Below are 230,686 nucleotides of genomic sequence, written 5' to 3'. Positions count from 1 at the left end.
GCTGAGGACGGGTAACGGGCCGGCTGACTGGATCGACCAGAAATCCCGGCATCGGACTATCAGCCCGCCTTGCCCTGGCGCGAAGGGACAGACGAGCAGCAGGATGCCCCATCCCGCCGACAGGTCGCGTTGACAGCGTCGCCTGGATAGCGGAGACAACCGCCATGACGCAGCTTAGCCCGATGCTATGCGTTGAGGCGCAACCCGGGCTGGAGATGTGACCATGGCCAAGAGCCAGAAGAAGTCGAACAAAGAGGTTCGCAAGCCGAAGGCGGAGAAGCCGCCGAAGCAGAACGCGTCCGCTCCTTCCACCAAGGGCACTCCCGCCAAGCCCCCGAAGGAGTGACGTCGCGAAGGAATGCGGCCCATTAGGCTCGCAAGGTGACAGCTCACGACATGCTGCCAAGTTGGCTGGCCACGATACAGGCTGATCCTTTGCCACATTTCGACGCGGCATTCGTGATGAACCTGCCCGATCGATTAGGCTTTACTGTACAGCGCTAAGATCGCCGCCGATCTCTGCCGCGGAGCTACTCCATCGAACGCGCTGCCGCTGCTAGAACATCTGCAAGTTCATCGATTGAGTACGGCTTGCGCAGCAGGCGGAGTCCTCGCGTCCCCTGCTCTGCCAGTACGTGACTGTAGCCGCTCGTCAGCACAACCGGCAGGTCGGGAAACCGGCTCTTAATGTCTCCTGCAAGCTCGATGCCTGACCGCCCCGGCATCACCACGTCGGTAAAGACTACGTCGTACCGAGTGGGGCTGCGCTCTAGCTCGGCAATGGCCGCATCGGCGCCCTCTACCCAGTGGGAGCCATACCCCAGCTCCGTCAGCGCCTGCACAGCGAAAGCGCCGACGTCGCGATTGTCCTCGACCACCAGAATGCATGTGCCGGCAGCCAGCGGTGGTGTACTCTCCCGTGGCGCGCTCTCGGCAGACAACTTCTCGGTTGCGAGCGGCAGGTAGAGGGTGAAGGTAGATCCTCGCCCGATCTCACTCTCCACCGCCACGTCGCCGATCGATTGCTTGGCAAAGCCGAACACCTGGCTGAGGCCCAACCCAGTGCCGTGCCCGACCCCCTTGGTCGTAAAGAATGGCTCGAATATGCGCTCGAGCTGGTGTGCGGGGATACCCGCTCCGGTGTCGGAGATAACGATCGCGACGTGTCTTCCGCACACCGCCGAATGCTGCCGCAGAGGGGGGATCTCGTTCACGATCTTGACGGAGATCGTCAGGCGGCCACCTCCCTCCATGGCATCGCGCGCGTTCACGGCCATGTTGACGACGGCGGTATCGAACTGGCTTGGATCGGCGAGCACCATCGCCGGCTCGTCTGTAAACTCGTAGCGCCCCTCGACCAGCGAGCCCGTCAAAGTACCCAGAACGTCCTCCAGCGCGCGGACGTTCGCCACTGCGTCAAATACCTGCGGCTGGAGCGTCTGACGCCGCGCGAAAGCCAGCAGCTGGCTCGTCAGCTTGGTCGCACGATCTGCCGTGTCCGCGATCGCGTCGACATAGCGGATCCGTTTGTCGTCACTTAACCCCGGGCGACGGAGGAGGTCGACGGACCCGCGGATGACGGTGAGAAGGTTGTTGAAGTCGTGCGCCACCCCGCCAGTGAGCTGCCCAACGGCCTCAACCTTCTGCGACTGGCGCAGGGCCTCCTCGGTGCGTCTTAGGGCTTCGTCAGCTTCGCGGGTTGCGGTCACGTCGCGGCCGATGGCGAATATCTCGTCGCGCTCAGGAGCCGCCACCCAGGAGATCCAGCGATAGTCGCCGCTCTTGTGGCGGAATCGAGCAATGAAGGCGGGGAGCTCACCCACCTGCGAGATTGCAAGAGCGCGTCTGCCCGGGCCGAGGTCGTCGGGGTGGAGAAAGTCGAATGCCGACTTACCGATCACTTCTTCCTCGTCGTAGCCGAGGATGGTTGCCCAGGCGGGATTGGCACGCGTGTAGACGCCGTCGGGGCTCGCCACGAGCAGGAGATCCGGCGACGCGTTCCACAGCCGCTCCAGCTCTGCGACGCTGGTCTCGACCCGCGCAGCGAGGTCATGAGCCTGCTGTCGTAGGCGTCGCTCCATCATCTTCTGCTCGGTCTGATCGAGCATGGCGCCAATCATGTGGATGGCTCGACCGTCGGTGTCCCGCAGGACGTATCCGCGATCACGGATGTCGGCATAGCTGCCGTCCGCTCGCTGGAAGCGATAGTCGTCGATCCAGTCGGTCCCTCCGCCATCGATGACGGCGTGAATGCTAGCATTGATGCGCTGCCGGTCATCGGGGTGGATGTGCCCGATCCACCAGGCTCCAGTAGGCGCGACGTCCTTCAGCGCGTAGCCATGAGCGGTCGTCAACGCCTCATTCCAGGTCACGTGATCCTGCACGAGATCCCAGTCCCAGATCGCATCGTTGGTGGCCCGCGTCGCAAGCCGGAGCCGCTGCTCGGCTTCCCGCAAGCTGTCTTCCGCCACGCGCGACGCGGTCACGTCCTGCACCGTCCCGATCAGGCGGTGGGCGCGTCCATCGCGGAAGAGCGTCTGTCCTCGAGCCGAGACATGGCGCAACAGCCCGTCCTCTATGCCAATCGTGCGATATTCGGTTTCGAGGATGCCATTGCCGGCTGGATCCAAGGCAGTGGCGACCGCCTTGTTGGCCGCCTCGCGGTCGTCGGGATGGACGCCGCGAACGAACGCCTCTTCATAGGTGACCGGGGCGCCGGCCGGGAGGCCAAAGAGTGCCCGGCAGCCGTCGTCCCAGCTCAGACTGCGACGGGCAACATCGAAGTCGAACGTGCCAAGCCGCGCTGCCGCGGTCATCATCCTGGCCACCCGGTGCGCATCTTCAAGCGCCACCTTGGTCTGGTGTTCGACGGTGATGTCGCGAACGGCTTTGACGAAGCCGGGTCCACTCGGACCTTTAAGCGGTGTCATGGCGCCGTGCGCAAAGAAGCGGCTTCCATCCTTGCGGAGATGCCATCGTTCGTCAGCAGCCCGGCCCGTCGCACGAGCCGTCGCCAACTCACGCTCGGGAACGCCTTCGTCGCGGTCCTCTGGCGTAAAGAAGCGAGCTGCGGGGCTCCCGCACATTTCCGCCTCGCTCCACCCGAAGATGCGCTCGGCGCCAACGCTCCAGCTCGTCACCACGCCGTCTGCGTCCATCGCGATGATGGCGTTGTCGATGGCTGAGTCGACGATCGCGTGGTATCGATCGTCCATGGCTTCGACCCGCCGCTCGGCCTGATCGAGGGCCATCGCCTGCTCGCGCTCGTCCAATGCATCTCGACTGGCGATCAGCTCGACTACCTGCTCCGCCAGCAGCATCATCGCGTCACGCTGTGCATCGTCGAGCCCACCGGCGCGCGGCACGGTAGAGATCGCGCATAGCGTGCCGAGCACCTGATGCTCTGCGTCGATCAGGGGAACGCCGGCATAGAAGCGGATGTGCGGCTCGCCCGTCACAAGCGACATGGTCGCGGTACGCGGATCCTGCGACAGATCCTCGATCTGGAAGAGACCGGGTTGGCGAATGGCGATCGCGCACACTGAGGTGTCGAGTGCGGTCTCGTCGACTGACACGCCACCCTTCGCCTTGAACCACTGACGGTTCACGTCGACCAAGCTGACCAACGCAATCGGCACGCGACAAATGTTTTGCACCAAGGCGACAATCCGGTCGAACTTGCGATCCGCCGGGGTGTCGAGGATGTCATGGCGACGCAAGGCAGCAAGCCGGTCGAGCTCGCTCATTTCGTCCTGCTGCAAGGGATCGGTGGGAGTGTCGGTCAAAGCTCGTCTAACCACGTTATGGCGGCCGTTGTTCGTCGGCATGGCTCTCGATCGCCGCCTGGAAGCGGCCGTATAACGACGTAGCGGGCTTAGAGCCATTGCCATGGGGCAGGTGCGACACCCGCCATTCAGCAGGATGCGCCGCCGCGCCTAGCCTCGTCGCATCGCCTCGGCTGCGAGACGACGATCTGTGACGTCATCGTACGTGATGGCGCCTTTCCTACCCCGCGCATTGCAGCAGGTGCAGTAGCTTTGACAGTGCCCGTTCGAAGCTTCGTCTCTGCTTCAACGACGGCCGTCGTCTAATAGCGGGGTTTGCAAGCGCCTTTGTGTGGGGACGTCATTTGCCGGGGCACGGTCGTCTTCGCGGTCGACATGAGCCGCCGCATCATGGGGCTTCGCGGGATGGCCCTTCCAATGTTCGTTCCGCACGCATCGAACCGGGTTCGCGGTGCAACGGCCGAAGCGGAATGGACCAGCCTACGTCCCGGCAGGGACGCCTCGTCACGCCATAGGCGCTGGCGAGCTCTTGGATCAGGCGGTAGCGGTTGTCCTGGTGAACAGTTCTCCGGAGCGCAGCATCGCGTGCATGATGACCGCGAGCTTGCGGGCTACGGCGACCGCAGCACGCTTGAAGCCAATCTTCTCGCGGAGCCTCATGCCCCAGCTGCGCAGATCGCTGTCGGCGTGGCTGCGCGTCAGGATCACGACGGCCGCCTCGTACAGGAGCGAGCGGACGTGGCTGTCGCCGCGTCTGGAGATATGGCCGTCATAGTCCACCTCCCCCGACTGGTATCGCCTGGTGGTCAGCCCGAGCCAGGCGCCGACCGAGCGGGATCGGCTGAAGTTGGCGGGGTCCTCTACCGCGGTTCGTTGGCCTCAGCACCGCCGCACCTCGCGATGCCTTCAAGACGCGGTGCAATAAGTGCAATCACGATTGCAGGGTTATAATATTGCGTCGAGACGCAACTATCTCCACCTGCCGCGTTGCCGGTTTGTCGGCAATGGAGACGACCCATGCGTATGTTTGAGACCGCCGCCAGCACTGCGCTGGCGATCGCGGCGCAAGCGCTAGTGGTTGGTGTGGTGCTTACCTCGCTCTGATCATCGGCTGACCGCTCCCCTTTGAAGGGGAGCGGCGCGTCCGTTTACAGCTTTTGAGCCTCTTGTGTCGGCGGCACTTTGCGACCGGCATCCATGAAGCGGGAACCGCCGGTATGCGCAGTGGAGGGTATCTCCGACACCGACATAACGCATGTTGTTAGATGGGGCGTCCGCTTCGCCGTTGGACCGTTCTCACGAATTTGGCTGGCTGGTCTTTATCGTTCCATTCAATCCCGCCGGGGAAAACCCGCCTGAAGAAACGGCGCCCTTGTTCTGGTAGACGACGTTGAGCACCTGCGCGGCATTGCGGCCGAGCACCAATCCGCCGAGATTGGTGGGTACCAAATTCGCCGTGGTGGCATCGCCGATATCCTGGTCGTTCTCACCCGAGCCGTCGAGATCGTCACGCGCGTTCGAGATCTGAGTCACCCGCGTGTAGATGCTTGGTACCGTCAGCCCGCGTCGCCACAGCTCGGAGCGTATCACTCCGTCATGGTAGCATTCGGTTGCGAGGATCCCCGCGGAGGCTTCCAGGAAGGTCTTGTTCGTGATCAAACGAGCCGAGCCGCGGTAAGCGGTCACGCCAACATCGGTCAGCAGGTACGAGCCGATCAGGAAATTCTCGTCGTTCAGAAACGGATCGAAGATTTCCGTCGCACCTATGACGCCTGCCGCGCGCGCGGCAGCTGTAAAGGCGCCGACTGCGGTCGCGCCCCCCGATCGTTACACTGGCGCTACCTGACAGATTGATCGCGGGCTGCGCTACCGCTGCGCTGCCGAGGTTGGTACGTAAGAAGCCTATGTGACCTAGCTCATCGAAGGCAATCTCGCGTGCATATTGCTGGACGACTGGGTCGCTGAAGGTAACCTCGCGTGCGGCGCCATCGCCGCTACCGGTCACCACCGCGCCCTGCGCGCCCGCGCCGGTCTGCAGGCTTGCCGCGATGCCTTGGCCCGACACCGCGTAAGAGTGTAATTCCCCTCGAGGTACTCGAGCTGCAGCGCGAAGTTGAGCACGTCAACGTCACTCACGGTTGGCGTCGGCGTCGCGGAGACGGTCGGGGCGGGCTCGCCTTCATCATCGTCGTTGCATCCCGACAGCAGCGCGAGACCGCCGGTCATGGCCGCGGCGCCTCCGCACAGCCGGATGAAGTTGCGGCGAGCGCGACGCTGATGCTCGGCGCGCTCCATGAGGTCAAGAAACTCGATTGGGTCACTCATCGCAGCCTACTCGGTTCGCGCCGGAGCGCCGCAGCGCCGCGCTGGGGTTGTTGATACCGTTGGGGAAAAAGCCGCCCGCTGAACGCGTCCGAAGGCAGCGCGCTTCTCTGGCGCTACAAGGCTTTCTGCCCCGGTCACGCATGAGCTTGCAGCGGACAGGCCAGAGTTGGTCCACGAACACCCTTGCGGCGCTCTCAGGATCTCGCGTGAAGGCAGCCATCACACCTTGGGCGGAGTACCCGGAGGACGGCCTCCGCGACTGGCGGACCTCTCGGCCACGGCGCTTCGCTGTTGGGAGATACGCGATGTCAGCCGAGATTGTGTCAGACGTTCCGCGTGGCAGGGTCTGACAGCCTGTCGGCGAGTGCAGCAATGGCTTCGCCGTGAAAGGCGGGAATCAAGGTTCCGTCTATTGGCACCGGGCGTTCTGGCGTCAGGAGAGCCGCCTCGCGGTGGGCAGGATCCAGCCTCAGCCACACTCGGACTGCGCCCTACAGACTGGTAACCTCAGCGAGATCGTCATCGCCTCTCGGCACATTCTCGAGCGCAGCGCTCATCCGCCAGTCGATCTCCGCTGTCCCCCTGCCGCCCCACGTGGCCTCCGCCATCTTCTGCTCCGTACTTATCTCCAGATGGTGCTTCGAGCGCTCCCACTGACATGAAGTTCCGGGCGCGTACCCGACGTTAAAAGAGTGGCCGAGGACGATAGGTTTGACCTTCTTCGAGCGACCCTGCACGGGTCCACTCGGCAGTCTTCGACGCCACGAGAGGGATGCGTGAATGTCAGGTGCGGACAGAACGGCGGTGGTCACCGGCGGCAACGACGGTCTTGGCCGCGAGATGGTGTTAGCGTTCGCGCGACGTGGCTGTAACGTCGCGTTCAACTTCATAACGGGTGAGGATCGTGCCGCTACGCTCGTTTCGGCGGTCGAGGCGATGGGAAGGCGCGCCCTCGCACACCGATCGGACGTCGGGGTGAAGGCTGACGTCGACGCCTTCTATGCCGCTCTCGCAGACTGGGGTGGAACGCCTGACGTCCTCGTCAACAATGCCGGTGTTCAAACATGGTCGCCGCTGCTGGAGCTTGAGGAGGAGGACTGGGATCGTGTGATCCGGACCAACCTGAAGGGGTGTTTCCTGCACACGCAAGCAGCCGCCCGCCGGATGGTCGCGGCCGGACAGGGCGGCGCGATCATCAACTTGGGATCCGGCTGCAACCTGCTCGCTTTCCCGCGTCTGGTCGATTACACCGCCTCCAAAGGCGGAATCGAACAGTTGACCAAGGTATCGGCGCTCGAACTCGGGCCGTACGGCATACGCGTCAATTGCGTCGCACCAGGCGCGATCGAGACCGATCGCACGCGCGCCGAAGTGGATGATTATGCCGGCCGCTGGTCCCCGATCACGCCGCTGCGACGGGTCGGCACGGTAGAGGATGTGGCCGCGGCCGTGGTCTGGCTTGCCGGACCGGAGTCCGCCTTCGTCACCGGGCAAACGTTGTTGGTCGATGGTGGCGTCTTTTCGCAGGCAGTCTGGCCAGAGTACGGCAGCGCCGGGTAGCGCATCCGCTACCCCGGTCAGGTGACCGGTGCGGCAGGAGACGCGTTGCCCTCGATCATGGTGTCAACTCGACGATCGGCGAGAAAGCCTCGATGAGGCGCCGGATCGACACCGCGATCCGGCGACTCGTCGCCTCGGACCCGCGCACGTGCCGGGCGTGCGCTCCGAGTCAGAAGACGCTATTCGCCGTCGGCGTCGGCGTCGTCCTGCTCCAGCAGTTGGTCGACGGCTTCGCCGAGCAGGTCGAGTTGCTCCAGGGAGGCGACCAGTTCGAGCGACTCGCCGTCGTCGCTCTCGATGAGCAGCAGATACTCATCGCCGTTGGGCTCGATCGTGAATTTCGTTAGTCTTGTCATGCGCTTGCTCCTGAGTATCGCCGCAGCCTAACGCTGGCTCCGATCGCGAGATCCTGCGTCGAGCATGCTTTTCGGATAACGGGCACGCGCAGCGAGGTCGCCTACGTGCCGCTCGAAAACGGAGAGCTGGGCGCGGTCGTGCCCATCCGGCGAGGCGTCGGTGGTTGCGCGTTCGATGCTCCTCGTCAGCTTCATGGTCGAGTTCGCCGGCTCCGAGTGGCGAGCGGTCGATCCGCTTCCAGTAGGCCAGAATCTGATTGCTCGACATCAAGTAGGCCGCGGCGCCGTCTCACCGGGGTGATTTCGCGATGGTGCCGGCCGATCTGACTGGCTAATCGGCGCTGGTGCATGTCCCGCTAGGTTCGCTCGCCCCGGCGATGGCCCGCGTTCGCGCGGTGCCCGGCTCGCCTTACTTTATCACCGAGGACGGCGCGCCTTGGACCCCGATCGGGCACAATGACGCGATCACCTGGCCCGACCTCGCGCCGCTGTTCCGGCGGCGAGACCTCGCGGCGGTGGAACGGCATCTGCTCGAGCTTCGCGCGCACGGCGTCACGGTCATTCGCCTGATGCTGGAATATTGCCACGGCGAGCACCGCTATCTCGAACGTCCCGTGGGGCGCTTCGTACCCGCGATGGTGCGGTTGTGGGACGACCTGTTCCGCCTGCTCGAGCGCGTCGGGCTGAGGGTGTTGCTCACCCCCTACGACACCTTCTTCATGTGGATTCGGTGGCAGCGGCACCCTTACGCTCGCGCGAACGGAGGCCCGTGTGCCGGCCGCGACACGTGGCTGACCTGTCCCGAGACGCGGCGCGCGATCAAGCAACGGTTGGCCTTCGCGAGCGAGCGCTGGGGCAGCAGTCCGGCGCTGTTCGCCTGGGACGTGTGGAACGAAATCCACCCGGCCCATGGCGGCGACGACCCGGCCGCCATCGCTCCCTTCATCGATGACGTATCGTCGTGGCTGCGCACGCATGAGCGCGAGCGGCTCGGCTATGCCAATCTCCAGACCGTGTCGATCTTCGGCCCCGAGCTGATACGATATCCCGCGCTGGTAGAACCAATCTTCCGCCACCCGTCGCTCGACTTTGCCAACACCCACCTCTACGAACATGGCACGATCGACGACCCGCGCGACACCGTCACTCCGGCGCTCGCCGCTGCCCGGCTGATGCGCGACGCGGTGATCGCCGCCGGCCCCGCCCGGCCGGTGTTCGACTCCGAGCATGGTCCGATCCACCGCTTCAAGGATCGCAAGCAGACGCTGCCCAGCGCCTTCGACGACGAGTACTTCCGCCACATCCAATGGGCGCACCTCGCCAGCGGCGGCGCGGGCGGTGGCATGCGCTGGCCCAACCGCCACCCGCATGTCCTCACGCGGGGCATGCGCGTGGCTCAGCGGGCGCTGGCGGACTTCCTGCCGCTTATCGACTGGAACGCCTTTCGCCCTCGCAACCTGTCCGCGGAGCTGCGCTGCGCGGATCGCGGCGTGGCAGCGGTCGGCTGCGGCGATGAGCGGCAGGCGCTCGCGTGGCTCGTACGGACGGACGCGATCGATGCGGAGGGCACGCTTGCCCCGCGGCACGACGCGAACGCCACCATGCTGCACGTCCGGGGGCTGGCTGACGGCGCCTATGATGTCGTCTGCTACGACACGCGCGTCGGAACGATCGTCACCCGTACCCGCGTCCAGAGCACCGACGGCGAACTCGTCGCCGCGGTCGGGCCGGTGCGAAGCGATTTGGCGGTCGCGGTGCGCGGCGCGGCATGAGCGGGTCGGACGCGGCAGCCCGCGCACCCCGAGCCAGCGACTGGCGCGAGACCGCGCTGTACGCACCGGTCAAGGCATTCCTCGAGGCACAAGGCTTCGCGGTGAAAGGCGAGGTCTGCGGCTGCGACGCCGTCGGGCTTCGCGCCGGCGAGCCGCCGCTTATCGTTGTCGCGGAGCTCAAGCTCTCGTTCACGCTCGAGCTGGTGCTTCAGGCGGTCGACCGAATGCGCGGCGCCGATATTGTCTATCTCGCGGTCGCCGGCTCGCGCCGCGGGCGCGACCAGGACCAGCGGGTCACACGCCTGTGCCGCCTGCTGGGTGTGGGGTTGCTCGCGGTCGACCTGCGCCTCGATCTTGTCACCGTCCTCTGCGAGCCCGTGCCCTATCGCCCGCGCCTCAACCTACCGCTGCGTCGCCGTCTTGTAAGAGAACATACCCTGCGCCAGGGCGATCCGAGCGCCGGGGGCTCGTCGCGCCAGCCGATCATGACCGCCTATCGCCAGCGCGCGCTCGCCTGCGCGGCGGCGATGCGCGACGGCGGCGCACGGCCGCGTGATCTGCGCCACCTGGCGGAAGATGCCGGCACCATTCTGTCGCGTAATGTCTACGGCTGGTTCGAGCGGGAGCGCCCCGGTCACTATCGTCTGTCGGATCAAGGAAGAGCGATGATCGCGGATGCTAGGTGACGTCTCGTTTTAGGATTGTGGCCTATGGTTCGCGAGCCGCTCGACTAGTGACTATGGGGTTTGCGCATGAAGCGCGTGGGCGGGTGCTCCGATCGCGGCGGCACGAGCGACAAGACTTGCCGTCATGAAGGTCGTTCCTTGTGCCATAAAACGGCGGGGCGTGGTGCCAAGGAAGTCGTTCGCATCCCGCAGAAAATGCGACGCATCGTGGTAGCTGCTGTCGATGCGGTCATATGCCTGGATTCCCCCCGAACTGAGCAGTCCGATGAACGAGCGGAGGAAGCGCGCGCGTCGAAGTAGCATTTTCGGCGGCATGCCAAATGCATATGTAGCGACGCGGCGGAGCGTATCTGAGGAAAGCGCGAGCCGATCCGCCGCGTCGGCGATCTCGATTACCCCGCCGACCAGCATGAGCTCCGTGAAGCGCCTGACGATGTCGTCGTAGGGATGCTCATTGGCAAATAAAGGCGTCAAGATTGCGTCCAACGTGGCTGCGATCTCCGTCTCATCCACGAGCGCAAGAAGTGAGTTGAGCAGGCTATCGGAAAGCGCCTCACTCATGATCGTCCGAAGCGGCAACACCCGGTTGTGGAGCGCGGAGGAGGAAAGCGGGACCAGCCTGATCCAACCTAACGCGGTCAGGCCGACGCCGACCTGGATACCCCCGTTCGTGGTTGCTCGAAAGGCGCGGCTCGTAGGACCGTAGAGACTGACGCGATCCACGTTGAAACGGTGCTGTCGAAGGGTGATGGAAACCGGTCCAGCGTCGAGCAGCACGCAGATCATGGGCGGCGCCGGCAGAAACCAGTTTATCATCTCGGCGCGATCACGCGCGGCATAGGTGGCGTATCCACTGACGGTTTCCCGCAGGCTGACACCAGGCAGATCGTAGCGCATCGCCAAGCCATCCGGCATCGCGAACGCGTTCAGGGATACATTCGTCCGGTTCGTGCCACCGCGCAGGTCATCGGTTCTCATCAAGGCCCTATCGCAACGTGACCACCTGATCTCGGGCAGCCCTACCCGCGGCAGTGCCCGTCGCGACGAAGCCGAACAAGGCCTCAACCTGCAATCCTAAAGGGTCACGCGGTGCTATCTCGGCTATACCTGCCCCGTTCTTGGACGCTCGACGCGAGTTGCCAGGGCGTGTCGGTCCTAAATCGGTGCGCCGCTCAGCCTCCTCTCCGCGCACGCCATGTCCGACACGAACATGACGCTCGCCGACCGCCGCAGGAGCGGACTATCACGTTGCCGCTCGTGGCCGCGTCTGTGAATCAGCCAGCAGCAGAGGTCCGCATGAGGTTCTTAGCGAAGCGCCGCGCTTCAAGCTCCTGGTTGAAGAGGAGGTCAAGCCATCGTCCCTCGTCCGGCAGGTATAGTCCCCACGTCATCTTAGGATGAGCGAACCGGAGCTTGGCTATGATCGTCGGATCGTTGGGCATGTGACCTGCCTATCAAGAAGGTATTGAAAACAGGCGAACCGCCACGGTCAAATCGCTCGGGCTTGTATGAGCGTTCAAAACAGAACGTGTTTACCGACAGCGAGAACCCGTAACCCGGTGGACCCGATCGGTCTTGACGGCCAGCCGGGTATCGGGACAGCCCATCGCTCAGGGGGTCAAGGCCGCTCAACGATGTAGCGCAAAGACCTGCATTCCTCACTCGCTCAGATGGGGGAGCGCATACTCCCTCCGCATGACATCAAGATCCAATCAGCAAGCAAAGCGGCGACCAGGGCAGCTCGGCACCAGGCGCAGGTCAATCCCGCGCAGAAGATTGGTTGTGTCGCTCATTCGTCCAGGTGGACGACAGCCCCCTGCTTTTCGTCAGGGCGGTAAGGACTCGGGTGTCACGAGAAGCGTAACGTCGAACCTTTTTGATGATGCTTGGAGTTCAAGGCATCTCGTGTTCCATGTCTGAGGACGTCCGTTAAATAGGTGCGGTCACCTGCCTTGTGTCACTTCGAGCATCAAAGCTTCAATCTTAGCTGGGCAAGCTGAGCACTAAACAACGTTGCAAACGATTGACTGTAAGGGATCGCTCTATCGCCAGGTAAGGGATGCGGTTAGATCATGCACGCTTCATGCTCACACGATCGCGAGGGGTACAAGGCCAATGATTATACCATATTTCCCTCCCACGTCAGGCCCGCGCCATGAACCGCATCCGTCGCTCGGCCACGGGCTTTGCGTGCAATGTCAGGTTTGCCCCGCGGGTAGCGCCGGCCTGTGTTTCGTTTGCTTTGAAGAAGCGCATAATCAATGGCGCGATCTTGTGGCTCGCTCCGGCCAAAGGGCCGCCAACTAGCTCTGTGAGTTCGCCCAGCCCGCTTCGAGATGCGGTAAAATCGGCAAGGCTCCATCCCGGCAGGAAAGGCCTTGCGCGTCGCAAAGGCCGTCGCTGAGAATGCCGGTATGATCCGCTACGTACTAAGCCTAAGTTCGTGAACCATCGCCGGTCGAAAAAGCGCGCGTTAGTCCCGGGCCGCATGGCGGCTCGGTCCGCGATAGTGGACGTACGACCACGCTTTTACCGTCCCGGGCGGCTTCGTCCGCTGGCGACCTTGGCGATCCGCGGTGTCGCGGTGCTGGTGCTCGTCGGCATCGCCCTGGGCGGACATTGGATCGATCGCGGCGGCCTTCGGGACAATACGGACGGGACGGTCAGCTTCCTCGACATCGTATATTTCACCGTCATCACGGTCACGACCGTGGGGTACGGCGACATTGTCCCGGTCAGCGACTCTGCGCGCATGTTCGACACGTTCGTCGTCACCCCGATCCGAATTTTTGTGTTCCTCATATTTCTGGGTAGCGCCTACAGCTTCATGCTGAGGCAAGGCTGGGAGCGGTGGCGCATGGGCCTCGTCAGACATGAGCTGAAGGATCACGTCATCGTCTGCGGCTACGGCAGATCGGGCTCGGCGGCAGTCAGCGAGTTGCTCGAACGAGGTCATTCTCCTGACCGCATCGTCGTCGTCGATGAGGATAGCGGTCGATTGCGGCTCGCTGAGGAATGGGGCGTCGCAACGGTCGAGGGCGATGCGACCCACAATCGGGTACTCGAAATTGCGAAGGTTGAGGCTGCCAGCAACATCATCGTCTGCCCGGGTCGAGACGACACTGCCGTTCTAATCATCCTCACCTGTCGCCGGCTTGCTCCGCACGCCGGCATCGCCGTGTCGATCGGGGCTATCGAGAACGAGCTGCTTGCTCGCGATGCAGGCGCGAGCATCATCGTCAATCCCGTCAGCTTCGGGGGGCAGCTGCTCGCTCAGTGCACCACGGGTCCGCATGTTGCAGACTACGTCACCGACCTGGTCACGCGAGCTGGTCGCATCGAGCTGCGGGAACGTGCCGTCCGAGCAGATGAAATTGGCTCATCAGCCCGTACCGCAGTAGGAGGTCAGATCGTACGGATCTACCGGAACCATCAGGTGATCGAGGTGGCACAAGCCGAAGAGCCGCGCTTGATGGCAGGAGATTGGATCATCGAGCTTATCGAGGCGAGCTGAAAGCTCCGTCCCCGAACCAGTCGCCCACACGGTCCTGACATCCGCAAATTAATCGCCCGTTCTTGTTGAGAGGCGGGCTGCGCGTCGGACGCAGCTTATTCCCGGCGACCGGTTCGTTGTACATCATGAACCGTCGACAGCGGGCTGCGGCGAAGCGCGTGCCGGCAAGTGGCGGACCCAGCATTCCAAACCCAGTCCGGGAGATCGCCGGACGTGCTCGCACTCTTCGAAGCTGATACAAGAGGCGAGCCCACTTTCATCGCTTACGTGTCAGGGAGCGTTCCATGCCTCTTGATCCATCCCCTAAGGTCAACCGCTTGGCGTGGGGCGCTATCGAGGTCGAGGGGCTTGCTCGCGCTCGCGACCTCAAGCTCTACCCAGGCGGTGGACGCGAATGGGATTGGAGCGAGACCGGCACACGGCACGAGCCCGGCATCCAGCCCGTCGACGTGAGAGAGCTCATCGATCTCGGCTGCGAGGTCGTGATCCTCAGCAGGGGCATGCACCTGCGACTGCAGACAATGCAGGAGACACTCGCCCTGCTCGCAGACGCCGCCGTCGAAGCGCACGTCCTTGAGACGCGCGCCGCCGTGGACCTCTACAACACGCTCGCACGCGACAGAGCGGTCGGCGCGCTCCTGCACTCGACCTGTTAGAACGCCATTACCGTTGAGGGTGAGGCCGGCAAAGCGGCGGACGGTTGCGAGCATGAAGCTGAGGCTGGCCCACCTCATCGCGGCGCCGACGCGACCCGTAGCGGCCTCTGCCCTCAACGCCGAGAACCCGGAAGCGGACGTCCCAGGCGCGCCTCCCGTGTCGTGTCGCTCCGTCCTCTCGGCAGCTGCCTCGACTGCGGGCATCGCACAAATGCTCAGACCATCGGCTAGCCGGTGAGATAAGGGTCGACGGCCACCTCTTCTATGGTCAGCCGCGGCGGCATACGAGTCGCCGATGCTGCAAGCCATGCGCCGCCGCCTTCCCTCTTTCGGGTGGAACCGTCTCCGCGTGTGGCCACTCGCCCGTAAATTGGTCTTTCTCGATCGGACGGCGAGCCGGCGAACATCGCGGCGATGTTGCCGTAGGTGCTCGGGTCTCGTCCATCGAGGCTGAGCCGGTCGTTGAGGTAACATGCGGTGGCCCATGCGGCCTCTGGGCTGGCGGTCATCGCGATGATCCGCTTGGCCCAGTACATGCGAAGGTTGTTGTGCATCCAGCCATCGATGAGGAACTGCCGCTGACACGCATTCCACGTCTCATCGCTCGTCTCACCCGCCAACATGGCTATGAGCGTCTCCATCTCGGGTCGAGGATCGACGGCATGGTCCGACAGCGTGCGGCGAGCCCAATCGGCGACGCGGTCGTACCGTTCCGGCGCCGCCAGCTGCCTGGCCTGGTAGTGGAACCATTCACGCCAGCCGAGCAGCTCGTCTGCGAACTTCCGCTTGTGCTGGCCGCCTGCCGAAGCGCCGTTCACCGCCGCCATGATCTCGCGCGGGCCGAGCACGCCGAAGTGCAGGTAGGGCGAGAGGCCGCTGGCGCTCTCGTTCCGCGTGGCATCGTTCCGGGCTGCGGCGTAGACCGGCAGGACCTCGTGCACCAAGCGGGAGAGGCGCGCGCTTGCGGCGACACGGCCCGGCGGATGCATCTCGCTGACAGGTAGCGAATGGTCGATGTCGAGTCTCGCGACCAGATCGTCGAGGTCGAGGCTCCCCAGCGGGTCGGGCGTGAACGGCAGGTCACCCGCGTACGGCGCCACATCGGAACTCTCTTCATTCCACGTCGACCAGGCAGCGCGCTCCGGCTCGTGCCGCCGCAGGAAACCGGATCGACCGCGAACATCGTCGCCGATCAGCGCCGGCGGCACCAGGCAGGCGGCGTTGACGGCGAATACCGCCACCTTTGCCCGGGCGGCGACACGCTCCGCCTGCCATCGGGCGACAAAGGTCGGCTGATCTTCCAGCACCACTGCGGCCGCTTCCGCGGCGAGGCGATGAACCAACCCCTTCTCCCGTCGCTCGGCGCGGTCAACGTACTGCACGCACGCGAGCCCTCGCTCGTGGCAGCCAGCCGCGAGATCCACGCTGGCGCCGAGAATAAAGCGGTGCAGCCGATCGGATGCGTAAGGGTAATCCTCCCGCACGCCGTGATAGACCAAGACAGGCAGACCAAACGCATTGCCTAACCGGACTGCTGCGTCGACGACTGGATTGTCTCGGGCACGCAATGCCTGCTGCAGCCAGCAGAGGACGTAGCGGCCAGCTCGCGCCACAGGTCGGTCGGTGAGCAGGCGCACTCGCGGCGCCTCTCTCCACACTGCGGTGAGGACCTCGGTGGTCACTAAGCGCTCTCCTTCCTTTGTGCGAACGCCGCAAGAGCGAAGACCGCTCAATCCCCTCGCCAACGATCAGACGGTCTCTGAGCGATTTTGTAGCTGTGTCACGGTCGTATCGTCATAGTTCGCCCCGCCGCTCGTGACGCGCAGCTTAACCAAGTGGCGACGTTTAGCAAATGAGCCGGCCGGGCCATGCGGATTTGCGCCTGCGCGTGTCCGTCTCGTTTGCCTCTTGCGCACTCGCAAGCGCCGGATTGAAGTCGATCCTCGCTCGCGGCCTCTCCGACGTCGTCGATGCGGTCACGTCTTCGACCTCGATCCTGTCTCGTCCCAACTCCTTGGCCCGGTACAGCGCCCGATCCGCCCTGGCGATCACCGTATGAAGCGGCTCTCCGTCGGTCGAGGACGTGACACCCGCGCTGAAGCGCACCTGCATCCCCGACACCTTGGCCTCGACCTGTTCGGGAAGCCTGCTGCGGATACCCTCGAGAACCCTTAGCGCGTGGCCTTCAGACCGATGCCGAAACACCATGACGAACTCCTCGCCTCCCCACCGTGCGACGACGTCGTCCTGGCCGGCACTGGAGGCGAGCAGCGCGGCGAAGTGCTTGAGCACCTCGTCGCCGACATTGTGACCGAACTTGTCGTTTATGGCCTTGAAGTGGTCGACGTCGAGCAGAGCCACCGTAGACGCGGCGCTGAAACCATCGCGGTGGAGCAAGTTGCGCTCGCGACCGATGAGGCAGCGCCGGTTCAGCACGCCGGTGAGCGGATCGGTATCCGCGGCGCGGGATAGCTTCCGCCGGTGGCTGACGCCCATGACGAGCATCGTTCCCAGCATAGCGAGGCCGGCCGCCGCCGACCAGGCGAGTTGCCGGTAGCGCTGAGCCTGCTCGCTCTCGCGTTCACGCGCGAAGCGGAGACTGCGGGCCAGCTCCTCGGTACGTGCAGCCGCCCTGTCCGCTTCGAAGCTGGCGCGCAGCACAGCGGTCTGTCTCGTCCGCTCGTAGGCGGATCTCCGCTCGTCCAGACGGACGGAACGCTCCAAGTCCTGGTAGGCGCCTTCCGTCCTGCCCATGGCCCGGTTCACGTCCGCGCGAAGCCGGTAGGCCTGCGGCGCCGAGGCAAAGGACGAAAGCCGGTCCGCGTTCTCGAGCAGGTGGTCGAGCAGCTCGAGCGCGCGCGCGTGACGCCCCGACATCCATTCCATCTTTGCCCTGAGGAGCTGCGCCTGCGCACCGGCCGGCTCCTTCCACGCATCGAAGACAGCCTGGGCCTGCCGGCACAGCGGCTCCGCGGCGGGCAGACGGCGGAGCTCAATCAACGCGGCGCAGGTCTGGAGATCGAGGTATGCCGAGCCGACCGGATCGCTCACTCTGGGGGACCGCACCCTGGATCGATCGAAGTCAGCGAGCGCAGCCGCGTACGCACCTCGCGTGAGATTGAACAACCCCCGGAAGTACAGGTCGTTGGCCAGCGCGACCTTCCGATCGTGCGCCGTATCCCAGGCGATCACCTCCTCGATGAGAGCGATCGCCTGGAGATGGTCGCCCGCCGCGTTCAATACCCTGGCCAGCTTCTCGGTGGCGATGACGTGCGGCAGCTCGCGGCCCGGCCGCTTTGTGAGCCGGTAGGCCGATGCGAGGAGAGACACCGCCCGCTCCGGCGCGCCCGATAGCCGGCGAGCCTCTCCGCGAGCGATCTGGAGGCAGGCGACTGACACGATGTCGGGAGCCTTACGATCTAAGGCCGACGACAGCGATGAGGCGATCCGATCGACCTGCTCGAGCTTCAGCCCGTTCATCGCAGCGCGGGTCAGCAACTCTACGCGAAGCGACAGGTCGACGGACGATCCGCCGTCGGCCACCTGCCGGACGGTGCTCCTCGCCTTGGCAGGCTGGGAGAGCGTGTCGTACGCTTCCGCCCGTGCGGCCATGCGCCAACCCCAGGCGAGATCGCCGTCCGTTTGCAGCGGATCGCCTGCGGTCGAGAGAAGGAGCGCGGGTGGGTCGCGCCCCGCGTCGTCCGCCAGCGTTTGCAGGCCAGCGGTCGGCGCGCGCATGCATCCCGCCCGTGCCTCGCCGAGGCAAAGGACGCAGGCCACTGAAAGAAGCACGGCAATAGCCGACCTCCGCCACAACCGGCCGTGATCCTGAAGAAGACGAAGACTCGCCCGCATTCGCTGATCCTCGAGCGTAGCCGGCGAATCTAGCCGGGACAAACTAAGGGTTGGTAAATCCTTCGGCACCCTAACCATCGCGGCTGCTGGCTGGCCAGAGCGAGGCGGCGGCCCTGCCCCGCACGTGATGCAAAGGTCAGCGCTTAGCAGTCAGGCGATCGTTGAGCAGAGGTACGACCTCGTGCTCCCTCGGTCTGGCCGGAAACAGAGCGCGAGCACGTTTCCGCACTGTCTATGGGGATGGTCGGTCGACCATCGAGGCGATCGAACCGCATGGCGCATGCGGCTCCTCCGGTCTGGCAGCTCGACTCAAAACGGTGACAAAGCCCATCGGGGCGGCTGCCCAACATCGAACCTTCGTTGGGGCGCAGTAGCAGCTGCGTCTTAAACCGTCATCAAGTCGTCGCGGCCTGGTCTCGGATCGCTGCGGCAATGGTCTGCAGCCCCGACGTCACACCCGGCGCGACCACGCTGAAGCCAATGCCGTGGTCTGCCCAACTCACCTGCTGCACGTCACCGTCTCGGGTCGAAACCATGTCGGCGTCCTTGTCGATGTCCATCGGTCGGCTGAGCACAGCAAGCCGGACCCGGGCGGCGCCATCGTAGAGCAGCAGGAGTGCCGGCCCATGGGGCGTCGCAACGAGGCGGCCTCCCGCGAAATGATACCCCGCGGCCGCGAGATCCGGGACCGCTACCTTGCTTCCGATCCGCCGTGACGCCCAGCTGACGAGCTGCTGCTTCTCACCCGCGCCCATCTCGGCCGGGCGCTGCGTATCGGAGGCGTAGACGCGATAGCTATAGCCTGCCTCCCGGGCCAACGCGCCGATACCAGCCTGCGGCGGCAGCGTTCGCGTGCGCACGCCCCAGCCACCGCCGAAGCCTACCGCGAGGAGGAGCGCCGCCGCCACCGCCTGGAACCATGCGGGTCGCGCACGACGCCGGCTCGCCGCGATCGCTTCGATCCGCATCGTGGCAGGGAGCGGCTCCGAGGCGACCGGGGCGAAGAGGCTCCTGAGCGCGCTACGCTGATCCTGCTGCTGCCGCAGGCGTGCCGCGATCTCCGGATGATCGGCGAGGTAACGCTCTACCACTGAACGACGCTCGGCAGCGAGGCGGTCATCGACCCAGGCGGTCAGATCGTCCTCACCGACGGGCGTCGTCACTTCACCCTCCGCAAGCTGGCACGCGCGCCAGCACCGATCAGCCCGGCCAGTCTGTCCCGCGCGCGTGAGAGGCGCGACATCAGCGTCCCGACCGGGATGCCGAGCACCGTCGCCGCCTCTGCGTAGGACAGATCCTCTATCGACACGAGCAGGATAACCGCCTTCTGGTCGGGCGGCAGGGCATTGAGGCTACGCAGCAGGTCTCCGTGCTCGATCGCGTCGGTCTGCTCCGCTCGGATCGCGAGCGCCACCTCGTTCGCCGTGTCGATCGGGACGAGCGTGGCGCGCCGCGGCGCGCGCCGGCCGTGATCGACCAGCAGATTGTGCAGGATGGCGTACAACCACGGACGTACCGCGTCGCCGCGCCGCTGGCGCCACGACGAGACGGCGCGCTCCAGGCAGTCCTGGACGATGTCGTCGGCCAGCGCAGCGTCGCGCAGCCAACCTCGCGCGTAGCGCCGCAGGCCCGGGATGAGCGGCTCGATCAGGGCGGCGCGCTCGTCCATCTCAATCGCGCTGGACCTGCACGACCGTGCCCGAAGCGGTGTCGCCCTTCTCCACGACGACGAGCCAGCGCCGCCCCGAGGTCGCCGCGCCCGCCACGATCTGGCGGATCGGACCCGAGGTGTTGACGATGGCGGAGCCGGCAGGATTGGTCATGAAGGCAGCGAGTGGCTCCAACGGACCAGAACCGCCGGCGCGTCCGGCGAGCGCGACGACATAGGCGCGCTTGGCCACCAGACCGGTGACCGAAGCCTGCAGCACCTGCACGAGCCCTTGATCAAAGAGCGTGACGCTGGTCGCTGCCGGGCCGGTCGCATCGCGCGGCGCAAGAGTGAGATGCGTCGCGTTGCCGGCGGTACCGAGCGGTTGCAGGTTCGCGGTGCCCATGCCGTTCGGGACTGCGCCGGGTACATAGGCGATCGCCTGCGGCGCCTGCCCGATCGGCACCATGGCGGTGACCTTGTTCGTCGCGGTGTCGATCACGGCCAGCTTGTCGTCGTTTTCGAGGCCGACATAGATGCGCGAGCCGTCGCCGGATGGCCATACCCCGTGTGGCAGCTTGCCGACCGGAATCGTCGCGACCTGGCGGAAGTCACGGGTGCTGAACACCTTCACCTGATTGAGGCCGCCGACCGTCACATAGGCGAACTGCCCCTTAGCGGAGACGGCGAAGTTGACGTGGTTGGTGATCGGTCCGGTGTCGATGACCTGCCGTATCGCGAACAGCGCTCTCGCATCGAAGGCGACCGTCCTGCCCACGTCCTTCAGCGTGAACCAGACCTGCTTGCCGTCGGGGCTCGCCGCGATGTTCGGGCAGAAGGGGCTGGGTTGCTGGACCCGCCCGGCCTCGCGATGGGGCGCCACGTCGAACACGACCAGCTCAGGGTTGAAGGAGGAGCAGACATAACCGTAGCGGCCGTCCGGCGAGAAGATCGTCATCCCGGGACCACCAGGCGTTCTGATGCGACCGGTCTCCTCGTACGTCCTGGGGTCCAGCACGGCGATATAGTCCTCACCTCTCACGGTGACCCAGACCTCCTTGCCGTCGGGCGTGAAGAAGGCCTCGTGCGGGCTGCGGCCGACATAGGTGGTGTGCTTGACGGCGTTCGTGGCCGTGTCGATCCACGTGACCGAGTTGGAGCCGATCGACACCACCGCCAGGGTGCGACCATCGGGCGAGAAGCCGAGCCCGTGGACGAGCACCTGGCCCTTGTAGAGCGGGCTGAAGTTTGTCGGCTGCGGGTCGCCGAGCTTGATCACGCCCAATAGCGTGTTGGTGGCCGGATCGGTGACCGAAAGCGTGTTGGAGAACTGCTCGGCAGCATAGACCCGGTCGTGGCTGCTGACCGCGACGTCGCGGTGGTCCCATGGTGCCTGCACCTTCGCGACGCTCCCGGTCACCGGTGCCGCCGGCCGGTCATCGACCAGCGGGAGCTCGATCGCGGCCGGCGCTGCCCAGGGCGCCGATTGCGCGCCAGCCGAGCTGGCGAGCAGGACGGCCGTGAGAAAGAGGCGGTTCATGTCAGTGCTCCGTGCAAGGCGTAGAGGCGGGTTGAGGCTGCGTCGGCACGGGCCGCGATGGCGGCAGCGGCCGCCCGATCGCCAGCTGCATCGCCGCGATCTCCTGCTGCTGGTCGACGATGATCTCCTGTGCGATGCGCTTGAGCTGCTCGTTCCTGCCGTGGCGCAGCTCGGCCACCGCCATGTCGATGGCGCCCTGATGGTGCGGCAGCATCATCGTCACAAAGTCGGCGTCGACGTCACCGCTGGGCGCCACCATCATCGCCTTCATCATGCGGTCCATCGCGGCGTTCACCTCGGTGAGGTACGGGCTCCCGGGGGCGCTAGACACCCCCAGCCCTGCACTGGCGCAGAGGGTCAGCAGCAGCGCGGCACATGCGCGCGGTAGTGAGCGAGGCACGGGCACGGGTCGTCTCCGATCGAGCGGCTGTGACCTGAGACGTCGGCGCACCCGGCTTTATTCCGGCGGCTCGCCTTTTATTTCTGCGACACCGCTCGAGATCGGCCCTGCCACTGCGCGCACCGCGCCGGCGACGATCGGCGAGGCGCTCTCATGCGCGCAGGACCTTCAGTTTGCATCGCAGAGCCGCCGCGCGATTGCGGCATGGCAGGCGATCCTGGAGGCTCGGGCCAGCCGGAAAGCATCGGCGCCCATCTCCTTGCTTCACCTCGCCTTCACCGATCAGGCCCAAGAAATCAGCGGCAACGCATTAGACTTCTCAAAACCTCAGTGGCGGCGCGATGGCGTGCGGGCTGAAGGACATGCGATCCGTAGTCGAGTGGCTCGGTCGGGGCGCCTTCCCTTGCGACGCGCCGGGACTCACGGTGTATCAGCCGATCCGCTCGGCGGCGCAGATTGTGAGCGTCGAGAGCGTACGATTGTCGCTCGCTCCCTTACCCGGCTGAACCGTCGCGGCGGCGCGTGGCGATGTTGCTTCAGCCGCTCCGCCGATCGCTCCACGAATTCTATCGTTCAGACACTGTCGGCAAAGCGCTACTTCGAGAGCTGTGGCGCAGGCACCGTATCGTCGCTGCTGATTGGACGGCTCAGAAAGGGCGAGTCGACGAGCCCGAAGCGCCATGGTCGATCGACCGCGCGTGAGATGCCGATCCGTCGTCCAGCGGCGATTGGCGGGTCACCGCGACGCTCGACCCACGTGAATGGCGGCGCACGCAGGTCAGTGCCGTCAACGGAAAGGTCGATCCCGAGAGCCGCGCACAGCCGACCGGGTCCACTGCACAGCCGCGACAGATCGTCCATCCGGCGACGAGCCTTCATTGCCGCCACGCCGTGTGTCGGCGCCAGAGCGCGGATCAGCACCGCGGCGCCAGCGCCACATGTAACGTTGAAACAATGATGAAGGCCGTAGATGCGGTAGACATAGGCATGCCCCGGCGGGCCGAACATGGTAGCATTCCGTTGCCGCGGGCCGGCGAAGCTGTGTGAGGCCGGATCGCCGGCATCATAGGCCTCAGTCTCGACGATCTCACCGCCGACATCGTGGAAGAGCAGGGTCACGCCGATGAGCGCGCGCGCCAAGGCCTCGGCCGGCTGCTCGAAAGATGGTGCCATCTACCCTTACCCTATTTGTCCTGTCCCACGCTCGATCGAATGTACACGGTTTCGCGCAACCTTCTCTGGAGTCGAGCCTTTCCTCACCAAGCTCGCATCAACGCACGAGGTAGACCGGTCGTGACGAGCGGGTGGTGAGCACGAGCCGGCGCCGTTGAGCACGCGCGCGTTCGAGCCTTCCTCGCCGCACGTCATTGAAGCGGCCCTAATGCCGCAGCCGAAACCGGACGCTTGTTCATCTACGTTCTAAAAGATGCACGCGACCAGCAGGAATGATGAATGGCTTTGGGTGCGAACGAAAAGAAAGCCAAGCCTCGGACTTCGCACCAAGCCGGGCGCAAGCCGGAAAGCCTCGCGCGTTGAATCAGAACGCCCTGCTGACGGAAAGAACGAGTGCCCCACGCCGCCCGGTTCGACGATCCTCGCTGTAGCGATCGTAACCCTGACCGGCGCCGATCCAAGTCAGGCTGACCGCCGCGACCTGATCAGGCCGCCACGTCGCACCGAGCCGCCAATCCAACGTGATCGCCTGCCCGAACCCCTCGATCCGCGGCGGGCGGAGCCCGCCGACATGTCCGCTCAACGTAACTCGGCCGCGCTCGACGAGCGTGCCTTCGACCTGCACGTAGGAGGCGTCGTGGCCCCAACCGTCGTAATTGGCCGCGTAGAAGAGGTGCGCGGAGACACGTCGGCCGACCAGGCCGGCGTAGAGCTCCGTGAAGCTTCTGCCATATTCGATCGTCGCATAACGATCATAGGCGCGGCGAACCGCGCCCACGTCCACCGACACGGAAGGAGCGACGCGTCGCGCGTAACCGACATACTGGACCGAGCGCAGCAGGCGCACGCCCTCGTCGCGGACTCCGCCTGCTGTCACCGACACGCCGCCGTAGAGCCCGCTGGGAGCGTCGAGCGACAGCGCCGCCGTGGCTACCGGGCGACCATCGCTGGTGCTGGCGCCGCGGAAGCGGTCGTCGCTGGCGATCACGAGCGATCCGCCGACATCGGCTGCAGCTGGCGTCGCGAGAGCGGCGCCGATCAAGGCGAGCGCGAGCCGCTCAGCAGCGGCGGACGCTCGACCCAGCCGCGCGGCGGACCGTGGCGCAGGCGTCGATCTCACCGCCGTCGGCACGCGTCGCGACGAGATCACCGTCGGCGCGGCGAAGCTGCCGGGTGAGTGCGAGCAGGCCACTGACGTGCGCGGCGGCATAGGAATTGCCGCTCACCAGATCCCATCGTCCCCCCGGTTCGGTCGTCGGCACGTCGCGACCGGGCGCATTGTACACGTCGGCGCGCTCGCTCGCCACGCCGTCCTGCGCCACGCGCACGACCCCGGGCAGCGACGCGGGAAAGCCGGTGCCGGTTCGTGGATCGACGGCCGCCACGACCGCCGCGCCGCGCCGCTGCGCCAAGGCGATCAGCTTCCCGATCAGCGGGTCGCTCGGCCCGCTCAGGCTCATGTTGATGACCCCGGCGCGACGCTCCGTGGCGTAGAGCAACGCTCGCGCCAGGCTGATCGAGTCGCACACCGTCTCGCCGGGTGAGCGCTGCCAACAGGCACGCAAACCCATCAGTCGAGCGTCGGGCGCCACGCCGGCGATACCGAGCCCGTTGTTGGCCCTTGCGGCGATGATGCCGGCGACCCCGGTTCCATGCGCCTCCGCAGACGTCGCAGGCGCGCCGACGAAGTCGCGGGTGACTGCGACGCGACCGACCAGATCGGGATGGCGCGCGTCAATCAGGCTGTCGATCACCGCGACGCTGACGCCCGCACCCGTGGCCAGACGGTGAAGCGCGGCGAGCTGCCATGCGCGTGCCGCCGGCTGCGCCGCGAAGAGGCGGTCGTTCGGTTGGCCCGTCGGCGCCGCCTGAGCGGTGAATTCATTCATGGGCTGCGACCAGGCCACGCCAGACTGGCGCGCCAGCCGCGCTGCGACCCTTTCGAGCGGTTCGCTGCCCGGCACCGCCATGATGACGCAGTCGACGCCGAGCAGCGGCATCGGCCAGGTGTCGAGCAGCGAAAGCCCCTGCTCGCGCGCGAGCCGCGCCGCGAGCCGGTGCCGCGCTCGCGCGGCCGCGGCATCGCCGTACCCGCCCGCGCCGTAGTCGCCGCCGGGGCGGTAATGTTCGGGCGGCAGGTCGAGCATGACGAGAATGCGGCGCTCGCCGGCGACTTGCCGAGACTCACCCGCTAACACCGGATGCGGTGCCGCCGCCACCGGGGCGAGCAGCAGCAATGCGGCAGCTCGCTTCACTGATCCGGCCCGCGTTCGATCGGCTCGGCCAACGTGACCGCCGACTGCGCGCGGAGTCGGGTCAAAGCCGTGCCGTCACCCGGAAGCGCGATCACATAAGCACCGGCGGCGGTAGGCCCATCGACCAGCCGCGCGTCCGCTCCGGCGAGAAGGCGGCGCAGCGCCGCCTCGCTGGTCTCTGGTCGGAACATCACCAAGGCATTGCCTGCACGCACCTGGGACGCATCACCAAGTGCACGATAGGCAGGGGCACGCTGCGGCGGCAGCGCCACCCAAGTCCCGAGCACCAGCAGTGCGGCAAATTGCGCGCCTGCGATCCAGCGCCACGTGTGCTGAGAGCCGGGCACACCGGACCGCCGAGCCCAGGCGCGCGCACGGTGTCGCGGTCCCGGTTCTGCGCGGTCGAGCCGCGCGCTCATCCCGACCCATCCGTCGCCGGCTCCTGGCTCGGCCGTATGCACCGCGGTGGCGAGCGCGCGCTCGCGCGCCAACTCGGCGCGACACCTCGCACAGCCCGCAAGATGGCGCCCGACACGTTCGCCATCCGCCGCATCCAGCGTGTCGGTGACGTGCCATGGCAGCAGCCACAGCGTCGCGTCGCAGGCGTCATCGGGCATGGCGGTCAGCTGTCCCATCGTCCTTCCTTCTTAATACCAGTCGCCGGGCTCGCCCGACAGTGCCGACCGCAGCTGGCGGCGGGCATGGAACATGCGGGTCTTCACCGTATCCGGCGGGCAATCCATGATCGCGGCGATCTCGCGATACGCGAACTCGTGAAAATAGGTCAGCTCCACCACTGCCCGGTGCGTGGGCGACAGCGTGGCCAGCGCCGCGTCGAGTCCGCGCCGGACGCGCGCCGCCTCCGCCCCGGCACCGGGTGACGCGGCCGCATCGATTGCCTCCTCGCGCTCGTCGTCGACCGGCTCGTCGAGCCGGCGCAGCGCAGCCAGTCCCTGGCGATAGGCGATGCCGAACAACCAGGTCGAGAAGCGGCTTCGCCCGTCGAAGGTGTCGAGGCGGTCCCACACCACGAACATCGCGTCGTTAAGCACCTCCTCGATCAAGTGGGGTCGGCGCAACAGCTTGTGCAAGAAGCGCCATAGCCGTGCGTGATAAGCGCGATACAGCATCTCAAACGCGCGACGGTCGCGCGCGCGAATGCGCTCGAGCAGGGTCGCCTCGACGTCCGCCCCCGCGCTGCCCTGCTGCTCCGCCGTCGCCGCCGTCACCCGATCGCCCTCGTTCGGGAGTGAGTGTCATGATCGCGATGGCAGGTTCAATCGCGGTGAAAAGTTAATTGCAATGAACCATTCGTGTCGCCCGCGTCACTCACCCTAAGCGACCGTGTCTCTCACGCGGGTGGCGGTCGCCCGTGCTCGCGCCGCATCGGCGTCGTGCGGCACCCGACCAGGGAGAGTGATGATGCGCCATATGTTGATCGCGGCCGCCGCTTTGGTTGCCGCGCCGCAGGCGGCGAGTGCCGCCACGGTGATGGACGCCACCGGCGATTTCCTGCCGAGCTATACCGCCGGGCCGCGCCTGGCCGATCTCGACGTGACCAGCTTCTCGGTCAACTACGACGCCGCGGGCAAGTTCTTCACGCTGGGAGCGACCTTCGCCGGCGCGATCGATGCCTTGACCAGCGGACTCTACGTCATCGGCGTCAACACCGGCACCGGCACGATCCGGCCCTTCGCCGCGATCGGCCAGGAGAATGTCATCTTCAATCAGGCGATCGTGCTGCGCAAGGACGGCACAGGCAGCGTCGGAGCCAACGCGCTCGACCCCGCTATGATCAGCATCACCGGCAATATTATCACGGCACGGGTCGGTGAGTCGCTGCTGCCCTCGACCGGGTTCGCTGCGACTGATTACGGCTTCAACCTGTGGCCTCGGATCGGTCTAGGCAGCAACGATCAGATCACCGATTTCGCGCCCGAAAACGCCAACCTCTCGACACGCGGCCTCCAGCCCGCCGTGCCCGAACCCGCGACGTGGGCGCTCATGATCCTAGGCTTCGGTGTCGTGGGCGCAGCGCTTCGCCGACGCCGGCCGATGAGCAGCTCAGAGGCGGCACTCGTTCCCGCTTGACGTCAGCAACGTGCGCCGGCCTCATCGACTGAGTGACCGGCGCCGTTGCAACTACCTTAGCACGATACCAATATGGCAACGCCGCTGTCATCATGATTGGTTCGCGCCGGCTTAGCGAGTGAGAATGGGGCAGAGGCAGCCACACAGCGGCTTCTGCCCGCCTAAAAACTATCGGAGCAATGTGCGAGTAGCCGTCGCCCGCGCTCCGCAAGGAACTCAAGAGCCGACGTTCACGCCGCCACCCCCACCTCTAGAAAGCAGACATACGATCAGGCAGGATACCAACCTGCTCTCAGTCCGTCTGCTGCCGGACAATCTCAAAACCTGACGAGGCCGCGCAAACCTAGACAGTAGGGATCGTGCCGCCATCGATGACGAACTCGGCCCCATGAATGGCGGCGGCTCGATCTGAAGAGAGGAAGGCAATCAGCTCAGCGACCTGTGACGGTTCAGCCGCGCGACCGATCGGAATGCCACCAATCCACGTCATGACGGCTTGCCGTGCCTCTTCATACGTGCCGCCGTTGCTCGCCTGCATACGCTTCGCGACATCGACCGCACCTTCGGTCATGATCCAACCCGGGCAGACGACATTGACCCGGACGCTTTTCGGACCGAGTTCCTTCGAGATGGATTTGCTGAAGGTCCTAAGAGCGGCTTTGGCGGCCGCATAGGCAGTGGTGGATTCTGGCAGAGGCAGCACCGACTGGGTCGAAGTGACATGCACCACCGCGCCACTGCCGCGATCGATCATCTGCGGGATCAAGAGACGATCAAGGCGTACCGTCGCCAGCAGGTTCAGATTTAGCTCCGAGAGCCAGATGTCGTCGGTTAGCGCCGCGAAGCCATCCGGCGGCATCGCGGAGCCGCCGATCACATGGGCGAGGATGTCGATCCCGCCCAGCCGCTCGAGCGCTGCAGTCGCCAGCGTTTCGCCGCCCTCGGCCGTGGTGAGGTCGGCCGCGATATACTCGACGCCTTTGATCGGATCCTTGATCGCGCGGGCGGCGGTGATGACCCGTGCGCCACCAGCGAGGAAGCGCTCGACCGTGGCACGGCCGAGGCCCTTGGTGCCGCCGCTGACGAGCACACGCTTGCCCGCGAACTCGCTGGGATCCGCCTTGATGCTCATACCGTCGTCTCCAGCGTCTTGATGGCGCCATTCACCAGCGTGAAGCGGTAGGTGAAGCGCAGCGGGCTGCCCGGGAAGTCGCCGCTTGCGGACCCCTCGACCACAACGTCGGCGCCGTCGTAGCGGATCGCGTCTGGCGTGAAGATCGCCTTCACGGGCACCACCTCTTCCTCGAACAGCCGGCGGATCGCCGCCCTACCCGCAAAGCGCTTGGCGTTATCGATGAAGGTGGCGTCGCGCAGGAACGGCTTCAGCATACCGTCGACATCCAGACGGGCATTCGCCTCGACATAGTCGGCGATCGGCGGGGGTAGTTTCATCGGCATGGTCATGTCCTCAGCGGTGACGAGGATGATCTAGCGATGGGACTTTTTGCCTGATAATCGAGACAGTTTGGGAAGCAGTATCGCGGGAGTCGGGATAATCGCTCGTCATGCCTTAATCGAGCTTGAAGCCGTTCTGGCCATCGTGCGGCACGGCTCTTTCCGGGCCGCAGCGCTCGATCTCGGCTTGTCGACCACCGCCATCAGCAACGCGGTGGGCAAGCTTGAGCGGGAGCTTTCCGTGCGCCTGTTCAACCGCACCACGCGCAGCGTCTCGCTTACCTATGCGGGGCGCATCTTCGTCGCCCAGATTAAGCCGGCGCTCGAAGACATCCAAAAGGCGATGGACACAGTGCGTTCGCAACAGGAAACGCCGTCCGGCACCTTGCGCATCAATGCTTTCGCGACCGCGGCGCGCGAGATCATGGCGCCGCTCGTCCTAACCTATCTCCAGCGCTTCCCCCAAGTTCACATCGATCTCGTCACCGAGGGGCGGCTGGTGGATGTCGTCGCGGCCGGCTTCGATCTGGGCGTACGCAGCGCCGAGCTGGACCCCAGCGACGCGATCGCCATTCCGCTCGGGCAGATGCGGCGAATGGCGGTAGTCGCCTCTCCGACCTTTCTCGCAGGCAGCACCGTCCCGCAGCTACCGCACGATCTGCTTGGCTACCCTTGCCTTCGGGTACGCCTTCCGAACGGCGCCCTGTTCCGGTGGCGCTTCGAGAAAGACGGCGAGGAGCTGCAGTTAGATGTCGAGGGCCCGATCACGCTCGACGAAGCGTCGCTTGCTCGGATCGCGGTGACGAACGATGTCGGGATTGGCTACTTCATGGAGGGTGACGTGCGTGACGACATCGCCGCCGGACGCCTCGTGCGCATGCTCGAGGACTGGACACCGCCCCTCGCGCCGCTGTGCCTCTACTACTCCAACCGGCGGAACTCCTCGGCGGCCTTCCAAGCTTTTATCGCACTAGCTCGAGATGTTGCCGCCGGATGCCTGTAGACCCAGGTCCGGTCACTCCAGCCCCCGTCCGCCTGGGAACGCCGGTCGCGCTATCATCTTGGTGCCCGAGGTCCCGAAGCCTCTCCAGAGCTCCCGACTTCGCCAGTTCGGCAGGTCTTCGACGGAGTGACTTCGCGCCCATGATCCCCTGCGGTACAGATCGGAAAACGAGAGGAAGTCACATGCGACGCGCCGCTTTGATCCTGCTTTGTGGGTTGGCCACAGTCTCAGCGCCGTCAGTTGGTAAGCCTTCAACCCCCCCGACGCCGAGAATCCTCCCTCATCGTGCCTGGGTAGCGGCCTGGGGCTATGTCATTTCCCCTCCGCCACCCGGCCCGCAGTCTGCCGCCTCCTCGCCTCCTAGCGAACCAGTAATCCCGCTTGGTCCCGCGGCGAAGCCCGCCAACCCGCCGTCCCCGCCCAAGCTCATCGAAAATCCCGGCCATCTGCCGATCGACACCGCCACCGCCGACCTCGTCAACACGACCGTTCGTGAGGTGATACGCGTGTCGGCCGCGGGAACCTCGATACGTCTGCGGCTGTCGAATGAGGGCGGCACGGACCCGCTCGCGATCGGGGCGATGCACGTCGGCATGGCGGGACCGGACGGTTCGGTCCTGCCAGGAACGGACCACATCGTCACCTTCTCGGGATCGCCGAGCACCAACATACCGGCGGGTGCACCGCTGCTGAGCGATCTCGTGACGCTTCCGGTCAAGGCGCTCGATCGTCTCGCCATATCGCTCTACGCGCCGGGCCGACTCCCCGTCCGCAATGCCCGGACCCTCTGGCATTACGTCGCGGGCACGCCCGGCGATCACAGTGCGGCGCCCGTCCTCCCGCAGGCTCGCCTGGCGAGCGCCCCGGTGATCCTGACCCAGGTCGAGGTCGCCCCCACCCAGCCGACCGCTGTTATCGTCGCCCTCGGCGACTCCATCACGGAGGGCTACGGCTCGACCAACAACGCATACCGTGGTTGGACCGATCGGCTCGCCGAGCGACTGGCGGCTCTGCCTGGCAAGAAGCGCTGGGCGGTGCTCAACGCCGGCATCGGCGGCAATCGTCTGCTGACTTACGGCGCTGGGCCCAACGCGCTCGCCCGGTTTGATCGTGACGTGCTCAGCGTACCCGGCGTGAGAACCGTCATCCTGCTCGAGGGTATCAACGACATCGGCCGCAGCTTCAGCCCTCGCAATCCCAGCGACACGATCACGGCCGACGCGCTGATCGCGGCCGACAAGCAGATCATCGAGCGGGCGCACGAGCGCGGCATTCGCGTGATCGGTGCCACACTGACCCCGTACAAGGGTGCGGGCTATGCGAGCGAGCAGGGCGAAGCCGTTCGGCAGGCACTCAACGATTGGATCCGAAATTCAGGCGCGTTCGACGGCGTGATCGACTTCGCGTCGTCGGTCGCCGACAAAGCCGATCCTCTAGCGATCGACCCGCGATTCAACGACGGCGACAGGCTGCATCCGAACGATGCCGGCTACAAGGCTATGGCGGACGCGATTGATCTTCGATCTCTGACGCGAGATTGAGTAAGTCCGCGATCGTCGATGAGCGTAGCAGGATCGTGTCATCCCTACTCAGTTGCGAGCAGAGCTCGCCCACGGCTGTTCGCCGTTGGGATCGAACGGACAAGTGCAGTCATCGCCAGCCTTCGCGGAAAAGGGCCAATGTTCGCAAGTCGCAGTCGACAGGCGGTTTGGTCCCAGTGGCGCGGGGCCCATTCCAATCCGAACCCGTGGGCTTCGCTGCGAGCGCCACGCTGCCGCTCGGACCTTCACGTCACCCGCGTCGGTTCACGCGAACCCGTATGCTCTGATGCGCGCCGGAACATCGCCCGGAGTGTAGAGTTCGACGCCGAAGAAGGGATAATACATGTCTCACATTCCGAATTCTGCCATGAAGCACGCCGGCCCCAAGCATCACGACGAGAACAAGTCGCCGTCTACGACCGGGAGTTCATCGGAGTCTGGGCGTCGTCGCATTGACTTTGGCACATGGCTGGCGATCGGCGGGACTATCGCAGCCGCTGCCGTAGCGATCGCTTTGCCGCTCCTGCGAGGAGATCGGGAGTTCGGCCCCGCACCTCGGAATAAGAAGGGAAACGGAGGCAAGTAAGTTCGATTACGGCGGCGCCACATCGCCGCGGGTTGAAAGGGGCCGGAGCGCAAACCCCGGCCCTATCGCTAGTTGGTGCTGTGCGTCTGATGCGGACTCGTCTCCACACGATGCACTCCGGGCTTCATGCGCGTGGGGTTAGCTGGCAAGCGCCTGCCACTCGGCCAGCGCCGCGGAGCAGCGCTGCTGCTACGTCCGCCTGTCAACGAGATGGCGTTCGCGATTGAAGCGATTGTGGGCGTACCCTTATGTTAGATAGGGCCACCAAGTCCTGACTGATCGACATTAGCAACCTATCGTTCGCGACTCTGAGCGGCATCTGCATGTCGTTTGATCAGGCACCAAGCTGCGCAGTATCTAGGCGCCTGTTCTGCTCGCCCATTGGTCGAGGATTATGCGCAACGCTCCTTTCGGCGTTGTGCCGGTGACGATCGCCTGACCGGCAAAGCCCGAAGCGTCATAGCTCCCCGAACGCACGATCTGCAGTGGCGAACCCTTCTTCTGCGGGCAGGCCAGCGTCTGGGCGTAGCGCCCGTCGACGATACTTTGGCTCTCAATCCGGCATCGTGCCTTTGGATCGGGTGCGAGCAGCGCGTCGACGCCTTGTCCCTGCGCGACCCGTTTGTGCTCCGCCTTGCTCTTACCGCGCGCCATGCGGACCAAAAATCCAGGCACGCCCGGCACGGTGATGTCGACGACCCTCGACACGACGTTCCAAGCGCCGGGCTCCACGTTAGGCGGGACTATCACGTCAGCTTGCGCGACCAGGGCGATGACATGGAGAATGATCATCGGGCGATCGTGCACCCTGAACCGGCGTGCCGCAACCGAGTGGTGCTACGTTGAATAAGTCACCTCGCGACCCCCGCACGCGCTCTCACCAGCACGATCCTTATCACCATGGTATGACAAATATGATAAGGAAGGCATTGCATTTTGTGTCGGTCGCGTGACACACTCGGCAGAGGGTGTCGAAGAGCGCCCGAACGACAGATCCTGGGGAGGATGAATGATGGGGACGGTTCTACGAGCCGGTGTGTCGTTGACAGCCTTGCTGATCGGCGCACCAAGCGCATACGCGCAGGACGTACAATCGCCTGCGGCTGCGACGGGTTCGACCGAGACCGGCACGACCGATCCGAGCCAGGCGACGCTGAACGACCCGGCGCAACCCGACGAGAGCGCCCCAGGCGACGACATTGTCGTCTCCGGCCTAAGACGCAGCCTCGAGTCCGCCCAGGCCATCAAGCGCACCTCCGACGGGATCGTGGATGCGATCGTCGCGCAGGATATCGGCAAGCTACCCGACACCTTCGCCTCGTCGGCGCTGCAGCGGGTCGCGGGCGTCGCGGTGACACGCGGTGGGGGCGAGTCGGCGGGCGTGACGGTGCGCGGCCTTCCCGACCTGACCACCACCTACAACGGGCGCCAGATCTTCACGGCCGAGGGGCGCTACGTGCAGATCCAGGATTTCCCCGCCGGCACGGTCGCCGCGCTGGAGGTCTACAAGTCCGGCCTTGCCGATCAGGTTGAAGGCGGGATCGCGGGCGCGATCAACGTGCGCGGGCGCCGCCCCTTCGATTTCGACGGCTTCGAACTCTCCGGCTCGCTTAACGGGGTGCTCTCACAGCAGTCGGAGAAGATCGTGCCGAACGGCAACCTGCTGATCAGCGATCGGTGGGACACCGGCGTCGGCGAGATGGGCCTGCTGCTGAATGCCTCGTACGTCGGCGTCAACTTCCTCGATTCGACGCGTGAGCAGTCGCTGGTCATCGCCACCACCGATGCGACCAACGCGCCGGGCGCGCAGGCCGGATTACGCTACCCCGACGCGCAGGGTAACTTCCTGGGCTACGGCAATCGCTATCGCCCCTCGGTCAACGCCGCGTTCCAGTGGCGGCCCACGCCCGAGCTGGAGATCTACGCCGACGGCCTGTACCAGGGCTTCCGCTCGAAGGATTATAACCGTTGGATGTTCATCCCGATCTTCGGTGATGGCGTAAGACTGTCCGACGTGACGACGATCTCCGGCACCGACAAGATCGCGACGGCGACGGTCAGTGGCGCCGTGCGGCCCGAGGGCTATACCGGCTCCTTCAACGGCAAGACTGATACCTACCAGGGCGGGGTCGGTGCGACCTGGAAGAAGGACCGCCTGCAGATCTCGGCGGACGTCGCTTATACCGACAGCACCTATACCGCGAACCTCGTGAACGTCGACTATGCCGCCGCCCGCTCGCCGGTTCGCAGCGTCGCGTTCGAGGCGTCGCGCGATGGTGGACCGACGCAGACCTTCGTCGACTTCGACATCACCGATCCGGCCAGCTTCATCAGCCGCGGACTGTACCAGGAGCTCACCGTGGTGAGCGGCAAGGACTGGCAGGCGCGCACCGATTTGTCCTACGAGCTCGACCTCGGTTTTCTGAAGCGGCTGCAGGTCGGCGTACGCTACGCCGATCGCGACGCCGCGCGCGACTTCGGCAACCTGTACATCAACAATGAGCCGGCCGCGATCCCACTCACCGCGCTCCCAGGTGCGGACGTGCGGACCAGCCTGCCGGGCTTCACCTACAACGATGTTCAGCGCAACAAGGCCTATGCTGCGCTCACGCGTGACAGCATCCGCGACAATCTGGTCGGGCTTCGCAGCTTCTATGGCGTCCCCGCAGGCATACCCCCCTTCAACCCACCCGATAACTTCCGCGCCAACGAGAAGTCGTACGCGGCCTACGGCCAAGTCAAATACGGGTTCGATCTTGGAAGCATGGTCGTGGACGGCTTGGTCGGCCTCCGCGCCATTAAGACGAAGACGCGGATCAGCGGCTTCTCGCGTGTCGAAGACACCGGCGGCGCGGTCAGCTTCCCGCCGATCGCCGCGGAGAACGAATACACCGACTATCTGCCCAACGTGAGCGGTCGACTCGCCTTCACGGACAAGTTGCAGCTGCGCCTGGCCTACACGCAGACGCGTACCCGCCCCAACTTCTTCGACCTGCGCCCGAACACCTCGCTCGGCCAGCCGGTGGTGCTCGCCCCGGGTGATCCGTGCCTGACGGATCCCACGACCGAGGTCTGCGTCGAGCGGCTTCGTCGCGGCGGATCGGCGGGCAATCCGGACCTGAAGCCGCTCACGTCGAACAACTATGACGCGAGCTTGGAATATTACTTCTCGCGTACCGGCTCGTTCACCGCCGCGATCTTCCGCCACGATGCCGAGGGCTTCCTGGCGACGGTAGACGACCGGTCGGCGCCGGGGCTTCGAATCGCGCGTCCCGTCAACCTCGGCCAGACTCGGCTGCAAGGCGCCGAGGTGCAGTTCACCAGCTTCCTCGACATCGACGGGCTCCCCGACTGGGCAAAAGCCTTTGGTGTCCAGGCGAACGGCACCTTCATCGACGCGAAGGGCGATCTCCAGCCCAATTTCGCGGCGACGCTGAACAATGAACAGCAGGCGTTCCCCGGTGTGTCGAAATGGGCGTACAATGTCGTAGCGCTCTACGAACGGCCGCTATTTTCTGCCAGGCTCGCGTACAATTACCGGTCCAAGTTCGTGCAATTCTACAGCCTGGAAGCGCTCGATCCCACCGCACACGCCGTGATCGAGAAAGGCCGCGGCCAGCTCGATCTATCGACGTCGGTGACCCCGCTGCCCAACGTCACTCTGGCGTTCGACATCGTCAATTTGCTCGGCAACCCGCTCCAGCGCTATCGCCAGTTCGACACGGGTGACAGCTTCACGCGGCAGGTGCTGTATATCGAGCGCGCCTATTCGCTGGGGGTGCGGTTCCGCTTCTAAGGCAAGGCGCGCCGCACTGCCGCGACGAGGCTGGGGGCGAGCGGGAGCGGCCCTGGCGGGGAGAGACATCATGGTACGATCACGACGGCTTCGCCCGCTCGCCCATCTGCTTCTCACCTTGGCCGCGGTGACCGTCGGGGTCGCGCCGATGTCGGCACAGACGGGGACGGTCGCGCCCGGCGCGCCCGAAACCCCCTATGTGGCGCCCGATCGCGCCTATCTGTTCGCGCACATGACCAAAGAGCGCTACGGCGTGCTTCATTATTCCGTCAGCCGAGACGGACTGCACTGGCAACAGCTCAACCGGGGCGCCCCGATCTCGGATGATTATCACGGGCATGCCTCAATCGCACGCGGCGGAGACGGTCGCTACTATCTCGTCGGCAACCGCAGCGACGATGACCCGCTGATCCGCTTCTGGGTGTCGGACGATCTGGTGCGCTGGGCGTCGTTCGGCACCTATCGCCCGCGCCTGCACGGCATCCCCGGCCTGGCGCACGCGATGCAGCGGATCGGCGCGCCCAAACTCTTCTACGATGCGCCGTCGCGCAGCTTCCTGCTCACCTGGCACACGCCGACCGTCCCCGGCGCGCCCGACGATCCCGAGCGCTACTGGACCAGCCAGCGCACGCTCTACGTTCGCTCGCCCGACCTACAACGGTTCAGCGAGGCGCCGCGCCGACTGTTCGGCTGGGAGATGGCGACGATCGACACGCTCGTCGTGCCGCACGACACGGCACCGGGATATTGCGCCGTGTTCAAGGACGAGCGCTACCCCTCCTACGACTGGCCGACGGGCAAGACGGTGCGGATCAGCTGCGCCCCCACGCTCACTGGCCCATATGGGCCGCCCGGCCCCCCGCTCAGTCCCAATTTCCGCGAGGCGCCCACGCTGATCCGATCACCCGACGATCATGACTGGCTGCTGTATTACGAGCAATATGCCGGCACGAGCTACGGGCTCTCCAAGGCGCCGCGGCTCGCGGGTCCTTGGTATCAGGTTTCCGGCAACTCCGGGGTTCCCGCCTGGGATCGCTACACCATGCCCGCCGGCGTTCGGCACGGCTCGATGATCGCGATCAATCGGCAGCAATATAACGCGCTGGTGGCCGCTTACCCGCCGACCTGAGCAGCCCCTTCCGGGCGTTCCGCAGCTGTCAGGCTGGCCTGATCGGGATGCAAGCGGAAGGGCGGCTTGAGGCGTGCAGATGACGTGGCCACCCGCGCCTGTCACGCTGATCGCTAAACCCCATTACATGGCAGCCAAGTTCGCTCGAGCTTCGGCTTGCGACGATCTCGCGAATAATCCGCTGTGGATGAGTCTTGCTTTGCATCAACGCCTAGTCGCGCCTAGGCAGATTCATGAACCAGACATTAAGGGCCTACCGGCGAGCGCGCCGGAGTGGCGACGTCGTCACCACCAACTTCCTCGAGCTACTATCGCAAACAACCGGCGCGATCCGCCTCCCGATCGATACACCGGAGTTGGTGCGTAGGGCGATCGGGGAGGACAAGAGCGTCGATCGCGCGCTCGCGTGGCTTCAGCCCGAGGGTTTGCCAAACAAGCACTAGCGTCGGACACGGCTCCTGAACGGGTAATGTGGTGGCGTCTGCCCGGCGGATCGTGTAGATAGGCGTCGATGTTCAAGACGTTCAACGACCCGATGCAGCCTCGCCGACACAGCCCGATTGCCACCACCAACTACGACGCCAGGCGCTCGCCGGCACCCGCCGGCACTCTGTCGGACAACTACGAGGAACTCGCACGCCAGCTGGATCTGGGCACTCGACGAGGATAAGCACGCAACAACGAGGGGCTGAGCCATGAAGAAGTCCGAGATGCCTCTGCTCAAGGCCCGGCTGGATGCAGCCAATCGTCAGGCGGGAGCCGACGCCAACGACCGTGAGGTCGAGCGTGACCCAATCCGCAGCGACGCGGAGGGCAAGCACACAGCCACGGGGATGAAGCTCGTGGATGAGCATTGTGACCCTGATCCCGGCGCCTAGTCGGGAGAGGGCGTCGCCCACCCGCCCGTCGCTTAGTAGCTCAGCTTCGGATACCAGAAGGGGTCGCGGCCCTCTGGCGTGAGGTCCAGCAAGTTCCAGAGTGGCGCAAGGTCTGGAGCGCCGCGCGGATCCTGTCCGGGATCGGCCATTGCTCCGCTCATCTCACCGGCCCAGAACAGTCGGATCTGTGGGCCATCGCGCCGGAAGACGACCAGCGCCGGGTATTCGTCACCTTCCGGGGTCAGCGCGCCAATGTCTCGGGCGTAATCGTCTCCGTCGGTCTGTACGAAATCGAGGTTGGCCCACCCTCGTTCCCGCGCGAAGGCCCATTGCCGCTCGACCGGAGAGCGTCCCAAGATTTTAAGAGCGGCCCGCTGCTTGATGTCGGCGGCATTGCCATTGAGGGGTCCGAGCAGGTTGGTGCACATCGGGCACGGTCTTTTCCGCTCAGGACCGTACATCCAGAAGTAGGTGATAAGGGTTTGGTGATCGCCGAAGAGATCAGCCAGGCCGACGTTAGTGCCGTTGGCACCAGTCAAGCGGTAAGGCTTCCCGATCACCGGGCCCGGCGGCAGCTTCCGGCGTTGCTCAGCGACCCGCGCAAGCTGACGACGGAGCTCGATCTCCTCCGCTAAGAGCGCCTGCTTGGCAGAAGCGTAGGCCTCGCTCTCGCCGGGGAAGAGAGCTCGGCGTGCCGCAGCCAAATCAGCGGAAGGTGTTAGCGAGACACTGCCACTCTCCGACATCCTTCTTCTCCTCCAACTGCCCGTCAGCCGATATCACGGGAGCGGGATTGACGGATAGTCGCCCGACTTGGGTCATTTGGTCCATGCCCGTTCCTGAGTAGCCAACATCGCCGACAGGAGCGTCCGCAGGCCACAATGCTGCTCGCGACTACCGCGTCCATGCGCTCGAGCTTGGGCCATTGCGGCCATACCGACTGGTTGGTATGATGCCCCATGCTGAGTCGCTCACTTCCGTCGCCCGCCCGGGGAAAGCTGCTGGATGCGGCGGTGACGCTTATCCGGCGGAACGGCTTCGCCGCGACCAGCATCGACCAGCTCTGCACCGCGGCGGGCGTGACCAAGGGCGCCTTCTTCCATCATTTCGCTTCCAAGGAAGCACTCGGTGTGGCGGCCGCTGAGCACTGGCTCGCGATGACCTCACCCCTCTTCGCGGAGGCCGACTATCACGCCTTGCCCGATGCACTCGCCCGGGTGCTGGGTTACCTCGATCTGCGCGAGGCGCTCATCGCGGGCGACATCGATGCTTTCACGTGCCTCGCCGGGACGCTCGCACAGGAAGTGCACCAATCGTCTCCTGCCATCGCCCACGCCGCCGATCGGGCGATCGTCGGCCACGCGACGACGCTCGAGGCAGATGTCGGCAGGGCGCTTGCCGACCACGGTGTCGTCGACATCGATGCCGCGGAACTCGCGCTGCACTTCCAAGCCGTGCTGCAAGGCGGCTTCGTTCTCGCGAAGGCCGCCGGTGATCCCGAGCCCGCGCGCGCCGGCGTCCGGCACCTCAAGCGCTACGTCACCTTGCTCTGCAAAGGAGAGAGAGCATGAACCGCGAACTGAGCGTCGAACGGCATATCGAGGCGCCCGTCACTCGCGTGTGGGAAACGATGATGGACCGCTTCGAGGAGTGGTTCTGTCCTCGCCCTTGGCGCGCCGAGGCGCGTCAGGTCGAATGGCGCCCCGGCGGCCGCAGCCTGGTGGTGATGCATGGCCCCAACGGAGAGGAGATGCCCAACGAAGGCGTGATCCTCGACTACCAGCCCGGACGCCGCTTCGTCTTCTCCGACGCCTTCACTGGCGACTGGCAGCCGAGTGGACCGTTCATGGTCGGGCTATTCGAGATCGTGTCGGAAGGCTCAGGGACACGCTTCATCGCCACCGCGCGACATTGGACCGACGAATCCGCCGAACAGCATCGCACGATGGGCTTCGACGACGGCTGGGGTGCGATGGCCGATCAGCTAAAGACGCTCGCCGAGGGCGGTACCCTGTGAGCGAGGCCGGCTCGCCGCTCCCCCCGCGCGCCGGTGCGACCAGCGAGCGCGGCATCGTCGCCGGACGCGTGATCAGCGGCCTCGTCGTGCTCGCGCTCGCCGCCGATGCTGGCGGCAAGCTATTCGCGCCGGAGGCAATGATAGCGCACAGCCCCCCGCTCGGTTTACCGGCCGAGCCGCATTTCTACCGCACACTCGGTGCCATTCTCGCCGTCTGTACCGCCCTGTATGCGTCGCCCCGTACCGCCCTGCTCGGCGCCATTCTGGTCACCAGCTATCTCGGCGGTGCCGTCGCCAGCCACCTGCGCGTGGGAAGCCCGCTACTCGGCTTCACCTTGTTCGGCGTGTACCTGGGCGTTGCGACCTGGGGTGGATTGTGGCTGCGCGAGCCGCGCCTGCGCGCGCTGCTACCGTTGCGCGCGCCGGCGACACGCGTCCGCTGACAAGGCGGCTCGTCGCGCGGGAGGCGACCGGAGGAGGCAGTGACGACGAAACCTACCATCACCGCGTTTCAACGTTCACCGGACGGCGGCATAGGGCTCGCCCGCGACACGCGCGTGCGCTGGGCGCTGGAGGAAGTCGGCCAGCCGTACGACGTCCGCCTGGTAACCTTCGAAGCGATGAAGCAGCCCGCGCATCTTGCGCTGCACCCGTTCGGCCAGATCCCGACGTATGAGGATGGCAGTCTTGTCCTGTTCGAGACTGGCGCGATCGTCCTCCACATCGCGGAGCGGCACGCGGGTCTGCTGCCAGCCGATCCCAATGCCCGAGCTCGCGCGATCATGTGGACGCTCGCGGCGCTGAACACAGTAGAGCCCACCGTGCTCGATCTCACCGCCGCCCGGATCTTCGAGGCCGACCGGCCCTGGGCAGAGGAACGCCTCCCCTTGGTGGAGGATCGCGCTCGCGTGCGACTGACGCAGCTGTCCGATCAACTCGGTGGGTCACGATGGCTCGACGGCGACTTCAGCGCCGGTGACCTGATGATGGTCTCTGTGCTGCTCCGCTTCCGCGTCACGGGCCTGCTCGATGAATTTCCAGCGCTTTCGGCATACGTCGCCCGCGGGGAGAATAGGCCAGCGTATCGCCGTGCCTTCGCTGCTCAGCTCGCCATCAACGCGCCCTCGAATGGAAAAGATCGACTTGGCTAAGGGACAGCGTCTGGCCTGGAGCCGCTGAGACGATCGCCCAAGCGGCTTAATCGCTACCCGAAAGCGGACATCGGTTCATGCTGGCTCAGCGGGTCGCTTGCAGGCTCGTTCTCGAGCAGCTTTCGTCGCGCGTACATGGTCGGCGTGACACCGACATGCCGCGAGAAGGCGACACTGAAGGTGCTGGCGGAGCTGTAGCCAACCCTCCGGGCGATTTCGGTGGCGGCGAGCTTACCCTCCTCGAGCGATCGCTTCGCGAGCACGATCCGCCAATGCAGGAGATATTCCATCGGCGCCATGCCGACGGTGCGCCGAAAGCGCTCGAAAAAGGCCGAGCGTGACATCGCTGCGGTCTTGGCTAGCGTGGGTACGTCCCAGGCGACGCTTGGTTGTTCATGGATGGCGCGGATCGCTGCCGCGACCTTCTCATCGCTCAGGCCTCGCAGAACGCCCGATGAGCGATGCGGCCCGGAGGAGCGGAGCGCCTCGATGAACAAGACTTCCATGAGCCGAGCGAGCACCACCTCTCGCCCAGCCCGCTCTCCCCTCGACTCCTCGACGGCCAGCTGAATCAGGGTAGTCAGGCGCGGCTCGCCCCGCGCGTGGACCATCGAGGGCAGCAGCGACACGAGCAACCCGGCATCCGCCGAGGCGAAGGCGCAGGAGCCGACCAGCATGCGAACGCTGGGCTCACCAAGCTGGTCGCCGAGGCGGAAGACGTTCGGTCGGATCTCGACCGGCAGGCTGTCGCCGATCAACGAGGGCACGTCGGTCATGCTGGACGAGGTGAAGTCGTAGGCGGCGGGGATCAACACGAAATCACCGCCCTCGATCAGGACCGGAGCATGCCCTGCGATGTCGAGCTGCACGCTGCCTTCGAGCGCGGCGAAGAAGAAGGCACGGCCATCCCCCACCCTGCGGACCCGCCACGTCCCTGCCGCTTCAACAAATTTTGCGAAAGACAGGTCGGGCTGGAGCAGGCCGACGACCTGCGTGAGAGGATCAGTCAACTTCGGACGCTCGCCAAACAGATGCGGACGCGCAAACGTAGCAGATCCTAGCGTGAGCGCCATGTGATGCGGTGCCAACGACAGGAGCTTTCATGCCGACCATATTGATCACCGGGTGCTCTTCCGGCTTCGGGCTGGAAGTCGCTCGCCACTTTGCGACGCGCGATTGGGACGTGATTGCGACGATGCGGAACCCGCGGGAGGATGTGCTGCCCGCGTCAGCGCGCCTTCGCGTGATGCCCCTCGACGTGACGGATTCCGCCAGTATCGCGCGCGTGGTTGCCGAGGCGGGACCGATCGACGCTCTCGTCAACAACGCCGGCATCGGCTTCCTCAACGCGCTGGAAGGCACGCCGATCGCGACAGCGCGCCAGATCTTCGAGACCAACACGCTTGGCACGATCGCGATGATGCAGGCGGTGCTGCCGCAGATGCGGGAACGGCGCGACGGCGTCGTCGTCAACGTGACCTCGTCGGTGACCTATCGACCACTGCCGCTGCTGTCCGTCTACACCGCGAGCAAGGCGGCAGTGAACGCCTTCTCCGACAGCGTCGCGCTGGAGCTCGAACCCTTCAACGTTCGCGTCCGGGTCGTGCTGCCGGGCCGTGCGCCGACGACACGCTTCGGGGATAATGCCCGCGCCGCCATGACCGGCGGCTTCCCCGAACCCTACCTTTCGCTGGTAGAGCAGGTGATGGCTGGCTGGCAGCAGGACACGGGGCCGACCACTTCGTCGGAGGACGTCGCCGACGCGATCTGGCGCGCGGTGACCGACGTGGACGAGCAGACGCACTTGCCGGCAGGTGCGGACGCGGTCGCTTCGTCACAGGCGAGCTAAAGTAACTAGGCGGGCTCGCACCTTTGTGGGCCCGCGCACCCTTCCCTGCGCGACGCTCGTCACGCACGACAACTCCAACCTTGGCTGGTGTCTGACACCTTCTACAGGTCCGATCGCCAATCGGAAAACGCGCTGGAGATCGCTGCGTCGAGGGTACCTATTGGCACGCCGTGGCTCTGCTCAGGATAAGCGGCAGACCATTGATCAACGCTGCAACATCGCGCTTAGCCGGTCCAATACTAGAGAACCTTGGGTGACTTGCATCGCAACACCCAAGGACGCGCAGCCTCGTTAGCGATCGGCTGCGCGCCCTACACTCGGCCCGAACGACGGTGGCGTAGTACGCGTCGCCCAGGAGCGGTCCGCCTGACGCGCCATGGTGAAGTCGAGCGTGGCGCCGCGGGTCACCGCCTGGGCCGGCAGCCAGGCGCGGTCGCTCGCGCGACCGTCGATGCGCAGCGCGGAAACATACGGCGCGTCGGGCGCAGCGCCGGCCGCGTCGATGACCAGCCGGACGCCGCCGGGGCGCTCGATCGTCGCACGCGGGAAGAGCGGGCTACCGATCACCAGCTCGGCGCGCCCGGGATAAAGCGGGTACAGGCCCAGCGCCGACCAGACGTACCAGGACGACATCTGACCCAGGTCGTCGTTGCCGGAAATTCCAGCGGGCGTGTTGGTCCAAATCTGGCGCATCGCCGCGCGTACCGTCTCCTGCGTCTTCCACGGCTCGCCGGTGAACAAGTAGGTCCACGGCGAGGCGATGGACGGCTCGTTGTCGAGCTCGGCATGGAGCGGCCCCGCCTTCGTCACCGCCCAGCCGCCGTCGGGCGCGCGGAAGAAGGCGTCGAGCCGGCGCGACGCCGCGGCACGGCCGCCGAGCACGTCGATCAGCCCCGCCGGGTCGAACGGCACCATCCAGAGATATTGCGCGCCGCTGCCCTCCACCATCTCCTCGTCCGAGGACGGGTCGAAGCGCGGCCAGCCGCCGTCGGCGCGTCGCGGCTGGAGGTAGCCGCCCGCGGGCGTGGCTGTGGGATTGTACAGGTTGCGCCACCAACCGGAGCGCGCGCGGAACAGCTTCTCGCCGGCGCGGTCCCCGGCGTGGTGTGCCAGCTCGGCGAGCCCGAAGTCGGCCGCAGCAAGCTCGAGCGTGTCGGACACCGCGCCCCAGCCCGGCGCGCCGACGGGCATGTAGTGTAGCTTGAGCCACTGATCGAGCCCGGGCCGCTGCCCGACGCACAGCACCGGGCAGCCCTTGCGGTCGAGGTCCTTGGCGCTGGGTACCGTCGCGGCGCGACGTAGCGAGGCATAGGCGCGCTCGATGTCGAACGAGCGCCCGCCGAAGGCGTAGATGGCGGCGAGCGAGGGCGGCGACGGGTCGCCGTTCATCACGCCGGTGGCGCCGGTGAGATGCGTCCAGCGATCCCACGTCCCGCCGTTCTGCTCGGCCTGGTTGAGCAGCGACTGGGCAATGTCCGAACCGCGCTGAGGGTCGAGCAGCGTCACGAGCTGTAGCTGCGAGCGATACACGTCCCAGCCAGAGTAATTGGCATATTGGGCTTGCTGCCGCGGTGCGAGCGCGTGCACCGCGGCGTCGAAGCCGCGGTAGCGCCCGTCGACGTCGCTATAGAGGTTGGGCGTCATCAGCGCGTGGTACAGCGCGGTGTAGAAGACGGTACGCTCGTCGTGCGCGCCGCCCTCGACGCGGATCCGACCCAGTGCCTGCTCCCATGCGGCCCGACCCGCGGCCTGGACCGAGTCCACGCTGGTGCCCGCCGGGCTTTCGCGCTCCAGGTTGCGCCGAGCGCCCGCCTCGTCGACATATGACACGCCGACACGCATCGTCACCGCGCGCGCGGCGTCCGGCGCGAAACCGATCCAGCCGCCCGCCCCGCGCCCTACCGGCGGGTGACCGTGGTCGCCGTAGCCGGTGCCCCCGCCCCCGCTCGCCGCGCCGGCGTTGACGCGCTCGTCACGCCACGTCCCGCCCACGGTGAAAGGCTGGTCGAACTGCGCGACGAAGTGGAGCGTGTAATAGCTCTCGCGTCGATCCGCCGCGAGATAGCCGCAGAAATTGCCCGAGGTGACGGTGCCGCTGACCGTCCGGGTGGCCGGATCGATGCGGATCGTGGAGTCGCTGCTGCCCACCTCGCTGTCGGAGGTGCGGAACAGCAGATTGGCGGGCTTGTCCGCGGGAAAGGCGAACCGGCCGACCGCGCTGCGCTCGGTCGCGCCGAGATCGACCGCGACGCCGTTGTCGAGCGCGACATGGTAGGCCCCGGGCGAGGCGCGTTCGGCGGCGTGGTCGAGCAGGCTGGCGTAGCTCAACCCCGCCTCGACCGAGGCGGGCGAGCGCTCAACCGGGATTGTCACCGGCATGATCGGGACGTCGCCGCTCGCCCCGGCACAGCCCGTGCCCGAGACATGGGTCAGGCTGAACCCGCGCACGCCGTTGCCGCGCCATTCGTAGCCGCCAGGCGCTGCAATCGGGAGCCGCTTGCCCGGCAGCGGCGTGAGCTCGGGGCTGAACGCGACCATACCGAACGGCCGTGTCGCGCCCGGGAAAACGTTACCCCCGTTGGTGGTCCCGATGAAGGGATTGACCTCGGCAGCAGGCGTCGATGGCCGGCCCTGCTGCGCCACGGCGAGCCCGGTGAGGCTCAGGCAGGTGGCAGCTGCCAGACCATAGCGGAACATCACCATCTCCGATCAGCAATAAATAAAAATGGTATTCTTAAGTATGGGACTGGCTCGGTCAACCGTAAGCTCATCGGCTTTGATCCGGCACGATTTGGTTGAGCTCGATCCAGTGTCCGCTCTGAGATCGGACCGCGGCGCCCGGCGTCACCGCTGCGCACCCGCGGAAGGTTTCCGAGGTTTTGCCCGTCTTCCCGTGACCTTGCGATAAGTGTCTTAGCGGTGGCCCGCCTGCTGGAGTTGGCCATGGTCAGACTTACAAGGGTAGGCACTGCGATCATCGCAGCGCTTCTGGCTACTGCCTCCGCGGCACAGCGGAACCCTAGGTCGCCCCGCAACGAAGCGATCCGATTGCAGCCCGTGGCAAGCTTCGAACACCAGGTCATCGGCGTCACGATTGCGCGGGACGGGCGCATCTTCGTCATGCTTTCAGCGCCGGACAGAGGATGCGCCGATCTCGGTTGCCGTAGGCGCTCCGGACGGTCGGATCAGCGCCTATCTGATCGCGGGCTGGAGCAGCTGGCGGAACACCAAGCAGGATCAGATTTCTGCCAGCGACCATTTCGTCTGCGTGCAGAGCGTCGTCGCCGATGACCGGGGGAACCTCTGGGTAGCTGATTCCGCAGCGCCGGGGCAGAGCTATGTCGTGCCGGGCGGCGCCAAGCTGGTGCGGTTCGATCTTGCGACGGACCGGGTCGCGCAGGTCATCCACTTCGACGAGAATGTCGCGCCGCCCAGCTCTTATATCAACGACGTACGGCTCGGCGCGGATGGTCGTCATGCCTAGCTGACCGATGCCGGCGCCAAGGGCGCGCTGATCGTGGTCGACCTGCCCGGCGCTCAGGCGCGCCGCGTTCTCGACGGTCACCCCAGCACCCCAAGCATCCAGTCCCGAACACGCTGCCGACAATGCCGGCGCCGGCGCGCTGCGGCTGACGCACGCCGAGTTTATCCGGCGCACCTCGCCGGCAAAATCGCTGCGGCGCTGCAGGAGCATGGCGAAGACTTGTTGGCCCTACCGCCGACGATCGAGCAAATCGACGTCCTTGCGGCTAAGCTGCCGGAAGGAAAACGACCCAGAGGTGGTCACTCAGGGGCATCGATCGCTTTCCAGGTCCCTCCGTCCGTTCATGTTGATGCGTCGATTTACGCCAAGATACAGGCAGCGTCTTCTCTCGCTTAATGAGCGGCTTAGGGCGCTGGCGCGAGCATAGCGGCTAGCTCTTCCCCAACCCTCTGCAGAGAGGCAGGGTTGGTGGATGACAGATCCCTTCGTGCGCGGCGTTCCATTGATTGTGCGCCATCATTACACCTTGAGGATGATGCCGCGGCGGTCGAGCGCACGCGCGAACAGGCAGCAGACCAAGGTGTAGGAGAGCGCGCATAACAACGACCCCAGCGGCCCAGGGGCCAGCCGCTGGAACAGCTCGAGCCCGATCCAGTGATACAGCCCCGAGCCCGGACGTACCTGGATCAGCTCGAGAGTCACCACCAACAACTCGGAGAAGAGATAGAGCGCGAGCGGGTTGCGCCCGAGCATCTGGAGGAACTCGCGCCCGAGCCGCGCGCCGCGCAGCTCGACCAGCGCGATCGTCGCGGCGAGCAGCACGAGGTCGAGCCCGACGGTGAGCGAGACGAACGAGCCGGTCCACAATTTCTTCGACACCGGCAGGAGCGGCGCGAGCAGCAGCGCGAGCAGGCTCAGCGCGACACCGATCCCCGCCAGCCGCGCGACGGTGGTGCGGTGCTTGCCCCAGTGCTGCACCGCCAGCCCGGTGAGATAGCCAGCGATCACGTTGGCGGTCGCGGGCAGCGTCCCCAACAGCCCCTCGGGATCGAAGCCGTGGTCGCGCCGGTACAGATGGTCCGGGCCGATCAGCCACAGGTCCAGCAGCGTCCCCGCATTGTGGTAGCGGCCGAACGCCTCGCCCGCGGGGCTGAAGGCGAGCAGGATCGCCCAATGCGCCGCTACCAGCGCGACCGCGGCGAGCAGCAGCCGCCTCGGCGTGAGATAGCGCGCGAGCAGGCTGGCGAGCAGGTAGCAGAGCGCGATCCGCTGCAGCACGCCGGTCAGCCGTGTCTCCGCGAAGGGCTTGGCCGCCCAGCCGCCGTCGCCGTGGACGACGAAGGGATACCAGTACATCAGCACGCCGAGCAGGAAGATCAGCGCGGCGCGGCGCACCACGCGGCGCAGGAAGACGCGGTCGCTCATCGGCCGGGTCAGCGCGAAGCTCATCGCGTTGCCGACCGCGAACAGGAAGGACGGATAGATCAGGTCGGCGAGCGTGAAGCCGATCCAGGGCGCGTGCTCCAGCTGCGTGTAGGGCGTGCCCGCGCCGGCGGTGTTGACGACGATCATCAGGAAGATCGTCGCGCCGCGGAACATATCGAGCGAGATGAAGCGCTCGGCGCGCGCAGGTCCGGTCATCGCTCCACCTCCGTCATCAGCGCGCGCGCGTCCGCGATCGTGTCCGCCGGCGCCGCCGCGGTATAGCGGCGGTGATCGGCGACCCAGGCCTTCTCCCACGTCGCGATCCGCCGCGCCACGTCCGCCTCGTCCACCGGGCGCCGCGTCAGCGCGGCGGCGCGCGCGGCGTCGAGGTAGAGCGTCCAGCGCGGCAGGTAATAATGCGCGTACAGCCCCGCCCACGCCTTGGAGGCATAGTCGCCGAGATGGCCCGTGCCGCCCCAAACGGTGACCTGCGCCTTGGCGTCGGTCTCGTAGCGGTCGCGCTCGGCCGGGTTCGCGCCATAGCCGCGCGCGTCGGCGATCCAGCTGGCCAGCGTCTCCTGCTGGCCGCCGATCAGTGCGTCGATCCGCCCGGCCAGCGTCCGCGCGCGCGCCGTTGCGGCGTCACCGCCGGCGACGTCGCCGGCGCGATAGGCAGCGACCGCGCGCGCGAGAGCGGCATCTGTCGCGATGCTCGCCTCGTGGCGGACGAGATCGACGAGGTCGTGGCGGAACAGGGCAGAGTCGGCGTGCGCCGGGGCGCGCGCGAGCAGCGCAGCGATCCCGGTGCGCGCGCGGGCGCGGTCGCCCGGCGCGGCGGGATAGTCAGGGGCGTCCGCGCCGGGGCGCTTGAACAGCAGATAGGCGCCGGCGCGCTCGTGCCACCAGCGCGGCGTCCAGTAGCGCGTGTCGTACAGGCCCGCGACGACGTCGCGCCACGCCGCGACCACTGCCGGATCGGCGGCGCCATAGCGGGCGGCGAGATAGCGCTCCAGCCAGGCCGGCACGTCCATGGCGTCGCGCTGGTCGGGCCAGGCGGCGTCATAGGCGAAGTCATAGACCAGGCCGTCGCTGTTCAGTCCCTCGGGGAACATGCCGAAGCCGCTCACCCGCCCGCGCGCGGGATCGGCCTGGAGCGCGGCGAGGTCGCGGCGATAGAAGTCGAGCGCGCCGTACAGCGGGTTGCTGCCGCCGTAATTGTGGACATAGCCGTAGATCCAGCCCTTGCCGTCGAAGCCGTGCGTGGCGCGCCAGATGCCGGGGTAGCGGTCGTTGCCGATGTCGAGCAGCAGCATGCGGCGGTCGGGCACGTCGCGCAGGAAGGCGGCAATCGCCTCGGGGGTCCAGAAGCTCTTGTCGGCGCCGAACAGCCAGCCCTGCATCACCCAGGTCGCGCCCGGGCGCGCCGCGGCGATCGACTGGTACAGCCGCCGGCCGTAGGCCGCGAGCCGCGCGTCGCGCACCGCGGGGGGCAGCGCGGCGGCGCGGGTCGCGGCGGTGTTGGCGGTGCTGTCGCCGTAGCTCGCCGCCGCGGTGTCGCTGCCGTCGTCGGCGATCGGCGGCACCATCTCGTTGAACGCGTCGGCGAGATAGTAGCGCCCCGGGCCATAGGCGGCGGTGTAGAGCCGCAGGAAGTCCGCGGCGAGCTTGGCGAACAGCGGGTCGGACGGGTCGAGCCAATAGGTGCCGGGGAAGCCCTCCCACTGGCGCATGCGGTAGATCTTCGCCCCGGGGTGCGCGCGCGCGAACGCCTCGGGCACGTAGCCGGCGAAGGCGGGCAGGATCGGCGTCATGCCGAGGTCGCGGTAGCGCGCGAGCAGGCGACGCTGGAGGTCGTGCTTCTTGTCGATCCAGCGGTCCGACAGCGGCGCGCGATAGCCCGCCATATTGCCCATCCGCTGCCACGGCAGGAAGGGCGCGCCGGCGAGATGGTCGCGGATCGCCGCGTCGCTCAGCCCCTGCTCGCGCCACAGCGCGCGCCAGACATATTCCTGCCCCTCCATCGCCAGCGGCAGGTCGACGCCGCGGACGGCCATCAGGTCAATCTCGCGCTCCCAGCGCGGCCAGTCCCACCACGGCGTGGTATAGCCGTAGGTGCAGGTGTTGAGATAGGCGCGATAGCCGAACGGCGAGGCGACCCAGCCGCTGTCGCCGGCGCGCAGCGCGGCGAGCGCGCCGACGCGGCGCCCGTCCCAGCCGGCGTAGAACAGGCCCTGCCGCCGCAGCTCGGCGGTGACGCCACGCACCGCCGCGGCGGGCGACGACGCCGTCACCGCCACCCGCCCGCGCGCGACATGGACGCGATAGCGCGCGTCCTCGGCGCGCACGAGCGTCACCGCGACGCGGTCGCGTGGCACGCCGAGCCGCTCGAGCGCGGCGCGCGCCGCATCCGCCGACGCTCCCGTCGCGGACGCGCCCGGCGCCAGCAGCGCCAGCGCCGCGGCGACCCCCATCGCGACGCCGCGCACGCGCGACCGACAAGGGGCGAGGCACCGGAGTGCCCCGCCAGGGTGGGAGATCGCGGGCGACTGAAAGGGAAGGATCAGCGAACGATCTCCGGTCGAGCTGGGTGGGCGGCGATCAGAAGCGCGCCGTCGCCGAGGCGTAGAAGGTGCGGCCGGTCAGGCTCGTCATCTGGAACGTGTCCGCGGTCGTCTGATAGGCCTCTTCCCGTGTGTTGTTGAGATTGATCACGCCCGCGGTGAACCCGAGCCACTCGGTCGGCGCGACGCCGAGCGCGAGGTCGAGCTGGGTGCGCGCGCGCACGGTGTGGATCTGCCCGCCGTCGACGAAGAAGCTCGACGCGGCGTCCTGCTTGTACGAGCTGCGGTGGTTGATCGAAAGGCGCACGCTGAAGATGCGGTCCTCCCAGTACGGCGTCAGGTTCCACGTCAGCTTGGAGAGGTCGCGCAGGTTGAAGCCAGTGCCGAGCGCGGGCGAGTCGGCGCTGACCACGGTCACGTTGCCGGTCGCGCCGAAACCGTCGACCGGCAGGAAGCCGTCGAAGCTCTCGGTCGCGGCGAGCTCGACGCCTTTGATGTGGATCACGCTGTCGTCGTTGAGCTTGCGGCTGAAATTATAGTCGGTGCGGCCGTCCGCCGAGGTGCAGTTGCCGACCTGGCCGTTGAGCGTAACGCCGTCGAAGCTGTCGGGGCAGTAAAATTGCGTGAAGGTGCCGTTCTTCACCGCCTTGTAGAAGCCCGCCAGGCTGATCGAATTGCCTTGGCCGTGGTAATATTCGAAGCTGACGTCGGCCTGATTGGCGGTGAGCGGCTTGAGGCGCGCCTCGCCGGCGGAGACCGAGACACTCGGGCGCGGTCCGGTATTGTCGGTGGTGAAGGTGTCCGCCATCTGCGTCTGGTTGTTGAGCAGCGGTCGCACCAGCACCTTGGCGAGCGCGACGCGCGCCACCAGCCGGCTCGTCACGTCAAGCGCGAAGGACGCGCTCGGTAGCAGGTTGCCATAGTCCTGCCGGATCTTCTGCGTGCCGAGCAGCGCGGCGCTGCTGTCGGTGCTGCTGGTGAGGTTGGCGGTGACCACCTGCTTGGTGCGCTCGTAACGCGCGCCGATGTTGCCGCGCAGCCCCATGCTGCCGAGCGTCGTGTCGATGTTGGCCATGGCGTAGACCGCGGGGATGTAGCGGTCGACGAGATAGGTATTGGCCCAGTCGCGCGTGTCGGGGACGGTGATCCCCGCCTTGGCGAGGATGGACTGCCACAGCGGCGCGTTGGTCTCGAGGAAGTTGGTCGGGATCGCCATGCGCCCGCCCAGGAAATTGGTCACGCGGATGCCGGTCGTGCTCAGGTCCGGGATCAGCGCATATTCGGGATAGGTGGCGGGATCGTTGACGTCGGCGTCGCGGTCGTGGCGATAGGCGTCGGTGCCGAAGCTCTCGTGGTGGAACTTGGCGCCGAACGTGAAGGATTTCACCCCCAGGACGTCGAGGTCCTTGGTCACGTCGAGCTGCGCCGCGCGGTCGGTGGCGGCCTGGATGTGCGTGGCGCCGTCGACGAAGGCGAAATACTGTCGGTTGGTGGGATTGAAGGCGGTGCCGTCGAGCACGCCGGGATCGGTGGTGAACTTGACGTTGCGATAGTCGGAGATGTCGAGCGTGCCGCCGCTGGCCACGTTGATGCCGTCGATCGAGGCATATTCGCGCAGGTCGGCGTCGCCCTTGGTGTAATGGCCGACGGCATGGACCAGCCAGCCCTCGCCCGGGCGCCAGTTGACCGTGCCGGTATAGGCCTGCGTCTTGAGGTTGCGGATCTCGGGCTGGTCGTTGTTGCCGACGCCGAAGTCGCTGATCGTCAGCTTGTTGGCGACGCCGCCCCCGGTGCCGTTGACGGTGATCGCGGAGGTGTCCCAGCGGCCGAAGACCAGCTGCTGCGTGTCGTAGCGCGTGTCGTCCTTCGAATATTGCCCCTGCAGCAGCAGCTCGAACGCGGGCGAGGGCTTCCACTGCACCGCGCCGCTCGCCATCAGCTGCTTGCTGTCGCGGTCGATGCGTCGCAGCCGGAAGTTGCCCGGCACCTGGTTGTCGGGATCGACCACGCCGGCATTGTACCAGTTCTTGATGAAGGCATAGTCGCCGCGATCGGTGAGCCGCTGGTAGCTGACGTTCGCCATCACGCCGATCGTGCCGTCGGCGAACTGGTCGATATAAGCGCCGCTCAATTTGGGCGTGACGCCGCCGCGATAGTCGGAGTGATAGGCCTTGGCGCCCACCACGAAGTTGGGTCCCTTGTAGGCGAGCGGCTTGACCGTATCGATGTTGACCGTGCCCGAGAGCCCGCCCGAGTCCATGTCGGCGGTGGGTGACTTGATCACCTGGATGCTGCTGGCGAGATCGGTCTGGACGATGTCGTAGCGAAAACCGTCCTTGAAGTCGGCGCTGGCGAAGGTCTGGCCGTTGATCGTGGTGCGCGCATATTGCGGCCCCAGCCCGCGGATGCTGATCGTCGAGCCGCGGCCGTTGATGTTCGACATCTGCACGCCGGCGATGCGCTGGATCGCCTCGGTGACGTTCTGCGCGGGGAATTTCCCGATATCCTCGGCGGTGACGCCGTCGCTGATGCGGATGTCGTTGCGCTTGGCCTCGGCGGCCGAGGCGAGGCTTGAGCGGAAGCCGGTGACGGTGATCTCGTTCGCGCCGTCGGCGCCGTCACCCGCCTGCGCCGGCGTGTCGACCGGGGCGGCGGTCGGGGCCGCCAGCGGGATCGTCTCGGCAGGCGGCGGCGCGGCGGGATCGGTCTGCGCCACCGCGGGCGCGGCGGCTAGCAGCGCGGCGAGGCAGCACGTGGCGGCGAGCGCGCGCCGCCGGTCGGCGCCGCGGCTGCGGCGGGCAATCGTCATCGTCAATGGCTCCCTCTTCAGGCGCCCACGGCCGGTCGGCCGCGGACGCGTCGTTCCCCGGTAGGTTGTTCGCGTCACCCACGCCGCGCTCGCCGGCGCGTAGCGTCGGCGCCCCGTGTGCGGCACGGGTCACGATGGGCCGTTCGGCCCGGTGAGGCGGTCGCGCGTCTGGTGGCGCGATCTCGCCGGTCGTGGTGGCGCGACGCGATCGTGCGTGCGCTCGGCCGCTCGTCGAACGACCGATCAAGGACAGTCAGGTAACAGCTGCCACCCGGTGCCGCGGCCGATCATGAACGACCTTCCACCGGTACGAGTGCGGGTAAACGGTGCCGGCCTGCTCTCCTTGGCGAGAGTGTGCCGTCATATATGGAATGTGGTCAAGTAGAAAATGGTCTCTATCGTTCCTGACCAGGCACTGCATTGGTATTATCTTTCAAATCTCCCAAATTGTTTTTGTAATCTGATCTCCGTCGTTGATTTTAGCTCCGGAATCCAGCAGCTTCCGGGTTGACTCGAACGATTTACGAGAATGGTATCGTTTGCGGCTGCCACATCCCTGCGCTGTGCGGCGAAGGGGCGCGACGGTGGCTAGGCCGGCAAGTTGGTTCTATCCTGCGGCGAAATGAGGATAGAACCAGTCGACCGGCTTACGCAGCCGATTCGCCGGAAGGACGAGAGACCATGCGACGATCGCGATCCATGATGCTCATGCTGCCGCTGCTCGCGGCGGCCACGGTCGCCGCCGACACGCCAGCGCTGGCGCCAGGCGCGCGCAACCCGATCCTGCCGGGCTATTTCGCCGACCCCTCGATCCTTCATGCCGAGGGCGAGTGGTTCGTCTATGCCACGGTCGATCCCTGGGGCGGCGACACGCTCGCCCTATGGCGCTCGCACGACCTGCGCGACTGGACGCTCACCACACCGGCGTGGCCAACCAAGCGCGCGGCGACGAGCCCGACCTCGAACGACAGCCGGGTCTGGGCGCCCTCGGTGGTGCGCGCGCACGGCCGCTACTGGATGTACGTCTCGGTGGGCAGCGAGGTATGGGTCGGCAGCGCACCCCACCCGAGCGGCCCGTGGCGCGACGCCAATCGGGGGCGTCCGCTGATCCCCGGCAATTACCGCCCAGGCTATCACATGATCGACGCCGAGGCCTTCGTCGACGACGATGGCCAAGCCTATCTTTACTGGGGATCAGGGCTCAACTGGGTCAACGGCCGCTGCTTCGCGGTGCGGCTCAAGCCCGACATGGTGAGCTTCGACGGCGAACCGATCGACGTCACTCCGGCACATTATTTCGAGGCGCCCTTCGTGTTCAAGCGCGGCGGCGTCTATTTTCTGACGTACAGCTGGGGCAACACCACCACCGACAGCTATCAGGTGCGCTATGCGGTGGGCACCTCGCCGCTCGGACCGTTCCGCGAGACCGCGGACAGGCCGATCCTCGCCACTGATCGCGCGCGCGGCATCGTCAGCCCCGGGCATCACGCGGTGTTCCGCGCCGGCGGCGAGGACTTCATCCTCTATCACCGCCAGTCACTGCCCTATGCGCCCGGCGGCGACGTGCGCCGCCAGGTGGCGGTGGACCGGTTGGTCGTGCGCGGTGACCGGATCGATCCAGTCGCCGCCAGCAACCAGGGCGCCGACGTGCCCGGCACCGCGGCGCGGCGCGCGCGCAGCGCGATCGCGCCGGCGGCGATCACCGCCTCGCGCGCCGACCCCGCGCACGCCGCCGCGCTCGCCGGCGACGACAATTACGCTACGAGCTGGCGCAGCGAGCGAGCCGGTACGCTGGTGCTCGATCTTGGGCGGATGCAGCGCGTCGCGCGGCTCGTCCTGCGCCCGGGTGCGCCGATGGTACCGACACAGCTCGGGGTCGACGTGTCCGACGACGCGGTGACGTGGCGGCCGATCGCGTCGGTGCGCGCGGTGAGCGGGTCACCGGTGACGATCGCGGTCGATCGGGCGGTGCGGCTGCTGCGGGTCTCGCTGCCCGAAGGCGGCGAGATCATCGAGGCGCACGCGGAGCCCGTGCGCGAGTAGCGGATGGAAAGCAGAGCTCACCGAACGACCCCGAAGAGGCTTCTGGAGGCTTGCGGCCTCTTTCTCCAGGCGTGACGAGATCCAATACCGGCCACTCACGGCCACCCGCCGATATTCGACCCGTCCAGGCGTTCCGCGCAGCTGCCGAGCTGGCCTGATTGGCCGTGTCACCGACGATTGTTGGAAGGTCGCTTGAACGGGCGAATCCGCATAAGACCATATATCGAGCGCGCAACTCGCCCACCCGACGATGGTACAAACCCTACGACCTTTCGCGGACGCAGTGGATCTTGCATCGTGGCTCGAACTGGCTTGGGATTGATGAGGCGGTGGTCCTGCAATCGACCAGATTGCCGACACCACGCCTCATCAGATACTCAAGGCGCTTGCCGCCGGTCAGCCTCACCGCTCTCGCCAGTTCCTCCTCCGAGCGAGCGATACAGCTCGACAAGGTTGCTCTCGCGGTTGAGCCGCGTCGTGACCAGCTGCTGCTGCGCGGCGTACGCGACCCGTTGTGAGTCCAGTGTAGTGAGGAAGGACTCAACACCCGCACGATATCGAGCATCCGAGATCTTCAGGGCGACGGAAGCCGCCTCAACGCGTGCAGTCTGAGCGGAAATCTGCTCGTCAATGGTCCCACGCTGCGCGAGGGCGTCGGCGACCTCGCGGAACGCGGTCTGCACTGCTCGCTCATACGTCGACACGGCCGCCTGCTGCTGCGCACGCGCGGCGTCGACGCCGCCGCGGAGCCGCCCACCGTCGAAGAGGGGAAGCGAGACCGCCGGAGCGCCGGTGTAGGTGAAGCTGCCGCCGGCAAACAGACCGCTGAGTGCCGTGCTTATCGTCCCCAGCGTCGCCGTCAGCGAGATGCGCGGAAACATCGCCGCACGGGCCGCTCCGATATTCGCATTCTGTGCGATCAGCTGGTGCTCGGCCTGCAGCACGTCGGGTCGGCTCAGCAGTACATCGGAGGAGATGCCGACGGGGAGCGTCTCCATCGCCGCGCCGCCGCTCCCCAACCCCGCCGGGAGTAGGTCGGCGGAGAGCGGTGCCCCTACGAGCAGATCCAGCGCGTTCTTGTCCTGGGCCAGCCGTGTCCTTAGGACCGCGATGTCGTTGCGCGCGGCTTGGTAGCTGGTCTCCGCCTGGCGCGCCTCAAGCTCGGACGCGACACCAATGCGGAACTGCGCCCGAGTCAGCGCAAGCGATTGCTCGAACGACCTGAGCGAGTCCTGCGAGATGCGCAGCTGATCCTGGTCCGAGGCATAGGTCAGCCACGCGGTCGCGATCTCCGCGATCAGGCTGATGCGAGTCGAGCGCTGCGCCTCCTGGGTGGCGAAATACTGCTCGAGCGCCGCACGGTTCAGATTCCGCACCCGTCCGAACAGATCGAGCTCGAACGCCGAGAAGCCGGCGTTCACCGAGTAGAATTCGAGGTTGCTGGAGGAGGATCCCACACCGGCGCCGACGCCGCCGGTGCTCCCGGAGCCACCAGTCCCGGTGCCTGCGCCGACACCTGTGCCGGTGCCGGTGCCGGTGCCGGTGCCGGTACCTCCACCCGCCGCACCGCCCAGCGCGCCCGCAGCGCCTTGAATGTTGTTCGTGTAGGTTCCCGATCCCGACAGCACGGTCGAGGGAACGAGATCTGCGCGGCTGATGCGATACTGCGCGCGCGCCTGCAGTACGTTCGCGGCCGCGATGCGGAGATCGCGATTGTTCTCAAGCCCCAGCGCGATGGTGCCGCGAAGCCGCTCGTCGGTAAAGAAGGTGCGCCAGCCGGTCTTGCTCACGTCGGGCGCATCGCTCGCGGCTGCGGGAAAAACGCCGCCCTGCGGGAGCGCGGCCGGCACTTCGCCGAGCGGCCGCACGTACGTCGGCGCGAGATTGCAGCCGGCGAGCGCGCCAGCGACCAGCACGGTTGCCGCGTTTCTGCTGTTCAACACAACTCAGACTCCCTGCGGCGTGGGCGCATGCTCGCGACCATCGTCAATGTCGCGCTCACTGCCGTCCGGCCGGTCCTGCGCGGCGGGTTCCGCCTTGCCGCCCTTGCCGAACAGCCGGAGCACCACCACGAAGAACATCGGCACGAAGAAGATCGCCAGCACCGTCGCCGACAGCATGCCGCCGACCACGGCGCGACCGATGGCGTTCTGCCCGCCCGCTCCGGCTCCGTTCGATACCGCCAGCGGAAACACGCCGAAGACAAAGGCGAGACTGGTCATGAGGATCGGTCGGAGTCGAAGCTTCGCCGCCTCGATCGCCGCATCGAAGGAGTTCAGTCCCTCGCGCATCTTCTCTTCGGCGAACTCGACGATGAGGATCGCATTCTTCGCCGACACGCCGATCGTCGTGATCAGCCCGACCTGGAGGTAGATGTCATTGTTCAACCCGGTCAGCCACGCCGCGAGCAGCGCGCCGACAACGCCAAGCGGTACGACGAGCATCACCGAGATCGGCACCGACCAGCTCTCGTAGAGAGCCGCGAGGCAGAGGAAGACGATCAGCAGCGACAGGCCGTAGAGCGCCGGCGCCTGCCCGCCCGAGAGCTGCTCCTCATAGCTCAACCCCGTCCAGTCGAGCCGCGTCCCGGGCGGCAGCTTGGCCTGCATGTCCTGCATGGCCTTCAAAGCCGCGCCCGACGACACGCCCGGCGCGGGTTGGCCGAGTATCTCCATCGCGGGTTGTCCGTTGTAGCGCGTCAGCTGCATCGGGCCCTGGCCCCAGGACAAGTTGGAGAAGGCGGTGAACGGTGCCATGCTGCCACTCGCGCCGCGCACATAGAGGTCGCCGAGATCCTCGGGCGACATGCGGTACGCCGCGTCCGCCTGGATATAGACCCGCTTCACGCGTCCACGATCGATGAAGTCGTTGACGTACGAACCGCCCCAGGCCGACGCGATCGTGTTGTTGACGTTCGAGAGATCGAGACCCAGCGCGCGCGCCTTGTCCTGATCGACGTCCACCTTCAGCTGCGGCGCGTCGTCGAGCGCGTTGGGGCGCACGCCGACGAGCGATTTGTTCTGCGACGCCATGCCGAGCAGCTGGTTGCGCGCGGCGAGCAGCTTCTCATGGCCCAGTCCGCCGTCGTCGACGAGCTGGAGATCGAAGCCGGTCGCGTTGCCGAGCTCCTGCACCGCCGGCGGGATCACGGCGAAGATAAGGCCGTCGTTGTAGCGCGCGAAGGCGCCCATGGCGCGGCCGATGACCGCCTGCGCCTTGTTCGCCGCACCCGGCCGGTCCTTCCACTCCTTCATCGGGATGAAGGCGATGCCGCTGTTCTGCCCGACGCCGGCGAAGCTGAAGCCGTTGATGGTATAGACGCCGCGGATCGCGTCCTTGGCATCGCCGAGGAACTGATCGCGGATGAGGTCGAGCCCCTTCTGGGTACGCGCCGTGGTCGCTCCCGGCGGGCCCTGGACAAGCGCGATCATCACGCCCTGGTCCTCGTCCGGCAGGAAGCCCGTCGGCAGGCGCATGAAGAGGAACGCCATGCCGGCCACGATCAACGCATAAGCGATGAGCGAGCGACCCCAGCGCCGAGCCGTCGAGCGAACGCCGCGCTCATAGCGCGCACGGCCCCGATCGAAGCGGTCGTTGAACCAGCGGAAGAAGCGCGCGAGCGGGCCCGTTCCCTCCCCCTTGTTCGGGTCGTGCGGCTTCAGGATGGTCGCGCAGAGCGCCGGCGTTAGGATCAGCGCCACCGCCACAGACAGGATCATCGCCGACACGATCGTGATCGAGAACTGGCGGTAGATGACGCCGGTCGAGCCACCGAAGAACGCCATCGGCAGGAACACCGCCGACAACACCATCGCGATACCGATCAACGCGCCGGTGATCTCGTCCATCGACTTCCGCGCGGCCTCGCGCGGCGACAGATGTTCGGTCGTGATCAGACGTTCGACGTTCTCGACCACCACGATGGCGTCGTCGACCAGCAAGCCGATCGCCAACACCATGCCGAACAAGGTCAGCGTGTTGATCGAGTAGCCGAAGGCGGCGAGCACCGCGAACGTGCCGGTCAGCACCACCGGCACCGCGATCGTGGGAATCAGCGTCGCGCGGAAGTTCTGCAGGAACAGGAACATGACCAGGAAGACGAGAACGACCGCCTCGATCAGCGTCTCGACCACCTGCTCGATCGAGAGGCGCACGAACGGCGACGTGTCGTAAGGGAAGATCACCTTCACGTCGGACGGGAACTGCTTGGCAATCTCGTTGACCCGCTCCTTGACCGCCACGACGGTGTCGAGCGCGTTCGCGCCCGGCGCGAGCTTGATGCCGATGCCCGATGCCGGCTTGCCGTTCCACTGCGCGGAGAAACTGTAATTCTCCGCACCGATCGCGACCCGCGCGACGTCGCCGAGGCGGACGACCGATCCGTCCGGATTGCTCTTGAGCCGGATCTGCGCGAACTGCTCAGGCGACGTGAGCCGCGACGACACCGACACGGTCGCGTTGAGCATCTGCTCCTTGGGCGCCGGCTGCGCGCCGATCTGCCCGGCCGATACCTGCGCGTTCTGCGCGGTCACGGCGGTGGTCACGTCGGACATCGTCAGCGCGAAATTGTTGAGCTTGAGCGGATCGACCCAGATTCGCATGGCATATTGCGAGCCGAAGATCTGGGTGTCGCCGACGCCGGTCACCCGCGACAGCGGATCCTGGATGCGCGAGGCGACGATGTCGGCGAGATCGTCCGCGTCGTGCTTCCCATTCTCGGAATACAGACCGACGAACAGCAGGAAGTTCTGCGTCGCCTTGGCGACGATGATGCCCTGGCGCTGGACCTCCTGCGGCAGCAGCGGAGTCGCCGCCTGCAGCTTGTTCTGCACCTGCACCTGCGCGATGTCGGGATCGGTGCCCTGCTCGAAGGTCAGCGTGATCGTCACGGTGCCGGACGAGGAGGACGACGACGAGAAGTAGCGAAGGTGGTCGATCCCCTTCATCTGCTGCTCGATGATCTGCGTCGTCGTGTTCTCGAGCGTCTGCGCGTCCGCGCCCGGGTAGTTGGCGGTGATCGAGACCGCCGGGGGCGCGATCGCGGGAAACTGCGCGATCGGCAGGGTGCGGACGGCCAGGATGCCGACGATGAGGACCATCGCCGCCAGCACGTAGGCGAAGATGGGACGATCGATGAAATAGCGTGACATGGCCGATTACTTCGCCTGCGCCTGCGCCGGACCCGACTGCGGCTGACCGCCGGCAGGCTTGGCGTTGGGATCGAACGGGTGCCCCCGCACCGGCATCCCCGGACGCAGCATCATGCCGCCTTCGACGATGATCTTGTCGCCCGGATTGATGCCGCCGGACACCAGCCAATTCTCGCCGATCACCCGGCTCGCCTGCAGGCTTCGCACCTGGACTTTGCCGTCGTTGCCGATGACCATGACGGTCGCCTGGCCCTTCTCGTCGCGGCCGACAGCCCGCTGGGGCACCAGGATCGCCTTCTGAGCGGTTCCCTGCGCGAGCGAGGCGCGGACGAACATGCCCGGCAGGAGCAGCCCGCCGCTGTTCGGGAAAAGCGCCCGGATCACCTGCGAGCCGGTGGTCGGATCGACCGTGACGTCGGCGAATCGGAGGCTGCCCTCCGGCCCGTACTCGCTCCCGTCCTCCAGCTTCAGCTTCACCTTCGCGTTGCCGTTGCGGGTCAGCTGGCCGCTCATGATCTGCCGGCGGAGCTTCAGCAGATCCGCGCTCGACTGCTGAATGTCGACGTAGATGGGATCGATGCGCTGGATCGTCGCGAGCGGATTCGCCTGCGCCGCCGACACCAGCGCGCCGGTGGTGAAGAGCGACCGACCGATCCGGCCGGTAATGGGAGCAGTGATGGTGGTGCGGGCGAGATCGATCTGAGCGGAGCGCAGCGCCGCCTGCTGCGCGGCGACGTCGGCCTGGGCCTGCGCAGCCGAAGTCTGCGCGTTCTCGTATTCCTGCCGCGCGATCGCATTGATCTTGACCAGCTCGCCGTAACGACGCGCCAGCGCCCCGCTGGAAGCGATGCTGGACCGTGCCCGTGCGAGGGCGGCGCGGGCGCTTGCGACCTGCGCCTGGTACGGCGCGGGGTCGATGCGGTAGAGCGCCTGCCCCTTACGGACGACGTCGCCTTCGACGAACAGGCGCGCGAGCACGAGCCCGTTCACCTGCGGGCGCACCTCGGAAGTCTCGAAGGCGGTCGTGCGGCCCGGAAGCTCCGTGGTGAGCGCGACCGGCTCCTCATGGGCGACCACGTAGCCGACCGGCGGCGGCGCCTGGGGCGCCTGCTGCTGCCCCTTACCACCGTCACCGCACCCAGCGAGCGCGAGCAGCGCGCTTGACGCCAACACACAGCCGGTCAGCCGCTTCGAGACCATGACACATTCTCGCTTGATAAATTGTAAGGGAGCGATCACTTCCAGATGGCGTGGTTAGCCGCACTGCACAATAGCGTCAACCTGAGTGACAAAGGTATTCCATTGCCCGTCGTCGAACGAACCCGTCGGACGCGCGCCGAGCAGCGCCGCCAACATGTCAAAGAGACGGCCCGACGCCTCTTCGTGGAGCATGGCTTTCACAACACCGGAATCGCGTCGATCGCGCGTGAGTCCGGCGTTGCGGTGCAGCAGCTGTACCGCGACTTTCCGGCCAAGGAGGACATCATCGCAGCGATCGTGGAGGACGACTGCAAGAAATTCGCCGATCTGGCCACCCTCGACAAGGCGCTGGCGCTGCGGAGCCGTGATGGCGTGCGCGAATGGCTCACCTCGGCCACCAGCCGCGAGGATGAAGAAGGCGATCGCCTCTTCCTCGAGATCGCCGCCGAGGCTGCCCGAAACGACCGGATCAAGCAGATCTTCCTTGGTGTTCGCAGTATGATGTTCGACAACATCGGCAGGGCCTTCGCCGGCCTGACGGGCGGCGGCGCGGTGACCGAGGAGCATCATCTGCTCGCGGAAGCGTTCATGATGATCTCTATCGGGTCCGTCTTCACGCGGATCGTAGGCGCCGACATGGTCGGACCAGCGAGCAGCAGATTGGTCGCGTGCCTTCTGGCTTCGGTGTGCGACGACGCGGTCTCCGGCTGACGAAGCGCTCGTACGAGCATCGCGACGTCGGGCACCCGACAGAGCGCCGGCCATGCGCGCGAGCGTCCACGTTGGGAACGAAGCCGGCAGAAAGCGGGACGAAGCAACCGCAGGAATCAGCGCGCGCCCACCCGGCGCAAACGGGCCTTGCTGACGCTAGCAAGCAGCAGCTCGTAATGGTCGTTGGTATAGCCTGCGGCAACGAACGCCTTCACCGCGCTGACCGGGACGGCAAAGCCCTGATGCCAGGCATAAACCGCCAGCCGCCTAAGCGCCTCCAGCTTCGGATCGGCCAGCCGGGGATTGGGTCGCTGACCGAACAGCACGCCCATGGCACTGGCCATCCTGCCCGGCGTGCGCAGTGACGACAGCCGGTCGCGGCGCGCCAGCGAGACCACCAGCCACTCCAGTGCGCTAAGCGAGGCGTCGTTGACCACAGGGCTCGAGATGCCGGCGCCGGAGCCCGTGCGCTGGGCGTCGGCGGCCGAAGAACGCTCGACCTTGATGCTCGTCGCAGAGCAACCGAACGCCGAGGAGAAGTCGATAAAGGCCATGTGATGTCTCCCCTCGCAATGGCAGCGAGCCATCGCCCCGCCCCGAGCAACGCACCCAGGGTAGCGACGAACGCTGCACATGTTGAAAGCGATCGCAACGTCGTCGAGCAACGCGCGTTCGCACCTGCATACCATCTTCGCACCGCCACCAGGGTGCGCCACATCATCTATACTGGGCGGTATAGAACCGGGCGCTGCCGCCGTCAATTCATTATGTACCGCTCGGTAGCACATTTTTTTCCTGAGACGCTCAGCGCTTCGGCCACAGCATCATACTGGTCGTCACCGCTTGCTCGAGCTCAGCCCGGGTGGCGCCCAAGCCGGCCTGAACGGCCATCCCCCGGCAAAAGGGGGTGAAGATACTGGCAGAGCGCCTGTGGTGTTATAGTCTCCGACAGTTCACCTGCCTGTCGCGCCTGTTCGAAGCGGCTTACCACGCCGCCTGCGCCGAGGCGCGTCGAGCGATCACGCCCTTCTTGATGGATTGCTGCTCGCCTCCGGGCGCGGTTGAGCGGATCACACCCGGGCAGCCCTTCGGCCTGCCGCTGTCACACTGCACGGCTCCAGCGCCTCGTCGAAAATACTCCGCCACAGCGCGGGCGGTCGGCTGATCAAGCGCGATGCGCGTGTGCGCCAGCTTCTCGGCCTCGTACAGGTCGAGTGCCTTGTGGAAGAGTGCTTCCTTGTCGCCACATGCTGAGCACAGGCTGGACTTAGTGATGCCCCTTGCGGCCGCCAGATCAGCCATAACCTGCTTCGACCTGAGCTGCTCCGCTTGCTAGCCCACTCTGAGCCTGACAAAGTCGACGAAGTGACGTTCGTGGTTGAGGTTTTTGTATACGTGGGCTTGGACTTAGGCGAACTTCTGTAAGGTCCGCATCTGCCGAAACCGCAGCATCGCTCGTTCTCGTCGCCTGAACGGCAGGTGGAATTTCTCCACCCGGTCGTTAGCCCAGCGGCCCACATCCTGCTTATCGCGCGTGCCGAGCTCGGCCAGTGCAGCACCGTAGGAGCGCAGACCATCAGTGGTGATCGCCTCAGGCGAGCCGTGGCGCCTGAGCGCCTTCTTCATGAAGACGAGCGCTGCCTTCTTGTTGCGCGTCTTGGTGACGTAGCTCTCGAAGATCTCTCCCTCTTGATCCACCGCTCGCCACAGGTCGACCATCTCACCGTTCAGCTTCACGTACATCTCGTCCAGGTGCCAGCGCCAATGACGGAAGCCGCGCATGCGGCTCACCCGCTGGCGCCGCACCTCGTCCGCGAATAGCGCCCCGCACCTGTTCCACCACAGCCTCACCGTTCAATGGCAAATGTCGATTCCGCGCTCGAACAGCAGGTCTTCCACGTTCCGAAGCGGCAGCCGGAAGCGCACGTACATCAGCACCATCAGCCTGATTACCTACGGCGAGGAGTTGAAGTAGCGGAACGGCGAGGCTGGCCGACGTGGGCGAGGCATGCTCCTCCCCTACCCCGCCCATTGCCGCACGTGCACTAGCTCTGACAAATGCCTTAAAGCTCTTGCAGATCATTTTTCTATGAAGGTGTCCATGATACAAGCCGGGCGGCCGCAACGTGATCGTCGATCATGTCGCTGCCTCGGGCACAGGCACCGCCGACGCCCAGACGCTGCATCGGATCGAACCCGTAGCCGTCCGCGTCGAAGTCGAAGCCGCCGGCTTCGTCTTGGAGGCGGAGACTTCCCTGCTCGCGAACAGAGACGATCTCCTCTTGCTCAAGGTGTTCGATCCAGCGATTAAAGGCCACACCGATCGCTTTGCATACTGGTTCGTCAGACCATAAGCGTGTGCTCGACCGTGGCGCGCGCTCCGTTAGCACGATGTTAGCTCGACGATGAGCGCCATGGAAGTCGAGCACGATCCGCAAGCCGCTGTTTGTTCAGGTCTCTCCCGAAGTGGCCAGCCCCGGCCTGATCTCCGTGGCTGGCGTCGCTGTCGACTTGGTCAGGCGGCGATCGCCTCGACTTGTTCAGCGGCGCTCGCCATCGCGGCTTGATCCTGCTCCGGCCCGTAAGCGATGCCTTCCGCTCGGATCACCTCGACGTCGAGAATGCCGAGAAAGTTGAAAATCGCCTTGAGGTAGGTCGATAGATGGTCATACGCGGCGAACGGCCCGTGCGAGTAAATCCCGCCCGATGAGAGGACGAGATAGACCTTGCCGCTCAGCAACCCGCGTGGCCCCTCGGCCGTGTAGCTGAAGGTCTGACCGGCGATCGCCACGTGATCGATCCATGCCTTCAACGTCGAGGGCACTGTAAAATTGTACATCGGCGAGCCGACCACCACCACGTCCGCCGCCTTGAGTTCGTCAACAAGAGCCTTGGACCGGCTGATGGTCTCGGCCAGCTTGGGGTCCCCGGTGTTCTCGGCCGACCAGGCATGCCGGATCGTCATGTCCACGTGAGGAAGCTGGTTGGCAACAACATCGCGGTACACGATCGTCGCACCGGGATTGGCAGATTTAAGTCGCTCAACGAGTTGGCTGGAGAGGCGGCGTGTATGCGAGGCAGCGCTGTCGCTCGCACTGGCATCGATGTGGAGAATGTTCATAGGTCCGCTCCGGTCTGGAAAAGTGACCTGGCCTAGCTATGAGACCTCTGATCTCACGCCAAGAAGGCACTTTCACAGGACGTAGTCACATGAAGCTGACCACCCCCGAGCCGATCCACGTCGAATGCAAAAGGTTCAGCGGTGTTCTCAGTCTTATCGGCGACAAGTGGACCGTGATGATAGTGATGACGCTGACGGAGCGGCCGCGGCGCTTTAACGACATCAAGCGCACCATCGGTGGCATTAGCCAACAGATGCTCGCCCGAACGCTGCGAGCGCTTGAACGCGATGGCATGGTGACCCGCGCCGTCCACCCAACCGTGCCGCCTCAGGTGGAGTACACCCTCACCGCTCTTGGCCGGTCGTTGGCCGCTCCGATCCGCGAACTCGGATCCTGGGCCGGCGCACACATTGCTGAAATCGAAAGCAACCGGTCGGCTTTCGATGAGGTGAAAGATCGTCGATAGCTCGCCAAAACCAATCCGACTGCGCCTTGGCAGCGTCGCTACGAGCGGCGAGACGGACTCAATACCCGTTACTCAGGTCGTACCGACCACTTCCCAACTCCCGACGTCCGCTCACCTCGATTTTGACAAACCTCTTGGCGCGAGCGGAAGCACGAGCTCGACATGACCGGGAGGCCCGGGCTGGGCGCCGATCTGACCGCCGTGAAGCAACACCACCTGACGCGCAAAGCTGAGGCCAATCCCGGTACCCTCCGTCTTCGTCGTGAAGAACGGGAGGAAGACGTCATGGACGAGCGACGGAGGGATGCCCGGCCCGTCGTCCTGCACGACGAGCCGGACTTGGCCATCCGCTGTGGGCGTCGCCGTCACCGTGATCGACGCCGTCGGCGCGGCCGCCTCGCCCGCGTTCTTGAGCAGGTTAAGCAACACCTGCGACAGCAGCCCACGGTCACCGCGCAGCGCCGGTAGGGCCGGCGCGACCGTGAGCGCGAGCGTCGCCCCCGCACCCGCCGCACTGGCGCTAAACAGCCGCGCCACCTCGTCGAGCAACTCTACCAGATCGACCGCGTCCGCCGCGATCACCGGTGCCTCGCTGAACTGACGGTAGCTGCCGACGAACCGCTCCAGCTCGCCCGCGCGCCGCGCCAGCGCCGCGGCGGCGAGCCGCGCGTCGGCGAGATCGGCGCCGTCGTCCGCCATCGCCGCGGCGACGAGCTGCGCGAGCGAGGTCACCGGCGTCAGCGAGTTCATGATCTCATGGGTGAGGACGCGGACGAGATCCACTTGCGCCGCCAGTTCGGCACCATCGAGTTCGGCCTGGATCACCTTGCAGGCGACGATACGTCGCGGCGCGCTGCCGGGCGTCTCCAGCAGGGTCACGTCGACCGCCACCCGCTGCGGCAAGCCGCCGAGCGCGAGATGCGCCAGCCGCGCCGGCCCCGGTGCGGTGCGAACGACCGCGTCAGCGAAGTCATGACCGTAGCGCACCAGTGCTTCCGCCGGGCATGGCGTCTCGTGCCCGAACAGGCGGCGCGCCGCCTTATTGGTGAAATGTACCCGGCCGTCCTGTTCGACCAGCAGCAGGGCCACCGGCGCGCCATCGACCAGCGCCTCTGCGAAACGAACCTTGCCGAGCGTCGCGGCGCGCTCTCCGCGCAACCGTGCCACTGCGCGCTCATAGGCGGCACCAAGATCGTCGAAGCCGGCCCCGCGACGCGGGCGCGCAAAGGATTGGCTGAGATCGCCCCGCTCCAATGCGGCGACGAAGCGCGCAAGCTCGGCGTTGCCCTGATCGATCAGCCGCCACACCGCCGCTCCCGCGGCGACGGTGCCAACGGCGCAGAGCAGCGCCGCAGTCGGTGCGCGCCACCACGCCACCAGCACCGCGGTCAGCGTCGCGAGGGCAAGAAACAGCGCGGCGCGCAGCGCAAGGCGCAGCGCGAGGGAATGGCTAGAGACCGTGCTTCTCCATCCGGCGGTAGAGCGCCCCGCGCGAGAGGCCCAGCGCGGTCGCAGCGAGCGAGATGTTGAAACCGTTCTTCCGCAGCGCCTCCTCGATCACCTGCCGCTCGACCCGATCGAGGTTGAGCTCGCCGCCGCTCTGCGGCGGTGACGCGGTTGGTCCGGCGATGGCCGGCGCGCCGCGGGTGAGCGGGAAGTCGGCCACACGATAGGCGTCGCCCTCGGCCAGGATCACGGCGCGCTCGGCGGCATGGCGCAAGGCGCGGACGTTACCGGGCCAATCATGGGTCACCAGAGCGGCAAGCACCTCGGCCGGCAGCGTGCGAGCGGGCTTTGCGTAGCGTGCGGCGTAACCGTCCAAGAAGCGCGCGAGCAGCGGCGCGATGTCGTCGCGCCGTTCACGCAGTGGTGGCAGCTCGATCTCGACGGTGTTGAGGCGGAACAACAGGTCCTGGCGGAAGCGCGCCTCGTCGCCCAGTTCCGACAGCGGCAGGTTGGTGGCGGAGACGACGCGCACGTCGATGTCGACCGGCGCGTTGGCGCCGACCGGGGTGACGCGGCGCTGCTCCAGCGCGGTGAGCAATTTGGGCTGGAGGTGGAGCGGCAGGTTGCCGACCTCGTCGAGGAACAGCGTCGATCCGTTCGCCGCGGCCAGCCTCCCGGGCCGGTCGGCCCGCGCGTCGGTGAAGGCGCCCTTGACGTGGCCGAAGAGCTCGCTGTCGAACAACGTCTCGGACACCGCCCCCAGATCGACCGTCACCATCGCCGTGCCGGCGCGGCGCGAAAGGCGATGCAGCTCGCGCGCGACCAGCTCCTTGCCCGTTCCGTTCTCGCCCAGAATCATCACGTTGGCGTCAGTCGGCGCGGCCTTCTCGATCAGCGAGCGGACGCGCGCCATTGCCGGTGAGTCGCCCAGCAGCGTCGAGCCCGTCGCCGCCGCGCCCGCGCCGGTGTCGCGGCGCGAGCGGCCGAGTGCCGCGGCGTTGGCAACGGTGGCGAGCAGCCGGTCGTTGTTCCAGGGTTTGGAGACGAAGTCGGTCGCGCCCTGCTTCATCGCCGCGACGGCGACGGCCACGCTGGTATGAGCGGTGATCATGACCACCGCGACTCCGGGATCGGCGCGCAGGATTGCACCGAGCCAGCGGAAGCCCTCAGCCCCGTCCGTCGCACCGCGGGCGTAATTGGCGTCGAGCAGGACGGCGTCATACGCTCCCGCGGCAATCATCGCTGGCGTCTGATTGGGCTTGGCGGCGGTCTCGACACGGCGGAACAGCCGCCCAAGCAGCAACTTGGCCGAGAGCAGGATATCTTCGTCATCGTCGATGACCAGACAGCGATCGAAGCGGGGCGAGTCCATGGAGCTAAGTGCGGGCATGTCCGCCAGCAGATCAAGATGCATGCCAAAGAGGAAAGACGAGGCGCAGGGTCGGGCAGCGTGTGCGACTGTCCGCTCGCGGACGCAGGATTGTCCGAGAATGGACACAATTTGAGTAGAGGCGCCCGCGCCGTGCGACCCCACCCTCGACGACAAGCAGTTGGCACGGTGCCTGCAAAGTTTTCCTGCGTCGACGCCAACGCCGGCGTGAGAAGGAGAAAGCTCATGATCACCAACGCGCAACGCGCCCTATGCTCACTGTTGAGCATCGCCGGCGCCGTCACGCTCGTTCTCGCCGCCGCCCCCGCGACGGCGCAGTCGAGCGAGGTCGAGCAGATGCGTACCGCCCATGTCAGCTACGCCGACCTCGACCTCGGTCGACCGGCCGGCCGCGCAACCTTCGAGCGTCGTCTCGCCGGCGCGGCCAGCCAGGTCTGTGCCGCCAGCGTGTGGCAGCGCTACACCGTCAACCCGACGTGCCGCCAGCGTGCGCTGGATCGCGCCCGGCACGCCGCGGGCATCGTCCGTGACTGATCGCGCGCTCTCGGCGGCTGATGGCCCGCGCGCCGGGAGCGGCGCCGGGATGGACCGTCGCGTCACGTCTCGTGGCCGCTGGGCCGCGAAGCGATGGCGTCGGTCCGCGCTTGCCACCGGGGCGGTCGCGCTGGCTCTCTTGGTCTGGTGGTGGCTGCCCGCGGCGGGCTCCGCCAATGTCGCGCTCGCCGACGTGCAGACCGCTGCGGTGCGCCGCGCTCCGTTCGACGACATCGTCCCGACCCGCGCCACCGTCGCACCCCAGCTGACCACCTTGGTGGGCGTGGTGCAAGGCGGCCAGGTTCAGCGTCTGCTCGTCCAGGACGGCGCCGCGGTGACCGCTGGTCAGCCGCTGGCGACGCTCGCCAACCCGCAGCTCCGGCTGGATATACTGACCCGCGAGGCGCAGATTGCGAGCCAGCTCGGGCAGCTCTCCGCGGAGGACCTCAGTCTCGAGCGCGGTCAGCGCGACCGCGACACCCAGGTCGCCGGCGCCGACTATGATCTCATCAAGGCGCGGCGCGACCTGATCATCCGCGAGCAACTCCATCAGCAGGGCTTCCTGTCCGACGCTGGCCTGCGCAGCTACCAGGAGGAAGCGAGCTACCAGCAACGCCGCTCCCGCCAGCTCCACAGCGCCGAAGGCGCCGAGCGCGGCATCGCCAACCTGCAGGCGCGTCGCCTCGCGGACACGCGCGCGCGGCTGTCGAGCAATCTCGCGGCGGTGCGCGACGGCATGGACTCGCTGACTCTTCGCGCGCCCGCGACCGGGCGGCTGACCAATTTCACGATCCAGCCCGGCCAGTCGCTCAAGCCGGGTGATCCGGCGGGGCAGGTCGACAGCGAGGGCGCGTGGAAGCTGGTCGCCGACGTCGACCAATATTTCCTCGGGCGGGTCGCGCTCGGCCAACGCGCGACCGCCGAGCGCGCGGCGCTGAGCGTCAGCAAGGTCCTGCCCGCGGTCACCGACGGACGCTTCCGCGTCGAGCTAAGGTTCCAGGCACCGCCGCACGGGCTGAGCCGCGGCCAGGCGATGGACGCGACGATCGTGCTGGGCGCGCCGCGCGCCACGATCGTCGCACCCGTGGGCGGCTGGCTCGACAGCGACGGTGGCGCCTTCGCCTACGTGCTCGACGCGGGCGGCCGCCATGCCGCCCGGCGCGCGATCAGGATCGGGCGCCGCAACACCGACCTGGTGGAGATCCTCTCGGGTCTCGCGCCGGGCGAGCGGATCGTCACCTCCGACACCGGGGGCTTCAACAAGGCCGCCACCATCAACCTGAGCTAGGGGAATATTCGTGATCGAGCTCCGGGCTATCCAGCGCCGCTACACCTCCGACGAGGTGGAGACCACCGCCCTCGCCGACATCAACTTCTCCGTTAGCGCGGGCGAGTTCGTCGCCATCATGGGGCCGTCCGGCTGCGGCAAGTCGACCCTGCTCAACATGCTCGGCACGGTCGATCGGCCGTCGGCCGGGCAGTATCTGTTCGAGGGCCGCGACCTGGCGAGAGAGGATGAGACCGCGCTGGCGCAGTTCCGCGCGCGCACGCTCGGCTTCGTGTTCCAGAGCTTCAATCTGATCGACGAGCTGACCATCGCCGAGAACATCGAGCTAGGCCTCGCCTATCGCCGGGACGGTCGCGGCAATCGGCGCCAACGCGTCGAGGCAGCGATGGACCGCGTCGGCATCTCGCATCGGGCGCGTCACTATCCGCACCAGCTCTCGGGCGGCCAGCAGCAGCGCGCCGCGATCGCACGCGCGATCGTCGGCGATCCGAAGCTGATCCTCGCCGACGAGCCGACCGGTAACCTCGACACCGAGAACGGCGCACAGGTGATGGGCATCCTCGATTCGCTCAACCGTGCCGGTGCGACGATCGTCATGGTCACTCATTCGCCTGCGCACGCCGACCTCGTCGGGCGCCGGATCGACATGCTCGACGGGCGCGTGGTCGCCTCGGTCGCGCGGCAGATCTGAGCGCCGACATGGATCGCTTCGCTCTCGTCGCCTTCTGGCGCTCGCTCACCCGCCACCGCCTCTATGCCGCGCTCAACATCGGCGGCCTGGCGCTCGGCATCGCGGTGTTCCTCGTGCTCGGCCTCTACGTCCGCTTCGAGACCTCCTACGAAAAATGGCTGCCGGGCTGGCAAGACCTGTATCTCGTGGGCGGGGCGGGCACCGGCGCACCGGAGGATGCGGCCCATACGCAGAACTCGCCTGTCGCCGCGTTCACCGCGATCCGCGCCGACCTGCCCGGCACCATCGGCACGCGGGTGGAGAGCCGCGACATCGCGGTGGTCCAGAACGGCGTCGGCGTGCGCGAGCGCCTCGCGTCGGTCGACCCGGACGTATTCGCGGTGTTCCGGCTGAGCCCGGTCGCGGGCGCGTTGCCCCGTTCGTTCCGCGATCCCAGCCAAGTGGTGATTACCGCGCGCACCGCCGCGAAATATTTCGGCTCTCCTGCCGCTGCGCTGGGCGGCACGCTGCCGGTGACGAGCCGCGGCCAGCAGACCAATTATCGCGTCGTCGCGGTCGTCCCCGACCTGCCCGACGCGTCCGAGCTGCGCTTCGACCTGATCGCGCCGATGACCTACTCGGAGTCGCCAGCCGATCCCGCTTATAAGTCCAATCACCAGTGGAACTACAACAGCGTCGAGACCTTCGTCCGGCTCCCCGGGCAGGCGGCGGCGGACCGGTTCGCGGCGGCGCTGCCCGCGCTGGCGGCGCGCCACGTCACCAACGAGACGCCCGAGGTCCCCGACTATCGATTCGCCTTCAACGTCCGCCCGATCGCATCGCGCCATTTCGAAGCGCCCGGCTCCAGGCTGATGGTGGCGACACTCGGCATCATCGGGTTCCTGACGCTGCTCGTCGCGGTGGTAAACTACGTCAATCTTGCCACCGCGCGCGCCGGGCTGCGCGCGCGCGAGGTGGGAATGCGCAAGGTGCTCGGCGCCGATCGCGCCACCCTGATGCGTCACTATCTCGGCGAGGCAGTGGTCACTGCGCTGGTCGCCGCCGCGCTGGGGCTCGCTCTCGCCGAGCTGGGCGTGCCGCTGATCAACGCGTCGACCGGGCTGACGCTCTCGATCCGCTACGTCGGCGCCGATGGCGTGCTGCTGCCGCTGCTGCTGCTTGCGCTTTTGGTGGGGCTGACGGCGGGCCTCTACCCGGCGATCGTGCTAGCGCGCGTCCCGGCCGCCGCGGTGCTGGCCTCGGCGCGCGGCCCGGGCGGCGGCCGCGCTGGCGCGCGCGTCCGCGAGGGGCTGGTCGTGTTCCAGTTCGCGGTGACGATCGCGTTGATCGTCGGCACCGCGGTGCTCGTCGCGCAGACGCATCACGTCCGCAGTGCCGACGTCGGCTACGACCGTCAGCAGCTGCTGCTGGTCCGCTCCTACGCCAGCGCCAGCCTCGACGAGGCGCAGCGCACCGACCTGCTGCGCCGCTTCGCCGCACTGCCGGGCGCGCGATCGGCGGCAGCGGGCACCAGCGTCCCCGGCATCGGCAATTATGTGTCGGCAAACACCTATGAGGTGCCCGGCGTGCCCGGGTATGGGCCCTCAATCGAGTTCTACTCGGTGTCGCAGGGCTATTTCGAGACGCTGCGTGCGCGGCTGCTCGCGGGGCGGCTGCTCGACCCGGCGCGCCCGGCCGACCGCGACCCCGACCTCGCGCAGGACGGATCGAACACGAACGCTCCCGCCAACGTGGTGATCAACCGGGCCGCCGCGCGCGCACTCCACTTCGCCTCGCCCGCCGCCGCGATCGGCCGGACGGTGGGGCCCGCCGAGGGGCCGCGCACGATCGTCGGCGTGATCGAGAATATGCGGGTCGATTCGGCGCGCCGACCGGTATCGCCCACGCTCTATCTCCTGTCGGCGCGCACGGTGAAGAACGGCATCGCCGTGATCCGCTTCAACGGCGACCCCAGGGCCTTTCTCGAGCGCGCCCAGGCCGAGTGGCGCTCGACCGTGCCGCGGCTACCGTTCGACGGGTACACCGCCGTGCAGGCGCTCGACCGGCTTGGCAAGTCCGACCAGCAGATGGCGAACCTGTTCGCGATCGGCTCGATCTTGGCGGTCGGGATCGGGTGTGTGGGGTTATGGGGCCTCGCCTCCTTCACCACCGCCCGGCGCACACGTGAGATCGGCGTGCGCAAGACGCTGGGGGCGACCTCGAACGACGTTGCCAAGCTACTCGTCGGGCAATTCCTGCGCCCGGTGCTGCTGGCCAACGTGCTCGCCTGGCCGCTCGCCTGGCTCGGGATGCGCACGTGGCTCGCGGGGTTCGACGATCGGATCGCCTTGTCGCCGTTGTTCTTCGTCGGGGCGGGCGCGCTGACGCTGGTGATCGCTATTGCGACCGTGATGTCGCAGTCGATCCGCGCGAGCCGCGCTACCCCGGCCTGGGCGCTGCGCCATGAGTAAGCGTCTGCTGCTCGCTGCCGCCGCGCTCGCGGTCGTCGCCTCGCCGGCGCGGTCAGAGACCCTCGCCGAGGCCGTCCGTGCCGCCGCCATCAGCAGCCCGGTACTCGCCGCAGCGAGAGCCCGACAGGAGGCCCGCACCGAGCTACCCGAGCAGGCGCGAGCGCTCGGCCGGCTCACCGCTGCCAGCGAGGCGGGCGCCGGCTACGACCGTTTCTACGGCGGCAGCAACACCGCCGGTGCCGTGGCAGTCGATATGCCAATCTGGACCGGCGGGCGAGTCCGCAGCGCGGTGCGGGCGGCGAGCGCCGACGCGGCCGCCGGCGCGCAGGCGCTGCGCGACGTCGAGGCGAGCGTCCTGGTCGAGGTAGTCGCGGCTTATGCCGAGCTGCTGCTGCAGCAACAATCGGTGGCGATCGCCGGGGCGCAGATCACGCTCCTCGAACGGCAGGTCGCCGAGGCGGAAGCTCGGTTCCGGCTGGGCACAGGCACACAGACCGACGTGATGCAGCTGCGTGCGCAAAGGGAAGGCGCAACGGCGACGGAGCAAAGCGCGCGTGCAGCGCTCGCGGCCGCGGAAGCGCAATACCGTGCCTTGGTTGGACGCTCCCCCGGACGGCTCGAGCAGCCCGCCGCAGCGCTACCCGGCTTGCCCTCCAGCGCAATGGCGGCACGCGAACGCGCCGCTCAGTCCAATCCAGGTGTAGCCGCCGCGGCATCGGATGAGCAGGCAGCCCGGGCGCGGGTCGAGCAGGCCCGCTCCGAGGGCGCGCCGTCACTCGGGTTCGGCGGAAGCTATGGCTACGGCTACGCATTCGGATCGCGCGACGGTGCGCTGCGAGCGGCGAGCGCGGGATTCACCGTTCGCCTGCCGCTGCTGACTGGCGGCCTGGTGGCGTCGCGCGTGCGCGCCGCGGCGGCGGACGCACGCGCCGCCGGCTTTGATCATGACGCTGCGGAGCGCGAGGCGGTACGCACCGCCGACACCGCCTGGGCCAACGCTGCCGCGGCGCGTGCGCGTGTCGACGCGGGGGAGCGCGCGGTGGCCGCCGCCACGCGTGCGCTGGAGGGCGTTCGCGCGGAATATTCCTTGGGGCTGCGGTCCACGCTGGACATTCTGATTGCCGATCAGAGCCTGCGTGGCGCGCAGCTCTCGTTGGCCGGCGCGCGCAGCGACCTGCTCGTCAACCAGGCAGCGCTCTTGCGCGCTACAGGCGCCCTCGACGCCAGCATCTTTGGCTAAGAACTGTGACCACCGCTGCGTCACAGTCGAGCTCGGCGCGTGCCTTGAAGGCGGAAATAACAGGACCAGTACCAGTCACTCAGGGCCTCCTGCCCTCCTCCCAAATGCGGCCGCTCGTTCTTCTCCCACGTGAAGATCCGAGCGCCGACGCGAAGACGGTCGCATGCGTCAGCGGCCTATGGAATAAACAGGCTGCAAGCCTCCAGGTTCAACCGGCTCAACGTGTCGGCGAGATCCGCTTGGCTCGCGCGTCTGCCCGATCGACTTCGAATCGGCGCTTGCCGCCCTCGCCTCTCGTGCGGACGACATCGGCTCCCGCGCGCACGGCCGACAGTATGCCATCTGCGGTGTCGTGCTCCATGGCGACGGCTGCCTCCGGGTCATTGGTCGCTAGCCACTCGCGATAGTGGCGCCGCACGGCGGGCTCTCCGCCGGCGATCAGCACGTGATCGGCAAGCTCCCGCCGGTTTCTCGGCTGACCGCGCTCGGCCGCATCGGCGCGACTGCAGTACACGCTGCACTCGTCGACGGCGACCCGACGCGCGATCAGCCCGCCGCCCTCGGGACGTACGCACAGGCGCAACGCGATGTCCGCGCCGCCCGCGGCGAGGTCGTGCAAAGCGTCCGTGTTGTCGAGTTCGATCCGAACCGCCGGTTAGACTCGAGGGAAGTCGCGCCGCATCGGCGCGAACGTGGTCGTGGCGTCAATCTCCGGCATGGTGCTACGACCGACACCGCTGACCTCGCGGACCGAGGTTTTCGCCGTCGGCGACGCGCTCGGCCGCCTTCGGAAGCTCGAGGGCAACGGTCAACAACGCGTGCCCTTGGTCGGTGAGCCGGTACCCGGCGGCACGCACGGGATAGAGCCACTTCCGCCGGGTTGTGGGGGAGCACATCCCAGACCGCTTGTGCCGCCTCCGTTCGAGGAACTCCCCGCGGGCTACTTTGCCTCTCACCTAGGCGTAGCTACCGCCTCGGCTTTATCGGCGAACGTTGAGCCACGGGCTTGACGTTTTCCAGCTTAGCCACAAGCTCGTCGAACACGCCATCATACGGGAGCGGAAATAGGCGCTTGAAGCCTGTCCCGAGAACGGCCACATCCTGCTCGGTTATAAAACCAACCGCCACAATCCGCTCAGAGGTCACACCAATCTCCCGTCGGAGTACCAACGGTCGGATGCGAGTTCAGTGCCTTAGCCGCTTTTCAGATCCCAGCCGCCGGTGTCTCGAAAAAAGTAGTGATGCAGATCGGGAGAGAACCGCTCGAGCCGGCGACGCAGCCTCCAGATGGCATCATCCGAGGGGTGATCGGGGTCGCACAACTCCATGCTCCAGTAGGCGAAGTCTCGCTCGTTAACCTCACGATCGCTGATGACCGTAAGGCTGTGATGCCGCGGGTCAGCCATAACCCTGGCGAACGTGGCAGCAACGCTCGTTGCGGGGCCTTCGAGCACCTGGAGGAACGAGTGGCCATCGTAGAACATCACGCCGGTGATGCCGTCCATGCCGTTGTTCCGCTTCGCGGAGGCGATAATCTGATCGATGTCCACGTCCATGCCGGCTGCGGCCTGGCTATGGTAGAACACTTGCCGAAGAGGGTCATCCTGCACAGGGTGCTGATAGCCTCCGGATCCCTGTGCGGCAAGCGGCGGTCTCCTTCTGCACCAGCGCAGCCAAGCTAGCTTAGCCTAGTTCCGCAGCACGGCGGCGAGCCGGCCGACGGTATGCTTGGGACGCCGGCACCCGCTGTTACCGACCCGTGAGTTTTTTCTCACTGCGGTTGTCCGCGCGCGCCAAAGTGGCAGAGGCGGATCGTCCTCGCTCGATAACCCGCTCGTTGTGGGGCGCGCCCTCGGTGCCCCGCGCCGCTCCGCCGCGACAGAGTCGGCGATAGTTCTCGATTGCAAGCGAAGCAGAGAGGGTGAGACCCAGAGGTGATCGTTTGCCGCGAACCATAAGCGGTCACTCAGGGGCAATTGCCCGCTTCCAACTCCGGCGTTCATTCACAGCGGTCCCAGGTCCTCTGTAGATGCCTCATAAAGGTCCGGTTCGCCTGGTCGGGAGGATTGCGGCCAGACGAGTTTCGGGTACCTCTGCGCTCTTGCGACAAGGGTGGCGAACGTCCTGCGGCTCAGGCACGATCATTTGGCCAGCCGAAGTTGGCATAAACATGAGGAGCTAAGATGAAGCTGAGTGCCCGCAATCAGATTTCCGGTAAGATCACCTCGATCACACCTGGTGCCGTCAACGGCTCGATCAAGGTCGACATAGGAAGCGGCAACATCGTCACTGCAAGCATTACCGAGGAGGCGATTCAGGAGCTTGGCCTTGCCGAGGGGGACACGGTTACAGTCATCGTCAAGGCTAGCGACGTAATGATCGGCAAGTGAGATGAAGATCGGCCCGCTATGGCTGAAGCTCCAGATCGCCTGCGGCGATGCGCTCGCTTTAGGACCCGGCAAGGCCGATCTCCTCGACGCTATCGGTGCGCACGGGTCGATCACGGCCGCGGCACAAGCGCTTGGCATGAGCTATCGCCGCGCCTGGATGCTCGTCGACGAGATGAACCGCTGCTTCGAGCCGGCTTTGGTCGAGACGCTGAAAGGCGGCGGACGCGAGCGCGGCGCCCGGATCACGTCCACCGGTCAGGCTGTTCTTGATGCATATCGCGAGATGGAGCGAGAGGCAGGGCGCATCGCCGATCACCCGGCCTATGACCGGCTGCGCTCTCACCTGCGCGACCAGCCCCGCCCGCAGGATTGATGCCAAGACGATAAGACACCTGAGCACCTTGACTATATACGGCAGAATATCGCCTCGATATACGGCCGGACACAATGCCGCGGCCACGACCGCGAACAGGGATGTTCCACGATGTCGACGCGTCTCGCAGTGTTCCTGTGTGCGGTAGCCATGCCTGCGCTCAGCCCATCCGCTCTGGCGCAGAACATGCCCGCCCCGACTGAGACGACTACCGACGGCACGTTGGCTGAACGCGACGCTGACGGCCTGCCCGACGTCACCGTGACCGCCCGGCGTCGCGCAGAGGATGCCCAGCGCGTGCCTGCCTCGCTGTCGGTCGTCGGCGGGGATCTGATTGACCGAAGCTACACGGTGAACACGCAGGGGCTGACGACGCTGATCCCCAGCCTCAACTACTCGTCGGCTAACCCGCGCAACACCGCCTTCACGATCCGCGGGCTCGGCTCCAGCGTCGTCGCGGTGAGCCAGGCCAATGACGGGCTGGAGCCCGGCGTCGGCTTCTACGTCGATCAGGTCTATCACGCGCGGCCCGCGACGGCAGCGTTCGACTTCGCCGACATTGAGCAGGTCGAGGAGCTGCGTGGACCGCAGGGGACGCTGTTCGGCAAGAACACCACCGCCGGCGCGCTCAACATCACCACGCGCGCACCCAGCTTCACGCAGGAAGGGTTCGCCGAGCTGTCCTACGGCGAGTACAACTTCGCGCAGGCGAAGGGCTGGGTCTCGGGGCCGATCACCGACAACATCGCCTACCGGGTGTCGGGCGTGTCGACGCGACGCGACGGCGTGATCGACAATGTCCGCACCGGACGCGACACCAACACGCTCGGCACGCAGGCGGTGCGCGGGCAGCTGCTGTTCAAGCCAGACGACGCGATCCAGATGCGGCTAATCGCCGACTTCACCAACTTCCAGGCCTATTGCTGCGGACAGGTATATCTGCGCACGGGCACCAGCCTGCGATCAGCCGGTCGACAGTTCGGCGGCCGGAGCGGGCTCGCCGCGCAGTTCGGCTACGCACCCGCCAGCACCAACCCCTACGACCGAAAGACCGACATCGACGGCCCGCTCGGCGTGGACACCAACGAGGGCGGCGTCAGCGCGATCACCGACTGGAACCTCGGCTTCGCCACGCTGACCTCGGTCAGCGCCTGGCGCTTCTGGAACTGGGACGCGGAGAACGACCGCGACTACACCGGCCTGCCAGTGCAGCTGTCGCAGCACATTCCCTCCCGGCAGGATCAATACAGCCAGGAGCTACGGCTCGCGTCGAACGGTGACGGCCCGCTGTCCTATGTCGTCGGCCTCTACGGCTTCCGTCAGCGGCTCACCGGGCGCCCCATCAGCATCTACGGACCCGCCGCGGCGCGCTACCTGATCGGCACCACCACGGGCGCCAACAACACGCCCGTGCCGTCCAACCTGCTCGACGGCTACGGCCAGGACGGGCGGACAGACTTCCGCAGCCTCAACTACGCCGCCTTCGGCGAGGTCAATTATCGGATCGTGCCCGCGGTCACCGCCACGCTGGGACTGCGCTACACACAGGAGGACAAGGACGGCTATTATACGACCACCGTCTCCGGCGGCCCCGCGACCACCAGCACGGCGCTGATCAACGCACGGCTCGGCGTGCTGCGGCCGCAGAGCTACGAGGCGCATGACAGCGACGGCAGCCTGTCGGGTCGCGGCAATCTCGCCTGGCAGGTGACCGGGCAGACCATGGCCTATGCGAGCTACGCGCGCGGCTTCAAGTCGGGCGGGATCAACATGTCCGGCCTGCCGCTCGACAACGCCAACCAACCGGTGCTCGCCACCGCGGTGGTGCGGCCTGAGCGCAACGAGACCTATGAGGTCGGGGTCAAGAACACGCTGTTCGACCGCCGCCTGATCCTCAACCTAGACGCTTTCTACACGAAGGTGCACGACTTCCAGGCGACCGTGGTCGAGAACTCGCTGACGCAGACGGTGCAGCTGCGCGGCTACCTCTCGAACATCCCCGAGGTGACGGTGAAGGGTGTCGAGGCCGACGTCACCGCGCTGATCCTGCCCGGCCTGAGCGCGCGCACCAGCGCCGCCTATTCCGACGGCGAGTACAGCGACTATCCCGCCGGCCCCTGCCCGCTCGAGGTGCAGACCGCAGCGACGACCCAGTGCAGCCTGACGGGGCGCCGCCTCGCCTCGCTGCCGCGCTTCGCGATTACCGCCGGGCTCGACTATGTCCGCCCGCTCGGTGACGGCGCGCTGACGCTCCATGTCGATACCGCGTCGCGCAGCGGCTATAACGGCGACCCGAGCCTGTCGCGCTTCACCTACATCCGCGGCTACAATCTTACCAACGCCAACATCGGCTACCGCTTCGCCAGCGGACTGGAATTGATCGTCTGGGCGCGCAACCTGCTTGATGCTGACTACATCCAGAACCTGACGATCCAGGCGGGCAACTCCGGGCTGATCCTCGGCAGCCCGAGCGACCCGCGGACCATCGGTGGCACGCTGCGCTTGCGGGTGTAGCGCTGTCCACCAAAACCACCGGGACCAGAACTCACTGCCGGTCAGTGAGGGCCACTTGTCCACCGTCCACCTTAGGACCTTCGTTCATCTCGGCGTTTGAGCCTCCTCGCCCTGCCGTGCAGCTGTTCGGCTGGCGAATTTGACAGGTTAGCTGAAAGACTGTCCTCGGCGCCGATGCGGCTTTACGGCGCTCGCTCAGTAGGCTGCTGTTGTTCCTTATGTTGAGCAGCTATGAGGCTGCGACATCTTCATGCGCTCGCCTTCACGACGACGCTCGCCTCCATGCCGGCGAAATCGGAAGCATCGCCAAGGAAGCCGCCGACAACGGGCAGCACTGCCTCACTGGTCACGCCCACCGCCGTCGCGACCAGCCCGGCACTGCCCATTCGGCGCTGGGTAGGGTCAAAGGCGATCCAGCCGGCGCCCGGCAGAAAGACTTCGCACCAGGCATGGGTGGCGCCGACATCCCCGGCCACGCTCCCGGGATCAAACAGGTAGCCGGACGCCGCCCGCGCTGCGAAGCCCAGCCGCCGCGCCGCCCACAAAAACAGCGCCGCCAAGTCGCGGCACGATCCGCTGCGCAGCGCGAGGGTACGCGACGGCGGCTGGGTGCCTTCCTCATCGCGGGTGCGATACGCGATGGCGATGCCGACAGCCTCGTTGAGTGCATTCAGCAGCATCAGCGTGTCGTCCGGAGCGGTCGCGCGAAAGCCGGCGAGCCACGCTGCCGCCACAGCGTCGTCCTCACCTGCGGGGTCGAGCAGCCCGGCGCCGAACAGCGCGAGATCGCCGGGTGCGTAAGCAAACGGATGACGAAATACAGCCGGGTCGAGCCGGAAGATCGGATAGGGGTCGGCGGCGTGGAACACCTCGTGCTCGGCGAGGATCGTCAACGCCAGTGCAGCGTCGGGGATGAGTGCCAGCGCGACGGTGTTGCCAGCAGCGTCCTCGCTCCAGACCAGCTCGGCGGCGGGGTCGATCGTCACGGCCGACGAGATCGTGGTGACGTCGCGGCCCGGCCTCGGAGTGATCAGCAGGCGATGATCGAGGAAGCCAACCGGCCGGGCATAGCGGTAGATGGTGACATGCCGGATGCGCAGCCTCACCGCCTGATCAGGCCGGCGGCGAGCAGGGCGTCGTTGATCGTCGCCGCTGGGTCGAAGCGCGCGGGCGACGCGGGCGCGATCGCGGGCGCCTCGGCGGGCCGGGGCGGCGCAACCGCCGGAACGATGCCCCATGCGGCCGCGATGCGGTAGGTGGAGGAGATGCCGGCGTCGAGCATATGCGGCCCGGGTGTGCCGCAGGCCTCGTCACCGCGGATCGCCAACGGGGTGCCATGTCCCATGCCCGCCACCGCGTACTCTTCGATGACGGCGCGGCCGGCGGCGTCGCGCCAGATCCGGTGAACGTACCCGGCGACCCGCTCGCTCGTGTCCGGTTCGCCGACGCCGTGGAGCCCGCGCCACTGGTCGACGATCATCGCGGCGTTGACAGCGTCGACCGTCGCGTCGCTGCTGCCGTGCCAGACCGACACGGCCGGCCACGGCCCGCGATGCGGCGATGCCGTCCGTATTCGGTCAACGAGGCTTGCGCGATCATGGCCGCGGCCGCGCATCCGCTCCAGCGCCTCGGGCACTCCGCGCGCGGTGCCAAACGGCAGCCCGGCAATAATCGCCCCACCCGCGAAGAGCTCGGGATGGCAGGCCAGCATCGCCGAGGTCATCGCCCCGCCCGCCGACAGGCCGGTGACGAACACCCGCGCGGGGTCGAGCCGGTGGCGTTCGACCGTGGCGACGACCATCTCGCGGATCGACTCGACCTCGCCGCTACCGCGCCGCGCGTCCTCTGGCGAAAACCAGTTGAAGCAGAGATTGGGGTTGTTCGCCCGCTGCTGCTCGGGAAACAGCACAGCGAAGCCGAACCGATCGGCGAGTTCCGACCAGCCCGAGCCGTGGTCGTAACCCGCGGCAGTCTGCGTGCACCCGTGAAGCACGACAACCAGCGGGGAGTGGGCGGAAAGGCCGCCTGGCACGTACAAGAGGGCGCGCAAGGCGCCCGGATTGCTGCCGCTACCTTCCAGCGGCGCGAGATTGTTGTCCGATCCGTTGGTACGAAGGATGGGCAGCGAACGATTCGTGAGGCGAGCGATCGTGTCGGAAATCGAGTGCATAAGATGCTCCTTGCCGGCAGTGAGGAGCAACGGACCTGCGATGCGACTGCCGCCCACGCGATCATTGTGCGTTGCAGCATAGTTGGGGCGTCCGCGGTGCTCCTGCAAGGTGACGCCCGTGCGAAGGGCCAATCCGGCCATCCAGATGCGGCGTTTGAGCGTTGCCCGGGTGCTGTCAGTCTCACGCGAACTCGTCTCTACACGATGCACTTCGGGCTCCGTAGGCGATGGGTCAGCCGGCGAGCGCCTGCCACTCTGCCAGTGCCGCGGAGCGGCGCTGCTTGTAGGTCTGGCGGTCGACAAGGTGGCGTTCGTCATTGAAGCGATTGTGGACGTTGGCGTGGACTGAGGCGAACGTCTGTAAGGTTCGCATCTGCCGGAATCGTAGCATCACCCGCTCTCGTCGCCTGAACGGTAGGTGCGAGTTCTCGACACGATTGTTGGCCCAGCGTCCCACTTGCTGCTTCTCGCAGCTGCCAAGCTCGGTCAGTGCAGCACCGTAGGAGCGCAGGCCGTCTGTGGTGATCGCCTCAGGCGAGCCGTGCCGTTTGAGCGCCTTCTTCATGAAGGCAAACGCCGCCTTCTTGTCGCGCGAATTGGTGACGTAGCTCTCGAGGATCTCGCTTTCGTGATCCACCGCTCGCCACAGCTAGACCATCTCGCCGTTCAGCTTCACGTACATCTCGTCCAGGTGCCAGCGCCAGTGGCGAAAGCCGCGCATGCGGCTCACCCGCTGACGCCGCACCTCCCCCGCGAACAGCGGACCAACCTGTTCCACCACAACCTCACCCGCTCGTGGCAGATGTCGATCCCGCGCTCGAACAGCAGGTCTTCCACGTTCCGCAGCGACAGCGGAAAGCGCACGTACATCAACACCACCAGCCGGATCACCTCGGGCGACGAGTTGAAGTAGCGGAACGGGCTGCTGGCTTGCGCGGACGGGACATGTGCCTCCCCCCTACCCCGCCACCATAGCCGGTGCATTAGCTTTGACAGAGCCGTTGGCTACAATCGGGCGCTTGCGGCCCCCCTGCCCCCTCCTACCGAGACCCACAAGCGGACGTTCCCGGTGCCCTGCCGGGCTCTCAACTCCGGCCGTCCGTTCATCTCGGTCTTCAATTCCATTTTACGTTCCGCAAAGCCGTCAAACGGGCACATCTGAGCGATCGCGAAGGTTGTCAGAGGGTGACGTGCGGGGACAGGAAGCGTCATCGGCAGCGTGCGAAGAGAGCGTGCGTGCCTTTGCGGAGCAACCAGCGCCGCGAAGGCTAAGGCTTAGGTGACCGCCGCTGTGCGCCTCATCTTAATTGCGTTAGTGGAGCCCCATCTCGTGCTTTCGCGGGCTGGCCACTGCATCAGCGCCAGCGCCCAGAGCTCAAGCCGCTTCGTGACGCCGCGCCGGACCAACGCCGGTCACTGGCGCTGCAGGCCAGCACGACCCAGCGTCCGGTTCGACGCACGACGCGCACCTGCCAGCGGCGACCGGTCGCGCGAAGAAAGGCATGTTGCAGATGCGGGGCATGCTGCGCGAAGTCGGGATAGTCGACGCGATGGTGTGCCAGGACCAGCACGCCGCCGGGCCGGAGCGCGGTGGCGACGTCCCGGGCGGTGTGCGCCATATCGCGCGCGGACAAATAGTAGATGACTTCCGCCACGACGGCGATGTCGTAGCGCAGACGTGGCAGTGCCGCGGGAACGATCAGCTTCAGCGCACGCGCTCGCCGCCGCCCCTTCAGCGCCTTCGCCACCAGAGTCGTGCCGCTCGCGGTGCCCTCGGTCGCGTCGAGACGCAGAGCGCGTGCAGCGATCGCCGCGCTGTTTGAGCCGTTTCCCGCCGCCAGCTCGAGTACGCGGCCCCAGGGCCCTCGCCCCATCGCGTGCAGGATGGCACGACGCTTCTGCGCCTCGTCCCGGTTCGTGAACGTGGACCACGGGTCATCGTCATCGACGAATTTGCGATCGAACCCGTTCAGCGTAATTGGCCTCATTGCCGCACTTCCACGAACACTTCCTGCTGGCGCGTGAAGGCCGAGATCTGCCGGCGGGTCATCGCAAAGCCTGCGGGATCGTCCATGATGCGGCCGGCCTGGGTACGATAGCTGCGCACCGCCTGTCGTTTCGCGAGTCGCTCTTGCGCTGTCAGGAAGAGGCAGCGAGCGCCAGCCGGCCGCAGGCCCGCCGGCCACACGGGATAAGCAAGTCGGCGGAGATTTGGCCGGCGCAGCGCCGCCACACACGCCGCGACGGTGCGATGGTCGGGATGATCGTCACTCGCCGCCGGCGCTGCGATCAACGCCGAGCCGACATGGCCCAGCGCATGCGAGAGGCCACGGCGGGCCGCGGCGGTGTGCGTGTTGAGGCGACCGTCGGGAAGATCGAGAAACGTCACGGCCGCCGCAGCCACGCCGATCCGGCGCAGGGTGCGACGGCTTTCCCGCCGCCGCTCCGCCACCAGCCGCCGACGCGGCCACCTGAGGCTGTTCGGGTGCGAAGCAGCCCCATCGGTCACTACGACCACCCGTACCGCGACGCCGCGCCGGCGCAGTCGAGTCATCAGCATATACGCGCCGATCGCCTCATCGTCGGGATGCGGAGCAATGACCAGCAGACGCCGGGGCGCGCCGACACGGAGCCTCACAGGCATGGAGTCAGCGTCCCCGCAGCCACTGCGGCGCCAACGATCATCCGCTGCGCGTCAGGCGCGGGCTGGCGCAGGTACATCGCCAAATCGGTGATCGCAGCCGCGAGCGGGTGATCGGCGAAGAGCGATTGTACCCCCACCGCCTGCTGCGCGAGTTCGATCGCCGGGCCGCCAGCGGCGTAGACCGCGGCACGCGCAGCCGCGACCAGCGGCAGGCGCTTCGCCTCTTCGGCGAACCAGCCGGCCGCGGCGGTCCGGATCGCGCCCGTCGCCGTCTCGGCCAGACCGTAGAGGGCGGCGAGCCGTCCTGCTTGGTGCGGATCGCCCGCCCGGCCTGCCGCGGCGAGATGCGCGGCGCTCTGGTCGAGCAGCGCCGCGATTCCGCCTGCCTGAACCGCCGCGAAGCGCAACGCGCCGCCGCTGAACCATGGCTCGCGTATGTAGTCGCCCGGTGCGCCGATCAGGTCCTCCGACGCAACCTTCGCGGAGTCCCATCGAACCGCATGGGTTTCCGACCGCTGCATGCCTGCCACTCGCCAGAAGGAGCGATCGATCGCCGGCGGGGTGCGCTCGAGATCGAGGAGGAGCAATTGCCGCCCGCCCTCGACATCCACGCTGACCAGGGCATGGGACAGCAGCCCGGCACCGCTGGCGAAGCTCTTGCCTCCGGTCAGCCGCCCATCATCGAGTCGCAGAGGTTCGCCCGGCAAGTCCGCGTTCCAGACGCCGAACGCAGCGCCGCCCGCGACCGCTGCGGCTGCGCGGGCACGCTGTGCCGGATCGCCGTAGCGGTGGATGATCTGCAACGCGTCGACATGCCCCTCCAGCAGTCGCCCGAGCGGCAGGTCGGCTCGGCCGACGGCGTAGAGATGGCGCAGCAATCCCAGCAGCGTGTCGGCATCTGCGGGGTCCTCAAGTCTGGGCAGCAGCGTCGATCGTGCGGCCAGAGCGCGGCGCAGGTCGCTCATGCCGCGCGCCGCGCGGCGGTGATCGCTGCCAGCTCGACCTCGGCGATTCCCAACGACACCCGCCGCATCCCACCCGGCGGGGTCGGCACGACCCGCATGGCGAAGGACTCTGCGTTGGGACAGTCGCGGGCGACGCCGATGAGATGGTCGATCGTCAGCCCGACGGCGACTGCCAGGTTAGAGAAGTCAGCCTCAGCAAAGGCGAGACGTGCGATCCCGTGACCGCGATACTGCCAAGCGGCATCGTGAGGATCGGCTACATCGATCGCCTCTCCATCGCGATCGAGCGTGCGAAGCGTGTCGGCTAATCCATGCGCGACGCGGCCGAGGCGGCGGTCTGAGGTGTGGACGACACACGCCGCATCGCGCCGCACGCGCAGGCCCGCACGCGCCGCGTCGTCAACCAATCGTCCATCCTCTCCGTTCGCCAGCGGCTCGAACCCGCCGAGGCTGCGGTAGCTGGCGACAAGCAGCCCGAGGTTCGCGCCGCTTGCATAATGATGCGTTGCCTTACCCTCCCAATCTACCGGATCGAGTGAGCGCCGCAGCGCATGAAGCGCGTCGTAATAAGCTTCCAGGCGGTCCAGCAACGGGTTCGACCGAGTGACGGTCCGCACCACCTTGCCCGTCACTACGTCAGCCTGGCGTAAGCCCGCCGCTATCGTCTGCAACCAGTCGCGCGAAGGGGTGCTATCCGCGTCCGTCGTGAGCAGTACGCCCTCACCGTTCAGGCTGCGGTCGCCCAGCATCATGGCACGGTGCCGCGCGCGACCCGCGTTTGCGTCAAGTGCTGCCACCTCCTCGACGATCACCGGCATCGAGGCGTTGGCGGCATAGTCGCGTACCAAAGCGGGGCTTGCGTCATCGCAGCTATCGAGCAGCAGACAAAGCCTAGGAGCAATGCCCGTCCGCTCAAGCCGCTCTAAAGCGACAAACAGCTGCGGGAGCACCCCAGCTTCGTTACGGGCGGGCACGCAGATGGCGAGCGGAAGCCCCTTCACACGCGACGGCGACGTTGGATTGCTCTCTGCCACTCACCTGAATTAGCGGGATTGCGGACGCGTTACGCTGATCTTGATCAGGTTGCAAAGCGCCCTGCCCCGGCGGGCAGCAGGAGGAGGTCTGAGCACAACGGGTCGACGCGGGAGGTACCCCTTACAAACGTGCATTCGAGCTGATTGAACCGAGGGGTGTTCACGATCCCTTCGGCTGGTATCCTAAGTCGGCCGCTTGTAAGCGGACCAAGTCGCTACCCAACCTGCACCGACGCTCGAGTTGCCTGCCCTGCCAGCTCAAGGTGCTGTCAGTCTAATGCGAATTCGTCTCTGCACGATGCATTCCTGCCTTCGTGGCGGCGAGTCAGCTGGGGAGCGCCTGCCACTCAGACATCGCCGCGGAGCGGCGCTGCTTGTAGGTCTGCCTGTCGACGAGATGGCATCCGTGGTTGAAGTGGTTGTGGACGTAGACGTGGACCGAGGCGAACTTCTGTAAGGTTCGCATCTGCCGGAACCGCAGCATCGCTCGCTCTCGTCGCCTGAACGGCAGGTGCGAGTTCTCCACCCGGTTGTTGGCCCAGCGACCGACCTCCTGCTTCTCGCGGGTGCCGCATCTCGCCCGCGAACAGCGGACCGAACCTGTTCCACCAGAATCTCACCGTCTCGTGGCAGATGTCGATACCGCGCTCGAACAGCAGGTCTTCCACGTTCCGCAGCGACAGCGGGAAGTGCACGTACATCAGCACCACCAGCCGGATCACCTCAGGCGACGAGTTGAAGTAGCGGAACGGCGAGGCTGGCTGGCGCGGGCGGGGCATACCCCGCTCCCATCCCGGCGAGCGCCGCAGGTGCATTAGCTTTGACAGCGCCACACACTCGCGTCGGCATTCGCGGCGTTCAGCGCAGCATAATGGTCAATCGCCGCGGCGCCTCGTCTGTGGGCGCGGCCGTCCCACAGCAACTGCAAGCCGAGCAGGTTTCTTATGGGGCCTTACTCACGAGCAGGCAGCAAGTTTGGCTCGCGTCGCTCGAGTCCCAGCTCGAAGGCCAGCGCCACGCGATCGCGCCCGCAGGTGAGCACCGCCTGTCGCTCTCCCTCTTCGGCATAGGTCACCGCGACGTCCTGCGCTGCCGCGTCGCCATCCAGCGATCGATCATCCGGCGCCTCGACGTGGCCGACGTAGCGCAGGCTGACGTCGTAATGGCCCGACCAGAAGAACGGCACATCGTCGTAGCCGCCGTCGACAAGCCCGAGCAGGTGGCGCGCCAGCCACTGGCCCATATGCTGCGCTACCACCCAGTGCTCGACCCGGATCGGATGACCCAGCCGCGGGTCAGGCGCGCTCGCGATGTCGCCGATCGCGTAGACCGCCTCATCCGAGGTGCGCAGGTCAGAGGCGACGGCGATGCCGCCACCAGCCACCTCGTCCGCCAGTTTCAATCCCGCCGCCCCGGCCAATTCGGTGCGGGGCCGGACTCCGGTCCCGGCCACGAGCAGATCGCCCTCGACGCGGCTGCCGTCGTCCAGCGTCGCTGCCTGCCCGTCCCAAAGCGCGACCGCTCGACCGGTGCGGAAGGTGACCCCCTTGCTCTCGTGCAATCGGCGGATCATCGTACCGACTTCCGCGCCGGCGGTCTTCTCGAGCGGCACGTCGGCGTCGGACACGACCGTCACTGCCAGTCCGCGCGAGATGAGCGACGCGGCCACCTCCAACCCGATGTAGCTCGATCCGATGACGATCGCCCGGTCCGCCCCTGCCGCGGCCGCGATCAGCGCGTCGGCGTCGGCAAGAGTGCGGACGACATGCACGTCGGCACGGTCGTTCCCCGCGAAGGGAGGGATCTGCGGCGCCGCCCCGGTCGCGAGAACGAGTCGATCGTAGGCGATGGCCTCACCCCCCTCAAGCTCGACACGCCGCGCGTCCCGATTGATCCGCACGACGCGTGCGCCGAGTTGGACGGTTGCTCCCGCCGGCGCCGGCAGAGGCAATGCGTCACGCCCGATCTTGCCCGCGAGGTATTGTTTGGAACAGGCCGTGCGGTCGTAGGGTGCATCCCGCTCGTCACTGAGCAGAGTGACGGCGCCGCCTGCGCCATGTCGCGCCAGCATCTCGGCGCAGGCATGCCCGGCGGCACCGCCGCCGACGATAACCACCCGGCCTAGCCGCTCAACCGCTCCCGCTCGCGCGATCTCTGGTACGGGCAGCTTCGCGCCGACCCGAACGACTCCAGCCTCTTCGATCACCGCATAGCGATCCAGCCGACCGAAGGCGGGCGCGCTCACCGCCTCGCCGGTAGCAGCATCGAAGCGTGCATGATGCCATGGACAGCGTAACGTGCCGTCGGCGACGATGCCCTCCACGAGCGGTGCACCGGCGTGCGGACAGGTGCCGGCCAGCGCGCAGAGCCGACCCCGGCTACGCACGAGGACGACGTCCTCGCCTCCGACCTTGCCCGCGACGATCGCATCGTCACCGATGTCGGACGCGGCCACGCCCGCCGCAAGATCGCGCTCTGCCATGGCCGCGTCGCTCCGCTGACGTCAGTCGGCGCGCTGCAGAGCGGTCGCGGCGAGATGCTCGCCGATGAACCATACCTGCGGCTCGTTCGAGCGGATGATGTCGCTTACCAGCAGGTCGTTGGTGCCATCGTCACCCGACTCATCGGCCGCCTTCGCGCCCTCGTGCGCCTGCTCCAGCACGACGCGATGCGCCTCGAGCAGCCGCGCGAGCATCGTCGGCACGTCTTCGCGACCTTTGGGCGGGCGCTGGATCCGCGTCATCTCGGCCACGTCGTGCGGCGTCGCGATGCTGATCCCTCCGAGCGCCTGGATCCGCTCTGCCACCATGTCGACCAGTTCGGCCTGCTTCTCGTAGTGCGTGTCGAGCAGCAGGTGCAGCTGATAGAAGGTTGCACCAGACATCTGCCAGTGATGCTTCTTGTAGAGGTCGCGCAGCATCATCGTGTCGGCGAGCACTTGGTTGAGGATCGACACGCTCTGCTTGCGCGCGTTGTCCGACAGGCCGAGCGGGAGCTCTTTGAGCGTGCCGAACGGCTGGATCTCGCGATAATCGATCTTGTACTGGGGCTGAGCTTCGTCCGTGGCGGCCACCGGGTGACTCCGATCATTGATCTAAATGAGAGAGCGTAGCGATCGTGAGGGATAACGGTTCCGCCCCGTCAGCCGGCAATCGTGAAGACCGAGCCGGAATCGACGCGGATGCCGGCGCCGTTGATGAAACTCGCGCGCTCGGAGACGAGGAAGGCGACGGCCGCGGCCACCTCTTCCGGCTTGCCGCGCCGTTTCAGCACCATGCCGGGCCGTTCCTCTTCCAGGAAGCTGGCGATCGCCTCGTCGAACGAGGTTCCCCTCTCCTCGGCGCGCTTGCGCATCATCGCGTCGGTCATCGGCGTCGCGATGAACGCCGGCGAGACGGTGTTGACCAGCACGTTGTCGCAGCCGTAAGCCTTGGACAGGCCCTTCGCGAGGCTGAGGATGCCGGCCTTCGACGCGCAATAGGCGAGTTCGTCGACATAGGGCTGCACCGCATCCTCCGACGCGAACAGCACGATCCGGCCCCAGCCCTTCTCGCGCATCGCCGGGATTGCCTCGCGGCACATGCGCACCGCCCCCATCAGGTTGATGTCGAGCGTCTTGAGCCAGCCGGCATCGTCGACGTCGAGGAAGTCTCCGGTCGCGCCGGTGACGCCAGCGGCGTTGACGTAGATATCGGGTTCGCCCAGCTCGTCGCGGACCTGCCGCCATATTGCTTCGACCTCGTCGACCTTGGTCACGTCGCCGGACACCGCGACGATCTCGCCCAGCGGCGACAGTTCGCCGACCGCCTCGTCCAGCGTGCCGTCGGGCTTGTCGGTGATGGCGACGCGCGCGCCCGCCTCGAGCAACAGCCGCGCGGTCTCCTTGCCCATGCCGGAGTCCGCCCCGCTGATCAGCGCGATGCGGCCCTTGATCCCCAGATCCATGTCTCTCTCCTTCAGCCTCGCGTCGCGAGGAAACGTTCGGCGGTTCGCAGCGACAGCGCCATGATCGTCAGCGCCGGATTCGCGGCAAGCGCGCTCGGGAATACCGAATTGTCGCAGATGAACAGGTTCTCGATGTCGAAGCTGCGTCCGTCGGCATCGACCACGGCGCGGTCGCCGTCATCGCCCATCCGGCACGTGCCGATCGTATGCGCCGAGCGATCGACCGCGAAGATGTCGCGCGCGCCCGCCGCCTCCCAGATCGCGGTCATCGTCCTTCGTGCATGGGCGTCGATCGAGCGCTCGTTCGGCCCGTAGCTGAAGTCGATCCGCGCCTTGCGCAATCCGTAGGCGTCGGTCTCGTCCGCCAGCGTCAGCCGGTTGTCGTCGGACGGCAGGCAGTCGCCGTTGATGCCGATCCCACCCAACCGGTTATAATCGTCCAGAAGGTTGACCAGCGCTCGCCCCCACAGCCCGGCCCCGCGCGCCAGATTGGTGGCGAGAGTCACCGGCATGACGCCCAGGCTCTGGATCAGGTAGCCTCCGGCATGGTCGGCGTCGGCGGCCCGCATCATGTCCTCGGTGATCAGCGACGAGGGATAGCCGCGGTTCATCCGCATATCGGCGTCGAACCGGCCCCACACCTGCGTCGCGACATGCGCCATGAAGTTGCGCCCGACCAGACCGCTCGAATTGGCGAGATCGAGGTTCAGCAGCAGTCGCGGCGTCTCGACCCCGCCGGCGCACAGGAACAACGCGCGGCAGGCCAGGCGTCGACGCTTGCCGCGGCGGACATAGACGACGCCGCTCACCCGGCCGCTGCGGTCGCGTTCGATGTCGATGACGCGGCACTCCGCGCGCACCTCGGCGCCATGCGCGACCGCGAGCGGCAGCCAGCTCGTGTCGGTCGTCGCCTTCGCCGCGGTGCGGCAGCCCTGGTGGCAGGTGCCGCAGTTGATGCACGCCTTGCGCTCGCCCCAATGCGGCTGCGCGCGGTCGCGCGAGATCAGAGCGGCGGGAGCGTCGGTCGCGACGATGCCGAGCGCCGCGCAGCCGCGTGCCATCGCGTCGGCGGGGGCGTTGCGCGCGACCGGAGGGAGTTCGTAGCGCCGCCCCGCGTCCCACGGGTAACGCGCCGGGCCGGACACGCCGATGAAGCGCTCGACCGCGTCGACATAGCCGATCAGTTCGTCATGTGCGATCGGCCAGTCCTCGCCCTGCTGGCTCTCGCTGCGCAGCCGCAGGTCGCGCGCGTCGGGCCGCGGGCAGAAAGCGCCCCAGTGCAACGTCGAACCGCCAACGCCCATGCCCGAATTGTTGGCGCCGAAGGCGGTTGCGTCGGCGCCGCCGCTCAGCCGCTCCTCCATCCAATAGATATCGGCGGCGAGTTCGTCGGCGACATGATCGTCGGGCCGGAAGGCCCGCCCCGCCTCCAGCACCACGACCGAGAGGCCCGCCTCGGCCAGCCGCGCGGCGAGCGGCGCGCCGCCCGCGCCGCTGCCGACGATGACGACGTCGGCCGCGTCCGCCGCGGCGCTCATGCCCGCGTCTCCAGCCGCTGCCAGTCCTCGATCGTGTCGGCCGCGGTCAGCCGATACCCTTGCTTGTACGGTCCGTCGCCGCCGACCGCGAAACCATCATAGCCGATCCGTGCCATGGTCGCCGGCAGCGCCATCCACTGCCGCGCGATCTCCGCGCGCGCCTCGGCGAACCATAGTCGCATCTGGCGCGGATCGAGGCCGCCGCCCTGAGCGTCGCCGGTCCCGTCGGCGATCGACCGCAGGCATTTCTCGCGATCCGGCGGAGCGGCGTCGGCGAAGCCGCCGGCGAGACGGTCGAGCGTGTCGAGACCCGACGTCCAGCCCTCGGCGTCGGCAGGCAGTTCGGCGCTGCGCCAGCCGTCGCCGATCCCGCCCGTCAGCATCGCATCGATCCGGGCGGCGAGATCGACCGGATCGGCGGCGCCCGGCAACACCATCTGGATCAAGGCGGCGAGCACCGCCCGCTGCGGCGGCGACAGCACCTTGCCCGGCGGCGGTGCGGCGTGCCGCTCGGTCAACACCGCCCGCGTTCGGCGGCTGACCCGATCGGACGCGAGCAGCGCGAGGAACGGCCCGGGCAAGGCTCGGGCGAAGGCCGGCGTGACGTGGTCCCGGATCAGGGCCGCGACCGCGGTGGGCTGTTCATAGGGCAATAGATGCGCGGCGCCGGCCACCACCTCCACGCGCGCGTCGCGATAGTGCGGCAGGTTGAGCCGCCGCTGCGCGTCTTCGCCCAGATCGCCGTCCTCGCCACCGGCGACGATCAGCGCCGGCACCGCGAGCGTCCCCGCCGCCGCCTGCCAATCCTCGCGGCAGTCGCGCTCCAGCCAGCTGGTCCAGGCGCGGCGGCCGGACCGCTCCACGTCGGCGATCGCCTGCGCGCGGAGCGGTTCAGGCAGGCGCTGAGCGGTATTGGCATCGACGAACGTCGCCGCCTCGTCCGCACTGATCCGGCCGTCGGCGAACCAGCCGATCATCTCGGCCCGGCGCTCCTCCGCCATCGGCTCGGGTGCGGGCGGCGAGGCGGCGAGCAGAACCACCGCGGCCAGCCCGGCGAAATCCGGGTCGCCGTCACGCGCGCGGGCGGCAGCGAGCGTCGCGATCTTGCCGCCCATGCTGTGGCCGATCACCGCCCAGCTCTGCGGTTGCCGGGCCGATACCCGTGCCGCGAACCAGTCGACCAGTCCCGCGACGTCGAGATCGGCGTCCGCGCTGTCGCCGAAGCCGGGAAGGTCGAGCGCGACGCAGTCCCCGAGTTCGCTCAGCTCAGCAATTACCTTTTCCCATTCGCGCGCACTCGCGCCAAGCGCGTGTAAGAAATAAAGCTGGGCCACGCGCTTACCTATTAATGTTGATCAGTGATCCCCATTAAGTACCGGCGTGCCGATCCGTTCCGCCATATCGAGCTCGTCGTCGCAATTTCGCTGCTATGTTGTGCCGGTGTACTGGCAGCACGCGGCATGCACCGCGGATCTCTCAGCGTTGTGACGGCAGCACCAGCGGTGCTGCCGCAGAGGTTTTAGGCTACACCGGCGCCGCCCGTGACGCCGTAGACCTCGCCGTTGATGAAGCTGGCCTCCTGACTGGCGAGCAGCACGTATACCGCCGACAGCTCAACCGGTTGGCCGGGACGACCGTACTGGCTCTCCGAACCGAACTTCTCCACCGCCTCGGGAGGCTGGCCGCCCGACGCCTGCAGCGCGGTCCAGAACGGACCCGGGGCCACCACGTTGGCGCGAATGCCCTTTTCCAGCAGCTGCTTGGCCAGCGCCTTGGTGTAAGCGACGATCCCCGCCTTGGTCGTGGCATAGTCGAGCAGGATCGCGGACGGCTCGTACGCCTGGATCGAGGCGGTGGTAATGACGCTCGCACCCGCAGGCAGGTGCGGCACCGCCGCCTGCGTGATCCAGTGCATGGCGTACAAATTGGTCTTCATCGTCTTGTCGAAATCGTCCGAGGTCACCTTCGAGATATCCTCGCGGTTCTGCTGTCGACCGGCGTTGATGACGAGGATGTCGAGCCCGCCCAGCGCCGCCTTGGCTTGGCTGACCAGCTCGCGGCACCATGTCTCGTCGGTGATGTCGCCGGGCAGCGCGACCGCCGTTCGCCCCTCAGCCTCGATGAGTTTGACGACCTCGTCGGCATCCGACTGTTCGGTGGCGAGGTAGGAGATCGCCACGTCCGCGCCTTCGCGCGCGTAGGCGATCGCGGCGGCGCGACCCACGCCGCTGTCACCGCCGGTGATCAGCGCCTTGCGCCCTTTGAGCTTGCCCGCGCCGACATAGCTTGTCTCGCCGTGATCGGGCTTGGGATCCATCTCGGCGGCGAGACCGGGGACGGGCTGTGGCTGGCGCGGGAAAGGCGGCTGCGGATATTGCGTGCGCGGATCCTGCATGGTCAGGCGATCGGTCATGAAGATGCTCCAGCTAGTAGGGGACCAAAAAAAAGCGGAAGGACGTCAGCATTCGTCCTCGGCGGCGAGCACATCGAGCGCCATGACGTGCGCGAGGTGCGACAGGCCTTGTGGCAGGTTGCCGAGGAACGCGCCGGAGCGCGGATCGGCCATCTCGCTCATGACGCCGACGCCGCGGTCGAGTGCCCGCGTGATCGCCGCTAAAGACTGTTCGGCGCGGTCGCGCTGTCCGAGCAAGGCGCGCGCCTCCACCATCCAGAAGGTGCAGGCGAGGAAGCAGCCTTCCTCGGCGGCGACGTCGCTGTAGCGGTAGTGATAGGGGCCGGCGCCGAGCTCGGCGTCGATCGCGTCGAGCGTCTTCTCGAGTCGTTCACGACTGTCGAAGCCGAAGCGCACCATGAGCGCGAGCGAGGCATCGAGCCTGTCGCTGTCCGGATAGAAGACGAAGGCCTGCTTCGCCTCGGACCAGCAATGCTCCTCGATCCAGCCCGCGATCCGGTCGCGCTCGCGTGACCAGCGCTCGCGGCAGGTGGTGGGTAGCTGCCCCTCGTCCGCCAGCTCGACCGCGCGCGCGAGCGCCTGCCAGCAGCTGACCTTCGACATGGTGTAATGCTGCGACTCCTCCAGCTCCCAGATGCCGGCGTCCTTCTTGCGCCACGCGTCGGCGCACTGGTCGGCAAGGTGCGAGAGCAGCTCGGCGCTGGACGCATCGAGGATGTTGCCGCAGGCGACGAAGCGCGCCGCGGTCTCGAAGATGTCGCCGTAGATGCCATGCTGGTGCTGATCGGTCGCGGCGTTGCCGACCTGCACGGGTGTCGAGCGCCGGTAGCCCGGCACCTCGATCTCGCGCAGCCCGGGCACGACGGCGCCGTCGAGCGTGTAGCAGACACGCGCGCCGTGCTCGGCCAGTCGCTTGAGCAGCCAGCTGAACGCCGCCTTGGCCTCGGCCTGCGCGCCCGCCGCGAGAAACGCCTTGATGGTATAGCCCGCGTCGCGGACCCAGGCGTAGCGATAATCGTAGTTCTTGTGACCGCCGATACCCTCTGGCAGCGACGTCGTGGCGGCCGCGGCGATCGCGCCCGAGGGCGAGAACAGCAGGAGCTTGAGCGCGAGGACGCTGCGGATGAACGCGGCGCGGCGCGGCCCGCCATGCTCGACCCGATCGGACCAGGCCCGCCACTCGGCGTCGGACGTGTCGATGCGCTCGTCGATCCGATCGATCGTCGGCACCACCAGGGGCTCGTCCTCGCCCGCGACGATCGCCACGATCCTGCGCTGGCCGCTGGCCACCGCGAACTCGGCCGTGACCGCCTCGTCAGTGCGGCTTACAACGATCCCCTCGCTGTGCAGCAGCAGCCCGAGCACGCTTCCGACATGGAAAACGGCGTGCTTGCCGATCGTCGAGTGGTAGGGACTGGCGCCGTCGGCGCGTCGGCCGGGGCGCATTTCCATTCGGAAGCTGACCGAACCGGTTAACCCATCGACCCGCCGTGCGAGCTCGGCCCAGGGAAGACGCCCGGCGGTACCGCTATTCATCGACTCGGTCAGCTTGGCGCTTCCCGTTGCCGTGGTGAAGACGGTCTCGAGCACGTTGCTGTCGGGAAGATAGCGCCGCTCGACCGTGAAGCTGTCGATCGGCGTAACAACGAAGCGGCCGCCTTCCTTGGGATCGAGCAGGCGATCGAACAGCGGCGGCGAGTCGAGATTGGGCACGCACCACCAGTCGATCGAGCCGTCGGCGCCCGACAGTGCGACCGAACGTCCGTCGCCGAGGGCGCCATAATCTTCGAGCGCCAGATAGCCGTCCAGCCGAACGCCGCCAGGTGCCGGTGCGGTGAGCTTGCCGCGGAGCGCGTCGAGCAGCCCGCTCATGAACGCTGGTGCTGCAGAATACGTGCTAGACCAAAGGCGGCTGCCGCGCCGACGCCGAGCAACCCACCCGCCGCGCCGAGCTTGAGTAGGTCGCGCTGCCGGCTCGAGAAGATCTGAAACTGGCCGGCTTGCGCCCGATCCGTCGACGGTCCGTCGATGGTGGCAGAGCCCTCTTGCGGCCTGTCGAGGTTACCCTCCCGATCCGGCGCGGGTGCGCCGCTCATCGCCTCGATCTGCTTGGCGGCCTGGCGGTCGGCGAATTCCGGCGCGAGTGACTGGGCGAGCGCCATCATCGCGGTCGACCGGCCGACCCAGAACTCGCGCTGCGGTCGCCTCACCGCTTCGAGCACCGCCTCCGCGCAGAGCCGCGGGTCGAACAACGGATCGGGCAGGACCTGTTCGCGCCCGCTACGGTTGCGTGCCCAGGTCGGCTGTGGCGTGTTCACCGCCGGCAGGTAGATGACTGACAACGAAATTGCGCTCTTGTCCGCGATCAGCTCGGCCCGGAGTGAATCGGTGAACCCCGTCACCGCGGCCTTGGCGGCGCAATAGGCGGCTTGAAGTGGTGCCGGTCGCTCCGCCAGACCCGACGAGATCTGCACGATCGCGCCTTTCCCACGCGGCTTCATGTAGCGGAGGGCCGCCAGAGTGCCGTAAACCTGGCTTAGGTAAGTCGTGGCGGTGACACGCTCATATTCCGCGGCGGTGATCCGATCCGCCGGGGCAACGACGGTCGACATCGCGTTGTTGACCCAGGCGGCTATAGGTCCGAGCTCGGCCTCGGTGCGCGCCACTGCGGCATCGATCGCCGTCACGTCCGCGACGTCGGCACTGATCGCCAGCACCTTGGGTGCGCCAGCGGCCGTCAGCAACACGCTGGCCTGCTGCAGCCGTGCCACCTGCCGTGCTACGATCGCGACTTGCCAGCCATCGCGCGCGAACCGCTCGGCGATGGCGAGGCCGATGCCTGCGCTGCCGCCCGTCACCACCATGGTTCTCGCCATGCCGCCTCTCGCTTCTTCGTGAGAAGCCCCGTGGTCGGATGACCGGCGCGATCCGCACCTGGGGTTCGGAGCCGACAACGCCCTTGCTCTAAATCATATCCGCAAGTTAGCGCCGCTTTTGAGCTGGCAGCCGTCCGCCGTCAGTGTCGCCCACACCTTTGAAGGCGATCTCAGAACTCAGCGAGAGGTGTAGCCGCCCGAATATCACCTGCTACGTGACCCACTTGCGGTCGTTCAATGCAGTTTAAGCGCTTCCCAACCGCGGACGCTCATTCAGCCAGGATCCTTCACATGCCTAGGCGTTCGACGATCAAACGAGTGGAGCGAACCGGGTTGCTACCTTCGCTTATACCTTGAGCAGCCCGGCAAGTGGCCGATCGCCCGTCGCCTGCGCGAACAGGCTACGGCCGACCGATCGATGCCGCTTGGCTGCGCGGCGCGCGTTGGATCCAGCGTGAGCTAGGCTCCGGCACGCGCTCGACGCTCGATCGCTACTTGCTCAATGTCGGCATCGATCCCGCTGCGCTCGATGTCGCGCTCGTCTTGCCGTCCAACGAGAGCGTCCGCACCGCTGTCGAAGCGGGTGCCGGGGTTGCCGTCCTGTCCGCGCTTGTGGTCGCGCCTGCGATCGAGGCGAAGATCTTGTACGCTGCACCGATCGCGTTCGGCTCGCGTCCGTTCTACGGATTACGCCACAAGGAGCGATATCGCACAAAGGCGGCGGATGCGCTGCTCGACTTGCTCCGCGTGTCAACTGAGTGAGAAGCGATGGAGGTAAGTAGGTCTCGCGATGTGTTCGGCCACGATCGCCGCGCTGACTACCGCGTTCCGCCTCGTCCCGGTGGTGGTCGCCCTGTTTTTCGCTGGTGAGTTGTTCTGGGCCGAGCGCGAGCACAAGGTCGAGCCGATCATCACAGCGACCCCGGTTGGTGGAGCGGTAAGTTTTCGCCAAGTTCCTCGCGCTGGCGCTGGTGCTGCTTTCGTTGGCGGCGGCGAGCGCCGCAGCGGCAGCGGGAACGGAGTTGGTCATGAGGCGCTCGCCCGCGCCACGCGCCTACCTGATGTGGTACGTGCTTCCCCAGACATATGACTGGCTACTGCTGGCCGCGCTGGCGTTCTTCCTTTAGTCGCTCGCGCCGAACAAGCTTGGCTGGCAAGATCCCCACTACCGTTATGGAGCCTACCCCGGTGCGCCGTTGCCGCCGGACTTGAGCGGGGCGCATGGCGTCGGCTGGTATCGCCTTGGGTGGGGATCCGCGGCTGCTACCGTGATTGCGTTGGCGTGCATGCGTGGCCCTCCGCAGCCGCGTTCGGTCCCCTAACCTTCTTCTGTATTGAGCCAAGCTCGAATGCGGAGGGGTGACTGTGCCGGGGACCACAACCTACAGCCTTGGGCGACCGGCTCCGATCGAGAGGCGCGTGGCTGAGCGCTGAGCGGCAACAGACGATAAAGCCGTCACTCCGCGAGCCTAGAATTTTCAACTGGCTCCGCCGTTCATTTCGACCGCAAGCTCACCCAATCATGACCAGGCCGCTTTCTTCCTTGCGCGTGACGCTCGCTCGGCGTCATGCCTATCACGAATGCGCGGCGGGGTCTCTCTTCCAAATGCTCTACCCCCAGCAGGGCACATCGCCGTCATTACGGCACCGCTGGCCGGCCACGTCAATCCGGTGCAGATTCTAGCGAGAGAGCTGAACGCTCGGGGTTGGGGTGTGTCCTTGGTGCACATGGCAGCTGCCGAACGCCTAGTGACAGATCCCGCCCTCGGCTTCTCGGCGCTTCCGGGTGGAGCCGGGAACTTGTTTGGCGCCTATGTCGACACGTTGGTCGAGCCGACTGGACCCGTTCGGCTCAACCGCATGATCCGCGCGACGGCAGCGATGACCAGTCACTTGCTGGACGAAGCGCCGGCGATTCTGGAGCGGATCGGCGTCACCGCCGTCCTGGCGGACGCGGTCGAGCCCGCCGGCCCGCTGATCGCGCAGAAGCTCAATCTTCCTTACGCGATCGCCACGACGGGCCTGCCCCTACTTGGCGAGCCCGATGTGCCACCACCCTTTCTAGGTTGGCGCTACCGTTCCGATCGATGGGGCAGGTTTCGCAACGAAGGCGGCTATGCGGTGACCGATCTGCTGATGCGGCCAATCACCCGCGTGGTCCAGACGCGTCGCCGCCAATGGGGCTTCGAAGAAGGCGCCGCACCCCGCGTGCAGGTCACCCAATGCCCGCGGGGACTGGACTATCCCCGACGCTGCTTGCCGTCGACGTTCCTTTACGGTTCACCGTGGCGTGCGGAAGATCTGCACGAGCCGGAGCTGCCGAGCGACGGACCACCGCTCGTCTTCTGCTCGCTCGGAACGCTTCAGGGATCGCGCCGGGCGCTGTTCGCGACCATGGCGCAAGCCTGTGCGGCCATCGGCGCACGCGCCGTGATCGGCCATGGCGGCGGGCTGTCGCGCGACGAGGAGTCCACCCTGCCAGGCGATCCGCTGGTGCGCGCCTTTTGGCCGCAGACGGCCGTGCTGCGGCGCTGTTCCGCCGCGGTGCTACATGGCGGCTTCAACACGGTGCTCGACGCGTTGGCGGCTGGCGTGCCGATCGTGGCGTTGCCGATCGGCTTCGAGCAACCCGCTACCGCCGCCCGGATCGTCCGCCTCGGTGCAGGCCGAACACTTTCGCCGCGCTGGCTTAGTCCCCGCACGCTGGCCAACGCCTTGCGGGAAGTCATCGATCAGCCCAGCTACGCACGTGCCGCGCGCGGCATCGCCGCCGAGATCGCGGCCGGAGCGGGCGCTGCCGGCGCGGCGAACGCCATCACCGCCGCGCTAGCGTCTCCTTCCTGAAGGCCGGCAACCGCCACCAGGGCGTGCCGGGGCTGAGATGATGTTCGTGGTGGTACGCGCCGAAATGAAAGCACGTCATCAGTGAGAAGAGCGGCCGCAGCGTGCCGCTGCGCGCGTTATGAGCGTCGGCGAAGGGCTGGTCGCCGTGACGGTGGGGCAGATAGGTGCCGAACACGAACAGCTGCCCCAGCGCGAGTAGCGCCGGGACCGCCCAGAAGACGACGATGTTCAGGAGTGTCGCGCCCAGCAGCAGGTAGAGGATCGCTGCAATCGTGATACGCAGGATCTGTCCGTGCGTGTAATAGGTGCGGAAGAATGATCCGAACCAGGGCAGCACGCTACGCGGCGCGTCACTGTGGAAATCCGGATCGCTCGCCGTGCCCGGTGCGGCATGATGCGCGTGGTGCTTGGGCAGCAACGCGCCGTAGGACAGGCCGGCATAGGCCCCGAGGCAGAGCGTTCCGACAACCCTGTTCAGTCTTGGCCAGGCAGGTGCCAGCGATCCGTGCATGCAATCGTGCGCGATGATGAAGAGTCCGGTGCTGAGCCATGCCTGCGCCACGATGACGATCATCGCCAAGATTGCGGTGCCAAGGCTCCATCGCCAGAAGAAGATGCCGCCGATATGCACCGCGATCCACGCGATGCCGATGCCCACGGCCAGCATCACGCCACGTCTCATATGACTCTTGTGCTCGCTTCGGCTCACCGCCCGTCACGCTCGGCCAGCCGTCGTTTCAGCCGGACGGGATCAGGCGCGAACAGGAAACCGAAACTCACGCCGCCTTCCTTGCCCTTGACCGCGTGGTGCAGCCGGTGCGCCTGGTGCAGCCGCTTGAAATAGCCGCGCCGCGGCACCCAGCGCACGCCGAACCGCTGATGCACCAGCATATCGTGCACGAAGGCGTAGATCGCACCGTAGACGGTGATGCCCAGAGCCATCCACCACACCGGCTCCCACACCGTACCCAGCGCGAACAGCGCGATCACGACAACGGCAAATGTGACGGCATACAGATCGTTGCGCTCGAAGGCGCCGTCATGCGGCTCATGATGCGAGCGGTGCCAGCCCCAGCCCCAGCCATGCATGACATATTTGTGCGTCGCCCAGGCGAAGACTTCCATGAACAGCACCATGGCCAGCACCAGCAGCAGCTTCTCGTACCAGCTCAACGAATCACCTCGACGCCGTGCATGCGGCCACCAAGCCGGCTCATCCGCACCGCTTCCGTAGCACGACGCCCGCGTCGGCGCATCCCGTCGCGATCGGACGCCGCCGTTGCCAAGCCGCGAGCGACGCTCAGCGCGACGATCGCCAGCAGCAGGCCCGCCAGCACGTCGACAGCGTAATGGCCGCCGAACAATGGCGTCGCCAAGATCGTCAGGCCAGCCCAGATCGCCGCCGGAACGCGCAGCTGGGTGAGCGGGTACAGCCCCCACAACAAGATAGCGGCTAGCGCCGCGTGATAGCTGGGAAAGCTGACAATGCCGGTCATGTGCGACAGGTCGAGCTGGCGGATCGAGCCGTCGCGCAGACCCAGTACCAAGCCGTGATCGCGCCAGGCGACCGATGTCCACAGCTGTCGGTACCGATCGGGATCGAACAAGTTGCCCGTGGCGGGCAGCAGTCCGGAAACGAGGACTGTAACCCCGCCTGCCAGGATCGCCGCGGCCATGGTTCTTTGCAGCCTTTCGAGCCTGCCGGTTCCGGCGAGCACCAGCACGCATGCGACCATCTGCAGCACTAGGCTGTGATAAGCGACCCCGGCGATCAGCAGGATCGGCCTCGGCAATTCGTCCGCTACCGCAAGGATCGCAGGCCAGTCGAAGCCCAATCGTTCATCCACCCCCGTCAGCCAACCATCCCACAGCGGACCGCTCGCTGCAGCCATCAGATAGGCAAGCACCACGCCCAGGATGGTGAATAGGGTCATCTGCAGAAACGACGTTGCTCCTGCGACCAGCCGTGCATCGGCTCGCACCCGCCCAATCACCAGCGCACCCACCAGCGCGGCAACTCCTAACGCAGGAAGGACAGCGTGTGCAGGCGACAGGCTGAAACCAAGCCCCTGGCTTAGCAGCACACAGCTCAGCGCCAAGCCTCCGATGACAGACCAGGTCACTGCATCGGCATAGAGAGGGGTCGTAATCGGCGGACGCATGATCTCAGAACGCGACTTCAAGCAGATCGGGCCCGCGGCCTCTCCAACGGTTCCACGCTCTGGCCTTGCTCGCACGACGCGGAAACACCGCATGACGAGGTTGAGCGCGCGCGATCCAAACTTCAACGCCGCCGCGCTGCTCAAGAGGATCGGCGGATAAGCGACTAACGGACCCGAGCAAACCGGTCCTAATGCCGACAGCACTGGCCGGATCGTGATCGGATGGGGCAGGCACGACAGGCTTTGCCTGCCAGGTCAGGCGGCGCTCGCAAAAGCTGCGTTCCCGTCCGCAGAGCTGCACTGGTTCGAGTCCAGCGGTCATTTTCCGATGTGGGACATGCCGGAAGAGACGGTCGAGGTCATTCTCAAAGCTGCACAGTGATAGTAGCGAGGAGTAACGCCGACCCAGAATCGGTCAGTCAGCAGGTTGTAGTCGCTTCCCGACTTCCGCCGCTCGCTCATCTCTGAGACTACCACGCATGAGGGGCCGGCGCGTACGTTGGAGGTGCTGAAGCGCGGGTGAGTGCCCACCTTCTTGCCGGTTGCCGATGGTGCATCATGCTACGGGCAGCTCGAGAACCGCACGCGTGCCGCCTCCCAAGGCGTCCGTCAGCGCAAAGCTACCGCGCTGACCAATCGCGAAATCGCGGACGATGCTCAACCCTAGCCCGGCCCCGCCTGTACTGCGGCTGCGTGAGCTCTCGCCTCGTTCGAACGGACGCAGCAGGCGGTCACGATCGACAGCAGGGATCCCCGGCCCACCATCCTCGACGCTGATGCGGACCACAGTCTCGGTTCGCTCAACCGAAATCGTGCCGCCGCCCGCGTGATCGAGCGCGTTGCGCAGAAGATTCTCGATCGCGCGGCGGAACGCGGGCGCCGGTGTCGAGATCCGCGCTGGCTCACCATCGCGAAGCAGCAGCGCGCCGTCGCGCGCAGTCATGCCCGCGACGATGTCGGCGAGCTCTGGCCGGACGTCGAGCAGCTCCGGCGGGTGCGCCGCGGCGCGGGCGAAGCTCAGCACCTCACCGATCATAGCCTGCATCCGCTCGACGTCCGCGATCATCCGCGCGCGCTGTGGCTCAGGCACCGTCTCGATCCGCAGCCGCAGCCCCGTCAATGGGGTGCGCAGGTCGTGCGCGATCGCGGTCAGCATGCGCGCGCGCTCGCCCGCCTCGGTGGCAAGCCGATCGCGCATCGCCGCGATCGCCGCGGCGGTCTCGCGAAGTTCGCGCGGGCCACCTTGGGGCATCGACACCGCGCCAGTTTCCAGCGCGCCGGCAAGCGCGCGAAAAGGGTCGGTCAAGCGGCGCGCGAAAAGCCAAGCCAAAGGCGCGAGCAGCAGTAACGTCACGATGAGCGACGTCAGGACATTGCGCTGCCAGACCGTGAGCCAGGGTCGCACCGGCGCAACCCGCCACCAACGGCCCTCCGCACCGCGCACGCTCAGCGCGAAGGGCGCATGCGGCACGTCGAGTAGCATGGCGCGGTACGACGCCGCGTCCCGCGCTGCGTCGAGTCGCTCGAAGAGGCCGTTGCCGCGCTCACGGAAGATCATCGGCACGCCCTGGCGTGCGCCGGCTCGCGCCGCGGGCTGAGCGCGCTCGTGTTCCTCCCCCGATCCTGCCGCGTCCAGCCACGTCACGCGGACCGTAGATGGCGGTCGACGCAGTTGAAGAGCGATCAAGGCCTCCAGCGCGGGTGCTCTCGCCCCTGTCTGCGGTTCGGCGGCGAGCTCGCGCGACAGCACCGCGGTCGGTTGGCGCAGGGCGCCGATCGCCTCCGCGGCGCTCATCCGCGCCGCCGGGGGTGCCGGCGACACCAGTACGATCGTCGCGGTCGTAGCGACACTCAGCGCCGCCACGGCAACGCCGAAGCCGCCGATCGAGACCAGGGCGCTCGGCGCACGCCTCATGCCGGTCGCACCGGCGGCACGAGGCGATATCCTACCCCTCTCACCGTCTCGATGATCGTCGCCGGATCCGCCTCGGCCAGCTTGCGGCGCAGCCGGCTCACCGCGATGTCGATCGCTCGATCATAGGGCGCCGCGTCGAGCCCGCGCGCCAGGTCGAGCAGCACGTCACGCGTGAGGATCCGGCCCGGGCGGCGGACGAAGGCCGCGAGCAGGGCGTGTTCGCCCTCGCTCAGCGCGACCGCGCGACCGGCGGGATCGCGCAGCCGGCGATCGTCCATGTCGAGCCACCAGCCGGCGAACGTGACGCCCGCATCGGCGGTCTCGCCGCTGCTGGCTGTCGCAGGTCGACGCAGCAGCGCGCGCACGCGGGCGAGCAGCTCACGCGGCTCGAACGGTTTTGTGAGATAGTCCCACGCGCCCACCTCGAGACCCACGATCCGGTCGGTCACGTCGTCGAGTGCGCTGAGCATGAGGATCGGCACCCCGCCGGGCGAGAGCCGCCGACACAGCGACAGGCCGTCCTCGCCCGGCATCATCACGTCGAGGACGAGCAGGTCCGCGGGCGCCTGCCGCCATGCCTGCTCGCCCGCGGCCGCGTCAGCCGCGATGCGCACCTCATAGCCGTGACCGCCGAGGAACTCCGCGATCGCGTCGCGGATGCTCGCGTCATCGTCGATGACGAGGATCGTGCTGCGGGCGATTTTTCCTTGCTCCATGCCGTATGGGTAGCCGCCTCGTGTAGCATTTGCGTATCGGCGCCCGCTACCGCACCGCCATCGTTGCGCTACCCGGCGCCGCTTTGATCACCCTCGACGAGGCGGACGCGGGGTGTGACGGTGAGAGCGAGAGACGGACTGGCGGTCGGGCTATGGACGACGATCGCGGCCGGCAGCGCGGTGGCGCAGGGGCCTTCCACGGCGGCCCTTGCTCCTGCCGCGGACACAGCCAGCAACGAGGACGAGGTCGTCGTCGCGGGTGGGCGAGCGCGTGGCTCGATCGTGGCCGACGTTCGGCCCGAGCGCGTCTTCCGCGCCGCCGACATCAGGGCGTTCGGAGCCGACGACGTCGAGGCGCTGCTCGGCGCCATCGGCGCGCAGAGCGCCAGCAATGGCGGGCGCGGCGACGACGGTCCGGTGACGCTCCTCAACGGGCGACGCGTCTCCAGCCTCGCCGAGATCGCGCGCATTCCCGCCGAGGCGATCCAGCGCATGGAGATCTTCCCCGAGGAGGTCGCGCTGCGATACGGCTATCGCGCCGACCAGAAGGTGGTGAACGTCGTGACGTTTCAGCGCTTCCGCTCGGTCGTCGGTCAGGCCGGCTACGCCGCGCCGACCGCGGGCGGACGGCAGCGCGGCGACGTCGACGCGGACGCACTGGTGATCCGAGGCGACACTCGCTTCGGCCTGGGCGCAACCTACACGCGCGCGGCGAACCTGCTTGAGCGCGATCGCGGGCTGACACAGCCGTCCGGCGCGGCGGATCTCGGCCGCGACCGTACGCTGCTTCCCGCGACCGAGCGCCTGCGGGTCGAGGGCGTCGCGAGCGGGCCCGTCCTGGCTGCGGTCGCGGCGACGCTCAATGCCAGCACCGAGAGCAACCACTCACGCGACCTGCTCGGACGCTCGACAGGTCGAGCCCTGCGCCGCGACGATCGGCAGGACGCCGTGCACGTCGGCGTGACGCTCAGCGGCAGCGCGGCCACGTGGCGCTGGACTGCGCTCGGCAACCTCGATCGGCGGTCGGGACGAACGCTGACCGATTTGGCGGCGGGGGGACGCGACACCGTGCGGACTGCCGACACGACCGCCGGCGCCGACCTGATTGTCGCCGGCCCGCTCACGACTGCGCCGGCGGGTGCGATCATCGCCACTCTTCACGGGTCAGTAGAAACACGTGATCTCGTGACCTCACCCAGGCAAGGCTCCAGCTTGCCGCAGGGCTCGCTCAACCGTGACAGCGCCGCAATGCAACTGAACCTGGACGCGCCGCTGCTCGGGTATGCTGCACCGGGCGGATCCCCGTTCGGTCGGCTCTCGGCCAATCTCGACGCCAGGGTGGCGCGCCTCTCCGACGCCGGCACGACTTGGAGCTATGGCGCTGCGCTGAGCTGGTGTCCGACGCGCGCGTTCGGCGTGATCGTCTCCGGCACCAGCGAGCAAGCGGCACCCGACCTCCTTCTGGTCGGCGGAGCGGCGCTGCTGACCCCGAACGTACGCACGCTCGACGGCGCACGCGGCGAGGTCGTGGACGTGACCCAGCTGTCAGGTGGCAACCCGCTGCTGCGGTCTGCCGAGCGCCACATCACCCGGCTCGGTGTGAACCTTCGTCCGCTGGCGCATACCGACCTGACGCTGAGCCTCGACTATACCAGGACGCTGGCCGACGATCCGGTCACCACCCTACCGCTGGCAACGCCGCAGGTGGAGGCCGCCTTTCCCGAGCGCTTTCGCCGCGACAGCAGTGGTCGTCTGACCGAGGTCGACGCGCGACCGCTCAACGCGGCAGCGTCGCGGCTGCGGCAGCTTCGCTGGGGGATCAACCTGACCCGCCCGCTTGGCCCGACGCCACCCGGCATGGCGGACGGGATAATCCGTATTCCGGCAGGCCAGGCAGGCCAGATGACGCAGGAGCCGAACGGCTCCGTGACCTTCCGGCCGACGCCGGGCAGCGACTTGGCCCGCAACATAACGCGCGCCTCCAGCCGTATCTTCCTGAGCCTTTACCATGAATGGACGCTCGAGGACTCGCTCCTGCTGCGCCGCGGCCTGCCGGCGCTCGACCTGTTGTCGGGCGACGCGGTCGATGTCACCGGCGGCCGACGGCGCCACCAGATCGAGTTCCAGGCGGGCGCGTTTCAGCGCGGCCTCGGCGCTCGCCTCCAGGCGACCTGGCGGAGTGGACTTACGCTGGATCAGGATGAGGCGAGCACCGGCGCACTGCGCGTCGGCAGCCTCACCACCGTCAATGTGACCTCCTTTATCGAGTTGACCGAGCGACTAAGGGGGCTGCCGGAGTGGCTGGGGAGGACGCGTGTGAGTGTCGCTGTCGACAATATCTTGAACCGACGTACCAAAGTGCATGACCGGCTCGGCGCCACGCCACTGGCCTATCAGCGCGGCTATCTCGACCCGCTTGGACGGGCGTTCACGATAAACATTCGAAAGGTGCTTTGAGCGAAGCGATTTCACCGACGTCGGTGAGTAGCGGCTTCGACTCCAAGCTGGAAACAGAAAATCGGCTGATGCGGTCGCGGGTCCATCGCGCTGATCGCCAACGGAGACCCAAAAACGGTCGCTCAGCAGTCTCAGTGCCCCGATGAAAAGCGACCTCTTGTTCAGCTTGCTGCTCAGTCCCGGGTGGCGAGAAGCTGCACAGGGTGCTGTCAGTCTAATGCGAACTCGTCTCTACAAGGTGCACCTCCGGCTTCGAAGGCGACGGGTCAGCTGGCGAGCGCCTGCCACGCTGCGAGCGCCGCGGAGCGGCGCTGCTTGTAGGTCTGGCGGTCGACGAGATGGCGTTCGTGGTTGAAGTGGTTGTGAACGTTGGCGTGGACCGAGGTGAACTTCTGTAAGGTGCGCATCTGCCGAAGCCGCAGCATCGCCCGCTCTCGTCGCCTGAACGGCAGGTGCGAGTTCTCCACCCGGTTGTTGGCCAAGCGACCCACCTGCTGCTTCTCGCGGCTACCAAGCTCCGTCAGTGCAGCACCGTAGGAGCGCAGACCATCGGTGGTAATCGCCTCAGGCGAACCGTGGCGTTTGAGCGCCTTCTTCATGAACGCGAGTGCCGCCTTCTTGTCTCGGGTTTTCGTGACATAGCTCTCGAGGATCTCACCCTCGTGATCGACGGCGCGCCACAGATAGACCATCTCACCGTTCAGACGTACGTACATCTCATCGAGGTGCCAGCGCCAATGGCGAAAGCCGCGCATGCGGCTCACCCGCTGGCGCCGCACCTCGCCCGCGAACAGCGGACCGAACCTGTTCCACCACAGCCTCACGGTCTCGTGGCAGATGTCGATCCCGCGCTCGAACAGCAGGTCCTCCACGTTCCGCAGCGACAACGGAAAGCGCACGTACATCAGCACCACCAGCCGGATCACTTCCAGCGACGAGTTGAAGTAGCGGAACGGACTGGCTGGCTTGCGCGGGCGGGGCATGCCCCTCCCCGGCCTCGCCCGCTGCCGCAGGTGCATTAGCTTTGACAGCGCCGTCTTTATGTCTTCTCATCCACTGCTAGGCTGCGACCTGCCTCGAGGTGGCTGGCTCGGCGATGGCGTCAACCGCCGCCGAAAGTGAACCGACATAGCCATCCGCGCCAAGCTCGCGCTGGATCCCGACATCCGTGAGCGCCGCTTCTCCTTGCGGCCACAAGCCGACAATGATGCGTGCTTCCGGAGCCTTCGTCCTGAGGCGCCGAACCAGGTAGCGCAGCCGTGCAGGTGATCCGTTCAACTCCAAGTAGGAGATCATGATCGTCGTCACTCCGGCAAGATCGAGCGCGGCGATCGTCTCTCGGTTGACGGCACCATGCGCGATCGTTCTCGCTTCAATGCCGCGTTGTTCTAGCAGCTGCACGACCATGGCAGTCACCGCTTCGTCGAAGGCGCGATGGCCGGCGATACAGGCGACCAAGCCGGCATGCAGTGCGGGTCGATCTCCGGCGGCGCGCGACGGCTTCAGGTCACTGATCACCGACAGCATCGAGCGCGTCATCCGTCTCGCGCCTGCATCGTCGATCGTGCCGCGCGCGTGATCCTCCACGGCAAGCTTCAGGCCTTCCAGCACGACGCTGTCATAGTACGCGGTCAGCGAGCGATCGCCGAGCAGCACCTCGGCCTGCGCCAGTGCCTCGTCAGAATTGTCGGCGAGGATGCGTTGATAAAAACTTTCAACCGGTGTCAGGGCGGGTCGATCGCCGAGCAGCACGTCGAAGAACTCCAAGCTCTTCACGTGGCGGCCCATAACGACCAGGCACAGCGTCAGCGGCGTCGACATGATGAGGCCGATCGGGCCCCACAACCACGTCCAAAAGATTGCCGACACGATCACCGACACCGGCGAAAGGCCGGTAGAGTGCCCGTAGAGCAGCGGCTCCACGACATAGCCGGTGATCGGCTCGACCACGACGAACAGCGCGACCACCTCGATCACCATGCCCCACCCCGGATCAACCGCAGCCGCAAGCGCGGCGGGCGCGACCGCCGCCAGGAACGAGCCGATATACGGCACGAAGCGGAGCAGCCCCGCCATGACGCCCCACATCGCCGGCGACGGTACCCCGATCGCCCATAACCCTAAGCCGATGACCAGGCCGAAGCAGGTGTTCACCGCCAGCTGCGAGAGGAAGTACTTGCTCAGCCGCTGTCCGGCGTCGTCGAGCGCGCGCGTCGTCCGGTGAAGATCACTCGACCCGAACACACGAATGAAGCGGTCGCGCAGGTCCTCCTTCTGCATCAGGACGAAAATCGCGACGATAAGAACGATGATCGTTGTCTCTAGCGGACCCAATATCGGCTCCACCACGGTGCGCGCGATTGTGAAGGGCGACGTGCTCTCCTGGACGATCTGTACCGGCACCGGGCGCCGCTGGCCTTCGGCGGGTTGCGCTCCACCAGTGGTGAGCGGCGGTGTGGCGCCCTGCGGGGTGGTCGCATGCCTGCCGCCGAGCTCTCTGGTGATCGACGTCATTTCGGCCAGTGCGAAACCCTGCACGCCCTCCACCTTAGCCTGGATCGTCTGCGCGTACTGTGGCGCATTGACGGTGAGCGAGGCGGCCTGGCTTCCGATCAATGTGCCGAGGAGCCCAAGAACGCCTAGAGCCGCCAGCACCGTGAGGATCACGGCAGGCGCCCGCCACAGGCGCAAGCGCTGGAGCAGGTTCACGACCGGCGACAGAACGAACGAGAGCATGACCGCCAGCGTGATCGGGATCAGCACCTCTTGACCGAAATAAAGCGCAGCGATGACCAGCGTACCAACCGCCACACCCGCCAGCGTCTTCAACTCCGGCGCGGCCGCCGCGGGGATCTTCGCCGCTCCACCGAGTTCATCCGGTCCAGCACGACTGCCGGTCAGGACGTCTTTGTAGCCGGCAACGCTGTCTAGGTCGCTCATGATCGAATGCCTCACACTCAGGCAACCTGTGCCGGTTACACAGCCTAGGCGCATTGGCGCTTCGCGTCATCATCGCTTAAGGCGATAATCAATGCCTGGCTTGCTAAGGCCAGTCGATTTCATCGTCACCACAGCGGGGCCTCGACATCGGGACGCAGCGACCAGAAAACAGACTGATCTTCTTCCGGCAAGCCGACCCAATATCGGACACTTAATGCGCTGCGACCGCTCACCGACTATCGCCATTCGTTCACCTTACCAGTCGAGGCTCGCCAGCCAATCCAAAGAGGTGAGTGACCGATAAGGTATCTGTCGGCTCCTTTCCGAGCTAATCACGCCCGTTCCGCAATCAGGTCGCCGGCTGAAGCCTGACCAGGATCTGGCTCTCCTCACGCACGATGTAGTTGCGGAGGTCGTCGACAAGCGGGCGAAACGCGGAGGCAAAGCCTCTCTGGTCATGCTCGATGCGGGCGCTAGGCCAGGCGCTGTTGAGACATGCCAGAGCAGCACGCCATTGCTGCAATTCGCGATGAAACGCGGCAGCAAGGCGCGGGCATAAGGATCCGGCGTCGACGGCAGCTCGGATCGTCCTGCCTTCCTCCTCGCAATGCGTATTGACCAGGCGAGAGAAGCTCAGTCTCAGTCGCGCGAGACTGTCACGTCGGCATGGCTGCCGCGCCGACGCCTCGGCGAGGATCGCGGCAGCGAGATCGAGCATCTGGCGGTGCTCTGCCGCGTGAACAGCCTTCATGTACTTATCCGCCTGTTGACCAACATGATCATTGAATTGGGCGGAAGGCGTTAACGCGACTTTTCGCCGGTGAGCACGAGTGCCGGCGATACGACCTTTGTAGGAGAACGCCGCGCATTGCCCCGCCCAGGTTGGCGAGCGGGGTGTTCGCGCACCATTCGCGAGGTAGCCCAGCTTCTCACGATCTTAATCTGTCGCGGTCAAGGTCGAGCGCGATATGCCTTCGCCGCTCCTAGACCACGCGCCTCAACACGAAGACTCCTATGTCGAGCGGGTCGCTAGCCTGTTCGCGACAAGAATGCCTGCGACCATCATGAGCGCGCTCTTTTTGCTGGTGGCCACGCTTGTGTCGTTGCGCTCGCGCGATGGCGCCGCGTCGCTGCTCCTTGGCCTCGGCGCGGCAGCCAGCGGTTGGCGGCTATGGCTCCTCTACCGTGGCCGAGCGCGCTGCGCCGCAGCGGCCCTGTCGAGGGCTGACGCGCGCGAGCTTGAGCGACGATTTGGCGCGTCCTACCTCGCCTTCGCCGTGCTGTTCGGCTGCTTCGCGGCGCGCGCGCTGATGCTGCCCATCCCATCGCTTCACCTGCCAGTCGCGATCCTCGTCGTAGGCTATGCCGCAGGTGCCGTAGCCACCACGGCCTTACGGCCGCTGATCGCCGGTGGAAGCGTCCTTCTGGGTGTCCTGCCACCCGTCCTTGCTTTGGCCTTCCGGGCGGAGCCCGACCATTCGGTCGCGGCGCTATGCCTCATCGCGCTGCTGACTGGAGGGCTTCGCAGCCTCACGAAGCGCCACCTTGCACAGGAGCGGCAGTCAGCCACAAGTTCTGCCTTCGCAGCGCTCGCGCGGCGCGACCACCTGACCGGCTTGATGAACCGCTTCGCGCTCGCAGAAGCGATCGCAGGCTTTAATCGCGCCGGTCCGTCCGCGGGCAGCTATGCGTTGCACTACCTCGATCTCGACGGCTTCAAGCAGATCAACGATCAACTCGGTCATGCTGCGGGCGACGCGCTCCTCTGCGCCGTTGGAGAGCGTCTGACCGCCTCTGCACAGCGCGGTGACGCTGTCGCGCGTCTCGGTGGAGACGAGTTCGTCGTCATGCAAGTCGATGCCTCATCGTCGACGGTGGTCGCCGAACGGGCCGATGACATCGTTCATTGGCTGAGCGCTCCTTACCGGATCAACGGAAAGGTCGTCAGTGTCGGCGCCAGCATCGGTTCAAGCCGACCGTCGAGCCGCGCCTGCGAGATGAACTCCCTTCTTGAGGAGGCAGACGCGGCGCTCCGACACAATAAGCTGTCGCGCGATCAGCGCCAAATATGGCCCTACGGTTATCAGCTTTTCGCGCGCGCTTAAGCTGTTATCTCCGTCAGCTTGTTGAGGATCGGGGCTATCGACCGAGTGGGTCGACGATATCGAAATGGCTAGTGAACCATGTTCCCGGTGCCAGTCAGCTGGATCGAGCGTGTGACCAACTTGCCGCGGACGATGTCTGCAACGAAGTCGATCGTCAGCACAGTCCCACGATTATCGACCCGTTCATATTGCGACAGTTTGACCAGCCCGGTCACGTATGGCTGCGCGCCATCGAAGTAGACGTTGAGGACGCAGTCACCCACTAACCGGCTCGACGCTCGCGGAGCCGGTGCGTTTGGTTTGACAGGGCCCTGCGAACCGCTTTGGCAGGAGGCTCAGGTGCGGGATGAGCGGCATCGCTACGTCGAACCGTCGATGCCGTTCCCGATTCCTCGTGCAACAGAACGAGGATTGTAGCGATCGGTGCGGCGGTGAGGATCAGCAGAAAAAGGCCCATCAGCCAATCGTTGGTCGCTAGCGGCTGCGAAAAGCCACCGCTCGGTTGCATTGACGGATAACGTCGCATCGGGCGCCTGCCAACTTTCCCTGGGTGAACCGAACGGTTCGCGGCTGCTCGATGGGCAGACGGCCTGATCTGCGAGCGATCATAGGCGGCCCGTGCTTCCTTCTTTCCCAGGACCGCGTATGCCTCGTTGATCTCCTTCGCACGAGCAGAAACATCCACGCCTTGGTTGGTATCAGGATGATATTGACGAAGCAGCGCCTTCCACGCGGCATGGATGGCATCGCGACTTGCCGTCGAGGGAACCCCTAGAACCGAATAATAGTCGGGTGAAAGATTCATCCCGTCGTTACCTACGGCGTATAGGCGAGGAAGGAAAGTCCGACTACCGCCTGATCTGAACCGGGCCTTCCTCGGTGCTTCAAGGTCCGGCTTTAGGCGCCAACAATGCGGTGGCTACCATGCTTAGCCGCAACAGCGTGCCTCAGACGCCACGGCGCCGACGGGCGCTGACCTACAGCAGGCCATTCGACTCACCCGACCGCTTTCTTCTCTGGACGATCAGTGAGGTAGGGATCTGACCTCCTACAGGACGAGACGCCCTCGCATCCCGCCCCACTCCACCCCACGTTAGGCCCGCACACTCGGCGCAGGAGCTTGCCCCATGTTCATCGCCATGAATCGATTTCAGGTGATCCCTGGTGAGGAGGATGCCTTCGAGCAGGTCTGGCTGTCGCGCGACTCATACCTGGCCGGCGTGCCGGGCTTTGTCGAGTTCCATATGCTGCGCGGGCCCGCGGCCGACGACCACGTCCTCTATTCCTCCCACACTGTTTGGCGGTCGCGCGGTGACTTCGAGGACTGGACGCGATCCGAGGCCTTCCGTGCCGCCCATCGCGGCGCGGGTGACCACAAGCCGTTATACCTGGCGCCGCCCCGCTTCGAGGGCTTCGACGTCATCCAGACGGTCACGCCATCGTGACGGTCACTCGGCGCCCAACGTTCGCCAGCTTGGTCGAGCAGGCGATCGACAACCTCGTCGGCGCGGTTGCCTCGCCGATCGTCACTCGCATTGCCGCGTTCAACAAGCGCCGCCTGCCGCCCCGTGATGCGCCACACCCGCTGCTTACCGGCATCCACGAGCCGATGACCGAGGAGCTGACCCTCACCGACCTCGCCGTGGACGGAATCATTCCGCCCGAGCTCGACGGTCGCTACGTTCGCATCGGACCGAACCCAGCCAACGCCGACCCGCGCTCCTACCATTTCTTCACCGGAGACGGCATGCTGCACGGCGTCCGCCTCCAGGGCGGACGAGCCCGGTGGTATCGGAACCGCTGGATCCGCTCGACGGATGTCGCGGCCGCGAGAGACGTGCCGGCGGCTCCAGGACCACGGCACATCTTCGACACCGTCAACACGAGCGTGCTGGACCATGCCGGCAGCGGCTGGGCACTGGTGGAGGCCGGCAGCACGCCTGTCCGCTTCGACGAGCATCTCGAGACGCAGCGCTACGACGACTTCGGCGGCACCCTGCCCGGCTCCTTCACCGCGCACCCGCGCCGTGATCCGGCAACCGGCGAGTTGCACGCGCTGTGTTACGAGGCGACCGATCCCAAGCGCATACGGTACAACGTCGTGGATGTCACCGGCCGGGTGCGACGATCGGTGACGATCCCGGTGTCGCACGGGCCGCTGATCCACGACTGCGCCATCACGCAGCGCTACGTCGTCGTCATGGACCTGCCGCTCACCCTGTCGATGCGAACGGTGCTGGCGGGCCACGGCTTTCCTTACCGGTGGAACGAGAAGCACGCGGCCCGAGTCGGGCTGCTGCCCCGTGACGGCGAGGCGGAGGATATACGGTGGTTCCCGCTCGATCCCTGCTTCGTGTTCCACACCGCCAACGCGCATGATCTGCCAGACGGGAGTGTTGCGCTCGACGTGATCGCGTACGACCGCATGTTCGACGGCGACAACCTGGCGCCGGACGAGCAGCCCCGCGGCCTCGAGCGCTGGACGATCAACCCTTTGGCCGCATCGGTGGATCATCGCGCGATCGACCCCGCGCCGCAGGAATTGCCGACGATAGACGAGCGTCGCACCGGCCGCCCCTACCGCTATGTCTATGCGCTCGGACTGCCCGAACAGATGACGGAGACGCTTGTCGGTGAGGCACCGCTGATCAAGCACGACTTGGAGGCTAACACGCGACAGCGGCACGATTTCGGGCTGGGACGCATTGCGGGCGAGTTTGTGTTCGTTCCGCGCGCTCTAGATGCCGGTGAGGATGATGGCTGGCTTATCGGGCTCGTGATCGACGCCGGGGGGCACACCACCGCGCTGGAGATATTGGACGCACGAAACTTCGAGGCGCCGCCCGTGGCATCCGTTCGTATCCCGCATCGCGTGCCGCCTGGCATCCATGGCGCCTGGCTGAGGTAACTCGATCCACGTCGCAGTCGCTTGGTCCTCCGGACCGACGCTTGACCGTCAGCGGACGTCCAGCGAGCTCTCTACCTTGCCGATGAGCCACCAGACGCTTCTCGATCGAGTGCTGACGCGAAGGGTCTGCTTGACCGCGACCCGCACGGGTGTCTGCCGCGGCCCTACGTCGTCGCGTCGCGTTCGTCGCTATCGCCGGCCGCGATGTCGTACACTGCACCGGGTTGCGCCGCGACGAACCTGCGGGGTGCGATACCGGCGGTCGAGAGAGCGGTCGCAAGCGCAAGTCGGGGCGCCTCGCGCCCCTCGTCCGTCAGTTGGAATGTCCCCCAATGGATTCCGAGCGCCTGTTTCGCACGAACGTCACGGAAGATGCGGACCGCTTCGCCAGGGTCGACGTGCTGCGCCGCCATGAACCAGCGTGGCTCATAGGCGCCGATCGGGATAAGCCCGACATCGGGTGCGGGCAGTCGCGCGCCGATGTCGCCGAAGATCTTGCCGTCGCCGTAGCCGGTGTCGCCGGCAAACCAGATCGAGCCTGCGGGTGTCGTGAGATAGTGGCCCGCCCACAGCGCCATGCGAACGTCCGACGGCCAGCGATTGGCCCAGTGATAGGCTGGCGTGAGCGTCGTGGTCACACCACCGCCGAGCACGATCGTGTCCCACCAATCGCCGGTGACACAGCGCGCATCAGGGATCGCGGCACGTACGATTGCGTCGTTGCCGAGCGGCATCGCCATCACCGGCGCATGCGCGGCGTGCAACCGCTGGAGCGTGGCCATGTCCATGTGGTCGTAGTGGCAATGGCTGATCAGAATCGCGTCGATCGGCGGGAGGCGCTCTAAGGCGATCCCTGGTGCGGTCACACGCTTCGGCCCCGCCCACGTGAAGGGGCTGGCACGGTCCGACCAGACAGGATCGGTCAATATGTTGAGCCCTGCCGCCTGGATGAGCAGCGAAGCGTGGCCCACCATGGTGACGCGAATGCCAGAGATGCGGTCGTCCGGAACCGTTTGGGTGACCGGTATGACTTTCGGCCATCGCTTCGCCGCGCCGCCGAGCTTCCAGCGCAGCATGTCCCGCAACCCGCGGTCGGTCATCTCCTGCCCCGGGTTGAAGAAGCGCGCGCCGTCGTAATGGTCGCTCGGCGGGCCTGAGTAATAGCGGTTTTTCGTCACGTGCCCTTGAATACCGAGACCCTCTTGTCCGCGGAAGTCGATCCTTCCCACCTACGCGCCGCGCTCGGCGGCAGGAACGAGGTGATCGGCGACCAAACGATGGAGCGCGTCGATGTGGCCAGTGTCGCGGGTCCCGTTCGGGTCCGAGGTCATCACGATGGTCAGCTGTAGATCGGGAATGACATAGACCATCTGCCCGCCGTAACCCCATGCGAAACGCACGGCATGTCCTCGCATGTCGGTGAGGAACCAGCCGTAGCCGTAGGCCAGCCCGCTCCACGGCGAGACGGTGCGCGGCGTCCAGCTCTGCTCGATCCACTTAGCCGACACGATCCGACGCCCGTCGATCTCGCCGCCGCGGCGGTACAGCTCGCCGAACCGAGCGAGCGCGCGCGGCGACAAGCGCATCTCGTTGCCGCCGAAGTGGATGCCTTGCGGATCTGCAGGCCACGGTGGGATCGTGATGCCGAGCGGCTCGCCGAGCCAGGCGCGAGCGTTCGCCAGCGTGCTGCGGCCGGTGGCCCGCGTGAGCGCCGCTGAGAGCAGGTGGGTGGAACCGGTCGAGTACAGCATGTCCGTGCCGGGCTCTGCGACGAAGGTCCGTGACAGAGCGTAGCGTACCCAATTACTGCTCGAGACCCAGCGACCGTAGTTCTCGCCCGACGTCCTCTCGAGCCCCGCCTGCATAGACAACAGGTTACCGACGGTCACTCGCGCGAGCCTAGGATCGGGCTCGCGCGGCGCCTCGGAGCGCAGCAGCGGCAGCACGGGCTGATCGACGCCGGCAAGGACGCCGCGCTCGATCGCGATCCCGATCAACGCCGACATCACCGACTTCGACGCCGACTTGATGTTGACCGGCCGGTTCAGCGGCGGCCCATCATTGAAGACGCGCGCCGCCATCGTCTCGCCGTCGCGCAGCACCAGCAGCGAGCGGAGTCTTGGCAGACGGCTGGCAGCATCGACGGCCGCGCCTAAGTCTACGGCACCGACGCCGGTTGTTCGCACGGCGACCATCGGCTGGGAACATGCAGTCGTCGGCGCGCTGTCGCAGGCAGCAAGGAACATCAGGCACAAGGCGACAAACTTCATCACACCGATGTCGGCACGCGGCGCGACGATGCAAGCCAAGGCAGAATTCGGTGAATTGCTTCGAGCCGATCGGATGTCCGCGCGGCGGCTACTACGAGATAAGAACGAACCTTGACCGACTCAGCGACTGCTGATTGCAACCGGACGTTGCGCTCCCTTACGCTCCTTTGCTCACCGGTGGCGCTGACCGCTTGCTCGTTAGGTTCAGACGAAGCCAGCAACCGGAACGTTTCCCGCGATGCCTCGGAGGGAAGCGAGCCTGCCGCAATCAGATCCGCTCGGCAGGCCTGTAAGCACCTCCGCGAGTCGCCGAGAGAACGTGAGGAGTCCGACGTCGGCATCTCGGACTATGAAGCGTGCCTTGGCCGACGGGCGAACCTGACTCACCCGGCGGATCCGCGACTTTGTCATCACGCTAGGAGCAGAGTGTCGGCTTCTGGGACCTGCACCTTAGGGGAGTGATGTCCACGAGTGAGCGCTTGAGGCCGTCACGCTTCCTAAGCTGAGGACCCGGGCCTGACCTCCTTCCTTATAGAGAACGGACGTCCCTTCATACGCCAAGCGAGGGCGCTGGGAGGCGCATGAACTTGCCGACGGCGAACGCCGACCGCTGGTGAAGTAAGCGGGCTTGCAGTCATAACTCTACATATGTATGAGAACCACATGGTTCGATCTCGTCGTCCCTCGCCGCAAATGATCGCACTCCTCCTGGCGCTGTCTGAGGAGGCACCGGGATGGACGCACGGCTATGAGCTGATGAAGGTCACGGGACTGAAATCAGGCTCGCTCTACCCGCTCCTGATGCGGATGACCGACCAGGGCTTGGTCGAGGCGGAATGGCGCGAGCCGATCGTGATGGGTCGGCCGCCGCGTCACGCCTATCGACTGACCGCACAGGGGCTGGCGCTGGCGCGCGGCGCGACGAACGATCTCCCGCTCTCCCGTCTCCCGGCTCTCCCGGCATGAGCGCTTCGCTGTCACGCATGGTGATGGCGTTGGCGACCGCGAGCCTGGGTCCGCATCGCCGTGGCTGGACGCTGGCGATGGAAGCCGAATTGGAAGAGGCAATGGCGGAAGGCCAAGGCCTGTCCTTCGCCGCCGGTTGCTTGTTGACGGCCTGGCGCGAACTACCGGCCCACGTCGAGGGGCGGCTCGTGCTGGCCAGCTACACCTTGGTGCTGGGACTGATCCTGCCCGCGGCGGCGCTGCTGCTGGCCGGCGTGCTCGCCGGCTACCCTTACCTCCTTCCCTATGACACCGAAGCTATGAGCTCGTTCGCGGAAGTTCAGATGCTCGTGCCTTGGCTGAACGCCGGCAACGCCGCCGCGATGCCGGCGCTCACGCTGATCGTGTTGCTGCGCATCGCAAGCGACGTGCTGGTTGCATGGTTCGCGGCGGAGCGAGACTGGACACGGACGGCTGCCGCCCAGCGGTTCGGCGCGGCGGCGACCGTCACGCTGGCCACGTCGGCTGGCCTGATCCTGCTAGACGGCACCTGCGTCTTGCTGCCCGCCCTCACCTTGGTGATCGAGGCCGTGGCCATCGCGGTGCTGCGTCGCTTGCACGATGCGGCGGAAGAGAATCACTCGACCGGCCAGACGACGTGAGACGGCGAGGTGAAGGCCTCCTCCGGCTGCCACCTTCACCTATTCCCGCAGCGACGTGCCATGCTTCCACGTCTCCCGACCTCTTCTACAACCTGCAGGCCCTTCGAGGCTATGCGGCGGTCAGCGTGGCCACCTTCCACTTCGCGCTGATCCCGGCCGCATCAGTGCCGTGGCCTTACGGCAGCTTCGGCGTCGACCTGTTCTTCGTGCTCAGCGGCTTCATCATCGCGTGGAGCACCAGGGCCGGGCACCACGGCTTTCTGATGCACCGTGCGATCAGGGTCCTGCCGGCTTACTGGATCGCGACCGGCCTGTTCGGCGTGATCGTGCTCATCGCCATGCCTACTGAGGTCGCGCTCGGCTGGCTCGGCCGATCGCTGCTGTTCCTGCACGGCACGGACGGCCGGCCACCCCTCCTCTTCGTCGGCTGGACGCTCGTCTATGTGCTGGTCTTCTATCTGCTGTACGCCGGCGCGCTGCGCGCTGGGCCACGCCACGCGCCGTTCCTCGCTATCGCAGCATTGCTCGTGGTGGCTTATGGTGGACGGCTGATCGGCGTTGCCCAGCGTGACTGGCCATTGCTGATCGAGTTTGCCTTCGGACTGGCGACCTTCTTATGGGTCGACCGGCGACCTACGCCTTTTCCGCCTGGCGCGGCTCTGGCGCTGGTGCTCGTAGCGGCGGCGCTACCTTACCTATTGGAACCCGGCCTACACGGGCGGGACGGCGGCGCTGCCGGCCAGATCCGGGTGGCGGCACTCGGCCTGCCTGCCGCCGCGGTCGTGCTGGGACTGGTGCAGCTCGAGCGCGCAGGACTCGCATTGCGGAGCCGGCCCGTCCTCGCGCTGGGTGCAGCTTCCTACGCGCTGTATCTGCTTCACCCGATCGTCTTCTCCTTCGTACTGCCCGTCGCGCCCGGGTCATACGCCCGGCGCTTCGCCATCTTCATCCTTCTGCTGGCGATCACCATCGGCGCGTCGTTGGCGTTCTGCGCCTGATCGAGGCGCCCTTGCTCCGCTTCATGCGGCGCCGGCTGATCGGCAACGCGCCACCGCCGAGCGGGGCGACGGCGAATGGAGCGTTGCCGACGGAGGGTATGTGAGGCGGTACCGGACGGCATCCCTGCTGGCGGTGAGCTGGGTCGGGGTCCACGCGACCGATGCCTTCGCGCAGGAGGTACCTTCCGAGCGGCCGGCCGCCACCATCGACGCCGCACCGGACATCGTCGTCGTGGGCCGCCGCGGCTCGGCCGTCGCCGACATCGCCCCGCTCGCGGAGCTGGACGCAAACGCCATCGCCGCGCTCGGCGCGCAGAGCCTGGACGAGGTGAACCGCGCCATCCAGGACCAGACTCGCTCCGCCGACGGATCAGCGCCGATCCTTCTGCTCAACGCGCAACGCGTCTCGGGCTATCAGGAGATCCAGTCGCTCCCGCCCGAGGCGATCGAGAAGATCGAGATCCTGCCCGAGCCGGCGGCGTTGCGGTACGGCTTTCCCCCCTCGCGACGCGTGGTGAACTACATCACGAAGCGCCGCTTCACGCAGGTGGAAGCGCGCACGGCGCTGGGATCGACGCTGCCGACCGGGCGCGGGACGATCAATGCTCGCACGGGGTACACCCGGCTGCGGGACGACGCACGGCTCACCGCCAATCTGGACTACACCCGCTCCGATCCGCTGTACTGGTCCGATCGCAGCCTTCAGCCCGACCCCGATGTTCCGTTCGACGCGCTGGGGAACGTCACCGGCCTTGACGGGGGTGCGATCGACCCGGCCTTGTCCACGCTGGCGGGGGGCCCGGTTCTGATCGCGCCGGTTCCGGCCAACCCCCGCGCGCGCGGCACCCTTGCGGGCTATGCCGCGGCGGCCAATCGCCCGCGCCTGTTCGATTACGGACGCACCCTCACGCTCGCGCCCGCCAACGACACGATCAAGGGCGAGGCGGTGCTGGGCGGTCGTGTCGGCGCGACGCTGGGCGGATCGCTGTCGCTGTCGCTTGAGCACAGCCGCGATCACTCGCTGGCAGGACCGGCCTCTGCCTCGCTGATCGTTCCGACGAGCGACCGCTACTCGCCTTTCGCCGGGCCGGTGGTGCTGAACCGCTTCCTCACCGAAGCGCCCCCGCTCCATGTGCTCGACGGGCGCACCACGCTCGCGGTCGGCGCGATGCTGCGCGGCGCCCTTGCGGGCTGGCAGTGGGACGCCACCGTCGCGCTGAACCAGACCGTCCAGAGCGGTGTCACCGAGCGTGCAATTGACCTATCCGGCGCGCAGGGCGCGCTCGTCGTGGGAGCTGATCCCTTCGCGCCACTGAGCTCGGCGGTGCTAGCGAACCGGCTGACCGATCGAACTCGGCAGCGTACCCGCACGCTCGCGGCCAAGCTCGTCGCCAGCGACGATCCCTTCCGCCTGCCCGCCGGCCGCGCGACCGTCACCGCCACGTTCGAGGCAACGCGGTTGTCCGCCGCCTCCTCGCTGCGCGGCGTTGACACCTTTGACCTCCGGCTGAGGCGGGACCAGGTCGAGGCCGGTCTGGCGCTAAGCCTGCCGCTGGCCTCCCGCGCCAATAACGTGCTCGCGGCGATCGGAGACGTGTCCGCGAACGCGTCGGTGAACGTCCGCCAGGTCGAGGGCTTCGGCACCCTGTCCGACAACACCTTCGGGCTCGCCTGGACTCCCTTCCGAGGACTGCAACTGATCGGCTCGCTGCGCCGAAGCCGAGCGGCGCCCGATCTGGTCCAGCTGTCCGCCCCGCCGCGTACGCTCGAGAACGTGCCGCTTTTCGATCTCGCCAGCGGTCGCACCACTGTGGTGACGCTGTCGCGGAGCGGCAACCCCGCCCTGCTGGCCGACCGTCGCACCGTGCGATCGCTTTCCCTGACCTGGAAGCCGTGGCAGAACAGCGAGCTGCGTGTAGGAGCGTCGTACGAGGCGACGCAGATCCGCGACCAGACCGGCGTTCTGGTGACGCTCACGCCGCGAGCCGAGGCGCTGGTACCAGACCTGTTCGTCCGCGATGCCGTTGGACGCCTACGCTCGGTGACCTTTCGCCCGATCAACTTCAATCTCGAGCGACAGCGCAAGCTACAGCTGACGCTGACCTCGAGCGGCCGGATCGGCAGGCCTCCGCCAACGTCAAACGAGGGCGCGACCGCGCCCGGCGACGAGCGCCTAAGCTATTATCTCGGGCTGGTCCCGACCTACACCTTCGAAGACCGGTTGCGGCTCCGCCAGGGAGCCTTCTTCCTGGACCTGCTAAACGGCGACACGATCGGGAGCTATGCGCCGCGCGTCTCGGGCTATGCCTACGCCGGAGTCAACAAGCGCGGCCACGGCGGGACGCTCGGCCTCTACTACGCCGGCGAACGCCTCATTCGAGGCAATAGTCGGCTCAACGACCTGCGCTTCGCCTCCATCTTCCAGGTTGCTCTCTCCGGATACGTGCCGGTCTCAGCCTTCCTCCCCGGTCGAGCCTGGACGAAACACCTGCAACTGCGGCTGGAAGGCGCAAACCTGCTCGACTCCCGACAGCAGGTGCGGAACGGCAGCGGGATTACCCCGAACCGGTACCAGACCGATTTGATCGATCCGCTCGGAAGGACCGTCACCGTGTCGCTTCGCAAACGGTTCTGAGGAGACAACCTCCTACTATCGGGTGGACCCATGTGTGGACGGCCCTCCGTTGGCAAGTACGAGCATTCGCCTAGCGTTGCTAGTTGGTGCGGCCATGTGTCCGACCTGTTGGTGCGGCACATAGCCGCTGGCCATAATGCCATTCGCGCGTCTCGGGTCCCGATCAATTGCACGCACTCGAGGTGCCTGGGTCATCGTGGGTTTTCCCGATCCGGCGGTTCAACCGGCTTGTCGCATTAGCTCCTGTTCGCCCTTTCCAACCTCGTCAGGCGCAGTTGCCCGCGTCGTGTTCCTTACGCGACCTGCGGCTCGCGGTAACGCTCGCCGCTGGCCATCATTGCCCAGATAGTGCGGGCGTTTCTGTTGGCGAGCGCAACAGCTGCGACCTTGGCCGTGCGACGTGCGAGCAACTCCATGAGCCATGGTCGCTTCGCTCCGTTCCGCTCGGCGTAGCGCACCACCGCCATCGCACCGACGATCAGCATCTGGCGCAGGTACTGATGCCCAGCCTTGGTGATCCCACCAAGCCGCTCCTTGCCGCCGCTCGAGTTCTGCCGCGGCACCAGCCCGATCCACGCTGCGAGGTCGCGGCCTGAGCGGAAGATCGTTGGTTCTGGTACGGTGGCGACTATTGCGCTGGCGAGCAGCGGACCGACACCGGGTATCTCCATCAGGCGGCGACCGAGCTCGGTCTCTCGCGCGCTCGCCAGAATGCGGCGGTCATTCTCGAGGATCTGCTCTTTCACCATACGCAATTGAGCTGCCAGCATCTCCAGACATGATCTGGCATCGGCCGGCACACGCTCGTCGGTAGGATCGGCGATCACGTCGAGGAGCTGGTCGATGCCGTTCCTGCCGATCGGCGCCGCGATGCCGAACTCAGCCAGGTGAGCGCGCATCGCGTTGGACAGCTGCGTGCGCTGACGGTTGAGGATCAGGCGGACACGGTGCAGCATCATGGCGCTCTGTTGCTCCGGCGACTTGATGCCGACGAAGCGCATCGTCGGCCGGGTCACTGCCTCGCAGATCGCCTCGGCATCGGCCGCGTCGTTCTTGCCCCGCTTGACGTAGGGCTTCACATACTGCGCCGGCATGAGCTTCACGTCGTGGCCGAGTGCCACCAGCTCGCGCGCCCAGTAGTGCGATGTCGCGCATGCTTCGATGCCGACCAGACACCGGAGCAGCTTGGCGAAGAACTTCAGCATCCGCCCTCGCGTCAGCCGCTGCCGGATCACCGCCGCACCCTCCGCATCGACGCCATGTACCTGGAACACGTTCTTTGCGAGATCGAGACCTATCGTCGTGACGCTGCCCATCGTGGTTCTCCTTCCGGCTCTCCGCAGGTCATCCTGCGGGAGGGTTGGAGAGCCGTCCACGTCATCAATTGCGGTCACTCGGGCTCGCCTGTCGGCCGCTCAGTTCCGGACGTTTGTTCAGCGTCACGCCCGAGCCTTCTACGCGTTCCACAGCTATCCGGCTGGCCTGATTTGGGGAGTGAGCGGAACAGCAGCTTACAGGATAGATGCGTCTAGCTGTCCCCGAGCACGCTATACGCCAGCCATGCTGATCGAAGCGCCGAATCCCATGATGGCCGCGAGAACCAGGAAGATGCCGAGCGCCACCAGCGGCCCCGCAAGCGTGCGATCGGATCTTCTTGGTCGCGCCATTGTTAATGCCTGAACGAACTGAGGTATCTCGACAATCAAATATTGCGCTACACTGTGATCAATCAGGCGAGTGTGTCAATAACGCTGGCTTGAGCGGGTGACGCATGCCGCGCGCCAACCCAGATCACTTGTGCAGGTTCAACAGCTTCGACAAAGCTCCACCGCATTGTTATGCCTTAAGCAATGGACCTCGGCGGCAAGGCCCTCCGCTTAGGGCTAGCCGCCCGCAAATTTCTCCTGCATGTTGCTCTCGATAGCGTGTAGGAAACTAACTTGCATCCGTTGATGATGGCGCTGACAGTCTTCGCTTTAGCGCCCAATCAACAGGTTGGTGAGATGAGCCTTCCCTGTCCAGCTCCCTTCGAAACGCTGCTCTCTGACAGAGTTTTTCGTGCCTATCCTGCAAAGTTGCAAGCACTCATCGGATCAGGCGGCGAAATTCCGCGCAGCTGTCCAGCTGGCCTGATTGGCAAGGTGTCAGACCGGCAACTTACGGCCCTTGCGAGGCAGAGGCAGGTAACGTCTCCAACTGGCACCGGGTGACGAGGGTGCTCGTCAGACCTGCCCACGCGCTCGCTGCGTCGCCTACCGAGCGCCTCTTACATCCTCATCGACCGCCTGAGAAATTCATCGCTGGCCTCGAGGAGCCGTGTGCGCGCTCCCGCGTCCTCAAGCTGATGGTCCAGTCCTTCGAAGGTGAGCAGATCAACCGTCTTGCCCGCCGCCTTCAGGCGAGCCAGCATCAGCGCCGACTGGGCGTAGTTGACGTTCGCATCGAGCGTGCCGTGGGCGAGAAGAACCGGAACGGCGATCGCCGCGGCGTTGGCAGCGGGTGAGGCGGCGGCCGGCTGTGATCCGATGGAGGCAGTCTGCACGCGAGAATCGGTGAAGTTCTCGCGATCTGTCACGAGCGAGGCGAGGTCCGTCACCGGGGCGATCGCCACCACCGCCTTGAACAATTCAGGATCGAGTACCGCTGCCTCCAGCGCGGCGTAACCGCCGTATGACCAGCCCACAGCGCCCAGCCGTTTCGGATCGGCGATACCCTGCGCCACGAGCCAACGTCCCGCGTCGTTGACGTCGCCCACAGCGGTACGCCACGCGCGGAAGCCGTTCTCCATCAGGTAGGCGTCACCGTAACCGGCTGAGCCGCGGTAGTTGGGCTGGAGTACCGCGTAACCGCGCGCGGCGTAGAACTGCGCCAGCCAGTCGAAACCCCACTCGTCGCGGGCGGTCGGGCCACCGTGCGGCAGCACGATCGCTGGCAGGCCCTTGCGGGATCCTTCAGGAGGCAGCGTCAGATAGCCGGGGATCGTCGCGCCGTCTCTCATCGCGATCTGCACCGGCTCCACCTTAGCCAGCGTACGCTGCTCGAGTTCAGGCCGCGCTAGCATGAGCACCTGAAGCCGCTTCGCTACCTTGTCGAACAGGAAGTACCGGCCGGGTTCGGTATCAGCTGCCGCATGGATGAGCAGCTTGGTGCCGTCGCTGCTGCTGTCGACGACGTTGATCTGCGGCAGCTTGGGCAAGGCGCGGTGCAACGACGTGACCATCGTGTTGACCTGCGGATCGAGATAGGCCGCAATGCGCTTCTCGGTCACGTAGGTATACCCGACCACATGTCGGTCTCGCCCGATGCGGATCAGACCATCGATGTCGACATCAGGCCGGCTTGCAACAAGTGTCTCGCGATCGCTGCCGTCGAGCGCGTGGGTGTAGAGTGCCTGTCGGCCGTCGAGCTTGCGAAGCCCGTAGGCGACGTTCATCGCCTTATCCACCGCGAGCGGGGCGAAACCCTCGGCAGTGACAGTGTTGACCGTGCTCAGCGCTTCCCAGTCGCCCGTAGCGGATCGATAGCGGTAGACGACATTTCCGCTCCATTGGTTGGTTTGCCCGCGCACGTCGTAGTAGCCGATGATCCGAACCGCGCCTTGACCATCCGTGAGGAAGTTGATCGCGTTGGCGCGTGGCGGCTCCACGGTCCTGCTCGCCCCGCTTCGGGTGTCAATGCGGTCTACCGCGAGACCGTCCCGGCGCGAGCCGATGTTGGTGCCAGTCTGTTCGGTCCGCGCGTAAGGCTGAACCATCAGCACCGCGCCATCTGTTCCCGGCAACAGATCGATGACGCCGCCGCCATAAAAGGCGTTGGTGCGCTGATTGGTCTGCTTGTTGGTGAGCATGCGCTGGTTGCTACCGTCGGCGTCGACCGCCACCACGCGCGAGTAGCCAAGCGGCCGAGTGGCTTCCGGCACCTTCACCAATCCGACAATCGTGCAAACCAGCCGCGTCTCCGACACCCAGCGACAGTCGCGTAGGCGGTCAGGCCTTCCTGGCACCGACAGCGCCGGCTTCGGCACAGATCCTTCCGCCGTCGCGACGGTGAAAAGGGTCGACCCCTGTCCGGCAGCCGGCGCGATAAAGGCGATCTTGCTCCCGTCGGGCGAGAGGCTGACCTGCGCCGCCCCCTCGCGAGCGCCGAAGGCCGCCGCCACGGCATGCGCGTCTGCTGTCATCGCACGCGCCGCCGTTGTCGTGGCGAGCAACGTCGCCACGCCAAACCACCCTACCGCACGTTCCATGATGTTCCCTACGTTTCCCCGGGCTCATCTAAGCACACGCACAGCGAGGTGGCCAAGTCGCAAATCGGTCCGCACCGGCGCCAACTTTAAGCCTTTCGCGTTGCTCCGGCTCGATCCCGAAGCGCCCGCACCGACAATGATGTTTGTTTAAGCGCGACGCCGAAGGCAAAAGAAGGTGACCCCTAGGTCGCCATTCGGTGCCCTCCCCGCGCTGCCCAACTGCGGACGTCCGTTCACGTCGTTCCACTGAGACTGCAACGGAGAGGAGTGTTAGGAAATTAGCTCCGCGGCTTCGGCGATGCGCCCGCTTACCCACGCGCTTGACTCAGATGCGACCAATTCAGGCTCAACCGGGAGACTGCGCAAAGGCAACTTCGCCAAGCGCAGGTCTGCCGCCACGCTCCACTCCGCGGGTAGCTGTAATTTATCAATCGGCGACCCGTCATTGTCGGAGCCGAAATCAACGAAAAGGTATGGTTCGCCACCTGGGTCCGCGTAAGACGGATGACCACCGATCGTCGGAGAGCGAACACCAGCAGCCATGTAACAACTCCGCAAGTCGGACCGGACGAGATAGCGATATTTCCAGACGCATCCGTAAGCGGTCGACACCTCTAGCGACACATCTGTCTGAATGCACACCGGTCTCCAGATCGTTCGGGCACTCTCCCATATTTGTTGGACCGAGTTCCTCACCCGATCCGTTGAAGCGAGATATATACTGAGCGCCGTTAGATCGTGACCGGTTGCCAGTTCGCATACCATACCCATTTCTCTTCAAAAGGCGACGAACTCTCCGGCAAGGAGGGCCCATCCCGCGTCCGCGTATTCGGGAAGTCGAATGAGCGCACTCAGCCAGTGCGCCAGTTCGCTGCATCGCGTGACTCCCCGACGCCGGCAACTGCTCCAGCTATTTGCGCTCTCGAGATCGGCCGCCTCGACGAAGTAAGGGTAAGCAGCTAACTTCCGCCAGCGAGATCGGTCACCTTCTCTTATAACTTGGCCAATGTTGCTGATCGAGGTTAAAGCTAATTTCCTGACGATTATTGAAATATGCTCATCCGAGCCGATCTGGGATCGCGATACTCGCTCATCGCTGTTTACACCCGGGCTCCAGCGACTGCGAGACGGTAACGTAGTCCCGCTCGAAGACGTTGGGGAATCCTGTGGAGTATCGACTGTATCGCCTGAACAGCCTGAACAAGATCATCGACGCATTGACATTCCACGGAGACGATGACGAACAGGCAATCGCAGAGGCAGCACGTGTTGAGCACGCTGAGCACATCGAGATCTGGAGTGGTGCTCGGATGGTTTGCCGGGTTTCGCCGACGGCGGACGGAAAGGCCGGGCCGACATCATAGTCAAGCACACGGCTCGCGACGATCCAGAGACGACCGGTTGCAAGGTGCTGCGATACTTCAGCTCATGCGCGTACGAGACACCTCCGCGAGCAGCAATGCGACGATCCGCCTCTCTTCCACCATCTGCTGCTGAAGGCCGGCCACTTGCTCTCGCAGCGCATGTCGATAGCCGTCGACGTCGCGGACCATGGCATCGGCCGGCCAGCGCGACGTATAGAGCTCGTACCGCTCCCCCGTCGCGATACATGAAGCCTTCAATGCTCGCGCCTGCTCTGCCCGGCCAGGGTGCGATGACCGAAGGATGGGACCGTAGACCTCGTTGTGCTTGAAAAGCTGGTACGCGCGCAGCAGGCGGAACATTCGCCATCGCGACTGAGCGAGCGTGTCTTGCCAGCTTACCGGCTTGCGTTCGGCAACCTCGGTGGCCAGCGCGATCTCGGCGCGAATGAGGGATTGGTGTCGCTCGAGTTCAGCGAGCGCATCGGCGGACTTCATGCCCGCATGACCCCAACTTTCGTCGAACCTTCTAAGCGCACGCAGGCGCGGACCGCTTGAAAGAAGCGAGTAGACTGGCCGCGCTGATCGGCTTGACCAGGATGTCAGCGTAGCCGCGGCAATGGCTGCATGCGTCGGGCCATGCTGTGATAAAGGTGACCGGAACGGGGTACATTCGGCGGATCACCTCCACGGCAGCCGGACCGCTGCCCTCGAGCAGCCGTACGTCCGACGCGACGAAATCCGGGCGGTGGGTGACAGCCGATGTGATCGCGTCCTGCTCGGTAGCGACGATGTCGACCGTGTCGGCGCCCCCTTCCAGCAGTATGCTCTCGATCTGCATGGCGATGAACGGCTCGTCTTCGATCACAAGAACGTGGCACATGCCTTCATCCTCCTCGACAAGGAGATCAAGAGGCCTTAAAAACCCCTTTGTATATAGTAAAAGGTTATTGATTTAGCTCAAGCTTGTGCGGGCGCCTTGGAAACCGCTCTGTCACGGAGGAGGCACAATGTGGCCTTTTGGTTCAGAGAAACTGGGCTTAATACTTGATCTATGTTTTCGTCACGGTCACGCCACTCCCCTAACCCGGCGTCTGAATGACCGATTCTTCTTCCAGTTCGCCGGGCGGCCCCGAGATACCGTGGGCATCACATGCACCGACTTGGCGGAGGCACGGACGAGAGCCGTCCAGCTCCTCGCCGAGCGACTTGCACATCAACCTACCTACGCGGAGGAAGGGCACTGGCGCGTCACCGTAGAAGATGACTGCCGTCGCCCGTTGTTGAACGTCATTGTCGCGACGGTTGCCGCACGCGGCGCACCACGCGAGCCCAGCTTAGAAGCCGCTGGAGAATAGCATATGCTCGTGCGACACCTGCGAGATGGTACGAGTCAGCCTTCGTACAGGTGGATTTCGCCTGACGCGACATGTGCTCGAATCGAGCGGGACTAAGCTGCTAGCTTGCGATCGACGGCCTGTCCGACCTCATCCCAGCGGATGCCAGCGCCAGATTATGTGCCCGAATCGCTACGATCATCTGATCCACGATGTGCTGGCGCACACGCTCGCCGTGCCGCTTGATCAAAGTCGCTGCCGTTCGGTCGGTCTCATTGTCATTCGAGTGGTTCACGCCACATAGATGATCGCTCGAGGTCATATGCGCCATCGTCAGTGACCGAGACTCACCCCGAGGTGAGAACGCTCTGTCCATGCGTCGCGGTGACACTGGCTGATCTGATCCTCAGACAAGCTCTTTTCGCGCTAGAAGGCGCGCTTCTTATCACATGTCAATCATGGCTCGGCGTTCTGCGTCATCATACGTTATGCAGATGGATCAGCCTGAATCGGCCCGAGTTGCCGCGCTCAAGAGTTACGGCATATTGGACACCCCCAATGAGGTCGAATTTGACAGGATCGTGCGGCGCGCGGCGCATACCTTGCACACGCCCATAGCGCTAATTTCTTTAATCGATGAAGAACGCCAATGGTTTAAAGCCCGGATTGGCTTCGAGCCGGAAGAAACGCCAAAAGCGATTTCTTTCTGCACGCACGCCATTCGTGGTTCCGACGTGTTTGTTGTCGAAGACGCGACTCAAGATGTAAGGTTTGCAACCAGCCCACTTGTCACGGGCGCGCCCAACATCCGGTTCTATGCCGGCGCTCCGCTGAGAATGGCAAGCGGTGTCCGGATTGGAACCATTTGCGTTATGGACAGTGAGCCGCGAGTTGCGCTGGATGAGAAGCAGAGAGCCGAGCTAAGGGCGCTTGCCCAACATACGGTAGCTCTCGTGGAGGCTCGCCGGAAAGGGTGATCGCTCCCTGTTAAGAGTCGAAGGCTGGCTGAACATCCTTCAATGATTGTCTTTATCGCGCGCCGTACTTGCACATACCTTTCTACCTTGCCGCTGTTACGCTACTCTTTTGACCTGATAACTGGCTCGCAAAGTAAAGTTGAAATTCGCCTTATCAGTATTTGGACTTAGATTGTCGCACCCGAATATGTAAGCAAGCTCTGATATATGGCCATCAATAGTGAGACAGACTGTTCAGTTGTCTTGCGGCTCTCATCACGATCATCCGCTAGCTCAAGGCGGATCTCGACCGCAGCGTTGACCGTCTTAACGGCGTCATCGACCGACAGGACTGACCGGTCGATCAGCTCATGAATAAGGCTCTCGACGAGTAACAAAGCGGCCTCTCCCGCCGCGTCATAGCGAGTCTTATCCTCCACCTGGGCGATCGGCTTCACATTGTCCGGCATGGTGACCATCGTCCTCGATTGCGCCAGGCGAAAGGCAGATTCCTTCCAGCCGCCGGCGCCTGCGCTACGTGTCGACGATGCCTATACCATAAGAGCGCCGGTGCCCGACCGCCAGAGCGATATTGATCGTGTATAACAAAGGTGTGATATATCTATTGCCGGAAGGGGCCGTAGGTTCGGGCGCATGCAGAACCGCTTCATCGACAAGCTCAGCCACTACGTCGATCTCTCGGTCGATGAGGTCGCCGCGCTCATGCGGGCGACGACGGCAGGGCGCAAAGTTGCAGCGAAAACAGACCTGATCCGCGAGGGCGATCGGCCAGGTCCGGTCTTTGTCATGCTCGATGGCTGGGCAATGCGCTACAAGATCCTGCCAAACGGATCGCGCCAGATCATGGCCTTCCTCATGCCAGGTGACGCCTGCGACCTTCACATCAGTCTACTCGCCGAGATGGACCACAGTATCCAGACGATCACCGCTGCGCGCGTCGCCACCATCTCGCGCTCCGAGATGGACGAGATGCTCGACCAACACCGCGGCATCGCTCGCGCCATGTATGTCGCCCAACTAGCCGACGAGGGGACGCTGCGGGCCTGGATCGTCAGCATGGGAAGGCGTTCCAGCCTGGAGCGGGTCGCGCACCTCATCTGCGAGCTGTTCGTCCGTGCGCGCTGGAGCGACGTCACCGAGGCGGCGTTCGAGGTTCCGTTCTCTCAGATCATCCTGGCCGACGCACTCGGCATGACACCGGTTCACATCAACCGCATGCTGAGGGATCTGCGAACGCGCGACATCATCAGCATGCGGCGCGGCTCGATCTCGATCCTGAACCCGTCAGCCCTGGCTTCCGTGGCGGGGTTCGATGAGAACTACCTTCATCGGCGCGCCCGTTTGCCTTAACTAACTCAATTTAGCTGCCCCGCCCGTCGTTTTCCGTATCTGCGGAACCTCCTACCGCGCCCACCACCGATTTGGCTCCTGACGTGTTGCCCTGAATTTACGCCAGTTTGAGCTAGAGTTCGCCGTCGTGAGGAGACGGATGTGAAGAAGAGCAGGTTCAGCGAGGAGCAGATCATCGCGGTGCTGCGCGAGCAGGAGGGCGGGATGAAGACCGCCGAGGTGTGCCGCAAACACGGGATCAGCAGCGCCACGCTGTACGCCTGGAAGGCGAAATACGGCGGCATCGACGTGTCGCAGGCGCGCAAGCTGAAGGTGCTGGAGGACGAGAACACGCGGCTGAAGCGGCTGCTGGCGGACGCGATGCTCGACAACGCCGTGCTCAAGGAGGCGGCAGCAAAAAACTGGTAAAGCCTGCCGCTCGCCGGAGAGCTGTAGAGGAGGCTCGGCAGTGCTTCGGTATCAGCGAGCGTCGGGCATGCTCCATCTTCGGCGTAGATCGAACGTCGGTGCGCTACGCGCCCCGGCGTAGTGATGATGGCGACCTGCGGTCGCGGCTGCGCGAGATCGCGGCGGAGCGCCGCCGCTTCGGCTATCGGCGGCGGGGTATCATGCTGGCTCGCGAGGGGCTGGTCATGAGCCACAAGAAGCTGCTGCGGCTGTACCGCGAGGAGAACCTTCGGGTCAGGCGCCGGCGCGGTCGAAAGCAAGCCATGGGCACCCGAGCGCCTATGGCGCTGCCACAGGGACCGAACCAGCGCTGGAGCCTCGACTTCGTCAGCGACACGCTGATCAGTGGCCGACGTATGCGCATCCTGGCGGTGGTCGACGACTTTACGCGCGCGCGTCGCTGCGCTCCGCTGGCGCTGGTGGCGGACACCTCGCTGTCAGGCGCGCATGTCGCTCGCGAGCTCGACGCCATCATCGCTACCAGGGGAAGACCACCTTTGCTCGCGCAGCTGCGGGTCGGTGGCCGCCTGGTGATGCCGATCGGTCTTTCCACCGCCACCGAGCACCTCCACGTCTACACGAAGCAAGCCGACGGCCGCGTCGACGTGTGTTCGTTGGGCTGGGCCATGTTCGTGCCACTGACTGGCGTAGGTTTCACGCCGGATCGCCCAGCCCTCATGGATCGCAGCACGCCGCGCTGCTTCCGGTCGGACGCGACATGATCGAGCAAGCGGAGCGCGATCGTCGATGCGCGGAGGGTCTTCGGCCGCTCCAATCGTTGCGCCGGGACTCCGCCGAGCCGAGTTGCTCGCCTGCGATCGTCGTCGGCGGGACGCGCGAGCCGGATCAGCGTCATGCTGGACTTAAATCGCCGCAGACTTGCGCAAGCGGCGCTCGGTCTCAGGTGGGCGACACCGCTCTCTGCCGGTGCGCCGGGAAGCTGATCCGCACACACAAGCCGACTTCCGTGTCGGGAATGACGTGACTGGCGTCATGGAGCCCCGCGATTGCAGCGACCAGCGACAGCCCCAGACCGGCACCCGCCGTAGAGCGGCTGGCGTCGAGGCGATGGAAGCGACCGAATACCTTTGCCCGCTCGCTCGCGGGTATGCCGGGGCCAGTGTCGCTCACATCGACCGTGACGATGTCGCCCACCACGATCAGGCGCGTCGCGATCCTCGTTCCTTGCGGCGTGTGGACGATCGCGTTCTCGATAAGATTGGTGAAGAGCTGCGCCAACAGCTCAGCTTCTCCGAGGATCGTCACGCCCGCAGCGTGATCCGCCGTCAAGACCTGACCGGCATCCTCGGCGACTGGTAGATAGGCTTGATGGACACGATCGAGTATCTCGGAGAGGTCGACCATACGGAACCGTTGGCGGCCCACGCCGCCTTCGACCGTGCCTATCCGGAGCAGCGCTTCAAAGGTCGACAGCATGCCGGCAGTCTGCGCCAACGCGTCCTCGATCGCCGTGGGATGACAGGCGCCGTCGAACTGTATGCGCTCGAGATGCTGGTGCAACCGTGTCAGCGGAGAGCGAAGGTCATGCGCGATGTCGGTCGATACTTGGCGCAGCGCCTCCATAGCGGCGGCGATGCGATCCAGCATATAATTGAGATTACGGGCCAGTTCGTCGAACTCCTCGCCGAAGCCGATCATCGGCAGTCGCTCGGTCCGTTCGCCCGCAACGATCCGATCGATCGCGCGATTCACTTCCTGAAGACGACGAAGAAAGGCGCGTCCGACCACGTATCCGCCGACCAGAGCGAAAGCGGCGATGGCCAGCCCACTCCACAAGGTGAAGAGGTCAAGGCGGCCGCGAAGGTCCTGAACATCGAAACTATCGGTCGCGACCACCATCGTCAGGTTCTGGTTCAAGCGAGTCGTCAGCGTGGCGAGCCGTTCGTACGCCTTCACGCCGGCATGGTCTTCCAAGACCCGAACGTTTCCGGCACCGGGGCTGAGCTCGCCCGCGCTCGCCGGCAGGTCACCCGCGAGGCGCTCGCCTGCCGCGCCGAGAAGCAGATAGCGGTACGGCGGATCCCGATCATTGCCGCGGTGACGGGCGAGCGCGGCGGTAAGGCCGGACAATCCCAGCTCGCGGTACTCGCCCACGAGTACCGACGTCTCACTGCGAAGCATCCCCGTGGTCGCCTCGCTCGCATAACGGCCGACTTGACGCTCGACCGCGAACAACAGTCCGGCGGCGCCGATCGCGACAAGTGCCGCGAGCATGAGACCGAAGCGGAACGCCGCGCTGTGCAACGCGGCGGGTAGACGCGTCCTAATGCCCACCAAGCCTATAACCCGCCCCGCGTACCGTCTGGATCAGCTCACGGCCGAAGCCCCGGTCCACCTTGGCGCGAAGACGGCTCATGTGACTTTCGATGATGTTGGTCTTCGGATCAAAGTGGAAGGACCATACGTTCTCGAGCAACATCGTCCGCGTGACCACCTCTCCGGCGTGCAGCATGAGGTAATCGAGAATTCTGATCTCCTGCGGCTGCAGGTCGATCCGTCGGCCCGCGCGCGTCACGATGCGACGCATCCGATCGAGCACGAGATCATCTACCGTAATCTCGGTCGCGACTCCGGTGATCGGCGGGCGCCTCCCCAGCGCGTTGATCCGGGCGAGCAGCTCACTGGCAGCGAACGGCTTAGCCAGATAGTCGTCGCCGCCGGCCTCGAGTCCCTCAACGCGGTCTTCCACGCCGTTCATGGCGGTCAGGAACAGTGCGGGTGTCCGAATACCTGCGGCCCGCAGCGCCTTGAGCGCCTCGAGACCGGCGAGGCCAGGTACCATCCGATCGAGGATCAGCACGCCATAGTCGCTATCGGAGGCGAGAAAGAGAGCGTCCTGCCCCTTCTCACATGTGTCGACGACGTGCCCGGCTTCGACCAGCACCCGCTCGAGGTGCTCCCGCATCGCACGATCGTCTTCCAGCAGCAGAAGCTTCATGCGTGAACCATCGCGTACGGGTGAGTCGATGACAAGTTGGCAATTATCAATCTCGCTCTCACCCCCCGCCAACATCACGGCGCTACACCTAGATCGACGCTGGATCGATCGCACCGGAGCCTGGCGAGAATGAGGGCGAGATGATCGAGGCGAGGATGTGGCGGCCCGGCGCTCATGTCGGGGTCGGATTAGCCAGCCGGATGCCTGCCGGCATTCTCATATTATGCTGGGCGATCGTCTCCCGCGCCCAGACGTTCTCCAATCCGGTCGTAGGCTTTGATGAGCAGTTCTACCTGCTTGTCGGCGACCGTTTCCTGCATGGCATGCTGCCTTACGTCGACATCTTCGACCGTAAGCCCATTGGCCTCTTCCTGATTTACGCGGCAGCGCGCGCCCTCGGCGGAGACGGCTTTCTTGGATATAAGTTGGTCGCGCTGACCTTCGTCACGGCGACGGGTTTTCTCCTGCATCACATCGCCAAACACTACGTCGGAAGATCTGCTGCACTGATGGCGGCTTTGTTTTACATCAGCTGGCTGAATTTCATGGAGGGCGAGGGCGGACAGTCGCCCGTTTTCTACAATCTTTTGATGGTAGGTGCTGCCAGCTTGGTGCTGCGAGCGTCGCGCCAGCGCGACCCGCTACGCTGCGGGGCTGGCGCCATGCCCTGGTCGGCCTCGCGCTGCAAATCAAGTATAGTACCATGTTCGAAGGGGTGTTCTTCGGCTGCTGGCTGGTTTTTCTCGCGCTACGATTCCAGCGCAGCGTACTCTCCATTTTTCTATACACCCTTATCTGGCCTATTTTAGCGTTGTTGCCGACGATCGTCGCGTTCCTCTATCACGCGTGGATCGGACAGGCCGCTAGATTTCTTTTCGCAAATTTTCAGTCTGCCTTCTCGCAGGGGCGAGGCGATACGGAGCTGCAAGCGCAAGGATTCATACTGATCATCGCCATACTAGCCCCTCCCCTTCTACTTACGGCGTTCGGTTTGCGCCGCTTTTTTTTTGCGAAAACGCGATCTTGCTTTCATGATCTTTAGCGCTTTATGGCTTGCCGCATCTTTCGCAGGCGTTATTCTGTACTGGCGTTTTGCGAGCCCGCATTATGCGATGCCTCTTTTGCTACCCTTATCACTCTTGTTCGCACGCAGCGTGGATACCAGCATCGCGCAACACCGCTGGGCAGTGGCGCTGCTCGTGACTGGCGCAGCTGGAGGGCAAGCGGTCTTGGCAATCAGCGCCGCGCACAAGGGAGGAGCGGCTGAGGTGGCCCGGGTCGCGGCGGCCGCACGTGTCGAGCACGGCGGCTGCATCTACGTATATGACAGCTATCCCGCCCTTTACATGTTGACTGGCTCGTGTCTGCCGACTCGATGGGCGTTTCCCGGGCATCTCGCGACCAACGACGAGAACTCGGCTTCGCTCGGCGTTGATCCGGTGCTCGAGGTGGCGCGTATCATGCGTTCCGGGCCCGAGGCCATCGTCGACAATCTGCCGCACTTCCGCGGCGGCAATCCTCTCACGCGTGCCGTCTTGGAGCGGGAGCTCGCGTCCGGCTACGCGCTCGTGGCCTGCATCAGGACGGGACCGGACCGCTTTCGCCTCGTGTACCGACGCCGATCCACGATGCGGTCGCCGCCGACTTGTCACTGACCTTACGCCCTCGATCCTCATCGTCGCGCGCGGCTGACGCGTCACCGCCTTGATCACGGCCGGTGCGGATGGTCGCGACCACGAACCCCGCTCGTCACGCCGCCGATTGGCGATAATCAATCTTCACCTCACCGCCCGGCAACAAGCCACCGTCTACCGCCTGTCGAGGCGCACTCAGCTTTGCGAGGTGAACGATGCGGAAGACACAAGCGACCATCGGAGTGACACTCCTGGCGAGCCTCTGCAGCCCTGGAGCGGCAGCGCCGCTCACCAAGAAGGAAGCTCGTCTCGCGACGGAGGCCAAGTTCCCGATCGCCGCGGCGCGACGCCTGGCATTGAGGGTTCGTCCTGGCCGGATCACTGACGAGGAGCTGGAGAGAGAGAAGGGCGGCAGCGGGCTTCGCTACTCGTTCGACATATCCAGCCGAGGCAAGACCTACGAGGCCGGCGTGGACGCGCGCAGCGGCGCGGTCCTCGAGAACGCGGTCGAGGGCAAGAAGCCAGATTAATCATCAGCGACGGGCTGGCACGGCGGAAGCCGACGCCGGCGAGGAGGCTTCGCAGACGAATGTTGCGGAAGACGACGAGGCGGATCCCCCCGCTCCTGGTTGCGGCGCTGCTGGCGGGGTGCGCCCATTACACCCCGCTCCCTCTCGCGCGAGAAGCGACCCTCGCGCCCACGGTCGCCGCCCTTGATGGCGCGGATGCTGCGACAGCGATCGGGAGCCGTCTCAGCATCAGCGATGTCGTGACTCTCGCGCTCGCGAACAACCCGGATCTGCGCGCGGCCCGTCTGAGGCGCGGGATCGCGGAAGGCCAGGCGACCCAGGCTGCGATCCTCGCCAACCCGTCGCTGTCCGGCGCCTTCCTGCCGCTACTCTCGGGGGCAGGCACGGTTCCCGCTTGGAACCTCGGGTTGGCACAGGACATCAAGAGCCTGATCACCTATCGGGCGCGTCGTCGCGCCGCCGCGGCAAGCAGCAGGCAGGTCGCGGCCGACCTCGTCTGGCAGGAATGGCAGGTCGCGGGCCAGGCGCGCCAGATTGCCACCGACATCATGATCACCGAGCGAAATCGCCCGATTTATGTAGCCGCCTACGAACTCCTGGCCCGCCGCAACGACAAGCTCGAGCGCGCGCTCGCGGTCCGTACGGTGACGCTGATCACCGTAGCGCCGGACCGGGTCGCCCTCCAGGCTGCCCGCACGTCGCTCGATGCACTTGACCAGACATTGCTGGCGCAGCGTCACCAGCTGAACGCGCTGCTGAACCTCACGCCGGATGCCGTCGTTCCGCTCGCTCTCGCGCCCGACCTTCCGGCGTTCGATCCGATCGCCATTCGCGCCGGACTGTCGACGCTGCCCGCTCGGCGGCCCGATCTTCTCGCGCTTCGCCTCGGTTATGCCGCTGCGGACGAGCAGCTGCGGGTCGCGATCCTGTCGCAATTTCCTGATCTGATCCTTGGCGGCTCCGCTTCGAGCGACAATGCCCGCGTCATCAACGGCGGTCCAACCGCGCAGATCGGTCTTCCCGTCTTCGATCGCAACCAGGGCAATATCGCCGTCGCTCGCGCGACCCGTGCACAGCTCCATGCCGATTACGCGGCTCGTATCGCGGGCACGACCGGCACTGTCGGCGCGCTGCTGAGGGAATATGAGCAGCTCGCAGCACAGCTGGCGGTTGCCCGGCGGGATCTGCCCGCCGCGCGTATCGCTGCCGCGCGCGCTCAAGCCGCGTTTGGCGCCGCCAACATCGACGAGCGAGGCTATGTCGACCTCGTCTCCAATCGCTTCGCCAAGGAAGAGGAGATCATGACCTTGGAGCTCGCGCTGTTCGATCGTCAGATCGCCCTCCAGACGCTGGTGGGAGATGGATTGCCGACGATTGACCTTCCCGCCGAACAAGCGGGGACGATCCGGTGATACCTACCCGTATGAGAATCTCCGTCACCCTGCTCCTGCTGCCGGTCGCAGCGTGCGGTGATACGTCCAGCACGCCGGGAGCGAGCGCGACGCCGAGTCCCAGCGTCCTCGTCACTACCGTCGCACCTCGCCAAGGTGCGTTGCCCGCTATCGTCACGGCTTATGGCTCGGTGGCACCTTCCGAGATCGGGATGCGCACCTTCAACGAGGCGCAACCCGGGCAGGTCGCCCGCCTGTTTGTCGCTCCAGGCAGCGTGGTCAGGTCCGGGCAGTCGCTGGCGATCTTCGTCACCGCTCCGTCCTCGCGCAGCACCTATGAGCAAGCGGTGAGTGCCTTGGCGGCTGCCCGGAAGACGCGCGCCAGCACAGCTCAGCTGCTCGCCCAGCAGCTCGCAACGACCGACCAGCTCGTGCAGGCCGACAAGACCGTTTCGGATGCGCAAACTGCACTTGCCGCGTTGCGCGCGGACGGCGCGGGTGCCGCGAGCCGCATGGTCGTCGCGCCGTTCGATGGCGTGGTCACCGCGGTAGCCGTCGCGCAGGGTGACCGAACTGCAGCGGGCGCCACAATCCTGACCGTCGCACGATCGAGCGGGATCGTTGTCAGCGTGGGAGTGGATCCCTCGCGACGCGGCGCGCTGGCCGTGGGTCAGTCGGCGTCGTTGAGGCGCCTCTCCGGAGGCGGCACGCTCGACGGCAAGGTGGTGCGCGTGGACGGCGCGCTGAATGCCCTGACCAAGATGGTCGACGTCGATCTCTCCTTCCCGACAGGGGCACTGCTCCCGGGCGAGCCGATGCAAGTCGACATCCGTACCGGCAAGATCGTCGGATGGGTTGTCCCCCACGCGGCGGTCGTCACCGCGGGGGGCAACCCGCGCGTGTTTCAGGTCGAGAGCGGCAAAGCGAAGGCTGTCCCAGTCGCGGTGCGGCTGACGTCCGACGCGGGCGACGTCGTTGAGGGAGCGCTTTCCGCTCGACTGCCGCTCATCGTTGCCGGCGCCTATCAGGTCACCGACGGCGACGCTGTCAGGAGCAATTGATGCTCGAGCGCCTCCTCCGCACGCGATCGCGCGCCTTCGTCCTCGTTGGTCTGGCGATGGCGCTGGCGGGCATCGTGGCGGCATTGTCGCTGCCGATCGGTCTATTCCCGCAGGTATCGTTCCCGCGAGTCGTAGTCGATCTTGATTCCGGCAGTCGCCCGGCAGACCAGACCGCGCTGTCCGTGACCCGCCCGGTCGAGGAGGCGATCCGCGCCATCCCCGGCGTGAACAACGTCCGCTCGGAGACGGCGCGCGGCACGGCACAAATCTCCATCGACTTCGGCTGGGGCCGCGACATGATCGCGAGCACCCTGCTCGTCGACACGGCCGTCGGCCGCATCCTTCCGTCGCTACCCGCAGGCACCCAGTACAACGTCCGGCGGATGGACCCGACGGTCTTCCCGATCATCTCCTACGCCCTCGTCTCCGACTCCGCCGATCCCGCCCAGCTGCAGGATTTCGCACGCTATCAGATCACCCCGCTGCTCTCCTCGGTCCCCGGCCTCGCCCGAGTCGGTGTGCAGGGTGGCGACACCGCCGAGGTCGAGGTCCTCGCCGATCCGCAACGGCTGGCGAGCTATGGCGTCGCGATGACCGACCTGGCGGCGGCGATACGCAACGGGAACGTCCTGAGTGCGGTCGGCCAGGTGCAGGACCGCGGACGCTTGTCGCTGGTGATCGCCGACCGGAGCGTTGCCGATGCCGCCCAGCTCGGCGATATCGTGGTGAAGACCGCGCCGACGGGCGTCGTGCGCGTGCGCGACGTCGCGACCGTCCAGAACGGCGCGGCGCCAGTCTGGCAGCGCATCGTCGAGGACGGCCGTCCGGCGGTCTTGTTCAACATCTACGAACAGCCCGACGGCAATGCCGTGCAGATCGCGCGCCAGGTACAGGCGAAGCTTGCAACGCTGCAGCTCCCCCCCGGGGTCAAGCTGGTGAATTGGTATGATCAGAGCGAACTCGTGACCCAATCCGTCGCGAGTGTCCGTGACGCCGTGCTGATCGGCCTAGTGCTCGCCGCCCTCGTGCTGCTTCTCTTTCTGCGCAGTTGGCGGGTCACGTTGGTCGCGGTGATCGTCGTACCCGCCACGCTCACCTCGACGATGCTGGTCCTGAGCGCGCTCGGCATGAGCTTCAACATCATGACCCTAGGGGGAATTGCCGCCGCCGTCGGTCTGCTCATCGACGACGTCATCGTCATGGTCGAGCATATCGCGCGGCGCGCCGGCGAGGCAGATGCGAAGGGCCAAGTGGCGGGAGACGCTGCGGTTATCCCGGCGGCCCGCGAGTTCATGGCGCCGCTCACCGGCTCAAGCCTCGCCACGCTCATCGTGTTCCTGCCGCTCTCGTTCCTGACCGGCGTCACCGGCGCGTTCTCGAAGGCCTTGTCGGTGACCATGGCGGCTGCGCTCGCGATTTCCTGGGCGATGACCGCTTTCGTGGTTCCCGTGCTCGTCCGCGCGCTGGTGGACTTCCGCAAGTGGCGCGATCCCGGCGTCGCGGGCGAGGGTCGGCTCGCGGCGGTCCACGACAGGAGCCTGGACAAATTGTCGGCCCGCCCATGGCTGCTGATCGTCATCCTCGTGCCGCTGCTCGTGATCGGCTATATCGGCTATTCCAAGGTGCCGACGGGCTTCATGCCGAAGGCCGACGAAGGCGGCTTCGTCATGGACTATTATACCTCGCCCGGCACCTCGCTCGACGAGAGCGGGCGACAGATCGGCCAGGTCGACCGATTGCTCCAAGCCGATCCGGAGGTGCTGACGTTCTCGCGGCGCCTCGGCACTGGCCTCGGCGGGGACCTCGGCCAGAGCTACCATGGCGACTATTTCGTCCGGCTGAAGCCCGACCACAGCAAGCCCACCGATGAGGTCGCCGCGGCCATCGCCGACGAGGTCGCGGCCAAGGTGCCTGGGGTTCAGGTCGAAGTGGCGCAGCTCATCGAGGATCTTATCGGCGATCTGACGGCAGTGCCCCAGCCTATCGAGGTGAAGCTATATTCCTCCGATCCGACCGTGCTCGACGCCCAGGCGAAGAAGGTCGCCGCGCTGATCGAGAAGATCGACGGAGTCGTCGAGGTGAAGGACGGCGTGCAGCTCGCGGGCGATGCGCTCGACGTCCGCGTCGACCCGGTGCGCGCCGGCATCGAGGGCGTCGCCCCGGCCGACGTCGAGGCCCAGCTCTCCACCGCGCTCAGCGGGACGATCGCGACGACGCTCGCCCGGCCTGACAAGGCCATCGACGTCCGGGTTCGCCTGCCGCAGGCGATGACGATCAGCCAGGCGGGTCTCGCTGAGCTGCCGATCCGTGCGGCGGACGGGCACATGTTCCCTCTATCTCGCGTGGCGAGCATCCAGGCGCTGGTCGGCCAGCCGCAGATTGCTCGGGAGAATCTGGAGCCGATGGTCGCCGTGACCGGCCGGATACAGGGCCGCGGCATCGGCGCTGCCATCGCCGACGTCACCAAGGCGCTCGACCGGCCCGGTGTTCTCGCGCCTGGCATCCGCTATGAGCTGGGCGGCCTCTACCAGCAGCAACAGATCGCGTTCGCGGGCCTCGTCAAGGTGTTCGGCGCCGCGCTCGTCGCCGAGCTGGTGCTGCTTCTCGTTCTATACCGGCGGTTCTGGCTGCCGATCATCATCATCGGCTGCTCGCTGCTGTCGACGACGGGGGTCTTCACCGCGCTCTGGCTCGCGGGAGTCGACCTCAACATCACCGCGCTGATGGGGATGACGATGATCATCGGCATCGGCACCGAGATGGCGATCTTCTACGTCTCGGAGTTCGAGGAGCTGTGCCGCGTCATGCCGGCCGCGGCGGCCACCCGCGAGGCAAGCCGCAACCGCATCCGGCCGATCACGATGACGACGCTCGCCGCGATCCTCACGCTGATGCCGCTCGCTCTCGCCATCGGGCAGGGCTCTGGCATCCAGCAGCCGCTCGCCATCGCGATCATCGCCGGTCTCCTCATCCAATATCCGCTCGTGCTGCTCGCCATGCCGGTGCTGGTACGGCTCACCTTGTCGCGCACCGACGACGATGATCGAGCCGGGCGCGAGGAAGCAACCTCGTGACGCTCGCTCTCCTCATCGCGGCGGTCTTACTCGCGGCAACGTCTACCATTGCCGGGTCAACGCGGCAGCCGCTGGCAGGCACGATGCCTTGGTCGCGCGCGCGACTCGTCGGCGAGAACGTCGGTCGAAGGCACCCGCGACGCTCCCTTGTTTCACATCCCGTCACGCATCCCCTGGTCGGCTTAGGAGGACACCTTCATGAAAAAGACACTTATTATCGGCGCGCTGCTGATCTGCCATACCGGCGCCTCCGCCGGCGTCCCGCGGCGCTATGACGTCACCGGCTCGATCGCGGGCTCCGATGCGGGCGGGTGGGACTATGCGCGCGTCGATCCGGGTTCTCACCGCCTCTACGTCGCGCGGACAAGCACGGTCAGCGTGTTCGACACCGCAAGCGAGAAAGAAGTCGGTACGATCGGCACGATCGCGCACGGCCATGCGGTGGTACCGCTCCCGGCCGGCCGCCTTCTGGTCACGAGCGGCGACGACGCCTCCGTCCGCTTCCTCTCCACGAAGGACGGCCGGGAAGTCGGCCGGCTCAGAGTAGGAGCGAAGCCGGACGCCGCGATCTTGTCCGATGACGGTCGTACCGCGTTCATCATGAACGCGGACGCTGGGTCCGTCTCGATGATCGACGTTGCATCGACGCGGCAGATCCGGACGATCATCGTCAAGCCAGCGCTCGAATATGCGGCGCTGGCCACTAATGGAACGCTTTTCGTCAACGACGAGGACGCGAACGAGATGGAGGTGGTCGACGTTCGCCGGGGACGGGTCGGGAAGCCCGTCGCCATGCCCGGCTGCGAAGCCCCGAGCGGCCTAGCCTTCGACCGCAAGACCAACCGCCTCATCGCTGCCTGCGCGAACGGGAGGGCTGCAATCGTCGATGCCAAGACGCGCAGCATCGTCGATTATGTCGAGACGGGCAGAGGACCCGATGCCGTGATCCTCGACGCCGCACGTCGCCTGGCGTTTGTGCCCTGTGGCAAAGACGGTGTGCTCGACATCCTGTCGCTGGACGGACCGAAGGTCCGTCGGACCGGCCGGGTCAAGACGGCCGCTGGGGCGAGAACGGGCGCGCTCGACCCCGACACCGGCGCGATCTACCTTCCCACCGCCTCGATGTCGCCCTCGCCCACGCCGAATGGCCGGCCCGTTCCGCAGCCAGGGACGTTCCGGGTGCTGGTCGTGAAACCCTTGGGGGAACGGAGCTGAACGGCGGATGCCGGCAGGAGCGGGTATCGCTCCCGCCGGCTTACGACAACGGCTCCCAACATCGTTCTAACTGACCTCACGCGCTTTGCCGTAGCTTCAAGACGAGAAAACCGCTGAGTTTCCCGATCCACCCCTGCATCGAGCCTGCATTCTGATTAAGAAATAATGGGCAAAAAACATCGAAGCCTGGCGCTACCAGAGGCGACTTGTAGCGATTGTGTAAAATGCGAAGTGGCGCGCCGCGGCGAGCAGTGGCCGCAGCGCTTGTCAGCAGCCGGACCCGTCCACCCATAGGTGACCGGACCTTCGCGGTTCGCGCCGTTGAAGATTGATTTTTGCCAATCATTTGAACCGTCACACAGTGTCAATAACCGTCGTTACAGATCGACGGAGTTACCGCCTTGTCCAAGCACGCACTTCTCGCGGCCACAAGCACAACCCTCATGATCTTCGCCGCGCGCCCTACGGTGGCCCACGCGCAGGTGAATGCGACAGATCGGGCAGTTGTCGGTTCAGCAGACGACACGCCGCAGGATATCATGGTTAGGGCCCGCTCGGCGGAGACCGCACGCGCCGAACAACGCGATGCCGCCAACATCGTGAACGTGCAGTCAGCGGAAACAATCGCGAAATATCCCGACTACAACGCTGCGGAGGCGTTAGGCCGCATCCCTGGCGTCTCACTTTCGATCGACACCGGAGAGGGGCGCTTCGTCAACATTCGCGGGCTCGACGGAAACCTCAACGGGGCAACGTTCGGCGGCGTGGTCCTGCTCAACACGCAGCCGGGCGGCACCTACTTCAACGCAGCCGGACGGGCGGTCGAGTTCGACACGGTGCCGATCGGAGCGGTGGACCGAATATCCGTCATCAAGACCGGGCTGCCCGATCACGACGCCGAGGGCCTGGGCGGCTCGGTCGAGCTCACTCCCCGGAGTGCGATCGGACGCAACCGCCCCTTCCTGGACCTGACGCTTGGCGGCGGCTATCAACTCCTTCGTCGTACCGGGCTTTATCGGGCAGACGTGACACTCGGAGGCGGGTTCGGCGTCAACGCCTCCGGGGACCACCTTTTCCACATGGTAGTCAACCTCTTCCGACACGATGATCGACGCGGAGTCGATGACGTGGAGGCCGCCTACTCGCATCAGCAGCCCACGATTCCCGACAAGGCGTTCACGGCGCTGGAGCTGCGCCGCTACCAGTATTTGCGTCGCCGCTACGGCGCTACGGGTGAGTTGGACGTGACGCCCGACGCCGGACAACGCTTCTTCCTGCGAGGAAGCATCGCCGGATATACGGAGCGGGTCGAGCGCCAGCGGCTCGAGATAGACGGGCTGGACGGCTCGAACGGCAGCGGTGTCGTCTTGATGGCGGCGGGCGATCCGCGCGGGTTTGCGGTAACCGACGCCTCCGCCGTCAGGACGTTGCGCGACGAGGAAGAGGCGCATCGTAACCTGCTTCTGCAGATCGGCGGCGAACACCATGTCGCGCCTTCCGTGCGGCTCGACTGGTTCGCGGCGCTCTCGCGCTCGACCTACCGGAAATATCGTGATCGCAATGCGACCTTCTCCGGGCCGGGCGATGGCGCCAACCCGGCCGCGCCGTTCCCGATCACCTACGACAATACCAGTGATCCGAACGCGCCCGTGTTCACGACCGGCCCGCTAAACCTCGCCGATCCAGCCAATTACGTTCTCGCCGGCGTCACCAATCAGATCGAGTCTGACCGCGACCTCGAGCACAGCTTCGCCGCCAACGTCGCCATCTCGCCCAATCTCGTCGACGGCGACGAGATCAAGGTGGGTGGCAAGCTCCGACTGCGTCGCAAGCTCTCCTACGTCTCAGACCGCGCTCAGACTCCCGCGACGGACGGGACAGTCCCCCTGACGGACTTCTCCCACGGGGGTGACGTCATCTTCTACGGCGGCCGCTACGACATCGGCCCTGCCATCGATCCCGGCACCGTCGCGTCTCGCTTTGGCGGCGAACTCGCTCCGCTCGACCTCGGCGAGGACCAGCTCAGCTTCGACGATCGCGAGGACGTCTCGGCCGGCTATGCCCAATATACGGGCCGTTTCGGGCAGCTTGGCGTCCTCGCCGGCGTCCGCGTCGAGCACACGGTATCAAGATACGGCGGCTACGTCACGCTGACCGACGTCAACGGGGACTCGACACCGCGCTTCAACGAGGTTCGCAAAAGCTACACCAACCTCTTTCCGACGCTGCAGCTTCGCTATGACCTGACGAGCAAGCTCGTCGCGCGGGCAACCTATTCGACGGGAGTAGCGCGACCCGGCTTCCTGCAAACCATCCAGAGCGGCCAAGTCGACGTCGGAAATCAGGCGGTAACGACGGGCAACTCCAACCTTCGGCCCACCTTCGGCAACAACTTTGACCTCTCTCTGGAATATTATCTACCGGAAAACGGCATTATCTCGCTCGGCGTCTTCGACAAGCAGTTTCGGGACTACATCGTCTCGCGCACGTTCCGGGCGCCATACCTTCCCTACAGCTCGACCGCCATCTTCACCTATCAGTCCTTCGAAAACGTCTCAGGTGCCTACGCGCGCGGCGTCGAGGCAAACCTCGTGGATCGGTTTCGCGGCCTCCCCGCTCCACTCGACGCCTTCGGGATCGATGCCAACGCCACCTACGTCGACTCGGGCGTCGCCCTGCGCGACGGCGAGGCGAGCCGAGCATTACCGGGCACGTTCCGCTTCAGCGGCAACGCGACCTTGTTCTACGAGCGCGGCGGCACACAGATCCGCCTGGCGGGCCTCTACGACTCAAAGGCGCTGTTTGGCATCGGCGGAAGCACTGCGACGGACATTTACCAAGACAAGCGTTTCACGCTCGACCTGTATGCGAATCATGACCTTGATCCGCGCGTCGCGATCTACGCTACCGCGCGCAACCTGCTCAATACACCGCTGCGCTTCTACGAGGGTTCCGCTGAGCGGCCGATCCAACGCGAGTTCTACCGCCAGACCTTCGCGGCGGGAGTGAAGATCAAGATATAGGGTTCAGCTCGGTACTGCTATCGGTCCACTCCGAGCACGGCCGATTTAACCATAACTCTGACTAGAACGTCCCACAACAAGCCGCTGTTCTCGTTTCTAACGTCAACGCTCGTCTGACTCGCCCCGTCGACCGTTCTTGTATCCATCAAGATCGCTACGGCTGCCCGAACCGCAGTTCAATGGGCGCGCGTCATGTTTGGGTGTGGCTCACATCTCAACGGGCTCATCGCCAACTTGCGAGGTGATCCGAGGGTAAGCCATGGCGATCGTCCCAGCGCGCGTCTTTGCGATCACAGCAGCAGCGGAACGTGACCTAAGCGTCTTTGGTTACTGACCGCGATCCGATTCGACGAACGGGCCACTTCCATGTGGCGAGAACCCGGAAGCGAGCTCTCCGACGCCCCTGCCCCCTCCCGAGTCAGGCCGCCCGTTTCATATCGTTGTCGAACCGTCTGGCTCAGAGTCTTTGAAATCGAAAACGCGTCACATGATTTGCTCATTGCAACGAATTGGCGCTGCATAGCAGCTAGCAGCGACTCAGGTTGCCCCAACGCGGCGAAATGGCCGTCGGCCGGTATCTGCGTCCAATATACGATATCGTAGGTCTTGCGCGCTTGGGTGCTGTCAGTCTAACGTGAACTCGTCTCTACACGATGCACTTAGGGCTTCGTAGGCGGCGAGTCGGTGCTGTCAGTCTAATGCGGACTCGTCTCCACACGATGCACCTCGCCGCCGGCTCGCGTCGGATCAGCTGGCGAGCGCCTGCCACTCGGCCAGCGCCGCGGAGCGGCGCTGCTTGTAGGTCTGGCGATCGACGAGGTGGCGTTCGTGATTGAAGAGGTTGTGGACGTTGGCGTGGACCGAGGCGAACTTCTGTAGCGTTCGCATCTGCCGGAACCGCAGCATCGCCCGCTCTCGCCGCCTGAACGGCAGGTGCGAGTTCTCCACCCGGTTGTTGGCCCAGCGACCCACCTCCTGCTTCTCGCGGTTGCCGAGTTCGCTCAGCGCCGCACCGTAGGAGCGCAGACCATCAGTGGTGATCGCCTCGGGCGAGCCGTGGCGCTTGAGCGCCTTCTTCATGAAGGCAAGCGCCGCCTTCTTGTCGCGGGTTTTGGTGACGTAGCTCTCGAGGATCTCGCCCTCCTGATCCACCGCTCGCCACAGGTAGACCATCTCGCCGTTCAGCTTCACGTACATCTCGTCCAGGTGCCAGCGCCAATGACGATAGCCGCGCATTCTACTCACCCGCTGGCGCCGTACCTCGCCCGCGAACAGCGGACCGAACCTGTTCCACCACAGCCTCACTGTCTCGTGGCAGAGGTCGATCCCGCGCTCGAACAGCAGGTCCTCCACGTTCCGCAGCGACAGCGGGAAACGCACGTACATCAACACCACCAGCCGGATCACCTCAGGCGCCGAGTTGAAGTAGCGGAACGGGCTGGCTGGCTTGCGTGGGCGAGGCATGCCTCGCCCTACCCCGATCACCTGCGCAGGTGCATTAGCTTTGACAGAGCCATCCGCCGCGATCTGAGTGCGCCCCTAGGATGGACGAGTTGTTGCCTTACAAGCCCGCGCGCACGGATCAACGGGCCACCTTTCAGCAGCCTTGTCGCACTCACTGGCAAGGGAAGTATAAAATTCTATAATAAAGCTATCAACTGCACGATCCGCCCACAACCTTGCAATCTGAGCACGAGATCGGAAATAATGAGGAGCAAATTCCTGTGACAAATAGCTTCTCTAGGTCTGTTGATAGCGGGTGATCATTGTCAAATGCAACGACGCTTGTGCAGAAGCAATCAAATAGATCAGGGCGGCGCGATCGTGGCTAAGGCAACCTCCGTTCGTGCGGTCGATCTGCTCCGTCCGTTACCGCCTACGGGCGGTCAGCGGCGGAGGGGACTTCCGCCGCGGGCATCCGGCAGCGACGTCCGCTAACGACCCGGTTGCGGACGTCGAGTGTCGTTCACTCCTGCTTAAAACCGGAAGTCCGTTCACATAAAGCAATAGGTGCGAGCCCGTTCCGTGCGACGAGACGTTGAAGTGGTTCAGTCGCTTTTCCGATCCTGGCAGAGCTCCTGCTCACACGGAGAAGAAACATGCGCGCACTTTGCTGGCACGGTAAGGGAGACGTCCGCGTCGACACCGTCGCGGATCCCGAGATCAAGCACCCGCGCGACGCGATCATCAAGGTCACCGCCTGCGCGATCTGCGGCTCGGACCTACACCTGCTCGACGGCTACCAGCCCACGATGGAAGCAGGCGACATCCTCGGTCACGAGAACATGGGCGAGGTCGTGGCGCTCGGCTCCGAGGTCACTAATCTGAAGATCGGCGACCGTGTGGTGGTGCCGTTCACGATCAGCTGCGGCGACTGCTGGTTCTGCCGCAAGGGCCTGTTCGCGGCATGCGACCGGACCAACCCGAATGCCGAGATGGCCGCCAAGGCGATGGGGCACTCGCCCGCCGGCCTGTTCGGCTTCAGCCACATGCTGGGCGGCTATTGCGGCGGTCAGGCCGAGTATCTCCGCGTGCCGATGGCGGACATCGGGCCCATCAAGATCCCCGACAGCGTCACCGACGATCAGGCGCTGTTCCTGTCGGACATCTTCCCGACCGGCTACATGGCCGCCGAGAACGCGCAGATCGAACCGGGTGATACGGTCGCGATCTGGGGCTGCGGACCGGTCGGCCAGTTCGCCATCCGCTCCGCGCTGATGATGGGTGCGAGCCGCGTGATCGCGATCGACGAGGTGCCCGAGCGGCTCGTGATGGCGGAAACCGGCGGTGCCGAGACGATCAACTTTGCCGAGACGGACGTGTTTGACGAACTTCAGGCCCGTACCAAGGGACGTGGCCCCGACAGCTGCATCGACGCCGTCGGCTGCGAGGCCGCCGGCCATGGTGCGGCCGACGCCGTTATGGACAAGGTCAAGGCGTCGATGTTCCTCGCTACCGACCGCGTCCACGTGCTGCGCCAGGCGATCATGAGCTGTCGCAAGGGCGGCACGGTGTCGGTACCCGGTGTCTATGTCGGCATGGGCGACAAGCTGCCGATCGGCGCGGCGATGAACAAGGGACTGACGATCAAGCTCGGCCAGACCCATGTGCAGCGTTACACCAAGCCGCTGTTGGAGAAGATCGTGGCCGGGGAGATCGACCCCAGCTTCGTCATCACGCACCCTGCCAGCCTTGAGGACGCGCCGGAGATGTACGCCAGGTTCCGCGACAAGGAGGACGGCGTCATCAAGGTGGTCATGCGTCCGCACGGCTAAGCTGCGCATCGCTCATCGTCGTGGCGGCGTACGATCCCTTTTTGAAGATCGAGCGCCGCGACGACCGGCGCACGGCAGCTCGCAGATCAACTGGTGCCATGCACGGACGGTGCTCGTTGAGCCGTCTCAGATAACCGAAATGGAACGAGATGCACGATATCAACCGCGGCTCTGGCCGCAAACTGCTGCTTGTCCACGGTCTGGGCGGAAGCTCACGGTCATGGAGCCCCATTCTAGACTCGCTCAGCGCCAGTCGAGCGGTGATCGCGATCGACCTGCCCGGCCACGGCGCGACCCCGGCGGAGCACGATAGCGGGACGTTCGACGGTCTGGTCGGGAGCGTCCAGCGCTATATCGAGAAACACGAGCTGACCGGAATTGACGTCGTCGGCAGCTCGATGGGTGCACGGATAGTGCTCGAACTTGCCAGGCGCGGCGTCGTCGGCAACGTCGTCGCGCTTGACCCGGGTGGGTTCTGGCGTGGTTGGGAGCGCACCTTCTTCAAGACCACGATCGGCATCTCGGGCCGCTTGTTGCGGGCGATCCGACCCGCCCTACCGACGCTGAGCGGTAACGCGGCCTCGCGCACTGCCCTGCTCGCCCAATTGTCCGCTCATCCATGGGCGCTTGATCCGCAGCTGGTGGCGACCGAGCTGACCGGTCTCAGTACGACACCGACGTTCGATGCGCTGGTCCATGACCTTGCGACCGGGCCGGAGCAGACCGGTCCTGCTGCCGACAGCACTGGCCGGATCGTGATCGGATGGGGCAGGCACGACAGGCTCTGCCTGCCGGGTCAGGCGGCGCGCGCAAAAGCTGCGTTCCCGTCCGCAGATCTGCACTGGTTCGAGTCCAGCGGTCATTTTCCGATGTGGGACATGCCGGAGGAGACGGTCGAGGTCATTCTCAAAGCTACACAGTGATAGTAGCGAGGAGTAACGCCGACCCAGTTGCGGACGCTCACGCCCCGTCGCGCGCGTCCCAACTTCAGCCATTCGTTCATGCCAAATGCGAAGGGAACACTCTCGATAGCGACCGCGCATGGCGGCAAACGAGCTGTGTCAAAAACGACGGTGAGCCGGGAATGAGATGGCTTTCGGAATTCGTCGATCGCGAGGATCGGAAGGCCGGCGCAGTCAGTTGACAAGTTCTTTCCAGCATGGCTGACTAGGCGCATGGGGATCGCGATCTCCCCACGAGGCGTCAGCTAAAGCATCGCGTCCAGCACGAACACGCAAGGGACGCGTCATGCCTGCTGCAAACGCCATTATACCCGACAAACTTGCCCGCCTTATCGCATCCGCCAGCGCGCCTCGCGTCGTCGATCTGCGCGACGGAGTTGCGGAATGCATTCCGGGGTCGACCTTTCCAGCCCATCCCGATCCGACTGAATGGGGCTATGCCGCCGGCTCTGCCGTCGTAACGGTCGACGCCGACGGCAATGGTTCGGCAGTCGCCGCAGCGGCCATATTGCGCAGCGAGGGTGTGGCGGCCGAAGTACTGGAAGGTGGTTTCGCCGCATGGGCGGCAGGCGCATTGCCGACCGTATCGCTCGCCCATCTGCCACCCCGTCACGAGGACGGACGCACATGGTGGGTCACGCGGGTGAGGCCCAAGGTCGATCGCATAGCCTGTCCCTGGCTGATCCGACGCTTCGTCGATCCCGAGGCTCGCTTCCTGTTCGTAGCTCCCGGCGAGGTGTTGACCGTCGCTACGCAGCAGCAGGCCGAGCCGTTCGACGTCGCGGACGAAGGCGTATTCTGGAGCCATCGCGGCGAGCGTTGCACCTTCGATGTGATGGTCGAAGCATTCGGACTTGAGAAGCATGAGCCGCTGATGCGCTTGGCGGCGATCGTCCGCGGGGCCGATACCGATCGACTTGACCTAGTGCCGGAAGCCGCCGGACTGCTCGCCATCTCGCTCGGCCTGTCCCGCATCCATAGTGATGACCACGTCCAGCTAGAGGCAGGCATGGTGGTGTACGATGCGCTCTATCGCTGGTGCCGCGACGCGCAGGGCGAAAAGCACAACTGGTCCTCGCATCAGCCGTCGCGCGGCAAGGCGTCGGCATGACTACGGTGACGGCGGAAGCAGCAACCTCGGCGCGCCCCGAGCCGGTCACGCTCGGCCAAGCCTTTTGGGTCTGGCTGCGCATCGCGATGCTCTCGTTCGGCGGTCCGGCCGGGCAGATCGCGGTCATGCACCGCATCCTCGTCGACGAGAGACGCTGGATCGGTGAACAGCGGTTCCTGCACGCCCTCAATTATTGCATGTTGCTGCCCGGGCCAGAGGCGCAGCAGCTTGCCACCTACATCGGCTGGCTGATGCACCGCACGAAGGGCGGCATCGTCGCCGGCGTGCTGTTCGTCATTCCCGGCGTCGTTGCGATCATGGCGCTGAGCTGGGTCTACGTCCTCTACGGTCGGGTCGGGGTCGTCTCAGCGCTGTTCTTCGGCCTCAAGTGCGCGGTGCTGGCCGTCGTGCTTCAGGCAGTAGTGCGGATCGGCGGACGGGCGCTCAAGTCGACGCCGGCAAGGGCGCTTGCCGCGCTGGCGTTCGTCCTGATCTTCTTTGTCGGTGCGCCTTTTCCGTTGATCGTGCTGGGTGCCGGTCTCATCGGATGGTGGTCCGCCCGGCAGGGCAGCACGGCCTTCCGGGGCGGGGGACACGGCGCATCCAAGGGCGCGGTCGTGGCCGATGCCGACACGCTGCTGGGCGAGGATCTGCCGGCCCATGCGCGGCCAACGTGGGGCGAGACGATCCGCACGGCGCTGGTCTGGCTGGCGCTCTGGCTCGTACCGGTCGCGGCGCTGCTGATCGCGCTCGGACCCGATGACGTGTTCAGCCGCATCGCGACCTTCTTCTCGACGATGGCGATGGTGACGTTCGGAGGCGCCTATGCCGTGCTCGCCTATGTCGCGCAGCAGGCGGTTGAGAATTACGGCTGGCTGGGGCCGAAGGAGATGCTGGACGGCCTCGGCATGGCGGAAACGACGCCCGGGCCGCTCATCATGGTCCTGCAATTCGTCGGCTTCCTCGGCGCCTATCGCGATCCCGGCGGGCTGTCGCCACTGGTGGCCGGCACGCTCGGCGGGCTGCTCGCGACCTGGGTGACGTTCGTGCCGTGCTTCCTGTGGATCTTCCTCGGCGCGCCCTTCATCGAGCGGCTGCGCGGCAATACCGCGGTCGCCGGGGCGCTATACGCCATCACTGCGGCGGTAGTCGGCGTCGTTCTCAACCTTGCGGTGTGGTTCGCGCTGCACACGCTGTTCCGCGAAACGACGATGATAGCGGCGGGTCCGATCCACTTCGACGCGCCCGTGCTTTCCAGCCTCGACCCCTGGGCGACGCTGCTCGCGGCGGCAGCCGTCGCCGCGGTATTCTGGCTGCGCGCCGGGATCATTATTACTCTGGCGGCAAGCTCTGTCGCTGGACTGGCGCTGTACTTCCTCGGTCTGATCGGCTGATGCGAAAGATCACGATCCTCGCCGCGTTGGCGGCAGCGCTGCCATGCGGGCCAGCCGTGGCGCAGGTCAGCGTGAGCGGCACCACCCGCCTCCGCGTCGAAACCATCGATGGTCAGGCGTGGGCCGGCTTCAACGAGAGCAATACGCTGCTCAACCTCCGCACCACGTTGGCGGCGCAATATGAGGACGGCCCTGTCTAGGTCGTGGGCGAACTGTGGGATAGTCGCGTCTACGGTGACAATGCCGGCACGCCGCTGTCGACCGGTGAGGTGAACACCCTCGAACTCGTCCAAGCCTATGCCGAATGGAAGCCGACCTCCGCCTTCGGGCGCGGCACCGCCGCCACGATCCAGGCGGGGCGATTGCTGCTCAACCTCGGCTCACGCCGGCTGGTCGCGGCCGACGACTATCGAAACACCACCAACGGCTACACCGGCGTCCGGGCCGATCTTGCTTGGCGCGGTGGGTGGAGGTCCACCGCCATCTACGTGCTGCCGCAACAGCGCCGCCCCGACGACGTGCCCTCGCTGAGACGTAATAGCGTCGCACCGGATCGCGAGGGCTTCAGCCTCGTCCTTTGGGGCGGACTGCTGAGCCGATCGAAGACAATCGGCCGTGCGACTGCGGAAACCTCGTTCTTCCATCGCGGCGGGCGCGACCGACCAGGCAGACCGACACGCGACCGGTCCCTCAACACGGGCGCTCTCCGCATCATCGCCGACCCCATTGCAGGCGGCGTCGACTACGAAGTTGAAGGGATCGTCCAGCGTGGGGGGATTTCCACGGGCCTGGCCGCCACCGCCCCGCGCCAGGACGGTGCCGCCTGGTTCGTGCACGGTGACATCGGCTACACGTTTCAAGGCGGCTGGAAGCCCCGCGTTGCCGTTGAATACGACCAAGCTAGCGGCGATCGGCCGGGGGTGGCTATGGGCGCTTCGACACGCTGTTCGGGATGCGCCGCGCCGATCTCGCGCCCACCGGGCTCTACAACGCGATCATCCGCAGCAATCTCGTCAGTCCGGGCGTGCGGATCGAGGCGACGCCTGACAAACGGACCGATCTGATGGCCTCGCTCCGCCCGTTCTGGCTGGCGGCTGGACAGGACGCGTTCTCCTCTACAGGCTTGCGCGACGCAGCCGGCCGATCGGGTTCGTTCGCGGGAACGCAGTTCGACGGGCGGGTGCGGCATCAACTGTCGAAGGCGTTGCGCCTTGAGCTCGACGCCGTCCTCTTCGCGAAGGGTGAGTTCTTGCGCACGGCGCCGAACGCACCGCTGGGCCGCTGGACAAAGTACGTGTCGCTCAACGCGACCGCGATTTTCTGAGGGAGGAACAGAGCGGCCGGCCGCACCAGGGCTGTTGTTGCATCACAAGAACGGCTGCCTCGGAAGCAGACGTAGGTTGAAGCGCTAGCATTGGCATAGGCGCACTCCGGTCCCCATATGTGTCAGGTAAGGAGAGGCAGATGGCGGGTGGTTGGGCGCGCGATGGCGCGGTGCAGGATCAGATCGATGATTCCGTGGCAGACGCAGTGTTGGCCGCACGCGCAAGCATGCCAAGCGGAACGGGTGAACCGTTCTGCACAATCTGCGGCGACGACATCCCCGACGGTCGGCGCCGAGCGCTGCCCGGCGTGCGGACCTGCATAACGTGTCAGAGCGGTCGCGACCGGCCTCTCGCCGCTACGTTTAATCGGCGAGGCAGCAAGGACAGTCAGCTGCGGTGACCGTCCCGGACTGTCGCGCGCTTGGCGACAGCCCAGAAGCCAACCCCTTTTCATATCCTTGTATCAGCCGATCTATCATGCATCAGTGCGACCTAAGAACAGTGCTCTCTGGTTCCGAACGAACATAACGGCCATCGATCTCGTCCATCGTGTAGCCGAGCGACGAGGCGACTCGCTGGGCGAGTGGCTCCCATTTGCTGCGGCCGACAATGTATCGCTCAATGCCGTCCGATTGCAGGGCAATGCCTGCGCGCTCTAGTGTCTTGGTAGCGGCAACGTAGGTCTGTCGCGACCGCCACGTCGCACTCGGGTCCGCCGTGTAATGGTCTGCGGACGGAAAGTTTCGGTCGAGGGTTTCCAGCAGCATGAAGGCCGCCTGCCGCAGCGCGGAAACAGGCGCGGACTTCACAAGCGTCCGGTAGCGGTGCGAATCGAGCCCGGTCTCGGTCAGCGTTATCAGATCGAGGAGGACGAAGGTGAAGCGGGAAACAGCATAGCGCGGCTCTTCGAAGCGGAAGTAGAACAATAGCGGGTAGAAATGATGTGCTTCCTTCGTGGCTGCGAGGGACTGCACGAGGTTGCCGAGTTCGCTCGTGGCGTCGTCGGCATCGCCGTCGGGCATCAGTCGCGCCAGCATCGCCGCGGCATCGCCAGTACCGCCTGTCATCAGGTCGATCGTCAGCGCCAGCGCATTGCGCTCTCGAAGAGCCGAGTAGACCTGGACGAGGTAGCTCAGCACCAGGCTCAGCACCGACGCACCAATGAGCGAGTTGATCAGGAAAAGAATGCGCGTGGCGGACGTATGCGGGGCATAATCACCACCGCCGACGATCGACAGGCTGTTGCCCGCAACAAGAAGAGCCGTGATAAAGTCGGTCGAACTGTTCCCGCTCGATGGCCGGACCCCGGTGCCAAGCTCGGGTTGGATGACGAGCGCCGCCGCTACGGCCAGTCCGAGCGCCCAGAAGCCGATCAGCGACACGACGATGAGCGGGCCGGCGAGCGATAGAAGCGTGCCACGACGCCGGCCGAACAACTTCGCACAGCTGCGAAGCAGCGCCCAGACCGCTCGCGTACAGTATGGCGCGAGTAGTCCCGTTCCAGCTCGCGCGTACAGGACCGTCAGGAAAATGTCCGCGAGGAACAGCAGCATCAGCGCTGCCCCGACAAACTGTTCGAGCGTCATGGCTGGCTACTCCTCTGGGTTCATAGGATCGCCGCCGGCATTCCCATGGCGAGCGCCGGATTGATTCAGCCGGTATGACCTCCCCTCGGCCTACAGCATGGGAAGCCGTCGCGGTCGGGGGCCGAGCGGGAATGCCGTATCGATCCGGGCAAGCTCGGCCTCCGTCAGTATTATTGCGCCGGCGCCTGCATTGTCGGCGGCGTGCTCCGCGCTGGACGCCTTCGGGATCGTGAAAGTCGATGACCGCCGCACGAGGAAGCGGAGCGCCACCCGACGCACGGTCGTGAAGTGGCTTTCCGCGATCTCGGCCAGCACGCGGCCACCACGGGACGTTGGATCGGGGAAGACCCCGTGACCGAAGGGGCTGTAAGCCACGGTGACGACGCCATGCTCCTCGCACCAAGGCAGCACGGCGTGCTCGATTGCGCGCTCCTCCAGATGATAGAGTACCTGGTTGCACGCCATGCGTCCCTCGCCGCCGGCTGCCCAGGCCGCTTCGAGATCGGGAACGTCGAAGTTGCTCACCCCCCAAGACAGGATCTTGCCCTGTTCACGGAGCCGCTCGAACCCTTCGAACGTGTCTTCCAGGGGGTATGAGCCCGGCCAGTGCAGAAGGTAGCAGTCCAGCCGGTCGGTGCGCAGGCGAGCGAGCGAGCGCTCGCAGGCGGTCACGGTGCCGGATATCGAGGCGTTGCTCGGAAGCACCTTGGAAACGAGGAACACCTCGTCGCGCCGGCCCGAGATCGCCTCGCCCACCACGAGTTCGGCGTCGCCGTACATTTCGGCGGTGTCGATGTGCGTCATGCCGAGATCAAGGCCATTGCGCAGGGCGGCGACCGCTGTGGGTCGGTGCGCGTCGTCGATGTACCAGGTTCCCTGGCCGATCACCGGGACGTTGCGCGGCACGGGACCAAAAGGGCGCCGCTCCATGCCGACCGTTACCGGCAAAGTCGACGCGCCAGCTGCGGAGGCAGGCGTCACGTCGCCGCCGCTTGCGACGACCGCTTGGCCGCGATCAGGTCGATCATCTTTTCAACTCCTGTGAGACAAGCTGTCCTCCGGGATCGGCTCTGGACATCCGAACGTATGGAGGCCCCCGCCTGCTCTATGCAGGCTGCTTCTCGGCAACGACATCGAGCTGCTCGATGATGGGCTTTTCGAAGAGAACACCCGTGTTCTCACCGAGCGCCTTCGCGACCTCACCCGACAGATGTGCCTGGCGCCCGTCTTCATCCGGAAAGGCGTCGAAGATGCCGAACGACGAGGGTCCGAACTGGACTCCGAACCACCTGACGGTCTTTGGCTCTTCTTCCACGATTGACAGCCCCTGGTTCAAAAAGCTCCGGACGTCGTCCTCCCGGCCGGGTAGTGCTTCGAGGCGTACCAGAACCGCCTTGCTGACGTGTGTTGCCATCTCAAATCCTTCCTTCGCTTAAGCGTGTCGTCGCGACGGTCAGAATGCGGCCGCGGCCGCCTCGGCAACTGTCTGATCCTGCTCGCCGCTGCCCCCGCTCACGCCGACTGCCCCGACGACCTGTCCGTCTTGGTGGAGGGGGACTCCGCCGGCGAAGATCATCACCCGGCCATGGTTGGATTCCTGGATGCCGAAGAACTGCTTTCCGGGCTGAGCATTTTCACCCAGATCCTTGGTGGCGATGTCAAAGGCACGCGCCGTGAACGCTTTGTTGATCGAGATGTCGACGCTGCCCACCCAGGCGTGGTCCATGCGAATGTGCGAGACGAGATTGCCGCCCGCGTCGACCACGGCCACGTTGCTGGGCGACCCGATCTCGCCAGCCTTGGCCTGGCCGGCGGCGATGACGCGTTGAGCGTCTTCAAGTGTTACGGATAGTTGGCTGATGGTCATGGCGTCCTCACTGGGTTGATCGTAAATCTCTATCTATTGTAGTTTCACGGCCGCCGCGTTCCGGTCTGCTCGAGACGCCACAGCTGTGTCGTGAGGCGGGGACCGTTCTCGGGCTTGAACCAGCTCATGTCCTGGATGCGCGAGCTGGTGACGTAGATCGTGCCGTCGGGTCCCTCGGAGAAAGTGTCGGGCCAGCGCAGCCGCTTGTCCTGGACCAGGGTGGCGACGCTGTCGCCGTCCCGGACATGCACCGCGTCCCGCTCGATCGCGCTGAGGTACATGCGCCCGCGGCGGTCGATCCAGAGCCCGTCCGTAGGCTCGGTCACGCCGGCACTCTGTACCCGAGCTTCGAGCGTATCTTTGGACAGGCGTGGGTCATTCAAGGCCTCTGTCGATATGCGATAGAGGGTGCGGCCGGTTAGCGCCTTCCAGAAAAGCGTCCGACCATCGGGAGAGAGCGCGATGCTGTCGGCGGCGAACTCGACCCAGCGCCCATCCGGGCGGCGCAGCTCCCGCCCGTCCGTTTTCACCACCACGTCCTTTTCAGGCTGAGTGCTTGGGTGGCCGTCAAGAACGCGGCGAGCTTTCCCGGTCTGTAGATCAACGACGACGAGAGCGCCCTTTGCGCCGGCATCGGTCAGATAGGCATGGTGCCCGTCCGGCGAGAACCGCACATCGTTCAGGTAGCTGCCCTGAGGCGCGACGATCTCGTCGAAGCGGATCACCTGCGCGACCTTGTTCGTCTTCAGGTCGATCCTAACGAGCTTCGGTCCACCCTGGACGACGGCTGCGGTTGCCGGCGCAGCGGGATCGACGACCCACAGATTGCCGCGCGCGTCGGCCACGACGCTCTGGACGCACACGAAGTGATCCCCGGCGGACATCTGGTTCTTTCTGGCATTGCGCCAGGCGTTCCATTCGCCATCCGGGTAAGGCCTGATCCGGCCATCGCGCGTCACTTCGGCAACCGAGATCGGCGCATCCTCGGTCCAGCGAGGAAAGTTGACGAAGATCCGGCCGTCCGTGGAGACGGTCACACCGGTCACCTGATGCTCGAAGCTGGCTACCTGCTCGAGGCGCGCTGTTCCTTCCGCGGGAGCAGTCCGCTCCTCAGCCAGGGCGGCAGTAGCGACGATCGTTACCGCCACTGCGGCGGACGCGACCCGTAGCCTGGCCATGATTGCCTCTCCATAGGATGGATGCGTACGACGACGGCGGCTCATGGCGCGAACACCGCGCGCACACAGCCGTCTTCCTTGTGCTTGAACATGTGATACCCCTTGGGGCTGTCCTCGAGCGAGAAGCGATGCGTGGCGAGGGCAGCGGGCGTCAGCTCGCCGCGCTGCGCGTGCTCCAGCAGTCGCGGTACATAGGCCTGCCCGTGCTGCTGCGCCGTCCGCACGGTGACCCCCTTGTTCATGAGCAGGCCGAGCGGGAACTTGTCCATCAGACCGTAGACGCCTAGGATCGACAACGTACCGCCCTTGCGCACCGCCAGCATCGCCTCGCGCAGCGCCGTGCCGCGGTCGGTCTCCATGTAGAGCGCCTGCTTCACCCGGTCGTAAGCCTGCTGAAGCCCGGTGCCGCCCGCCTCCATGCCAACGGCATCGATGCAGGCGTCGGGGCCGCGCCCGCCCGTCAGCTCCTTCAACGCATCGATAACGTCTACCTTCGTGTAGTCGAGCGTGGTGGCGCCGAACGCCGCGGCTTGGGCCAGCCGCTCGGGATAGCGATCGATGGCGATGACACGCTCGGCGCCGAGGATCATCGCGCCCTGCTGCGCCATCAGGCCGACGCCACCGCAGCCCCAAACCGCGACCACGTCGCCGCGCTGGATGTTGCAGAAGTCCGCGCCCATGAAACCGGTCGGCGCAGCGTCCGAGATGAACAGGGCGGCATCGTCGGACACGCCATCCGGCACGACGAAGCAGTCGGTGTCGGCGAACGGGACGCGAATGTATTCGGCGTGGGAGCCGGCATAACCGCCAAAGGCATGCGAATAGGCGTAGATGCCGGCGGTCGGATAGCCGAGCAGCGGCTCCTGCAGCTCGGGTTTGGGGTGTGTCGTGTCGCACAGCGAGTAGAGATCGTGCGCGCAGTACCAGCAATTGCCGCAGGCGATGAACGACGGCACCACCACACGGTCACCCTTCTTGACCTTCATCACGCCGCGGCCGACGTCGACGACCTCGCCCATGAACTCGTGGCCGAGCACGTCGCCGGCCTTCATTGTCGGGATGAGGCCGTCGATCAGGTGCAGGTCCGACCCGCAGGTCGTCGACAGCCGGACCTTCAGGATCACGTCGTTAGGGTTGATGATCTCGGGATCCGCGACCGTCTCGACGCGGAGATCGTTAACGCCGTTCCAGCAGAGTGCGCGCATGGGTCTTCTCCTACCGGTCAGTGCCGCCGTTGCGGGCGGCGGTCTGGTGATCGGTGGTCGGGATCTCGCCGGTGAGCGCCAGCGCGCGGAACCGGTAGAGCGCGGTCAGCACGATCTCGCGCGGGACGATGCGGAACAGCTTGACCGCGGCTTCGCCGACGATGCCGCCGGGCGGATCGAAGCGTATGTCGAGGTGCAGCTCAGTACCGCGGTCTCCGGGTGCCGGGCGAAACCGCAGACTGCCCGCGTTCGCGACGTCGGCGCCGTCGAGGGAGGTCCAACGCAGCGCGTCGGCAGCGCTCGCGTCCGTCTGCGTCTGCCATCGATACTCGCCGCCCGCCGGACCGTGCGCGACCCAATCGGCGGCACCATCGCCCGATGCCGTCACGTTGGCGAAATGCGCCCAGATCCGCGACTGTGTGTCCGGCTGAAGCCAGAGCGTGCGAAGTTCCTCGGCGGGTCTGCCGATCGTGACTGCAGCGCGTGCGGAAGCGTCGAGCGCCGCTTGGGCGGCGGGAGCGTTCATGACGCGAGCGCCGGCAGCGCGTCTGCTACCGTGCCCTCCGCGCGGTAGTCCGCCGGTATCTGGAAGTCCTTTCGGGCCAGACCGCGAGAAGCCTCGGCACCCCGCGGCAGGCCGCTGCGATCCGAATAATCGCGGTCGCTGCCCGGCTCGCGGCGGTGGGCAGCCTTCACGCTCTTGTAGGCGACGACATCGAGCAAGGTGATCCCGACGATCATCGCGGTCGCGATGGCGGCGTTGCTGCGCTTCGGATTGTCGGGATGCAGCGCGGTGGCAAGCGTCGCCAGATCAAGGCCGTCGCCCCCAATCCGCGCCGCCAGCCCGACGGGCTTGTCGATCGACAGTGTCGGCACGGCGCTCGCGAGTTCGCGGGCACCGTACGCACGGATCAGCCCTTCCTTGCCCTCGAGACCGAGAGTGCGGGCGATGCGGCCCGGCGCGACGAGCTCGGCGATACCGAGCCCGACCGAGAACCAGCCAAGCGCGCGTGCCAGCCGGTCGGGACCGGTCAGCGAGCTTGGTCCTTTGCGCTCGACACGGGGATCGCCTTCCGATCGGGCGATGCCTGAAACGTTGGTGAGTGGCATGGGATGCGTCCTTCAGGGCTGGAGCATGACCTTGATGCAGCCGTCCGCCTTGTCGCGGAACGTGGCGTACATCTCGGGGCCTTGGGAAAGCGCGACCTTGTGCGTGATGACGAACGACGGATCGATCTGCCCGTCCTCGATCCGGCGCAGCAGGTCGCCGGTCCAGCGGGGCACGTGCGCCTGCGCCATGCGGAAGGTCAGGCCCTTGTTCATCGCCATCCCCATCGGGATCTTGTCGACGAGACCGAGATAGACGCCGATGATCGAGATGACGCCAGCGGGGCGACAGACGAAGATCATTTCGCGCAACACGTGCGGCCGATCGTTCTCCAGCATCAGCATCTGCTTGGCGCGATCAACGATGGTGTCGGGCTGGCCGAAGCCGACATGGCTTTCGGCGCCGACCGCATCGATACATTTGTGTGGGCCGAAGCCACCGGTCAGCTCGTTCAGCCGCTCGATCACGTTCTCCTCGTCGAAATTGATCGTGATCGCGCCGGCGGCGGCCGCCATCGACAATCGCTCCGGCAGATGATCGATGGCAACGACCTGTTCGGCACCGAGCAGGATGGCCGACCGGATCGTCATCTGGCCGACCGGGCCGCAGCCCCACACCGCCACCGTGTCGCCGGGCTGGATGTCCGCCTGCACCGCCGCCTGCCAGCCGGTCGGCAGGATGTCCGACAGGAACAACAGTTTCTCGTCGTCGATGCCGTCGGGCACCTTGATGTGCGTCGTGTCGGCGAAGGGTACGCGCAGATATTCGGCCTGTCCGCCGGGATAGCCGCCCGTGAGATGAGTGTAGCCGAACAGACCCGCCGTCCGGTGACCGAACGCCTTGTCGCCAAGTTCGCGCTTTCGGTTTGTCCGCTGGCAGACCGAGAAATTGCCGCGGCGGCACTGGTCGCACTCGCCGCATTGGATGGTGAAGGGAATGACGACGCGGTCGCCCTTCTTCAGCTTGCCCTTTGCGCCGCTGCCGACCTCGACTACCTCGCCCATGGTCTCGTGACCCATGATGTCGCCGGGCAGCATCGCGGGGACGAGATTGTGGAAGAGATGCAGGTCGGAGCCGCAGATTGCGCAGCTCGTGACCCTGATTATGGCATCGCGGGGCTCTTCGATCGCAGGATCGGACACCGTGTCGTAACGGATGTCCTCCTTGCCGTGCCAGACTAGGGCCTTCATGCCGGTCTCCTCGGTTAAGCGAGGGGATCTAAGCGCTTATTTTCCCATGCCGGACATGCGGGTGATCCCTAGGGAACATCCCGGATCGCCGAACGGTTGGCACTTGGCCAGCAAGCCGTGAGGAGGACTGGCACCATGACCGAGACGACATCGCCAGCGATCGTGTCGCAAGGCAGCGAGAGCGCGCCTTTCACGGCCAAACTTCCGCGCCAGCTCCGCTTACTTGAAGCTTACCTCTCGTCAATCTCCGATTTCGTCTACGCTTTCGATCGCACGCGCCGTTTCGTTTATGCCAATCCCGCCATGCTTGCTCTGTTCGGCCTGTCGTGGGACGAGATGATCGGTAACACTTTCGCCGATCTTAACTATCCCACAGATCTGGCTAACCTCCTCAACGGCCATATCGATCGCATCTTTGCAGAGGGCGTGACGGTCGAGGATGAAGTTTTCTATGACACCCCGTCGGGGCATGCCTCCTACTTTTCCTATCGTTGGGGTCCTGTGCGTGGCGAGGACGGCACCATCGAGCAGGTCATCGGCGTCTCGCGCGACACCAGTGAACGGCGCGCCTTCGAAGATGCGCTTCAAAAGAGCGAAGCCCGCTTGCGCGCCGCCACCGAGCTCGTCGGCCTCGGCATATATGCCTGGGACCCGATGACCGGCGCGCTCGAATGGGATGCGCGGCTGCGCGAGATGTGGGGGTTGCCCGCCGACGCGACAGTTAACACCCAGGTCTACGAGGCCGGCATCCATCCCCGCGATCTGCCGCGCGTACATGCGGCGATCGCCGCGTGCGTCGATCCGGCCGGGGATGGTCGCTACAGCATCGAATACCGCGTGATCGGGCGGGACGACGGGGTCACGCGCCACATCGCCACGTCGGGCCAGACGACCTTCAGCGACGGCCAGCCAGCCGGCTTCGTCGGTGCAGCCATCGACATGACCGCCCGACGCCACACCGAGGCGGCGATCCGGGCGAGCGAAGCGCAGTTCCGCAGCTTCGCCGCGCACAGCAGCAACCTCATCTGGATCGGAGATCCGGTTGCTAATACGATCATCTATCGCAGCGCTGCGTTCGAGCGCATCTGGGGCACCCCCTGCGCCGAGGGACCTACCGACCTCGGCGAATGGATGAAGAACGTACACCCCGACGACCGATCGCAGGTCGAGCATGCCCTCGCCTCCGTCAAAGCCGGCGAAGTGGTACAGTTCGAGTATCGGATCGCACGACCGGCCGATGGGTCGACGCGCTGGCTTCGAGATACCAGCTTCCCGATCCCCGATGATGCGGGCGCGATCACCCGGATCGGCGGCGTTACCGAGGACCTGACGCGGGAGGACGTTCGACAAGCCTATATCGTTGGCGCCGAGGCGAGTGCGGTTCGCAAGTTGACCGGCTTCGTCCGGGGCCTCGGCTATCGCGTGCGCACCTTCGACGACGCTTCCGCCATACTCGACATCGCACCAGTCCTTTCGCCTGGTTGCGTGCTCGTGGATGTTCGCATGAGCAAGGCCGATGGCTTGGCCATACCCCGCGAACTGAAAGCGCGCTCAATCACGCTGCCGACGATCGTGCTGGATGCGCCCGCCATGGACGCCGCAGCCGGCGTTGCCGCGATGAAGGCCGGAGCCGTGGACTATGTCGCCGTCACGGACGATGCTGCCTTCCACGCCGCGCTAGAGATCGCGATGACTGAATGCCACGGTGCGACGCGTCCTCCGACGCGCGATGAGAACGCCGGTGCCCGCGTTGCACGCCTGTCGTCGCGCGAGCGCGAAGTTCTCGTCGGTCTCGTGGAAGGGGGCACCAACAAGGTCATCGGTCAGAAGCTTGGCATCAGCCCGCGCACCGTCGAATTGCACCGCGCGCAGGTCATGAACCGTGTCAACGCTCGGACCCTGAGCGAGCTTCTACAGATCGCGCTGGCTGCAGGGATCGTACCGGCAACGCAGAGTGGGCCCGCCTCTTACTGATGCGCCCAAACGGCGTAGATCTTTCGGCAAGTCAGACGCGCCCTGATGGCCCCTCATCGATGTGTGTTGACCGGCATCCGCAGCTCGAACGCCTTCGATCCCGATGGGGGCGGGATGAAAAGTCCGCCGATGGAGGCCATCAACCGCTTCGCCAACCCCATACCCAGCCCCTTGGTGCTACCCGCCGCCTCCACGAACGGAGGTCCATCGTCTTCCACGATGATCACCAGATCGCCACCGCCATTCCTTCCGATCCATATGCGGATAATTCCCGAAGCGCCGTCCTGGAACGCATGCTTGATTGCGTTCGTGGTCAGCTCGTTCACGACGAGGGCGAGCGTAGTGGTATGCGTTGCCGATAGATCGCCTGCCTCGTCTTGGACCTCGAGCGAGATCAGAATTGACCGGGGCTCCGCCTGCGACTGCAACGCCTCGCAAACCTGCCGCATCGCCCCTTCAAGGCTTGGTGTACGACCGCCATGTTGAGCGCTGCGCACACGCGCAAGGATCGCAACCCGCTCCATCACATCGGCCAGCGCCTCACGGGTCTCGGGAGTAGCAGTTCGCCTGCTCTGAAGTGCTAACAGGCCTATGATCAGCTGGAGGTCGTTGCTGCATCGATGGTTCGTCTCGCAAAGCAGCAAGTCGTCACCTTGGCCGGTCAGATGAACGGCAGGAGACATCATGGATAATTCCTCGTCATTTCGCTCTGTTCTCCAAGCTGTTAGAGGCCGGCGATCGTGCCTTGACCTGGCTGGCGCATGCGACCCCAAATTTCGGCAGCCTTGGCTCTGCCGTTCCGCCGCCGGAGAATGCTTGGGCGCAGACGGCATCGTTGCAGGCTGTTTGTAGAATACGGTGAAAGCCTCTGCGTCATCCACCTCGCTTGAAATTCTGGTCGTTGTTTGAAGGGTGCACGATCAACGCGTAATCAGGACGATACCTACGTAATTCCCCGTTGCTTCGGGCTCTCTGTGCGACAACCCAGATCGCAAGGCAGTGAAGGCCGTGACTCAATGTCGGTCGTTCCCCGCCGGCTGGACGCACGCCAAAAGCGGTCGCTCGTTCATGTGGCACCCTACGGCCCGAGTGAGGCCGACAGCAGTAAGGCAACTTACGGCTCTCCGATTTCGGCAAGCGGACACCAGGTCGGCTGAGCCCACTGCATCCTTGGCTCGGTACTCGATCGTCACCATAACGCTTCTATTCCGCTTGCCGATGCTCTACCGGCAGTAGAGCAATTTGCAGAAGGATCGGGCTACCGCCAGCTTGGCGTGCGAACCCGACCGCCGCGGAGGATGCAGTTCAGGGGCCCTGTCAAACCAAACGCACCGGCTTCGCGGGCGGCTGAAGGCTTGTGCATCGTAGGTTGCTTCAGCTACTATCCTAAGGCTGTCAGTGCTGCATACTCTCTCGAGCTGTTTTCGAGACTACGTTCGCTCGCCTGCCATCGAGCAAGCGAACGGGGTAGTAACCCGCCTATCTCACGCTAGGTGCGGTTGCTTTGACAACACCCTTCGCTGGCATGTTCGTAGCGGCCTGATCTAATAGGCTCATGTCAGCTACTGAGCGTTGCGGCCCTGCCCTCTCGTGCGGAGACCTAGAAGGCGTCATTCAAGCCTCTCATCGCGCTTCCCGAAACTGGCTGCTCGTTCATTTCTTCGGTCTTGCCGGTCGACGCTTGAGGCCGGCTGTCAAGCCTTCAGGAGAACTGCCCCTCTCGCACGAGCGCCTGAGATGCGAAAGTTGACGGCACTAGCTTGACGTCGGTAATTACCCACGACGGGGCGCATGCCACCATCTGTACTCACCCGATCGACCGGGCGAGCGCCGCAGCTCCGTCGCCGTCCCGGCGAGCGAGAACGCACGTTCCGCTCGCCGCGTCCCCGGAACGGTCGCGCGTCGATGCCGCGCAAAGCGAGGTCTGCGACTCGGCGCGACCCCACCGCTTCGACGATCGTGCGCGCAGCCGCCTCTTGCGGCTTCCTGCTTACCCCGCCAGCAGCGTCTGGGTGAAGCACTGCGCGTCGCCGGCCAGCAGCGACAGGGTGCGGTCGAGCGTACGCGAGGCGTCGCGGAAATGCTGCACCGAGGCGAGGTTGCGCTGCACCGAGGTGCCGATCCGCTCGCTCGCGGTCGCCAGCGCCTGGCTGCGCTCGCGCACCTCGCCGATTCGCGCATTGAGCTGGTCTATCGAGCGCGCCTGACCACGCGACATCAGCGCCACCCGGCCGGCGCCCTCGTCCAGCCGGGCGATCAGCGCCCCCAGGCTGTCGGTGTTCGATACCATCGTCCCGATCGTGCCCTGCACGGCCTCGATCGTGCGGCGCACGTCGCTGGTGGAGGCGCCGGTGCGACTCGACAGCGACTTGATCTCCGCCGCCACCACCGCGAAGCCGGCGCCCGCGCTGCCCGCACGCGCCGCCTCGATCGTGGCATTGAGCGCGAGCAGGTTGGTCTGCTGCGCGATGGCGTCGATCACGTCGACGATCTGCTCGATCGTCGCGGCCTGCTGCTGCGACTGCTCCACCGCCGCCTGCGCGCCCTGCGCGTGGCGGTTGATCGAGCGGGCGGCACGGCTGGTGCCTTCCACCTCCTGGTCAATGTTCTCGAACGCGCCCGCGAGCGAGCGGGTCGCCTCGCCCGCCTCGCGCATCTCCTCGCTGAACTGGTGCGCGATCGTGTCGAGCTCGGCCGCGAGCGCGCGGTTGCCGGTTGCGGAGTCGGTGAGATCGCGCGCGCTGCGATCGAGGTGCGCCATCGCCGCCTGCGCGCCGCGGATCGCCCCCGCCATCTGCTCCTCGAAGGTCTGCGCCAGCGCGCGCAGCGTCTCTCGGCGGTGCGCCTCGGCCTCGCGCGTGGCGCGCGCCACCTCCTCGTCACGACGGCGTTCCTGGCGATGCGCTTCCTCGTGCAGTCGCGCGGTCTCGCGTGCCAGCTGCTCGGCCTCGCCGCGCTGCTGGTCGAAACGCCGCAGCGCCGTCACCATCTGTCCCAGCTCGTCGCGCCGGCAGAGTGCGGCAAGGTCGGGCGTGTCGCCGGCCAGCACCGCCTCCGTCGCCGCAGCGATGCTGGTAATCGAGCGCACCGTCGAGCGGCTGATCAGATAGGCCATCGCCACGCCCAGCACCGCCGCGAGCGACGACACGAGCACGATCGCCAGCAGCGTCGCCCGCGTGGCGAAGACGGCGCCGGCCGCGCCCGCGTCGGCGCGGGCCACCCCGGCGCGAGTCATCGCGCGCAGCCGCTGCTCGACCCGGTGCGCGTTCTCGCGGAAGGGCGCCACCATCGCCGCGCTGCTGGCGAAATCGATCTCGAGCATCGAGGTGATCACGCCGACGGTGGCGCGATATTCGCCGAGGTCGGCGAGCATGCCGTCCAGCGCGGTGCGCTCGCCGGGATGGCGCGCGCGGTAGCCCACCAGCTCGTCACGGACGCCGTCGAGATCGTGCTCGACCGCGGCGGCGCGCGCCGGCACGTCGGTGGTGGGGGCGGCCGCCTTGGCGATCAGCAACCGGTACAGCTCGGAATCCGCCATCTCGAAGCGCAGCGCGACGGCGTTGAGCTGGCTCAGGTCGCGCATGTCGACCTGGACGATGCGATGGACGCTGCGATCCGCCACCAGCAGCGCGGTGGCGCTCAGCGCCGCGATCAGCGCGAACAACACGAGCATCAGCAGTGGCGTGGCGGCGACCTTGGCGGTGATCGGCCGGTCCGCTAGCCGCGCGCGTCGTTCGACGCGGTCGGCCAGCGCGGAGAGCGCGCTTCGCATCATGGGCGCGCGAGCGATGCTGCGCGCCGACTCACAGCGTCACGCGCACGCCGCCGCGCACGCGCCGGTCGGCCGGGATCGGCGAGCCGGTAGCGCCGGCGGCGAGCGACAGGTTCTCACCCGCGACGAACAGCTCGAGCGCGGGGGTGAGCCGGAAACCGCCGCGCGCGTCGAGCGCCACCGCGTCGTCGACACGGTAGAACAGCAGCTGCTGGGTCGTCGAGAAGGCGAACTGGCGCGTCGCCGCGGTGTAGCGCGCGAGTCCGCTCGCGTACCAACGCCCACCGTCATAGCCGAGCGCCACATTGGCCTTGTGCCGCGGCGTCGTCGCGCGCGGCGCCAGCGCGTAGGGCACGGGCAGCGCGGTGCCAGTGAGGTCGCCGTCGGTCTGCGTCCAGGTGTAATTGACACGCCAGTCGAGCGCGGCGACGCGCCCGCTCGCCTGCCACTCGGTGCCGTAGGTCGCATAATCGCCCACCGCGGCGAAGCGCGCCGCCAGCACCGGGCTGGGCGTGAGGAACAGCTCCAGGTTCGGCCCCAGCCCATCGCCCGGCGAAGCGATCGCGTCGTCGGTGCGCGTGTAGAAAGCGGTCGCTTCCAGCCGCGTCGCGCCGAGCGCATGGGTATAGCCGAGCTCGCCGCTCCACACCGCCACCGGGCGGAGGCGCGGCGAGCCGGTGACCACGATCGGCACCGGCGTCGGCGCCGCCAGCGGCAGGCGAAAGCCGAAGCTCACCAGCGACGGCAGCTGATAGCCGCGCCCGCCGTTGAGCCGCAGTCGGCCGTTCGCGCCGGTCTGCACCACCAGCGCGGCGTTAAAGCTGAGCCGCGTGAAAGCGCGGTCGAACGCGGCCGGGTCGTCGAGCGCGGGCTGGACGATCGCGCCCGACTGGCCGAGCCACAACCGATCGACCCGCGCCGCCGCGCTGACGCCGACGCGCTCGATCGGATGAAGGTCGAGCATCGCGTCGAACGAACCCACGTCATAGGCGATCGTCTCGGCGAACTGCGCGGGACCGCGCATCCGGCTGTTGCGATACTCGCCGCCGATCCGCAGCGTATCGTCAGTGTCGAGCCGGTAGAGCACCGCCGCCTTCACGGCCACCAGCCGGTTCTCGATCGGCGCGCTCACCCGGTTGACCCCGTCGCTGCCCTCGATGCCATAATCGGCGTTGAGCCAGTTGACGTAGCCGTTCAGCGAGGCGCCGCCCCAGGCAGTGTCGTGCGTCAGCCCGGCGTGGGCGTTGCTGCTGCGATAGCGCTGGTTCGAGAGCAGCTGGCTCGGCAGATATTCGATCTGTTCGTTGCTGGCGTGGCTACCACCGAGCGTCGCTTCGCTGGCGCCGAACCGCGCGCTAAGCTCGCCCGCGACCTGATCGGCGCTGACGTCGACGATCGGCGTCGGCGCGAGCAGCCCGTCACGGAGCCGGCGCTCGTCCTCGCGCAGTCGCCCGGCGCTCAGCCGCGCCCGCACCGTGCCGCCCAGCGGCAGCGACGCGGTGCCCGCCAGGCGCGACACGCCGTGGTCGCCGGCCGCCGCCGTGACGTGCGCTGAGGCAGCATCGCCCCCGCGCTTGGTGATGATATTGACCACGCCGCTCGCCGCATTGAAGCCGAACAGCGCCGCGGCGGGGCCGCGCACCAGCTCGATCTGCTGGATCTCTTCCAGCTGGACGCCGAGCAGGTTCCAGTCGGTCAGGCCGTAATGGTCGAGATAGACCTGGCGGCCGTCCACCAGCACTAGCAGCCGCGCGTTGTAGGTCTGCACGCCGCCGCGCACCGCGACGTCGCTCTGCCCCGCGGTCCAGCGGTTGACATCGACCCCAGCATAGCCCTTGAGCAGCCCAGGCACGTCGCGCGCGGGCGAGCGCGCGATCTGCTCGGCGGTGATGATCGTGACCGAGGCGGCGACCTCCGAGGCACGCTGCGGCTTGCCGATCACGCTGGTGGTGACGGGCTCGCCGATCATCGCCTCCAGCGCGGAATAATCCACCGCCTGCGCGCTGGCCGGCACGGCGGCCGCGAGCGGGGCAAGCCCGGCGCCGAGCGCGAGAGCGCGGCGCAGCAAGAGTGCGGTCACGCTCAGATCTCCTTGACGAGCATGAGGAAAGCCGAGCCGAAGCGCGCGTTTGCGGCGCGGGCCGCGGCGCGGTTGACGGTGATCTGGACGCGCGCGCCGCTGCCAATCCCGACGACGCAGCGCGCCGCCTGGACGCAGGCGTCGTCCGAGGTAATGGTCACGACCGAGCTGCGCGCGGCAGCCGCGGCGATCGCGCCCTGGTCCTCGCGCGTGCCCGCGGTGACGAAGGCGACGCGATAGCCAGTCAGCAAGTCGAGCGCGGTGACAGGCACCCGCTTGGTGCGGAGCGTCGCCTTGCCCGCGGCAGCGCTGCCGCCGAGCGAGCGCTCGATCGCGGCGGCGTCGGCCATCGAGGCGGCATTGCCCGGCACGACCACGATCGCGGCGGACATGATGCCGCTCGGCGGCGGTTGCAGGAATGACACCACCCGCACCGCGATCGGCACGTTCAACTCCGCCTGCAGCGGCAGCGGCGCCACGACGCCGGCGGCCACCAATGACGCCCCGATCAGCTCTCTCACCTACCCTTACCCCAAAGCCTGAGGCGGACCTAGGCGAATCGGGTCACCATATAATTAACGACGCAATGAGGATCCGCCTGTGGCGACTCTGTTGATCCGCCCTCGCAAGCGCCCAAGCGCATGCAAGCTTGACGACGGAGATCGATTCTAATTATGGCTTATATTTGCGACTTACGTCGTAATGTACACCGACATTAAGTAGACCATAAGTCTTATTTCACGTAGAATGGCATCCGCAAAACAGGTATTCTTTTTCTCTCAAACTGCTGGTTGAGCTTATGAGCGATCGAGAGTTGATGTGAGTTTATTTATGGCTACCCTAAAGGCTATTGCAATCTATCGCTGCGATATATAGCTTCGCAATCTCGAGGATGATCAAAGCTTTGCTGTTACACACGCTTGCACATCGCTGAGATAATGCGCTGGTAGCGTCTTCGAGCGTGAACTCGCCTGTTTGGCAATCAGGTCTACCCCACCCGATCGGTTGCAAAGCTATCTACAGTAATTGAATCTCAGACCTGAAAACCCAGGCTCGGACGTTTAAGCGGTCCACGCCGCCTCCCGAAAGCGGCCGCTCTCTGTGGATGGCTCCCGCGTTGCAAGGGTAATCTGACGTGTCGACGTAGGGTCGGGTGCAGCTCTCTGTTCGGCCTGTTGGTGCAGCCGGTGAGGGCTGCTGGCCCTGAGGGAGTCCGCGAGCTGAGTCCTATCTCATTCAACAGGCTATGATGCCTTGAGCGTCCGTTGAATTGTCCCTGCTCCCGGTCTGACCGGTTCGCCATCACATCGCATCGCTCTCACAACCTCGTGAAGCTGGTCTCCTTGGTTTGGTCGTTCCAGCTACGTCGTTATGCCGCAAGCCTGGGTTGGTGCCCGGCCCGGTACGTCTCGCCGTGCGCCATGATGGCCCAGACACCCCGGGCGGTCTGGTTCGCCATGGCGACTGTCGCCACGCGTGTCGGCTTGCGCGCGAGGAGGGCCACGAGCCGCGGGTCGGCACTCTCCGGCTTGCGCTTCACGCCTTTGATGAGCGACGTCATGCCCACGACGAGCAGCGATCGAAGGTATTTGTCGCCCATCTTGGTGATGCGCCCAAGCCGCTCTTTGCCGCCACTTGAATGCTGCCGCGGCGTCAGGCCCAGCCAGGCGGCGAACTCTCGCCCTGAGCGGAACTGGCTCGCGTCAGTGACCGACGCGGCAAGCGCCGTTGCCCCGATCGGACCGATGCCGGGGATCGACATGAGACGGCGAGCCGTATCGTTCGCCCGCTGCCGGGCAAGGAGATCCAGATCGATCTCGCGAAGCGGCGCATGGGTGTCGAGCACCTGCTGTGACAATCGTTCGACGACCCTTGCCGCCTCGCTCGGCACCGCCGGCGCCTCGCCGTCGACGATCTTGCGCGCCATCTCCAACGCCAGACGAACGCCTTGGGGAATGTTGATGCCGAACGCCGCCAGCAGCGCTCGAACCCACCGCGATGCGGTGAGCGGGAGCCATCCACCCCATTCATTCAGGTTTCGGTTGGCTCGCTATCACTGCGAGGACACAAGACCTCTACCATCTATTGGCAGACCTTCCGGGTTTCGCACCGCGTCGATGAAAGCGCGCAACGCTGGCGCCATCTGGCGCTGTTGCGGGTAGCAAAGGAAATGGCCTGGAAACGGCACCGACCAAGGCTCGAGAAGAGCAACCAGCCCCCCAGCCGCGATTAAATCCTGGACCATATACTCGACCGGGAACGCAATGCCCGCACCGCCGACCGCGGCGCGAATGCTCATCTCCTTATCGTTGACGATCAGCGGGCCATCCACTGTCACCTCGAACCATGCGCCCTTTTCATAGAACTCCCATGCATAGGGCAATGTCCGGCCCGGCCAGCGCCACCGTATGCAGCTATGGTCGATAAGATCGCGCGGATGTTCCGGCGCGCCGTTGCGCTCGAGATAGGCGGGCGCGGCGACAGCGATCTGGCGCAGCTCGGGGCCTAGCCGCACCGCAACCAGGTCCCGCTCAATCACTTCGCCGATGCGGAGCGAGGCATCGAACCCGTCGGCGACCACATCGACCACCGCATCGTCGACGGTAAGATCGAGCACGACGTCGGGATAGGCCGCGGCAAACCCACCCAGCATCGGCGCGATATAACGCTCGGCGGCAGAGCGGAACGCATGCACGCGCACCGTGCCGGCGGGGCGATCGCGTGTCCGCCTCACCTGGCTCAACGCGCTGCCAAGTTCGGACACTGCTGGGCGTACTCGCCGCAGAAGCATGTCGCCGGCCTCTGTCAGCGCGACACTGCGCGTCGTGCGCACCAGCAGCTGCACGCCAACACGATCTTCGAACGCCCGCACCATCTGGCTGAGTGCGGACGGCGACACGCCGAGCATCTCGGCTGCCCGGCTAAAGCTGAGCAATTCGCCAACGGCAACGAAGGCGCGCAACTGGTTATAGTCGCTGCCCGAGAGTGGCATTTCCACAAACGTCCTCCCGATTCTTTAGCCACACTTATAAGCCTAATCAGATCAGCGTGCATTCTGAGCCAGCTCTGGCTGCGGCAATACCCCGCCGAGGAGATTGCACATGAAGACATGGTTTATCACCGGCATTTCGCGAGGCCTGGGCTTGGAGCTCGCCAAGGCCGCGCTGGCACGGGGCGATACCGTTATCGGCACCACTCGCGGCGCGCGCCCAGCCTTGGACGAAGGATCCGGCACGTTGCATGTTTTAACCCTCGACATGGCCGACACAGCTGGAATCGCGGCAAGCGTCGAACAGGCATTCGCGATCGGGGGCATGATCGACGTTATCGTCAACAATGCCGGGTATGGACTGTTAGGCGCGATCGAAACGGCCACCGACGAGGAAGCCGCCCGGCTATTCGACGTGGACGTGTTCGGTCCATTCCGGGTGATCCGCGCAGCTATGTCGTATCTGCGGGCGCAGGGGAGCGGCCATATCGTCAACATCACGTCGATCGCAGGTCGCGCGCCCGGTCCCGCCTGCGCGCTATATTCCGCTGCCAAATACGCGCTTGAGGGCCTGTCCGCCGCCCTAGTTCAGGAAGTCTCGACCCTGGGCATCAAGGTAACCGCCGTCGCGCCTGGCGCGTTTCGTACCGGTTTCCTGTCCGCACACTCGATCCGCAAAAGTCGTCTGGAAGACGCTGCCTATTCCGGCACGATCGGGCAGGCTTCCGCTGCATTCGATGCGGCGGATGGGCAGCAACTCGGCGACCCCGCACGGGCCGCGAAGGTGCTTCTCGAACTGGTCGATTCGAGCCATCCTCCGCTGCATCTGCTGCTCGGCTCGGATGCTCTGCGCCGAGCCCGAGCGAAACTGGATGCAGTCATGGTCGAGATGGATAGATGGGAATCGATGACGCTCAGCACCGATTTTCCAACGTCGACAAGCTAATCTCAGCGCCGCGCGCAATGGTATGCCCTCAAGGCTATTCGACATGGGCCGTCAGCAACGCGGCTCCATGACATCCGCTCGAATGACCACCAAACAATTGCTCAGCAATGATGGCGGGTCGGACCCAACTCCGGTCACTCAGGTCGGCGTGCCGGTTCCCCAACTTCGTTGGGGTGGATGCCCCCTGACGGCATCGATGTGCCAGAGTGGAGGTGTTGAAACACCACTGTAGGAGGCGTCCGTGAGTGAGATTAGCACAGTCGGCATCGATCTGGCCAAGTCGGTTCTTCAGGCTCACGGTGAGGATGCGAGCGGCGGGGTCGTGGTCTGCAAGAAGCTTCGGCGTGATCAGGTTCTGCCGTTCTTTTCGACCTTACCGCGATGCGTGGTCGCGATGGAGGCGTGCGCGAGTGCCCACTATTGGGCACGCGAGCTCGCCGCACTGGGTCACGACACCAAGTTGATCCCACCGGCGTACGTGAAGCCGTTCGTCAAACGGCAGAAGAACGACATGGCCGATGCAGAAGCGATCTGTGAGGCGGCGCAGCGCCCGACGATGCGGTTCGTTCAAGGCAAAAGTGCAGAGGCGCAGGCATCAGCGGTGGTGTTCCGGACCCGCGACCTGCTCGTGCGTCAACGTACCCAGTTGATCAACGCCCTGCGCGGCCACCTCACCGAGTTCGGCTACATCGTGCGTCAGGGTGTTGGGCACGTCGGCAAGCTGATCAAGGTGGTCGGCGACCCCACCTCCGACATCCCGGCTCAGGCGCGACCCGTGCTGGTCGTGATTGCGCAAGGGCTGGGAGCGCTGCAGATGCAGATCGCCCTGCTCGACCGCGAGATTGCGAGCCGGGCGAAGGCTGATCCCGTGGCGAAGCGGCTGATGACGATCCCCGGCGTCGGCCCGGTGATAGCGACCGCCCTGGTGGCGCTGGCGCCCGCTGCCAGCACCTTCCGTCGCGGGCGCGACTTCGCCGCTTGGCTCGGGCTGGTACCCCGACAGCACTCCAGCGGCGGCAAGGAGCGCCTCGGGCGGACAACGAAGATGGGAGAGCGTAGCTTGCGCAGGCTTCTGATCATCGGCGCGAGCTCAGTGACGAAGGTCGCGGCGCGCAATCCTGATAAAGCCGGTGCATGGCTGGCCGGCATGCTAGCTCGCAAGCCGCGCATGCTGATCACCGTCGCGCTCGCGAACAAAATGGCGAGGACCGTCTGGGCGCTGCTGGGCCACGGCGGATCCTACAAAGCTCCGGCCGCAGCGGCGTAGCCGCCAAGGCTTGAGGCGTCAGGGACTCGAGGGAAGGTCAGTAGAGAGGTTTGGCGCAACGGTCAGAAGACGGGATCGGGAAACCAGTCAAATGTCCGAGCGCCTCGAGCGCGCAACTTCGGTCTGGACCCGGTCCGCGATCTCCATACAGGCCAGCAGCCGTGATGATGGCTGCGTCACAGGCCGGACACACGGAAGCACCTGAACCCGCGCGATCTAATCTTCCGAACACCCCCTTGTATCCGGTGGGGCGTCCACACACGGACATTCAGCGCTAGATCATCGTCTCCAATTTCGGCCAATCGTTAATCTTTGAAGGAAGGTTAAGCGAATGGATCTGCCGGCAGGAGGGAGAGAGATCACGCGCACGCGCGCTCAACGATGGACTTGGCAGCAGGGCAGGCTGGTTCAACAAGAAGCTCCGCTCAGCAGTCGCGCATACTCCTGTTCCGGTTGACCGTAAGTGTCACCCGCAAGCGTCAGCAGCTTGGCGCGGTCGTGCACGAGCACCTTGGCGCGCACGGAGCGGATGGCCTGCTCACCCTCGAGCCGGTGCAAAGCCTCGGTGACGCTGCTGCGCCGGACGCCGAGCATGAGCCGAAACTCCTCGTGGGTCATGCAGATCTCATCCTTCTGCACGCGGTCATGGTACAGCAGGATCCAGCGCGCCATGCGGCGGTCTACCGCATGCGCCAGCGACGATACGATCGTCCGCCCCATCTGCAGCATGAAGACATGGACGTAGCGTAGGAGGGCGAGACGAAGCGTGGCGCTTCGATCTATAGCGGCCAGCAACGCGTCGGCGGTAATCCGCTGGGCCTGTCCCTGTTCGGCCCGCATCGTGACATCGTACGGGGAGCGATCGCTGCCCATCAGCAGCGGCCATCCGATGAAGCCCTCAGCGCCGACGAGTCCGACGGCATAGCGCCGGTCATCGTCGAGCGAGTCCAGCACGCCGGCGATACCCCGCTCGAGGAAGCAGATGCTGTCGATCTGCTCGCCGGCGCGAGCGATGAAGTCGCCCACCGCGAACGTCACCGGCTGCAGATGCGGTCGCAGCAGGGCGAGGTCCTGCGCGGAGCAGCCGGCCAGCAGCTTGTTGCCGATCGATCCGCCGATACCGGCAGCCGAGTCCGCAGGCGAGCTGCTCGCAAACGTTAGGACCGTCATCGCTCATCCTCCCGGACCGCCTTCGACTTGGGACGGTTCCGTACAGAAACGTTGCCCGCTCCCTCTTTGTTCAGGTTCGAACAACAGGAGGACTGCATGGTATCCGTCTCGAAGCTGCCTCTGCGCGCCGGCATTGTCGCGGCCGCCGCGCTGACAGCCTGCGCCGGCGCGCTGGCGCAATCGCCGTCCACTCCGACCGCGCCGCCGCCCGCCGCACCACCCGCCAGCGCGACCCAGCCGCCGAAAGCCGCGCCCGATATGCAGATGGTATTGGACGCGCTCGCCGGTCTCGGTGGCAAGCCGATCGAGTCACTCACGCCCGCCGAGGCGCGGATGCAGCCTTCCGCTGCTGACGGTGCGAAGGCGGTCATGGCGAAGAAGGGCATGTCCACCGACCCCGACTCGTCGGTGACGACGCAGGATCTGCCCTATGGCGCGGACCCGAAGCAGTTCGCGCGCGTCTACAGGCCCGCGGCGGCGCCGGTAGGCCGCAAGCCGATGCCCGTGATCGTCTATTATCATGGCGGCGGCTGGGTCATCGCCGACGTGGACACGTATGACGCTGCCCCGCGCGCCATGGCGAAGGCGCTCAACGCGATCGTGGTGTCCGTCGAATATCGCCACGCTCCCGAATTCAAGTTCCCCGCGCAGCACGACGACGCCTCGGCGGCCTATCGCTGGACCTTGAAGCAGGCGGCGAGCTGGGGCGGTGACCCTGAGAAGATCGCGGTGGCCGGTGAGAGCGCCGGAGGCAATCTAGCGGTCGCGACCGCGATCTACGCGCGCGACAACGGCCTGACCGTACCGCGCCACATCGTCTCGGTCTATCCGATCGCCAACAGCAGCATGACACTGCCCTCGCGCAGGGACTCGGCCAACGCCAAGCCGCTGAACGCCGCGATGCTCAAGTGGTTCGGCTATTACTATCAGGTCAGCCCGGCGGACGCGCAGGACCCGCGCCTCAACCTCGTCGCGGCGAACCTGCGTGGTCTGCCGCCGACGACGATCATCAACGCGCAGATCGACCCGCTTCGCTCCGACGGCGAGACGTTGGCCACGGCGATGCGCGCGGCCGGCGTCAAGGTCGAGCAGAAGACCTATCCGGGCGTGACGCACGAGTTCTTCGGCATGGCGAAGGTCGTCCGCGGCGCCAAGGACGCCAACGATCTCGCAGTTGCGAGGTTGAAGGCGGCCTTCGCGGCGTCCGCGCGCCGCTGAGGCCAGGGCGGGGGACGTCCAGTCCCCCGCGCCAGGACGTGGGCCAGATGCCGCGTTCGGGTGTTTGCGCTCGAGACGTCGCCCACCTTCCCTCTCAATTAGCCGGAGCCATGACGTGAAGCGAGCCATGCCCCTTCTCACCGCAGCCACTGCGGCCGCGTTGATCGCCTCGGTAGCCGGAGCAGCGCTCGCTCAGCGGCCCTCACAATTGACCGAAGTCGCTCAGTTCGACCATCAGGCCACGGGCGTGGCGGTGGTCGCCGACGAACGTCGCTTCGTCAACTTCCCGCGCTGGACGGACGATGCGCCGATCTCCGTCGCGGAGGTCATGAAGGATGGGTCGCTGAGGCCCTATCCGGACGCGCGTTGGAACGAGTGGCGCAATGCCCGTTCGAGCGAGCTCTCGGTGGGCGATCATTTCGTCTGCGTGCAGTCGATCGTTCCGGACGGCCGCGGCAACCTGTGGGTGCTCGATCCCGGGGCGCCGGGCAACGAGAAGATCGTGCCGGGAGCGCCGAAGCTCGTCCGCGTCGACCTCAAGACCGATACCGTCACCAAGGTGATCCCGGTGCCCGAGAACGTGGCGCTACAGGGTACCTACCTCAACCATATCCGTTTCTCCCCCGACGGCAAACTGGGGTACATCACCGACAGCGGTACACGCGGTGCGATCATCGTCGTGGATCTGGAGAGCGGCCAGAGCTGGCGGACGCTCGACGGTCATCCTTCGACCCAGGTCGACAAGGCCGTGACGGTCACGCTCGACGGTGCTCCACTGCGCCGCCCCGATGGTCGGCAACCCGCCTTCGCCGCCGACGGCATCGCCATCTCGAATGACGGCAAGACGCTGTTCTATCAGGCGCTGACCGGCCAGACGCTCTACTCGATCGACACGGCGCTCCTCGCTCGCGACGTGACGGAAGCACGCCGCGCCGCGGGCGTGCGCACCATCACGCGCACCCATGTCGCGGACGGGCTGTGGATGAGCAAGGCGGGCGTGCTCTACCTCACCTCGCCGCAGGATTACTCGATCAAGCGCCTGAGCGGAGCGACGGTCGAGACGGTGCTCACCGATCGCCGGCTCCGCTGGCCCGATACCTTCGCCGAAGGTCCGGACGGGCGCATCTACGTGACCGCGAGCCATATCCAGGACACCGCGTGGTTCAAGCCCGGTGCGCCGGCATCGGTGCCCACGCGATTGTTCGCTTTCACCCCCGCCCGATAACCCCACCAGCCCCCTAGCCTGCGAGAAGAGCCCATGACCGCCATCCCCGTCCGCTACAGCGACAGCGTCGAAACCCCGATCGAGGACGAGGAGACGGTCCACCGCGACCTGATCGACACGATGCGTTCGATCACCGAGACCACCTCGGAGGATTACGGTCACGCGGTACGCAGCGTCCACGCCAAAGCGCATGGCATCCTTTCCGGCGAGATCGCGATCGTCGACGGCCTGCCGCCCGAGCTGGCGCAGGGGTTGTTCGCCGAAGCGGGCGCGCACCGCGTGCTGATGCGCTTCTCCACCAACCCGGGCGACCTGCTCGACGACTCGGTCTCGGCGCCGCGCGGGCTGGCGCTGAAAGTCCTCGACGTCGCGGGCGAGCGCTTGCCCGAATCGGCCGAGGACACGACGCAGAACCTGATCCTGGTCAACGCGCCCGCCTTCGCCGCGCCCGACGCCAAGGCGTTCCTCGGCAGCCTCAAGCAGCTCGCCGCGACGACCGATCGCGCCGAATGGGCCAAGAAGCTGCTCTCCGCCACGCTGCGCGGGGTCGAGACGGCGCTGGAGGCGGTCGGCGGCAAGAGCGCGATGATCGCGACGATGGGCGGCACGCCGATCACGCACCCGCTCGGCGACAGCTATTACAGCCAGGTACCGTTCCGCTATGGTGAGTATATCGCCAAGTTCGCGCTGGTACCGGTGTCGTCCAACCTCACCGAGCTGACCGGTGACAGCGTCAACACGTCGGATCGCCCCGACGCGCTGCGGGAGGTGATACGCGAGACGATCATCGAGCGTGGCGGCGAGTGGGAGCTGCGCGTACAGCTCAACACCGACCTCGATGCGATGCCGATCGAGGACGCCTCGGTCGAGTGGGACGAGGCTGCGAGCCCGTATCGCACCGTCGCGCGGATCACCGTGGCGCCGCAGCTGTCGATCGGAACGGACCTCGCCGGTGCGGTCGATGAGAACACCTTCTTCAGCCCGTGGCACGGCCTCGCCGCGCATCGGCCGCTCGGCTCGGTCAACCGCGCGCGGCGACAGGCGTATGAGATGTCCGCGGCGTTCCGCGCGCGCTACAATGGCTGCCCGATGCAAGACAGCGCGCGCTTCCCGGCGGTCGGCTGAGGCGGACGCCATGCCGATGATCGCCGCGGGCGACCTCGACCTAGCCTACGCCGTCGCGGGCCCCACCGACGGTCCACCGGTGTTGCTGCTCCACGGCTGGCCGGACGACGCGTCGACCTGGGACGGCGTCGTGCCCGCGCTCGCTGCGGCCGGCCGGCGCGTCATCGTGCCGACGCTGCGTGGGTTTGGCGCGACCCGCTTCCGCGAGCCCACGGCGCCGCGCACCGGCAACAGCGCGATCCATGCCATGGACATGATCGCGCTGCTCGATGCGCTCGGCATTGATCGGTTCGCCGTGGCGGGCCACGACTGGGGCTCGAACATCGCGGAGGCGCTCGCGGTCGGCTGGCCCGAGCGTGTAGAGCGGCTAGCGATGCTGGCGACACCGCCGCGGCTCGGTGGCATGCCGACGCCAAGCTTCGAGCAAGCGCAGCGTTATTGGTATCATTGGTTCATGGCGACCGCGCGCGGCGAGGAGGCGGTGCGGCGCGACCCGCACGGGTTCGCGCATGTGCATTGGGTCAACTGGGCACCGGCTGGCTGGTTCGACGAGGCCACCTTCCGGCGCATCGCACGATCGTTCGATAATCCCGACTGGATTGACGTGACGCTGCACAGCTATCGCTCGCGCTGGGAAAACGCACCGTTCGACCCCCGGAGCGAGTGGCTCGAGACCAAGATCAAGGCGACCGCGACTTTGTCTTTGCCCGCGCTCTTCATCAAGGGCAACGAGGACGGCGTCACCGCGCCCGCCAGCTTTGAGCGCGTGCCGTCCAAGTTCGGCGGCCCCTTCGAGCTGGTCGGCCTACCCGGCGTCGGCCACTTCCCGCAGCGCGAGGCGCCCGAGAAGGTGGCGGCGCTGCTGGTTGCGTTCCTCGCTGGTGCTCGGGCGTGAGCGCCTCTCATTTCTCATCTAGCGAGATGCGGATGACCCATCTCGGCGTTGTCAAAGCGACCGCACCTAGCGCGACATCGCCGAATTTCTAACCCATTCGCTTGCTCGATAGCAGGCGAACGAAGGCAATCTCGAAACCTGCTCGAGAGAGTTCGCGGCACTGACAGCCTTAGGATAGTAGCTGAAGCAACCTACAATGCACAAACCTTCAGGCGCTCGCGGAGCCGGTGCGTTTGGTTTGACAGAGCCCTCAGACTCTAGGCTGCCTCGTCTGTGAGCGCCTCATGGAGGAAGGTGGCGAGCTGGTTCAGCGTGAAGGGCTTCTCGATCACGGGCCGCCCCTTGTCGACCAGCCCGTTCAATGCCACGTTTTTACTGTATCCAGTGGCGTAAACGACTTTGATGCCCGGCTTCGCACGCGATGCAGCCTCAGCAAGCTCCCGACCGTTCATCCCCGGCATCACGACGTCGGTAAAAAGTAGGTCAACTTTCGCAACCACAGCCAAGCGCTTGAGCGCTTCTTCTCCCGATGAGGCATGGATAACCTCATAGCCTAGCTCTCGTATGCCCCTCACGCTCGCTTCCCGCACGACGTCGTTGTCCTCAACGACGAAGACGATCTTCTCTTTTTCAGACGTATCGATTTGATCGTCGATGCCGATCGGCCGCTCGTCACGCTGCGAGTTATAACGCGGCACGTATAGGCGGACAGAGGTGCCTGATCCCTGCTCGGAGTAGATACGCAGGTAGCCATTTGACTGGCGCAGGAAGCCGTGGACCTGGCTAAGGCCCAATCCCGTCCCTTTTCCAATCTCCTTGGTCGTGAAGAAGGGATCGATGACGCGACTTAGCAGCTCTGGCGGGATGCCGGTCCCAGTGTCGCTGACCGTGACAACCGTGTAGTCGCCAGGAGCAACACGCTCGAGGGCCAAGCTCGTGGCCTCGTCGATCGTGAGATTGGCCGTCTCAACCGTCAACGTCCCTCCCGCCGGCATGGCGTCTCGCGCGTTGATTGCCAGGTTCACCAGCGAGCTTTCTGTCTGCGGTCGGTCGAGGAAGCTCGGCCAGAGGTCACCCGAGAGCCTAAGGTCAACGACGACCTTCTCGCCTAAAGTCCGTTGAAGCATGTCCCGCATGCCGAAGACGACCTCGTTGAGATCCATCTTTTGAGGTGAGAGCGATTGCTGGCGTCCGAACGCAAGGAGTTGGCGGGTAAGCGCTGCGGCCGATTGTGCACCAGACAGGGCGTCACCCAAAAGCCGATCCAAATGCCCCTGCCCGAGCCCTTTTTGTCGCTGCGCGAGCTCGATGCTGCCGATAACCACCGAGAGCATGTTGTTGAAGTCGTGTGCGATGCCCCCGGTCAATTGCCCTACGGCTTCGAGCTTCTGCATCTGTCGAAGCTGAGCCTCGACAGATGCGCGCTCCTCCGCCTCATGCTCCAGCCGAGCGTTCGCAAGGGCGAGTTCTCGCGTCTCCTCACTAACTCTTGCCTCAAGGTTCGCGTTGAGATCCGCCAGGGCGGCCGCATGCTGATCTTTCTGTGTCGTCTGCTCTCGCAGCAGGAAGGCAACCTTCTCCAGTGCCTCCTCTACCTCCCGGATCTCGCGAATGTTGGATCCCGGCGCGGTTGCGCGACCATCGCCAGCTAGGCCGTGAGCGCTGTTGCGTACTCGCTTCAGCGATCTCGACATCGCCCGACCGAGCAGCCCGGCAGCAGCCAGGCCGAACAATGTGGTCACGACCCCAAAGGCGATGATGCGATCGCGCGCGCGCCCGGTCGCGACCGAGAAGGCGCCGACGCGTGGACCGCGAAGAGCCAGCCGCCAGTCAGAAACTTTTGACCTCGCTACCGCGTGAGGTCCGCCAAGCGGGATCGACGGTCCGATTGAGGCAGTTGAAGCGCCCTTTCGGTCGACGAGCTCGATCCGCCAAGTCCGGTTGACGTTTGGCGGACTTATAGAGGCAAGAAGCTTGGAGGGCGATTGCGTGGCGCTTAGGACATAGTCGACCTTACCGTCCTTTATGACCGGCACGCTGACAGCTATTAGAGGGCGACGGGTTGTGTCGTCCGGGTAGACGCTCGACACCTTGGCGTGCCCTGATTCGAGAACATCCGGAAAAGAGGGAGGCCCTCCGGGCGACGTTATCCCGCGGACAGCCGATGAGCTTGTGTCGACAAGTCGCCTTCCCCGCGCGCTTTGAAGAACCAGACCATAATCCTGCCCGTCTGCGGCACGCAGCGCCTGCGCGCGGAAAGCTGCGACGTTCCCGTCGTCAAGGAGCGGGGACGTCGCTAGCGCCTGCACGACGGCGGTGAGATTGAGGAGCTTGCCGTCGAGCAGGGTCGTGAGACGGTCTGCAGAGCCTTGCGCTCTCGAAGCTGCCTGCACGCCCTGGTCAGCGACAAGCTGCTGCAACAGCAAAGCAGAACATAAGATCGTCGGAACGACGGTACCAAGACAGAGAAGAGCGACATAGCGACCGATCGGCTGCACACGCGTCGTCATAGTCGGCGCCTCAGATCTTTATTTCGAAAAGGTTAGTGAGCATCAAGGCAAGTGAGCCACGTTCAACGTACGAGCGTGCTCGGCAGGTCTGTGCCATCGTCAGCGTCACATCCGCCTCCTACCTCGGAATTGTAGAGGATGCTAGACCGTGCCCTAGCTCACCGTAGCGGAGGTGATGGGCGGTGCCTTCATGAGCTTGACCACGGGATTGGCGAAGACGGTGTTGTCAAAGCAACAGCACCTGGCGCGATATTGGCGAGCTTCTACCCCGTTCGCTTGCTCGATGGCAGGCGAACGAAGGCGATCTCGAAACTAACTCGAGAGCGTTCGCGGCACTGATAGCCTTAGGATAGTAGCTGAAGCACCCTGCGATGCACAAGCCTTAGGACGCCCGCGGAGCCGGTGCGTTTGGGTTGACAGAGCCGCGAGTGGCGTTCGCTGAGCGAAGTTGCGCGCGCGATCACGGGCACGCGCTGGTCGGGACCGGCGTTCTTCGGGCTGAAGAAGAAGGTGGCGGCATGACGACGCTGCGCTGTGCCATCTACACCCGCAAGTCGAGCGACGAGGGGCTCGAGCAGAGCTTCAACAGCCTCGACGCGCAGCATGAGGCGTGCTCGGCCTACATCCTCTCGCAGGCGTCGCACGGCTGGTGCGAGGTTGCCACCCGCTACGACGACGGCGGGCTCTCCGGCGGCACGCTGGAGCGCCCGGCGCTGCAGCGGCTGCTGGCCGACGTGGCGGCTGGCCGCATCGACATCATCGTCGTCAACAAGGTCGACCGGCTCACCCACTCGCTGCTGGACTTCGCCAAGCTGGTGGAGGCGTTCGACCGCGCCAACGCAAGCTCCGTCTCGGTGACGCAGTCGTTCAACACCACCACCAGCATGGGCCGGCTCACGCTCAACATGCTGCTGTCGTTCGCGCAGTTCGAGCGCGAGGTCACCGCCGAGCGCATGCGCGACAAGATCGCGGCGAGCAAGGCACGCGGCATGTGGATGGGCGGCACACCGCCGCTCGGCTACCGCCCGCACGGCCGCAGCCTGGCGGTGGTGGAAGAGCATGCCACGCTCGTGCGCCACATCTTCGAACGCTACCTCGCGCTCGGCAACGTACGGCTGCTCGAGGCCGAACTGAAGCAGCACGGCATCCGCGTGCCCGAGCGCGCGACCGCCAGCGGCAAGCCGCTCGGCGGTGGCTGGTTCTCGCGCGGTGCGCTGTTCCTGATGCTGCGACGGGTGACTTTTGACGGCCGCATCGCTCACGTAACAAGAGCTCCGCAGGCACGCACCCTGCCATCATTCCTTCCGACACCTTCCAGCGCGTGCAGGCGATGCTGGCTGATCACGTTCAGGGCGCCCGCACCGCACCACGCGCCAGCAACCCCAGCCTGTTCGCCGGCAGTATCGTCGACGACGCTGGCGAGCCGCTGGTGGCGACGCACGCGAGCAAGGGCAAGGCACGCTACCGCTATTACGTCAGCCGCGCGCTTCACACCGGCGCCAGCAGCACAGGCCTGCGCGTGCCCGCACGCGAGATCGAGCGCGTCGTCGCCGAGCGACTGGCGACCCAGTTCGACGATCCACTCACGCTCACCGCGGCGGCGTGGCTCGACATACCGGCCGATGGTGCTGTCAGTCTAATGCGAACTCGTCTCCACACGATGCACTTAGGGCTTCCTGAGCCACGGATCAGCTGACGAGCGCCTGCCACTCGGCCAGCGCCGCGGAGCGGCGCTGCTTGTAGGTCTGTCGGTCGACGAGGTGGCGTTCGTGGTTGAAGTGGTTGTGGACGTTGGCGTGCACCGAGGCGAACTTCTGTAAGGTTCGCATCTGCCGGAACCGCAGCATCGCTCGTTCTCGTCGCCTGAACGGCAGGTGCGAGTTCTCCACGCAGTTGTTGGCCCAGCGACCCACCTCCTGCTTCTCGCGGCTGCCGAGCTCGCCCAGAGCAGCACCGTAGGAGCGCAAACCGTCGGTGGTGATTGCCTCAGGCGAGCCGTGGCGCTTGAGCGCCTTCTTCATGAAGGCGAGCGCCGCCTTCTTGTCGCGGGTCTTGGTGACGTAGCTCTCGAGGATCTCGCCCTCGTGATCGACGGCTCGCCACAGGTAGACCATCTCGCCGTTCAGCTTCAAGTACATCTCGTCCAGGTGCCAGCGCCAATGACGAAAGCCGCGCATGCGGCTCACCCGCTGACGCCGCACCTCGCCCGCGAACAGCGGACCGAACCTGTTCCACCACAGCCTCACCGTCTCGTGACAGATGTCGATCCCACGCTCGAATAGCAGGTCTTCCACGTTCCGCAGCGAAAGCGCGAAGCGCACGTACATCAGCACCACCAGCCGGATCACCTTCGGCGACGAGTTGAAGTAGCGGAACGGGCTGGCTGGCGTGCGCGGACGGGGCATGCCCCTCCCCTACCCCGCCGGTCGCTGTAGGTGCATTAGCTTTGACAGCGCCTGTTCGGCCGCCTCAAGGACTGGAGGCGCGTCGCAACCCGCTATAATCGCTATCCAACCGCCTTCTTCTCCGCCATCGCTCTTGCTGCCACCGTCATCTTCTGGCTGTGATCAACGAGTCTTGACCCTAGGCCCTGTCGAACCTGTTACACACGACGTCGGACGCAAGGGGCGTCCCGCCAACTGCTCCCAGAGCAAGGCCCAACGTCTGAGCTTAGTTCCGCCTCTGCGATTTCATCGCGATGCTGGCTCGGCGAAATGCCGTAGCGCGCGCGGAAGGCACGGCTGAAATGGGGCGCGTCGCCGAAGCCCCAGCGGTAGCAAATTTCGGAGATCGACAGCTGCGCGTGGATCGGGCTGACGAGATCCGCATAGCAGCGCTCCAATCGCCGCTCGCGCACATAAGAGGAAAAACGAAGGCCGGCGGCGGTGAACAACTTCTGAAGATAGCGCGGCGTAATGCCATCCTCGGCTGCGATCCCGATCGGGGACAGCTCGGGGTCGGACAGGCGGGCCTCGATCCGCTGGCACAGGCGGCGCAAATGGCTAGCGCGCGCCCCCGCCGCGCCGCCGCGCGCCGCCATCCCGCCCGAACTGGCCACCAGCGTGATGAGCAGTTCGATCGTCGATTGCTCGGTGGCGAGCAGGTGATCCTCGCCGAGCGCTCCGATCTGCTCAGCCAGCGTGTCGAGAAACCCGAAGAACAGAGCATTGAAGCCCGCATTCGGCCACACCGCGCGCACCGTCCGCTCCACCGGAGTCACCAGCCGCGAGCTGACCGCAACCTGCGGGAAGCGAACGAAGAGCAGGCGAAAGTCGCTGTCCATCCGCAGCGTCGTGTCGATCTCCGGAGCCCCGACGATCAACGATCCGCGCGCTACCGGTGTCTCCCCGCCGGCGCCCGCCAGTACGCCCTCGCCCGCGATGATCGCTACGATCCACGCGCTCGAGCGAAGATCGACGCTGCGCCCTGAAAATGTCTGCGCGGACGCGCTCATCAGCGCGAATTCAGTGCCCAGCGGCCCGGTGGCGACCGTCACCGCGCCAGCCGCCGCGCGCATCGAGCCGGGATCCGCCACGGGCAGGCGGAGGCGCGACAGCACGTCGATCCACGCCGACTGCCGCTCCCCAGCCTCGATCTCGTCTAGCGAGAAGCTCCAGCTTGCCATGCCACCTTCATCGTCACTCTAGTCGACGCGGGTCCTTCACCACGCCTCTCGACGGGAAGATGCCGCGATCGATGCGTACATGGATACCGCGTGTCCCGTCCACGACCTGCGTGACCCCGAAGTCCGCGGCGACCGACATCAGCGAATAGGCGTCGTCGCGCGACAGCCGCTGGTGCTCGGTCAACAGCGTCAGCATATCGAGCGAGGCGTTCTTCATCGCCTGGTTGAGGTCCTCGTGGAATCCGTGAACGATCCAGGTATCGGCCGTTTCCAGCAGCGGCGAGGGGAAGCTGAAGTCCTTCCGCAGCACGATCTGGAACAGCACGTCGAGCGACGCCTCGATTGCGGTGCCCGAGATTTCACCGTCGCCCTGCGACACATGCGGATCGCCGATCGAGAACAGCCCGCCCTTCACCTGCACCGGATAATACATGGTCGCGCCCGCGCCGATGCGCCAATTATCGATATTGCCGCCGTGCAGCCCGGGCGGGATGGTCGATACGCGTTCGTTGACCGCCGGGGCGACGCCCGCGGTGCCCAGGTGCGGGCGCGCGGGCACGGTGATCCCCTCCAGCGCGGGCATCCGGTCGCATTCGGGGCAATGCGTGATCGTGCCCGGGGTCAGATAGGTGCCCGGGAAATCATAGGCATATTCCGCGGTCGCGGTGTTGGTGTTGGGGTTTAGCGCGTAGATCGTCACGCGCTCCTTCTTCCCGAACTCCTCGTACAGATGTCCCCAGTTGGCGGCGAGGTTCGAGCCATGATTGTTGCGCGGGACCATGCGCAGATAACGCACTTCGAGCATGTCACCGGGCTCCGCACCCTCGACATAGATCGGGCCAGTCATGATGTGCACGCCGGGGTTGCGATCCGCCTCGGGCACCTCGGCGTAGATGCGGTGGATGGCTGGGTCCATCATCAGCTCGGGCGCGTCGCCCGCGTGGTGCGTGATCGCCTCGGCCATCACCAGATCGCCCGAGTTGACTCGCAGCGCGGGCTTCACCTCGGGATGAAAATAGCCCCAATGGATCGTCTCCGGGGTCGCCTTTAGCAAATGGAGCGCGCGCGCCTCGGTATCCGAGCGCTTCTCGCCGGTCGCACTGGTCATCAACATGAGAACCCCCTTCGTATGATCTGTCGTCCGGCACGTGCCGGGTGGTTCGCCGGCGCAGTGGGCGCCGACGGGATGTCTCAGTCCGGATTCTCTTGCCTCAGGCAGCGCGGACGACCGGCCTCGCGCCGCCGTTTAGCCGGTCCCAGGTGTCGCGGTAGCGGGTCACCAGCCAGCGATTGAACTGGATCTGTGCGCCCTCCTGCCACGAATAGCGGCCTCGCGGCGCGAAGCGCGAGCGCAGCCCGACCTGCACCAGCCCGTCGACGTGCATGTCCTGATCGATGATGTGCGACGCCGCCGTCATGTTCATCGCCATCTTGTGCGCGAACGACGGGTGCTTCGACGCGCCGGGCGCGACCAACACGCCGGTATCCTGCTCCATCGTCTCCGGCCCGGTCGGGCGCAGGATCAGGTAGATCACCATGTCGCTCATCATCACCAGCGATAGCGTCGGCGGGATGTTGGCGAACGTCATGCGGCTGCGCGCGGTCTCGTCCAGCTCCGGGAATACCGGCAACAGCGCCTTCTGGGTGGCGTTGAAGCTGGCGTCCTGATGCAGCGTTCCATTGTAGCGCAGGAAGCCGGCGTCAGCGGGGTCGGCGTCCGGGAACACCGACAGTTCCGACGGCACGAAATCGTGCAGCGGCCCCTGATGCAGCTTCGACGCGTGATAGCCGTCGTTGTTGTTCTCGAACATGACCTTCCAGTTCCAAGCGAAAACGCCCGGAGCGCCCGGCTTCTCTCCCTCGGCGCTGGCAAGGTCATAGCCCGCGATCGCTTCGGTCACCGCGGCGAGGCGCGGCGCGAGCGGCGCGGCCTGAAGATCGAAGTTGACGAAGATGAATCCCTGCCACAGCTCGACCTTGAAGGTCGCGAGGCCGTGGTCTTCCTTCTGGAAGTTACAGGTCTTCTCCATCGCGGGCGCACCGACCAGCTTGCCGTCCAGCCCATACGCCCAGTGATGATAGGGACACAGGAACATCCGCGTGTTGCCCGCGCCTTCCGCGACCAACATCGCGCGATGCGCGCAGACCGAGGACATGGCGTTGATCTTCCCGTCGCGCCCACGCGCCACCACGATCGGCTCGCCGACGATCGTGGTGGTGAAATAGTCGCCGGACCCCGCAACCCAGCTCTCACGACCCACGCACAGCCATTCGTGGAAGAACAGCGCCTCCTTCTCGAACTCGTAGAAGCCGGCGTCGGTGTAGCAGGCGGGCGGCAGCGTCTCGGCATCGGCAAGGTCGATGGCGGACGTGTTCAGCGAGGCTATGAATTCCTGGTTAGGCAAAGCGGCCATCACGGCGCTCCTAGCAACTCGTATCGTGGCAGCGCCCCGGCAGACTACATGCGGCCGGCGGATGCCAACATCCCATTACTACCCCTGCCGCCGCCCGACTCTCTTGTTTGGCGGCGCACACAAAGTTGCGCGGCTACTCGGTTCACCGATAGGCAATCGACAGCGTGGTCTCCCGCCAGGCGTCGATATCGGCCTTCATAGCCACCATTTCGCCCTCGGCATAACCCAGCGCATCGGCGCCCAGCAGCAGGCGAAGCGGCGGTTCGGGGGAATCAACCACGCGCAGCACCGCCGCCGCCGCCAGCACCGGGTTTCCCGGCTCCTCGCCCGCATGGCCGCGCAACGTGCGCTCCGCCTCGTGCGCCGGCCCTTCATAGCCCTTAATCGGGTTCGACGCCGATCGCAGCGAGGCGGCCGAGAAATCGGTGCGCAGCCCGCCCGGCGCCACGTTGGTGACGCGGATGCCATAGTGCGCGACCTCCTGCGCCAGCGTGCGCCCGACGCACTCCAGCGCGAACTTGGTCGCGCCATAAAGCGCGGTTCCCGCCCAAGGCGCCCAGCCGCTGACCGAGGTGATGTTGAGGATCCGCCCCGCCCGACGCGCGCGCATTCCCGGCAGCACCGCCTGCAACACCGCGATCGCGCCGAAGACGTTGACATCGAACAGCGCGCGGACATCCTCGCCGCTATATTCCTCGATCGCGCCGGTGATCCCGACTCCCGCGTTGTTGACCAGCACGTCGATCTCGCCCGCCGCCGCCACCGCGCGGTCGATCGCCGCGCGATCGGTGACATCGGCGACCAGCCCGGTCGCCAGCCCTGGCGCCGGCCCTGGCGCCGGCCCTGGCGCCAGCGCCGCGAACGCTGCTGCATCCGCCTCGCCGCGCACCGTGCCGAACACCGTGTCGCCGCGCTCCAGCGCCGCCTGTGCGATCGCGCGCCCGAAGCCCTTCGACGCGCCCGTGATGAACCACCGCATTCGATTCTCCACCCCCATGCCGCGCCGATCGCGGTCCTCGCCGCCTTCGCCAAAGCCGCGCCAACCGCTCTTGTCGCTGCGCGTCATGCTTGTTGCGAGCGCCGCGGCAGCAGGTGCACCACGCAAAGTTCCAGTGCGCGCCGACACAAGACGATTAGCCGGCCCGCATCGAACATTCGGGCCACGGGAACCCGTCGGCAGGAGAGCGAACACGCCCATGCCGCGCTGGGCCGGGGATCAACCAAATAGAGGGGGACAATCGATGTTCGATCCATCGCGCATTCTGCGCCTGCATTCGCTTAGCCTATCCGCGGTCGCGCTGGCACTTGCCGCCGGTTCGGCGCACGCCCAAGCCGTACCGGCCGCTGCCGCGACCGCCGCCGCCGATCCGGCGGATGCCTCGCAGGAAGGCGCCGACGTCGTCGTCACCGGCGCGCGCGACCTGAACGGCGTGATCCAGGCCGGATCGACCGGAAGCGTGTTCGGCATCGACAAGCCGCTGGTCGACACCCCGCGTTCGATCACCGCCGTTTCGGACGAACTGCTGTCGCGCTACAACATCCGCAACGTCTTCGATCTCGCCAGCGTGTCGGCGGGCGCCTCGACCGGCTCCTATTTCGGCGTGCCGGGCAGCCTGAATCTGCGCGGCAACATGGCGGACAACTATTTCAACGGCTTCCAGGGGCTGTCGAACTTTGCCAATTACCCGACGCCGGTCGATGCGACCTCCTCGATCGAGATCGTTCGCGGCCCCGCCTCGCCCGTCTATGGCGCGGGGCAGGTCGGCGGGTACCTGAACTTCATCCCCAAGACCGGATACGGCGAGAAGACGAAGTACGTCAACGAGCTGAGCGGCAACCTGACGGGCGTGCTGGGCAGCTACAACCAGCGCGAGTTGACCGGCAATGTCGCGATCCCACTGGGCATCGGTGGCAATACGGGCGGGCTGCACCTATTCGGCAAGCTGGAAGATTCCGACAGCTTCTACAAGGGCATGCACCCCAAGTCGCAAATCGGGCAGGCATCATATGCGGGTGACCTGACATCGAAACTGTCGGTCGAGCTGACCTATCAATACATTCATTCCGACGGCTATCTGAAGAACATCGGCTGGAACCGCGTAACGCAGAATCTAATCGACAACGGTAATTACGTCGCCGGTCGCCCGATCGCGCAGATCTCCGATGGTGTCTCTCCCTATATCACGCCTCAGAGATTCTATCAGGTAACCGGCGGGTCGACGCTGATGTTCTACGGCCCCGCGATCGGAGTACCGGTGTTGCCGAATGATTTCACCAAGCTGGATCCGGCAACGATCCGCACGGTAAAGCTGAGCCCGCGCACGACCTTCATCGACGAGGGCGTGGACGTCAACGAGGCCTATACCAACACCGGCTATGGTCGCCTCGCCTATGCATTCGACAATGATAGCACACTGAAGTTCGAAAACTTCGTCAACACGCTAAGATCGCGCAACTATCAGAGCTACGGCTTTGGCAGCTATTATCGCTCCACCGTGACAGAGCAGCGACTGAGCTATCTCGCCGACTTCGTTACCGGGTCGATTGAGTGGAAGACCGTGTTCGGCGGAAATTACCGCTTCACCGACGCGCATGTGCAAAGCAGCCTGAACGACTTCGTCCTGTCCGAGGACCGTCGCGATCTGAGCTTCGGGGCGACGATCGACGATCGGTTCAACAATCCGTTCGCGGTCGACAATTTCGCCTGGGCGACCGATGTGAAGAGCACGATCCGCAACATTGGCGGGTTCGCGCTGGTCGATGCGACGCTGGGGTCGGTCAGCCTGACCGCAGGCGGGCGCGTTGACAATTACAAGGTAAAGTCGCTCAACACCGGCAGCGAGGTAGGCGACGCGCGCCAAACCTTCCGCGCAAGTGACACGACGGGCAGCTTCAACACCTCGCTAGCGTACAAATTCCCATGGGCGACCTTCTACGGCACCTATGCGGAGGCGCGCTCGGTCCAGGTCGATCAAGGCGGCGGGATCAACCCCGCGCTGGTGCAGAACGACGCCTATCTTGGGCCGTCGAAGCTGAAGGAAGTGGGGATCAAGATCTCGCAGTTCGGTGGGCGACTGTTCGCGGCGATCGACGCCTATGAGCAGCAGCGGTCGTATCTCTCCACCCCTCCCACCGGGGTCCAGTCGGTCGATGCGCGGCGGACGCGGGGTATCGAAGCGGAGCTGCGCTATCTCGTCACCCGCTCGCTGGGAGTCACCGGCACCTTCACGCATCAGCGGACCAAGGTGCTGCCGACCGCGGGTGCGGGCTTCTTCCTGACGGTGCCGTCGTGCCTTGCCGGGATTGCGTGCACCGACGGCTATGGCGGCTATGTCTTCACCAACGCCAACCGCATCCCGGAGCTTCAGGACGGTTATTACCTGCATGCCACCCCGAACACGAGCGCATCGCTGTTCGCCACCTATGACCGGCGGGGGCATTGGGGGCTGACCGGGGGCGTGACCTATGCGTCGCAGACCGGCGGCTATCTGCCGGGGGCGATCAAGGTGCCGGGCTATGCGCTGTTCCGCGCAGGCGTCTATGTCATCGACGGGCCGTGGCGCGTGGACGTGAACGCCAACAACTTGTTCGACAAGCGGTACTTGATCGCCGGTTACGACACCGATGCCAACGCCAATGTCCTGCCGGGCATCGGCCGCACCGTACAGGTCCGCCTGAGCCGAAACTTCTAAAGTCGGTGCGCCCCCCGCGCCCAAGTGGGCGCGGGGGGCGGGGTGAACGTTCGCTAGGTTCACACCGAAGCGCCTTGTCTGAAGCAGCGGGGGCGCGCCTTGATGCGAGCGGCGACGCCTCGACGCGCATCACGCCATTTTCATTACTGCGAGGCGCGAGATCCATCTTTCTGGCCGCCGCAGGGCAGCAACTCTCGAAGAAGATAGCGATGCCAGCCTTTACTGGCAGGACGGGAAGGAGCGCCGCTGCGCTATCCCAGCAGCGCCATCGCCTCGCGATAGGTTGGCGCCGCATTCGCCGAGGCGCGCGATACCGCCAACGCCCCCGCCGCCGCCGCCAGCCGCATCGCGACGGGCAGGGGCTCGCCCAGCGCCAGCGCATAGGCCAACGCACCGTTATAGGCGTCCCCCGCGCCTGTGGTGTCCACAACCGACACGGGAAATGCGGGCTGGCGCAGCAGTTCGTCGCCGATCAGCGCGGCGCTGCCATCGCCCCCCAGCGTCACCAGCGCGGAGCCCGCGCCCGCCGCGACCAGCGCCTTCAGCCCCGCCGCCACGTCATCGGTGCCGGTCAGGCTCGCCAGTTCGGTCTCATTCGGCGTCACCAGATCGACCAGCGGTAACAGCGACAGCGCGGCGCGATCGGCAGGTGCGGGGTTAAGGAGCGTGCGGACATTGTGCCGCCGCGCGACACGCAGCGCTGCCTCGATCGCGTCGAACGGAGTTTCGAGCTGGACCATCAGCAACCCCGCGGTCGCGATCGAGGGCTCCGCCGCCTCCACCAGCGCGGGTGTCACCAGTGCGTTCGCGCCCGCCGTCACCGCGATGACATTGGCGCCATCGGCCGCGACCATGATGTGCGCGGTTCCGGTCGGCGCCGCGACACCATCGATATGGAGCGTGTTGATACCCGCCACGAGCAGATGGTCGCACGCCGCCGCCCCCTCGGCATCGTTGCCGACTGTGCCGATCATACTCACACGCGCGCCCATCCGCCGCGCGGCCATTGCCTGATTGAGACCCTTGCCCCCGATCTCCCGCCGCAGCCCGCGAGTCATGATCGTCTCGTGCGGGCGCGGCAGTGCCGCCACGTCGATGATGATGTCGGTGTTGATGCTGCCGACGACGGCGATGCGGGGCGCGATGCTCATGCCCGCGATGCTAGCGCAGCCGACGCCCCCGCGCGTTGATGCTGCGCACACGGCGACTTGTCGTCAGGTGCATGGTCGGTTGGCGGGTCGGGCCTCCACGCATTTGCCGGCGGTTCCCTCACGAACTCCGTCCGTCCTGCGAAATCATTAACCTTGTCGATACGGCCGCTTGAAGGGCGGTGGTCCACGGTGCATCGAGACGAGGCTTCGACGACCTCAGCCTCTCCTCAGCACGAACGAATATCTGCTGAACGACAATCGCCCGCTTCTGTTATCGGTGCTCTCCATCAATGCACGAACAGCGCCTTGCGGATGATCGCATGCGCGCCCCAATTGCCGTTGACTACCTGTGTCACCCCGAAATCCACCCCCACCGACAGCAAGGAGATCGCCTCGTCCTCGGTCAGCCCTCGTGTCGTCATCAGGAAGCGGCGCGCCTTACGGAAGGCGTCGCGCATCGCGCCTTCGATCGAGCTCTGCTTGTAGATGTCGCTCTGCGCCTTGCCACCCAGATCGCGCAAGTAATTGGGCTGCGAAAAGCCCAGGATCACCCATTCGTCGCGCGTCTCAATCAACGGGTAATCGAGGTCACGCAGTTTCTCGGGCTGGTCACCGCACCGATGAAGCACGATCTGAATTACCGCGCTCATCGAACATTCGATGGCAGTGCCGCACAATTCGGAGTCGCCCTGCGACGCATGCGGATCTCCCAGTGACAGCAGCCCTTCCGCGACATTGACCGGCAGGAACACCGATCCACCTGCGCCCATCCGCCAGTTGTCGATATTGCCGCCGAAATTGGCGGGCGGGACCGAATCGATCAGCCCGTCATGTGCGGGCGCCATCGCGACAAAGCCGAAATGCGGGCGCACCGGCACCTCCACGTCGCGCAGCACGTTGAAGTTCTTCGTCACCAACTCGGGATCGACGATCACCCCGGGGTAATCATAGCGCTGGTGAACGATTCCATTGGGGTCGGTCTGCGGCACGTAACGGTAATTGTAGACCGCGTGCGCACAATGCCCGCCGTGGCGCCGCTCGACCTCATAGATGGTGACGACCTCGCGCGGCTTAGGCTCGGTCAACATGTCGCCGTAGTGAAAGCCCCAATAGGCCGCGACGTTGCTGCCGAAGCTGCGCCCAGCGAACTTCGTGCTGCTAGAGGGCCGCGGGGTCATCTCCAGGAAGCGCACCTCCACGACATCGCCGCGCTCCGCCCCCGCGATTGCGATGGGGCCGGTCATGATATGGACACCGAACCCCTCGCCCGCGCCGCGCCCGACCGCGGAGGCGTCCATCGGCCCGGCGCCGCGGCGGTTGATTGCCTTGTCGCCCTTTTCCCAATGGTAGATGCGCTCGACCTCCGGGTCGCCGTCGATCATCCGTTCGTGATCGTCGCCGGCGTGATGAGTAACCGTCTCGATCGTGACGTAATCGCCCGACCGGACGCGCAGCACCGGGCGCAGGTTACGGCTGATATAGCCCCAATGGACGGTATCCACCGTCGCGCGCAGATGATGATGGCGCACGTCGCCGGCGGGGATCACATCGTCGGCGCCGATGCCGGCTTCGGTCGCAGCCTCAAGCTCCAGCGATTCGTCGGTCGGCGCGTCGGCGGTGCGCGCGACAGGGCTGCCGCGCTGGGGAACGCTGTCGTCCTCGCCGCCGGGCGAGGCCTTGCGATATTCGCGCGGCGACACGCCGTAGCGCTCGCGGAAGCTGCGGCTGAACGAGGCCGAGTCGTTGAAGCCCCATTGGAACAGGATGTCAGAGATCGATTTCTGCGAGTGCAGCGGGCTGACCAAGTCCATCCGGCAGCGTTCGAGCCGCCGTTGCTTCACGTAATGGCCGAAGCTGTCGTCGATGGATTCGAACAGCTTCTGCAGGTAGCGCATCGAGATGCCGTGCTCGGTGGCGACGAATTGCAGGTTGAGCGTCGGATCGGACAGATGCATCTCGATCGACTGAAAGACGCGCTCCAGCAGCATCGCGCGCGCACCCGCCGACCCGCCGAGCGAGCGCGCGGGCGCGCCCTCCAGCAGCGCAGTGAGCAGGAATTCGGACAGGCTGAGTTCGACCGGGCGCAGCCGGTCGCTGGTGAGCTCGTTGATCGTATCCGCGACCGAGCGCAGCATCGCCGACAGCAACCGCCCCGCCCCGGTATCCGACGCGATCAGGCTGAGATCGGCGGGCAGCAGGTTGCGCACCGCCGGGCCGAAAAACGCGCGCGGGACATGCATCATCAGGAAGCGATGATCGCGCGGCAGATCCAGCACCGCGCGTGCATCGTTCCCGCCGATCAGCACGTCGCCTTCACGCACGACAACCGTCTGCGCGCCGAGCGTGGCGGAAAGCTCGCCCTCCAGCAGCTGCACCATCCAGATATGATCGGCGCGATCCGACAGGTCGATCGTGACGTTCTGGCTGGTGGAGGATATGCTAATGAACTCGGGCCCGTTGGCGCCGCGATGGCTCGACAGCTCGCCATAGGCCGGTTCGCTCATGACGTTGAGCAGTACCGACTTGCGCTTCAGCGCGAAGCGCCACGCCTCCCAGCGTTCTTCCTTGGGATAGGCATTGGTGGTGAACCGCAATTCAATATCCCCGCATCTACCGAGCACCCGCAGCATGCTCGGCTATCCGGCGATGATAAAGATGCCGCAACGCAGCAGCGGTGACCATAGCGGGACGACCCGGCCGCGCGTGACAGCAGGCTACGCGCAAGAATTCGTGCCGAATTAGGCAAGCCGTCGCGCGCGGGCCATGTCACCTATGCTCACGCAGTCGCAGCATTCAATGGGCGCAGGGGGCGGGACCAGATAGTGTTGAACGTCGAACGGATCAGCGTGCGGGTCGATCGGATCCGCGTGACGGGGGCGACAGGCAGCGCCGGGGCGGTCGCGATCCTGGATCTGCTGCCCGACGCCGGCGTGATACTGCCGCCGTTCGTCGCGGGCGCGCATATCGACCTGCACCTGACCCCCGATCTGATCCGGCAATATTCGCTGCTCAACGATCCGGCGGACAGCGGCCGCTATGTCGTCGCGGTCGCGCTGGACGCCGACAGCCGGGGCGGGTCGCGGCACCTGCACGAACAGGTCTCCGAAGGCGACGTCATCACCGTCAGCGCGCCACGTTGCCATTTTCCGCTGATAGAGGACGCGGCGCACAGCGTGCTGATCGCGGGCGGAATCGGGGTGACGCCGCTCTGGGCGATGGCGCAGAGGCTGCGCACGCTGGGACGGCCCTTTTCTTTCCATTTTGGCGCGCGCAGCGCCGCAAACGCGCCGCTGCTCAACGAGATCGCGCCGGTGCTGGAAGGGTTGGCGACGACGTTCGAGACGGTGTTCGAGGCCGATCACGGCGCGCGGCTGGATCTCGCGCGGATCTTTGCCGAGGCTCCCGCGGGCAGCCATTTCTATGCCTGCGGGCCGTCCGGGATGCTAGATGCCTATGTCGATGCGGCAGAGGCCGCAGGGGTGAACGACGCTGTCGTCCATCTGGAGCGCTTCTCGGGCACCGGCATCGCAGCGACCGGGGGCGGGTTCACCGTCGAATTGGCGCGCACCGGCGGCTGCTACGCGGTCGCGCAAGGATCGACGATCCTTGAGACGCTGAAGGCGGCGGGGATCAACATCCCGCATTCCTGCGCCGAGGGGGTTTGCGGCGCGTGCGAGGCGACGGTGCTCGACGGCGTGCCCGATCACCGCGACGAAGTGCTGTCCGATGCGGAAAAGGCCGCGAACCGGACAATGATGGTCTGCTGTTCAGGGGCCAGGTCCGCGCATCTGGTGCTCGACCTGTGAGCGCGTTGCGGCGCACAATGTCGCGTACGATCGGCTGGGTCGATCCATTCATCGTGCTGATGCTGGGGCTAGTGGTGCTCGCCAGCGTCGCGCCGGTGCGCGGGCTCGCAGCGCAAGCGGTGAAGATCGCCGCGGACGTGTCCATCGTGCTGCTGTTCTTCCTCCACGGTGCGAAGCTGTCGCGCGAGGCGATCGTCTCGGGGTTCAGCAACCTGCGGCTCCATGCGGCGGTGCTGGCGACGACCTTCGCGCTGTTCCCGCTGCTGGGGCTGGCAATCCGCGCCGCGTTGACGGGGCACATGGCGCCGGGCGTTCTCGACGGCATCCTGTTCCTGTGCCTGTTACCCTCCACCGTCCAGTCGTCGATCGCCTTCACCGCGATCGCGCGCGGCAATGTCGCAGCGGCGGTGTGCAGCGCGTCCTTTTCCAGCCTGCTGGGCGTGACGGCGACGCCGTTCCTCGTCGCGCTGCTGATGGGGCATAGCGCAAGCGTATCAACCACTGCGATCGAGAAGATCGTGCTGCAACTGGTGCTGCCATTTGCCGCCGGGCATTTGCTGCGCCCGTGGATGGGGAAGGTCATCGACCGGCATCGCAAGCTGGTAAGCCGCGTCGATCGCAGCTCGATCCTGCTGATCGTCTTTTCCGCATTCAGCGCCTCGATCGTCGAGGGCTTGTGGAATCGTGTGGACGCCGCTGATATCGCCGCGATCCTGCTCGTCTCCGCCGCGATGCTGGCTACGGTGATGGCGCTGACCTGGTGGGCATCGGCGCGGATCGGATTGGCGCGCGAGGACCGGATCGTGATGCTGTTCGCAGGCTCGAAGAAGAGCCTCGCGACCGGGGTGCCGATCGCCTCGACGCTGTTCCCGCCGGCGGCGCTGGGGCCGGTGCTGTTGCCGGTGATGCTGTTCCACCAACTCCAGCTCATCGTCTGCGCTGCGATGGCGCAGGCGTTCGCGCGCGGCGCAGACGATGCCGCCGCCGCGAACCCCGCCACCGCCTGACCACAAGGGAGCGACCCGTATGAAGCGCTTTGCCCTGCTCGTCTTGTGCGCGATCGCTTCGCCTGCCCTCGCCGGTCCGCGTGTCGATGCGCCGGCGGGACGGATCGAGGGAAAGGACACGGGCGCGGTCGAAGCGTTTCTGGGGGTGCCCTATGCCGCGGCGCCGGTCGGCGCGCTGCGCTGGCGCGCGCCCGCCCTGGCATCGCGATGGACGGGAGTGCGGCAGGCGAGCGTGATCGGCGCGGACTGCGTGCAGGATTCGAAGAACAACCCGCTCCCCGCCGGCTACTCCAATCAGCAGAGCGAGGATTGCCTGTTTCTCAACATCTGGCGTCCGCACGGGACGCCCGCCGCGCGACTGCCGGTGATGGTGTGGATCCACGGCGGGGCGTTCATCATGGGATCGGGGTCAATGCCCGACTACGACGGTGCCGCGCTGGCGGCTCGCGGCGCGATCGTCGTGACGCTCAACTATCGCCTCGGGCGGTTCGGGACCTTCGTCCATCCCGAACTTCTCAAGGAACAGGCGGGGCAGCCGATCGCGAATTACGGGATGATGGACCAGATCGCCGCGCTCAAATGGGTCCGCGACAATATCGCGGCGTTCGGGGGCGATGCCGCGAACGTCACGATCTTCGGCGAATCAGCGGGCGCCTCGTCGGTCAATTTCCTGATGACCTCACCCGCCGCCAAAGGGCTGTTCGCCAAGGCGATATCGGAATCTGGCGGGCGCAACGACATGCTCGATTCAGTCGAGGCCGCCGCCGCAAAATGCAGCGCCTGGGCTACGACCAAGCGAGCGACGACGCTCGCGCAATTGCGCGCGCTCGGCGCCGACACGATCCTCGACGCGCCGGTCATCGTCCCCGCGCGCCCGGTAATCGACGGAAAGCTGGTCGTCGCGCGCACCGATGTCGCGTTCCGCATCGGACTGGCGGCGAAGGTACCCTATCTGGTCGGCGCCAACGATTTCGAGGAAAGCCTGTTGCGCTGGTTTCCCGGCGGAGGTGAGATGATGGTGCGCCAGTTCGGCGACAAGGCCCCCGCGCTGCTCGCCGCCTACGCCGCCTTAGGTAAGACGCGTGAAAGGCAGATCGGGCGGCTGTGGGGCGAGAATGCGATGACCGAACCCGCACGCTGGCGCGCCAAGCTGCACGCGGCGCACGGCGCGCCGGTCTATCTCTATCGCTTCGCCTATGTGCCCGAAGCATTGCGCGCGACCACGCCTGGCGTGGGCCATGCCGACGAAATACCGTTCGTGTTCGACAACGGCCCGCCGCGCCCGGGCTATCGATGGACCGCGGCGGATCATGCGACCGCGCGGCTGATGGGGGAATATTGGCTCGCGTTCGCGAGGACGGGCAACCCCAACCATGCCGGTGCGCCCGACTGGCCCGCGTTCACCCCCCGCGCCGACCGCCTGCAACTGATCAACGCCTATGGCACCAGCACGGTCATCGACTTCGCGCGCCCGCGCCTCGATCTGATAGAGGCGGCGGCAGGATCGGCGGACGCCAGGTAGATCAAGCAATGGGGTCCGCACGAACAAGTCGAAAGGCGGGGCCGCTGTTATCCTAACGATGGTCGGGTGGATATTCCCCCGAACCCGGCAATGGCTGGAGGCCCATCATCATGAACATCGCCGCGGCGATCACGCCCGCTGCTCCGCTGGAGGAAATCCACACTGAAGCCGCATGGCGCGGCGACGTGCTGTCGAAGGGCGACGGCTGGATCTACCAATTGTCCGCCAAGGAGCTGGCGGAGCTGGAAGACCTCGGTACGCGCTTCGTCGAGGCCGATCCCGATCTGCGCTTTGTCCAGAAGGAAGAATATCCGCTTACCGCCTGTGCCGAAGCGGTGCTGGAATGGGGGCGCGACGTCGACAGCGGGCGCGGCTTTGTACTGGTGCGCGGATTGCGCACGCACCTCTATTCGGATGCGCTGTCGGCGGCAATCTACTACATCCTCGGGCTGCACATGGGCGATCCGATCCGCCAGAACGAGAAGGGCGACCTGATCGATTCGGTCTATGCCACCTCGGACAAGACAATGGACGATCCCACCGCCAAATCGTCCAAGGTGCGCGACGGCCTCGTCTATCATTCGGACTCGTCGGACATCGTCGCCCTGATGTGCCTGCGCCCGGCCAAGGAAGGCGGCGCGTCGTGCCTCGTCTCGGGCGCGCAGATCTACAACGAGATCCTGCGTCGCCGCCCCGATCTCGCGCCCCTGCTGTTCGAGCCATACCACTGGGACTGGCGCCGCCAAGACGTGCGCGCGCCCGCCGACACCTATACCTCGCCGATCATCGACCTGACCGACGGCGTGTTCAGCATGTATGCGGGATCGCTCTACATCCTGACCGCGCAGGATTACCCGGGCGTGCCGAAGCTGACCGACGCGCAGATCGAGGTGCTCAAGCTGTTCGACGAGATCGCTTATGAGCCCGGCATGGCGATCGAGATGGACTTCCGCCCCGGCGACATCCAGTGGCTGTCGAACTATGCCGCACTGCATGCGCGTACCGGGTTCGACGATTACCCCGAGCCGCAGCGCCGTCGCCACCTGCTTCGCCTGTGGCTGAGCCGGCAGGGCGACCGCCCGGTGATCGACGGCTTCGGCAAGAACGGCGTGGTGCAGGTGCGCCACAAGCCGCGCGAGGGCGTGACCGTAGATGACCAAGGCTTCTTCCGCATCAAGGACGCGCCGGTGCCGCGCCTGCTGGCGGACCACGGCTAAGCTCGGAGCCCGGCTTCTTCGTTCGCAGGAGGGGAAAGCGAAGCGGGCTTATGTGCTTCTGCGCACGCAGGAGCGCCGGGGGACAAGGAAAGAGGGCGGGACACGCTGCATGTCCCGCCCCCTTTTCGTTTGCGACTCCAGCGCGCTTTATTCACGGGTGAAGCCTTCGGGTATCACCGCCGGGTCTCCGGCCTTGCCCCACAGGATGATCTCATTGCCCCAAGGGTCTTCAAACGCCCAGTTCAGGCCGTTGAACTCTTTCCAATAATGGTTGCGCCATAGCACTTTGGCGCCCCGCGCCTCCGCGGCGGCGAGGATGTCGTCGGCGTTCTGGTCGTCGCCGATCAATAGCCAGATGCGGGCCTTGTGATCGGTGCCGCGCGACAGCGGGCGCGGGCCGGCACCCTCGGTCGCGGGATGCGGGCGCGCGTTAGCGGAATTGTATATGCCGAGGTGGAGGTTGCCGATCGTGCTCTCGGTGCGGTCCTTGTGGCGGAAGTTCCCGCCCGGGACGAGGCGGTGATAGACGCCCGTCGGGCGCCCCTCATCGGTCCAGCCGAAGACCTCGGCGTAGAAGGCGCCGGTCGCCTCGGGATCATCGGAGGCGAGATCGATGAAGATCAGGGTGGTCGGATTTTCCATGTCGGTCCTTATCCAAAGCGGAATGCGGAGACGGTCGCCTTCATGACGACGTCGGAGAAGATGCGCTCACCGCGAGAGTCGGCACCCGCGCCCGCCGCGATCATCAGCGGCAGCAGATGCTCCTCGCGCGGGTGCGCGTTGCGCGCGGCATCGCCCTCGCTCCATTGGGCGAGCTGCGCCAACCGCGCACCGGCGTCGTCCTGCCTCAGCGCGTCGGTAAGCCAGCCGTCGAACGCGGCGGAGGGTGCGGTTGCCGTCGACGTGCGGAAGGCGCGCATGTTGTGATAGCTCATGCCCGACGCGACGATCAGCACGCCCTCATCGCGCAACGCTGCCAGCGCCTTGCCCGCCGCGATATGCTCGGCGGGGTCAAGGTTCGATTTGAGCGACAGCGGCACCACCGGGATATCCGCGTCCGGAAAGGCAAGCAGGAAGGGGATGAAAACCCCGTGATCGAAGCCGCGGCGCACATCCACGCGGATCGGGATTCCGGCGTCCTGCATCAGCTCGACGACGCGGCGCGCGACGTCGCTCGATCCCGGGGCGGGATATTGCAGCTGATAGGTGTGCGGCGGGAAGCCGTTGTAGTCGTAGATCATCGCCGGCGCCGGCACTGAGGCCACGGTGAATTCCGACTCCTCCCAGTGCCCCGAGACGACTAGAATCGCCTTGGGCTTTTCCGGCAGGTCGGCGGCGAGCCCGCGCAGCCAAGCGGCGGTCTTGTCCCATGTATCCGCCGGTTCGCCCATCAGCGACCAGTCCATGAAGAAGCACGGCCCGCCCCCGTGCGGGATGAACAAGGTCGGCTGCGTTAGGCCCGTCATGCGATGAAATCCCCGTTTCGATACAGTGGATGATGCTAGTGGGTTCTAGCCACGCGGCGGGCAGTTCCACTTGTCGGGATGCGCCGGGAAAGTTGTTGCGCGATCCAGCCCACCCATCGAGCGGAACAGGGCCGGATCGGACTAGACGCCTCGCGAACTGTTTTTTGTCCGACGCGGGCGTTGGTCGCTTTGGCTTTGACGTGGAGCCCGCGAGGCGTTCGTCTGCCGCGGCAACCGACTCTGTGAGGCGCGTCTTTCATGTCAGCCACCGAGAATTCGCGAACCGCTGTGGGCGTGGTCGTCGCCTGTACGATCGGCAACATGCTGTGCATGACAACAACGGTCAGCGCGGTCTTCGGGGTGTTCCTGGTCCCGATCGCGCAGGATTTCGGCTGGCCGCGCGCGCAGGTGACAAGCGTACTGGGGCTAATCGCGATCATCAACGCGCTCGCCTATCCGCTGGTGGGCCGCGCAATCGACCGCTTCGGCGCGCGCCCGATCCTGCTGGCGGGGAACGTCCTGCTCGCGGCGAGCGTCGCCTCGATCAGTCTGGCGCACGCCACGGTCGCCAGCTTCTACGGCCATTTCGTGCTGGTCGGGCTCGCGGGTTCTATCCCGTGTACCGCGATGTTCTCCAAGGTGGTGTCGGGCTGGTTCGACAAAAGGCGCGGGCTGATGCTCGGCATTTCCGCCGGGGTCGGCAATGGCGTGGGAGCGACGATCATGCCGATCATCGCCGCCGCTAGCCTGGCCGCTTTGGGATGGCAGAGCAGCTACGCGCTGATCGGCGCGATCATCTTCGTCGTCGGTTTCCCGCTGCAATGGTTCCTGCTGCGCGATCCCGCGACCGTCGCAGCCAGCATCAATGCACCAATGCCGCAATTAGAGGGGCATACGCTGGCGGAGGCGCTGCGTACGCCCGCCTTCTGGCTGATCCTCGCGACGCTGGGGCTGGGATCGGGGTGCCTGACGGCGGTGTTCTCGCACGTCATCCCGGTGCTGACCGATCGTGGGTTCGACCTTGCCACTGCCGCCTCCGTCATGTCGACGCTAGCGCTGGTGACGAGCGCCGCGCAGATCCTGTCGGGGTCGCTGCTCGACCGCTTCGCCTCGCCGCGGGTCGTCGCCCCCGCGTTCGCGATCGCGACCGCCGGGCTGTGGCTACTTGAACATCGCGACGGCGCGACGCTGCTGGTCGCGGGCGCGATGCTAGGCGTGGGCCTGGGCGCGGTGTTCGGCGCGCTGCCGCTGTTCATCTCGCGTTATTTCGGGCTACGCAGTTACGGCACGATCGGCGGAGTGATCTACGCGATCGTCATGCTTGCGCAGGGCGGCACCCCGGTGGCGATGGACTGGATGTTCGATTCCTATGGCAGCTATGCACCATCGATCCTGCTGATCGAGGTGTGCCTGCTGGGTATCTCCGCGCTGATGCTGGTGCTGCCGCCGTTCGGCGCGCGCCGGGTGACGCATGAGGATGTCGCCGGGCTGGCGCATGTCGGGCTGTAAAGCGCGCGGCACGTCAACTTTGCGGACGCGCAGGGGCAAGCATCACACACGCCCGCGCATAGACTGAGGTCACAAGGCGGCGTCCCCCGCGGTGCGGCCTGTGACGGAGGTGGCGCGATGGGTCGTTCGATCGGCAACACCGGCCTTGTGGCGCCCGCCACCGGGGTCGCGATCGCGGCGGCGGTGGGGTTCGGGCTAGGCCTGTCGCAGACAATGCTGGAAATTTCGGCATCCTGCTCGTCCCCATCGCGACCGAATTTGGCTGGCCGCGCGCGCTGGTGGCGGGCGTGATGAGCCTTGTGGTGGTCAAGTCGCTCGCGCTCACGCAGCTCGTCGGAACGCTGGTCGATCGCTTCGGTCCGCGGCGCGTGCTGCTGAGCGCGCTGGCGCTTTACGCGATCGGGCTGATCGTGTTCGCCACGTTGCCGGGCGAGGTGACGATCTTCTACGCCGGCTTCGGGCTGATCTGCGCGCTGGGCGCGCCAGTGGCAGGGCCGACGCTGACCAAGGCGTTGGCCGGTTGGTTCGACCGCGATCGCGGCGCCGCGATCGGGCTGTCGGCGGGGCTGGGCACCGGTATCGGATCCGCGGTCTTCCCGGTGGTCGCGGAGAGCGCGCTGCCATCGCTCGGCTGGCGCCGGGTGGTCATGCTGATCGCCGCGATCATCCTGCTCCTCGGCGTGCCGGTGGTTTTCGCGCTGTTCCGCGACCCGCCGGCGCGCGAGGTCGAGAGGGGCGCGGCAGAAGGCATGACGCTGACGCAGGTGCTCCACACTCCCGCCTTCTGGGGGCTGATGCTCAGCGTCGGGATCTGCGCTGGATGCATGACCGCGATGTTCACGCAGGTGGTGCCGATCACGCTGTCGAACGGGATGGCGATGGGGGCGGCCGTGACAGCGGTGAGCACCTTCGCGCTGGTCTGCGCGGGAGCGCAATGGGCGATCGGGATGTTGATTGATCGGTTTAAGCGACCGGCGGTGCTGGTGCCCTTCTACCTTGTCGGCATTGCGGGGCTGTGGCTGCTGGCCAGTTCAACCAACGTTCCCTCAATGCTGGCGGCGGCGGTAATGATGGGGGTGTCCCTGGGAGCGGAATATAGCGCGCTGCCGGTGCTGCTGTCGCGCTGGTTCGGGCTGGTGCATTTCGGCAAGGTCTCGGCACTGGCCTATGGCATCGTCGCGGTTGTCACGGGGGTTATACCCGCGGGACTGAACGCGGTGTTCGACGCGACCGGATCATATCGTCCCGCGATCGACGCGATGCAGATGGTAATGCTGATCGCGACGCTGGCGATCGTACCACTGCCGGCGCGGATCGCGCGCGCGCCTCGCAATGTCGCGGCTGCGGCGCTGTACCGCGCTTGAGATCAGTCCGGGATCGGGCCACCGCCTGCCCCGCTCTCCCGGATGGCTGCATTGATGTGCGCGAAGTCCGCCGCCCCAAGCGACAGCGTGGCGGCGGCGAGCCAGCCATCGACCTGCTGGGGCGCACGCGCGCCGACGATTGCCCCCGTCACCCCCTCCACCGCCAGCACCCAGGTGACCGCCACCGCCGCTGCGCTCACCCACGCTGTGCAGCAACTTCGCGGATCGCCTCGGCGACTGTCAGGTTACGGAGCAGCGCCTCGCCCGAGAAATCCGCATGCCGCTTGCGCCAGTCATCATCGGCCAGGGCGTCGACGCGCTCGGCCGAAAAGGCCCCGATAATAGCCCCGACTGCATCGGGCTGTAGACGATCACCCCGGTGCCGTGCGCGCGGCACCATGGCAGCTCGGCGGCGAGCGACCCTCGCCGGATCGCGGACGGCGGCGGCTGGAGCGTGTCGACATGACCGATCGCCTCAGCGGTCTGAAGCTGCGCGGCGTCATGGTTCGACAGGCCGATCGCGCGCACCTTGCCCTCCGCCTTCAGCTCGAGCAACGCGCCCCAATATTCTTCCAGCGGCGATCCGTCCTCAGCGGGCCAGTGCATCTGATAGAGATCGATGACATCGACGCGCAGGCGGCGGAGCGAGCCCTCTACCTCGTGCCGGATGCTGTCGCGCCGCCCGACGCGCCGCTTACTGTAGCAATCCGCCGGCTCCCACACTTGCCCGCATTTGGTGAAGACATATGGGCGTCCGCTTTCTGGTAACTCCGCCAGCGCGCGCGCGACGATCTCCTCCGAATGGCCGAGACCGTAGATCGCGGCCGTATCGATCCAATTGACGCCGCGATCGACCGCGTGGCGTATCGCGCGGATCGACTCATCGTCCGACTGCGCCCCCCAGCCTACCGCCCAATCCGCCCCGCCGATTGCCCACGCGCCGAAACCGACCCGCGTGATCGCAATACCGGTGCTACCGAGGTCGACAACCGGCAACGTCGCGACCATGTTGCTGACCTGCATCGCCCAATCCCCTCTCTTGAATGAGCGTTCTTAGCGCCGCCGCGAGGAAGGATGGCTTGACCCACAGGCCCTTTATTCTTGATTTCGCCTTGTGCCGAAGCGTTTTCGTCCGTGTGCAACCGTTCAACCGGCCGCGGCGTATGCGCCCGCGACAAAAACTGCCTGCAGCGACCCGGAGCTGCTGGCAATAGGCGCATGGTTCGAGTTTCCGACACTGTCAGGCCGTGTCGGCTCACCTCAGCGGAGCGGCCCTTGCAGGCGCTCTGAAGCGGCACGTCGTTCCTCCACCCAGCGCCGAGTATTGCTTGCCCAGCCCAAGAACAATACGCGGCGTTCGCAGTGGCGCGTCAAGGCCGTCGCCGAGGCCGCGCAGGGCTCGTATTCCGAGGTGCGACGGCTTCCGGTTGCGGGCGGGCTGGCGGCTCAAGCACACCTGGGGCTTTAAGGGCCTTGCGTGAGCTGGCGAGACGACCCAGGAGCGGCCATTCCCGAAGCTCTGGCCGCCTCCCAACTCCGGTCACTCGTTCATGTCGGCGTCCGAGGCATCTAAACTTTCCGCCCAGATGTCTGGCTGGCTCGACCTGGCAGGGTAGCGGAACGGCGGCTTTGGAGTGCATCGTAGTGGTGCCCGGACCTGAAGCGGATTAGCTTGCCGCGTCATGCGCAACGCCAAGCGAACAGAAAGTGGAACGATCTCGGTTGACGGGAACGATTTTGCATGGCGGCTGCACCGCGAGCCGCAGTGGTGTACCTCTAACGGATGGCGTGGATTGGTCCTCGCTGTTCGTGACGTGGACGGGCAGCGCGAGGCACTGGTTGAGTGGCCGATGCCGAAGATGATGTTGTCAAAGCAACCGGACCCAGCGCGAGGAAGCCGGATTTTAACCCCGTTCGCTTGCTCGATGGCAGGCGAACGAAGACACTCCCGAAACCAGCTTGAGAGAGTTCGCAGCACTGACAACCTTAGGATAGTACTGAAGCACCCTACGATGCACAAGCCTCCGGCCACCCGCGGAGCCGGTGCGTTTGGTTTGACAGAGCCCTCGAACGCGATACCGAGCTTGGCCGTGCCTTCGGCCGCGCGCATCACCGCTCCCTCGTCGAGCCCCGCAGCCTCGAAATAGTCCCGGATCGCGGGCGTGGTCGCCTCGCCCACGCCGATCGTGCCGATCGCCGACGACTCGATCAGCGTGAGTGCGATTCCAAACGGTGCGAGTCGGCGCGCCAGCAGTGCCGCGGTCATCCAGCCAGCGGTACCGCCCCCGACGATGATGATCGATCGGAGCCGCTCCGCTGGGCCGCGCGGCTTCTCGGCGTCTGCATGTGTCATCGCGGCAGCGACGAGTGGTCGAGCGCACGCAGGAATGCGACCCGCCGCTCGGACGGGGGACCGGCGATGCCGCGCGCGGGTGCTGTCAGTCTAATGCGAACTCGTCTCCACACGATGCACCTCGCCCTCGGCTCGCGTCGGATCAGCTGACGAGCGCCTGCCACTCTGCCAGCGCCGCGGAGCGGCGCTGTTTATAGGTCTGGCGGTCGACGAGGTGGCGTTCGTGGTTGAAGTGGTTGTGGACGGTGGCATGGACCGAGGCGAACTTCTGTAACGTGCGCATCTGCCGGAAGCGCAGCATCGCCCGCTCTCGTCGCCTGAACGGCAGGTGCGAGTTCTCTATCCTGTTGTTAGCCCAGCGACCCACCTCCTGCTTCTCGCGAATGCCGAGCTCCGTCAGTGCAGCGCCATAGGAGCGCAGACCGTCGGTGGTGATGGCCTCGGGCGAGCCGTGGCGTTTGAGCGCCTTCTCCATGAAGGCGAGTGCCGCCTTCTTGTCGCGTGTCTTGGTGACGTAGCTCTCGAGGATCTCGCCCTCGTGATCCACCGCTCGCCACAGGTAGACCATCTCGCCGTTCAGCTTCACGTACATCTCGTCCAGGTGCCAGCGCCAATGGCGGAAGCCGCGCATTCGGCTCACCCGCTGGCGCCGCACCTCGCCCGCAAACAGCGGACCGAACCTGTTCCACCATAGCCTCACCGTCTCGTGGCAGATGTCGATCCCGCGCTCAAACAGCAGGTCCTCCACGTTCCGCAACGACAAAGGAAAGCGCACGTACATCAGCACCACCAGCCGGATCACCTCCGGCGACGAGTTGAAGTAGCGGAACGGACTGGCTGGCTTGCGGAGGCGGGGCATGGCCCCTCCCCTACCTTGGCGAGCGCCGCAGGTGCATTAGATTTGACAGAGCCCCTAGCTGCCTTCACACCGATGCCATGTCGTTGTTGCGAGGCACACGAGCTCGCTCGCGATCGTGTCAGCCTTTAAGCGTGCCAGGGTCTGACAGACGATCGGCTAGCGCAGCAATGGCATCGCCATGGAAGGCGGTCGTCAAAGTCCCGTTCACGTGCACTGGGCGGTCCGGGGTTAGGATGGCCGCCTCGCGGTGAGCAGGGTCGAGCGCCAGCCATACTCGCACGGCGCCCTCCAGACTCGTAACCTCAGCGAGATCATCATCCCCCCTTGGCACATTCTCCAGCGCGGCGCTCATCCGCCAATCAATCTCCGGTGTCGCGCTATCGCCCCACGTGGCCTCTGCCATCTTATACTCCGTGCCCGCCTTCGGCTGGTACTCCGAGCGCTCCCGCTGACATGAAGTTCCGGACGCGTACCCAGGCGATGGGGCAGCGACCGAGGAGTACGATACAACGGAAGGCGATCACGGGAGCGACACTGTGCGCATTTCAGTGCTATAAGGGTAACATTCAATCGCGCGTCGACCCACTCATCGCCTCGCCTAGCTTGAAGACCCAACTCCGGTCACTCAGGGCCACCTGGCACCCTCCCAACTCCGGTCGCTTGTTCATCTCGCCAGTCGGGCCTCCCGGACGTTCGCGCCGCTGTCCGGCTGGCCCGATTGGCAGGTTAGCGGACATACGTCTTGCGGCGATGGCGGCGTCTATCGCGTTTCGCTATCAGCCGCGCCGGCCCAACTCGCGCCCTCAAATCCGACAGGACATCCCCCAGCCCGGCCGTCAAAAATGGATTGTCGATAGCTGCGCATTCAATCACGTTGGCGAACGTCCGCCTATGGCTTCCAACGATGGATAGCGTCGAGAGGCGCATAATGATCCCGGATGTAGGGTCGCAAGCATGTATAGCATCAACTAAACTGGCGAGGCTGCGCCGGTTAGGTGCTCTAATATACTTGATCACGCGGACCCACGAATCCACGAGCTCGACTGGGCAGGTCTCTGAAACTGCCCTCCGGACGTCGGCTACCGACGATCGTCCCGAAATCTCCTTGAAAAGAAGAACGTAGAGCGCGTCAGCGTGATCGCCGTTTCGCGCGATCGTACGCAGCTTCGAAGAGGGGATGTCGCTCCCGCGCAGAAGTGCATTAGCGACGTACCAAGCATCCATGTAGGCGAGAGTAACGGATCTCGTGATGGCTGCAAATGGGCGCAAGCGGACCTCACAATTGAGCGATGCGCGCCGCCGACTCCGTCGATATCGCAAGGGCGAACGCGATGTCCTCAATCGATATGTCAGCGCGTTCGCGGCGCAGATCGACAACGGTCTCGATGAGCGCTGGGCTGCAAGGGTCCACGAACCGAGCCACCCTCCCAGATTCCCGCTCAAGGCGAAGCACCCGCTCGAAGCTCAAGAAATCGCCCGGCCAGTCTGAAGCCTGGACAATCCTTTCCATAACGATCGGCTCGAGGCGTTTCAGGACGAAGTTATCATGGATGCGCTCTTCCTTCGCGATCAGCCAATCTTGTCCGCACGCGCGGCACGTGGACGCATATAGCCACCATCGTTGGCCGCCATGCTCTTGAATCCGATCGAGAGTTGCAAAAATGCGGACATCAAGGCCGTCTGGATCGCCCATACCGATCACCGCGAGATCGCCTATCTCGGGGCAGCAGCATGAGCTTTACGGGTCCATGGGTGCACTGTGCATGATGTGGCGAGCGTCCTAAAGTCGGCGCTAACGGCCCGGCCGCGTATGGCAGGAAAGCAGACGTTGCGGCGAGCGCGCGAAACGCGGAGAGTGACGAATGTCCACCGCCCCTTATTGCTGCGACCGGCTCGCGAGCGACCTAGCTCACGCGTGCGCCATTCACGCCGATCGAGCGGATTGTCCCGACGCGTTCATCGCTGAAATGAATGGCGGCTTTGGACTGATCGTTCACGATGGCGGCAGCAGCGCGATCGAGATTGCCTTCTGCCCGTGGGGCGGCGCCGCCCTGCCGCCGATGACCCGCTAATGGCAGGGTTGCAGACAGGCTCATTTCAACTAACCTCCCGAGCAGAGACGATTTCCGACAAAGGACCGGCTTTGGATGCTCAATCAAGTATGTCGCCGTCTAGCGCTGCTTGTGTCCTTGACCACGTTGTCTGGGTGCGACCCAGGCGTTCATGTTGCCTGGAAGGACACCTTCCAACGTCAAATTGATAGAAACTGCATAGAGGATGCGGTCAAGTCCGTGGCAGGTAAAACAACGCATTCATATTATGAAAGCGAGGGTGAGGACTTTCCGCACGGCGTTAAGGTATATCAGATTATGTACGAACAGCCCTTCAATGATATGAACCCCCATCTCGCAGCAGGTTGTGGTATTGATATTGCTCCGTTGCGAGACGGATCTATGGGATATATCCATCGATGGGGCAAGCTAGGTACGACCATATCTAGCGCGGAAATGAACTACGTCACTCTTGTCATGACAAAGGTCAACGCCGCTGTTGCGCGACGTTGCGGAGTAGCCGTCGGCAACGGCAATCCCGTTCAGGGCAAAGGTTGATCTGACCAAGCCTGAAAAGACGTTTCTGGGGCGCGGACGCGCCAGGTCTAATGTCCGGTAATGGGCGGTAGCGGACCTTCTCGCCGGATGACCGAGGCGGAGGCTCCCTCCGCCGCGATGTCCGCTACTGGCAGGCTAGCGGACGTTGCTATGGAGGGTAGGCCATGCGATCATCGCGGCACAATGATCACGCGCATTCGCCAACGCACCGAACCTCTGAAACATATGGTTGTTGTCGGGCCGCTACTCGTCGGCAGTACGCCCTTATTCATGACGAGCTATCTTTGGGGCGCGGACCATTGGTTTAGATGGAACACTCTCACCGACGTCATAGCGTTGGTGATGACCCTGCTGGTCGGTGTTGTCGGAGTTTATCTACTTCCCATCTCTCGGTTCGCTCGTGGCGTCGCAGCGCTCCCGTATATCGCGCTTGTGGGATGGATGATGATGCTTTGGGCCATCGTGTGGCGCGGAGGATTATAGGCGCGTACGGCTGCTTGTGGGCGCTTGCCGCCCCCGCCCTCTCCTGCCGAAGACCCACAATCGGTCACTCAGACGACCCTCCCCGCTTCTCGGATCCGGCCGTCGTCTAATAGCGGGGTTTGCAAGCGCCTTTGTGTGGGGACGTCATTTGCCGGGGCACGGTCGTCTTCGCGGTCGACATGAGCCGCCGCATCATGGGGCTTCGCGGGATGGCCCTACCAATGTTCGTTCCGCACGCATCGAACCGGGTTCGCGGTGCAACGGCCGAAGCGGAATGGACCAGCCTACGTCCCGGCAGGGACGCCTCGTCACGCCATAGGCGCTGGCGAGCTCTTGGATCAGGCGGTAGCGGTTGTCCTGGTGAACAGTTCTCCGGAGCGCAGCATCGCGTGCATGATGACCGCGAGCTTGCGGGCTACGGCGACCGCAGCACGCTTGAAGCCAATCTTCTCGCGGAGCCTCATGCCCCAGCTGGGTGCTGTCAGTCTAATGCGAACTCGTCTCTACACGATGCACCTCCGGCTTCGTAGGCGACGGGTTAGCTGGCGAGCGCCTGCCACTGAGCCAGCGCCGCAGAGCGGCGCTGCTTGTAGGTCTGCCTGTCAACGAGGTGAATCGGGAGCATCTGTCACCTGCAACGGATGGTGGAAGCCCGCCACATTACGCACGCTTTCTACGTCCGCAACATGCGTGGTGAACGGGTGAGCCAAGCGCTCAACCTTTGCGGTATAAAGCCGCAGCTGGGCGCCGGCCGAACGGCTGGCGCCACGGGTGGATTGGTCGAGATTAGGCGTCAGCGGAGCTTCCCACCGGATGACCGTGGCGGACGTCATTTTCCGGCGCGGTGCCCGGTTGTTCAAGGGGCTCCTGCTTGCCTACGCCCCATCATCCTCGAACAGTTCATCGGCTTAGGGCAAATCGCCTAGCCGTTCTCGGAAGCACGCAGCATGGCAGAGCCAAGCCTGACTAGTGTCGCCATTGACCGCAATCATCAGAGTGCATGGGTCGAAGCCGCTCTCGATCACCGCGGTTGAACAGAAGCAGCACATGCCGTTCTTCACCTGACGCTCCCCCTACCTTCCGACGACAACGGCTGCCTTAGCCCTGCCGCCTCGCACAAGACACGTTTGAAAGCGGGCCTGAGCGACCGTCGCAAGCGGGTAGCGCGTGGGTACACGAGCCGGGCGTGGCGGCGTTTACGGGAAGCGCAGATGCATCGCGGCGGAAAGAATCTCCGCCGCGTCATCCGCTTCTGGGCGGTTTGCGGCCCCCTTCCCCTCGATCCGAGGACCCAGAACTGGTCATTCAGGCCGACCTGCCGGCCGCACAACTCCGGTCACTTGTTCATGTCGGTCCCAGAGACATCCGACCGTCCCGCGCAGCTCTCTGGCAGGCTAAACCTATTGGGAGATCGGTGCGCATTGCCATTGCGCCGACGGTGCGGAATCATGAGCCGACCAACGGGGGCGGGGCATTGTGGCAAACAGGCAGGGCATAACGCGAGCGTTCCTCTGGCTGGCCGTCCTGGCTGGTGGCCCGTTGCTCGGCGCCAAGCTGTTCGATCTCGTTGTGCTGGCCGGCGCATGGAGCGCGCATCCACCCGCGTCGCTCGCTTTGATGCCCTATGGGAAGGCGTGGCCGGTCGATACCGGCGTCTTCTTCATCCCTCTACCGGCTTCGATGCTGCTGGCAGGGTTCGGCGCGCTGGTCGCGGGGTGGCGAACACCGTGGCATTTCCGCTGGCTGCTCTGCCTACCGTCAATCGGCATCTTGTTGCTGCTGATCCTGACTGTGGTTGCCTTCTGGCCAATGAACGCAGCGCTTTACTATCACGGGATCGGCTCGCCGAAGGACAGCATCACCGATGCGGAGTCGGTCGCGATGGCGCGGCGCTGGGTAACACTCGACTGGATTCGAGTCTTGGGCGCGATCGCGGCCTTCGTCGCGCCGTTGCGTGCGTTGACGCTGCCTTGGCCGTTGGAGGTGGCCTGCGAGGATCCACCGTTGGTGCGGGCGTTGCTCGCGCTTGCCCTCCTCGGCGTAGCGGGATTTGTCGTGTGGTTCGTTCAGAACCTTTGACGCGCCGATCGCCGCAACGCGCCTCCCTCACAGACCAATCCAACTTCGACAAGTCGCCTCGCCGACCGTGTTTGAGCGAAAGGGGGCCTGTCCCCGGTCGCGGCTAGACCCATAAACGGTCACTCAGAGGCCCTGCCGCGCTACTCAGTTTCAGACATTCGTTCATCTGCGGGTCCAAGTGCCACGTGGTGGTCCAGAGACGCTTTGGTGGCGCACCGGCAAACGACGCTGGGATGAGCGTCTAAAGAAGCTCACGCATAGAAGGTAGCGGTTCGGCTGTGAGCCAATGACGCCTTTACCTCTACCCATTGCCACACCTCACTGAGCTCTAGGTACAATCAAGCGATCGCGACCGCACCAGGCAAAACGTCAGCGACACCCAGCGAACTGCACGACGGTAACTCCGTCCTTCTAACAAACCCTTCGCGACGTAAGTGGACTCCGGCGCGATGAAGATGCCGCGACAGGCCTGAGGGTGCTGTCAGTCTAACGCGAACTCGTCTCTACACGATGCACCTCGCCCCCGGCTCGCGTCGGATCAGCTGGCGAGCGCCTGCCACTGAGCCAGCGCCGCAGAGCGGCGCTGCTTGTAGGTCTGGCGATCGACGAGATGGCGTTCGTGGTTGAAGTGGTTGTGGACGTTGGCGTGAACCGAGGCGAACTTCTGTAAGGTGCGCATCTGGCGGAACCGTAGCATCGCCCGTTCTCGTCGCCTAAACGGCAGGTGCGAGTTCTCTACCCGGTTGTTCGCCCAGCGTTCCACCTCCTGCTTCTCGCGGGCGCCGAGCTCGGTCAGAGCAGCGCCATAGGAGCGCAGACCGTCGGTGGTGATCGCCTCGGGCGAGCCGTGGCGCTTGAGCGCTTTCTTCATGAAGGCGAGCGCTGCCTTCTTGTCGCGGGTCTTGGTGACGTAGCTCTCGAGGATCTCGCCCTCGTGATCCACCGCGCGCCACAGGTAGACCATCTCGCCGTTCAGCTTCACGTACATCTCGTCCAGGTGCCAGCGCCAATGGCGAAAGCCGCGCATTCTGCTCACCCGCTGGCGCCGCACCTCACCCGCGAACAGCGGACCGAACCTGTTCCACCACAGCCTCACCGTCTCATGGCAGATGTCGATCCCACGCTCGAACAGCAGGTCTTCCACGTTCCGCAGGGACAGCGGAAAGCGCACGTACATCAGCACCACCAGCCGGATCACCTCCGGCGAGGAGTTGAAGTAGCGGAACGGCGAGGCTGGCTTGCGCTGGCGGGGCATGCCTCGCCCTACCCCGATCACCTGCGCAGGTGCATTAGCTTTGACAGAGCCACTGCGCCGGTTCGTGCGCGAACGATGTGCGCTCGACGAACCCGCCGGAGATGGGCCGGCCCAAAACGAGAGCCTGCGAGACCGTCAATCGCAGGGGCAATTCAGCATGCAGATGACACCGGCGAGACGATCGTCCTCCGGTACCACGATTTTCTCGCAGCGATGAATGCACTTGAGGCATGCGCTGCTCGCCCGCTCGGTCGGATCGGCGGCAGCGGCGGTCCTCGTTCTGCTCGCAAGCGTGTGCAAGGCCGTCTCCATCGCCGCCGCCCACGCCAGCAGGACCTTCGTCTCCGGTGTGTCCGGTAGATCCAATGCTATGGCGACGCGATCGCCGCGCGTGCCACTGCCCCCGCTTGGGAGACTCCTCGACGAGGCGATCAGCTCCTGGGGTATTTCAATCGAGAGGGTCGGGTCGAGGTCGGGCGAGAAGACGACACCTTTGCCGGCCTCTTGATCCTTCGTCGTCCCGGTCATGATAATAGACAAAGTGCTTCTCCTTCGGACTTGCTCAGGAAAGTGTCTGCGACCTCGCTTGCCGATAGATCCCGCGGGCCATGTCCGTGAGATCGGCCGCACCATCTAGTATCGCCTCGAGGGGAGCGAGCTGCTCCAGCACGGCGTCGCGCCTCCTCGTCATCGCAACCGGACGGAACCCCCGACGGGCAAGGCTTCCGTACAGCCCGGCGACGTTCGCGAAGGCGTGATAGCCGAGTAGGATGGACCGAAGCGGGCGTCCGGTTCTGCGGAAGGGCGAGTAGTACAGTCTCGCGTCGTCTCCGACGACGAGCGGCTCCTCACGCTCGGCCAGCGCCAGGACGATGTGAGCGCACTCGTGTACGAGCAGCTCGGCGGTGGTGGCCGGATCGTCGTCCACCGTCATGCGGACGACGGACGGATGTCGCACGTCGCTCGACGACATTGTCGCTCCCTTAACAGACGGAAGGGGCACCACGATCCGCAGGACGTCCCGCACCCATCTCGAAAAACCTTCATCGATTTCGAGAACCTGCAGCGCCGCCGCCAACGCGTGAGCGCGCTCGTCTGCCGGGCCGCCGGTGGATCGGGCTTCCCCAACGACGTCGCTCCAGCAATGCGGATCGATCACGTCGACCGACGCCTCGCGCCAGCTCAGCCAAATTCCCTCGGGTAGATCACCGCAGCTGCGCCAGCTTCTCTCGACGGAGGCGACGAGTTCGCCGTCCTCCCACCGCAGGGCATCGGCGCCGCGGACCATCCGGTGCCCCGCGCGGAAGCATGAACGCCGCGCGGTGCCAGCGCTCCAGGTGGACGTCGGATCGACCAAGGAGAGATGGATAAGCAGGCCTATCCAGTCATCCACGTCCGCGCCGGCGGGATCGGCGAGGAACGGCCCGAGTGCGGGATCCCAGTCGACTAACCAGTTCGCATCCGTTGCGAGCCAACGTTCCAGCGCCTCGCGACCACCCTCGCCACGCCGCGGCGCCGCGGCATTCCGCTCGAGCGCAAGCGCGACCGCGGCGCGGTTCTGCCGCGCCGCGACGGCCGTCAGAATGGAGAGCGCGTGAGGGTCGGGCGACCCGCACGCGGTCGACAGCGACGCGGCTGCGCCCGTCATGAGCCGTACGTCGCCACGAGCGTCCTCCGCATGCCGCCGCTCAGCGGCGTGACGGCATGAAAGGACGATGGCGTCATCTCGAAGAGCAGGGCGTCGCCGGCGGTGGGCTGGACCGCAGCCCTGATCAGATAGCGGCCGCCGACGGCCTCGAGCACGACGTGAGCCCCACCGACTTCGGGCGGCACGTCATCCAGATAGACAACAAGGCGCCACATGCGGACTCTGTCGCTGTTGGGCTGGTCGGTATGGACGGAGACGAAGTCGGCTGCGACCATGTCGTGGAACTCCAAGGCATCGAGCCGGATGCCCGACCGGCCCACAATCCGGGACACGACGGAGCGCATGGGCCCGTCGAAGGCGCGGAAGAGCGAGCCATGCGTCACGCCTGCCGCACCCAGACTGTAGCCGCGGCGCTCGCCGCGGCTCCGCGGCAGCAACGCCCCTTCGCCTGCCACGATCGCCATAGTTTCCCGGTCGAACAAACCTGCCAGACACAGCCACGGATAGGGCGCGCTCGCCAGTTCGGGAGGCGGTCGGCCGCCAAGGAACTCCGGCATCGGAAGAACGGAGCCGGTAGTCGGGAGGCGGCACAGCCTGCGCACTATCTCATCGAGCGCGGTCCGAACTCCCTTGAGGTATCGCGGCCCGCTCACGCCCGTGCCGTGGAACACCATGTCGACGCAGCCAACGGTACCGCGGTCGTCCTCGATGCTTCCCACGATCAGGCGCGGCACGGCGTCGCCGCTGATGCCTGCGATCAGCTGCTGCAAGCGACCGAGCAGCGCTGCACGACGCTCGTCGTCGGCAGCGACGATGCCGACGTGCGCCGGAGTGATGTCGTGGCCGTCCAGGTGCCCCTCGCAGCTCGAATACGTCACGCAGCACAGGCGGTCGCAGAGCAGTACGACCACGGGACGGACGCCATCCTCGACGGCGTCGCAGAAGGAGGGATCGGATGGATGCACCAGACGGCCGGCGTCGCTGTTTGCACGCGTGCCGGAGCTATCCTTGAAAAGGGCGTCCCCGCGGAGGCTCGCGGGAGCATCGTGGAGCAGCCGGGCGAGCCCCCTCGTCGCGTTCAGGGTCATGCCGCGCGGCTCGCCTTCGGCGGCGAAATGACGTCGGCGACCAGCGACAACTCGCAGCCGCCCGCCGAAACGTATTCGGCGTAGACCGGCTCGGTCGCGTGGGAGACCCGGGCGCCGCTGCAGCCTCGTCCCAGGAAGCGGCAGGACGCGCAGACGCGATCGAGACGATCGCGCGAGCGGGCCACGCGCCTCCTTCGGGCGTCGGAGAGCAGCAGCTGCTCCAACGGTTGCTCGAAGATGGATCCGTACGATCCACGATAAGGGTAGTCGGCCGTGGAGTAGACGCTGCCGTCGGTGTCCACCTCCAGCAGGTGCTCGCGTCCCCCCAGTGCTGCGGTGTCTGGCGGCCCGGAGCCGTGATCGTCGTCCTTGAGGAGCGAGAGAACCTCGCTCAGCGGATCGATCCGCAGCCCGCCGGCGATCGCCTGCCTGACGCGTGGCAAGCTCCACAACGCCTCCGCGAAGCGCACGTACTCCGGCAGGCCGACGCGCAGCACCTGAACCTCCCCGCGGTGCTCGAGCGCCTCGTCGAGCAGGATGAAGCGGAAGGGGAGCCGACGCGCGAGATAGAAGTCCGCCACTTCCTCGTGCCGCGTCGCGTTCGCTTTGGACACGACAACTATACCCGCGAGCGGCACGCCGACCGACGTGAGCCAGTCGACTTTCCGCACCACCTGGTCGGCGCTGGGCCGACCCTTCATGTCCACTCGAAGGTCGTTCACCACGTCATACGAGAAGCCGATGCGCATCCAGGACAGCAGCGGCAGGTGCGCCGGCTTCACCAGCGTAAGGTTCGACTGCAGGGCGTTCGACGTGCGTCGACAGAGATCCTCGCCGAGGCATCCCTCCTGCGCTTCGCGGATGGCGCTCCAGTAGGATACAGGCTGCACGAGAGGCTCTCCGCCGTGCCAGTAGAGGCTGACGCTGTCGTCGCCGGAGCCGTAGGCTTCCAGAAAGGTGCGGACCGAGCAGAGGACGGTTTCGATCTGATTCAGCGACATGCGGCGTCGATCGCCGAGGTCGTCCATCTCGCAGCAGTAGGTGCAGCGAAGATTGCAGAACTTGGAAACCTTCAGGATCAAACCGACGTGCATGGCTAGTTGCGCTCCATGCCGGCAATCACGGAAAGGTAGCAGCGCCCGGCCGCCGCGAACGCCCTCTCCTCCTCGGGCGTGCACTGGCCGACGTAGGCCCCGTCGCAGCCGTGGCCGAAGAACTCGCAGCCGGACGCGCAGATGCTGTCGATCCGCTCGCGGGCGCGAGCTATCCGACGCGCGCGCGCTGGCGACAGGAACAGAGTGTTTAGGGTGTCGTCGAAGACGTTCCCGTAGCGCAGCGCGGTGTCGTAGGCGTCTCCTGCCGAGTAGAGGTCGCCGCTCGTGTCCACCAGGAGGACCCACTCGCGTCGACCGTCGCTGGGCGTGACGGCGGCGCCCGCCTCGGTCAGCCGACGGATCCGGAACGCGGAGGTGAACGGCTCGACCGTCAGGCCTGCCGACATGGCTTCGCGCATACCGGGCTCATCAAGCGCATTTCGGCAAAAGTCGATGTAGCGATCCCAGCCGATGGCTGCCCGCGCGACCGCCGGCTGCGTGTCCGTGGCCGTGTAGATGTTGAGCAGCCGCAAATTCAGCCCCTGCCCGAGATAGAACTTCACCACCGACGCCGCATGATCGACGTTTGCGGTGGAGACCACCGCTATGCCCCCCGACAGCTGCACGCCGCCAGCGCGCAGCCGTTCGATGCCAGTCTCCACTAACCGCGCCGTCGGCCGCCCGCCGGCAGTCCTTCGATTATCGTTCGCCACGTCGTAGGACACGCCAATCACATAGCGGCCGCGCAGGGCACTGACATGCTCGTCGGTCACGCGCGTCGCGTTGCTTTGAAGCTCGTTGCGGATGCACACCCCGTCGCGGGCTTCGAAACGGTCCTGACGTTCGTACACGCCCTTCCAGAAGGACGCTGGCACCAGCATGGGCTCGCCTCCCTGCCAGTAGAAGGTGATGGCGCTCGAGGTATCGCCGACCGCCGCGATCATCTCGGCCACCCTGTCGTAGAGGGCGTCGATCTGGCTGAGTTTCATGCGTCGGGGATCGTCAAGCCACGGGGTCTCGTAGCAGTAGCTACATCGGAGATTGCACAGCTTCGTGACCTTGACGACGACGTCGAGGCGCATCGATGCTTATCCTCCGCCCTTCTCCTTTGCATTGTGCACGGTGATCTGGACCGTCCGTTCGACGATCTCCGGCGATACGCGCTCGCCAGCTTCGATGTGATGGGGGCTGTTGACCCAGGTGGGCCCGGACTCTTTGATGTGATAGGCGACCTCGTCGCCGAATGCCTTGGTGAGCTCGTCTACGATGCTCTGATCGACCGTCTTAATACCGGTCTTCAGCCTAGCTTGTGTCAGGGACGCGAGAGGTTTCCCAACAACCTTGTCCCGCCCCGATGTAATTTTCTTGTCCGGCATCGCTTTTTCTCCTTGAGGAAGCGACGCGACCCACGTGGTCGACTTAGTAATCGACTCGATGGCGCGAACGTTGCCATGACCTTGAAAGCCTGTCCAATCGGAATTGGTTTTCATAAAATTTAGACAGCTCGCCCACCCTAACATCGCCGCGGCATCAGTGCGTTTCCGCGCCTGCTAGCAAGCTCATCTAGGGCATCGGACGCAAAAGAGAGATCACGTGACTCCGAAGACCCATTTGCGGTCATTCAGAGCCATCTGCTCGCCGCCCAGCTCCCGCCGTCCGCTCATCCCGGCGCTCGAGTCTTTCAGCTGTTCCGCGCACCAGCAGGCGCTCTTACCCGGACGAACGCGGCGCGCAGCACTTCACAGATAGCGAGCGCTTCGGGCGTGAGCGAGGTCGAGTCGTCAGGCATCGGCACCATCAGCCGCACGCCCGTCCTGCCAGCTGCCTGCACGCTGTGTTGATGCCGCGAGTTAGTCGAGCTCCCAGGGATGGTTTCGATTCCGCCTTCAGACCGCGCAAAGCAGTTCTCCGTTTACAAACCGGTCGCCTGTTATGGCGAGCTGCGTGCCAAACCGATCGATCGGTGACGCCGCAGAAGGCGAGGTCAAAGCTGGATCGGCGGACCGACACGTTCCATGCCATACGACCGCAGCAGAGCTGCATCCTTCTCCTTTGAATAGCCGCCCGGGGTGAAGCCGAGCTGCTCCCAGGCGTTGAAGAAGGCCTCCATCTTGCCGGCAGGAGCGTAGCTTAGTAGCAGACGCCCATTGGTGGACCCCGCATAAGCCCATGCGTGCGGCACGCCACGTGGACCCAGCACACAATCTCCCGCCTTCAGAGAGAAGCGCTGGTCGCCAACCTGGACGAGGTACTCGCCCTCCAAGACATAGAAGAGCTCATCCTCGCCCTGATGAACATGCAGCGGAGGCCCACCACGACGCTGGTTGGCCTGCTCAATGACGAACAGGTCTCCCTTGGTGTCGCTCGTCACGACTTTGTACGTGGTGGCGCTGACGCCAATCTGATGCGTGCGCCCCTCCCTATCGTCGCCGGAGCTCACGACCGCGATCGGCAACTTCGACCGCGCGGCCTCATCTTTCTGGAAGAAAGTGGTGCTCGGCGCGCTTGTCGCTCCGCCGGGAGCGTGCGCACCTGCATCGGCGAGAAACGCGGCGACTAGCAAAGCGAGAACTGATCGGCGTTCCATGCTATTATCCCCGTTCCGTGAGTCACATCGGTGAAGTTGCTTTCATCTGATCCGCGGCAAGCTGCCGCGTGCACAATCCGGTTGGCTGCCAAGCTTGCGTCAGGGTCGTCGGCGGCGCGTCGGCGTCGTGCAGGATCAGCGCGAAACCGCGCCGCGGCACCTTGCCGATCGCCATCAGCAGCATGGGAGGGCCGGCACGGACTAGAAGGCTGTTTCCAGCGCCCCGGCCGATCTGCACGCCGTCTGGCGTCTCCAAACATGTGTCGCCATCAACGGCAAAGAAGGCCTCTGGGCCCGAGTGGGTGTGCAACGGCGCCGATGTGCCTGGAACGAAAATGGATCGGAGATACTCGGCTTGGTAGCCGGACGCGGGTAGGACCGGGAGCGGACCGATCTTGGCCGCGCGTTCGCCGCCTTTTGCCCGCCAGCTGTCGCCAGAAAGCGTGAACAACCATGTTGCGTTGAATGCCTCGACGACGGTGCTCGTAGAGAGACCCGCCTTTCTGGCGATGGCGGCCGATCGAAAGCGGTCTATGTGCCAGTAAACGTCGCCGTGCGGCAGTTGAACTACTCGCTGCCGCCCGAGCAGGCAGGCCGCTCCTGGTTCCTCAGACGAGGTGCATGCTCGCGCAGTTGCCTGCCCTGTCGCCGTCGAGGCCGATAACCCCGCAACGATGACCATCAGACACACGAGACTCGCTCGCATCGACAACCACCCCCCCACGTGACACAATCAGAATGTAGTCAAGTGGAGAGGGGCGCAACCCTTGTCGTCGGCACGAGCTCACCGCCGTCTGACAAGCCCTGCTCACAACGAGGAACGCAGCTTGCCGCTTCGAGAGGACTGAAGAGAGCTCAGCAAGTGGAACCACCCGTGCATGAGGCGCACCGCGTCCTGCACCTCCGATCCCAATTGTCGCGACAGCGAAGACCGGTTTTGCCCGCTGTAAGCGCTACCAGTGGAGCCATGTCACTCGGAACCCAACACCGGCCGTCGCCCCACAGTGGCGTGTTGCTCGAGCGCACGAGAGCGTGACTGGTCCTGACCATCACTGGCCTCTACATGTTCGTAAGCCGCGCGGTGCTATTGATGAGAAGCTGATCATGTCCGAGGCCGTAGACGCGAAGATTGTTAGCCTCTCCGATTGGCGCGGCGCCCTGCTCACCCGCATCCGGCGCCTGATCCGGGAGGCAGTCCCAGACGTGATGGAGGAGGTGAAATGGCGCAAGCCGACCAACCCGCTGGGCGTCCCCACTTGGTCGCGCAACGGCATCATCTGCACCGGCGAGAGCAACCAGGACAAGGTCAAGCTGACGTTCCCCAAGGGATCTTCGCTAAGCGACCCGCACGGCCTGTTCAACTCCAGCCTCACCGGCGTCCGCCGAGCGCTCGACATACGAGAGCGCGAGGAGGTGAACGATGCAGCCTTGCACGACCTTGTTTGTGAGGCTGCGGCGCTCAATGAGGCGCGCGCAAAGCGGTGATCTCTGGAGAGAAGGTTCAGCCCCGATAAGGTGGGGATGCGCGGGGGCACAGACCCAGAACCGGTCACTCAGTAGCTTCAGCCCAGCTCCCAATTCCTGCCGCTCGTTCATACTGGTGACCCAGCCATCTGGGCGCCCCCAAAATGGTTGGATCAGCCTGGTTGTGGAGCAATGCAATTCAGCAGCTTTCTACATGCGAAGAATGCCCCGGCTACAAGCCGCCGATTAAGGCGCAAGTTTCTTTCAATCTTCTAAGCAGAACCATTCGTTTAGCTGATCCAAGGAATTTACCGGCGGCCGCAACTCAGCTTCTTACTAGGTCTCGAGATCCTGATTTTGCAACAAAACTAGCTGCTGTTCGCACCTCACTTCTAGCGACTATACGGTCAGAGATCACGCGCATATCGGCGCGAAGCGATTGCTGATCGACGTCGAGCCTTACCCATCCGGCATGCTGGATATCGTGGAAGCGCACGTGGGGATTATTGCGCGCAACATCCCCAAACCGTCCAGACGGCGGCGAGGCGGCGCCAAGCGCCGAGGTTACGATCTCGCTTCCAACCGGCACGCCGTCAGACGTAGCGAGATCGTTGACCCAGAAGGAGTGCACGTCGCCACTTAGCACCACTGGATTGCGGACCGCTGGGTAACGCATGCCGGCTAGGACGCGGTCTCGATTGGCAGTGTAACCGTCCCACTGATCGCTGAACGTAGACTGATGGCTGCCGTCCAGCCACAGCGGTGCGAAAAACACCTGTTGGGCGACGAGCGACCAAGGGCGGCTCTCTTGAGTGAGCCGATCGGATAGCCACTGTTCCTGCGCCCGGCCCATGATGGTGCGGGAAGGTGCAGCCGCCTCGGCGCAGGCGTCCAACCGCACGTTTCGCGCCACGTTCTGCGCGGCACAGGGAGGCGCGCTGCGGTACTGCCGCGTGTCTAGCACCGACAACGAGGCCAGATCAGCCCAGTCCACCGAGCGGTACAGCCGGGGCGTAGCACGCCCTCTCCAGAGGCTCGGGCGGATCGGCATGTGTTCAAAATACGCCTGGTACGCCGCTGCTCGCCGCGGTGCGAACAGTTCTGGCGGCAGGCCCTCGCGATTGGCGAGATTGGCGTAATCGTTGAGCACCTCATGATCATCCCAAGTCACCACCCACGGGCACACGCGATGTGCGGCCTGGAGGTCCGGATCGGTCTTGTAGAGCGCGTGGCGCTGCCGATAGCCGGCGAGGTCGCGTGGCTCAGGCGCGCCAAATGATCGGACGGTCGGCAGGTCAGGATAGCTCTGCTCGTAGATGTAGTCCCCGAGTTGCAGCACCAGGTCGGGCGCCGACGCGACGATGTCGCGGTAGACGCCGAACTGCGCCTGCTCCCAGTGCTGGCAGGACGTGACCGCCAGCCTGAGCCGGTCGGCGGTGTGCGGCACCGTGGCGGCGCGGCCTGCAGGGCTCGTGGCGCCGAGCGCGTGAAAGCGGTACCAGTAGGGCCTTCCGGCAGGCAGCCCGACGATCTCGACATGTACCGCATGTCCGCGCTCCGGACGGGCGGCGCCCCGACTAGCGCGCACAATCTGCCGGAAGGCAGGGTCCGTCGCGACCTCGCACCGGATCTCAACAGCGCCTGCCCTTAACGGCTCGGCAAATGCTCCGACCAGACGCGTCCAAAGCACGAAGCCGTCGACGTCCGGGTCGCCGCTGGCCACGCCGAGTGCGAACGGATCGGCGGCGCCACGGGCGCCTTTATCGATGGCGGTCGCTGGCGTCGCCGCCAAGGCAGCCATGGCACCGAGCACGGCACGTCGATGCCAGTCAAAGTTCGCTCCGGTCATACCGTGGCCTAAGCGCGAGCCGTGACCAACCCGTGACATCGGAGGTGAGTGTCACAGTTCCGTAGCGCCCCCGTCATCGAAGCGACCTGAACGGCCCCTATTCGAGACGCCAACGAACGCTGCTCGAGTGGCGACACCCCGACATCGACAGGTAGGACCCAGATGGATCCGAAGACTCTTCTTCTCGCCTCGGCGAGCTTCATGATGGCCATCTCGGCATCCGCCTCGGCGCAGACCGTCGCTCCCGTTGGCGCTCCCATCGATGCGTCAACGGCGAGTGCAGCAGACGATGACAGCGAGATCGTCGTGTACGGCAACGGCAAGGTGCGCCAGGAGCAGACGGTATCGCGCAAGGCGATCGAGATCCTTCCGCCAGGCAGTTCGCCGCTGAAGGCCGTCGCGCGCCTACCCGGCGTCGCGCTGCAGAGCTCGGACCCGTTCGGCAGCTACGAACTCGGCACGCGTCTCTCGGTGCGCGGCTTCAACCAGAGCCAGATGGGCTACACGCTCGACGGCGTCCCGCTGGGTGACATGTTCTACAACGGCCACAACGGCCTGCACGTCAGCCGCGCGATCGCGGCCGAGAACATCGCGCGGGTCGACGTGTCACAGGGAGCGGGCTCTCTCGGCATCGCCTCGACCAGCAACCTCGGTGGCAACCTGGAGTTCGTGTCGCGCGCACCGTCAGCGGTGCCGAGCGGTGAGGTGGCGTTGACGTACGGCATGTACGACACGGTCCACCTCTACGGCCGGCTTGACAGCGGCGAACTGCCGACTGGCACGAAGCTGTCGATCTCGGGCGTGGTCCATGACGCGAGCAAGTGGAAGGGCTTCGGCAGTCAGTCCGACGCCAAGGTGAACGGCAAGATCGTCCAGGCGATCGGCAGCGCCACACTGGCGGGCTGGCTCAACTACTCGCTCCACAAGGAGCGCAACTATGCCGATCTGTCGCCGGCGACCCTCGATCGCATCGGTTACGACCTCGATTTCCTCCGCCCCGATTATGCCACCGCCATCCTGCTGTCGCAGGTCAGCGCGAACCAGACGGCGCGGGCGGCCAATCGCGCGTTGCCTTTTCCGAGCGCGGGGACGGCCTTCCCCGCGCCTTACACCAACGTCAACGACACCTATTACGACAGCGGCGGCATTCGTCGCGACTGGCTCGGCGCACTAACCCTCGACGTGCCGGTCTCCGATTGGCTCGACACGACGGCGACCTATTACCATCACTACGACAAGGGCAGCGGCGGCATCTACACGCCCGCGGTGTTCTCGCCCGATGGCTTCCCCCTCTCTGTCCGCACCACGGAATACGGGATCAAGCGCGACGGCGGCATCGCGAAGGCGTCCGCACGATTGGGCGCGCACACGATCCAGCTCGGCTTTTGGCATGAAGACAATCGCGCGAGCACCGATCGCAACTATTACGCGGCGAGCCTCACGAACCGTCCCGACGTGACCGCCTTTCTCACGGACGCGTTCAGGAGCGACTTCCTCACCGATCTCACGACCGTGACCAATCAATATTTCGTGAGCGACAGCTGGCAGGTCCTCGACGCACTGACCGTCGCCGGCGGGTTCAAGGGCACGCGCGTGTCCAACGGCATCACGACGACGTTCGGCACGCCCTTCATCAACGGACGGATCGCCGCCAAGGACTGGTTCCAGCCGCAGGTCGGCGCGACCTACCGGATCGGCCGGCAGGAGCTGTTCGCCAACTACGCCGAGAATATGCGCGCCTTCATCAGCTCATTCCGCGGGCCGTTCGGTACGACCCAGGCGGGCTTCGAGGCGATCCGCGACACGCTGAAGCCGGAGACGTCGCGCATGATCGAGGGCGGGTGGCGCTTCGACCTGGGTCAGCTGCGCGGCGTGGTGGCCGGCTACGACGTCAAGTTCAAGAACCGGCTGCTCGCCGCCTTCAGCGGCGCGAACATCCTGGGTAACCCCAGCATCCTGCAGAACGTGGGGAGCGTGACGAGCCGGGGCGTCGAGGTGGGTGCGACCTACCAGCTGGCTCGACCGCTGGCGCTGATCGCTTCCTATTCGTACAACGACAGTACGTACGACGACGACACGATCAACGGCACCGCCTTCGTCGCGACCAAGGGAGTCCGCACCGTCGACACCCCGGCGCACCTGGCGAAGGGCGAGATCAACTACGACGACGGCATGTTCTTCGGCAACGTGGCCGGCGCCTACACCTCCAGGCGCAACGTGACCTACACGGGCGACGTCACCGTGGGCGGCTATACGTTGTTCGACGCCGCGATCGGCTACCGCTTCCCGGCTGATAGTACCTTTGCCGGCGTCGAGATCCAAGTGAACGCCGTCAACCTGACGGACGAGCGCTACATCGCCGCGCTCGGCTCGGGGCAATTCTTCAACACGGCGTCGTCGCTCAACAACACGCTGCAGGCTGGTTCGCCGCGGCAGGTCTTCGGAACCGTCCGCCGACGCTTCTGATCTAGACCGTTATGACGATCGCGCTTGCGACCTGTCGAGCACATCGATTGGTGGCGAGATCGGAGACACCACGCGGGCCGGTCGAAACATTCGCCGTGAAAGCGAGGATCGATCGCGACCTCGCCGAGGAGTCCGCCGGTGCGCACTCGCTTCGCCATAGGGTCCAAGCCGACTTGTTCGACTATGCGGCGCAGCTGACCGTGCCCGCCGCGCCCGCGTTCCAGCGCACGATCCATGCGGAGATCGCTCGAACGGCGTGATCGCGGGGAGCGCGTCCGTGTCCAGGCACCGCAATCGGCGCCGTGGGTAAGGCGCGCAAGGATCAGACGCGCCCGCGATGCCCCGCCCGATCCGGGGTCAGAACCAGGGGTGCAGCATCTCGGTGCGCGACGGTCCGGCGAGGCCGACCAGGAAATCGCCGACCCCGTCGAGTAGCCCGTCGAGCCCCGGCAGATGATCCGAGTCGGCGTCGGGGCCGGCGTAGCCCACCTTGGACGCGTCGCTCACGCCTAGCAGCGTCACCGAGGTGCCACCACTGAACGTTACGCTGAGGTCCTTCACGCCATCACGATCGACGTCGCTCACCTGGGTACGCAGCACGCGCAGCCCGTCGTCGAGCACGATGCGGTCCTCGGCCGTGTCGAAGTCGCCG

General features: G+C 65.7%; 193 protein-coding genes and 11 pseudogenes. 86 read left to right on the top strand and 118 right to left on the bottom strand.

The window, feature by feature from the left end:
• The first annotated feature begins 223 nt into the window (after window positions 1-223).
• Complete coding sequence (locus tag QBJ89_RS02945; protein WP_277979050.1) at window positions 224-346, top strand: hypothetical protein; 123 nt, start codon at window positions 224-226, stop codon at window positions 344-346.
• A 184-nt stretch (window positions 347-530) separates the two neighbouring features.
• Here the strand turns inward: QBJ89_RS02945 and QBJ89_RS02940 are convergent, their stop codons facing one another.
• From QBJ89_RS02940 to QBJ89_RS20100, 5 genes and pseudogenes are all read right to left on the bottom strand, one after another.
• A complete protein-coding gene (locus tag QBJ89_RS02940) occupies window positions 531-3,827 on the bottom strand; it encodes a PAS domain S-box protein (RefSeq protein ID WP_277979049.1) in 3,297 nt (1,098 codons plus the stop codon).
• A gap of 492 nt (window positions 3,828-4,319) precedes the next feature.
• Window positions 4,320-4,652: pseudogene (locus QBJ89_RS02935) on the bottom strand (transposase); the annotation flags it as partial.
• Between the two features lie 429 nt (window positions 4,653-5,081).
• Window positions 5,082-5,537 carry a ferritin-like domain-containing protein gene (locus tag QBJ89_RS20110; RefSeq protein WP_347342813.1) on the bottom strand — a complete coding sequence of 152 codons (456 nt, stop codon included), beginning with the start codon at window positions 5,535-5,537 and terminating at the stop codon, window positions 5,082-5,084.
• 154 nt (window positions 5,538-5,691) lie between these two features.
• A pseudogene (locus QBJ89_RS20105) lies at window positions 5,692-5,790 on the bottom strand (ferritin-like domain-containing protein); the annotation flags it as partial.
• Window positions 5,787-6,110 (bottom strand): hypothetical protein, encoded by a 324-nt coding sequence (locus tag QBJ89_RS20100; RefSeq protein ID WP_347342812.1) that lies wholly within the window; start codon window positions 6,108-6,110, stop codon window positions 5,787-5,789. The pseudogene QBJ89_RS20105 and the gene QBJ89_RS20100, both read right to left, overlap by 4 nt.
• Before the next feature lie 780 nt (window positions 6,111-6,890).
• Between QBJ89_RS20100 and QBJ89_RS02925 the strand changes: the two genes are divergently transcribed.
• A complete protein-coding gene (locus QBJ89_RS02925; protein ID WP_277979048.1) occupies window positions 6,891-7,670 on the top strand; it encodes an SDR family NAD(P)-dependent oxidoreductase in 780 nt (259 codons plus the stop codon).
• A gap of 179 nt (window positions 7,671-7,849) precedes the next feature.
• Here QBJ89_RS02925 and QBJ89_RS02920 read toward each other — a convergent pair whose 3' ends face one another.
• Window positions 7,850-8,026 carry a hypothetical protein gene (locus QBJ89_RS02920; protein WP_277979047.1) on the bottom strand — a complete coding sequence of 59 codons (177 nt, stop codon included), beginning with the start codon at window positions 8,024-8,026 and terminating at the stop codon, window positions 7,850-7,852.
• Between the two features lie 377 nt (window positions 8,027-8,403).
• Here QBJ89_RS02920 and QBJ89_RS02915 point away from each other — a divergent pair, with 377 nt between their 5' ends.
• Window positions 8,404-9,798 carry a hypothetical protein gene (locus QBJ89_RS02915; RefSeq protein WP_277979046.1) on the top strand — a complete coding sequence of 465 codons (1,395 nt, stop codon included), beginning with the start codon at window positions 8,404-8,406 and terminating at the stop codon, window positions 9,796-9,798.
• On the top strand, window positions 9,795-10,484 hold the full coding sequence (locus QBJ89_RS02910; protein WP_277979045.1) for a DUF2161 family putative PD-(D/E)XK-type phosphodiesterase: 690 nt from the start codon (window positions 9,795-9,797) through the stop codon (window positions 10,482-10,484). Before QBJ89_RS02915 ends, QBJ89_RS02910 begins: the two co-directional genes overlap by 4 nt.
• A 51-nt stretch (window positions 10,485-10,535) precedes the next feature.
• Here the strand turns inward: QBJ89_RS02910 and QBJ89_RS02905 are convergent, their stop codons facing one another.
• Window positions 10,536-11,462: an AraC family transcriptional regulator gene (locus QBJ89_RS02905; RefSeq protein ID WP_277979044.1), complete on the bottom strand. Its 927-nt coding sequence runs from the start codon at window positions 11,460-11,462 to the stop codon at window positions 10,536-10,538.
• Window positions 11,463-13,068: 1,606 nt separating this feature from the next.
• Here QBJ89_RS02905 and QBJ89_RS02900 point away from each other — a divergent pair.
• Entirely contained in the window at window positions 13,069-13,998 is a 930-nt protein-coding gene (locus QBJ89_RS02900) for a potassium channel family protein (protein WP_277979043.1), read from the top strand.
• A gap of 284 nt (window positions 13,999-14,282) precedes the next feature.
• Window positions 14,283-14,654, top strand: a complete 372-nt coding sequence (locus QBJ89_RS20190) for an MTH938/NDUFAF3 family protein (protein WP_431522498.1) — start codon at window positions 14,283-14,285, stop codon at window positions 14,652-14,654.
• A 227-nt stretch (window positions 14,655-14,881) separates the two neighbouring features.
• On the opposite strand, the gene QBJ89_RS02890 is transcribed toward QBJ89_RS20190, so the two are convergent.
• The 11 genes from QBJ89_RS02890 to QBJ89_RS02840 form a co-directional block, all read right to left on the bottom strand.
• Window positions 14,882-16,336, bottom strand: coding sequence for a deoxyribodipyrimidine photo-lyase (locus QBJ89_RS02890; protein ID WP_277979041.1), 1,455 nt, complete (start codon window positions 16,334-16,336; stop codon window positions 14,882-14,884).
• A gap of 163 nt (window positions 16,337-16,499) precedes the next feature.
• Window positions 16,500-18,392 carry a GGDEF domain-containing protein gene (locus tag QBJ89_RS02885; RefSeq protein ID WP_277979040.1) on the bottom strand — a complete coding sequence of 631 codons (1,893 nt, stop codon included), beginning with the start codon at window positions 18,390-18,392 and terminating at the stop codon, window positions 16,500-16,502.
• Window positions 18,393-18,904: 512 nt separating this feature from the next.
• Window positions 18,905-19,672 carry an anti-sigma factor family protein gene (locus tag QBJ89_RS02880; RefSeq protein ID WP_277979039.1) on the bottom strand — a complete coding sequence of 256 codons (768 nt, stop codon included), beginning with the start codon at window positions 19,670-19,672 and terminating at the stop codon, window positions 18,905-18,907.
• On the bottom strand, window positions 19,669-20,178 hold the full coding sequence (locus QBJ89_RS02875; protein ID WP_277979038.1) for an RNA polymerase sigma factor: 510 nt from the start codon (window positions 20,176-20,178) through the stop codon (window positions 19,669-19,671). The genes QBJ89_RS02880 and QBJ89_RS02875 overlap by 4 nt, the downstream gene beginning before the upstream one ends.
• A 1-nt stretch (window position 20,179) precedes the next feature.
• Entirely contained in the window at window positions 20,180-21,697 is a 1,518-nt protein-coding gene (locus tag QBJ89_RS02870) for a YncE family protein (RefSeq protein ID WP_277979037.1), read from the bottom strand.
• Between the two features lies 1 nt (window position 21,698).
• Window positions 21,699-22,028, bottom strand: coding sequence for a DUF305 domain-containing protein (locus QBJ89_RS02865; protein WP_277979036.1), 330 nt, complete (start codon window positions 22,026-22,028; stop codon window positions 21,699-21,701).
• 663 nt (window positions 22,029-22,691) lie between these two features.
• Window positions 22,692-23,270 carry a DNA-3-methyladenine glycosylase gene (locus tag QBJ89_RS02860; protein ID WP_277979035.1) on the bottom strand — a complete coding sequence of 193 codons (579 nt, stop codon included), beginning with the start codon at window positions 23,268-23,270 and terminating at the stop codon, window positions 22,692-22,694.
• A 364-nt stretch (window positions 23,271-23,634) separates the two neighbouring features.
• Entirely contained in the window at window positions 23,635-24,390 is a 756-nt protein-coding gene (locus tag QBJ89_RS02855; RefSeq protein ID WP_277979034.1) for a TorF family putative porin, read from the bottom strand.
• On the bottom strand, window positions 24,329-25,525 hold the full coding sequence (locus QBJ89_RS02850; RefSeq protein ID WP_277979033.1) for a S8 family peptidase: 1,197 nt from the start codon (window positions 25,523-25,525) through the stop codon (window positions 24,329-24,331). The genes QBJ89_RS02855 and QBJ89_RS02850 overlap by 62 nt, the downstream gene beginning before the upstream one ends.
• Window positions 25,522-26,142, bottom strand: a complete 621-nt coding sequence (locus tag QBJ89_RS02845) for a zf-HC2 domain-containing protein (protein ID WP_277979032.1) — start codon at window positions 26,140-26,142, stop codon at window positions 25,522-25,524. The genes QBJ89_RS02850 and QBJ89_RS02845 overlap by 4 nt, the downstream gene beginning before the upstream one ends.
• A 30-nt stretch (window positions 26,143-26,172) precedes the next feature.
• Window positions 26,173-26,754, bottom strand: a complete 582-nt coding sequence (locus tag QBJ89_RS02840) for an RNA polymerase sigma factor (RefSeq protein ID WP_277979031.1) — start codon at window positions 26,752-26,754, stop codon at window positions 26,173-26,175.
• A 193-nt stretch (window positions 26,755-26,947) separates the two neighbouring features.
• Between QBJ89_RS02840 and QBJ89_RS02835 the strand changes: the two genes are divergently transcribed.
• Window positions 26,948-27,616, top strand: coding sequence for a PEPxxWA-CTERM sorting domain-containing protein (locus tag QBJ89_RS02835; protein WP_277979030.1), 669 nt, complete (start codon window positions 26,948-26,950; stop codon window positions 27,614-27,616).
• A gap of 343 nt (window positions 27,617-27,959) precedes the next feature.
• Here the strand turns inward: QBJ89_RS02835 and QBJ89_RS02830 are convergent, their stop codons facing one another.
• Window positions 27,960-28,748 (bottom strand): SDR family oxidoreductase, encoded by a 789-nt coding sequence (locus tag QBJ89_RS02830; RefSeq protein WP_277979029.1) that lies wholly within the window; start codon window positions 28,746-28,748, stop codon window positions 27,960-27,962.
• The gene (locus QBJ89_RS02825) at window positions 28,745-29,074 is read right to left on the bottom strand and encodes a nuclear transport factor 2 family protein (RefSeq protein WP_277979173.1); all 330 of its coding nucleotides are present in this window, start codon (window positions 29,072-29,074) and stop codon (window positions 28,745-28,747) included. The genes QBJ89_RS02830 and QBJ89_RS02825 overlap by 4 nt, the downstream gene beginning before the upstream one ends.
• Before the next feature lie 97 nt (window positions 29,075-29,171).
• Here QBJ89_RS02825 and QBJ89_RS02820 point away from each other — a divergent pair, with 97 nt between their 5' ends.
• Both QBJ89_RS02820 and QBJ89_RS02815 read left to right on the top strand, forming a co-directional pair.
• Window positions 29,172-30,074 carry a LysR family transcriptional regulator gene (locus QBJ89_RS02820; RefSeq protein ID WP_277979172.1) on the top strand — a complete coding sequence of 301 codons (903 nt, stop codon included), beginning with the start codon at window positions 29,172-29,174 and terminating at the stop codon, window positions 30,072-30,074.
• Window positions 30,075-30,580: 506 nt separating this feature from the next.
• Window positions 30,581-31,615 carry an SGNH/GDSL hydrolase family protein gene (locus QBJ89_RS02815; protein WP_277979028.1) on the top strand — a complete coding sequence of 345 codons (1,035 nt, stop codon included), beginning with the start codon at window positions 30,581-30,583 and terminating at the stop codon, window positions 31,613-31,615.
• Between the two features lie 943 nt (window positions 31,616-32,558).
• On the opposite strand, the gene QBJ89_RS02810 is transcribed toward QBJ89_RS02815, so the two are convergent.
• Window positions 32,559-32,993 (bottom strand): DUF3617 domain-containing protein, encoded by a 435-nt coding sequence (locus QBJ89_RS02810; RefSeq protein ID WP_277979027.1) that lies wholly within the window; start codon window positions 32,991-32,993, stop codon window positions 32,559-32,561.
• 244 nt (window positions 32,994-33,237) lie between these two features.
• On the opposite strand from QBJ89_RS02810, the gene QBJ89_RS02805 reads away from it, so the two are divergent.
• The 4 genes from QBJ89_RS02805 (at window position 33,238) to QBJ89_RS02790 (ending at window position 38,004) form a co-directional block, all read left to right on the top strand.
• Window positions 33,238-35,997: a TonB-dependent receptor gene (locus QBJ89_RS02805; protein WP_277979026.1), complete on the top strand. Its 2,760-nt coding sequence runs from the start codon at window positions 33,238-33,240 to the stop codon at window positions 35,995-35,997.
• 70 nt (window positions 35,998-36,067) lie between these two features.
• Window positions 36,068-37,126 (top strand): glycosyl hydrolase family 43, encoded by a 1,059-nt coding sequence (locus QBJ89_RS02800; RefSeq protein ID WP_277979025.1) that lies wholly within the window; start codon window positions 36,068-36,070, stop codon window positions 37,124-37,126.
• 511 nt (window positions 37,127-37,637) lie between these two features.
• A complete protein-coding gene (locus tag QBJ89_RS02795; protein ID WP_277979024.1) occupies window positions 37,638-37,796 on the top strand; it encodes a hypothetical protein in 159 nt (52 codons plus the stop codon).
• A gap of 25 nt (window positions 37,797-37,821) precedes the next feature.
• Complete coding sequence (locus tag QBJ89_RS02790) at window positions 37,822-38,004, top strand: hypothetical protein (RefSeq protein WP_277979023.1); 183 nt, start codon at window positions 37,822-37,824, stop codon at window positions 38,002-38,004.
• Window positions 38,005-38,036: 32 nt separating this feature from the next.
• On the opposite strand, the gene QBJ89_RS02785 is transcribed toward QBJ89_RS02790, so the two are convergent.
• Window positions 38,037-38,750, bottom strand: coding sequence for a DUF899 family protein (locus tag QBJ89_RS02785; protein WP_277979022.1), 714 nt, complete (start codon window positions 38,748-38,750; stop codon window positions 38,037-38,039).
• A gap of 213 nt (window positions 38,751-38,963) precedes the next feature.
• On the opposite strand from QBJ89_RS02785, the gene QBJ89_RS02780 reads away from it, so the two are divergent.
• From QBJ89_RS02780 to QBJ89_RS02765, 4 genes are read left to right on the top strand one after another with little or no spacing between them, the layout of a single operon-like run.
• Window positions 38,964-39,575, top strand: coding sequence for a TetR/AcrR family transcriptional regulator (locus QBJ89_RS02780; RefSeq protein WP_277979021.1), 612 nt, complete (start codon window positions 38,964-38,966; stop codon window positions 39,573-39,575).
• Entirely contained in the window at window positions 39,572-40,021 is a 450-nt protein-coding gene (locus QBJ89_RS02775) for an SRPBCC domain-containing protein (protein ID WP_277979020.1), read from the top strand. Before QBJ89_RS02780 ends, QBJ89_RS02775 begins: the two co-directional genes overlap by 4 nt.
• Window positions 40,018-40,464 carry a DoxX family protein gene (locus QBJ89_RS02770; RefSeq protein WP_277979019.1) on the top strand — a complete coding sequence of 149 codons (447 nt, stop codon included), beginning with the start codon at window positions 40,018-40,020 and terminating at the stop codon, window positions 40,462-40,464. Before QBJ89_RS02775 ends, QBJ89_RS02770 begins: the two co-directional genes overlap by 4 nt.
• Before the next feature lie 39 nt (window positions 40,465-40,503).
• Window positions 40,504-41,172, top strand: coding sequence for a glutathione S-transferase family protein (locus QBJ89_RS02765; RefSeq protein ID WP_277979018.1), 669 nt, complete (start codon window positions 40,504-40,506; stop codon window positions 41,170-41,172).
• Window positions 41,173-41,225: 53 nt separating this feature from the next.
• Here QBJ89_RS02765 and QBJ89_RS02760 read toward each other — a convergent pair whose 3' ends face one another.
• Window positions 41,226-42,245 carry an AraC family transcriptional regulator gene (locus QBJ89_RS02760; protein ID WP_277979017.1) on the bottom strand — a complete coding sequence of 340 codons (1,020 nt, stop codon included), beginning with the start codon at window positions 42,243-42,245 and terminating at the stop codon, window positions 41,226-41,228.
• A 29-nt stretch (window positions 42,246-42,274) separates the two neighbouring features.
• Here QBJ89_RS02760 and QBJ89_RS02755 point away from each other — a divergent pair, with 29 nt between their 5' ends.
• Complete coding sequence (locus QBJ89_RS02755; RefSeq protein ID WP_277979016.1) at window positions 42,275-43,021, top strand: SDR family oxidoreductase; 747 nt, start codon at window positions 42,275-42,277, stop codon at window positions 43,019-43,021.
• A 291-nt stretch (window positions 43,022-43,312) separates the two neighbouring features.
• On the opposite strand, the gene QBJ89_RS02750 is transcribed toward QBJ89_RS02755, so the two are convergent.
• A complete protein-coding gene (locus tag QBJ89_RS02750) occupies window positions 43,313-45,718 on the bottom strand; it encodes a GH92 family glycosyl hydrolase (protein ID WP_277979015.1) in 2,406 nt (801 codons plus the stop codon).
• 571 nt (window positions 45,719-46,289) lie between these two features.
• On the opposite strand from QBJ89_RS02750, the gene QBJ89_RS20185 reads away from it, so the two are divergent.
• Window positions 46,290-46,505, top strand: coding sequence for an L-dopachrome tautomerase-related protein (locus tag QBJ89_RS20185; protein ID WP_431522501.1), 216 nt, complete (start codon window positions 46,290-46,292; stop codon window positions 46,503-46,505).
• A 519-nt stretch (window positions 46,506-47,024) separates the two neighbouring features.
• Here the strand turns inward: QBJ89_RS20185 and QBJ89_RS02740 are convergent.
• From QBJ89_RS02740 to QBJ89_RS02730, 3 genes are all read right to left on the bottom strand, one after another.
• Window positions 47,025-48,146 carry an acyltransferase family protein gene (locus QBJ89_RS02740; RefSeq protein ID WP_277979013.1) on the bottom strand — a complete coding sequence of 374 codons (1,122 nt, stop codon included), beginning with the start codon at window positions 48,144-48,146 and terminating at the stop codon, window positions 47,025-47,027.
• Window positions 48,143-50,416, bottom strand: coding sequence for an alpha-N-acetylglucosaminidase (locus tag QBJ89_RS02735; RefSeq protein ID WP_277979012.1), 2,274 nt, complete (start codon window positions 50,414-50,416; stop codon window positions 48,143-48,145). Before QBJ89_RS02735 ends, QBJ89_RS02740 begins: the two co-directional genes overlap by 4 nt.
• Before the next feature lie 112 nt (window positions 50,417-50,528).
• Window positions 50,529-53,300 carry a TonB-dependent receptor gene (locus tag QBJ89_RS02730; protein WP_277979011.1) on the bottom strand — a complete coding sequence of 924 codons (2,772 nt, stop codon included), beginning with the start codon at window positions 53,298-53,300 and terminating at the stop codon, window positions 50,529-50,531.
• A gap of 699 nt (window positions 53,301-53,999) precedes the next feature.
• Between QBJ89_RS02730 and QBJ89_RS02725 the strand changes: the two genes are divergently transcribed.
• Window positions 54,000-55,343 (top strand): family 43 glycosylhydrolase, encoded by a 1,344-nt coding sequence (locus QBJ89_RS02725; protein ID WP_277979010.1) that lies wholly within the window; start codon window positions 54,000-54,002, stop codon window positions 55,341-55,343.
• Window positions 55,344-55,720: 377 nt separating this feature from the next.
• On the opposite strand, the gene QBJ89_RS02720 is transcribed toward QBJ89_RS02725, so the two are convergent.
• Genes QBJ89_RS02720 through QBJ89_RS02710 form a run of 3 tightly spaced genes read right to left on the bottom strand, consistent with a single transcriptional unit; the run spans window position 55,721 to window position 61,693 of the window.
• On the bottom strand, window positions 55,721-57,286 hold the full coding sequence (locus QBJ89_RS02720) for an efflux transporter outer membrane subunit (protein WP_277979009.1): 1,566 nt from the start codon (window positions 57,284-57,286) through the stop codon (window positions 55,721-55,723).
• 3 nt (window positions 57,287-57,289) lie between these two features.
• On the bottom strand, window positions 57,290-60,493 hold the full coding sequence (locus tag QBJ89_RS02715) for an efflux RND transporter permease subunit (protein ID WP_277979008.1): 3,204 nt from the start codon (window positions 60,491-60,493) through the stop codon (window positions 57,290-57,292).
• Window positions 60,494-60,499: 6 nt separating this feature from the next.
• The gene (locus tag QBJ89_RS02710; RefSeq protein ID WP_277979007.1) at window positions 60,500-61,693 is read right to left on the bottom strand and encodes an efflux RND transporter periplasmic adaptor subunit; all 1,194 of its coding nucleotides are present in this window, start codon (window positions 61,691-61,693) and stop codon (window positions 60,500-60,502) included.
• Window positions 61,694-61,738: 45 nt separating this feature from the next.
• On the opposite strand from QBJ89_RS02710, the gene QBJ89_RS02705 reads away from it, so the two are divergent.
• Window positions 61,739-62,404, top strand: coding sequence for a TetR/AcrR family transcriptional regulator (locus tag QBJ89_RS02705; protein ID WP_277979006.1), 666 nt, complete (start codon window positions 61,739-61,741; stop codon window positions 62,402-62,404).
• A 116-nt stretch (window positions 62,405-62,520) separates the two neighbouring features.
• Here the strand turns inward: QBJ89_RS02705 and QBJ89_RS02700 are convergent, their stop codons facing one another.
• The 3 genes and pseudogenes from QBJ89_RS02700 to QBJ89_RS02690 form a co-directional block, all read right to left on the bottom strand.
• Window positions 62,521-62,958 carry a hypothetical protein gene (locus tag QBJ89_RS02700; RefSeq protein WP_277979005.1) on the bottom strand — a complete coding sequence of 146 codons (438 nt, stop codon included), beginning with the start codon at window positions 62,956-62,958 and terminating at the stop codon, window positions 62,521-62,523.
• A gap of 430 nt (window positions 62,959-63,388) precedes the next feature.
• Window positions 63,389-63,706 (bottom strand): hypothetical protein, encoded by a 318-nt coding sequence (locus QBJ89_RS02695; protein WP_277979004.1) that lies wholly within the window; start codon window positions 63,704-63,706, stop codon window positions 63,389-63,391.
• A 108-nt stretch (window positions 63,707-63,814) separates the two neighbouring features.
• Window positions 63,815-64,345, bottom strand: a pseudogene (locus QBJ89_RS02690) (IS6 family transposase); the annotation flags it as partial.
• 185 nt (window positions 64,346-64,530) lie between these two features.
• Between QBJ89_RS02690 and QBJ89_RS02680 the strand changes: the two are divergent.
• Window positions 64,531-64,758 (top strand): hypothetical protein, encoded by a 228-nt coding sequence (locus QBJ89_RS02680; RefSeq protein WP_277979001.1) that lies wholly within the window; start codon window positions 64,531-64,533, stop codon window positions 64,756-64,758.
• A 161-nt stretch (window positions 64,759-64,919) separates the two neighbouring features.
• Here the strand turns inward: QBJ89_RS02680 and QBJ89_RS02675 are convergent, their stop codons facing one another.
• Entirely contained in the window at window positions 64,920-65,525 is a 606-nt protein-coding gene (locus QBJ89_RS02675) for an FMN-dependent NADH-azoreductase (protein WP_277979000.1), read from the bottom strand.
• Between the two features lie 89 nt (window positions 65,526-65,614).
• On the opposite strand from QBJ89_RS02675, the gene QBJ89_RS02670 reads away from it, so the two are divergent.
• Window positions 65,615-65,992: a winged helix-turn-helix transcriptional regulator gene (locus QBJ89_RS02670; protein ID WP_277978999.1), complete on the top strand. Its 378-nt coding sequence runs from the start codon at window positions 65,615-65,617 to the stop codon at window positions 65,990-65,992.
• Window positions 65,993-66,103: 111 nt separating this feature from the next.
• Here the strand turns inward: QBJ89_RS02670 and QBJ89_RS02665 are convergent, their stop codons facing one another.
• Entirely contained in the window at window positions 66,104-67,375 is a 1,272-nt protein-coding gene (locus tag QBJ89_RS02665) for a sensor histidine kinase (RefSeq protein ID WP_277978998.1), read from the bottom strand.
• Between the two features lie 67 nt (window positions 67,376-67,442).
• On the bottom strand, window positions 67,443-68,828 hold the full coding sequence (locus QBJ89_RS02660; RefSeq protein ID WP_277978997.1) for a sigma-54-dependent transcriptional regulator: 1,386 nt from the start codon (window positions 68,826-68,828) through the stop codon (window positions 67,443-67,445).
• 225 nt (window positions 68,829-69,053) lie between these two features.
• On the opposite strand from QBJ89_RS02660, the gene QBJ89_RS02655 reads away from it, so the two are divergent.
• The 5 genes from QBJ89_RS02655 to QBJ89_RS02635 are packed head-to-tail and all read left to right on the top strand — an operon-like array spanning window position 69,054 to window position 75,031.
• The gene (locus QBJ89_RS02655; RefSeq protein ID WP_277978996.1) at window positions 69,054-69,362 is read left to right on the top strand and encodes a UrcA family protein; all 309 of its coding nucleotides are present in this window, start codon (window positions 69,054-69,056) and stop codon (window positions 69,360-69,362) included.
• Between the two features lie 49 nt (window positions 69,363-69,411).
• Window positions 69,412-70,650, top strand: coding sequence for an efflux RND transporter periplasmic adaptor subunit (locus tag QBJ89_RS02650; protein ID WP_277978995.1), 1,239 nt, complete (start codon window positions 69,412-69,414; stop codon window positions 70,648-70,650).
• Window positions 70,651-70,660: 10 nt separating this feature from the next.
• Entirely contained in the window at window positions 70,661-71,341 is a 681-nt protein-coding gene (locus QBJ89_RS02645) for an ABC transporter ATP-binding protein (protein ID WP_277978994.1), read from the top strand.
• A gap of 8 nt (window positions 71,342-71,349) precedes the next feature.
• On the top strand, window positions 71,350-73,791 hold the full coding sequence (locus QBJ89_RS02640; protein ID WP_277978993.1) for an FtsX-like permease family protein: 2,442 nt from the start codon (window positions 71,350-71,352) through the stop codon (window positions 73,789-73,791).
• Window positions 73,784-75,031, top strand: a complete 1,248-nt coding sequence (locus tag QBJ89_RS02635) for a TolC family outer membrane protein (protein ID WP_277978992.1) — start codon at window positions 73,784-73,786, stop codon at window positions 75,029-75,031. Before QBJ89_RS02640 ends, QBJ89_RS02635 begins: the two co-directional genes overlap by 8 nt.
• Before the next feature lie 217 nt (window positions 75,032-75,248).
• On the opposite strand, the gene QBJ89_RS02630 is transcribed toward QBJ89_RS02635, so the two are convergent.
• The gene (locus QBJ89_RS02630; RefSeq protein WP_277979171.1) at window positions 75,249-75,674 is read right to left on the bottom strand and encodes a LysR substrate-binding domain-containing protein; all 426 of its coding nucleotides are present in this window, start codon (window positions 75,672-75,674) and stop codon (window positions 75,249-75,251) included.
• Between the two features lie 550 nt (window positions 75,675-76,224).
• Entirely contained in the window at window positions 76,225-76,617 is a 393-nt protein-coding gene (locus tag QBJ89_RS02625) for a BLUF domain-containing protein (RefSeq protein WP_277978991.1), read from the bottom strand.
• A gap of 597 nt (window positions 76,618-77,214) precedes the next feature.
• On the opposite strand from QBJ89_RS02625, the gene QBJ89_RS02620 reads away from it, so the two are divergent.
• From QBJ89_RS02620 to QBJ89_RS02610, 3 genes are all read left to right on the top strand, one after another.
• Window positions 77,215-77,421 carry a TOBE domain-containing protein gene (locus tag QBJ89_RS02620; RefSeq protein WP_277978990.1) on the top strand — a complete coding sequence of 69 codons (207 nt, stop codon included), beginning with the start codon at window positions 77,215-77,217 and terminating at the stop codon, window positions 77,419-77,421.
• Window position 77,422: 1 nt separating this feature from the next.
• The gene (locus tag QBJ89_RS02615) at window positions 77,423-77,794 is read left to right on the top strand and encodes a winged helix-turn-helix domain-containing protein (protein ID WP_277978989.1); all 372 of its coding nucleotides are present in this window, start codon (window positions 77,423-77,425) and stop codon (window positions 77,792-77,794) included.
• 111 nt (window positions 77,795-77,905) lie between these two features.
• Window positions 77,906-80,308 carry a TonB-dependent receptor gene (locus QBJ89_RS02610; RefSeq protein WP_277978988.1) on the top strand — a complete coding sequence of 801 codons (2,403 nt, stop codon included), beginning with the start codon at window positions 77,906-77,908 and terminating at the stop codon, window positions 80,306-80,308.
• 248 nt (window positions 80,309-80,556) lie between these two features.
• Here the strand turns inward: QBJ89_RS02610 and QBJ89_RS02605 are convergent, their stop codons facing one another.
• The 16 genes and pseudogenes from QBJ89_RS02605 to QBJ89_RS02530 all read right to left on the bottom strand — a co-directional run bounded on the left by QBJ89_RS02605 (window position 80,557) and on the right by QBJ89_RS02530 (window position 97,881).
• Complete coding sequence (locus tag QBJ89_RS02605) at window positions 80,557-81,414, bottom strand: transglutaminase family protein (protein ID WP_277978987.1); 858 nt, start codon at window positions 81,412-81,414, stop codon at window positions 80,557-80,559.
• Window positions 81,411-82,478 carry an extracellular catalytic domain type 1 short-chain-length polyhydroxyalkanoate depolymerase gene (locus tag QBJ89_RS02600; RefSeq protein WP_277978986.1) on the bottom strand — a complete coding sequence of 356 codons (1,068 nt, stop codon included), beginning with the start codon at window positions 82,476-82,478 and terminating at the stop codon, window positions 81,411-81,413. Before QBJ89_RS02600 ends, QBJ89_RS02605 begins: the two co-directional genes overlap by 4 nt.
• A gap of 232 nt (window positions 82,479-82,710) precedes the next feature.
• A pseudogene (locus tag QBJ89_RS02595) lies at window positions 82,711-83,462 on the bottom strand (IS6 family transposase).
• Window positions 83,463-83,833: 371 nt separating this feature from the next.
• Complete coding sequence (locus QBJ89_RS02590; protein ID WP_277978985.1) at window positions 83,834-84,466, bottom strand: methyltransferase; 633 nt, start codon at window positions 84,464-84,466, stop codon at window positions 83,834-83,836.
• Window positions 84,463-85,122: a PIG-L deacetylase family protein gene (locus tag QBJ89_RS02585; RefSeq protein WP_277978984.1), complete on the bottom strand. Its 660-nt coding sequence runs from the start codon at window positions 85,120-85,122 to the stop codon at window positions 84,463-84,465. The genes QBJ89_RS02590 and QBJ89_RS02585 overlap by 4 nt, the downstream gene beginning before the upstream one ends.
• Window positions 85,113-86,087: an acyl-CoA dehydrogenase gene (locus QBJ89_RS02580; RefSeq protein WP_277978983.1), complete on the bottom strand. Its 975-nt coding sequence runs from the start codon at window positions 86,085-86,087 to the stop codon at window positions 85,113-85,115. The genes QBJ89_RS02585 and QBJ89_RS02580 overlap by 10 nt, the downstream gene beginning before the upstream one ends.
• Window positions 86,084-87,061, bottom strand: a complete 978-nt coding sequence (locus QBJ89_RS02575; protein WP_277979170.1) for a glycosyltransferase — start codon at window positions 87,059-87,061, stop codon at window positions 86,084-86,086. Before QBJ89_RS02575 ends, QBJ89_RS02580 begins: the two co-directional genes overlap by 4 nt.
• Before the next feature lie 385 nt (window positions 87,062-87,446).
• A pseudogene (locus tag QBJ89_RS20180) lies at window positions 87,447-87,900 on the bottom strand (DDE-type integrase/transposase/recombinase).
• A 173-nt stretch (window positions 87,901-88,073) separates the two neighbouring features.
• On the bottom strand, window positions 88,074-89,603 hold the full coding sequence (locus QBJ89_RS02565; RefSeq protein ID WP_277978981.1) for an FAD-dependent oxidoreductase: 1,530 nt from the start codon (window positions 89,601-89,603) through the stop codon (window positions 88,074-88,076).
• A 21-nt stretch (window positions 89,604-89,624) separates the two neighbouring features.
• Window positions 89,625-90,194, bottom strand: a complete 570-nt coding sequence (locus QBJ89_RS02560) for a Dps family protein (protein WP_277978980.1) — start codon at window positions 90,192-90,194, stop codon at window positions 89,625-89,627.
• Window positions 90,195-90,262: 68 nt separating this feature from the next.
• Window positions 90,263-91,066, bottom strand: a complete 804-nt coding sequence (locus QBJ89_RS02555; RefSeq protein WP_277978979.1) for an SDR family NAD(P)-dependent oxidoreductase — start codon at window positions 91,064-91,066, stop codon at window positions 90,263-90,265.
• A gap of 11 nt (window positions 91,067-91,077) precedes the next feature.
• Window positions 91,078-92,604: a GMC family oxidoreductase gene (locus QBJ89_RS02550; RefSeq protein ID WP_277978978.1), complete on the bottom strand. Its 1,527-nt coding sequence runs from the start codon at window positions 92,602-92,604 to the stop codon at window positions 91,078-91,080.
• Window positions 92,601-93,938, bottom strand: a complete 1,338-nt coding sequence (locus QBJ89_RS02545) for an alpha/beta hydrolase (RefSeq protein ID WP_277978977.1) — start codon at window positions 93,936-93,938, stop codon at window positions 92,601-92,603. Before QBJ89_RS02545 ends, QBJ89_RS02550 begins: the two co-directional genes overlap by 4 nt.
• Window positions 93,939-94,123: 185 nt before the next feature.
• On the bottom strand, window positions 94,124-95,017 hold the full coding sequence (locus QBJ89_RS02540; RefSeq protein WP_277978976.1) for an SDR family oxidoreductase: 894 nt from the start codon (window positions 95,015-95,017) through the stop codon (window positions 94,124-94,126).
• A gap of 45 nt (window positions 95,018-95,062) precedes the next feature.
• Window positions 95,063-96,889, bottom strand: a complete 1,827-nt coding sequence (locus tag QBJ89_RS02535) for a glycoside hydrolase family 15 protein (protein WP_277978975.1) — start codon at window positions 96,887-96,889, stop codon at window positions 95,063-95,065.
• Window positions 96,886-97,881, bottom strand: a complete 996-nt coding sequence (locus tag QBJ89_RS02530; RefSeq protein ID WP_277978974.1) for an SDR family oxidoreductase — start codon at window positions 97,879-97,881, stop codon at window positions 96,886-96,888. Before QBJ89_RS02530 ends, QBJ89_RS02535 begins: the two co-directional genes overlap by 4 nt.
• 381 nt (window positions 97,882-98,262) lie before the next feature.
• Between QBJ89_RS02530 and QBJ89_RS02525 the strand changes: the two genes are divergently transcribed.
• The 3 genes from QBJ89_RS02525 (at window position 98,263) to QBJ89_RS02515 (ending at window position 100,737) form a co-directional block, all read left to right on the top strand.
• Window positions 98,263-98,655, top strand: a complete 393-nt coding sequence (locus tag QBJ89_RS02525; RefSeq protein ID WP_347342811.1) for a LysR substrate-binding domain-containing protein — start codon at window positions 98,263-98,265, stop codon at window positions 98,653-98,655.
• A 28-nt stretch (window positions 98,656-98,683) separates the two neighbouring features.
• Window positions 98,684-98,983 (top strand): hypothetical protein, encoded by a 300-nt coding sequence (locus QBJ89_RS02520; RefSeq protein WP_277978973.1) that lies wholly within the window; start codon window positions 98,684-98,686, stop codon window positions 98,981-98,983.
• A gap of 770 nt (window positions 98,984-99,753) precedes the next feature.
• Window positions 99,754-100,737 carry a glycosyltransferase gene (locus QBJ89_RS02515; RefSeq protein WP_277978972.1) on the top strand — a complete coding sequence of 328 codons (984 nt, stop codon included), beginning with the start codon at window positions 99,754-99,756 and terminating at the stop codon, window positions 100,735-100,737.
• Here the strand turns inward: QBJ89_RS02515 and QBJ89_RS02510 are convergent.
• From QBJ89_RS02510 to QBJ89_RS02490, 5 genes are all read right to left on the bottom strand, one after another.
• Window positions 100,709-101,404, bottom strand: a complete 696-nt coding sequence (locus QBJ89_RS02510; RefSeq protein WP_277979169.1) for a fatty acid desaturase — start codon at window positions 101,402-101,404, stop codon at window positions 100,709-100,711. The two genes, QBJ89_RS02515 and QBJ89_RS02510, sit on opposite strands and share 29 nt — an antisense overlap.
• 38 nt (window positions 101,405-101,442) lie before the next feature.
• Complete coding sequence (locus QBJ89_RS02505) at window positions 101,443-101,910, bottom strand: sterol desaturase family protein (RefSeq protein ID WP_277978971.1); 468 nt, start codon at window positions 101,908-101,910, stop codon at window positions 101,443-101,445.
• On the bottom strand, window positions 101,907-102,899 hold the full coding sequence (locus tag QBJ89_RS02500) for a phosphatase PAP2 family protein (protein ID WP_277978970.1): 993 nt from the start codon (window positions 102,897-102,899) through the stop codon (window positions 101,907-101,909). Before QBJ89_RS02500 ends, QBJ89_RS02505 begins: the two co-directional genes overlap by 4 nt.
• 556 nt (window positions 102,900-103,455) lie before the next feature.
• Complete coding sequence (locus QBJ89_RS02495; protein WP_277978969.1) at window positions 103,456-104,694, bottom strand: sensor histidine kinase; 1,239 nt, start codon at window positions 104,692-104,694, stop codon at window positions 103,456-103,458.
• Window positions 104,695-104,810: 116 nt separating this feature from the next.
• The gene (locus tag QBJ89_RS02490) at window positions 104,811-105,530 is read right to left on the bottom strand and encodes a response regulator (RefSeq protein WP_277978968.1); all 720 of its coding nucleotides are present in this window, start codon (window positions 105,528-105,530) and stop codon (window positions 104,811-104,813) included.
• A gap of 180 nt (window positions 105,531-105,710) precedes the next feature.
• Here QBJ89_RS02490 and QBJ89_RS02485 point away from each other — a divergent pair, with 180 nt between their 5' ends.
• The gene (locus tag QBJ89_RS02485; protein WP_277978967.1) at window positions 105,711-107,987 is read left to right on the top strand and encodes a TonB-dependent receptor; all 2,277 of its coding nucleotides are present in this window, start codon (window positions 105,711-105,713) and stop codon (window positions 107,985-107,987) included.
• Between the two features lie 266 nt (window positions 107,988-108,253).
• On the opposite strand, the gene QBJ89_RS02480 is transcribed toward QBJ89_RS02485, so the two are convergent.
• From QBJ89_RS02480 to QBJ89_RS02470, 3 genes are all read right to left on the bottom strand, one after another.
• Window positions 108,254-108,970: an IS6 family transposase gene (locus QBJ89_RS02480; protein WP_277978966.1), complete on the bottom strand. Its 717-nt coding sequence runs from the start codon at window positions 108,968-108,970 to the stop codon at window positions 108,254-108,256.
• Window positions 108,971-109,046: 76 nt separating this feature from the next.
• Window positions 109,047-110,927: an AI-2E family transporter gene (locus tag QBJ89_RS02475; RefSeq protein ID WP_277978965.1), complete on the bottom strand. Its 1,881-nt coding sequence runs from the start codon at window positions 110,925-110,927 to the stop codon at window positions 109,047-109,049.
• Window positions 110,928-111,276: 349 nt separating this feature from the next.
• Window positions 111,277-111,678 carry a hypothetical protein gene (locus QBJ89_RS02470; RefSeq protein ID WP_277978964.1) on the bottom strand — a complete coding sequence of 134 codons (402 nt, stop codon included), beginning with the start codon at window positions 111,676-111,678 and terminating at the stop codon, window positions 111,277-111,279.
• Window positions 111,679-111,976: 298 nt separating this feature from the next.
• On the opposite strand from QBJ89_RS02470, the gene QBJ89_RS02465 reads away from it, so the two are divergent.
• Window positions 111,977-113,032 carry a GGDEF domain-containing protein gene (locus tag QBJ89_RS02465; RefSeq protein WP_277978963.1) on the top strand — a complete coding sequence of 352 codons (1,056 nt, stop codon included), beginning with the start codon at window positions 111,977-111,979 and terminating at the stop codon, window positions 113,030-113,032.
• Window positions 113,033-113,100: 68 nt separating this feature from the next.
• On the opposite strand, the gene QBJ89_RS02460 is transcribed toward QBJ89_RS02465, so the two are convergent.
• Both QBJ89_RS02460 and QBJ89_RS02455 read right to left on the bottom strand, forming a co-directional pair.
• Window positions 113,101-113,295 carry a hypothetical protein gene (locus QBJ89_RS02460; RefSeq protein ID WP_277978962.1) on the bottom strand — a complete coding sequence of 65 codons (195 nt, stop codon included), beginning with the start codon at window positions 113,293-113,295 and terminating at the stop codon, window positions 113,101-113,103.
• Window positions 113,295-113,837, bottom strand: coding sequence for a J domain-containing protein (locus tag QBJ89_RS02455; RefSeq protein ID WP_277978961.1), 543 nt, complete (start codon window positions 113,835-113,837; stop codon window positions 113,295-113,297). Before QBJ89_RS02455 ends, QBJ89_RS02460 begins: the two co-directional genes overlap by 1 nt.
• A gap of 322 nt (window positions 113,838-114,159) precedes the next feature.
• Between QBJ89_RS02455 and QBJ89_RS02450 the strand changes: the two genes are divergently transcribed.
• Both QBJ89_RS02450 and QBJ89_RS02445 read left to right on the top strand, forming a co-directional pair.
• Window positions 114,160-114,477 (top strand): antibiotic biosynthesis monooxygenase family protein, encoded by a 318-nt coding sequence (locus QBJ89_RS02450; protein WP_277978960.1) that lies wholly within the window; start codon window positions 114,160-114,162, stop codon window positions 114,475-114,477.
• A gap of 29 nt (window positions 114,478-114,506) precedes the next feature.
• On the top strand, window positions 114,507-115,940 hold the full coding sequence (locus QBJ89_RS02445) for a carotenoid oxygenase family protein (RefSeq protein ID WP_277978959.1): 1,434 nt from the start codon (window positions 114,507-114,509) through the stop codon (window positions 115,938-115,940).
• A 164-nt stretch (window positions 115,941-116,104) separates the two neighbouring features.
• On the opposite strand, the gene QBJ89_RS02440 is transcribed toward QBJ89_RS02445, so the two are convergent.
• Both QBJ89_RS02440 and QBJ89_RS02435 read right to left on the bottom strand, forming a co-directional pair.
• A complete protein-coding gene (locus QBJ89_RS02440; RefSeq protein WP_347342810.1) occupies window positions 116,105-117,169 on the bottom strand; it encodes an MBL fold metallo-hydrolase in 1,065 nt (354 codons plus the stop codon).
• Window positions 117,170-118,021 carry a serine hydrolase domain-containing protein gene (locus QBJ89_RS02435; RefSeq protein ID WP_277978958.1) on the bottom strand — a complete coding sequence of 284 codons (852 nt, stop codon included), beginning with the start codon at window positions 118,019-118,021 and terminating at the stop codon, window positions 117,170-117,172.
• Between QBJ89_RS02435 and QBJ89_RS02430 the strand changes: the two genes are divergently transcribed.
• The 4 genes from QBJ89_RS02430 to QBJ89_RS02415 all read left to right on the top strand — a co-directional run bounded on the left by QBJ89_RS02430 (window position 118,002) and on the right by QBJ89_RS02415 (window position 120,815).
• Window positions 118,002-118,325, top strand: a complete 324-nt coding sequence (locus QBJ89_RS02430; RefSeq protein WP_277978957.1) for a hypothetical protein — start codon at window positions 118,002-118,004, stop codon at window positions 118,323-118,325. The two genes, QBJ89_RS02435 and QBJ89_RS02430, sit on opposite strands and share 20 nt — an antisense overlap.
• Window positions 118,326-118,903: 578 nt before the next feature.
• Window positions 118,904-119,176 carry a PadR family transcriptional regulator gene (locus QBJ89_RS02425; RefSeq protein WP_277978956.1) on the top strand — a complete coding sequence of 91 codons (273 nt, stop codon included), beginning with the start codon at window positions 118,904-118,906 and terminating at the stop codon, window positions 119,174-119,176.
• The gene (locus tag QBJ89_RS02420) at window positions 119,173-119,817 is read left to right on the top strand and encodes a hypothetical protein (protein WP_277978955.1); all 645 of its coding nucleotides are present in this window, start codon (window positions 119,173-119,175) and stop codon (window positions 119,815-119,817) included. The genes QBJ89_RS02425 and QBJ89_RS02420 overlap by 4 nt, the downstream gene beginning before the upstream one ends.
• Before the next feature lie 125 nt (window positions 119,818-119,942).
• Window positions 119,943-120,815 (top strand): acyltransferase family protein, encoded by an 873-nt coding sequence (locus QBJ89_RS02415; RefSeq protein WP_277978954.1) that lies wholly within the window; start codon window positions 119,943-119,945, stop codon window positions 120,813-120,815.
• 2,928 nt (window positions 120,816-123,743) lie between these two features.
• Here the strand turns inward: QBJ89_RS02415 and QBJ89_RS02410 are convergent.
• From QBJ89_RS02410 to QBJ89_RS02395, 4 genes are all read right to left on the bottom strand, one after another.
• The gene (locus QBJ89_RS02410; protein WP_277978953.1) at window positions 123,744-124,766 is read right to left on the bottom strand and encodes an IS110 family transposase; all 1,023 of its coding nucleotides are present in this window, start codon (window positions 124,764-124,766) and stop codon (window positions 123,744-123,746) included.
• A gap of 950 nt (window positions 124,767-125,716) precedes the next feature.
• Window positions 125,717-127,669, bottom strand: coding sequence for an alpha/beta hydrolase family protein (locus QBJ89_RS02405; RefSeq protein WP_277978952.1), 1,953 nt, complete (start codon window positions 127,667-127,669; stop codon window positions 125,717-125,719).
• A 1,448-nt stretch (window positions 127,670-129,117) separates the two neighbouring features.
• Window positions 129,118-129,555, bottom strand: coding sequence for a hypothetical protein (locus QBJ89_RS02400; protein WP_277978951.1), 438 nt, complete (start codon window positions 129,553-129,555; stop codon window positions 129,118-129,120).
• A 31-nt stretch (window positions 129,556-129,586) separates the two neighbouring features.
• Window positions 129,587-129,940 carry a response regulator gene (locus QBJ89_RS02395; protein ID WP_277978950.1) on the bottom strand — a complete coding sequence of 118 codons (354 nt, stop codon included), beginning with the start codon at window positions 129,938-129,940 and terminating at the stop codon, window positions 129,587-129,589.
• 127 nt (window positions 129,941-130,067) lie between these two features.
• Here QBJ89_RS02395 and QBJ89_RS20175 point away from each other — a divergent pair, with 127 nt between their 5' ends.
• Together QBJ89_RS20175 and QBJ89_RS02390 are read left to right on the top strand one after the other, a co-directional pair.
• Window positions 130,068-130,415: a DUF6894 family protein gene (locus QBJ89_RS20175; protein WP_431522497.1), complete on the top strand. Its 348-nt coding sequence runs from the start codon at window positions 130,068-130,070 to the stop codon at window positions 130,413-130,415.
• Window positions 130,416-130,888: 473 nt separating this feature from the next.
• Window positions 130,889-131,371, top strand: coding sequence for a GAF domain-containing protein (locus QBJ89_RS02390; RefSeq protein WP_277978949.1), 483 nt, complete (start codon window positions 130,889-130,891; stop codon window positions 131,369-131,371).
• A 167-nt stretch (window positions 131,372-131,538) separates the two neighbouring features.
• Here the strand turns inward: QBJ89_RS02390 and QBJ89_RS02385 are convergent, their stop codons facing one another.
• Window positions 131,539-131,829, bottom strand: a complete 291-nt coding sequence (locus tag QBJ89_RS02385; protein ID WP_277978948.1) for a hypothetical protein — start codon at window positions 131,827-131,829, stop codon at window positions 131,539-131,541.
• Window positions 131,830-132,004: 175 nt separating this feature from the next.
• On the opposite strand from QBJ89_RS02385, the gene QBJ89_RS02380 reads away from it, so the two are divergent.
• The 3 genes and pseudogenes from QBJ89_RS02380 (at window position 132,005) to QBJ89_RS20170 (ending at window position 133,890) form a co-directional block, all read left to right on the top strand.
• A complete protein-coding gene (locus QBJ89_RS02380) occupies window positions 132,005-132,721 on the top strand; it encodes a Crp/Fnr family transcriptional regulator (RefSeq protein WP_277978947.1) in 717 nt (238 codons plus the stop codon).
• A gap of 141 nt (window positions 132,722-132,862) precedes the next feature.
• Window positions 132,863-133,671, top strand: a pseudogene (locus QBJ89_RS02375) (IS3 family transposase); the annotation flags it as partial.
• A 30-nt stretch (window positions 133,672-133,701) separates the two neighbouring features.
• Complete coding sequence (locus QBJ89_RS20170; protein WP_431522500.1) at window positions 133,702-133,890, top strand: hypothetical protein; 189 nt, start codon at window positions 133,702-133,704, stop codon at window positions 133,888-133,890.
• 178 nt (window positions 133,891-134,068) lie between these two features.
• Here QBJ89_RS20170 and QBJ89_RS02370 read toward each other — a convergent pair whose 3' ends face one another.
• Together QBJ89_RS02370 and QBJ89_RS02365 are read right to left on the bottom strand one after the other, a co-directional pair.
• Entirely contained in the window at window positions 134,069-135,433 is a 1,365-nt protein-coding gene (locus tag QBJ89_RS02370) for a sensor histidine kinase (protein WP_277978946.1), read from the bottom strand.
• Window positions 135,434-135,452: 19 nt separating this feature from the next.
• Window positions 135,453-136,127 carry a winged helix-turn-helix domain-containing protein gene (locus QBJ89_RS02365; protein ID WP_277978945.1) on the bottom strand — a complete coding sequence of 225 codons (675 nt, stop codon included), beginning with the start codon at window positions 136,125-136,127 and terminating at the stop codon, window positions 135,453-135,455.
• Window positions 136,128-136,267: 140 nt separating this feature from the next.
• Here QBJ89_RS02365 and QBJ89_RS02360 point away from each other — a divergent pair, with 140 nt between their 5' ends.
• From QBJ89_RS02360 to QBJ89_RS02325, 8 genes are all read left to right on the top strand, one after another.
• Window positions 136,268-136,936: a hypothetical protein gene (locus QBJ89_RS02360; RefSeq protein WP_277978944.1), complete on the top strand. Its 669-nt coding sequence runs from the start codon at window positions 136,268-136,270 to the stop codon at window positions 136,934-136,936.
• 222 nt (window positions 136,937-137,158) lie between these two features.
• Window positions 137,159-137,782, top strand: coding sequence for a hypothetical protein (locus QBJ89_RS02355; protein ID WP_277978943.1), 624 nt, complete (start codon window positions 137,159-137,161; stop codon window positions 137,780-137,782).
• A 194-nt stretch (window positions 137,783-137,976) separates the two neighbouring features.
• Window positions 137,977-138,291, top strand: a complete 315-nt coding sequence (locus tag QBJ89_RS02350) for a PepSY domain-containing protein (RefSeq protein ID WP_277978942.1) — start codon at window positions 137,977-137,979, stop codon at window positions 138,289-138,291.
• Between the two features lie 59 nt (window positions 138,292-138,350).
• A complete protein-coding gene (locus QBJ89_RS02345; protein WP_277978941.1) occupies window positions 138,351-139,703 on the top strand; it encodes a TolC family protein in 1,353 nt (450 codons plus the stop codon).
• 11 nt (window positions 139,704-139,714) lie between these two features.
• Window positions 139,715-140,743, top strand: a complete 1,029-nt coding sequence (locus tag QBJ89_RS02340) for an efflux RND transporter periplasmic adaptor subunit (protein ID WP_277978940.1) — start codon at window positions 139,715-139,717, stop codon at window positions 140,741-140,743.
• Entirely contained in the window at window positions 140,743-143,817 is a 3,075-nt protein-coding gene (locus tag QBJ89_RS02335; RefSeq protein WP_277978939.1) for an efflux RND transporter permease subunit, read from the top strand. Before QBJ89_RS02340 ends, QBJ89_RS02335 begins: the two co-directional genes overlap by 1 nt.
• 198 nt (window positions 143,818-144,015) lie before the next feature.
• Window positions 144,016-145,032 carry a YncE family protein gene (locus QBJ89_RS02330; protein ID WP_277978938.1) on the top strand — a complete coding sequence of 339 codons (1,017 nt, stop codon included), beginning with the start codon at window positions 144,016-144,018 and terminating at the stop codon, window positions 145,030-145,032.
• Between the two features lie 443 nt (window positions 145,033-145,475).
• Complete coding sequence (locus QBJ89_RS02325; RefSeq protein ID WP_277978937.1) at window positions 145,476-148,055, top strand: TonB-dependent receptor; 2,580 nt, start codon at window positions 145,476-145,478, stop codon at window positions 148,053-148,055.
• A 747-nt stretch (window positions 148,056-148,802) separates the two neighbouring features.
• On the opposite strand, the gene QBJ89_RS02320 is transcribed toward QBJ89_RS02325, so the two are convergent.
• Complete coding sequence (locus tag QBJ89_RS02320; RefSeq protein ID WP_277978936.1) at window positions 148,803-149,519, bottom strand: IS6 family transposase; 717 nt, start codon at window positions 149,517-149,519, stop codon at window positions 148,803-148,805.
• Window positions 149,520-150,154: 635 nt separating this feature from the next.
• Here QBJ89_RS02320 and QBJ89_RS02315 point away from each other — a divergent pair.
• From QBJ89_RS02315 to QBJ89_RS02280, 7 genes and pseudogenes are all read left to right on the top strand, one after another.
• Window positions 150,155-151,330: a zinc-dependent alcohol dehydrogenase gene (locus QBJ89_RS02315; protein WP_277978935.1), complete on the top strand. Its 1,176-nt coding sequence runs from the start codon at window positions 150,155-150,157 to the stop codon at window positions 151,328-151,330.
• A 149-nt stretch (window positions 151,331-151,479) separates the two neighbouring features.
• The gene (locus QBJ89_RS02310) at window positions 151,480-152,253 is read left to right on the top strand and encodes an alpha/beta fold hydrolase (RefSeq protein WP_277978934.1); all 774 of its coding nucleotides are present in this window, start codon (window positions 151,480-151,482) and stop codon (window positions 152,251-152,253) included.
• Between the two features lie 325 nt (window positions 152,254-152,578).
• Window positions 152,579-153,403, top strand: coding sequence for a chromate resistance protein ChrB domain-containing protein (locus tag QBJ89_RS02305; protein ID WP_277978933.1), 825 nt, complete (start codon window positions 152,579-152,581; stop codon window positions 153,401-153,403).
• The gene (gene chrA / locus QBJ89_RS02300) at window positions 153,400-154,797 is read left to right on the top strand and encodes a chromate efflux transporter (RefSeq protein WP_277978932.1); all 1,398 of its coding nucleotides are present in this window, start codon (window positions 153,400-153,402) and stop codon (window positions 154,795-154,797) included. The genes QBJ89_RS02305 and chrA overlap by 4 nt, the downstream gene beginning before the upstream one ends.
• Complete coding sequence (locus QBJ89_RS02295; protein WP_277978931.1) at window positions 154,797-154,997, top strand: hypothetical protein; 201 nt, start codon at window positions 154,797-154,799, stop codon at window positions 154,995-154,997. Before chrA ends, QBJ89_RS02295 begins: the two co-directional genes overlap by 1 nt.
• Window positions 154,998-155,000: 3 nt before the next feature.
• Window positions 155,001-156,121: pseudogene (locus QBJ89_RS02290) on the top strand (alginate export family protein).
• A 140-nt stretch (window positions 156,122-156,261) separates the two neighbouring features.
• The gene (locus tag QBJ89_RS02280) at window positions 156,262-156,522 is read left to right on the top strand and encodes a DksA/TraR family C4-type zinc finger protein (protein ID WP_277978928.1); all 261 of its coding nucleotides are present in this window, start codon (window positions 156,262-156,264) and stop codon (window positions 156,520-156,522) included.
• A gap of 82 nt (window positions 156,523-156,604) precedes the next feature.
• Here the strand turns inward: QBJ89_RS02280 and QBJ89_RS02275 are convergent, their stop codons facing one another.
• From QBJ89_RS02275 to QBJ89_RS02235, 9 genes are all read right to left on the bottom strand, one after another.
• Complete coding sequence (locus tag QBJ89_RS02275; RefSeq protein WP_277978927.1) at window positions 156,605-157,708, bottom strand: ion channel; 1,104 nt, start codon at window positions 157,706-157,708, stop codon at window positions 156,605-156,607.
• Window positions 157,709-157,798: 90 nt separating this feature from the next.
• Window positions 157,799-158,689, bottom strand: coding sequence for an aldo/keto reductase (locus QBJ89_RS02270; RefSeq protein ID WP_277978926.1), 891 nt, complete (start codon window positions 158,687-158,689; stop codon window positions 157,799-157,801).
• 124 nt (window positions 158,690-158,813) lie between these two features.
• Window positions 158,814-159,122, bottom strand: a complete 309-nt coding sequence (locus QBJ89_RS02265) for a putative quinol monooxygenase (protein WP_277978925.1) — start codon at window positions 159,120-159,122, stop codon at window positions 158,814-158,816.
• A 39-nt stretch (window positions 159,123-159,161) separates the two neighbouring features.
• Window positions 159,162-159,575 (bottom strand): GlcG/HbpS family heme-binding protein, encoded by a 414-nt coding sequence (locus tag QBJ89_RS02260; RefSeq protein ID WP_277978924.1) that lies wholly within the window; start codon window positions 159,573-159,575, stop codon window positions 159,162-159,164.
• Window positions 159,576-159,619: 44 nt separating this feature from the next.
• A complete protein-coding gene (locus QBJ89_RS02255) occupies window positions 159,620-160,753 on the bottom strand; it encodes an SMP-30/gluconolactonase/LRE family protein (protein ID WP_277978923.1) in 1,134 nt (377 codons plus the stop codon).
• A 41-nt stretch (window positions 160,754-160,794) separates the two neighbouring features.
• Entirely contained in the window at window positions 160,795-161,958 is a 1,164-nt protein-coding gene (locus QBJ89_RS02250) for a zinc-dependent alcohol dehydrogenase (protein ID WP_277978922.1), read from the bottom strand.
• A gap of 10 nt (window positions 161,959-161,968) precedes the next feature.
• Window positions 161,969-162,484: an SRPBCC family protein gene (locus QBJ89_RS02245; RefSeq protein ID WP_277978921.1), complete on the bottom strand. Its 516-nt coding sequence runs from the start codon at window positions 162,482-162,484 to the stop codon at window positions 161,969-161,971.
• Complete coding sequence (locus QBJ89_RS02240; RefSeq protein ID WP_277978920.1) at window positions 162,481-163,068, bottom strand: hypothetical protein; 588 nt, start codon at window positions 163,066-163,068, stop codon at window positions 162,481-162,483. The genes QBJ89_RS02245 and QBJ89_RS02240 overlap by 4 nt, the downstream gene beginning before the upstream one ends.
• 12 nt (window positions 163,069-163,080) lie before the next feature.
• Window positions 163,081-164,256, bottom strand: coding sequence for a zinc-dependent alcohol dehydrogenase (locus tag QBJ89_RS02235; RefSeq protein WP_277978919.1), 1,176 nt, complete (start codon window positions 164,254-164,256; stop codon window positions 163,081-163,083).
• A 135-nt stretch (window positions 164,257-164,391) separates the two neighbouring features.
• Here QBJ89_RS02235 and QBJ89_RS02230 point away from each other — a divergent pair, with 135 nt between their 5' ends.
• Window positions 164,392-166,230 carry a PAS domain-containing protein gene (locus tag QBJ89_RS02230; protein WP_277978918.1) on the top strand — a complete coding sequence of 613 codons (1,839 nt, stop codon included), beginning with the start codon at window positions 164,392-164,394 and terminating at the stop codon, window positions 166,228-166,230.
• Between the two features lie 53 nt (window positions 166,231-166,283).
• On the opposite strand, the gene QBJ89_RS02225 is transcribed toward QBJ89_RS02230, so the two are convergent.
• From QBJ89_RS02225 to QBJ89_RS02200, 6 genes and pseudogenes are all read right to left on the bottom strand, one after another.
• Complete coding sequence (locus tag QBJ89_RS02225; RefSeq protein WP_277978917.1) at window positions 166,284-166,916, bottom strand: sensor histidine kinase; 633 nt, start codon at window positions 166,914-166,916, stop codon at window positions 166,284-166,286.
• A gap of 1,304 nt (window positions 166,917-168,220) precedes the next feature.
• Complete coding sequence (locus tag QBJ89_RS02220; RefSeq protein WP_277978916.1) at window positions 168,221-170,005, bottom strand: methyl-accepting chemotaxis protein; 1,785 nt, start codon at window positions 170,003-170,005, stop codon at window positions 168,221-168,223.
• Window positions 170,006-170,033: 28 nt separating this feature from the next.
• Entirely contained in the window at window positions 170,034-172,082 is a 2,049-nt protein-coding gene (locus tag QBJ89_RS02215) for a TonB-dependent receptor plug domain-containing protein (RefSeq protein ID WP_277978915.1), read from the bottom strand.
• A gap of 2 nt (window positions 172,083-172,084) precedes the next feature.
• Window positions 172,085-172,603 (bottom strand): YfiR/HmsC family protein, encoded by a 519-nt coding sequence (locus QBJ89_RS02210; RefSeq protein WP_277978914.1) that lies wholly within the window; start codon window positions 172,601-172,603, stop codon window positions 172,085-172,087.
• Between the two features lie 848 nt (window positions 172,604-173,451).
• A pseudogene (locus tag QBJ89_RS02205) lies at window positions 173,452-174,072 on the bottom strand (IS110 family transposase); the annotation flags it as partial.
• A 63-nt stretch (window positions 174,073-174,135) separates the two neighbouring features.
• Window positions 174,136-175,074, bottom strand: coding sequence for a LysR family transcriptional regulator (locus QBJ89_RS02200; RefSeq protein ID WP_277979166.1), 939 nt, complete (start codon window positions 175,072-175,074; stop codon window positions 174,136-174,138).
• A 109-nt stretch (window positions 175,075-175,183) separates the two neighbouring features.
• Between QBJ89_RS02200 and QBJ89_RS02195 the strand changes: the two genes are divergently transcribed.
• Both QBJ89_RS02195 and QBJ89_RS02190 read left to right on the top strand, forming a co-directional pair.
• Window positions 175,184-176,017: an SDR family NAD(P)-dependent oxidoreductase gene (locus tag QBJ89_RS02195; protein WP_277978913.1), complete on the top strand. Its 834-nt coding sequence runs from the start codon at window positions 175,184-175,186 to the stop codon at window positions 176,015-176,017.
• 241 nt (window positions 176,018-176,258) lie between these two features.
• Window positions 176,259-177,284 (top strand): IS110 family transposase, encoded by a 1,026-nt coding sequence (locus QBJ89_RS02190; protein WP_277978912.1) that lies wholly within the window; start codon window positions 176,259-176,261, stop codon window positions 177,282-177,284.
• 408 nt (window positions 177,285-177,692) lie between these two features.
• Here the strand turns inward: QBJ89_RS02190 and QBJ89_RS02185 are convergent, their stop codons facing one another.
• Window positions 177,693-178,310, bottom strand: coding sequence for a Crp/Fnr family transcriptional regulator (locus tag QBJ89_RS02185; protein ID WP_277978911.1), 618 nt, complete (start codon window positions 178,308-178,310; stop codon window positions 177,693-177,695).
• Window positions 178,311-178,550: 240 nt separating this feature from the next.
• Here QBJ89_RS02185 and QBJ89_RS02180 point away from each other — a divergent pair, with 240 nt between their 5' ends.
• The 4 genes from QBJ89_RS02180 to QBJ89_RS02165 all read left to right on the top strand — a co-directional run bounded on the left by QBJ89_RS02180 (window position 178,551) and on the right by QBJ89_RS02165 (window position 182,917).
• Window positions 178,551-179,672 (top strand): alpha/beta hydrolase, encoded by a 1,122-nt coding sequence (locus QBJ89_RS02180; RefSeq protein WP_277978910.1) that lies wholly within the window; start codon window positions 178,551-178,553, stop codon window positions 179,670-179,672.
• 208 nt (window positions 179,673-179,880) lie between these two features.
• A complete protein-coding gene (locus tag QBJ89_RS02175) occupies window positions 179,881-180,897 on the top strand; it encodes an L-dopachrome tautomerase-related protein (protein ID WP_277978909.1) in 1,017 nt (338 codons plus the stop codon).
• 33 nt (window positions 180,898-180,930) lie between these two features.
• Window positions 180,931-182,022 (top strand): catalase family protein, encoded by a 1,092-nt coding sequence (locus QBJ89_RS02170; RefSeq protein ID WP_277978908.1) that lies wholly within the window; start codon window positions 180,931-180,933, stop codon window positions 182,020-182,022.
• A 10-nt stretch (window positions 182,023-182,032) separates the two neighbouring features.
• A complete protein-coding gene (locus QBJ89_RS02165; RefSeq protein WP_277978907.1) occupies window positions 182,033-182,917 on the top strand; it encodes an alpha/beta fold hydrolase in 885 nt (294 codons plus the stop codon).
• Between the two features lie 257 nt (window positions 182,918-183,174).
• Here QBJ89_RS02165 and QBJ89_RS02160 read toward each other — a convergent pair whose 3' ends face one another.
• Complete coding sequence (locus QBJ89_RS02160; protein WP_277978906.1) at window positions 183,175-185,427, bottom strand: hybrid sensor histidine kinase/response regulator; 2,253 nt, start codon at window positions 185,425-185,427, stop codon at window positions 183,175-183,177.
• Between the two features lie 432 nt (window positions 185,428-185,859).
• Between QBJ89_RS02160 and QBJ89_RS02155 the strand changes: the two are divergent.
• Window positions 185,860-185,949 (top strand): annotated as a pseudogene (locus QBJ89_RS02155) (DUF2924 domain-containing protein); the annotation flags it as partial.
• Window positions 185,946-187,067, top strand: a complete 1,122-nt coding sequence (locus tag QBJ89_RS02150; protein WP_277978905.1) for a recombinase family protein — start codon at window positions 185,946-185,948, stop codon at window positions 187,065-187,067. The pseudogene QBJ89_RS02155 and the gene QBJ89_RS02150, both read left to right, overlap by 4 nt.
• Before the next feature lie 48 nt (window positions 187,068-187,115).
• On the opposite strand, the gene QBJ89_RS02145 is transcribed toward QBJ89_RS02150, so the two are convergent.
• A complete protein-coding gene (locus QBJ89_RS02145) occupies window positions 187,116-187,832 on the bottom strand; it encodes an IS6 family transposase (RefSeq protein ID WP_277978904.1) in 717 nt (238 codons plus the stop codon).
• A 51-nt stretch (window positions 187,833-187,883) separates the two neighbouring features.
• Here QBJ89_RS02145 and QBJ89_RS02140 point away from each other — a divergent pair.
• Window positions 187,884-187,994: pseudogene (locus QBJ89_RS02140) on the top strand (IS5 family transposase); the annotation flags it as partial.
• A 35-nt stretch (window positions 187,995-188,029) separates the two neighbouring features.
• On the opposite strand, the gene QBJ89_RS02135 reads toward QBJ89_RS02140, so the two are convergent.
• The 4 genes from QBJ89_RS02135 to QBJ89_RS02120 form a co-directional block, all read right to left on the bottom strand.
• The gene (locus tag QBJ89_RS02135; RefSeq protein WP_277978903.1) at window positions 188,030-189,052 is read right to left on the bottom strand and encodes a helix-turn-helix domain-containing protein; all 1,023 of its coding nucleotides are present in this window, start codon (window positions 189,050-189,052) and stop codon (window positions 188,030-188,032) included.
• A gap of 13 nt (window positions 189,053-189,065) precedes the next feature.
• Window positions 189,066-190,166 carry an acetamidase/formamidase family protein gene (locus QBJ89_RS02130; RefSeq protein WP_277978902.1) on the bottom strand — a complete coding sequence of 367 codons (1,101 nt, stop codon included), beginning with the start codon at window positions 190,164-190,166 and terminating at the stop codon, window positions 189,066-189,068.
• 97 nt (window positions 190,167-190,263) lie between these two features.
• Complete coding sequence (locus tag QBJ89_RS02125) at window positions 190,264-191,466, bottom strand: aromatic ring-hydroxylating oxygenase subunit alpha (protein WP_277978901.1); 1,203 nt, start codon at window positions 191,464-191,466, stop codon at window positions 190,264-190,266.
• A 142-nt stretch (window positions 191,467-191,608) separates the two neighbouring features.
• The gene (locus tag QBJ89_RS02120) at window positions 191,609-192,532 is read right to left on the bottom strand and encodes an oxidoreductase (RefSeq protein ID WP_277978900.1); all 924 of its coding nucleotides are present in this window, start codon (window positions 192,530-192,532) and stop codon (window positions 191,609-191,611) included.
• Window positions 192,533-192,707: 175 nt separating this feature from the next.
• Here QBJ89_RS02120 and QBJ89_RS02115 point away from each other — a divergent pair, with 175 nt between their 5' ends.
• Window positions 192,708-195,158: a TonB-dependent receptor gene (locus tag QBJ89_RS02115; protein ID WP_277978899.1), complete on the top strand. Its 2,451-nt coding sequence runs from the start codon at window positions 192,708-192,710 to the stop codon at window positions 195,156-195,158.
• A gap of 251 nt (window positions 195,159-195,409) precedes the next feature.
• Here the strand turns inward: QBJ89_RS02115 and QBJ89_RS02110 are convergent, their stop codons facing one another.
• Together QBJ89_RS02110 and QBJ89_RS02105 are read right to left on the bottom strand one after the other, a co-directional pair.
• Window positions 195,410-196,309, bottom strand: coding sequence for a ribokinase (locus tag QBJ89_RS02110; protein ID WP_277978898.1), 900 nt, complete (start codon window positions 196,307-196,309; stop codon window positions 195,410-195,412).
• A gap of 287 nt (window positions 196,310-196,596) precedes the next feature.
• Window positions 196,597-198,939 carry an acetamidase/formamidase family protein gene (locus QBJ89_RS02105; protein WP_431522496.1) on the bottom strand — a complete coding sequence of 781 codons (2,343 nt, stop codon included), beginning with the start codon at window positions 198,937-198,939 and terminating at the stop codon, window positions 196,597-196,599.
• Between the two features lie 195 nt (window positions 198,940-199,134).
• Here QBJ89_RS02105 and QBJ89_RS02100 point away from each other — a divergent pair, with 195 nt between their 5' ends.
• The 4 genes from QBJ89_RS02100 to QBJ89_RS02085 all read left to right on the top strand — a co-directional run bounded on the left by QBJ89_RS02100 (window position 199,135) and on the right by QBJ89_RS02085 (window position 203,861).
• Complete coding sequence (locus tag QBJ89_RS02100; protein ID WP_277978896.1) at window positions 199,135-200,115, top strand: PDR/VanB family oxidoreductase; 981 nt, start codon at window positions 199,135-199,137, stop codon at window positions 200,113-200,115.
• 17 nt (window positions 200,116-200,132) lie between these two features.
• Window positions 200,133-201,122 carry a bile acid:sodium symporter family protein gene (locus QBJ89_RS02095; protein WP_277978895.1) on the top strand — a complete coding sequence of 330 codons (990 nt, stop codon included), beginning with the start codon at window positions 200,133-200,135 and terminating at the stop codon, window positions 201,120-201,122.
• Window positions 201,123-201,141: 19 nt separating this feature from the next.
• Window positions 201,142-202,644 (top strand): carboxylesterase/lipase family protein, encoded by a 1,503-nt coding sequence (locus QBJ89_RS02090; protein ID WP_277978894.1) that lies wholly within the window; start codon window positions 201,142-201,144, stop codon window positions 202,642-202,644.
• Window positions 202,645-202,754: 110 nt separating this feature from the next.
• On the top strand, window positions 202,755-203,861 hold the full coding sequence (locus QBJ89_RS02085; RefSeq protein ID WP_277978893.1) for a TauD/TfdA family dioxygenase: 1,107 nt from the start codon (window positions 202,755-202,757) through the stop codon (window positions 203,859-203,861).
• A gap of 147 nt (window positions 203,862-204,008) precedes the next feature.
• Here the strand turns inward: QBJ89_RS02085 and QBJ89_RS02080 are convergent, their stop codons facing one another.
• Together QBJ89_RS02080 and QBJ89_RS02075 are read right to left on the bottom strand one after the other, a co-directional pair.
• The gene (locus QBJ89_RS02080; RefSeq protein ID WP_277978892.1) at window positions 204,009-204,503 is read right to left on the bottom strand and encodes a VOC family protein; all 495 of its coding nucleotides are present in this window, start codon (window positions 204,501-204,503) and stop codon (window positions 204,009-204,011) included.
• Window positions 204,504-204,511: 8 nt separating this feature from the next.
• Window positions 204,512-205,327: a DODA-type extradiol aromatic ring-opening family dioxygenase gene (locus QBJ89_RS02075; protein ID WP_277978891.1), complete on the bottom strand. Its 816-nt coding sequence runs from the start codon at window positions 205,325-205,327 to the stop codon at window positions 204,512-204,514.
• Window positions 205,328-205,585: 258 nt separating this feature from the next.
• On the opposite strand from QBJ89_RS02075, the gene QBJ89_RS02070 reads away from it, so the two are divergent.
• From QBJ89_RS02070 to QBJ89_RS02060, 3 genes are all read left to right on the top strand, one after another.
• On the top strand, window positions 205,586-206,836 hold the full coding sequence (locus tag QBJ89_RS02070; RefSeq protein ID WP_277978890.1) for an MFS transporter: 1,251 nt from the start codon (window positions 205,586-205,588) through the stop codon (window positions 206,834-206,836).
• A 117-nt stretch (window positions 206,837-206,953) separates the two neighbouring features.
• A complete protein-coding gene (locus tag QBJ89_RS02065) occupies window positions 206,954-207,127 on the top strand; it encodes a hypothetical protein (RefSeq protein WP_277978889.1) in 174 nt (57 codons plus the stop codon).
• Window positions 207,115-208,200: an MFS transporter gene (locus QBJ89_RS02060; protein WP_277978888.1), complete on the top strand. Its 1,086-nt coding sequence runs from the start codon at window positions 207,115-207,117 to the stop codon at window positions 208,198-208,200. The genes QBJ89_RS02065 and QBJ89_RS02060 overlap by 13 nt, the downstream gene beginning before the upstream one ends.
• A gap of 2 nt (window positions 208,201-208,202) precedes the next feature.
• Here the strand turns inward: QBJ89_RS02060 and QBJ89_RS02055 are convergent, their stop codons facing one another.
• From QBJ89_RS02055 to QBJ89_RS02030, 6 genes are all read right to left on the bottom strand, one after another.
• Window positions 208,203-208,385 (bottom strand): hypothetical protein, encoded by a 183-nt coding sequence (locus QBJ89_RS02055; RefSeq protein WP_277978887.1) that lies wholly within the window; start codon window positions 208,383-208,385, stop codon window positions 208,203-208,205.
• A 55-nt stretch (window positions 208,386-208,440) separates the two neighbouring features.
• Entirely contained in the window at window positions 208,441-209,223 is a 783-nt protein-coding gene (locus tag QBJ89_RS02050) for an aldo/keto reductase (RefSeq protein WP_277978886.1), read from the bottom strand.
• Between the two features lie 517 nt (window positions 209,224-209,740).
• Entirely contained in the window at window positions 209,741-210,553 is an 813-nt protein-coding gene (locus QBJ89_RS20095; RefSeq protein ID WP_347342809.1) for a tryptophan 7-halogenase, read from the bottom strand.
• 142 nt (window positions 210,554-210,695) lie between these two features.
• The gene (locus QBJ89_RS02040; RefSeq protein ID WP_277978885.1) at window positions 210,696-211,412 is read right to left on the bottom strand and encodes an IS6 family transposase; all 717 of its coding nucleotides are present in this window, start codon (window positions 211,410-211,412) and stop codon (window positions 210,696-210,698) included.
• 118 nt (window positions 211,413-211,530) lie between these two features.
• Window positions 211,531-211,815 carry a hypothetical protein gene (locus tag QBJ89_RS02035; protein WP_277978884.1) on the bottom strand — a complete coding sequence of 95 codons (285 nt, stop codon included), beginning with the start codon at window positions 211,813-211,815 and terminating at the stop codon, window positions 211,531-211,533.
• 873 nt (window positions 211,816-212,688) lie between these two features.
• Window positions 212,689-213,114: a hypothetical protein gene (locus QBJ89_RS02030; RefSeq protein WP_277978883.1), complete on the bottom strand. Its 426-nt coding sequence runs from the start codon at window positions 213,112-213,114 to the stop codon at window positions 212,689-212,691.
• A gap of 160 nt (window positions 213,115-213,274) precedes the next feature.
• Between QBJ89_RS02030 and QBJ89_RS02025 the strand changes: the two genes are divergently transcribed.
• Both QBJ89_RS02025 and QBJ89_RS02020 read left to right on the top strand, forming a co-directional pair.
• Complete coding sequence (locus QBJ89_RS02025; protein ID WP_277978882.1) at window positions 213,275-213,484, top strand: DUF6980 family protein; 210 nt, start codon at window positions 213,275-213,277, stop codon at window positions 213,482-213,484.
• Window positions 213,485-213,559: 75 nt separating this feature from the next.
• Complete coding sequence (locus QBJ89_RS02020) at window positions 213,560-214,021, top strand: hypothetical protein (protein ID WP_277978881.1); 462 nt, start codon at window positions 213,560-213,562, stop codon at window positions 214,019-214,021.
• Between the two features lie 821 nt (window positions 214,022-214,842).
• Here the strand turns inward: QBJ89_RS02020 and QBJ89_RS02015 are convergent.
• Window positions 214,843-214,977 (bottom strand): annotated as a pseudogene (locus tag QBJ89_RS02015) (IS110 family transposase); the annotation flags it as partial.
• A gap of 1,003 nt (window positions 214,978-215,980) precedes the next feature.
• Between QBJ89_RS02015 and QBJ89_RS02010 the strand changes: the two are divergent.
• Complete coding sequence (locus tag QBJ89_RS02010; RefSeq protein WP_277978880.1) at window positions 215,981-216,583, top strand: DUF1772 domain-containing protein; 603 nt, start codon at window positions 215,981-215,983, stop codon at window positions 216,581-216,583.
• Between the two features lie 538 nt (window positions 216,584-217,121).
• Here the strand turns inward: QBJ89_RS02010 and QBJ89_RS02005 are convergent.
• The 9 genes from QBJ89_RS02005 to QBJ89_RS01965 all read right to left on the bottom strand — a co-directional run bounded on the left by QBJ89_RS02005 (window position 217,122) and on the right by QBJ89_RS01965 (window position 224,706).
• Window positions 217,122-217,838, bottom strand: a complete 717-nt coding sequence (locus tag QBJ89_RS02005) for an IS6 family transposase (protein ID WP_277978879.1) — start codon at window positions 217,836-217,838, stop codon at window positions 217,122-217,124.
• Between the two features lie 135 nt (window positions 217,839-217,973).
• Window positions 217,974-218,366, bottom strand: a complete 393-nt coding sequence (locus tag QBJ89_RS02000; RefSeq protein ID WP_277978878.1) for a hypothetical protein — start codon at window positions 218,364-218,366, stop codon at window positions 217,974-217,976.
• A gap of 34 nt (window positions 218,367-218,400) precedes the next feature.
• Window positions 218,401-219,486: an aKG-HExxH-type peptide beta-hydroxylase gene (locus QBJ89_RS01995; protein ID WP_277978877.1), complete on the bottom strand. Its 1,086-nt coding sequence runs from the start codon at window positions 219,484-219,486 to the stop codon at window positions 218,401-218,403.
• Window positions 219,483-220,574 (bottom strand): 2OG-Fe(II) oxygenase, encoded by a 1,092-nt coding sequence (locus QBJ89_RS01990; RefSeq protein WP_277978876.1) that lies wholly within the window; start codon window positions 220,572-220,574, stop codon window positions 219,483-219,485. The genes QBJ89_RS01995 and QBJ89_RS01990 overlap by 4 nt, the downstream gene beginning before the upstream one ends.
• The gene (locus QBJ89_RS01985; RefSeq protein ID WP_277978875.1) at window positions 220,571-221,668 is read right to left on the bottom strand and encodes a radical SAM protein; all 1,098 of its coding nucleotides are present in this window, start codon (window positions 221,666-221,668) and stop codon (window positions 220,571-220,573) included. The genes QBJ89_RS01990 and QBJ89_RS01985 overlap by 4 nt, the downstream gene beginning before the upstream one ends.
• A 2-nt stretch (window positions 221,669-221,670) precedes the next feature.
• Window positions 221,671-222,750, bottom strand: coding sequence for a radical SAM protein (locus tag QBJ89_RS01980; RefSeq protein ID WP_277978874.1), 1,080 nt, complete (start codon window positions 222,748-222,750; stop codon window positions 221,671-221,673).
• Window positions 222,751-222,756: 6 nt separating this feature from the next.
• A complete protein-coding gene (locus QBJ89_RS01975; protein WP_277978873.1) occupies window positions 222,757-223,044 on the bottom strand; it encodes a hypothetical protein in 288 nt (95 codons plus the stop codon).
• 608 nt (window positions 223,045-223,652) lie between these two features.
• On the bottom strand, window positions 223,653-224,255 hold the full coding sequence (locus QBJ89_RS01970; protein WP_277978872.1) for a cupin domain-containing protein: 603 nt from the start codon (window positions 224,253-224,255) through the stop codon (window positions 223,653-223,655).
• 22 nt (window positions 224,256-224,277) lie between these two features.
• Window positions 224,278-224,706: a hypothetical protein gene (locus QBJ89_RS01965; RefSeq protein ID WP_277978871.1), complete on the bottom strand. Its 429-nt coding sequence runs from the start codon at window positions 224,704-224,706 to the stop codon at window positions 224,278-224,280.
• Between the two features lie 581 nt (window positions 224,707-225,287).
• Between QBJ89_RS01965 and QBJ89_RS01960 the strand changes: the two genes are divergently transcribed.
• Window positions 225,288-225,740 carry a DUF1801 domain-containing protein gene (locus tag QBJ89_RS01960; RefSeq protein WP_277978870.1) on the top strand — a complete coding sequence of 151 codons (453 nt, stop codon included), beginning with the start codon at window positions 225,288-225,290 and terminating at the stop codon, window positions 225,738-225,740.
• A 304-nt stretch (window positions 225,741-226,044) separates the two neighbouring features.
• Here QBJ89_RS01960 and QBJ89_RS01955 read toward each other — a convergent pair whose 3' ends face one another.
• A complete protein-coding gene (locus tag QBJ89_RS01955; protein WP_277978869.1) occupies window positions 226,045-227,568 on the bottom strand; it encodes an alkaline phosphatase D family protein in 1,524 nt (507 codons plus the stop codon).
• 162 nt (window positions 227,569-227,730) lie between these two features.
• On the opposite strand from QBJ89_RS01955, the gene QBJ89_RS01950 reads away from it, so the two are divergent.
• A complete protein-coding gene (locus QBJ89_RS01950) occupies window positions 227,731-230,034 on the top strand; it encodes a TonB-dependent receptor (protein ID WP_277978868.1) in 2,304 nt (767 codons plus the stop codon).
• Window positions 230,035-230,045: 11 nt separating this feature from the next.
• A complete protein-coding gene (locus QBJ89_RS01945; RefSeq protein ID WP_277978867.1) occupies window positions 230,046-230,294 on the top strand; it encodes a hypothetical protein in 249 nt (82 codons plus the stop codon).
• A 97-nt stretch (window positions 230,295-230,391) separates the two neighbouring features.
• On the opposite strand, the gene QBJ89_RS01940 is transcribed toward QBJ89_RS01945, so the two are convergent.
• Window positions 230,392-230,686, bottom strand: a 295-nt coding sequence (locus QBJ89_RS01940) for a hypothetical protein (RefSeq protein WP_277978866.1), incomplete at its 5' end; no start/stop codon positions are given.

Source organism: Sphingomonas phyllosphaerae (assembly GCF_029623345.1).
GTDB lineage: Bacteria > Pseudomonadota > Alphaproteobacteria > Sphingomonadales > Sphingomonadaceae > Sphingomonas > Sphingomonas phyllosphaerae_C.
The sequence above is the reverse complement of the archived record's forward strand: the minus strand, read 5'-3'. Positions and strand labels throughout refer to the sequence as shown.

Bases quoted from the DNA above. Each gene is read 5' to 3' on its own strand.
- QBJ89_RS02170 (WP_277978908.1), top strand. From the start codon at position 180,931: ATGACCGCCATCCCCGTCCGCTACAGCGACAGCGTCGAAACCCCGATC.
- QBJ89_RS02350 (WP_277978942.1), top strand. From the start codon at position 137,977: ATGCGGAAGACACAAGCGACCATCGGAGTGACACTCCTGGCGAGCCTC.
- QBJ89_RS02040 (WP_277978885.1), bottom strand. From the start codon at position 211,412: ATGCCCCGCCTCCGCAAGCCAGCCAGTCCGTTCCGCTACTTCAACTCG.
- QBJ89_RS02885 (WP_277979040.1), bottom strand. From the start codon at position 18,392: ATGCGCGCGCCGACCGCTGGCCTGCAAACGCTGGCGGACGACGCGGGG.
- QBJ89_RS02675 (WP_277979000.1), bottom strand. From the start codon at position 65,525: ATGAACATTCTCCACATCGATGCCAGTGCGAGCGACAGCGCTGCCTCG.
- QBJ89_RS01990 (WP_277978876.1), bottom strand. From the start codon at position 220,574: ATGACCCTGAACGCGACGAGGGGGCTCGCCCGGCTGCTCCACGATGCT.
- QBJ89_RS02095 (WP_277978895.1), top strand. From the start codon at position 200,133: ATGTCGCGTACGATCGGCTGGGTCGATCCATTCATCGTGCTGATGCTG.
- QBJ89_RS02780 (WP_277979021.1), top strand. From the start codon at position 38,964: ATGCTGAGTCGCTCACTTCCGTCGCCCGCCCGGGGAAAGCTGCTGGAT.
- QBJ89_RS02380 (WP_277978947.1), top strand. From the start codon at position 132,005: ATGCAGAACCGCTTCATCGACAAGCTCAGCCACTACGTCGATCTCTCG.
- QBJ89_RS02825 (WP_277979173.1), bottom strand. From the start codon at position 29,074: ATGCCGATGAAACTACCCCCGCCGATCGCCGACTATGTCGAGGCGAAT.
- QBJ89_RS02085 (WP_277978893.1), top strand. From the start codon at position 202,755: ATGAACATCGCCGCGGCGATCACGCCCGCTGCTCCGCTGGAGGAAATC.
- QBJ89_RS02245 (WP_277978921.1), bottom strand. From the start codon at position 162,484: ATGAACGCTCCCGCCGCCCAAGCGGCGCTCGACGCTTCCGCACGCGCT.
- QBJ89_RS02330 (WP_277978938.1), top strand. From the start codon at position 144,016: ATGAAAAAGACACTTATTATCGGCGCGCTGCTGATCTGCCATACCGGC.
- QBJ89_RS02135 (WP_277978903.1), bottom strand. From the start codon at position 189,052: ATGGCAAGCTGGAGCTTCTCGCTAGACGAGATCGAGGCTGGGGAGCGG.
- QBJ89_RS02725 (WP_277979010.1), top strand. From the start codon at position 54,000: ATGATGCTCATGCTGCCGCTGCTCGCGGCGGCCACGGTCGCCGCCGAC.
- QBJ89_RS02775 (WP_277979020.1), top strand. From the start codon at position 39,572: ATGAACCGCGAACTGAGCGTCGAACGGCATATCGAGGCGCCCGTCACT.
- QBJ89_RS02615 (WP_277978989.1), top strand. From the start codon at position 77,423: ATGAAGATCGGCCCGCTATGGCTGAAGCTCCAGATCGCCTGCGGCGAT.
- QBJ89_RS02535 (WP_277978975.1), bottom strand. From the start codon at position 96,889: ATGAGCGGGCTGCTCGACGCGCTCCGCGGCAAGCTCACCGCACCGGCA.
- QBJ89_RS02620 (WP_277978990.1), top strand. From the start codon at position 77,215: ATGAAGCTGAGTGCCCGCAATCAGATTTCCGGTAAGATCACCTCGATC.
- QBJ89_RS02515 (WP_277978972.1), top strand. From the start codon at position 99,754: ATGATCCGCGCGACGGCAGCGATGACCAGTCACTTGCTGGACGAAGCG.
- QBJ89_RS02730 (WP_277979011.1), bottom strand. From the start codon at position 53,300: ATGACGATTGCCCGCCGCAGCCGCGGCGCCGACCGGCGGCGCGCGCTC.
- QBJ89_RS01945 (WP_277978867.1), top strand. From the start codon at position 230,046: ATGACGATCGCGCTTGCGACCTGTCGAGCACATCGATTGGTGGCGAGA.
- QBJ89_RS02915 (WP_277979046.1), top strand. From the start codon at position 8,404: ATGGCCCGCGTTCGCGCGGTGCCCGGCTCGCCTTACTTTATCACCGAG.
- QBJ89_RS02180 (WP_277978910.1), top strand. From the start codon at position 178,551: ATGGTATCCGTCTCGAAGCTGCCTCTGCGCGCCGGCATTGTCGCGGCC.
- QBJ89_RS02550 (WP_277978978.1), bottom strand. From the start codon at position 92,604: ATGAGCGCCGCGGCGGACGCGGCCGACGTCGTCATCGTCGGCAGCGGC.
- QBJ89_RS02295 (WP_277978931.1), top strand. From the start codon at position 154,797: ATGCGAAAGATCACGATCCTCGCCGCGTTGGCGGCAGCGCTGCCATGC.
- QBJ89_RS20095 (WP_347342809.1), bottom strand. From the start codon at position 210,553: ATGACACATGCAGACGCCGAGAAGCCGCGCGGCCCAGCGGAGCGGCTC.
- QBJ89_RS02275 (WP_277978927.1), bottom strand. From the start codon at position 157,708: ATGACGCTCGAACAGTTTGTCGGGGCAGCGCTGATGCTGCTGTTCCTC.
- QBJ89_RS02830 (WP_277979029.1), bottom strand. From the start codon at position 28,748: ATGAGCATCAAGGCGGATCCCAGCGAGTTCGCGGGCAAGCGTGTGCTC.
- QBJ89_RS02325 (WP_277978937.1), top strand. From the start codon at position 145,476: ATGATCTTCGCCGCGCGCCCTACGGTGGCCCACGCGCAGGTGAATGCG.
- QBJ89_RS02265 (WP_277978925.1), bottom strand. From the start codon at position 159,122: ATGGCAACACACGTCAGCAAGGCGGTTCTGGTACGCCTCGAAGCACTA.
- QBJ89_RS02260 (WP_277978924.1), bottom strand. From the start codon at position 159,575: ATGACCATCAGCCAACTATCCGTAACACTTGAAGACGCTCAACGCGTC.
- QBJ89_RS02035 (WP_277978884.1), bottom strand. From the start codon at position 211,815: ATGGCAGAGGCCACGTGGGGCGATAGCGCGACACCGGAGATTGATTGG.
- QBJ89_RS02280 (WP_277978928.1), top strand. From the start codon at position 156,262: ATGGCGGGTGGTTGGGCGCGCGATGGCGCGGTGCAGGATCAGATCGAT.
- QBJ89_RS20190 (WP_431522498.1), top strand. From the start codon at position 14,283: ATGCCTCTTGATCCATCCCCTAAGGTCAACCGCTTGGCGTGGGGCGCT.
- QBJ89_RS02020 (WP_277978881.1), top strand. From the start codon at position 213,560: ATGCTCAATCAAGTATGTCGCCGTCTAGCGCTGCTTGTGTCCTTGACC.
- QBJ89_RS02945 (WP_277979050.1), top strand. From the start codon at position 224: ATGGCCAAGAGCCAGAAGAAGTCGAACAAAGAGGTTCGCAAGCCGAAG.
- QBJ89_RS02610 (WP_277978988.1), top strand. From the start codon at position 77,906: ATGTCGACGCGTCTCGCAGTGTTCCTGTGTGCGGTAGCCATGCCTGCG.
- QBJ89_RS02120 (WP_277978900.1), bottom strand. From the start codon at position 192,532: ATGACGCGCAGCGACAAGAGCGGTTGGCGCGGCTTTGGCGAAGGCGGC.
- QBJ89_RS02225 (WP_277978917.1), bottom strand. From the start codon at position 166,916: ATGATGTCTCCTGCCGTTCATCTGACCGGCCAAGGTGACGACTTGCTG.
- QBJ89_RS02250 (WP_277978922.1), bottom strand. From the start codon at position 161,958: ATGCGCGCACTCTGCTGGAACGGCGTTAACGATCTCCGCGTCGAGACG.
- QBJ89_RS02165 (WP_277978907.1), top strand. From the start codon at position 182,033: ATGCCGATGATCGCCGCGGGCGACCTCGACCTAGCCTACGCCGTCGCG.
- QBJ89_RS02910 (WP_277979045.1), top strand. From the start codon at position 9,795: ATGAGCGGGTCGGACGCGGCAGCCCGCGCACCCCGAGCCAGCGACTGG.
- QBJ89_RS02540 (WP_277978976.1), bottom strand. From the start codon at position 95,017: ATGACCGATCGCCTGACCATGCAGGATCCGCGCACGCAATATCCGCAG.
- QBJ89_RS02495 (WP_277978969.1), bottom strand. From the start codon at position 104,694: ATGAGCGCCGCGGAGGCGATCGGCGCCCTGCGCCAACCGACCGCGGTG.
- QBJ89_RS02365 (WP_277978945.1), bottom strand. From the start codon at position 136,127: ATGAAGCTTCTGCTGCTGGAAGACGATCGTGCGATGCGGGAGCACCTC.
- QBJ89_RS01995 (WP_277978877.1), bottom strand. From the start codon at position 219,486: ATGACGGGCGCAGCCGCGTCGCTGTCGACCGCGTGCGGGTCGCCCGAC.
- QBJ89_RS02565 (WP_277978981.1), bottom strand. From the start codon at position 89,603: ATGGCAGAGCGCGATCTTGCGGCGGGCGTGGCCGCGTCCGACATCGGT.
- QBJ89_RS02340 (WP_277978940.1), top strand. From the start codon at position 139,715: ATGAGAATCTCCGTCACCCTGCTCCTGCTGCCGGTCGCAGCGTGCGGT.
- QBJ89_RS02315 (WP_277978935.1), top strand. From the start codon at position 150,155: ATGCGCGCACTTTGCTGGCACGGTAAGGGAGACGTCCGCGTCGACACC.
- QBJ89_RS20170 (WP_431522500.1), top strand. From the start codon at position 133,702: ATGCCGATCGGTCTTTCCACCGCCACCGAGCACCTCCACGTCTACACG.
- QBJ89_RS02335 (WP_277978939.1), top strand. From the start codon at position 140,743: ATGCTCGAGCGCCTCCTCCGCACGCGATCGCGCGCCTTCGTCCTCGTT.
- QBJ89_RS02150 (WP_277978905.1), top strand. From the start codon at position 185,946: ATGACGACGCTGCGCTGTGCCATCTACACCCGCAAGTCGAGCGACGAG.
- QBJ89_RS02465 (WP_277978963.1), top strand. From the start codon at position 111,977: ATGCCTGCGACCATCATGAGCGCGCTCTTTTTGCTGGTGGCCACGCTT.
- QBJ89_RS02000 (WP_277978878.1), bottom strand. From the start codon at position 218,366: ATGACCGGGACGACGAAGGATCAAGAGGCCGGCAAAGGTGTCGTCTTC.
- QBJ89_RS02435 (WP_277978958.1), bottom strand. From the start codon at position 118,021: ATGGCGGCGCGCGTCTTCAATGATGGGCCGCCGCTGAACCGGCCGGTC.
- QBJ89_RS02145 (WP_277978904.1), bottom strand. From the start codon at position 187,832: ATGCCCCGTCCGCGCACGCCAGCCAGCCCGTTCCGCTACTTCAACTCG.
- QBJ89_RS02395 (WP_277978950.1), bottom strand. From the start codon at position 129,940: ATGTGCCACGTTCTTGTGATCGAAGACGAGCCGTTCATCGCCATGCAG.
- QBJ89_RS02475 (WP_277978965.1), bottom strand. From the start codon at position 110,927: ATGAGCGACCTAGACAGCGTTGCCGGCTACAAAGACGTCCTGACCGGC.
- QBJ89_RS02635 (WP_277978992.1), top strand. From the start codon at position 73,784: ATGAGTAAGCGTCTGCTGCTCGCTGCCGCCGCGCTCGCGGTCGTCGCC.
- QBJ89_RS02115 (WP_277978899.1), top strand. From the start codon at position 192,708: ATGTTCGATCCATCGCGCATTCTGCGCCTGCATTCGCTTAGCCTATCC.
- QBJ89_RS02355 (WP_277978943.1), top strand. From the start codon at position 137,159: ATGATCTTTAGCGCTTTATGGCTTGCCGCATCTTTCGCAGGCGTTATT.
- QBJ89_RS02130 (WP_277978902.1), bottom strand. From the start codon at position 190,166: ATGTTGATGACCAGTGCGACCGGCGAGAAGCGCTCGGATACCGAGGCG.
- QBJ89_RS02810 (WP_277979027.1), bottom strand. From the start codon at position 32,993: ATGATCATTCTCCATGTCATCGCCCTGGTCGCGCAAGCTGACGTGATA.
- QBJ89_RS02660 (WP_277978997.1), bottom strand. From the start codon at position 68,828: ATGCCCGCACTTAGCTCCATGGACTCGCCCCGCTTCGATCGCTGTCTG.
- QBJ89_RS02410 (WP_277978953.1), bottom strand. From the start codon at position 124,766: ATGGGCAGCGTCACGACGATAGGTCTCGATCTCGCAAAGAACGTGTTC.
- QBJ89_RS02480 (WP_277978966.1), bottom strand. From the start codon at position 108,970: ATGCCCCGCCCGCGCAAGCCAGCCAGTCCGTTCCGCTACTTCAACTCG.
- QBJ89_RS02320 (WP_277978936.1), bottom strand. From the start codon at position 149,519: ATGCCTCGCCCACGCAAGCCAGCCAGCCCGTTCCGCTACTTCAACTCG.
- QBJ89_RS02110 (WP_277978898.1), bottom strand. From the start codon at position 196,309: ATGAGCATCGCGCCCCGCATCGCCGTCGTCGGCAGCATCAACACCGAC.
- QBJ89_RS01980 (WP_277978874.1), bottom strand. From the start codon at position 222,750: ATGCGCCTCGACGTCGTCGTCAAGGTCACGAAGCTGTGCAATCTCCGA.
- QBJ89_RS02310 (WP_277978934.1), top strand. From the start codon at position 151,480: ATGCACGATATCAACCGCGGCTCTGGCCGCAAACTGCTGCTTGTCCAC.
- QBJ89_RS02655 (WP_277978996.1), top strand. From the start codon at position 69,054: ATGATCACCAACGCGCAACGCGCCCTATGCTCACTGTTGAGCATCGCC.
- QBJ89_RS02870 (WP_277979037.1), bottom strand. From the start codon at position 21,697: ATGAACCGCCTCTTTCTCACGGCCGTCCTGCTCGCCAGCTCGGCTGGC.
- QBJ89_RS02510 (WP_277979169.1), bottom strand. From the start codon at position 101,404: ATGCTGGCCGTGGGCATCGGCATCGCGTGGATCGCGGTGCATATCGGC.
- QBJ89_RS02070 (WP_277978890.1), top strand. From the start codon at position 205,586: ATGTCAGCCACCGAGAATTCGCGAACCGCTGTGGGCGTGGTCGTCGCC.
- QBJ89_RS02750 (WP_277979015.1), bottom strand. From the start codon at position 45,718: ATGTTCCGCTATGGTCTGGCAGCTGCCACCTGCCTGAGCCTCACCGGG.
- QBJ89_RS02025 (WP_277978882.1), top strand. From the start codon at position 213,275: ATGTCCACCGCCCCTTATTGCTGCGACCGGCTCGCGAGCGACCTAGCT.
- QBJ89_RS02400 (WP_277978951.1), bottom strand. From the start codon at position 129,555: ATGAAGTCCGCCGATGCGCTCGCTGAACTCGAGCGACACCAATCCCTC.
- QBJ89_RS02235 (WP_277978919.1), bottom strand. From the start codon at position 164,256: ATGAAGGCCCTAGTCTGGCACGGCAAGGAGGACATCCGTTACGACACG.
- QBJ89_RS02785 (WP_277979022.1), bottom strand. From the start codon at position 38,750: ATGTCGGAGAGTGGCAGTGTCTCGCTAACACCTTCCGCTGATTTGGCT.
- QBJ89_RS02050 (WP_277978886.1), bottom strand. From the start codon at position 209,223: ATGCAGGTCAGCAACATGGTCGCGACGTTGCCGGTTGTCGACCTCGGT.
- QBJ89_RS02425 (WP_277978956.1), top strand. From the start codon at position 118,904: ATGATCGCACTCCTCCTGGCGCTGTCTGAGGAGGCACCGGGATGGACG.
- QBJ89_RS02700 (WP_277979005.1), bottom strand. From the start codon at position 62,958: ATGGCCTTTATCGACTTCTCCTCGGCGTTCGGTTGCTCTGCGACGAGC.
- QBJ89_RS02520 (WP_277978973.1), top strand. From the start codon at position 98,684: ATGTGTTCGGCCACGATCGCCGCGCTGACTACCGCGTTCCGCCTCGTC.
- QBJ89_RS02125 (WP_277978901.1), bottom strand. From the start codon at position 191,466: ATGGCCGCTTTGCCTAACCAGGAATTCATAGCCTCGCTGAACACGTCC.
- chrA (WP_277978932.1), top strand. From the start codon at position 153,400: ATGACTACGGTGACGGCGGAAGCAGCAACCTCGGCGCGCCCCGAGCCG.
- QBJ89_RS02470 (WP_277978964.1), bottom strand. From the start codon at position 111,678: ATGAAGGCTGTTCACGCGGCAGAGCACCGCCAGATGCTCGATCTCGCT.
- QBJ89_RS20100 (WP_347342812.1), bottom strand. From the start codon at position 6,110: ATGAGTGACCCAATCGAGTTTCTTGACCTCATGGAGCGCGCCGAGCAT.
- QBJ89_RS02920 (WP_277979047.1), bottom strand. From the start codon at position 8,026: ATGACAAGACTAACGAAATTCACGATCGAGCCCAACGGCGATGAGTAT.
- QBJ89_RS02305 (WP_277978933.1), top strand. From the start codon at position 152,579: ATGCCTGCTGCAAACGCCATTATACCCGACAAACTTGCCCGCCTTATC.
- QBJ89_RS02705 (WP_277979006.1), top strand. From the start codon at position 61,739: ATGGCGTGGTTAGCCGCACTGCACAATAGCGTCAACCTGAGTGACAAA.
- QBJ89_RS01970 (WP_277978872.1), bottom strand. From the start codon at position 224,255: ATGGAACGCCGATCAGTTCTCGCTTTGCTAGTCGCCGCGTTTCTCGCC.
- QBJ89_RS02790 (WP_277979023.1), top strand. From the start codon at position 37,822: ATGAAGAAGTCCGAGATGCCTCTGCTCAAGGCCCGGCTGGATGCAGCC.
- QBJ89_RS02450 (WP_277978960.1), top strand. From the start codon at position 114,160: ATGTTCATCGCCATGAATCGATTTCAGGTGATCCCTGGTGAGGAGGAT.
- QBJ89_RS01950 (WP_277978868.1), top strand. From the start codon at position 227,731: ATGGATCCGAAGACTCTTCTTCTCGCCTCGGCGAGCTTCATGATGGCC.
- QBJ89_RS02240 (WP_277978920.1), bottom strand. From the start codon at position 163,068: ATGCCACTCACCAACGTTTCAGGCATCGCCCGATCGGAAGGCGATCCC.
- QBJ89_RS02090 (WP_277978894.1), top strand. From the start codon at position 201,142: ATGAAGCGCTTTGCCCTGCTCGTCTTGTGCGCGATCGCTTCGCCTGCC.
- QBJ89_RS02650 (WP_277978995.1), top strand. From the start codon at position 69,412: ATGGACCGTCGCGTCACGTCTCGTGGCCGCTGGGCCGCGAAGCGATGG.
- QBJ89_RS02875 (WP_277979038.1), bottom strand. From the start codon at position 20,178: ATGGACGAGCGCGCCGCCCTGATCGAGCCGCTCATCCCGGGCCTGCGG.
- QBJ89_RS02220 (WP_277978916.1), bottom strand. From the start codon at position 170,005: ATGATGCGAAGCGCGCTCTCCGCGCTGGCCGACCGCGTCGAACGACGC.
- QBJ89_RS02080 (WP_277978892.1), bottom strand. From the start codon at position 204,503: ATGGAAAATCCGACCACCCTGATCTTCATCGATCTCGCCTCCGATGAT.
- QBJ89_RS02420 (WP_277978955.1), top strand. From the start codon at position 119,173: ATGAGCGCTTCGCTGTCACGCATGGTGATGGCGTTGGCGACCGCGAGC.
- QBJ89_RS02710 (WP_277979007.1), bottom strand. From the start codon at position 61,693: ATGGTCTCGAAGCGGCTGACCGGCTGTGTGTTGGCGTCAAGCGCGCTG.
- QBJ89_RS02740 (WP_277979013.1), bottom strand. From the start codon at position 48,146: ATGACCGGACCTGCGCGCGCCGAGCGCTTCATCTCGCTCGATATGTTC.
- QBJ89_RS02195 (WP_277978913.1), top strand. From the start codon at position 175,184: ATGAAGACATGGTTTATCACCGGCATTTCGCGAGGCCTGGGCTTGGAG.
- QBJ89_RS01985 (WP_277978875.1), bottom strand. From the start codon at position 221,668: ATGCACGTCGGTTTGATCCTGAAGGTTTCCAAGTTCTGCAATCTTCGC.
- QBJ89_RS02200 (WP_277979166.1), bottom strand. From the start codon at position 175,074: ATGCCACTCTCGGGCAGCGACTATAACCAGTTGCGCGCCTTCGTTGCC.
- QBJ89_RS02715 (WP_277979008.1), bottom strand. From the start codon at position 60,493: ATGTCACGCTATTTCATCGATCGTCCCATCTTCGCCTACGTGCTGGCG.
- QBJ89_RS02600 (WP_277978986.1), bottom strand. From the start codon at position 82,478: ATGCACTCGATTTCCGACACGATCGCTCGCCTCACGAATCGTTCGCTG.
- QBJ89_RS02230 (WP_277978918.1), top strand. From the start codon at position 164,392: ATGACCGAGACGACATCGCCAGCGATCGTGTCGCAAGGCAGCGAGAGC.
- QBJ89_RS01975 (WP_277978873.1), bottom strand. From the start codon at position 223,044: ATGCCGGACAAGAAAATTACATCGGGGCGGGACAAGGTTGTTGGGAAA.
- QBJ89_RS02590 (WP_277978985.1), bottom strand. From the start codon at position 84,466: ATGAGGCCAATTACGCTGAACGGGTTCGATCGCAAATTCGTCGATGAC.
- QBJ89_RS02800 (WP_277979025.1), top strand. From the start codon at position 36,068: ATGGTACGATCACGACGGCTTCGCCCGCTCGCCCATCTGCTTCTCACC.
- QBJ89_RS02455 (WP_277978961.1), bottom strand. From the start codon at position 113,837: ATGAATCTTTCACCCGACTATTATTCGGTTCTAGGGGTTCCCTCGACG.
- QBJ89_RS02905 (WP_277979044.1), bottom strand. From the start codon at position 11,462: ATGAGAACCGATGACCTGCGCGGTGGCACGAACCGGACGAATGTATCC.
- QBJ89_RS02795 (WP_277979024.1), top strand. From the start codon at position 37,638: ATGTTCAAGACGTTCAACGACCCGATGCAGCCTCGCCGACACAGCCCG.
- QBJ89_RS02075 (WP_277978891.1), bottom strand. From the start codon at position 205,327: ATGACGGGCCTAACGCAGCCGACCTTGTTCATCCCGCACGGGGGCGGG.
- QBJ89_RS02940 (WP_277979049.1), bottom strand. From the start codon at position 3,827: ATGCCGACGAACAACGGCCGCCATAACGTGGTTAGACGAGCTTTGACC.
- QBJ89_RS01955 (WP_277978869.1), bottom strand. From the start codon at position 227,568: ATGACCGGAGCGAACTTTGACTGGCATCGACGTGCCGTGCTCGGTGCC.
- QBJ89_RS02255 (WP_277978923.1), bottom strand. From the start codon at position 160,753: ATGGCCAGGCTACGGGTCGCGTCCGCCGCAGTGGCGGTAACGATCGTC.
- QBJ89_RS02065 (WP_277978889.1), top strand. From the start codon at position 206,954: ATGGGTCGTTCGATCGGCAACACCGGCCTTGTGGCGCCCGCCACCGGG.
- QBJ89_RS02695 (WP_277979004.1), bottom strand. From the start codon at position 63,706: ATGGCTGATCTGGCGGCCGCAAGGGGCATCACTAAGTCCAGCCTGTGC.
- QBJ89_RS02585 (WP_277978984.1), bottom strand. From the start codon at position 85,122: ATGCCTGTGAGGCTCCGTGTCGGCGCGCCCCGGCGTCTGCTGGTCATT.
- QBJ89_RS02755 (WP_277979016.1), top strand. From the start codon at position 42,275: ATGCCGACCATATTGATCACCGGGTGCTCTTCCGGCTTCGGGCTGGAA.
- QBJ89_RS02925 (WP_277979048.1), top strand. From the start codon at position 6,891: ATGTCAGGTGCGGACAGAACGGCGGTGGTCACCGGCGGCAACGACGGT.
- QBJ89_RS02860 (WP_277979035.1), bottom strand. From the start codon at position 23,270: ATGGCACCATCTTTCGAGCAGCCGGCCGAGGCCTTGGCGCGCGCGCTC.
- QBJ89_RS02160 (WP_277978906.1), bottom strand. From the start codon at position 185,427: ATGACGACGCGTGTGCAGCCGATCGGTCGCTATGTCGCTCTTCTCTGT.
- QBJ89_RS02360 (WP_277978944.1), top strand. From the start codon at position 136,268: ATGATCGAGGCGAGGATGTGGCGGCCCGGCGCTCATGTCGGGGTCGGA.
- QBJ89_RS02500 (WP_277978970.1), bottom strand. From the start codon at position 102,899: ATGCGTCCGCCGATTACGACCCCTCTCTATGCCGATGCAGTGACCTGG.
- QBJ89_RS02760 (WP_277979017.1), bottom strand. From the start codon at position 42,245: ATGGCGCTCACGCTAGGATCTGCTACGTTTGCGCGTCCGCATCTGTTT.
- QBJ89_RS02555 (WP_277978979.1), bottom strand. From the start codon at position 91,066: ATGGATCTGGGGATCAAGGGCCGCATCGCGCTGATCAGCGGGGCGGAC.
- QBJ89_RS20175 (WP_431522497.1), top strand. From the start codon at position 130,068: ATGTGGCCTTTTGGTTCAGAGAAACTGGGCTTAATACTTGATCTATGT.
- QBJ89_RS02105 (WP_431522496.1), bottom strand. From the start codon at position 198,939: ATGCTGCGGGTGCTCGGTAGATGCGGGGATATTGAATTGCGGTTCACC.
- QBJ89_RS02580 (WP_277978983.1), bottom strand. From the start codon at position 86,087: ATGAGCGACCTGCGCCGCGCTCTGGCCGCACGATCGACGCTGCTGCCC.
- QBJ89_RS02005 (WP_277978879.1), bottom strand. From the start codon at position 217,838: ATGCCCCGCCAGCGCAAGCCAGCCTCGCCGTTCCGCTACTTCAACTCC.
- QBJ89_RS02490 (WP_277978968.1), bottom strand. From the start codon at position 105,530: ATGGAGCAAGGAAAAATCGCCCGCAGCACGATCCTCGTCATCGACGAT.
- QBJ89_RS02845 (WP_277979032.1), bottom strand. From the start codon at position 26,142: ATGCCCGATGACGCCTGCGACGCGACGCTGTGGCTGCTGCCATGGCAC.
- QBJ89_RS02640 (WP_277978993.1), top strand. From the start codon at position 71,350: ATGGATCGCTTCGCTCTCGTCGCCTTCTGGCGCTCGCTCACCCGCCAC.
- QBJ89_RS02530 (WP_277978974.1), bottom strand. From the start codon at position 97,881: ATGGTGGTGACGGGCGGCAGCGCAGGCATCGGCCTCGCCATCGCCGAG.
- QBJ89_RS02385 (WP_277978948.1), bottom strand. From the start codon at position 131,829: ATGGTCACCATGCCGGACAATGTGAAGCCGATCGCCCAGGTGGAGGAT.
- QBJ89_RS02345 (WP_277978941.1), top strand. From the start codon at position 138,351: ATGTTGCGGAAGACGACGAGGCGGATCCCCCCGCTCCTGGTTGCGGCG.
- QBJ89_RS02835 (WP_277979030.1), top strand. From the start codon at position 26,948: ATGCGCCATATGTTGATCGCGGCCGCCGCTTTGGTTGCCGCGCCGCAG.
- QBJ89_RS02670 (WP_277978999.1), top strand. From the start codon at position 65,615: ATGAAGCTGACCACCCCCGAGCCGATCCACGTCGAATGCAAAAGGTTC.
- QBJ89_RS02390 (WP_277978949.1), top strand. From the start codon at position 130,889: ATGGATCAGCCTGAATCGGCCCGAGTTGCCGCGCTCAAGAGTTACGGC.